This window comes from Halorubrum sp. PV6, from assembly GCF_003990725.2.
GTDB lineage: Archaea > Halobacteriota > Halobacteria > Halobacteriales > Haloferacaceae > Halorubrum.
This window is the reverse complement of sequence record NZ_CP030064.1, coordinates 727522-950804: the sequence shown is the minus strand read 5'-3', so window position 1 is coordinate 950804 and position 223283 is coordinate 727522. Positions and strand designations below refer to the sequence as shown.

Annotated in this window: 221 protein-coding genes, 5 tRNA genes, 1 other RNA gene and 1 pseudogene (2 of these 228 only partly in view); 105 read left to right on the top strand and 123 right to left on the bottom strand. The window is 68.1% G+C overall.

Annotated features, from left to right (window positions below):
- The 3 genes from solA to DOS48_RS18535 all read right to left on the bottom strand — a co-directional run.
- Window positions 1-363, bottom strand: partial view of an N-methyl-L-tryptophan oxidase gene (gene solA, locus DOS48_RS18545; RefSeq protein WP_127117168.1) — the beginning only. 804 nt of this gene lie to the left of the window's left edge; only the first 363 of its 1167 coding nucleotides appear in the window; it begins with the start codon at window positions 361-363; its stop codon lies off the left edge, out of view.
- A gap of 116 nt (window positions 364-479) precedes the next feature.
- On the bottom strand, window positions 480-1640 hold the full coding sequence (locus DOS48_RS18540) for a PQQ-binding-like beta-propeller repeat protein (RefSeq protein WP_244629364.1): 1161 nt from the start codon (window positions 1638-1640) through the stop codon (window positions 480-482).
- Between the two features lie 304 nt (window positions 1641-1944).
- Entirely contained in the window at window positions 1945-2247 is a 303-nt protein-coding gene (locus tag DOS48_RS18535) for a hypothetical protein (protein ID WP_127117167.1), read from the bottom strand.
- A 250-nt stretch (window positions 2248-2497) separates the two neighbouring features.
- Here DOS48_RS18535 and thiE point away from each other — a divergent pair, with 250 nt between their 5' ends.
- From thiE to thiD, 3 genes are read left to right on the top strand one after another with little or no spacing between them, the layout of a single operon-like run.
- Window positions 2498-3136 (top strand): thiamine phosphate synthase, encoded by a 639-nt coding sequence (gene thiE, locus DOS48_RS18530; RefSeq protein ID WP_193310385.1) that lies wholly within the window; start codon window positions 2498-2500, stop codon window positions 3134-3136.
- The gene (thiM, locus tag DOS48_RS18525) at window positions 3133-3996 is read left to right on the top strand and encodes a hydroxyethylthiazole kinase (protein ID WP_127117165.1); all 864 of its coding nucleotides are present in this window, start codon (window positions 3133-3135) and stop codon (window positions 3994-3996) included. Before thiE ends, thiM begins: the two co-directional genes overlap by 4 nt.
- A gap of 52 nt (window positions 3997-4048) precedes the next feature.
- Window positions 4049-4873: a bifunctional hydroxymethylpyrimidine kinase/phosphomethylpyrimidine kinase gene (gene thiD, locus DOS48_RS18520; RefSeq protein WP_127117164.1), complete on the top strand. Its 825-nt coding sequence runs from the start codon at window positions 4049-4051 to the stop codon at window positions 4871-4873.
- A 74-nt stretch (window positions 4874-4947) separates the two neighbouring features.
- On the opposite strand, the gene DOS48_RS18515 is transcribed toward thiD, so the two are convergent.
- The gene (locus DOS48_RS18515; protein WP_127117163.1) at window positions 4948-5547 is read right to left on the bottom strand and encodes a type IV pilin; all 600 of its coding nucleotides are present in this window, start codon (window positions 5545-5547) and stop codon (window positions 4948-4950) included.
- Between the two features lie 296 nt (window positions 5548-5843).
- Here DOS48_RS18515 and DOS48_RS18510 point away from each other — a divergent pair, with 296 nt between their 5' ends.
- Window positions 5844-6857 carry a HAMP domain-containing sensor histidine kinase gene (locus DOS48_RS18510; RefSeq protein WP_127117162.1) on the top strand — a complete coding sequence of 338 codons (1014 nt, stop codon included), beginning with the start codon at window positions 5844-5846 and terminating at the stop codon, window positions 6855-6857.
- Window positions 6858-6907: 50 nt separating this feature from the next.
- Here DOS48_RS18510 and DOS48_RS18505 read toward each other — a convergent pair whose 3' ends face one another.
- The 3 genes from DOS48_RS18505 to DOS48_RS18495 form a co-directional block, all read right to left on the bottom strand.
- On the bottom strand, window positions 6908-7765 hold the full coding sequence (locus tag DOS48_RS18505; RefSeq protein ID WP_127117161.1) for a VOC family protein: 858 nt from the start codon (window positions 7763-7765) through the stop codon (window positions 6908-6910).
- A 77-nt stretch (window positions 7766-7842) separates the two neighbouring features.
- Window positions 7843-8664: a hypothetical protein gene (locus DOS48_RS18500; RefSeq protein WP_127117160.1), complete on the bottom strand. Its 822-nt coding sequence runs from the start codon at window positions 8662-8664 to the stop codon at window positions 7843-7845.
- The gene (locus tag DOS48_RS18495) at window positions 8661-10001 is read right to left on the bottom strand and encodes a hypothetical protein (RefSeq protein WP_127117159.1); all 1341 of its coding nucleotides are present in this window, start codon (window positions 9999-10001) and stop codon (window positions 8661-8663) included. The genes DOS48_RS18500 and DOS48_RS18495 overlap by 4 nt, the downstream gene beginning before the upstream one ends.
- A 333-nt stretch (window positions 10002-10334) precedes the next feature.
- On the opposite strand from DOS48_RS18495, the gene ppk2 reads away from it, so the two are divergent.
- Complete coding sequence (ppk2, locus tag DOS48_RS18490) at window positions 10335-11237, top strand: polyphosphate kinase 2 (RefSeq protein WP_226929173.1); 903 nt, start codon at window positions 10335-10337, stop codon at window positions 11235-11237.
- 116 nt (window positions 11238-11353) lie between these two features.
- Entirely contained in the window at window positions 11354-11593 is a 240-nt protein-coding gene (locus DOS48_RS18485) for a HalOD1 output domain-containing protein (RefSeq protein WP_127117157.1), read from the top strand.
- 172 nt (window positions 11594-11765) lie between these two features.
- Here DOS48_RS18485 and DOS48_RS18480 read toward each other — a convergent pair whose 3' ends face one another.
- From DOS48_RS18480 to DOS48_RS18455, 6 genes are all read right to left on the bottom strand, one after another.
- Window positions 11766-12938, bottom strand: coding sequence for a tubulin/FtsZ family protein (locus tag DOS48_RS18480; RefSeq protein WP_244629363.1), 1173 nt, complete (start codon window positions 12936-12938; stop codon window positions 11766-11768).
- A gap of 144 nt (window positions 12939-13082) precedes the next feature.
- Complete coding sequence (locus tag DOS48_RS18475; RefSeq protein WP_127117156.1) at window positions 13083-13634, bottom strand: PH domain-containing protein; 552 nt, start codon at window positions 13632-13634, stop codon at window positions 13083-13085.
- Complete coding sequence (locus DOS48_RS18470) at window positions 13627-14301, bottom strand: PH domain-containing protein (protein ID WP_127117155.1); 675 nt, start codon at window positions 14299-14301, stop codon at window positions 13627-13629. The genes DOS48_RS18475 and DOS48_RS18470 overlap by 8 nt, the downstream gene beginning before the upstream one ends.
- 104 nt (window positions 14302-14405) lie before the next feature.
- Entirely contained in the window at window positions 14406-15221 is an 816-nt protein-coding gene (locus DOS48_RS18465) for a hypothetical protein (RefSeq protein ID WP_244629362.1), read from the bottom strand.
- 179 nt (window positions 15222-15400) lie between these two features.
- Window positions 15401-19300: a PAS domain-containing protein gene (locus DOS48_RS18460; protein WP_127117154.1), complete on the bottom strand. Its 3900-nt coding sequence runs from the start codon at window positions 19298-19300 to the stop codon at window positions 15401-15403.
- A 166-nt stretch (window positions 19301-19466) separates the two neighbouring features.
- The gene (locus DOS48_RS18455) at window positions 19467-19991 is read right to left on the bottom strand and encodes a hypothetical protein (RefSeq protein WP_127117153.1); all 525 of its coding nucleotides are present in this window, start codon (window positions 19989-19991) and stop codon (window positions 19467-19469) included.
- Window positions 19992-20172: 181 nt separating this feature from the next.
- On the opposite strand from DOS48_RS18455, the gene DOS48_RS18450 reads away from it, so the two are divergent.
- Window positions 20173-20592 carry a low molecular weight phosphatase family protein gene (locus DOS48_RS18450; protein ID WP_127117152.1) on the top strand — a complete coding sequence of 140 codons (420 nt, stop codon included), beginning with the start codon at window positions 20173-20175 and terminating at the stop codon, window positions 20590-20592.
- Window positions 20593-20795: 203 nt separating this feature from the next.
- On the opposite strand, the gene DOS48_RS18445 is transcribed toward DOS48_RS18450, so the two are convergent.
- The 9 genes from DOS48_RS18445 to DOS48_RS18405 form a co-directional block, all read right to left on the bottom strand.
- Complete coding sequence (locus DOS48_RS18445; RefSeq protein WP_244629361.1) at window positions 20796-21641, bottom strand: universal stress protein; 846 nt, start codon at window positions 21639-21641, stop codon at window positions 20796-20798.
- A 7-nt stretch (window positions 21642-21648) separates the two neighbouring features.
- Window positions 21649-22158: a universal stress protein gene (locus tag DOS48_RS18440; RefSeq protein WP_127117151.1), complete on the bottom strand. Its 510-nt coding sequence runs from the start codon at window positions 22156-22158 to the stop codon at window positions 21649-21651.
- A 60-nt stretch (window positions 22159-22218) separates the two neighbouring features.
- Window positions 22219-23757 (bottom strand): TrkH family potassium uptake protein, encoded by a 1539-nt coding sequence (locus DOS48_RS18435; protein WP_127117150.1) that lies wholly within the window; start codon window positions 23755-23757, stop codon window positions 22219-22221.
- A 154-nt stretch (window positions 23758-23911) separates the two neighbouring features.
- Window positions 23912-25414 carry a TrkH family potassium uptake protein gene (locus DOS48_RS18430; protein WP_127117149.1) on the bottom strand — a complete coding sequence of 501 codons (1503 nt, stop codon included), beginning with the start codon at window positions 25412-25414 and terminating at the stop codon, window positions 23912-23914.
- 7 nt (window positions 25415-25421) lie between these two features.
- Window positions 25422-26759 (bottom strand): Trk system potassium transporter TrkA, encoded by a 1338-nt coding sequence (trkA, locus tag DOS48_RS18425; RefSeq protein WP_127117148.1) that lies wholly within the window; start codon window positions 26757-26759, stop codon window positions 25422-25424.
- A gap of 72 nt (window positions 26760-26831) precedes the next feature.
- The gene (locus tag DOS48_RS18420) at window positions 26832-27725 is read right to left on the bottom strand and encodes a mechanosensitive ion channel family protein (RefSeq protein WP_127117147.1); all 894 of its coding nucleotides are present in this window, start codon (window positions 27723-27725) and stop codon (window positions 26832-26834) included.
- Window positions 27725-27970, bottom strand: coding sequence for a YhbY family RNA-binding protein (locus tag DOS48_RS18415; protein ID WP_127117146.1), 246 nt, complete (start codon window positions 27968-27970; stop codon window positions 27725-27727). The genes DOS48_RS18420 and DOS48_RS18415 overlap by 1 nt, the downstream gene beginning before the upstream one ends.
- 95 nt (window positions 27971-28065) lie before the next feature.
- A complete protein-coding gene (locus tag DOS48_RS18410; protein ID WP_127117145.1) occupies window positions 28066-30567 on the bottom strand; it encodes an RND family transporter in 2502 nt (833 codons plus the stop codon).
- Window positions 30568-30615: 48 nt separating this feature from the next.
- Window positions 30616-32292 carry a COG1361 S-layer family protein gene (locus tag DOS48_RS18405; RefSeq protein WP_127117144.1) on the bottom strand — a complete coding sequence of 559 codons (1677 nt, stop codon included), beginning with the start codon at window positions 32290-32292 and terminating at the stop codon, window positions 30616-30618.
- Window positions 32293-32461: 169 nt separating this feature from the next.
- Here DOS48_RS18405 and DOS48_RS18400 point away from each other — a divergent pair, with 169 nt between their 5' ends.
- Window positions 32462-33130, top strand: coding sequence for a TetR/AcrR family transcriptional regulator (locus tag DOS48_RS18400; protein ID WP_127117143.1), 669 nt, complete (start codon window positions 32462-32464; stop codon window positions 33128-33130).
- A gap of 47 nt (window positions 33131-33177) precedes the next feature.
- Here the strand turns inward: DOS48_RS18400 and DOS48_RS18395 are convergent, their stop codons facing one another.
- Together DOS48_RS18395 and DOS48_RS18390 are read right to left on the bottom strand one after the other, a co-directional pair.
- Window positions 33178-33879, bottom strand: a complete 702-nt coding sequence (locus DOS48_RS18395; protein ID WP_127117142.1) for an HD domain-containing protein — start codon at window positions 33877-33879, stop codon at window positions 33178-33180.
- A 182-nt stretch (window positions 33880-34061) separates the two neighbouring features.
- Window positions 34062-35513, bottom strand: a complete 1452-nt coding sequence (locus DOS48_RS18390; protein ID WP_127117141.1) for an archaellin/type IV pilin N-terminal domain-containing protein — start codon at window positions 35511-35513, stop codon at window positions 34062-34064.
- 133 nt (window positions 35514-35646) lie between these two features.
- Between DOS48_RS18390 and DOS48_RS18385 the strand changes: the two genes are divergently transcribed.
- Together DOS48_RS18385 and DOS48_RS18380 are read left to right on the top strand one after the other, a co-directional pair.
- Window positions 35647-36618 (top strand): cation diffusion facilitator family transporter, encoded by a 972-nt coding sequence (locus tag DOS48_RS18385; protein WP_127117140.1) that lies wholly within the window; start codon window positions 35647-35649, stop codon window positions 36616-36618.
- A 48-nt stretch (window positions 36619-36666) separates the two neighbouring features.
- Window positions 36667-37377, top strand: coding sequence for a YqjF family protein (locus DOS48_RS18380; RefSeq protein ID WP_127117139.1), 711 nt, complete (start codon window positions 36667-36669; stop codon window positions 37375-37377).
- Window positions 37378-37489: 112 nt separating this feature from the next.
- On the opposite strand, the gene DOS48_RS18375 is transcribed toward DOS48_RS18380, so the two are convergent.
- Window positions 37490-38797 carry a Glu/Leu/Phe/Val dehydrogenase gene (locus DOS48_RS18375; protein ID WP_127117138.1) on the bottom strand — a complete coding sequence of 436 codons (1308 nt, stop codon included), beginning with the start codon at window positions 38795-38797 and terminating at the stop codon, window positions 37490-37492.
- 237 nt (window positions 38798-39034) lie between these two features.
- Between DOS48_RS18375 and DOS48_RS18370 the strand changes: the two genes are divergently transcribed.
- From DOS48_RS18370 to DOS48_RS18360, 3 genes are all read left to right on the top strand, one after another.
- Window positions 39035-39469, top strand: coding sequence for a hypothetical protein (locus tag DOS48_RS18370; protein WP_127117137.1), 435 nt, complete (start codon window positions 39035-39037; stop codon window positions 39467-39469).
- A 164-nt stretch (window positions 39470-39633) separates the two neighbouring features.
- A complete protein-coding gene (locus DOS48_RS18365; RefSeq protein WP_127117136.1) occupies window positions 39634-40098 on the top strand; it encodes a PH domain-containing protein in 465 nt (154 codons plus the stop codon).
- Complete coding sequence (locus DOS48_RS18360; protein ID WP_127117135.1) at window positions 40095-42068, top strand: PH domain-containing protein; 1974 nt, start codon at window positions 40095-40097, stop codon at window positions 42066-42068. The genes DOS48_RS18365 and DOS48_RS18360 overlap by 4 nt, the downstream gene beginning before the upstream one ends.
- A 23-nt stretch (window positions 42069-42091) precedes the next feature.
- Here the strand turns inward: DOS48_RS18360 and DOS48_RS18355 are convergent, their stop codons facing one another.
- The gene (locus tag DOS48_RS18355; protein ID WP_127117134.1) at window positions 42092-43237 is read right to left on the bottom strand and encodes an acyl-CoA dehydrogenase family protein; all 1146 of its coding nucleotides are present in this window, start codon (window positions 43235-43237) and stop codon (window positions 42092-42094) included.
- 224 nt (window positions 43238-43461) lie between these two features.
- Here DOS48_RS18355 and DOS48_RS18350 point away from each other — a divergent pair, with 224 nt between their 5' ends.
- Complete coding sequence (locus DOS48_RS18350) at window positions 43462-44529, top strand: phytoene/squalene synthase family protein (protein ID WP_127117133.1); 1068 nt, start codon at window positions 43462-43464, stop codon at window positions 44527-44529.
- A gap of 40 nt (window positions 44530-44569) precedes the next feature.
- Here DOS48_RS18350 and DOS48_RS18345 read toward each other — a convergent pair whose 3' ends face one another.
- From DOS48_RS18345 to guaB, 3 genes are all read right to left on the bottom strand, one after another.
- Window positions 44570-46546, bottom strand: coding sequence for a DEAD/DEAH box helicase (locus DOS48_RS18345; protein WP_127117132.1), 1977 nt, complete (start codon window positions 46544-46546; stop codon window positions 44570-44572).
- Between the two features lie 49 nt (window positions 46547-46595).
- The gene (locus DOS48_RS18340) at window positions 46596-47231 is read right to left on the bottom strand and encodes a HalX domain-containing protein (protein ID WP_127117131.1); all 636 of its coding nucleotides are present in this window, start codon (window positions 47229-47231) and stop codon (window positions 46596-46598) included.
- Window positions 47232-47344: 113 nt separating this feature from the next.
- Window positions 47345-48832: an IMP dehydrogenase gene (gene guaB, locus DOS48_RS18335; protein WP_127117130.1), complete on the bottom strand. Its 1488-nt coding sequence runs from the start codon at window positions 48830-48832 to the stop codon at window positions 47345-47347.
- A gap of 649 nt (window positions 48833-49481) precedes the next feature.
- Here guaB and DOS48_RS18325 point away from each other — a divergent pair.
- From DOS48_RS18325 to DOS48_RS18315, 3 genes are all read left to right on the top strand, one after another.
- Window positions 49482-50495 carry a DUF5794 domain-containing protein gene (locus tag DOS48_RS18325; protein ID WP_127117128.1) on the top strand — a complete coding sequence of 338 codons (1014 nt, stop codon included), beginning with the start codon at window positions 49482-49484 and terminating at the stop codon, window positions 50493-50495.
- 78 nt (window positions 50496-50573) lie between these two features.
- Window positions 50574-50801 carry a DUF5795 family protein gene (locus tag DOS48_RS18320; protein ID WP_127117127.1) on the top strand — a complete coding sequence of 76 codons (228 nt, stop codon included), beginning with the start codon at window positions 50574-50576 and terminating at the stop codon, window positions 50799-50801.
- A 100-nt stretch (window positions 50802-50901) separates the two neighbouring features.
- Window positions 50902-51076 (top strand) — tRNA-Trp (locus DOS48_RS18315).
- A gap of 155 nt (window positions 51077-51231) precedes the next feature.
- Here the strand turns inward: DOS48_RS18315 and DOS48_RS18310 are convergent.
- Window positions 51232-51429, bottom strand: coding sequence for a DUF5800 family protein (locus DOS48_RS18310; protein WP_127117126.1), 198 nt, complete (start codon window positions 51427-51429; stop codon window positions 51232-51234).
- 87 nt (window positions 51430-51516) lie between these two features.
- Window positions 51517-51699 carry a DUF5786 family protein gene (locus DOS48_RS18305; RefSeq protein ID WP_127117125.1) on the bottom strand — a complete coding sequence of 61 codons (183 nt, stop codon included), beginning with the start codon at window positions 51697-51699 and terminating at the stop codon, window positions 51517-51519.
- A 176-nt stretch (window positions 51700-51875) separates the two neighbouring features.
- On the opposite strand from DOS48_RS18305, the gene DOS48_RS18300 reads away from it, so the two are divergent.
- The gene (locus tag DOS48_RS18300; RefSeq protein ID WP_127117124.1) at window positions 51876-53000 is read left to right on the top strand and encodes a polymer-forming cytoskeletal protein; all 1125 of its coding nucleotides are present in this window, start codon (window positions 51876-51878) and stop codon (window positions 52998-53000) included.
- 30 nt (window positions 53001-53030) lie between these two features.
- On the opposite strand, the gene DOS48_RS18295 is transcribed toward DOS48_RS18300, so the two are convergent.
- Window positions 53031-53804: a ribonuclease H-like domain-containing protein gene (locus tag DOS48_RS18295; protein ID WP_127117123.1), complete on the bottom strand. Its 774-nt coding sequence runs from the start codon at window positions 53802-53804 to the stop codon at window positions 53031-53033.
- A 96-nt stretch (window positions 53805-53900) separates the two neighbouring features.
- Here DOS48_RS18295 and DOS48_RS18290 point away from each other — a divergent pair, with 96 nt between their 5' ends.
- Window positions 53901-54611, top strand: a complete 711-nt coding sequence (locus DOS48_RS18290) for an SOS response-associated peptidase (protein ID WP_127117122.1) — start codon at window positions 53901-53903, stop codon at window positions 54609-54611.
- A gap of 46 nt (window positions 54612-54657) precedes the next feature.
- On the opposite strand, the gene DOS48_RS18285 is transcribed toward DOS48_RS18290, so the two are convergent.
- From DOS48_RS18285 to DOS48_RS18265, 5 genes are all read right to left on the bottom strand, one after another.
- A complete protein-coding gene (locus DOS48_RS18285; protein WP_127117121.1) occupies window positions 54658-55512 on the bottom strand; it encodes a ZIP family metal transporter in 855 nt (284 codons plus the stop codon).
- 62 nt (window positions 55513-55574) lie between these two features.
- Window positions 55575-57032 carry a small ribosomal subunit Rsm22 family protein gene (locus DOS48_RS18280; protein WP_127117120.1) on the bottom strand — a complete coding sequence of 486 codons (1458 nt, stop codon included), beginning with the start codon at window positions 57030-57032 and terminating at the stop codon, window positions 55575-55577.
- Between the two features lie 34 nt (window positions 57033-57066).
- Window positions 57067-57840 (bottom strand): NAD(P)-binding domain-containing protein, encoded by a 774-nt coding sequence (locus tag DOS48_RS18275; RefSeq protein ID WP_127117119.1) that lies wholly within the window; start codon window positions 57838-57840, stop codon window positions 57067-57069.
- 93 nt (window positions 57841-57933) lie between these two features.
- Complete coding sequence (locus DOS48_RS18270) at window positions 57934-59235, bottom strand: MFS transporter (protein WP_127117118.1); 1302 nt, start codon at window positions 59233-59235, stop codon at window positions 57934-57936.
- Window positions 59236-59310: 75 nt separating this feature from the next.
- On the bottom strand, window positions 59311-59979 hold the full coding sequence (locus DOS48_RS18265; RefSeq protein ID WP_127117117.1) for a thioredoxin domain-containing protein: 669 nt from the start codon (window positions 59977-59979) through the stop codon (window positions 59311-59313).
- Window positions 59980-60073: 94 nt separating this feature from the next.
- On the opposite strand from DOS48_RS18265, the pseudogene DOS48_RS18260 reads away from it, so the two are divergent.
- Window positions 60074-60367, top strand: a pseudogene (locus DOS48_RS18260) (DUF5779 family protein); the annotation flags it as partial.
- Window positions 60368-60475: 108 nt separating this feature from the next.
- Window positions 60476-61450 carry a sugar phosphate nucleotidyltransferase gene (locus DOS48_RS18255; protein ID WP_127117115.1) on the top strand — a complete coding sequence of 325 codons (975 nt, stop codon included), beginning with the start codon at window positions 60476-60478 and terminating at the stop codon, window positions 61448-61450.
- An 87-nt stretch (window positions 61451-61537) separates the two neighbouring features.
- On the opposite strand, the gene DOS48_RS18250 is transcribed toward DOS48_RS18255, so the two are convergent.
- Together DOS48_RS18250 and DOS48_RS18245 are read right to left on the bottom strand one after the other, a co-directional pair.
- Window positions 61538-61750, bottom strand: a complete 213-nt coding sequence (locus DOS48_RS18250) for a hypothetical protein (RefSeq protein ID WP_127117114.1) — start codon at window positions 61748-61750, stop codon at window positions 61538-61540.
- Between the two features lie 86 nt (window positions 61751-61836).
- On the bottom strand, window positions 61837-63297 hold the full coding sequence (locus DOS48_RS18245; protein WP_127117113.1) for a DHH family phosphoesterase: 1461 nt from the start codon (window positions 63295-63297) through the stop codon (window positions 61837-61839).
- Between the two features lie 126 nt (window positions 63298-63423).
- Between DOS48_RS18245 and DOS48_RS18240 the strand changes: the two genes are divergently transcribed.
- Window positions 63424-63497, top strand: a tRNA-Lys gene (locus tag DOS48_RS18240).
- A 1441-nt stretch (window positions 63498-64938) separates the two neighbouring features.
- On the opposite strand, the gene DOS48_RS18235 is transcribed toward DOS48_RS18240, so the two are convergent.
- Window positions 64939-65589, bottom strand: a complete 651-nt coding sequence (locus DOS48_RS18235) for a hypothetical protein (RefSeq protein ID WP_127117112.1) — start codon at window positions 65587-65589, stop codon at window positions 64939-64941.
- 333 nt (window positions 65590-65922) lie between these two features.
- On the opposite strand from DOS48_RS18235, the gene DOS48_RS18230 reads away from it, so the two are divergent.
- Window positions 65923-67221, top strand: a complete 1299-nt coding sequence (locus DOS48_RS18230; RefSeq protein ID WP_127117111.1) for an MFS transporter — start codon at window positions 65923-65925, stop codon at window positions 67219-67221.
- 30 nt (window positions 67222-67251) lie between these two features.
- Here DOS48_RS18230 and DOS48_RS18225 read toward each other — a convergent pair whose 3' ends face one another.
- The 3 genes from DOS48_RS18225 to thrS all read right to left on the bottom strand — a co-directional run bounded on the left by DOS48_RS18225 (window position 67252) and on the right by thrS (window position 71349).
- A complete protein-coding gene (locus tag DOS48_RS18225) occupies window positions 67252-67974 on the bottom strand; it encodes a class I SAM-dependent methyltransferase (protein ID WP_127117110.1) in 723 nt (240 codons plus the stop codon).
- 103 nt (window positions 67975-68077) lie between these two features.
- Window positions 68078-69244: an alanine--glyoxylate aminotransferase family protein gene (locus tag DOS48_RS18220; RefSeq protein ID WP_127117109.1), complete on the bottom strand. Its 1167-nt coding sequence runs from the start codon at window positions 69242-69244 to the stop codon at window positions 68078-68080.
- A gap of 128 nt (window positions 69245-69372) precedes the next feature.
- Entirely contained in the window at window positions 69373-71349 is a 1977-nt protein-coding gene (gene thrS, locus DOS48_RS18215; protein ID WP_210755401.1) for a threonine--tRNA ligase, read from the bottom strand.
- A gap of 83 nt (window positions 71350-71432) precedes the next feature.
- On the opposite strand from thrS, the gene DOS48_RS18210 reads away from it, so the two are divergent.
- Window positions 71433-72413, top strand: coding sequence for a PLP-dependent cysteine synthase family protein (locus DOS48_RS18210; RefSeq protein ID WP_127117107.1), 981 nt, complete (start codon window positions 71433-71435; stop codon window positions 72411-72413).
- Between the two features lie 45 nt (window positions 72414-72458).
- On the opposite strand, the gene DOS48_RS18205 is transcribed toward DOS48_RS18210, so the two are convergent.
- On the bottom strand, window positions 72459-72881 hold the full coding sequence (locus tag DOS48_RS18205; protein ID WP_127117106.1) for a CoA-binding protein: 423 nt from the start codon (window positions 72879-72881) through the stop codon (window positions 72459-72461).
- A gap of 41 nt (window positions 72882-72922) precedes the next feature.
- Window positions 72923-73525: a recombinase RecA gene (locus DOS48_RS18200; RefSeq protein ID WP_127117105.1), complete on the bottom strand. Its 603-nt coding sequence runs from the start codon at window positions 73523-73525 to the stop codon at window positions 72923-72925.
- Window positions 73526-73739: 214 nt separating this feature from the next.
- Here DOS48_RS18200 and DOS48_RS18195 point away from each other — a divergent pair.
- Window positions 73740-73814, top strand: a tRNA-Arg gene (locus DOS48_RS18195).
- 177 nt (window positions 73815-73991) lie between these two features.
- Here the strand turns inward: DOS48_RS18195 and DOS48_RS18190 are convergent.
- The 3 genes from DOS48_RS18190 to DOS48_RS18180 are packed head-to-tail and all read right to left on the bottom strand — an operon-like array spanning window position 73992 to window position 75939.
- The gene (locus tag DOS48_RS18190; protein WP_127117104.1) at window positions 73992-74876 is read right to left on the bottom strand and encodes an SDR family oxidoreductase; all 885 of its coding nucleotides are present in this window, start codon (window positions 74874-74876) and stop codon (window positions 73992-73994) included.
- The gene (locus tag DOS48_RS18185; RefSeq protein WP_127117103.1) at window positions 74873-75286 is read right to left on the bottom strand and encodes a DUF6069 family protein; all 414 of its coding nucleotides are present in this window, start codon (window positions 75284-75286) and stop codon (window positions 74873-74875) included. Before DOS48_RS18185 ends, DOS48_RS18190 begins: the two co-directional genes overlap by 4 nt.
- Window positions 75283-75939 (bottom strand): NAD(P)-dependent oxidoreductase, encoded by a 657-nt coding sequence (locus DOS48_RS18180; protein WP_127117102.1) that lies wholly within the window; start codon window positions 75937-75939, stop codon window positions 75283-75285. Before DOS48_RS18180 ends, DOS48_RS18185 begins: the two co-directional genes overlap by 4 nt.
- Window positions 75940-76055: 116 nt before the next feature.
- Between DOS48_RS18180 and DOS48_RS18175 the strand changes: the two genes are divergently transcribed.
- From DOS48_RS18175 to DOS48_RS18165, 3 genes are all read left to right on the top strand, one after another.
- On the top strand, window positions 76056-76463 hold the full coding sequence (locus DOS48_RS18175; RefSeq protein WP_127117101.1) for a helix-turn-helix domain-containing protein: 408 nt from the start codon (window positions 76056-76058) through the stop codon (window positions 76461-76463).
- Between the two features lie 70 nt (window positions 76464-76533).
- Entirely contained in the window at window positions 76534-77580 is a 1047-nt protein-coding gene (locus tag DOS48_RS18170) for an ATP-binding cassette domain-containing protein (RefSeq protein WP_127117100.1), read from the top strand.
- Between the two features lie 8 nt (window positions 77581-77588).
- Window positions 77589-78479 (top strand): ABC transporter permease, encoded by an 891-nt coding sequence (locus tag DOS48_RS18165; RefSeq protein WP_127117099.1) that lies wholly within the window; start codon window positions 77589-77591, stop codon window positions 78477-78479.
- Window positions 78480-78693: 214 nt separating this feature from the next.
- On the opposite strand, the gene DOS48_RS18160 is transcribed toward DOS48_RS18165, so the two are convergent.
- Both DOS48_RS18160 and DOS48_RS18155 read right to left on the bottom strand, forming a co-directional pair.
- Window positions 78694-81102 (bottom strand): ATP-dependent DNA helicase, encoded by a 2409-nt coding sequence (locus tag DOS48_RS18160; protein WP_127117098.1) that lies wholly within the window; start codon window positions 81100-81102, stop codon window positions 78694-78696.
- Between the two features lie 131 nt (window positions 81103-81233).
- On the bottom strand, window positions 81234-81890 hold the full coding sequence (locus DOS48_RS18155; RefSeq protein WP_127117097.1) for an HAD family hydrolase: 657 nt from the start codon (window positions 81888-81890) through the stop codon (window positions 81234-81236).
- Between the two features lie 94 nt (window positions 81891-81984).
- Here DOS48_RS18155 and DOS48_RS18150 point away from each other — a divergent pair, with 94 nt between their 5' ends.
- Window positions 81985-82434: a TIGR00725 family protein gene (locus DOS48_RS18150; RefSeq protein ID WP_127117096.1), complete on the top strand. Its 450-nt coding sequence runs from the start codon at window positions 81985-81987 to the stop codon at window positions 82432-82434.
- 31 nt (window positions 82435-82465) lie between these two features.
- On the opposite strand, the gene DOS48_RS18145 is transcribed toward DOS48_RS18150, so the two are convergent.
- The 3 genes from DOS48_RS18145 to DOS48_RS18135 form a co-directional block, all read right to left on the bottom strand.
- A complete protein-coding gene (locus DOS48_RS18145) occupies window positions 82466-83545 on the bottom strand; it encodes a HAMP domain-containing sensor histidine kinase (protein WP_127117095.1) in 1080 nt (359 codons plus the stop codon).
- Window positions 83546-83734: 189 nt separating this feature from the next.
- Entirely contained in the window at window positions 83735-84778 is a 1044-nt protein-coding gene (gene dph2 / locus DOS48_RS18140; protein ID WP_127117094.1) for a diphthamide biosynthesis enzyme Dph2, read from the bottom strand.
- 114 nt (window positions 84779-84892) lie between these two features.
- On the bottom strand, window positions 84893-85594 hold the full coding sequence (locus DOS48_RS18135) for a hypothetical protein (protein ID WP_127117093.1): 702 nt from the start codon (window positions 85592-85594) through the stop codon (window positions 84893-84895).
- Between the two features lie 124 nt (window positions 85595-85718).
- On the opposite strand from DOS48_RS18135, the gene DOS48_RS18130 reads away from it, so the two are divergent.
- The 4 genes from DOS48_RS18130 (at window position 85719) to DOS48_RS18115 (ending at window position 88312) form a co-directional block, all read left to right on the top strand.
- Window positions 85719-86381, top strand: a complete 663-nt coding sequence (locus DOS48_RS18130) for an alpha/beta hydrolase (protein WP_127117092.1) — start codon at window positions 85719-85721, stop codon at window positions 86379-86381.
- A gap of 102 nt (window positions 86382-86483) precedes the next feature.
- Window positions 86484-86876, top strand: a complete 393-nt coding sequence (locus tag DOS48_RS18125; RefSeq protein WP_127117091.1) for a YlbF family regulator — start codon at window positions 86484-86486, stop codon at window positions 86874-86876.
- Window positions 86877-86942: 66 nt separating this feature from the next.
- On the top strand, window positions 86943-87617 hold the full coding sequence (locus DOS48_RS18120) for a P-loop NTPase (RefSeq protein ID WP_127117090.1): 675 nt from the start codon (window positions 86943-86945) through the stop codon (window positions 87615-87617).
- A 74-nt stretch (window positions 87618-87691) separates the two neighbouring features.
- On the top strand, window positions 87692-88312 hold the full coding sequence (locus DOS48_RS18115; RefSeq protein ID WP_127117089.1) for a transcriptional regulator: 621 nt from the start codon (window positions 87692-87694) through the stop codon (window positions 88310-88312).
- 57 nt (window positions 88313-88369) lie between these two features.
- Here the strand turns inward: DOS48_RS18115 and DOS48_RS18110 are convergent, their stop codons facing one another.
- On the bottom strand, window positions 88370-88633 hold the full coding sequence (locus DOS48_RS18110) for a hypothetical protein (protein WP_127117088.1): 264 nt from the start codon (window positions 88631-88633) through the stop codon (window positions 88370-88372).
- A gap of 80 nt (window positions 88634-88713) precedes the next feature.
- Complete coding sequence (locus DOS48_RS18105; RefSeq protein ID WP_127117087.1) at window positions 88714-89640, bottom strand: peptidylprolyl isomerase; 927 nt, start codon at window positions 89638-89640, stop codon at window positions 88714-88716.
- A gap of 115 nt (window positions 89641-89755) precedes the next feature.
- Between DOS48_RS18105 and cyaB the strand changes: the two genes are divergently transcribed.
- Window positions 89756-90379: a class IV adenylate cyclase gene (cyaB, locus tag DOS48_RS18100; RefSeq protein ID WP_127117086.1), complete on the top strand. Its 624-nt coding sequence runs from the start codon at window positions 89756-89758 to the stop codon at window positions 90377-90379.
- On the opposite strand, the gene DOS48_RS18095 is transcribed toward cyaB, so the two are convergent.
- Window positions 90376-90858 (bottom strand): MaoC family dehydratase, encoded by a 483-nt coding sequence (locus DOS48_RS18095; protein ID WP_127117085.1) that lies wholly within the window; start codon window positions 90856-90858, stop codon window positions 90376-90378. The genes cyaB and DOS48_RS18095 overlap by 4 nt on opposite strands.
- Window positions 90859-90944: 86 nt before the next feature.
- On the opposite strand from DOS48_RS18095, the gene DOS48_RS18090 reads away from it, so the two are divergent.
- Both DOS48_RS18090 and DOS48_RS18085 read left to right on the top strand, forming a co-directional pair.
- Complete coding sequence (locus DOS48_RS18090) at window positions 90945-91859, top strand: CoA ester lyase (RefSeq protein ID WP_127117084.1); 915 nt, start codon at window positions 90945-90947, stop codon at window positions 91857-91859.
- 56 nt (window positions 91860-91915) lie between these two features.
- Window positions 91916-93169, top strand: coding sequence for a Glu/Leu/Phe/Val dehydrogenase (locus DOS48_RS18085; protein ID WP_127117083.1), 1254 nt, complete (start codon window positions 91916-91918; stop codon window positions 93167-93169).
- Window positions 93170-93242: 73 nt separating this feature from the next.
- Here the strand turns inward: DOS48_RS18085 and DOS48_RS18080 are convergent, their stop codons facing one another.
- Entirely contained in the window at window positions 93243-93959 is a 717-nt protein-coding gene (locus tag DOS48_RS18080) for a diphthine--ammonia ligase (RefSeq protein ID WP_127117082.1), read from the bottom strand.
- Between the two features lie 181 nt (window positions 93960-94140).
- Between DOS48_RS18080 and DOS48_RS18075 the strand changes: the two genes are divergently transcribed.
- Entirely contained in the window at window positions 94141-95379 is a 1239-nt protein-coding gene (locus tag DOS48_RS18075; protein WP_127117081.1) for a PLP-dependent aspartate aminotransferase family protein, read from the top strand.
- A gap of 27 nt (window positions 95380-95406) precedes the next feature.
- Here the strand turns inward: DOS48_RS18075 and DOS48_RS18070 are convergent, their stop codons facing one another.
- From DOS48_RS18070 to DOS48_RS18055, 4 genes are all read right to left on the bottom strand, one after another.
- A complete protein-coding gene (locus tag DOS48_RS18070) occupies window positions 95407-95976 on the bottom strand; it encodes a hypothetical protein (RefSeq protein ID WP_127117080.1) in 570 nt (189 codons plus the stop codon).
- 276 nt (window positions 95977-96252) lie between these two features.
- On the bottom strand, window positions 96253-96597 hold the full coding sequence (locus DOS48_RS18065) for a glutaredoxin (protein WP_127117079.1): 345 nt from the start codon (window positions 96595-96597) through the stop codon (window positions 96253-96255).
- Between the two features lie 57 nt (window positions 96598-96654).
- Entirely contained in the window at window positions 96655-97290 is a 636-nt protein-coding gene (gfcR, locus tag DOS48_RS18060; protein ID WP_127117078.1) for a transcriptional regulator GfcR, read from the bottom strand.
- Complete coding sequence (locus DOS48_RS18055; protein ID WP_127117077.1) at window positions 97277-98347, bottom strand: glucose 1-dehydrogenase; 1071 nt, start codon at window positions 98345-98347, stop codon at window positions 97277-97279. Before DOS48_RS18055 ends, gfcR begins: the two co-directional genes overlap by 14 nt.
- 106 nt (window positions 98348-98453) lie before the next feature.
- On the opposite strand from DOS48_RS18055, the gene DOS48_RS18050 reads away from it, so the two are divergent.
- Together DOS48_RS18050 and DOS48_RS18045 are read left to right on the top strand one after the other, a co-directional pair.
- Window positions 98454-99260, top strand: coding sequence for an NRDE family protein (locus tag DOS48_RS18050; protein ID WP_127117076.1), 807 nt, complete (start codon window positions 98454-98456; stop codon window positions 99258-99260).
- Between the two features lie 56 nt (window positions 99261-99316).
- Window positions 99317-99670, top strand: a complete 354-nt coding sequence (locus tag DOS48_RS18045; protein WP_127117075.1) for a MarR family transcriptional regulator — start codon at window positions 99317-99319, stop codon at window positions 99668-99670.
- Window positions 99671-99716: 46 nt separating this feature from the next.
- Here the strand turns inward: DOS48_RS18045 and DOS48_RS18040 are convergent, their stop codons facing one another.
- The gene (locus DOS48_RS18040) at window positions 99717-100316 is read right to left on the bottom strand and encodes a hypothetical protein (protein ID WP_127117074.1); all 600 of its coding nucleotides are present in this window, start codon (window positions 100314-100316) and stop codon (window positions 99717-99719) included.
- A 133-nt stretch (window positions 100317-100449) separates the two neighbouring features.
- Here DOS48_RS18040 and DOS48_RS18035 point away from each other — a divergent pair, with 133 nt between their 5' ends.
- Entirely contained in the window at window positions 100450-100974 is a 525-nt protein-coding gene (locus tag DOS48_RS18035) for a halocyanin domain-containing protein (RefSeq protein WP_127117073.1), read from the top strand.
- An 81-nt stretch (window positions 100975-101055) separates the two neighbouring features.
- Here the strand turns inward: DOS48_RS18035 and DOS48_RS18030 are convergent, their stop codons facing one another.
- Window positions 101056-101574, bottom strand: coding sequence for a hypothetical protein (locus tag DOS48_RS18030; protein WP_127117072.1), 519 nt, complete (start codon window positions 101572-101574; stop codon window positions 101056-101058).
- Window positions 101575-101765: 191 nt separating this feature from the next.
- On the opposite strand from DOS48_RS18030, the gene DOS48_RS18025 reads away from it, so the two are divergent.
- Window positions 101766-102041: a cytochrome C oxidase subunit IV family protein gene (locus DOS48_RS18025; RefSeq protein ID WP_127117071.1), complete on the top strand. Its 276-nt coding sequence runs from the start codon at window positions 101766-101768 to the stop codon at window positions 102039-102041.
- Window positions 102042-102141: 100 nt separating this feature from the next.
- Window positions 102142-102891 carry a GNAT family N-acetyltransferase gene (locus DOS48_RS18020; RefSeq protein ID WP_127117070.1) on the top strand — a complete coding sequence of 250 codons (750 nt, stop codon included), beginning with the start codon at window positions 102142-102144 and terminating at the stop codon, window positions 102889-102891.
- A gap of 12 nt (window positions 102892-102903) precedes the next feature.
- Here DOS48_RS18020 and DOS48_RS18015 read toward each other — a convergent pair whose 3' ends face one another.
- The 4 genes from DOS48_RS18015 to coxB all read right to left on the bottom strand — a co-directional run bounded on the left by DOS48_RS18015 (window position 102904) and on the right by coxB (window position 107498).
- Window positions 102904-103896, bottom strand: a complete 993-nt coding sequence (locus tag DOS48_RS18015) for an NAD-dependent epimerase/dehydratase family protein (protein WP_127117069.1) — start codon at window positions 103894-103896, stop codon at window positions 102904-102906.
- A gap of 61 nt (window positions 103897-103957) precedes the next feature.
- The gene (locus DOS48_RS18010; RefSeq protein ID WP_168654246.1) at window positions 103958-104104 is read right to left on the bottom strand and encodes a hypothetical protein; all 147 of its coding nucleotides are present in this window, start codon (window positions 104102-104104) and stop codon (window positions 103958-103960) included.
- Window positions 104105-104214: 110 nt separating this feature from the next.
- Window positions 104215-106713, bottom strand: a complete 2499-nt coding sequence (locus tag DOS48_RS18005; RefSeq protein WP_127117068.1) for a cbb3-type cytochrome c oxidase subunit I — start codon at window positions 106711-106713, stop codon at window positions 104215-104217.
- Window positions 106710-107498 (bottom strand): cytochrome c oxidase subunit II, encoded by a 789-nt coding sequence (gene coxB, locus DOS48_RS18000; RefSeq protein WP_127117067.1) that lies wholly within the window; start codon window positions 107496-107498, stop codon window positions 106710-106712. Before coxB ends, DOS48_RS18005 begins: the two co-directional genes overlap by 4 nt.
- 353 nt (window positions 107499-107851) lie before the next feature.
- Between coxB and DOS48_RS17995 the strand changes: the two genes are divergently transcribed.
- Complete coding sequence (locus DOS48_RS17995; RefSeq protein ID WP_127117066.1) at window positions 107852-108304, top strand: hypothetical protein; 453 nt, start codon at window positions 107852-107854, stop codon at window positions 108302-108304.
- 156 nt (window positions 108305-108460) lie between these two features.
- Here the strand turns inward: DOS48_RS17995 and DOS48_RS17990 are convergent, their stop codons facing one another.
- Entirely contained in the window at window positions 108461-108661 is a 201-nt protein-coding gene (locus tag DOS48_RS17990; RefSeq protein ID WP_127117065.1) for a hypothetical protein, read from the bottom strand.
- 159 nt (window positions 108662-108820) lie between these two features.
- Between DOS48_RS17990 and DOS48_RS17985 the strand changes: the two genes are divergently transcribed.
- From DOS48_RS17985 to DOS48_RS17970, 4 genes are all read left to right on the top strand, one after another.
- Window positions 108821-109930: a GTP-binding protein gene (locus DOS48_RS17985; protein WP_127117064.1), complete on the top strand. Its 1110-nt coding sequence runs from the start codon at window positions 108821-108823 to the stop codon at window positions 109928-109930.
- Window positions 109931-110017: 87 nt separating this feature from the next.
- Window positions 110018-111205 (top strand): redox-regulated ATPase YchF, encoded by a 1188-nt coding sequence (locus DOS48_RS17980; protein ID WP_127117063.1) that lies wholly within the window; start codon window positions 110018-110020, stop codon window positions 111203-111205.
- 95 nt (window positions 111206-111300) lie between these two features.
- Window positions 111301-112131 (top strand): amidohydrolase family protein, encoded by an 831-nt coding sequence (locus DOS48_RS17975; protein WP_127117062.1) that lies wholly within the window; start codon window positions 111301-111303, stop codon window positions 112129-112131.
- Window positions 112132-112176: 45 nt separating this feature from the next.
- Window positions 112177-112674 carry a DUF371 domain-containing protein gene (locus DOS48_RS17970; RefSeq protein ID WP_127117061.1) on the top strand — a complete coding sequence of 166 codons (498 nt, stop codon included), beginning with the start codon at window positions 112177-112179 and terminating at the stop codon, window positions 112672-112674.
- A gap of 20 nt (window positions 112675-112694) precedes the next feature.
- Here DOS48_RS17970 and DOS48_RS17965 read toward each other — a convergent pair whose 3' ends face one another.
- On the bottom strand, window positions 112695-113294 hold the full coding sequence (locus DOS48_RS17965; protein ID WP_127117060.1) for a CoA pyrophosphatase: 600 nt from the start codon (window positions 113292-113294) through the stop codon (window positions 112695-112697).
- Window positions 113295-113419: 125 nt separating this feature from the next.
- On the opposite strand from DOS48_RS17965, the gene proS reads away from it, so the two are divergent.
- The 3 genes from proS (at window position 113420) to DOS48_RS17950 (ending at window position 117542) form a co-directional block, all read left to right on the top strand.
- Window positions 113420-114895 carry a proline--tRNA ligase gene (proS, locus tag DOS48_RS17960; RefSeq protein ID WP_127117059.1) on the top strand — a complete coding sequence of 492 codons (1476 nt, stop codon included), beginning with the start codon at window positions 113420-113422 and terminating at the stop codon, window positions 114893-114895.
- 109 nt (window positions 114896-115004) lie between these two features.
- Window positions 115005-116255, top strand: coding sequence for a hypothetical protein (locus DOS48_RS17955; RefSeq protein WP_127117058.1), 1251 nt, complete (start codon window positions 115005-115007; stop codon window positions 116253-116255).
- A gap of 69 nt (window positions 116256-116324) precedes the next feature.
- Complete coding sequence (locus DOS48_RS17950; protein WP_127117057.1) at window positions 116325-117542, top strand: DUF4897 domain-containing protein; 1218 nt, start codon at window positions 116325-116327, stop codon at window positions 117540-117542.
- Window positions 117543-117563: 21 nt separating this feature from the next.
- Here DOS48_RS17950 and DOS48_RS17945 read toward each other — a convergent pair whose 3' ends face one another.
- Window positions 117564-117695 (bottom strand): rubrerythrin-like domain-containing protein, encoded by a 132-nt coding sequence (locus DOS48_RS17945; RefSeq protein ID WP_127117056.1) that lies wholly within the window; start codon window positions 117693-117695, stop codon window positions 117564-117566.
- Window positions 117696-117899: 204 nt separating this feature from the next.
- Between DOS48_RS17945 and DOS48_RS17940 the strand changes: the two genes are divergently transcribed.
- On the top strand, window positions 117900-118103 hold the full coding sequence (locus tag DOS48_RS17940) for a hypothetical protein (protein WP_127117055.1): 204 nt from the start codon (window positions 117900-117902) through the stop codon (window positions 118101-118103).
- A gap of 112 nt (window positions 118104-118215) precedes the next feature.
- Here DOS48_RS17940 and DOS48_RS17935 read toward each other — a convergent pair.
- From DOS48_RS17935 to DOS48_RS17915, 5 genes are all read right to left on the bottom strand, one after another.
- A tRNA-Thr gene (locus DOS48_RS17935) sits at window positions 118216-118288 on the bottom strand.
- Window positions 118289-118932: 644 nt separating this feature from the next.
- The gene (locus DOS48_RS17930) at window positions 118933-119322 is read right to left on the bottom strand and encodes a peptide ABC transporter ATP-binding protein (RefSeq protein WP_127117054.1); all 390 of its coding nucleotides are present in this window, start codon (window positions 119320-119322) and stop codon (window positions 118933-118935) included.
- The gene (locus DOS48_RS17925; protein WP_127117053.1) at window positions 119309-119530 is read right to left on the bottom strand and encodes a hypothetical protein; all 222 of its coding nucleotides are present in this window, start codon (window positions 119528-119530) and stop codon (window positions 119309-119311) included. The genes DOS48_RS17930 and DOS48_RS17925 overlap by 14 nt, the downstream gene beginning before the upstream one ends.
- A 120-nt stretch (window positions 119531-119650) precedes the next feature.
- A complete protein-coding gene (locus tag DOS48_RS17920; protein WP_127117052.1) occupies window positions 119651-120640 on the bottom strand; it encodes a class I SAM-dependent methyltransferase family protein in 990 nt (329 codons plus the stop codon).
- Between the two features lie 100 nt (window positions 120641-120740).
- Window positions 120741-121019, bottom strand: a complete 279-nt coding sequence (locus DOS48_RS17915; protein WP_127117051.1) for a ribonuclease P protein component 4 — start codon at window positions 121017-121019, stop codon at window positions 120741-120743.
- A gap of 110 nt (window positions 121020-121129) precedes the next feature.
- Between DOS48_RS17915 and DOS48_RS17910 the strand changes: the two genes are divergently transcribed.
- The 5 genes from DOS48_RS17910 to DOS48_RS17890 all read left to right on the top strand — a co-directional run bounded on the left by DOS48_RS17910 (window position 121130) and on the right by DOS48_RS17890 (window position 124273).
- Window positions 121130-121324, top strand: coding sequence for a methytransferase partner Trm112 (locus DOS48_RS17910; protein WP_127117050.1), 195 nt, complete (start codon window positions 121130-121132; stop codon window positions 121322-121324).
- A 76-nt stretch (window positions 121325-121400) separates the two neighbouring features.
- Window positions 121401-121982, top strand: coding sequence for a hypothetical protein (locus DOS48_RS17905; RefSeq protein WP_127117049.1), 582 nt, complete (start codon window positions 121401-121403; stop codon window positions 121980-121982).
- A gap of 65 nt (window positions 121983-122047) precedes the next feature.
- Window positions 122048-122236 (top strand): DUF1918 domain-containing protein, encoded by a 189-nt coding sequence (locus tag DOS48_RS17900; protein ID WP_127117048.1) that lies wholly within the window; start codon window positions 122048-122050, stop codon window positions 122234-122236.
- A 16-nt stretch (window positions 122237-122252) separates the two neighbouring features.
- Window positions 122253-122696 carry an RNA-binding protein gene (locus tag DOS48_RS17895; protein ID WP_127117047.1) on the top strand — a complete coding sequence of 148 codons (444 nt, stop codon included), beginning with the start codon at window positions 122253-122255 and terminating at the stop codon, window positions 122694-122696.
- Between the two features lie 146 nt (window positions 122697-122842).
- Window positions 122843-124273 (top strand): FAD-dependent oxidoreductase, encoded by a 1431-nt coding sequence (locus DOS48_RS17890; RefSeq protein WP_127117046.1) that lies wholly within the window; start codon window positions 122843-122845, stop codon window positions 124271-124273.
- 10 nt (window positions 124274-124283) lie between these two features.
- Here the strand turns inward: DOS48_RS17890 and DOS48_RS17885 are convergent, their stop codons facing one another.
- From DOS48_RS17885 to nth, 6 genes are all read right to left on the bottom strand, one after another.
- Entirely contained in the window at window positions 124284-124793 is a 510-nt protein-coding gene (locus DOS48_RS17885; protein ID WP_127117045.1) for a hypothetical protein, read from the bottom strand.
- A complete protein-coding gene (locus DOS48_RS17880) occupies window positions 124790-125284 on the bottom strand; it encodes a phosphopantetheine adenylyltransferase (RefSeq protein ID WP_127117044.1) in 495 nt (164 codons plus the stop codon). The genes DOS48_RS17885 and DOS48_RS17880 overlap by 4 nt, the downstream gene beginning before the upstream one ends.
- A 59-nt stretch (window positions 125285-125343) precedes the next feature.
- Window positions 125344-125994, bottom strand: coding sequence for a winged helix-turn-helix transcriptional regulator (locus DOS48_RS17875; RefSeq protein WP_226929169.1), 651 nt, complete (start codon window positions 125992-125994; stop codon window positions 125344-125346).
- Between the two features lie 78 nt (window positions 125995-126072).
- Window positions 126073-127152, bottom strand: coding sequence for a glutamate--cysteine ligase (locus DOS48_RS17870; RefSeq protein WP_127117043.1), 1080 nt, complete (start codon window positions 127150-127152; stop codon window positions 126073-126075).
- Between the two features lie 220 nt (window positions 127153-127372).
- The gene (locus DOS48_RS17865) at window positions 127373-127930 is read right to left on the bottom strand and encodes a DoxX family protein (protein ID WP_127117042.1); all 558 of its coding nucleotides are present in this window, start codon (window positions 127928-127930) and stop codon (window positions 127373-127375) included.
- Window positions 127931-128067: 137 nt separating this feature from the next.
- Window positions 128068-128751, bottom strand: coding sequence for an endonuclease III (gene nth, locus DOS48_RS17860; RefSeq protein WP_127117041.1), 684 nt, complete (start codon window positions 128749-128751; stop codon window positions 128068-128070).
- 163 nt (window positions 128752-128914) lie between these two features.
- Here nth and DOS48_RS17855 point away from each other — a divergent pair, with 163 nt between their 5' ends.
- The 21 genes from DOS48_RS17855 (at window position 128915) to DOS48_RS17755 (ending at window position 146869) form a co-directional block, all read left to right on the top strand.
- Window positions 128915-129280 carry a hypothetical protein gene (locus DOS48_RS17855; RefSeq protein WP_127117040.1) on the top strand — a complete coding sequence of 122 codons (366 nt, stop codon included), beginning with the start codon at window positions 128915-128917 and terminating at the stop codon, window positions 129278-129280.
- A gap of 93 nt (window positions 129281-129373) precedes the next feature.
- A complete protein-coding gene (locus DOS48_RS17850) occupies window positions 129374-129649 on the top strand; it encodes a transcriptional regulator (RefSeq protein ID WP_127117039.1) in 276 nt (91 codons plus the stop codon).
- Window positions 129650-129932: 283 nt separating this feature from the next.
- The gene (locus DOS48_RS17845) at window positions 129933-131156 is read left to right on the top strand and encodes a monovalent cation/H+ antiporter subunit E (protein WP_127117038.1); all 1224 of its coding nucleotides are present in this window, start codon (window positions 129933-129935) and stop codon (window positions 131154-131156) included.
- A complete protein-coding gene (locus DOS48_RS17840; protein ID WP_127117037.1) occupies window positions 131153-131458 on the top strand; it encodes a cation:proton antiporter in 306 nt (101 codons plus the stop codon). The genes DOS48_RS17845 and DOS48_RS17840 overlap by 4 nt, the downstream gene beginning before the upstream one ends.
- On the top strand, window positions 131458-131784 hold the full coding sequence (gene mnhG, locus DOS48_RS17835; protein WP_127118834.1) for a monovalent cation/H(+) antiporter subunit G: 327 nt from the start codon (window positions 131458-131460) through the stop codon (window positions 131782-131784). Before DOS48_RS17840 ends, mnhG begins: the two co-directional genes overlap by 1 nt.
- Window positions 131781-132350 carry a DUF4040 domain-containing protein gene (locus DOS48_RS17830; protein ID WP_127117036.1) on the top strand — a complete coding sequence of 190 codons (570 nt, stop codon included), beginning with the start codon at window positions 131781-131783 and terminating at the stop codon, window positions 132348-132350. The genes mnhG and DOS48_RS17830 overlap by 4 nt, the downstream gene beginning before the upstream one ends.
- Window positions 132347-133060, top strand: coding sequence for an MnhB domain-containing protein (locus DOS48_RS17825; protein WP_127117035.1), 714 nt, complete (start codon window positions 132347-132349; stop codon window positions 133058-133060). The genes DOS48_RS17830 and DOS48_RS17825 overlap by 4 nt, the downstream gene beginning before the upstream one ends.
- A complete protein-coding gene (locus DOS48_RS17820; protein ID WP_127117034.1) occupies window positions 133057-133644 on the top strand; it encodes a cation:proton antiporter subunit C in 588 nt (195 codons plus the stop codon). The genes DOS48_RS17825 and DOS48_RS17820 overlap by 4 nt, the downstream gene beginning before the upstream one ends.
- Entirely contained in the window at window positions 133637-135232 is a 1596-nt protein-coding gene (locus DOS48_RS17815; protein ID WP_127117033.1) for a proton-conducting transporter membrane subunit, read from the top strand. The genes DOS48_RS17820 and DOS48_RS17815 overlap by 8 nt, the downstream gene beginning before the upstream one ends.
- Entirely contained in the window at window positions 135229-137325 is a 2097-nt protein-coding gene (locus DOS48_RS17810; protein WP_127117032.1) for a cation:proton antiporter, read from the top strand. The genes DOS48_RS17815 and DOS48_RS17810 overlap by 4 nt, the downstream gene beginning before the upstream one ends.
- Window positions 137322-139121, top strand: a complete 1800-nt coding sequence (locus tag DOS48_RS17805; protein ID WP_127117031.1) for a Na(+)/H(+) antiporter subunit D — start codon at window positions 137322-137324, stop codon at window positions 139119-139121. The genes DOS48_RS17810 and DOS48_RS17805 overlap by 4 nt, the downstream gene beginning before the upstream one ends.
- Before the next feature lie 107 nt (window positions 139122-139228).
- The gene (locus tag DOS48_RS17800; protein ID WP_127117030.1) at window positions 139229-140698 is read left to right on the top strand and encodes a CRTAC1 family protein; all 1470 of its coding nucleotides are present in this window, start codon (window positions 139229-139231) and stop codon (window positions 140696-140698) included.
- Between the two features lie 61 nt (window positions 140699-140759).
- Entirely contained in the window at window positions 140760-140960 is a 201-nt protein-coding gene (locus DOS48_RS17795) for a hypothetical protein (protein WP_127117029.1), read from the top strand.
- A 73-nt stretch (window positions 140961-141033) separates the two neighbouring features.
- Entirely contained in the window at window positions 141034-141759 is a 726-nt protein-coding gene (locus tag DOS48_RS17790; RefSeq protein WP_127117028.1) for a ribosome assembly factor SBDS, read from the top strand.
- Window positions 141760-141845: 86 nt separating this feature from the next.
- Complete coding sequence (locus tag DOS48_RS17785) at window positions 141846-142337, top strand: YbaK/EbsC family protein (protein WP_127117027.1); 492 nt, start codon at window positions 141846-141848, stop codon at window positions 142335-142337.
- 137 nt (window positions 142338-142474) lie between these two features.
- Window positions 142475-143545: a metal ABC transporter solute-binding protein, Zn/Mn family gene (locus tag DOS48_RS17780; protein ID WP_127117026.1), complete on the top strand. Its 1071-nt coding sequence runs from the start codon at window positions 142475-142477 to the stop codon at window positions 143543-143545.
- Between the two features lie 92 nt (window positions 143546-143637).
- Window positions 143638-144378 carry a metal ABC transporter ATP-binding protein gene (locus DOS48_RS17775; RefSeq protein WP_127117025.1) on the top strand — a complete coding sequence of 247 codons (741 nt, stop codon included), beginning with the start codon at window positions 143638-143640 and terminating at the stop codon, window positions 144376-144378.
- On the top strand, window positions 144378-145436 hold the full coding sequence (locus tag DOS48_RS17770; protein WP_127117024.1) for a metal ABC transporter permease: 1059 nt from the start codon (window positions 144378-144380) through the stop codon (window positions 145434-145436). Before DOS48_RS17775 ends, DOS48_RS17770 begins: the two co-directional genes overlap by 1 nt.
- Before the next feature lie 77 nt (window positions 145437-145513).
- Window positions 145514-145798: a hypothetical protein gene (locus tag DOS48_RS17765; RefSeq protein WP_127117023.1), complete on the top strand. Its 285-nt coding sequence runs from the start codon at window positions 145514-145516 to the stop codon at window positions 145796-145798.
- 151 nt (window positions 145799-145949) lie between these two features.
- A complete protein-coding gene (locus DOS48_RS17760) occupies window positions 145950-146384 on the top strand; it encodes a DUF393 domain-containing protein (protein WP_127117022.1) in 435 nt (144 codons plus the stop codon).
- Window positions 146381-146869, top strand: coding sequence for a DUF123 domain-containing protein (locus DOS48_RS17755; protein WP_127117021.1), 489 nt, complete (start codon window positions 146381-146383; stop codon window positions 146867-146869). Before DOS48_RS17760 ends, DOS48_RS17755 begins: the two co-directional genes overlap by 4 nt.
- 47 nt (window positions 146870-146916) lie before the next feature.
- On the opposite strand, the gene DOS48_RS17750 is transcribed toward DOS48_RS17755, so the two are convergent.
- The 3 genes from DOS48_RS17750 to DOS48_RS17740 all read right to left on the bottom strand — a co-directional run bounded on the left by DOS48_RS17750 (window position 146917) and on the right by DOS48_RS17740 (window position 148743).
- Window positions 146917-147399, bottom strand: coding sequence for an acyl-CoA thioesterase (locus tag DOS48_RS17750; protein ID WP_127117020.1), 483 nt, complete (start codon window positions 147397-147399; stop codon window positions 146917-146919).
- A 54-nt stretch (window positions 147400-147453) separates the two neighbouring features.
- Complete coding sequence (locus DOS48_RS17745) at window positions 147454-147906, bottom strand: bifunctional nuclease family protein (protein ID WP_127117019.1); 453 nt, start codon at window positions 147904-147906, stop codon at window positions 147454-147456.
- A gap of 144 nt (window positions 147907-148050) precedes the next feature.
- On the bottom strand, window positions 148051-148743 hold the full coding sequence (locus DOS48_RS17740) for a winged helix-turn-helix domain-containing protein (protein WP_127117018.1): 693 nt from the start codon (window positions 148741-148743) through the stop codon (window positions 148051-148053).
- A 107-nt stretch (window positions 148744-148850) separates the two neighbouring features.
- Here DOS48_RS17740 and DOS48_RS17735 point away from each other — a divergent pair, with 107 nt between their 5' ends.
- The 3 genes from DOS48_RS17735 to purM all read left to right on the top strand — a co-directional run bounded on the left by DOS48_RS17735 (window position 148851) and on the right by purM (window position 152423).
- On the top strand, window positions 148851-150632 hold the full coding sequence (locus DOS48_RS17735; RefSeq protein WP_127117017.1) for a TraB/GumN family protein: 1782 nt from the start codon (window positions 148851-148853) through the stop codon (window positions 150630-150632).
- 46 nt (window positions 150633-150678) lie between these two features.
- Window positions 150679-151353 (top strand): metalloprotease, encoded by a 675-nt coding sequence (locus DOS48_RS17730; protein WP_127117016.1) that lies wholly within the window; start codon window positions 150679-150681, stop codon window positions 151351-151353.
- A 71-nt stretch (window positions 151354-151424) separates the two neighbouring features.
- Window positions 151425-152423: a phosphoribosylformylglycinamidine cyclo-ligase gene (gene purM / locus DOS48_RS17725; protein ID WP_127117015.1), complete on the top strand. Its 999-nt coding sequence runs from the start codon at window positions 151425-151427 to the stop codon at window positions 152421-152423.
- Between the two features lie 152 nt (window positions 152424-152575).
- Here purM and DOS48_RS17720 read toward each other — a convergent pair whose 3' ends face one another.
- The 3 genes from DOS48_RS17720 to DOS48_RS17710 form a co-directional block, all read right to left on the bottom strand.
- On the bottom strand, window positions 152576-152869 hold the full coding sequence (locus DOS48_RS17720; protein ID WP_127117014.1) for a DUF6360 family protein: 294 nt from the start codon (window positions 152867-152869) through the stop codon (window positions 152576-152578).
- Window positions 152870-152897: 28 nt separating this feature from the next.
- Window positions 152898-154661, bottom strand: coding sequence for a nitrite/sulfite reductase (locus DOS48_RS17715; RefSeq protein ID WP_127117013.1), 1764 nt, complete (start codon window positions 154659-154661; stop codon window positions 152898-152900).
- A 92-nt stretch (window positions 154662-154753) separates the two neighbouring features.
- A complete protein-coding gene (locus tag DOS48_RS17710; protein ID WP_210755400.1) occupies window positions 154754-155059 on the bottom strand; it encodes a hypothetical protein in 306 nt (101 codons plus the stop codon).
- A gap of 327 nt (window positions 155060-155386) precedes the next feature.
- Here DOS48_RS17710 and DOS48_RS17705 point away from each other — a divergent pair, with 327 nt between their 5' ends.
- Window positions 155387-155566, top strand: a complete 180-nt coding sequence (locus DOS48_RS17705; RefSeq protein WP_127117012.1) for a hypothetical protein — start codon at window positions 155387-155389, stop codon at window positions 155564-155566.
- Here DOS48_RS17705 and DOS48_RS17700 read toward each other — a convergent pair whose 3' ends face one another.
- The 10 genes from DOS48_RS17700 to DOS48_RS17655 form a co-directional block, all read right to left on the bottom strand.
- Entirely contained in the window at window positions 155567-156106 is a 540-nt protein-coding gene (locus tag DOS48_RS17700) for a CBS domain-containing protein (protein ID WP_127117011.1), read from the bottom strand.
- A 73-nt stretch (window positions 156107-156179) separates the two neighbouring features.
- Entirely contained in the window at window positions 156180-156554 is a 375-nt protein-coding gene (locus DOS48_RS17695) for a DUF555 domain-containing protein (protein WP_127117010.1), read from the bottom strand.
- 105 nt (window positions 156555-156659) lie between these two features.
- Window positions 156660-157658, bottom strand: coding sequence for an isocitrate/isopropylmalate dehydrogenase family protein (locus tag DOS48_RS17690; RefSeq protein ID WP_127117009.1), 999 nt, complete (start codon window positions 157656-157658; stop codon window positions 156660-156662).
- Window positions 157659-158288, bottom strand: a complete 630-nt coding sequence (locus DOS48_RS17685; protein ID WP_127117008.1) for a 3-isopropylmalate dehydratase small subunit 2 — start codon at window positions 158286-158288, stop codon at window positions 157659-157661.
- Window positions 158288-159748 (bottom strand): 3-isopropylmalate dehydratase large subunit, encoded by a 1461-nt coding sequence (gene leuC, locus DOS48_RS17680; RefSeq protein ID WP_127117007.1) that lies wholly within the window; start codon window positions 159746-159748, stop codon window positions 158288-158290. Before leuC ends, DOS48_RS17685 begins: the two co-directional genes overlap by 1 nt.
- Window positions 159748-160806, bottom strand: a complete 1059-nt coding sequence (gene ilvC, locus DOS48_RS17675) for a ketol-acid reductoisomerase (RefSeq protein WP_127117006.1) — start codon at window positions 160804-160806, stop codon at window positions 159748-159750. The genes leuC and ilvC overlap by 1 nt, the downstream gene beginning before the upstream one ends.
- A 13-nt stretch (window positions 160807-160819) precedes the next feature.
- Window positions 160820-161536 (bottom strand): acetolactate synthase small subunit, encoded by a 717-nt coding sequence (gene ilvN, locus DOS48_RS17670; RefSeq protein WP_127117005.1) that lies wholly within the window; start codon window positions 161534-161536, stop codon window positions 160820-160822.
- Window positions 161533-163335: a biosynthetic-type acetolactate synthase large subunit gene (gene ilvB, locus DOS48_RS17665; protein WP_127117004.1), complete on the bottom strand. Its 1803-nt coding sequence runs from the start codon at window positions 163333-163335 to the stop codon at window positions 161533-161535. The genes ilvN and ilvB overlap by 4 nt, the downstream gene beginning before the upstream one ends.
- A gap of 364 nt (window positions 163336-163699) precedes the next feature.
- On the bottom strand, window positions 163700-164863 hold the full coding sequence (locus DOS48_RS17660; protein WP_193310381.1) for a LeuA family protein: 1164 nt from the start codon (window positions 164861-164863) through the stop codon (window positions 163700-163702).
- A gap of 383 nt (window positions 164864-165246) precedes the next feature.
- Entirely contained in the window at window positions 165247-166806 is a 1560-nt protein-coding gene (locus tag DOS48_RS17655; RefSeq protein WP_127117002.1) for a hypothetical protein, read from the bottom strand.
- Between the two features lie 192 nt (window positions 166807-166998).
- Between DOS48_RS17655 and ligA the strand changes: the two genes are divergently transcribed.
- The 3 genes from ligA to DOS48_RS17640 are packed head-to-tail and all read left to right on the top strand — an operon-like array spanning window position 166999 to window position 170497.
- Entirely contained in the window at window positions 166999-168816 is a 1818-nt protein-coding gene (gene ligA, locus DOS48_RS17650) for an ATP-dependent DNA ligase LigA (RefSeq protein ID WP_127117001.1), read from the top strand.
- Window positions 168817-168875: 59 nt separating this feature from the next.
- Window positions 168876-169727 (top strand): hypothetical protein, encoded by an 852-nt coding sequence (locus DOS48_RS17645; RefSeq protein WP_244629359.1) that lies wholly within the window; start codon window positions 168876-168878, stop codon window positions 169725-169727.
- Between the two features lie 35 nt (window positions 169728-169762).
- A complete protein-coding gene (locus DOS48_RS17640; RefSeq protein WP_127117000.1) occupies window positions 169763-170497 on the top strand; it encodes an MBL fold metallo-hydrolase in 735 nt (244 codons plus the stop codon).
- A gap of 121 nt (window positions 170498-170618) precedes the next feature.
- Here the strand turns inward: DOS48_RS17640 and DOS48_RS17635 are convergent, their stop codons facing one another.
- Window positions 170619-171698, bottom strand: a complete 1080-nt coding sequence (locus tag DOS48_RS17635) for a PGF-CTERM-anchored ABC transporter substrate-binding protein (RefSeq protein ID WP_127116999.1) — start codon at window positions 171696-171698, stop codon at window positions 170619-170621.
- Between the two features lie 62 nt (window positions 171699-171760).
- Between DOS48_RS17635 and btuC the strand changes: the two genes are divergently transcribed.
- Both btuC and DOS48_RS17625 read left to right on the top strand, forming a co-directional pair.
- Window positions 171761-172903, top strand: coding sequence for a vitamin B12 ABC transporter permease BtuC (btuC, locus tag DOS48_RS17630; protein WP_127116998.1), 1143 nt, complete (start codon window positions 171761-171763; stop codon window positions 172901-172903).
- A complete protein-coding gene (locus tag DOS48_RS17625) occupies window positions 172900-174201 on the top strand; it encodes an ATP-binding cassette domain-containing protein (protein ID WP_127116997.1) in 1302 nt (433 codons plus the stop codon). Before btuC ends, DOS48_RS17625 begins: the two co-directional genes overlap by 4 nt.
- Window positions 174202-174302: 101 nt before the next feature.
- Here DOS48_RS17625 and DOS48_RS17620 read toward each other — a convergent pair whose 3' ends face one another.
- Window positions 174303-174719, bottom strand: coding sequence for a thiol-disulfide oxidoreductase DCC family protein (locus DOS48_RS17620; RefSeq protein WP_127116996.1), 417 nt, complete (start codon window positions 174717-174719; stop codon window positions 174303-174305).
- Between the two features lie 147 nt (window positions 174720-174866).
- Between DOS48_RS17620 and DOS48_RS17615 the strand changes: the two genes are divergently transcribed.
- Complete coding sequence (locus DOS48_RS17615) at window positions 174867-176531, top strand: HTTM domain-containing protein (RefSeq protein WP_127116995.1); 1665 nt, start codon at window positions 174867-174869, stop codon at window positions 176529-176531.
- Window positions 176532-176585: 54 nt separating this feature from the next.
- On the opposite strand, the gene ffs is transcribed toward DOS48_RS17615, so the two are convergent.
- Together ffs and DOS48_RS17605 are read right to left on the bottom strand one after the other, a co-directional pair.
- Window positions 176586-176897: signal recognition particle sRNA (gene ffs / locus DOS48_RS17610), an RNA gene on the bottom strand.
- A 74-nt stretch (window positions 176898-176971) separates the two neighbouring features.
- On the bottom strand, window positions 176972-177385 hold the full coding sequence (locus DOS48_RS17605; RefSeq protein ID WP_127116994.1) for a hypothetical protein: 414 nt from the start codon (window positions 177383-177385) through the stop codon (window positions 176972-176974).
- A gap of 123 nt (window positions 177386-177508) precedes the next feature.
- Here DOS48_RS17605 and DOS48_RS17600 point away from each other — a divergent pair, with 123 nt between their 5' ends.
- Entirely contained in the window at window positions 177509-177967 is a 459-nt protein-coding gene (locus tag DOS48_RS17600; RefSeq protein WP_127116993.1) for a hypothetical protein, read from the top strand.
- A 19-nt stretch (window positions 177968-177986) separates the two neighbouring features.
- On the opposite strand, the gene DOS48_RS17595 is transcribed toward DOS48_RS17600, so the two are convergent.
- The gene (locus DOS48_RS17595) at window positions 177987-179012 is read right to left on the bottom strand and encodes an aldo/keto reductase (protein WP_127116992.1); all 1026 of its coding nucleotides are present in this window, start codon (window positions 179010-179012) and stop codon (window positions 177987-177989) included.
- A 201-nt stretch (window positions 179013-179213) separates the two neighbouring features.
- On the opposite strand from DOS48_RS17595, the gene ileS reads away from it, so the two are divergent.
- Window positions 179214-182366 carry an isoleucine--tRNA ligase gene (gene ileS / locus DOS48_RS17590; RefSeq protein WP_127116991.1) on the top strand — a complete coding sequence of 1051 codons (3153 nt, stop codon included), beginning with the start codon at window positions 179214-179216 and terminating at the stop codon, window positions 182364-182366.
- 170 nt (window positions 182367-182536) lie between these two features.
- Window positions 182537-183043 carry a GNAT family N-acetyltransferase gene (locus tag DOS48_RS17585; protein ID WP_127116990.1) on the top strand — a complete coding sequence of 169 codons (507 nt, stop codon included), beginning with the start codon at window positions 182537-182539 and terminating at the stop codon, window positions 183041-183043.
- 64 nt (window positions 183044-183107) lie between these two features.
- Here the strand turns inward: DOS48_RS17585 and lrpA1 are convergent, their stop codons facing one another.
- The 3 genes from lrpA1 to DOS48_RS17570 all read right to left on the bottom strand — a co-directional run bounded on the left by lrpA1 (window position 183108) and on the right by DOS48_RS17570 (window position 186471).
- Complete coding sequence (gene lrpA1 / locus DOS48_RS17580; RefSeq protein ID WP_127116989.1) at window positions 183108-183536, bottom strand: HTH-type transcriptional regulator LrpA1; 429 nt, start codon at window positions 183534-183536, stop codon at window positions 183108-183110.
- Between the two features lie 97 nt (window positions 183537-183633).
- Window positions 183634-184572: a thiamine pyrophosphate-dependent enzyme gene (locus DOS48_RS17575; RefSeq protein WP_127116988.1), complete on the bottom strand. Its 939-nt coding sequence runs from the start codon at window positions 184570-184572 to the stop codon at window positions 183634-183636.
- 3 nt (window positions 184573-184575) lie between these two features.
- Window positions 184576-186471 (bottom strand): 2-oxoacid:acceptor oxidoreductase subunit alpha, encoded by a 1896-nt coding sequence (locus DOS48_RS17570; protein ID WP_127116987.1) that lies wholly within the window; start codon window positions 186469-186471, stop codon window positions 184576-184578.
- 167 nt (window positions 186472-186638) lie between these two features.
- On the opposite strand from DOS48_RS17570, the gene dph5 reads away from it, so the two are divergent.
- From dph5 to DOS48_RS17555, 3 genes are all read left to right on the top strand, one after another.
- Window positions 186639-187436, top strand: coding sequence for a diphthine synthase (gene dph5, locus DOS48_RS17565; RefSeq protein WP_127116986.1), 798 nt, complete (start codon window positions 186639-186641; stop codon window positions 187434-187436).
- 62 nt (window positions 187437-187498) lie between these two features.
- A complete protein-coding gene (locus tag DOS48_RS17560; RefSeq protein ID WP_127116985.1) occupies window positions 187499-187885 on the top strand; it encodes a CBS domain-containing protein in 387 nt (128 codons plus the stop codon).
- 97 nt (window positions 187886-187982) lie between these two features.
- Window positions 187983-188357, top strand: a complete 375-nt coding sequence (locus DOS48_RS17555; RefSeq protein ID WP_127116984.1) for a cyclic nucleotide-binding/CBS domain-containing protein — start codon at window positions 187983-187985, stop codon at window positions 188355-188357.
- Between the two features lie 44 nt (window positions 188358-188401).
- Here DOS48_RS17555 and artA read toward each other — a convergent pair whose 3' ends face one another.
- The 8 genes from artA to DOS48_RS17515 all read right to left on the bottom strand — a co-directional run bounded on the left by artA (window position 188402) and on the right by DOS48_RS17515 (window position 195302).
- Window positions 188402-189364 carry an archaeosortase A gene (gene artA / locus DOS48_RS17550; protein ID WP_127116983.1) on the bottom strand — a complete coding sequence of 321 codons (963 nt, stop codon included), beginning with the start codon at window positions 189362-189364 and terminating at the stop codon, window positions 188402-188404.
- 98 nt (window positions 189365-189462) lie between these two features.
- Window positions 189463-189915: a transcription elongation factor Spt5 gene (locus tag DOS48_RS17545; protein WP_127116982.1), complete on the bottom strand. Its 453-nt coding sequence runs from the start codon at window positions 189913-189915 to the stop codon at window positions 189463-189465.
- Window positions 189915-190091, bottom strand: a complete 177-nt coding sequence (locus DOS48_RS17540) for a protein translocase SEC61 complex subunit gamma (RefSeq protein ID WP_127116981.1) — start codon at window positions 190089-190091, stop codon at window positions 189915-189917. The genes DOS48_RS17545 and DOS48_RS17540 overlap by 1 nt, the downstream gene beginning before the upstream one ends.
- Before the next feature lie 188 nt (window positions 190092-190279).
- Window positions 190280-191434, bottom strand: a complete 1155-nt coding sequence (ftsZ, locus tag DOS48_RS17535) for a cell division protein FtsZ (protein ID WP_127116980.1) — start codon at window positions 191432-191434, stop codon at window positions 190280-190282.
- Between the two features lie 154 nt (window positions 191435-191588).
- Window positions 191589-192989, bottom strand: coding sequence for a D-aminoacyl-tRNA deacylase (locus DOS48_RS17530; RefSeq protein WP_127116979.1), 1401 nt, complete (start codon window positions 192987-192989; stop codon window positions 191589-191591).
- Window positions 192990-193046: 57 nt separating this feature from the next.
- On the bottom strand, window positions 193047-193997 hold the full coding sequence (locus tag DOS48_RS17525) for a calcium/sodium antiporter (RefSeq protein WP_127116978.1): 951 nt from the start codon (window positions 193995-193997) through the stop codon (window positions 193047-193049).
- Between the two features lie 86 nt (window positions 193998-194083).
- Entirely contained in the window at window positions 194084-194278 is a 195-nt protein-coding gene (locus DOS48_RS17520; RefSeq protein ID WP_127116977.1) for a hypothetical protein, read from the bottom strand.
- A 106-nt stretch (window positions 194279-194384) separates the two neighbouring features.
- Window positions 194385-195302: a PhzF family phenazine biosynthesis protein gene (locus DOS48_RS17515; RefSeq protein ID WP_127116976.1), complete on the bottom strand. Its 918-nt coding sequence runs from the start codon at window positions 195300-195302 to the stop codon at window positions 194385-194387.
- Between the two features lie 120 nt (window positions 195303-195422).
- Here DOS48_RS17515 and DOS48_RS17510 point away from each other — a divergent pair, with 120 nt between their 5' ends.
- Window positions 195423-196769, top strand: coding sequence for an alkaline phosphatase family protein (locus DOS48_RS17510; protein WP_127116975.1), 1347 nt, complete (start codon window positions 195423-195425; stop codon window positions 196767-196769).
- Between the two features lie 21 nt (window positions 196770-196790).
- On the top strand, window positions 196791-197369 hold the full coding sequence (locus DOS48_RS17505; protein WP_127116974.1) for a hypothetical protein: 579 nt from the start codon (window positions 196791-196793) through the stop codon (window positions 197367-197369).
- Window positions 197370-197401: 32 nt separating this feature from the next.
- Here DOS48_RS17505 and DOS48_RS17500 read toward each other — a convergent pair whose 3' ends face one another.
- The gene (locus DOS48_RS17500) at window positions 197402-198142 is read right to left on the bottom strand and encodes a hypothetical protein (RefSeq protein ID WP_127118832.1); all 741 of its coding nucleotides are present in this window, start codon (window positions 198140-198142) and stop codon (window positions 197402-197404) included.
- A 326-nt stretch (window positions 198143-198468) separates the two neighbouring features.
- On the opposite strand from DOS48_RS17500, the gene DOS48_RS17495 reads away from it, so the two are divergent.
- The 7 genes from DOS48_RS17495 to DOS48_RS17465 all read left to right on the top strand — a co-directional run bounded on the left by DOS48_RS17495 (window position 198469) and on the right by DOS48_RS17465 (window position 209386).
- On the top strand, window positions 198469-199137 hold the full coding sequence (locus DOS48_RS17495; RefSeq protein WP_127116973.1) for a DUF6517 family protein: 669 nt from the start codon (window positions 198469-198471) through the stop codon (window positions 199135-199137).
- Window positions 199138-201206: 2069 nt separating this feature from the next.
- A complete protein-coding gene (locus DOS48_RS17490) occupies window positions 201207-202532 on the top strand; it encodes a hypothetical protein (RefSeq protein ID WP_133412107.1) in 1326 nt (441 codons plus the stop codon).
- Window positions 202533-202603: 71 nt separating this feature from the next.
- Complete coding sequence (locus DOS48_RS17485) at window positions 202604-202774, top strand: HEWD family protein (RefSeq protein WP_168654245.1); 171 nt, start codon at window positions 202604-202606, stop codon at window positions 202772-202774.
- A gap of 332 nt (window positions 202775-203106) precedes the next feature.
- Window positions 203107-207840, top strand: coding sequence for a glutamate synthase large subunit (gene gltB / locus DOS48_RS17480; RefSeq protein ID WP_127116972.1), 4734 nt, complete (start codon window positions 203107-203109; stop codon window positions 207838-207840).
- A 51-nt stretch (window positions 207841-207891) separates the two neighbouring features.
- On the top strand, window positions 207892-208443 hold the full coding sequence (locus DOS48_RS17475) for an SRPBCC family protein (RefSeq protein WP_127116971.1): 552 nt from the start codon (window positions 207892-207894) through the stop codon (window positions 208441-208443).
- Window positions 208444-208525: 82 nt separating this feature from the next.
- Window positions 208526-208597 (top strand) — tRNA-Ala (locus DOS48_RS17470).
- 201 nt (window positions 208598-208798) lie between these two features.
- Window positions 208799-209386: a PAS domain-containing protein gene (locus DOS48_RS17465; RefSeq protein ID WP_127116970.1), complete on the top strand. Its 588-nt coding sequence runs from the start codon at window positions 208799-208801 to the stop codon at window positions 209384-209386.
- A 53-nt stretch (window positions 209387-209439) separates the two neighbouring features.
- Here DOS48_RS17465 and DOS48_RS17460 read toward each other — a convergent pair whose 3' ends face one another.
- The 4 genes from DOS48_RS17460 to purB all read right to left on the bottom strand — a co-directional run bounded on the left by DOS48_RS17460 (window position 209440) and on the right by purB (window position 213253).
- Window positions 209440-210135, bottom strand: coding sequence for a metal-dependent hydrolase (locus DOS48_RS17460; RefSeq protein ID WP_127116969.1), 696 nt, complete (start codon window positions 210133-210135; stop codon window positions 209440-209442).
- Window positions 210136-210138: 3 nt separating this feature from the next.
- Window positions 210139-210831 carry a hypothetical protein gene (locus DOS48_RS17455; protein WP_127116968.1) on the bottom strand — a complete coding sequence of 231 codons (693 nt, stop codon included), beginning with the start codon at window positions 210829-210831 and terminating at the stop codon, window positions 210139-210141.
- A 64-nt stretch (window positions 210832-210895) separates the two neighbouring features.
- Window positions 210896-211729: a sensor domain-containing protein gene (locus DOS48_RS17450; RefSeq protein WP_127116967.1), complete on the bottom strand. Its 834-nt coding sequence runs from the start codon at window positions 211727-211729 to the stop codon at window positions 210896-210898.
- 63 nt (window positions 211730-211792) lie between these two features.
- Window positions 211793-213253: an adenylosuccinate lyase gene (purB, locus tag DOS48_RS17445; protein ID WP_127116966.1), complete on the bottom strand. Its 1461-nt coding sequence runs from the start codon at window positions 213251-213253 to the stop codon at window positions 211793-211795.
- 168 nt (window positions 213254-213421) lie between these two features.
- Between purB and purN the strand changes: the two genes are divergently transcribed.
- Window positions 213422-215023, top strand: coding sequence for a phosphoribosylglycinamide formyltransferase (purN, locus tag DOS48_RS17440; RefSeq protein WP_127116965.1), 1602 nt, complete (start codon window positions 213422-213424; stop codon window positions 215021-215023).
- A 47-nt stretch (window positions 215024-215070) separates the two neighbouring features.
- Here purN and DOS48_RS17435 read toward each other — a convergent pair whose 3' ends face one another.
- From DOS48_RS17435 to DOS48_RS17420, 4 genes are all read right to left on the bottom strand, one after another.
- Entirely contained in the window at window positions 215071-216234 is a 1164-nt protein-coding gene (locus tag DOS48_RS17435; RefSeq protein WP_127116964.1) for an acyl-CoA dehydrogenase family protein, read from the bottom strand.
- A 58-nt stretch (window positions 216235-216292) separates the two neighbouring features.
- Window positions 216293-217528 carry a digeranylgeranylglycerophospholipid reductase gene (locus tag DOS48_RS17430; RefSeq protein ID WP_127116963.1) on the bottom strand — a complete coding sequence of 412 codons (1236 nt, stop codon included), beginning with the start codon at window positions 217526-217528 and terminating at the stop codon, window positions 216293-216295.
- Window positions 217529-217720: 192 nt separating this feature from the next.
- Window positions 217721-218584, bottom strand: coding sequence for a 2-oxoacid:ferredoxin oxidoreductase subunit beta (locus DOS48_RS17425; protein ID WP_127116962.1), 864 nt, complete (start codon window positions 218582-218584; stop codon window positions 217721-217723).
- A gap of 3 nt (window positions 218585-218587) precedes the next feature.
- Window positions 218588-220345: a 2-oxoacid:acceptor oxidoreductase subunit alpha gene (locus DOS48_RS17420; protein WP_127116961.1), complete on the bottom strand. Its 1758-nt coding sequence runs from the start codon at window positions 220343-220345 to the stop codon at window positions 218588-218590.
- A gap of 355 nt (window positions 220346-220700) precedes the next feature.
- On the opposite strand from DOS48_RS17420, the gene DOS48_RS17415 reads away from it, so the two are divergent.
- A complete protein-coding gene (locus DOS48_RS17415) occupies window positions 220701-221345 on the top strand; it encodes an FAD-dependent oxidoreductase (RefSeq protein ID WP_127116960.1) in 645 nt (214 codons plus the stop codon).
- 306 nt (window positions 221346-221651) lie between these two features.
- Here DOS48_RS17415 and DOS48_RS17410 read toward each other — a convergent pair whose 3' ends face one another.
- Complete coding sequence (locus tag DOS48_RS17410; RefSeq protein ID WP_127116959.1) at window positions 221652-222755, bottom strand: pyridoxal phosphate-dependent aminotransferase; 1104 nt, start codon at window positions 222753-222755, stop codon at window positions 221652-221654.
- A 129-nt stretch (window positions 222756-222884) separates the two neighbouring features.
- Between DOS48_RS17410 and DOS48_RS17405 the strand changes: the two genes are divergently transcribed.
- On the top strand, window positions 222885-223283 hold the 5' portion of the coding sequence (locus tag DOS48_RS17405) for a metal-dependent hydrolase (RefSeq protein ID WP_127116958.1). Its footprint extends 105 nt past the window's final position; 399 of the gene's 504 nt are visible here — the first part of the coding sequence; the start codon lies at window positions 222885-222887; its stop codon lies beyond the right edge, outside the window.

Sequence of the window (223283 nt, the reverse complement as noted above, 5' to 3'; positions counted from 1 at the left end):
GTCGATGTCGTGGCGCCGGCACGCCGCTTCGGCACCGGTGACGGTCTCCGAGTCGGGCCGACCGAGGGCGAGCGACCCGTGCGTGTGGAGCAACGCTCGGTCGTGTTGGGCGTCGAGGTCGTCCCAGAGTTCGTACGCCCGGTCGAGCAGCGGGACGTAGTCGGGATGCTCGTGGTACGCTTTTCGGATGATTCGGGTGACGCCGTGCGACGACCCCATCGCGTGCGGGATGTCGTATCGTTCGAGTCCGAGGACGTCAACCCCTCGCGCGGCGAGGTGATGGGTTGCGGCGCTTCCCATGCCGCCAACGCCGACGACGACGGCGTCGTAATCGAACTCGTCTCCTGTGTCCCGTTTACTCATGATACTGGATCCGAGGACGGTCGCTTGAAATCTGCGGTACGGGCGATCCATCTCGTAACGGCGATTGGGTGTGAGACACGGACGCTCCGCGGAGCAGCGTTCTCCGAACGGTACGATCACTCGGCGGTTAGCGCGTGGATAGCCCCGTCGGCAGTGCCAGCGTAGACGGTCCCGTCGACGACCACCACGGACGACACCCAGCTACTCGCGTTAAACCGCCAGTGTTCGGTGCCGTCGCTCGTGGCCAGCGCGTATACCGTGCCGCCGTTCCCACCGACGTAGACCGCATCGTCGGTCACCGCGGGCGAGGACCCGACGCTATCAGCTACCTCGACGGACCACCGTTCGGTACCCGCGTCCGCAGTAAGGGCGTACACGGTGTTGTGACCGCCGACGTAGACAGTCTCGTCCAGTACCGCTGGCGGTCCTATCCAGACCGTTTCCATGGGGTCTTCCGGTTCGAACGACCACCGTTCGGTCCCGTCGGCAGCGTTCAGTGCCCAGGTTCTTTTGCCGTGTTTGAGGTAGACGGTGCCGTCGGTCACCGCCGGGGTCGCGCTGTCCAGATAGCTGAACTCGTGGGTCCACTGTTCAGCGCCGTCAGCGGCGTCGAGCGCATAGGCGCTTTTCCCACCAATATAAACGGTGCCGTCGACGACCGCCGGCGACGCGTACGCGTTGAACCCCATCTCGAACGACCACCGCTCGGTGCCGTCGGTGGCGTCCAGCGCGTAGAGCTGCCCCTCGCCGTCCCCGACGCCCCCGACGTAGACGGTGCCGTCGACTACTGCCGGAGCCGGAGCCACCTGTTTGCCGGTCTCGAAGCGCCAGCGTTCGGTCCCGTCGCTGGCAGCCAGCGCACAGATCGTTCCGCCGCCACAGCCGACGTACACGGTGTCGTCGACGACCGCCGGTGGCCACCCGATCTGCCCGTCGGCCTCGACGGACCACCGTTCAGAATCACCACTTGCAGCGAGAGCGGAGACTACCCCGTCGTTGCTCCCGGCGTAAACGGTGTCATCGAAGACCGCAAGCGAATACCCGATTCCACTCTGCGTTTGGACGACCCACTGTTCGGTGACTGAGTCGGTTGGCCCGGTTGTGCCCAGCGGTCCCCCCGTCCGGGCGGGATTGTATCGGAACATCGGGACGCCGGAGGGAGCCGATCTCTCAGTTCCCATCCCTCCGTTGCCGGGGCGTGAACATCCAGCGAGACTGGCTGCTCCGACCCCGCCGGCCATCCGGAGGTATCCGCGTCGTGATACGGGGACGTTCACGGATGTAATTTATAAGTATTATAAATAAAACCGGTGAAAAATGGGCGGTCGGAGACTCGCGGTTGTGTCCCGCGCCGGTATCAGCGAATCTCGTTGCAGTGTCGGAGTCCCAGCAGTCGACACGCACGCGCAGTTCAGCGACCGATTCGAGATGGAGATGGAGAAACGCACGCCTCGCGTTGACCGCAGCCGCTATCGTCAGGACGCCGTTCCTGTCGCTATGTAAGTATTCAACGGCGCACGCGACCCGTATTCCGGGGGCGGCCTCGCTTTCGTCCCCCTCGCGGTCACGCCGGGGAGGCCGTCACCGAGAGGGCATCGCTGTCGTGACGCCCCCGTCCGCGTCCGACCGCGAACGCGACTCGCCTCGGTGAGTCACCTCGTCGAGCCGAACGAGTCGCCAGCCGTCGCCGCGGCACCGGATCGGCTCCAAAACGGCGCAGACGGCGTCGCCGCGTCGTAGCCCCGCCAACCGCTCGCGAACCGCCGCAGTCGTGTCGATGGCGTGGTACGTCCGGCCGTCGACCCCGTACAGCAGCACGGACCTGCCGCGGCGCGGTTCCCCCGAGACTGTACACCGCCGCCGGACGCTGCCAGTGGTCTCCATCGGCTGGGGACACGACGAGAACGGTCATAAAACGAACTATGAGCCCGATATGCGGCCACGGAGCGCTATTGACCGTTACCGAGGGCTCTGTGCGATGTCGGCTTCGGGCAGCGCCCCCTCTGGAACGATCCCTCGAAGCGGTCGGTCCGTGTAACCCGTCCTGACGAGAGCCGCACTCCGCCCTTCACCTGGATATTCGATACTAATATTACTTAGTGGTACACACCACTGAGTACGCGTGAACCGACCACTGTCGACGTATCTGGTGACGCAGGGGGATCGAAGCCGCGGCCGAGAGACCGCCGCCGTCGTCCGCGCGGCCATCGCCGGCGGCGTCGACGCCGTGCAACTGCGCGAGAAACACGCGAGCGCGCACGACCGCTACGAGCTGGGCCGGGAGCTTCGGTCGATGACGAGCGAGGCCGGCGTCCCCCTCCTCGTCAACGACCGGGTCGACCTCGCCGTCGCGCTCGACGCCGACGGCGTCCACCTCGGCGACGACGACCTCCCGGTCGCGACCGCCCGCGAGCAGCTCGGCGCGGACGCGATCATCGGGCGGTCGGTGTCGAGCCCGGCGGCCGCACGGCGAGCCGAGGCCGCCGGCGCCGACTACCTCGGCGTCGGCGCCGTGTTCGACACGCAGACGAAGGACACGCGCGAGAAGGAGTCGGAGATCGGCGTCGAGACCGTCGCGGCCGTCGCAGACGCGGTGTCCGTTCCGATCGTCGGCATCGGGGGGATCACGACCGAAAACGCCGCGCGCGTCGCCGCGGCCGGCGCCGACGGCGTCGCGGTCGTGACGGCGATCACCGAGGCCGACGACCCCGCGGCGGCGACCCGGTCGCTGCGCGACGCCGTCGAGGCGGGACACGAGGTGACCGCGCGATGACCGGCGACGAGCCGCTCGCGGCGGGCGGTTCGGCCCCGGTCGACCCGGCTGGACTCGACCTCGCGGAGGCGCGCGCGACGGTCCGGGAGGCGACGCCGCTGGTGAACGCGCTCACCAACGCGGTGACCGTCAACGACGTGGCGAACGCGACCCTCCACTGGGGAGGGCTGCCGGTGATGTCGGACGACGACCGCGAGGTGGCGAGCATGGTGGCCGGCGCGCAGGGGCTGCTGCTTAACATGGGAACGGTGAGCGAGGCGAGCGAGGCGGCGATGATGACGGCCGGCGACGCGGCGGCCGAGCACGGCGTCCCCGTCGTCGTCGACCCCGTCGGTGCCGGGGCGACGCCGACGCGCGACCGCGTCGCGGAGCGACTCGTGACGGAGCTCTCGCCGGCGGTCGTCAGCGGCAACTACGGTGAGATCGCCGCGATCGCGGGCGAGGACGCCGAAGTCCGCGGTGTCGAGTCGGTCGGCGACCACGCCGACATCGCGGAGACGGCCGTGGCCTGCGCCCGTGAGACCGGCGCGGTCGTCGTCGCCAGCGGCGAGACCGACGTGGTCGCCACCGGCGGTCGCGCGTTCGAGGTCCGGTCGGGCGACCCGATGATGGGGCGCGTCGTCGGCACCGGCTGTCTGCTGGGCGTCACGCTCGCGACGTTCGCGGCCGCGATCGACGACCCGCTGGAGGCGTCGCTCGCGGGCACGCTCGCGTTCGGGCTCGCCGGCGAGGCGGCCGCGGCCGAAGCGTTCGGAGCGTACCACGGCCCCTCGAGCTACCTGACGACGTTCCTCGACGCCATCGCCGGTCACGAGCCGACGACCGACCCCGCCGACCGGACCCGGGAGGTGATCGCGTGACCGGCGTCGTCGGCACCGGCGGCACCGGCGGCGTCGACGGAGGGGCGTTCCGATGACGAGCGCCGACCCCGGCCCGCGGGCGGTCCCGTACGCGCTGACGATCGCCGCGAGCGACTCCGGCGGCGGGGCCGGTATCCAGGCCGACCTCAAGACGATGACCCGGCTCGGCGTGTACGGCGGCTCTGTCGTCGTCGCGACGACCGCACAGAACACGACGGGCGTTCGCTCGACGCACCTCCTGCCGACCGAGGAGGTGCGGGCGCAGTACGAGGCGGTCGTCGACGACGTGGACGTGGGGGCGATAAAGACGGGGATGCTCGCGACGGCGGCGGGCGTCCGGACCGTTCGCGACTGCCTTCGCTCGTTCGACGGCCCGGTCGTCGTCGACCCGGTGATGGTCGCCACGAGCGGCGACCGGCTCCTCGAGGCCGACGCGGTCGACGCCTACCGCGACCTGTTCGCCGAGGCGACGCTCGTGACGCCGAACGCCGACGAGACGGCCGAACTCGTCGGCGAGCGTCCCGACTCGGTCGCCGCGCGCGACCGCGCCGCCGGCCGGTTCTTCGACTGGGGCGCGGACGCGGTGTTATTTAAAGGCGGCCACGTCGACGACGGCTCCGGGACCGTCACCGACGTGCTCGCCGTCGACGGCGGCGAGCCGGAGTCGTTCGCCGCCGAGCGGATCGACACCGAGGCGACGCACGGGTCGGGCTGTACGCTTTCGAGCGCGATCGCCGCGGAACTCGCGCGGGGCGCGTCGCTGTCGGCGGCGGTAGCGCGAGGGATCGAGTTCGTTCGGGCCGGCCTTCGAGCGTCCGCGCTCGTCGGCGAACGCGGGAGCGTCAACCATCTCGCCTGGCATCCCGAAGCCGAGTAGCCGTCGAGTCGCGCGTCGCTACCCGTCACACGGCGGCTGCGCGCGTGAGAAGTCGCCGGAGGGTGGGGCGGGGGTCAGGCGAACGTCAGCGTCTCGTCCGTGATCGCGATACTCCCCTGGTTGCCGTTGTAGATCCCGTAGTTGCCAGAGATCTCGATCTGCTCTCGGTAGAGGAGCGAGCCCGACGGTTCGTGTACCATCCGGAGTTGGATCTGGTCCGTCTCGGGGAAGTTGCCCGGGTCGCCGGCCAGCCGACACGCGACGTTGACGTCCCCACAGGAGAGGTCCTCCGGGATCGTGTCCCCGTCCTGGTTGTTGTGGACGAGGGTCAACTCGACGGTCTCCCCCGGGCTGAGCGATCGGTTGAGCGTGCCGGTGACTCGCTGATCGCCGTGATCTAAGTACACCACGATCTCGTCGGCCCGCGCCGTGTCCCCGGCGATGTTCGTGAGCGTGATGTCCCACCGGAACTCCTTGTACTGCGGCTTCGCGGCGGGCGCTTCTTCGAAGGACAGTTCGAGCCCGGCGAACGCGGGTCGGTCCTTGATGTCTGCGGTGAATCCGAACGCGGCCACGCCGATGATGGAAGCCAGGATGACGGTGATCGCGACGAGCAGGATGACCCCGACGACCGACGTGGCGGCGCGATTGTCGAGTTCTCCCACTTTCTTCATCTATATTACATTAGCCGGCGATGAGATAACGATTGTGTTTAAAATCCGACGTGTGCGCTCGACCGACTTCGCCCGTGGAGTCGAACTCGCCGAATCGTCCGTCGGGGCTCGACCGCTCGTCGAACGTGTACGGTACGGTACGGAATCTGACAACGAGTTCGCCGAGAGCGCCGCGATACGGCGAGGCGCTCACGCTCCGGGGCCGCCGGCGCGCTCACGGAGCCGTCCGATGAGTTATTAAAAATCAGACAATAATATAAAATATTTTACTATTCGGCCCGCGTGGTACGTGTCGTATGTCATCTGATTCTCCAACTACCCTAGAGCCCGAATTCTTCGCGAAGATGGTCGAGTCCGTCGGTGTGGGCGTCGGTATCTACGGCGAAGACGGGCGATACACCTACGTCAACCAGTCGTACGCCGACCTGTTCGGCGTCACGCCGTCGGCGCTGATCGGACGACCGCTGTGGGAGGTCGTTCCGGCGATCGAAGCGGCCGATTTCGACGAGTACTGGGAGTCGTTCGAGGACGGTGACACGCGGGAGGCGGAGACGAGACACACCCACAACGGGCACACCGTTCCCGTCGCGACCGTCACGACGCAGCGCTCGATCGGCGGCACGTCGTACCACTTCGGGACGATCAAAGATATCTCGGTCCGGAAAGCCCGAGAACAGGAGATCGAGCGCCAGAACGAACGGCTCGAGAACTTCGCGAGCATCGTCTCGCACGACCTCCGGAACCCGTTGAACGTCGCGCAAGGGTACATCGAGATGCTCCAAGAGGACGTCAGTCGGGACGAGCTACGGCTCGTCGACAACGCGCTCGACCGGATGGGGGTACTGATAACCGAGCTGCTGGAACTCGCACAGAGCGACCGCGAGATCGGCGAGGTGACCTCGGTCGCGTTGACGGCGATCGCGGAGGACGCTTGGCGCAACGTGAGTACCCCGGAGGCGGAACTCGACATCCCCTTCGGGGATCGGCGCGTGATGGCCGACGAGTCGCGTCTCCAGCAGCTCTTCGAGAACCTGTTCCGGAACGCGGTCGAACACGGGGGCTCGGACGTCCGCGTGACCGTCGCGGCGACCGACGACGGGTTCTCCGTGGCCGACGACGGACCGGGAATCCCGCGCGGCAAGCGCGACCGCGTCTTCGAGACCGGGTACACGACCGAGGGGACGGGCACCGGGTTCGGGCTGAGCATCGTCCAACAGATCGTCGCCGGACACAACTGGGAGGTACGGATTGGGGAGAGCGCCGACGGCGGAGCGCGGTTCGAGATAGCGGGCGTCGAATTCGACGAGTAGCGGCCTCTGATCGCCGTACGTGTCTACTCGGAAACCCGATCGCGAGGCGGCTAAGCGCGTCGCGTCCGCGCGTCGACGAGTCCGAGGTACGGGCGACCGACCGGATGGTGCACGGACAGCCACTCGACCGCTCGCCCGGCGAGCGACCCGGCGGCGTCGGTATCAACCTCGGGGCGTCGAGACGCGTCGTCTCCGTCGACGCCGAGGAGATACGCGACGGGGCGCGGCCCGAAGGCGGCGAGCCTGTCGGCGAGCCAGCCGCCGTCGTCGGGCGCTGCCAGCACGACCGGCGCGTCGGGAAAAGACGCGGTGGTCGCCGCGAGCCGGTCGCTCGAACCGAGCGTCGGACGGCCCGCGTCGAACGCGGTTTCGAACCGCCTCGCCGCAGCGTCGAGGTCGGGAACCCCCAACACGACCGTGTCGACCCCGACGATCGGCGACGACGCCAGGTCGCCGGTCGGTCGAACGCGGCAGTCGCGGGGCGTTCGGTCGCTGATGAGAAACGGGAGGGTCGAGCCCGCGTCCCCCTCCCCGAGGAACGTCAGGTCCCACTCGACGAGCGTGTCGTCGGCGCGGGTGCGCTCGTGCGTCGAGGGCCCGTCGACCGGCACACCGCGGCCGCGCAGGTCGGCGCTGACGGCCTCGATGTCGTCGACCTCGACCGCCCACGCGCACGGACCGCCGTCCTCGCGAATCGGACCGTTCCACCACGGCGACTCGGCCTCCGGCGCTATCGTCGAGATAAGTTCGACGTAACTCCCGTCTCGAAATCCTACGATCGCCATGTGGGTGACGCCGTTCGAGTGGCGACCGCCGTACTCGACCGGGAGGCCGACGTCGCCGAACGCGTCGGCGAGCCGGTCGAGGTCTCGACCCGCGACCGTCACGTGGTCGATGCGGAGATCCATACCCAGAGGCCGGAAGCGACCGTGAAATACGTACCGCCGGTGATGCCGTCCCCTCGATGCCGTCGCACGCCACGGCCCTACCCGGTCGTCCCGCCGGCCGCGTCCGCGCTCCGCTTCAGGCGGATGATCAGGCTGATCAGGAACGAGCCGATCATGACCAAGAGCACGTTGACCGCCCCGTCGACGGCGGCTTGCGGGGCGACGAGGACGACGGCGCTCTCGACGAGCGTCACCGCGCCGACGCAGAGCAGCACGGCGGTCGTGTACGTGACGGTGACGTCGATCACCGTGCCGTGGGTGAGCCGACGAGCGCGGATCGCCTGCCCGAACGAGACGCCGTAGACGGTGAACGCGGCGGCCGCGAGCCCGAGGATCGCTTGCGCGACGCCGGGCGGCCCGACGACGACGACGATCGGAAACTGGACCACCGCGAGCAGCATAAACGCCGTCTCGATCCGACGGGCGGTCGAAAGCGAGATCCGGTCGCCCTCGTCGGAGGTCGACGGCTGCGCGTAGTACAGCTCGCGGAGCGACAGCGCGAAGAACACGACGAAGAACAGCTGTGCGAGCAGCCTGAACGCCCGGAGGAGGGGGGGAGCGCTCGCCGCGACCAACCCGGCGATAAGCAGCGCCGCGTAGACGCCGCCGACCGTCGTCGACAGCGCGAGATACCGCCACACGAGGGTGTCGTGTGCCTCGTGTCGCGCGTTCGCGAGGGCGTACCACGTCGTCCCGAGACAGGCGACGAACACGAGCACGGCCGCGACGAACCGCGTGACTCCGGCCGTGGCGCTACCGGGCGTCGCCGCGGCGAGTCCCGCGAGGGCGACGTTCGCGCTTTTAAACACGGCGACCTCGGCGACGGCGGCTCCCGCGTCCGCGAACGCGGTCCCGGTCATGCGTCACCCGCCGCTTCGAGGTCTCGTTTCAGCGCCGCGGCGGAGACGTACCGCTCCATCTTGGCCGTTCTGAGGCACTTCGCGAGCGTCGTCGACAGCGCGTCGGGCACGTCGGGAGCGACCGCCGACGCGGAGCGGATCTCCCCGTTCTCGCGGGCCGGCGGGCGTCCGGTCAACAGCTCGTAGCCGACGGCGCCGACGCCGTAGATGTCACTCGCGGTGTCGACGCCGCCGAACCGGTCGGGCGAGAGGTGCTCCGGCGCGGCGTACCGGCGCGGCACGGGGGCGTGAGCGTTCGCCGACCCGAACAGGTCGTCGATCTGCCAGTCGTCGACGCGGGGGTACGCCCACGCGTCGGCGTCCTCGACGGTCTCCACGACGGCGACGGCGCCCGGATGGAGCCCGCCGTGTAGCACGCCGGTGGCGTGTGCGTACGTGAGCGCGTCGGCGAGCCGACACAGTATCCACCGGGCTTCCGGCGCCGAGAGCGGCGCCTTCCGGTCTGCGAGCGACCCGGTGACGCTCCGCTCGGTGACGAGCCACGGCGTCGGTCGGGTGCCGTAGTCGACGACGGTGGTGACGGCGTCGTGGTCGTCGATCTGGCGCCAGCGGTTCACGGCGCGGACGAACGCGTCGTGGTCGACGCCGGCGATCGCCTGCGACCGACGCCTGAGCCCGGTGAAATCGCGGCCGTCGACGGAAAACTGGACCACCGCGTCCAGCCGCCCACCGGACTGCGTGTCGGACGTGATCGGCTCGTACGCGGTCAGCGGTCGGTCGAGCCGCGGCAGCTTCGCCGGCGGGTTTTCGGGCGGGCGACCGGTCGGAATCTCGGGCGTCGGGTCGGGCTCCGTGTCGCCTTCGGGCTCCGTGTCGGGCTCCGGTTCGGCGTCGGTCTCGACCGCTTCGGCGCCCGTCCCCGGGTCATCGCCCTCGTCGGTGATGACCGTCCCGTCGGACCCGTACTCCGGCGGCCGGTAGCCGGCGACGATGTTGGTTCCGACGAGCCGGGTGATCGTCCGCTCTTTGACCGCGCCGTTCACCACTTCCGCGACCGCCTCGGGGTTGTATTCGGCGACGACCGAGAGCGTCCGGAGGGCGACCGGCCGCGCCTCGGCGTCGCGGAGCACCCGGCGGAACTGTCCCGTGCAGTGATCGGCGAGCGCCGGCGTCTCGACGATGACGAACCGGACCGCCCACGACGCGGCGCGCCGGATCTCGCGGTCCTCGTGGTCGAGTTGCGCGACGAGCCGAGCCGTCCGCGCGGCGTCGAACGACTCGGGAGTCGTGAGCGCTGGCGTGAGCAGTTCATCGGGCGTCGTGTTGGGCGGAGTCATGTGATCGAGGCGGTCGATGCGTTCCTGTGCGTTCTCTCACCAGAGCAGTGATATCATCCTTGCGCTGAACCGCCGCGACTCCGGCGTCGGGGCGAGGGTCGCGTCGGCGTCGCTCTTCGATCCGGCGGCCGCGCTCATCCCTGCGCTGTTCAGCGTCTGGCACAACGTGAGCGCCCCCGCGCTCGCAACCGACCGCGTAGCCGGCCCATTTATACGTCGCTCGCGCCGTCGGCCCTGAGCGCGTTCGACCGGTCGCGGCGCAGAGAGAGTTAAATACGAGTCACATTAATAAGGCTACATGAATATCGCGGCACCGGCCGGCGGAGACGGAACATGGCGGCTCCGATGACCGACCATCCGGTTCTTCCCGACGACGAGTCCGTGTTGACCACGGTCGACGAGGACAAGCTGTACAAAGGCAGCGGCAAGATCAAGAAGAAACACTACAACCGGGAGATCGAGCGACTCCAAGAGGAGCTCGTCAGACTCCAGATGTGGATCAAAGAGCAGGGGCTCCGGGCCGTCGTGCTCTTCGACGGGCGCGACGCGGCCGGCAAGGGCGGCACCATCCACCGGATCACCCGTCGGACGAGTTCGCGGGTCGTGAAGGTCGTCGCGCTCGGGAAGCCGACCGAACGCGAGCAGAGCCAGTGGTACTTCCAGCGCTACGTCGAGCACCTCCCGGCGGCCGGCGAGATGGTCCTGTTCGACCGGAGCTGGTACAACCGCGCAACCGTCGAGCGCGTGATGGGGTTCTGTACCGACGAGGAGTATCAGGAGTTCCTCCGGTCGGCCCCCGAGTTCGAGCGGATGCTCATGCGCTCTGGGATCATCCTCATCAAATACTGGTTTTCGATCAGCGACGAAGAGCAGGAACGGCGGTTCCAGAAGCGCAGCAACGACCCGAAGCGACGCTGGAAGCTCAGCCCCATGGACCTCGAAGCCAGGGAGCGGTGGGTCGAGTACTCGCGGGCGAAGGACGCGATGTTCACCCACACAGATACGAGCGACTCGCCGTGGTACGTGATCAACGCCGACGTGAAGAAACACGCCCGGCTCAACTGTATCAGCCACCTCCTCTCGCAGATCGAGTACGAGGACACCATGCCCGAGCCGACCGGGCTGCCGGACCGACAGCACGACCCGAACTACGAGCGCCCGGCGATAGACGGGCAAAACTGGGTGCCCGCGCTGTACGGGTCGAACCCCCCGGCGACCGACGTAGAGCGGTCCTGACCGCTTCGCCTCGTGTGCTCGTACTCCGCGTTCGATGTGATCCGGCCTTATAAACCGCCCCACCCGAAATATTAGTTGAAATACATTTATTAGCGCGTCCCACGTGGTAAACGTACATGACCCTTTCACAGAAGGTGCTGGAACGGGTTGCAGAACTTGAGGACGCGGCTCCACACGAACTCGAAGAGCCGCTGTTCGAGGCGGTCGACCCCGACGCGTTGGACCAGGTGTTCCGGACGCAGCCCAACGGCCCGCGAAGAGCCGAAGGCCGGGTCCGGTTCTCGTACCACGGGTACGAGGTCGTCGCCTACGCGGACGGCAGGGTGAGCGTCCAAGACCCGACTCGGATGAACTGAACCGCGACGCCGACTCGGCAAGGGCAGCGACCCGTCGCAGGCCCGTGCCGCGATCGACTCGCCGTGACTCCGCCGCGGGACGGACGCGAAACTCGGAGTGGACACGAAACTCGGAGTGGACACGAAACTCGGAGTGAACGCGAAACTCGCAGCCGGGACCGCACCAGGTTCCTCAAAACAGCGAGTCGAGCTCGCCGCCGGTGTCCATGAGGTCCGTGAAACGGCCCTCGCTTTCGCCCGTGATCTCCCCGCGGTTCTGCTGTGCCTCGATGGCGACCTGCTGGAGCTCTTTGATCCGCGGGACGTTCGTGACGCCCCCGAGCAACACGAGCGCCGCAACGGTCCCGTTCCCGCGGCGCGGGTAGTCGCCGCCGCGGACCTCCATCGAGCCGGTCTGCTCTTCGAGCCACTTTCGACCGTGCTCGATTCCTTTTCGGTTGAGGTACGCCGACGGGCCGGCGACGACGAGCAGCGCCCGCTCCGTTCCCTGTAGCTCCGTGGGCAGCGTGAGTCGGCCGAGCGTCGCCTTCCGGACCAGGCTGGTGATTCGATTCGTGGCATCCGTGCTGTCGATGCCGTCGTCCGCGGGTCCGCGGAGCCGCGACAACAACCCCGTTCGAGTCGGCTCGTCGACCGGCACCTCGGCGTAGCCGAGCGAGGAGATGCCACCGCCTTTGAGCGTGTTGATGATCTCCGAGGAGTCGACGACGCTCTCCGCGACATCGCTCCCCGCGGTCACCTCGCCCGCGCTGAACAGGACGCCGAATCGGGTGACGAGCTCCGCGTTGATCGCGTCGAACCCCTCTCCCACCGACTCCCCCGAACTCCGCCACGCGTCGTTGTCGAACAGCATGAGGTTGTCCACCTGATCGACGAACGTTTTGAGCGAGCGCGCGGCGTTCAGCGTGTAGATGCCCCCCTCGTCGCCTCCGGGGAGGATCCCTAACCCGTACACCGGCTCGGTGTAGATCCGCTTGAGGTGTTTGGCGACGACGGGGGCACCGCCCGAGCCCGTGCCCCCACCGAGCCCGGCGACGACGAGGAACGCGTCGATCTCGTGGACGGCCACCGAGTCGAGCGCGCTTTGGATCTCGTCGATGTCCTCTTCGGTCACCTCGGCCCCGAGCTCGTTGTCGGCGCCGACGCCGTGGCCTTTCACCCGCGACTGGCCGACGAGGATCTGCTGTGCCTGCGGAATGTGCTCGATCCCCCGGAGATCCGCCTTGGCCGTGTTGACGGCGACGGCCGCGCGGACGACGTCAGCGCCGGTCCGGGCGTCGTACGCCAGAAACTCGTCGACGATCTTTCCACCTGCTTGCCCGATCCCGATCATTGCGAGTTTCATGGAAACACACCACATACCCGTACGCGCGTCCGGGGCATAAAGGTTCGAAACCGAACACGAGCCGACCGGAGCCGGTACGCGCTCCCTCGATCGCTCGATAGCGCGGCCGCAACTGGACCCCGTCCGGAGACCGGTCGGAGGGGTTTAGGTTTCGGTCTCGCCGCCGGAGGCTACCGTCGCGCGGATCTCGCGCACTACCTCGAGGACGGACCGCCACTGGTCTCGCGACCCCGGAATCGCGCTCTCGTCGCGGCCCCTGTGTTCCGAGAGCGTCCGCTGGACGGTTTTCGGGTCGTCGACTCGCCGAAAGGTCAGGTCGCGTCCGCCCGCGACCTCCACGGACACGGTCCCGTAGCCGAATATCGAACCCGTGGGGGATTGCGAGAAGGCGGTGTTTTGGATCTTCTCGACGCGCACGCGACGGACGGTCCGCCCGAGGACGCCGCGTTTCGCCCACACCGCGTGCGTGGTCAGGAGATACTGCGTGCGCCGGACGCGGAGCACCCCCCAGCCGCCGATGCCGACTCCGAGGAGCACCCCGGCGAGCAGCCGGGCGTCGACGACGACGGCGCCACCGAGCGCGAGGACGCAGACGACGCTCCCGACCACCACGTCCGGGAGGGCGGCAGAGAGACGGGGACTGCCCTCCCAGACGACGCGCTCGCCGTCGGATTGAAACCACCAGCGGTCACTCATCGGATTCGGTGACATCCGCGTGCGACGTGTCGTCTGCGGGCGAGGCTGTCGACTCGGCTCGTGGGTCGTGGTCGTCTGCAGGCGGGGCGGTCGGCTCGGCCGGTGCGTCGTGGTCGTCGGCGACCGCCTGCCGGATGACGCGCAGCTCCGCGAGGATCGCATCGAGCACGTCCTCTTTCGTCGAGTCGGACTCGGGCTGCTGTCGGCTGTCGATCGCTCTGGAGATCAACTCCTGGATGGCGGCCGGGTCGGGGATGCTCCGGAACTGGAGCTCGATACCCGAGCCGCCGGCCGTGCTGACGTCGACGGAGCCGTATCCGAAGGTCGACCCGAGCGCCGACTGCGAGTACGAGATGTTCTGCACCTTGTCGAACCCGATCTGCTGGACGTCGCGCGAGAGCACGCCTCGCTTGCTGTAGAGGCCGCGGTTGGTGACGACGTAGTTCGTGTTGGTGTACTGGAGGTACGCCGCGACGACGATGGGGATGCCGACGAGGACGAGCGACAGCGGAACTCCGACTATCAGCGCCGGAACGACGCTGTACTTGTGCGGCGTGCTCGCCCACTGGATAGACTCGCCGTCTTCGAGCGTGAGCCACTCGAGATCCAGTTCCGCGGGCTCTGCCGTGTCGGGCGCCGGACTGTCTCGGAGGGCCGTATCGGACATGTGGTGATCCACCGAACCAGTCTACAAAATAATATGGATGCGAGGGGTGTCCAAACCGGAACGACCCCTGTCAGACGAGAAGGTGAGCCACGGCTGAAGCGCCCTCAGAGTTCGACCGTGGCGTCGGAGAGGTACGTCTCCTTCGCCCGTTTGGCTTCCGGGCCTTCCGGAACGAGTCCGGGCGACGGGGCTTCGGCGTCGAAGCGGTCCGGGTCCGGGTCGAGCGGCTCCAGAAGCTCGGCGAACGTCGTTCCCTCCCGGCCGGTGATGTGGACGAACCCGCCGTAGCGGCGCTGCTCGAAGGGGACCGCGTCGGGGTCCGGGAACGCGTCACGGATGCAGCCGACTTGCTCGCGGATGTACGCCGACGCCTCGTGTTGGGAGTACTGGCAGTCCGCGTAGTACTGCCCTTGGAGGTGGTCGTTGAGGCTCTCTTCGAGGTGCGCGGTCGACTCATACCGGACGGCGTCGGCGGATATTTCGCCGCTCAGAAAGCTGAGGTTCACGGTGAAGCAGTCGGGGTATCGCAGGATGACCAGAACGAAGATCTGTTCGTTGACGGTGTAACGCTCTTGAAGTCGATAGAAACACTCCAGATAGTACGCCGCGAGCGCGCCGACCCAGTCGTTGCGCTCGCCGTCGAGGTACGCGGTCGCGACGTCGTGGTAGTCTTCGCCGGCGATCTGTCGCAAGCGGTGGATGAAGCTCTGCTGCATCTCTTCGAGTTCGTCCTCGTACACCTCCGTCAGGGGCACGTCCGGGTCGTCGAGCAGCTCGCTTTTCCGTTGGCCCGCGTCTGCGATACGCGCCATGTTCTCGTGGAGCGACCGCTCTGCGTCCACATCCGGAAGCGGGAGGCGAACCGCCTGCCCCCGTAATATCTCCATCCCGGAGTCCATCCGTTCACTCCATTCAGACATACTACATTACTCGGTGTCATGACTATTGAAATCGCCGGTAAAGCTGACGACGCTGCCAGCGCAGATTTATATGATGTATGTGACCACTACGCGTTCGACGGCTCCGAGCCAGGCCCCGTCTCACCGGGTCGGACGAACACTCGGGGATCGTCGGGGCCGTTGGTTTATTCGACGGGGGGTCACGCGCCCCGAGCGAACTCGAACCGCGCCCCGCCGTCGGCGCCGTCCGTCACCGAGACGGTCCAGCCGTGCGCTCTCGCGATGTCGACGACGATCGAGAGCCCGAAACCGGTCCCCTCCTCGCTGGACGTGACGCCGTGTTCGAGCACCTCGTCGCGGCGCTCGGGCGGGATGCCGGCGCCGTCGTCTTCGACGTAAAAGCCGTCGTCCGCGACGCGCCCCACGGTGACCGCGATGTCCCGCCCGCCGTGTTCGATCGCGTTCCGGAAGAGGTTCTCGAAGAGCTGCGTCAGCCGCCCCGGATCGCCGGTCACCGTCGGGACATGGTCTTCGACGGCGAGCGACGCGTCGTTGGTATCGACGTACCCCCACGCCTCCGTCGCCACGGCCGCGAGGTCCACCGCTTCCGCGTCTTCGACTTCGGTCTCGCCGCGCGCCAGCGCGAGGAGGTCCGCCACGAGCCGTTCGGTCCGGTCGTGCGCCGACCGCACCCGCTCGAAGTGGTCCGGGTCGCCCGTCTCCGCCGCGAGGTCGAGAAAGCCCTGTGCGACGGCGAGCGGGTTCCTGAGGTCGTGAGCGACGACGCTCGCGAACTCGTCGAGCCGCTCGTTCTGGCGGTGGAGCTCCGCCTCCCGGCTCGCCCGCGCGAGGGCCGCCTCGACGGTCGCGCCGAGGAGCCGGAAGAGGTCCACGTCGGACTCGGAGAACTCCCGCGGCGAGGTGGACCCGGTGATCATGAGTCCGTACTCGCCCAGCGGAACGAGGACCTCGCTTTCTATCTCCGTGTCCGGGTTGTATCGGTCGCCCGCGGCTTGCACGTCGTCGTACACCTGCGTGTCGCCGGCCTCGAACGCCGCCCACGCGAGCCCCTCGCCGCGGTCGAACCGAGGCGGCGTTCCGAGCAGGTCCGCCGCCGCGTCCGTCGTCGTGGTCGGGACGAGCGCGTCCGCCCGCTCGTCGAACTCCCACATCGCGGTGATGTCGAGGTCGAGGACCTCGGCCGCGGCGTCGACGGCGAGACGACCGATCGCCTCGGTGGACTCGGCGGCGCTGAGCCGCTGGGCGGTCTCTTGGAGCGCCCGGAGCCGAGCCTCGGACCGCTTTTGCTCGGTGATGTCCTCGACGACGGCGAGCGTGCTCGTGACCTCCCCCTCGGGGCCCGGAATCGGAGCGACGGACAAGAGCAGCTCCAACTCGTCGCCGGCCTTCGTCTCCTGTTGTATCTCCGCCGCGCGGATTCGCTCGCCGCCGAGGGCGCGGCGCCAGCTCCCGAGGAACTCGTCCCGCCGTTCGGTCGTGTCGGGGGAGATCTGCTCGCCGACGACCTCCTCGCGCGACCAGCCGAACATGGCCTCGGCCTCGTCGTTCCACCGGACGATCGTCCCGTCGGCGTCGACTTCCGCCACCGTGAGCGGCGTCGCTTCGATGAGCGACTCCAGCCGTCGGTTCGTCGCCTCGAGGTCCCGCTCCCGTTCGACCTGCTCGGTCACGTTTCGGGCGATACCGACGATCCGAACCGTCTCGCCGTCGACCGTCACCGGCGCGAGACCGGTCTCCCAGAAGCGGGCCGCAGGACCCGTATCGAGCTCCTCGCGGTACGAGATGGGTTCCCCTTCCTCGACACATCGGGTGTAGTTGGCCTCGAGTTCGGCGCCCGTCTCCTCGCCGAACACCGCCCGCGGCGTCTCGCCGCGGACCGCCGCGGTCGTGAGGCCGGTCTGTTCCTCGTAGCCGGAACTGAGCCTCGCGAACTCGAACGACGGGTCGTCGCCGTCGGCGTCAACGTCCAGCATGAAGATCGCGTCGCCGGACGTCTCGAGCAACGCCTCGTACTCCTCCGCCAGCGCCCGATGCTCGCGCCGCTTCGCCTCCCGTTCGGTCACGTCTTGGAACACGCCGCGGAGCGAAGCGTCCCCGCGGGAGGCGTCCTCGACGTACTCGCCCCACGCCCGGACGTCCCGCAACGCACCGTCTGCGCGGACGATCCGGAGGTCCAGGTCGTAGGGGTCGCCCTCGTCGATGGCGGTCTCGACGGCGTCGGCGATCGCCTCCCGGTCGTCCGGGTGGTAGAACTCGATACCGTCGTCGATCGAGGGCTCGTACCCGTCTTCGACGCCGTGGATCCGCCGGACGCCGTCCGACCACGTGAGCTCGTCCCGCGACGGGACGTACTCCCAGACGCCGATGTCCGCGATATCCTGAACGCGGTCGAACAGGTACTCCTGTCGCTCCAGCTCCGCGCGGTCCCGTGCGCGGGAGAGTTCGGCGCTGACGAGCTGCGCCAGCAGTTCGACGAACGTCTGTTCGAGCGCCCCGAAGGGGTCGGACCGCGTCGTGGGGCTCGAGAAGTTGAGCGTCCCGTACCGGCGGTCGTCGACGTCGAGCGGGACGCCGATGTACGACTCCAGCCCGAACTCGCGGTACGCGGGATGCGTCTCCCGCCCGTCGCTGCGCGCGTCGGTGAACGCACAGACCGCGTCCGTCCCCACCACCTCCTCGCAGTACGTCGACGCGAGGTCGAACCGGTCGCCGACGCCGATGTCGTCGTCCGGCGCGTGCACGACTTCGACCGCGTAGTCGTCGTCTCGGATCCGCGAGACGATGCCGATGTCGAGCCCGAGCGTCTGACAGCCGACATCGAGCAGCGACTCGATGCGCGACGCGGCCGAGGAGTCGCTCTCGGCCATGACGGTCTGGATCCGCCGGAGGGCGTCGCGCTCGCGTCGCAGTTGGCGCTGCGCCTCGCTCCGGTCGGTCACGTCGCGGGCGACGACGAGCACCTGGCTGCGGCGGTGGCGGTGGAACGGCGTCAACCGCACGTCGAACGTCCGTTCGCTCCCCCCGACGGCGACGTCGAGCTGGAGATCGGCGTCGTAGAACCCGGTGAAGCCGCCGTCGCTTTCCATCTCGTCGAGCGTCGACGCGACCGCCTGCGAGAACGCCTTGGCGTCCGACTCGCCGATGCGGTCGCCGACGACGTTTCGCAGTCGGTCGCCGGTGAGGTCCGCCGACTGGCGGCCGGCCAACAGCCGGTTCGCGGCCGCGTTCGCGAACCTGATCTCGCCGTCCTCGTCGATGACCGTCACCACGTCGTGAACGTTCTCTAACACCGCCTCGCTGCGTTGCAGGTCCAGTTCTCGCTCGCGCTCGTCGGTCACCTCCCGCGAGAATATCGTCAGTCCGTCCTCGTCGGGGAACGCCCGCACCTCGACCCAGTAGTCGAACGGGTCGCCGAGCCGCTGTTCGAACGAGACGGGCTCGCCGGTGTCCATCGCGGTGCGGTACCGCTCTTCGAGTTCCGTCCCCACGACCGACGGGAACTCCTCCCAGATCGTGTTTCCGACGATGCGCTCCGGGTCGCGGTCGACCCGCGCAGCCATCTTCTCGTTTATATACTCCACCCGCCAGTCGTCGTCGACCGCGTAGATCGCGTCGGTGGCGCGTTCGAGCGTCCGCTGGAAGCGGTCCGAGAGGCGTTCCGCGGCCGCCTCCGTGTGCGCCGCGTCGACCAGCGTTCGGATGCGGCCGGCGAGGAGCTCGAAGCTGTCCTGGTTCGCGTGGATTGGGATGTAGTCCGAGACGCCGGCTTGGGTCGCCTCGCTGGCTATCTGTTCGCTGCCGCGCCCGGTAAAGAGGATCGTCGGCAGGGTGCGCTCGGACTCGACCCGACGTAGCAGGTCGATTCCGGTCCCGTCCGGTAGCGAGTAGGAGGTGACGAGACAGTCGAACGCCGACTCCGCGACGCGTTCCAGCGCGGCTCGCGCGTCGCCGACGGCCGTCACCTCGATCCGCGGCGCGAGGCGCCGGAGCTTCGCCGCGAGGAGGTCGGCGAAGTCGGCGTCGCCGTTCACGTAGAGCACGTGAATCTGCTCGGGGGAGGTATCGCGGGGCGAATCCATTGCGTTCAGTTAGTCGCGAGACGGTATCAATCATTCCCGCCGGTTCTCCGTCCTGATAATCCCTCGGCCGCAAACCGGGCGGAGGGCCCTCCAGGCGGGCGATATCGAACCGGGCCGCCCCCGAGCGAGTCCCGCCGACTGCGGCCGCCGTCTCTGAGGCGAGCCCTCAACGGCCGGATCCACCGCGACGCTGGTCGACCCACCCGGCCAGCGCCCCGAGTGGGACCAGCGACGCACCGACGAACGGACTCCAGGACGTCGCGACGGTTCGAGCGACGTCGACGGCGGCCCAGAGCGGTTCCGGGTACAGCGAGAGCGCGGACCGCACCGGCTGGCCGGTGGCGACACTGAGGAGGACGGGAAACGCGCTCACGTACGCCGCGGCCAGGATCGGGACGAGAACGACGACACAGAGCGCCAACGCGACGCCCGCGAGCGCCCCCCGTCCGGGGGTGGAGGCTCGCGACACGACGCGCCGCCACCCGACGGTCCCGACGAGGAACCCGGCGACGGCGGAGCACTGCGGCGCGTACGCGGCCCAGTACTGCGCGTCCGCGGAGAGTCGAACCGGGGCGACCCCGACGACGAGCGTATAACTCAACGCGCCGAGGAGGGCCGCGGACGCCGCGACGACGCCCGCGCTCACGTCCCGTCGCCGTCCGTTCGTCGCGTTGCGGTGCCGCGCGTCCATAGCAGTACGGTAGGGCCGAGCGGAGATAACCGCGAGCCATCGGTCGCTGCCGACGCTGCCCGCTGGGGTTCCTGCGTCCGCAGCGCGTCGACATTTCGGGGGCGAATCGCTCGAAGCGGTCTATATACGGCACAATAGCACTCTTAGACACCGTTATGTTCGAGTTGCCGACAGGGAGTGTATGAGCGACGAAGCGGTGACGCTCGGGTTCGTCTGTGTACAGAATGCGGGCCGCAGTCAGATGGCGACGGCGTTCGCCGAGCGGGAGCGCTCGCGGCGCGGGCTCGACGACGAAGTTCGCGTTTTGACGGGTGGCACACACCCCGCGGACGAGGTCCACCCCGAGGTCGTCGAGGCGATGGCGGAGCTGGACGTCGACCTCTCCGACCGCGTCCCGCGAGCGGTCTCAACGGCGGAGCTGAACGACGCGACCGTCGTCGCAACGATGGGCTGTTCGACGCTGGAGCTCGACGCGGACGTCGAGGTGCGCGACTGGGCGCTCGACGACCCGCACGGACAGTCGGTAGAGGAGGTCCGACAGATCAGAGACGAGATCCGACAGCGCGTGTCGGCCCTCTTCGACGAGTACGCGTCTGCGTAGGGCGACGGCGCCGTCGGGAGTTCCCAGCGGGACCACAGCGCGCCACCCGCTGACGACGGCCTCCCGTTCGGCCGCCACTCCCCGAGTTCGGCGTGGTCGACGGCGGCAGATACGGATAAATAGACCCCGCCGCGATTTTCTGCGGAACCGAACGCCGCGGCGGGGGCTAGTTCATTTATAAGCAACCGCAAGCGTTTGCCCCTTCAGCGCCCGCCGACCAGCCGCTCCCACAGCGACCGATCGGTGGGTCGCTCCGCGAGCACGACGGGCGTGTCGAGGGCGCTGACCGCCTCGTCCGCCGGCGACCCGCGAACGACCCGCGACAGCAGGCCCCGTTCAGTCGCGCCGACGACCACGAGGTCGTACTCCCCGCCGATCCGCGCGATGGCCGCCTCGACGTCGCCGGTCTCGACTCGGAGCGTCGCGTCCTCCAAGCCGCGTTCGTCGGCCCACGCCGCGAGGAATTCGCGGGCCGCCGGGTCGTCGTCGTCCGCGACGTACAGCAGCGAGACGGTCGCGCCGAACACGTCTCGGAGCGCTCGCGCAACGTCCGCGGACAGGTCTGAGGAGGGGCCGCCCGCGGTCGGCACGAGCACGTTCGAGACGGACAGATCCCGCCCGTCGAAGACGAGAAAGTCGCACGGCAGGTCGTGAGCGACCTCTTCGAGCGACCCCTCGACGCGCCCGCCGGCCAGCCGCGCCCCGCGGTAGCCCATCACGACGGCGTCCGCGCCGTTCGTCCGCGCGGCGTCGAACACCTCGCCGATCCCCCGATGAGAGAGGATCGTTTTGGTCGCGACCGGAGCGTCGAAGGCCGCCGCGTCGTCGACGGCCGCGGCGAGCAGGTCGTCGGAGGTCCGGTCGATCCGCGCTCGGTTCGCCGCGGCCTCTTCGAGCGCGGTCTGGTCGGGGACCGTGACGACGTGGATCACCAAGACGCGTCCCCCCTCGTGTTCGGCGATGGCGCCCGCGAGCGCGACGAGCGCGCTCTCGGTTCGCGGGTTCGACACCGCGACCATGACCGTCGGGCCGGGAGGCTGGTCGGTCACCGGCCGCTCACGCGTCGCCGCCCTCGTCTGCGTCTGCCGCCTCCCCGTCCACTGCTTCGGCCTCCTCCTCGTCCTCGTCTGCTGCACGCGGGAGCGCGACGACCGGAATCGGGGCGTCGGTCACCAGCTGCACCGACAGGTCGCCGGAGAGGAACTGCATGAGTCGGTTGCCGCCGCGGGACCGGTACGCGATGGCGCTCGCGCCCACCTCGTCGGCGGCGGCGACGATGGCGTCGACCACGTCGCGAGAGTAGGCGGTGTGTTCCTCGGCGTCGGGGAACACGGTTCGCACGGCCGCGTACGACTCGGCCGCGAGGTCCTCCGACTGCTCGACCGGCGTCTTGTCCGCGACGCCGTCACCCTTCTCGACGACGTGGAGGGCGGTCACGCGCTCGGGGTCGTACGGTTCGAGCGCCCGCGCCGTGGCGAGCGCGTCGCTCTCGTTTGCGACGGGGAGGAGGGCGTGAGCGAGCAGGTTGCGATCGCCGTTCGGGTCGGTCGCGTCGGGTCCGGCCATGAGGATACGTAGCTCTGCCGGCGCTTAAGAAGGTGGCTCTGTGCCCCCCGTCGAGAGGCCTCACCGGTCGTCGATACCGGCGACGAACAGCGCGAGGACGGGAACGATCTCCAAGCGCCCGATCCACATCAGCCCGACCATCAGCAGCTTCGTCGTGTCGGGGAGGAACTCGTAGCTGCCGAAGGGGCCGAGCGGCCCGAGGCCGGGTCCGATGTTGCCGATGGTCGCGAGCGACGCCGCGAACGCCTCCGTGCCGGTGAGCGGTTCGCCGATCCGGGTGGTGTCGAGTTCGATGAACACCGCCGCGAGCGCGAACACGAGGAAGTACAGCAGCGAGAACACCAAGATACCGCGGATCACGTCCTCGTCGACGACTTCGCCGCCGAGTCGCACCGGCCGGACGACGTCCGGGTTCGCCGTCGTGTACAGCTCGCGCCGGAGCGTCTTCAGCAGGATGAGCCAGCGGATGACTTTTATCCCACCGCCCGTCGAGCCCGCGGAGCCGCCGATGAACATCGCGAAAAGCAGGAGAAACTGGGTCTGCGTGTCCCACTCGGCGAAGTTCGCGGTGGCGAAGCCCGTCGAGTTCATCAGCGAGGCGATCTGGAACGCGCCCTGCCGGACCGCGTTCTCCAGAGAGCCCTCGGTGACCCCACCGATCTCGGTCGCCGGCGCGCCGCCGTAAAACAGCCCGACCGCGAGGATGCCGGCGAAGACGGTCACGAGCCCGAGGTAGATTCGGAACTCGGTGTTCTCGAACATCCGCCGCGGGTCGTCCCTGACGACGTACCAGAACAGCGCGAAGTTCACCCCGGCGATCACCATGAAGGGGACGAACACCCACTGCACGACCGGCGAGAACGCCGCGATGCTCTCGGCCTCCGGCGAGAACCCGCCCGTCGGAAGCGTCGAGAACCCGTGGGCGAACGCGTTGTACACGGTCATGTTCGGCGCGAGATCCGTGAATCCGAGCAGCGCCAGGACGACGATCATCGCCACCGTGAAAGCGAGGTAGATGAGCCACAGCGCGCGGGCCGTCTCGACGATCCGCGGCGTGAGCTTCTGTAACCCCGGTCCGGGGGCCTCAGACTTCATCAGCTCCGCGCCGTTGACCGCGAGTTGGGGGAGGATCGCGATCATCAGCACGATGATCCCCATCCCGCCGAGCCACTGCGTGAGCTGTCGCCACATCAACACCGCGTGGGAGTGGCGTTCGAGGCTGATCTCGGCGGTCGCCGTCGCGCCGGTCGTCGTGAACCCGCTCATCGACTCGAAGAGGGCGTTCACCGGGTCCGCGAGCGCCGACGCGGTCCCGTAGCCGGCGATCACGTAGGGGATCGCGCCCACGACGGCGGCCATGAACCACGCGAGCGAGACGACCGCGAGCGCGTCCCGCGGACCGAGGTCCGGCTCCTCGTCGAGCCGCTCTAACCCGGCCCCGAGCGCGACGCCGGCGACCATCGAGACCGCGAAGGTGAGCGCGTCCTCGCCGTAGATGAGCGCCACGAGAAGCGGGACGCTCATCGAGGCCGAGAGGAGTTTCACGATGCTCCCGGTGTAGCTGAGCGTCGCCCGCGTGTCGATCGTCGTTCGCGTCACGAGTGATCCTCGGAGGGTTCGATGTGCGTCGTAGCCGTCTCGCGCGATAAGAAGTCGTCGATGGAGGGGCCACTCGCGAGCGGCCGACGGGAGGGATCGCCCGTCGCGTCGGTCGTGCGAGCAGAGAGGTTTGCCGGGAGGCCCGTCCGACCGTTCATGAGGTCCAGAACGCCCGCGTGAACAACACGAGCACGGGGATGATCTCGATCCGCCCGATCCACATCAGGACGATCATCACGCCCCGCGTCGTTATCGGGAAGGTGGCGAACGTGCCGTACGGGCCGGCCTCGCCGAACGCCGGCCCGATGTTGAGGAACGTCGTCGCCGCGGCGCCGAGCGCCTCGAACTCGTTTACGCGGAGCCCCGCGCGCTCGGCGTCGACGACGATCACCACGGTCAGAAGGAAGAAGATGACGAGCGAGAGGAGCAGGTACGCGTAGATGTCGCGGATCGCCCCCTCGTCGACCGGGTTTCCAGATATTCGGACCGGCCGAACCGCGTCCGGGTGGATGGCGGTGTAGAGATTGCGACGGAACGACTTCAGCGCGACCAGCCACCGGAGCGACTTGATCGAACAGGTGGTCGAGCCGACCATCCCGCCGATGAACATCCCCATGAAGAGGATGTGTTTCGCGGCGGGCGCCCACTGCACGTAGTCGGTGCTGGCGTACCCCGTCGTGGTCACGATGGACGCGACGTTGAACACCGCGTGACGGACCGTCGCCTCGAAGCCGAAGTTGGTGGACGGATCCAAGAAGAGCCCGAGCCCGACGACGGCCGCGAGCGACCCCATCGCGCCGAGATAGAAGTGGAACTCCTCGTTGCGAAGGAGCCGCATCGGCTCGCCGTTGATCGCGAAGTAGAGCAACACGAAACTCGTGGATCCGACGATCATGAACGGCACGACCGCCCACTGGATCACCGGGTGGAAGGCGCCGATACTCATCGGCTCCGGCGAAAAGCCCGCGGTCGCGACCGAGGTGAACGCGTGCGCGACCGCGTTGTACAGGTCCATCTTCGGGTCGAAGGCGAGCCCGAGGAGGAAGTACACGACGACCGCGAGTCCCGTGAGCCCGAAGTATATCCCCCAGATGAGCTGTGCGGTCCGGGAGATCTTCGGCGTGAGTTTGTTGACGTCTTGGGTCTGTGACTCGGACTCCATGAGCTGTGCCCCACCGACCCCGACCTCGGAGAGGACCGCGGTCGCTAAGATGAGGATACCGAGGCCGCCGAGCCACTGGATCACCTGCCGCCACATCAGCACGGACCGAGAGTGAAGCGAGAAGTCGACGAGGACGGTCGCGCCGGTCGTCGTCAGCCCGCTCATCGACTCGAACAGGGCGTTTACCGGGTTCGCGACCGTGCCGACGCCGGCGACGACGAACGGGACCGCGCCGACCGCGGCGACGAGGAACCAGATCAGCGCCACCGCGAGGAACGCCTCGCGCGGCCCGAGGTTCTGTTCGGGGTCTTGGACCGTCCGGAACGCGCTCCCGAGGCCGAGCGCGACGGCGGCGGCCGCGAGGAACGGCAGCGGCGACTCGCCGTAGTAGAGCGCGACGAGCAGCGGAAACGAGAGGGGGACGGGGAGGGCGGTGAGGACGTCGCCGACCAGTCCGATACTCGCCCGCCAGCCGACGCGAATCGTTCCGGTCACGGGAGTCTCACGCCATTGCGGCGATCTCGCCCACGGAGTCGGACTCGACGAGCAGTATCACGTGGTCGCCGGCCTGTAACACGGTCTCCCCGCGCGGGGTGACGAGCCCGTAGTTCCGCGTTATCGCTCCGATGACGAACCGGATGTCGGTTTCGGCGACGATGTCGGCGATCGGGCGCCCGACGAGGTCGCATCCCTCGGTGAGTTCGAGTTCGAGGACCTCCGCCTGGTCGTTTTCGAGGACGGCGATGTTCTCGGCGACGCTCTCGTAGGTGAACCGCGTGATCTCCTCTGCGGTCACAGTCCGGGGGTTGATCGCGATGTCGATCCCGATCTCCTCGAAGACGGTGACGTAGTCCGGGCTGTCGACGACCGCGATCACGCGGTCGACGCCGAGCCGCTTCGCGAGGACCGAGATGAGGAGGTTCTTCTCGTCGGACCGGAGCGCGGTGACGACGATGTCGGCCTCGTCGACGTGTTCGCGCGTCAGGAACTCGGTGTCGGTGGCGTCGTGTTCCATCACGACCGAGTTCGGGAGGTTCTCGGCGAGCCAGCGCGCGCGCTCGCCGTCGCGATCGATCACCCGCGGACAGAAGTCGCGCTCTTCGAGCAGGCGGGCGGTCTGGTAGCCGATCTCGCTGCCCCCGACGACGACGATCTCGTCGGCGCGACCGGGAGTCGTCTCCGGCGCCACGTCGGTGGCGAACGCCTGCACGCTCTCCGGGCTCCCGATCACGACCGCGCGGTCCCCGACGGCGATGTCGGTGTCGCCGCGGGGGATGGTCATCTCTCCGTTTCGGAACAGCCCCACGAAGGTGAGCGACTCGAAGCGGTCCGCCTCCGAGACCGTCTGGCCGGCGACGGGGCTGTCCGCGGCGATTTCGAACTCGGCCATCTGTACTAAGCCGCTGGCGAACGGATCGACGTCGATCGCGGCCGGCAAGCCGATGACGCGGACGATGTTCTCGGCCGTGAGCAGGTCCGTACACACCATGAAATCGACGCCGAACGCGCCTTCGCTCCCCTCCCACGTGCGGAGGTGGTCGGTGCTTTTGACGCGGGCGATGGTGAACCCGTCTCCGAGCGTCTTCGCCGCGCCGCAGGCGACGAGGTTCGTCTGGTCGTTGTCGGAACACGCGATGACCATGTCCGCGCGGCTGGTGTCGGCCGCGGTCAGTATCTCCGAGGTGGTCCCGTCGCCGGCGATGGTCAACACGTCAAGCTCGTATTTGAGCTGTTCTGCGCGCTCCGGATCGATGTCGATGACGACGACCTCGTGGTCGGACGCCAGGCTCGCGGCGATGCTCGTCCCGACTTCGCCGGCCCCGATGACGACCACGTGCATGGACTGTACCAGAGACCCGACCCTCAAGTTCGTTACTATCGACTGCCCGGTGAACCCTCCCCGACCGCCTGACTACGCCTCTCCGCCGAACGACGAGGGGTCCGTCCACTCGTTCCGGCCCGAGACGGTCCGCTGCGGGAAGGGGATCGAGATGTCCTCGTCGTCGAACCGCGCCTTGACGGCCTTGACGTAGTCCGCGCGCGCCTTCACGAAGTCGGCGCGCGACGGGTCGTCGATCCAGATCCGCGACTGTAAGCCGACGTACGAGTCGGCCAGTTCGGTCAGTCTGACCGACGGCGCGGGGTCGGCTAAGATCGCCTCGCTCTTTTCGGCCTCCTCCACGATGATGTCGGTCGCTTTCTCCACGTCGTCCTCGTAGTCGATCCCGAAGACGAACTTCAGTCGCAGCGTCTTCTTCGCGACCGGGTTCTTCACCACGTCGCTCGTCAGCGCGTGGTTCGGCACCGTGAGCAGTTCGTTGTCGAACGTGCGTACGCGAGTGACCCGGAAAGAGATGTCCTCGACGACGCCCGAGTTCCCCTGCCACTCGATCCAGTCGCCGATGCGAAACGGGCGGTCCGTATAAATGAAGACGCCGGCGACGAAGTTCTTGATCACGTCCTGGAGCGCGAAGCCGATGGCGAGCGTCGCCGCGGCGGCGATCGTCGCCAGCGAGCGCAGGAACCCCTGATACCCGGCCGCGCCGAACGCGACGGTGACGCCCGCGAACAGGACGAGGAACGCGACGATCTTCTGGAGCGGTCGCCGCGCGTGCTCGTCGAGCCCCTGCCTGTCGAACACCCGCTGGACGAGCGGCGTGACGGCTACCTTATAAATGACGTACGTCGCGACGACGACGGCGAGGAAGATAGCGGCGTCGACGACGACCCCGCTCAGCGGGCCCAAGAACGGCTCTAACGTCCCGGTGACGGCGACGACGCTGGCCGCGTCGCCTCCGGCGCTCATCAGTGGAGCACCGCCGTGTTCCCGCGCGTCTCGATCAGGTCCGCGCCGACGGCGTCCGCGAGCTCCGCGGCGAGTTCGTCGGTCGTGGTCCCGCCGCGGGCCGCCCGGAGGAACTTCACCTTCACGAGTTTCGCGTCGTCGAGTTGGTCGTCAAGCTCGTCGACGACCGATTCGATGCCGTGTTTCCCGACCCAGACGGTGACGTCGAGGTCGTGTGCTTCCTTGCGAAGCTGTTGGTCGCTCATACACCGTGAACTCGACCACGGGCATTGAACCTTGAGGTTCGAGGCGCTCGCGCGCGGCGCTAGCGCTCCGTCTGTTCAAGGGCCTGCTCGCGGCGCTAGCGCTCCCTTTGCTCAAGGGTCCGCTCGCGGAGCTCGTCGTCGAGTCCGAGGCCGACCCGGTCGCCGTACCGCTCCCAGACGACGACGAGGGAGGGGACGAGCAGGATCGAACAGAGGTACGCGTACAACACGCCCAGCGCGAGCAACAGCCCGAAGTCCTGGATCAGCGGGATCACCGCGAGCCAGAGGACGCCGAGCCCGCAGACCGTCGTGAGCATGCTGCCGGTGAGCGCGCCCCCGGTGCCGGCGATGGTGATGTCCAGCGCCTCGCCGACGCTGTGGCCCGCCTGGTACTCGTCGACGAATCGGTGGACGAAGTGGACGGTGTAATCCACCCCGAGCCCGATAGACACCGAGAGGATCGGCGCGTTGATGGGCGTCAAGGGAACGTCGAACACCCGCATCGACCCCACTAACAGTCCGACCGTGACCAAGACGGGGACGAGGTTCAAGAGGCCGTAGACGGCCTTCCCCTCCAGATACGCGTACGACAGCGCGAGGAACACCGCCGTGAGCCCGAACGCCGCGAACAGGCTGCGGATGGCGGACTCCGTGAGCCGGTCGATCACGGCCTCGTTCACCACGAGGTCTCCGGTCGGCACCGCGGTGAGGGGCGTGCGCTCGGCCAGTTGGCGCACGTCGGCGACCGCCTGGGAGTCGTCGACGCCCGGCCGGATCGTGTAGTCGATCCGCGCGCTCCCGCGGTCGTCGGCGATGTATCCGCGGGCCTGTCCGCGGGCCGGCGAGTCGAGCAGCGCGTCGTACACCTCGTCGACGTTGCGGTCCGGGACGCCCGTGCCGAGCCGGTCGTTGCGGTCGACGAGCGTCGCGAACTCGGGATCCTGTGCCGCCCGGTCTTCGATGACGGTGACGATGCTCGTGGAGGCCGCCCGGCGCTCGTCGGTCGTCTCGAAGGTGTCCGGCGGGTTCCGCGTCGTCCGGTCGATGAGCTCTAAGGCATCGTCATCTCTGACCGACTGGTCGATATACAGCGTCACGCTCCCGACGAAGTCCTGCTCGAACTCCTCTTCGAACAGCGTGAGCACGCGCAGGAACGTGTAGTCGGTCGGCGCGAACGGCTCCGGGAAGTTCGAGTACGTCTCCAGTCGGTTCTCGTCCGGGAAGAACGCCTCCTCGGAGAACTCGGTGTTCACGCCGGTCCCGTAGACGCCGCCGGCCGCGCCGCCGACGAGCAGGACGACCACGACCGCGACCGGTGCGACCTTCGAGAGGTCGACGCCGACGCGTAACACGCGGTTGAGCCGCGACCCGCCGGCCCCGAGCGCGGTCGTGCCGAACTCGGGGATCGGGAGGCGCTCGCGCCAGCGGTCCGCCAGCACCTTCGCGGCGGGGAGAAAGACCCCGAACACCGTGAGCGTGAAGATGATCCCCGCGGCCGCGACGACCCCGAAGTCCCGGTTCGGCTCGAAGGGGCTCACGACGTTCGAGACGAGCCCGAACACGGTGGTGATCGTCACGAGCAGGAAGGCGATGAGCAGCTGGTCGGTCGTCGTTCGCATCGCGTCGCCGATCGACAGCCCCCCGCCCCGCTCCTCGCGATAGCGGTTGACGATGTGGATCCCGAAGTCGATACCGACCGCGAGCAACAGCGGGAAGACGGTGATAAGCGAGTCCGAGAACGGGATTCCGGCGTATCCCATGAACCCGAAGGTCCAGAGGAGCGCCATCAGAAGCGACACGAGGCCGATCCCCATGTCGATCGGGTCGCGGTACGCGAACACGAGGAACGCCAAGATAAGGAGCAGCGCGGCCGGGAAGACGATGATGGCGGTGTCCGAGAGGAGCGCGGTGATCTCCGACTGGAGCACGCCGTCGCCAAAGAGGATCGCGTTGTCGCCGGCCTCGTTGCCCGGCACCGTGTCGACGACCTCGATGCTGCGCGTCTGGAGCTCCGTCACGCGAGCAGTCGTCGCCGCGTCGGGCAGATCGTAGGTGATCCCCACGATGGACGCGCCGGCGGTTTGGGCGGTCGGATTGTAATCGACCGACACCTGCGCCGCCACGGCGCCCATCGCGTCGGCGTCGGCGATGGCGGCCTGCAGCTCTCTGGGCGTGGCCTCGGCGACCGCGTCGCGTCGCTGCCCGGCCGTCTCCGCTGACGGGTCGAGTTGGCGCGCGACGGCGTCGGCGTGGCTCGTCGTCGACGACACCCTGAGCGTCGACCGCGACTCCAACCGCTCTTGGGTCTCTAAGATCCGCACGAGCGTCGGCCGCGAGAGGACGTTCTCGTCGGTGACGATCAGCTGCGCGGCGGTTGCCGACCCGCCGATCGAGGTCTCGAACTCCTCGTCGATGTCGTCTAAGGCGCGCTGTGCCGGGATGTCCTGCGTGAACTGATCGGCGCCAGCGCTCGTCTCGATGCCGCCGAGCCCGCCGACGGCGACGACGCTCACGAGGAGGAAGACGAGAATGACCGCGACCGGCCGCTCGGTGACGAACTCATCGATGCGCTCGACGAGCCGGTCGGCGGCGGTCACGGTCGCCTCCGGGCGGACGGTCGTTCGGCTGGGTGCTCGCTCATTCGATCACTGCCGCCGGTACCAGACCGCCGCACCCGCGCCGGCGACGACGACGAGCAGGCCGACGACGAGGGGAACGGTCGGAAGCCCGCCGTCGTCGGTGGACTCGGTCACCTCGATGGGGAACTGTCTCACGTCGGAGATCCGGTCGTTACCGCGCTCGTCGTCGTACCGGAAGTCCAACTCGATGGGGTGCGTCTCGACGCTGGCTCCCGAGGCGGCCGACACCTCGAACCAGATCTCGGTCGACTCGCCGGGTTTGAGTTCGTCCACGAACGCCTCGTCGTTGGGAGCCGAAAGCGGGCTGTCGGCGTAGAGCCCGGCGTTGATAGACGAGAGCGTCTCCGGGCGCTGGTTGGTGATCGTGAACGCGACTCGTTGCGTGTCGCCGGCCGCAACCGTCGTGTTCTCGGCCGCGAGGGCGAACTCCGGCTGGCGCGGCGCGACCTCGATCCGCCGCGTCTCCTCGACTGCGATAGTGGAGTCGCCGCTCGTGTACTCGGTCGTGAAACGGAACTGCCGCGGGCCGGGGTCGGCGTTGCCGTTCACGTCGGCGTCGAAGGTGAACTCGACCGACTCGCCGGCGGGGATGTCGGGGAGCGCGTACCGGCTCTCGCCGAGGCTCACCCGCTGGCTCTGCGCGTCCGCGATCAGCACCGCGTCCTCGACGTCGAACGGCCCCTCGTTCGTCAGCGTGCCGGAGACGGTGCCCGAGTAGCCGACTTCGAGCGTTCCCTCGACGTTGTCCACCGAGAACGACTGCTCAGGCGCCGGAACGACCCCCGCACGCGAGGTGGGCGAGGTCGCGTCGATCCCGTTCGGGTCGCGGTAGTCGACCGAGGTGACGAGCGCGTACGCGCCGCCCTCGAACGACGACGCGACGGTCGACTCGAAGGTCACCGTCCGGTTCGTGTCGGGTTCCCAGTCGCCGACGAACACGTCCGAACTCCCGTCGCCGATCACGGCCGCGCTCCCGGTCGTCGTTCCGGTGACGATCGCGTCGCGGGCGACTTCGTTGCCGACGTTGCGCAGCGTCGCCGTGACGTTGCCCTCGCCACCGATGCGGGCGTCGGTGGCGGTGTCAATGATCGCGAACCGCGCACCGTTGTCGACAACGATCGTGACGTCGAAGCGGTCGACTTTGACCCGATCTCTATGGCTATTAAATGCAGGAACGATTTTGTAGGTGTAGCGGTACTCAGCTGTTACCTCCACCTCGTACTCGCCGTCCGGCACGTCGTCGGGGATCGTGACGTCAAGCGAAACAGGAACCGGACTCGAAGAAGTTGTCACGTCTCCGACAACTTTGGTTCCGTCGCCGATCTCGAACGGCACGTCGCTGTCGTCAACCTCTAGAGTGAGCCCTCGTGCAGTAGTCACTCGCGAGTCAAGTTGGTTGCCCTTATCCATATCTCCGGTATTCAGCACATCAAGCGTTACCGTCGACTCGACCCCGCTTCGAACTGTCCGCTGGGAGGCGAATAGTTGAAGATCAGGCGATCCGCGTATTTCTTGGCCGGCAGTCTGTGCAGCGACACCGTCTGATCCGTCACTGAGCGAAGCGGCTCCTCTATCGATAGAATCTGTAGAGGTCGCGGCGCCGGCAAACGCGCCGGCGCCGACAAGGGCCGTCACGGCGACGGCGGCGAGGACAACCGACCAGAGCCGCCCGAACCGGCTCATCGACGCCTCCCGGTGACGGTCCCGTCGGCCGGAGCGGGCCTCCGGGACGACGATTCACTGCCAAACGCGTCGGATCCACTCATACGGTCGTGTGGAGAGCCTTCGGTTTAAGCGTGTTGAATGAACGTTCAATCAAGAGCGCTATGTAGGTGGGAGTGTAACGGAGCCTATGGACGACCCGTTCGCAGAGCCGACCGACACCCGACAGGCGATTCTCGGGGCCGCGTTCCGTGCGCTCTGTGAACACGGGTACGCCGACCTGACGGTCAAGCGGATCGGCGAGGAGTTCGACAAGAGCCCGTCGCTCGTCTATCACCACTACGCGGGAAAAGACGAATTGCTCGTCGACCTCCTTGAGTTTATGATCGACGACTTCGAGGAGTCCGTCTCGGCGAGCGCGTTCGACGTGCCGCCGCGGGAGCGACTCGACGCCTTCGTGGGCGCGATGACCGACCCCGACTCGATTCCCAACGAGTACGGCCCCGACGGCCGGTTCATGACCGCTATCGTCGAACTGCGCGCGCAGGCCGCGACCGATGACGCCTATCGCGACCACTTCGACCGGAGCGACCGGGTGTTCGAGGAGTTCCTCGAACAGACGGTGCGTGCGGCCGCCGCCGACCTGCGCGACGAGCGGACAGCCGCGGGCGACGACGCCGAGGTGTCCGGCGAAGAGCCGGTCACCCCTGCGGAGGTCGCGTCGACGCTCCAGACGCTCTCGACCGGCGGGATGGTCCGCTGGGCGACCACGAGCGACCACGGGTGGACCGCCGACGCGCAGCGGGGCGCCCGCCGGTATCTGGAGACGGTGCTGCCGAACGTCGATCCGGACGGCTGATCGGGGGACGCGTCGCGACGCACGAACTGAAAAGTCGGAGAGCGCGGTCAGCGGTCGGTGACGCCTTCGACGTCCATCCGGCTGACCTCTTCTTCTAGCCACTCGCGGAGCCACTTGACGCGCTTGATGCGCTGGTGGGCGATGCTCTCGGCGCTGTCCGAGACGACGCGCTCCGTGTGGTCCTGTGCGCGTTCGAGCACGCGGTCGACCATCTTCGCCGAATCCATGTGGGTCCGCGATTCGTACCCCATCCGGAGCAGCATCAACGCGGCGCCGTTCGCGCCGACCTTATCGAGGACGTCGGCTTCGATCAGACACCGGCTCTCTAAGGGCACGTCCGACAGGTCGCCCGTGTACGAGTGGTCGACGACCGCCCCGCACACCTCCTCGATGAACGACTCCGGGTAGTTCCCGCGGCTCTGGAGGTACTCGCGGGCGACGCGCGCGCCGGCCTCGGCGTGGACGTCCTGTTCGGCCTCCAGTTTCGCCACGTCGTGAAACAGCGCGGCCACGCGGACCACGTCGGCGTCTGCGCCCTCGCTTTCGGCGATGTCCGTGGCTAGGTCGACGACGTTGAGGATGTGATTGAACCGGTAGTCCGCGGAGTGCCAGGGGTACCAGCGCATCCGCCCGCCGTCTTCCTCGCTCTCGACGCTGGCCGCGAGATAGTCCCGCACGAACTCTTTCATCTCCTCGAAGTCCTCCTCGCTCACCTCCGTTTCCTTAATTTCGACGCCCACGAGAACCACCTCGGGCGAAATACTCGTTGTTCATTACCGTAACCGAGGAGCGTTTCGTTCTTAGTCGTTACGACGGGGGTATTGACCACCGATCGTCTGGATCGACTCCCACTCTCGCACGGGCGTCTGAAGGAGATTGATCGCGTCTGGTGCCGGTCACTGTGGCCCGCCGCCGTCGGCAAGCAAAGGTGTTAGTCGAAATCGATCTCAACCACGTTCTCGCTCACGTGGAGGTACGTGACGGGGTTCTGCCCCGAGCCGCCGGTGATCCGGATCTTGATGTCCTTGAGTTCCTCGTCTTGTTCAATTGTGAATGCGTTGCTGCGCGTATCCAAACTGTTGAACACGAAACCGCCGCGAAGCCTGACGTTTCCGGCGAGATCCGTGTCCGAGTTTGGGGCATAGACGGTGGCATCAATATCGACGCTTCCCTGTCCTGGACCATCTTCAAGGAATCCCTCCCGAATGTAGAACTGATTCCGGCGCGCCTCGATTTCTGCGCTGGTTGTTCCAACCGTTGCATCGCCATTCGCGAACACGGACCCGTTGACATAGTATCGGACAACCCCATCACCCTCGTTCGTGATCTCAAGTTCCTGCCCGCCAAGATCAAGGTCTCCGTCAACTGCGACCGCGATGTCACCGTCACTCGTGTTGAATTCGACTCGTTGGTTGACCGAGACATCTCCGGATGCATGGTACGTACCGCTCGTGCAGGCACTTCCGGTATCGAAACAGTCGGATAGCGGATCGCCAGAGTCTGCACCGTCCTGTAGCGTAGACTCGATCATCGACGCGGGTGAACGATGAGCTGCCTGCTCAATGTACTGCGATTCGCTGAGACCTTTATTTCCGCCGTTATTTTTACCGTTATTATTCCCACCTCCTTTATGATTGTATTCGTCCCTAAGCGTGATCGCCCGCTCGAAGCTCACATCTTCTGGAACCACCAGGCGCGCAGTGACCGTTCGGTTCGCGTCGTCTTTCGTCACGGCGCCGTCGGCGCGCCGGGTGAAGAAGTCGTACCACCCCTCGTAGTACGTGCTCTGTATCTCGACGACGACCGTCCCGTTCCGGAGCGGGTTATCCGTCTCGACGACCGTCTCCGAGACGTTGGGCGGCTGACGGACGACGCCGGTCCCGCCCGCGGTCGACGACGCGTTCTGTGTCAGTCGGACGATCGGGAACGTGAGCGTCTCGCCGCGGTAGTGGTACTCCGGCGGCGAGACCATCCGCCCCCGACCGCCCTCCAGCGACCAGACGCCGCCGCCCTGGATCGCGACGGTTCGCTGGCTGCCGACGTACGAGAGGGTCCCGATGGAGCCGTTGTACGCGGTCGTGGTCCCGCTTGCGGTCTCGATCCGGACCTCGACGCGTCCCGCGCTCTCGTCGAGCCGGAGTTTCCCGCCGTCGACCGACCCCAGATCGAACCGCCTGGCGTCCGTCTCGCCGAGCGCGACGAGGCTCGACTGAGAGCTGAGCTGTGACATCCCGTTCTCCACGCTGGCCGACTGCGCCTCGTCGGTGACCAAGCCGAGCGCCACGCTGCCGGTCGCCACCGTCACCGTCACGGCGGTGATGGTGATCGCGAGCAGGAGCACGACGCCTATCACCTCGCTCTGGCCGCGCTCCCCGTCGTTCATGGCCGTCGGTTGGCTCCCGAGATACTTAAGCCCCGACCGGTGGCAATCAGTTCTGATAGCGGCGCGAGCCGAGGCGTAACGCGACGGGGCCGACGACGTGGTTTTTAACCCGGCGCGGGTATCATCGATTCGTATGCGACACCCCTTCGGCGACGACGAGAAGGCGCGGTTCCAGCGGGCCGCTGGGGTGAACGTCCTCGGGAACGCCGTGAAGATCGCCGTCGAGGGAGCGGTGGGGTTCGCGTTCGGCAGCGTGGCGCTGATCGCGGACGCGGCCCACTCCGTCGCCGACCTGATCGCCAGCGCCGTCGTGTTCCTCTGGGGCGGGGCGCGGTACGACGACGCCGACGAGACGCACCCGCACGGCCATCAGCGGATCGAGCCGCTGACCGCGCTGCTCGTCGGCGCGACCATCGTCATCCTCGGGCTGCTCTTGCTGCGCGAATCGATCCGCGGCGTGATCGGGGCCCACAGTCCGCCGCGGCGGAGCCTCCTGCTCATCGGCGCCCTCCTGTTCGCGATGGCCGACATGTACGTGTTGTACTGGTACACGGAACGGGTGAACGCCGACCTCGGCTCGACCGCGCTCGACGCCCTCGCCTTGGACTGTCTCAACGACATTTATACCACGATCGCCGCGTTGGTCGGGATCTTCGGCGTGTTCCTGAACGTACCGATCCTCGACCCGATCGCCGGGGCGCTCGTCAGCGTCCTCGTCGTGTACCAGGGGATCGAGATCGGTCGTGAGAACGTGACCTACCTCGTCGGGGCGGCGCCGCCCGCGGCCGACCGCGAGCGCGTCACGGCCGCGCTCCGCGAGAACCCCGCCGTCGAGGGGGTCCACGACCTGACGGTGTACTACGACGGCACCGACCTCGAGGTCGAGGTGCACGTGGAGGTCGACGGCGAGATGACGCTCCGAGAGGCCCACACCATCGAGACGGAGTTGGTCACCGGGCTCCGGAGACTGGAAGACGTCGGCGACGTCCACGTCCATCTCGACCCGTCCGGGCTCGGCGAGTGGAAAGACGCCCCGGAGGGCGGCGAAAACGGGCGTCCGAACGCCGGCGAGGGCGACCGCCGACCCGTCGACGACGAGGCGTGACGGCGCGTCGGGCGTGCGGGTTAACCCGCCGGCGCCCCTACCGCTCGTATGCTCGAACGGCGCTGGCTGGAGATGACGTGGCGCGACGGGCTGTTCTGTCACTGGCCGGTCGACCCCGCGGTCGTGGCCGAAACGCTGCCCGACCGCCTCTCGGTCGCGACCCACGACGGCGACGCGTACCTGAGCGTCGTCGCCTTCGTCATGGACGACATCCGCCCGCGAGGGGTCCCCGTCGGACTCTCCTTCCCGGAGCTCAACCTCCGGACGTACGTCGAGGGCCCCGAGGGAGCCGGCGTCTACTTTTATAACCTCGACGCCGACGACCGGCTCGGCGTCTCGGTCGCGCGGCGGCTGTTCGCGCTCCCGTACTACCGGGCCGAGATGGACGCGTCCCCGGTCGGTGACGCGGGTCGCTCGGGAGGCGAGGGGAGCGCCGTTCGGTTCACCAGCCGCCGGACGCATCGCGGTGTCCCGCAGGCTCGGTTCGACGCGACGTACGAGCCGACGGGCGAGGCGTTCGCTGCCGAACCGGGCTCGCTTGACGCGTTCCTCGTGGAGAACTACCGGTTCTACGCCCAGGGGGACCGGCTGTACCGCGGGGAGATAACACACGAGCCGTGGACGCTGCGACCGGCAACCGTCGACTGTCGGACGAACACGCTGTTCGAGGCGAACGGCTTCGACCGGCCCGACGGCGACCCCCTCGTCCACTACGCGGAGCCGATAGACGTGGGCGCAGACCGGATCCGGTCGGTCTGAGAGGCGGCGCGGCCGGGGCGCGCCGAAGCCGGCGGTCACCCGGGAATCGCGGAGGTTATTTAAAAAACCGAACGACGGCGCTCACGGGAAGGGCCCGCGGGACACGCGTCCGTTACGGGAACAGTCCGCGGTACTCGTGGGCGCTCGCGGTGCGTTCGAGCGCCAGCGTGTACGCGGCCGTCCGCAGGTCGGGAAGGTCCTTCTCGTCGTACTGCTCTATCGTCTGGTCGAACGCGGAGCCGATGCGGCGCTCCAACTCGGCGTTGACCGTCTCTAACGGCCACGAGAACTCCTGTGCGTTCTGGACCCATTCGAGGTACGAGACGATGACCCCGCCGGCGTTCGCGAGGATGTCCGGCACGACCTGCACGTCGCGCTCCGTGAGGACCTCGTCCGCGGCGACCGTCGTCGGGCCGTTCGCCGCCTCGACGATGGCCGACGCGCGTAAGTCGTCGACGTTTTCTTCGGTGATCACGCCCTGGACGGCCGCCGGAATCAGCACGTCCACGTCGAGCGTCAGCAGCTCCTCGTTCGAGATCTGGTCGGGGTCGTCCCAGCGAGCGCCGCCGCCGGAGTGGTCGCTCTCGGCCTCCGAGCGCAGTTCTCCGGCGACGTACTCCTCGATCAGACCGCCGGCGCTCACGTGTGCCGCCAGCGAGGCCACGTCCAGCCCCTCGGGATCGTACGCGGCCCCGGTCACGTCGGAGGTGGCGACGACCCGCGCGCCGGCCTCGTCGAGGAGTCGGGCCGCGTTGGACCCGACGTTCCCGAACCCCTGGATCGCGACGGTCGCGTTCGTGAGGTCGCGGTCGAGGTAGTCGAAGAGGCGCTCGGTCACGATGGAGACGCCGCGACCGGTCGCCTCGACCCGACCGGGGGTCCCGCCGATCTCCAGCGGCTTGCCGGTGACGACCTGCGGCACGGAGTGGCCCTCGTACATCGAGTAGGTGTCCATCATCCACGCCATCGTCTGCGGGTTGGTGTTCATGTCCGGGGCGGGCACGTCGACGTCCGGACCGATCATGCGCCGAATTCCCTCGGTGTACCGGCGTGTGAGGCTCTCCAGGTCGTTCTGCGTGAGGTCTTTCGGCTCACAGATGACGCCGCCTTTCGCGCCGCCGTACGGGAGGTCGACGAGCGCCGTCTTCCACGTCATCCACCCGGCGAGCGCCTCGACCTCGCGCTGCGTGACCGACGGGTGGAAGCGGACTCCCCCTTTAAACGGGCCGCGAGCGCTGTCGAACTGACACCGGTACCCCTCGAACACCTCGACCTCGCCGGAGTCCAACTCGACCGGGAGCGTGACCTTGAGCGTTCGTTCCGGGTGTTTGAGCCGCTCGAAGACGCCGTCGTCGACGTCGGCGTACTCTCTCGCACGGTCCATCTGTGCCAGCATGTTCTCGAACGGGTCGTCCGTCATGGTCGGGGCGACTCAGTCACGAGTGATATTGGTTTCGGCAATTATCGCCACCGGTAGTGATTGACACCCACGAAAAGAGACGTTGGCGCAAGCCCGGCGTCGGCCGCCGACGTTCGTCGCGACGCCCGGTCACGGCGCCCCTCCCGAGCGAACAGCGTCGCGGCCTTTCCCGAGCGAACAGCGTCGCGGGCGAGAATCCTCGATAACGTTTTCTTTTCGTTCAAACGATAAGACAGTATGGGCACTCTATTCGGGCTGGAAGCGGAACCAATCACGCCACACGCGTTCTTGTACCCCCTGGCCGTCTGGGTGGTGATGGCGGTCGTTGCGGTCGCTAACGGCGTCTTCCGAGAAACCGTTCTGATCTCTCGCGTCGGCGAGTACGCCGGACACGTCGTCAGCACGGCGCTGTTGGTCGCTGCGATACTCCTCATCTCCTTCGGGTACTTCCTGTGGACGCCCGTCGAGTACGCGACGGTCGAACTCCTCCTCGTGGGGGTTCTCTGGACCGTGCTCACCGTCGGCTTTGAGTTCGTCGTCGGGTACGCCGAGGGGACCCCGGTCTCGGTCACGCTCGGGCAGTACAACGTACTCGCGGGGCAGGTGTGGATCGCCGTCCCGATCACGCTGCTCGCCTCCCCGCTCCTGTTCGGGTGGCTCCTCTCACAGTGAGTGACGACGACGGAGCGCCCGCCGAATCAGGCGATCCGAACGATCGGGAAGAGATCCGCCAGACGAGCGCACCCACCTGAGCGGTCCATCGTTTCGCCCGGACTTATACGTCGGCGCCGACAACGAAGATCCATGACAATCGGACGCTCGACGGGGGGACGCCGATGACGGCACAGGCGCTCCACCCCCGCGTGCAGATCGTGTGGGCCCTCCGCGCGGTTCTCATCGCCGCGGTGGTGACGGTGCCGTTTGCGGGCGGCGCGTACCTCGGTCGGCTCCCGACGTGGGCGCCGGCGGTCGTCGGCGCGGTCGTACTGGTCCTCGGCGTCGCACACGCGGTCGCGCGCTACCGACGCTGGAGCTACGAGATCCGCGAGGACGCGCTGTACCTCGACCGCGGCGTCATCACGCAGGTCCGGACGACGGTGCCGCTGGTCCGCATCCAGCACGTCGACTCCCGGCGCGGTCCCGTCGAGCGCGGCGTGGGGCTCGCCTCCTGTGTGGTGTACACGGCCGGGTCTCGCGGCGCGGACGTCCGGATTCCGGGGCTCACGCCGTCCGGCGCGAGCGACCTCCGCGAGGAGTTGAAACGGCTCGCCATCCGCGCGGACGGGGAGGACGCGGTGTGAAACTCGCGCCCCAGTCGATCCCGTACCGCGCGCTACAGAAGGTGTCCGGGGTCGTCGTCGTCCTCTTTTTCGTCGTGAACAACAACCCGGCGTGGGGCGTCGCGGCCGCGACCGGGGTCGGCGCCGTGGTCCTCCTCGTCGCCGTCGGCTACGAGGTCGCGTACTACCAGCGGTTCGACTACGAACTGACCGACGATACGCTCGACATCTCGTCGGGGGTGATCTCGCGGCGCGAACGGGAGATCCCCTACCGCCGGATCCAGAACGTCGACGTGAGCCGAGGCGTGATCCAGCGAGCCATCGGCGTCGCCGCGGTGGATCTGGAGACCGCCGGCGGCTCCAGCACCGAGGGCTCCATCCGCTTCGTCACGCCCGACGAAGCGACCCGGCTCCAACGCGAGGTGCAGCGCCGCAAGTCGTCGAACCGGGGGCGGTCGGGCGGCGAGCGCGAGTCCGAGCCGGGAGCGGCGGTCGGCGCAGACGGCGAGGCCGGGGGTCAGTCCGGACATCGCGGCGACTTCGGATCGGACGAGGCCGGCCCCGACGAGGAGGAGCTGTTCGCCATCTCGCCGAGCGAGCTCGCGTTGGTCGGGGCGCTCTCGTTCGACGGTCGCCTCATCGGTCTCTTGGCGTTCCTGAGCTCCGGGTCGGTGCCGGTGCTCTCCAGTTTCGTTCCGGACGCCTCGGCCGTCGCGCTCACCGCGACCGCGATCGTCGGCGTCGGCGCGCTCTTCCTCGTCTCGTGGGTGCTCGGCGCCGCGGTCGCGTTCTCGAACTACTACGGGTTCCGACTCTCCCGCGCCGGCGACGAACTCCGGTACGAGCGCGGGCTGTTCCGCCGGTACAGCGGTTCGATCCCGACCGAGAAGGTGCAGGCGCTCCGGATCACCGACAACCCGGCGAAGCGGGCGCTCGGCTACGCCTCACTCTCCATCGAGACCGCGGGCTACGCCCCCGGACAGGGCGGTGAGCAGGGGAGCCAGGCGGCCGTCCCGCTCGCCACGACCGACCGGGTGTTCCGACTGGCGCGGGAGGTCGAGTCGTTCGGCGACCCGCAGTTCGACCGCCCGCCGAAGCGGATCCGGTGGCGGTACGCGTTTCGATACGCGATCCTCATCGGTGTCCTCGTCGGGGTCGCGTTCGGCGTGAACTGGTTTTTCGACGCCGGCGCGCCGTGGTACGCCCCGGTCGCGCTCCTGCTCGCCGTGCCGCCGGCCGCGCATTATAAATGGAAACACCGCGGCTACTGGCTCGGCGAGAACCACCTCCTCACGCGGAACGGGTTCTGGAGCCGTACCGTGACGGTCGTGCCCTACTATCGGATCCAGAACGTCATCGACACTCGGACCGTGTTCCAGCGTCGCTGGGACGTGGCGACCATCGTGGCGGACACCGCGGGCAGCAGTTCGATCGCCGGCAACGACGCCGCCGCGGTCGACTTCGCGACCGACGAGGCGGTCGACCTCCGCGAGACGCTCCGGGAGCGGCTCCGCGTCGCCGTCGCGGACCACCGCGCGGCACGGGACCCGTTCGAGTGGTTCGAGGGGGACGCCGACGCGGCAGACGAGGACGCCGAGGGAGCGAGCGAGTCGGGCGAGAGCGCGACCGCCGACTCTACACCCCCGGAACCGCCGGACGACGGCGTGATCCGTCCCAACTTCTCCGTAAGCGACCGCGACTACTCCGAGCCGGCCGAACTGGTGGATACGGGCGACTACGCGGTGGACCGGTACCCCTCGGACATCCACGATATCGACCAGCGCGAGGGCGATGCGGTCGCGGTCGAAGACGGCGCGACCGAAACCGAGGAAAGCGACGGTGACACGAGCGACGAGGAAGCGATCGACGAGGAAGCGCCTACCGGCGACACAACAGACGGCGACGCGAGCGACGACGAACCGTCTACCGACGATGCGACCGCCGAGAACAACGACGAACCGCGCTCCGGCTCGACCGGCAGCGAGACGTAGCCGCCCGCGCCGCCCGTGCTCCGCTACTCGTCGAGGAGCTGTTGGGCGATGGTGTTCCGCAGGACCTCGCTCGTCCCCTCGTAAATCTCCGAGAGCTTCGCGTCGCGGTAGAACCGCTCTGCGGGGAAGTCCTTCGTGTACCCGTAGCCGCCGTGAATCTGGATGCCCTCGTTGGCGACCTCACGCGATATCTCGGAGGCGTACAGCTTCGCCTGCGCGGCCTCCTTGATGTAGTCCTCGTCGCGCATCTTCAGGTCTGCGGCCTCGTGCATCAGCAGCTCGGCGGCGCGGGCCTTGGTGTCCATGTCCGCGAGCTTGTGCTGGATCGCTTGGAAGTCGGCGATGGCGTGATCGAACTGCTCGCGGTCCTGCGCGTACGACTTCGCCTCGTCGAGCGCGGCTCGCGCGATGCCGACCGAGCGCGCCGCGATGGTGATGCGGCCGCCGTTCAGGGTCTTCAGCGCCTGAACGAACCCCTCGCCCTCATCGCCGAGGCGACGCGCTTCGGGGATCCACATGTCGTCGAAGCGGAGTTCGGCCGTCGGACACCCCTTGTCGCCGAGCTTGTCCTCCGTCCCCTCCACGATGAACCCGTCGTCCTCCTCGGGGCGGACGACGAACGAGGAGATGCCCTTCCGGCCCGCGTCGGGGTCCGTCTTCGCGAACAGCGTAACCGTGTCGGCGACGGAGCCGTTGGAGATCCAGAGTTTGCTGCCGTCGATCAGGTAGCCGTCGCCGTCGCGCTCGGCGGTGGTCGACATGGCGGGCACGTCGGAGCCGGCCTCCGCCTCCGAGAGTGCGAACGCGCCGATGTCCTCGCCGGTGTTGAGCGCGGTGAGGTACGTCTCCTTTTGGGGCTCGTCGCCGAACTCGTACAGCATGTTCCCCGCGAGCGACGTGTGGGCGGCGACCACGGTCCCGAGGCCGCCGGAGCCGCGCGCGATCTCCGCGAGCCCGATGGCGTAGCTGTGGTAGTCGAGGCCGGCGCCCTCGTACTCGACGGGGAACGGCATCCCCATGAGCCCCAACTCCGCCATCTCGTCGATGAGGTCCGCGGGGAACTCGTCGGTTTTGTCGATGTCGGCGGCGCGCGGCACGACCTCCTCGTCGACGAACTCGGCCACCATGTCGCGGATCTGGCGCTGCTCTTCGGAGAGGGTAAAATCCATACCGAAGCGTTCGGGCACGACGACTTATCGGTTTCTACACGAATGTACACGGGGGCGGCGTTTCAGGGGCGCGTCGGTTCGAGGCCGGTCGTCTCCGCGCGGGACGCTGTGACCGCGGTGTGGTAGTGGCGACGATCTGAGGTGCGGGGCCGACTGTGGCTCTCGAACGCGTCACTCGTTCCACGAGGCTTTTTACGTCTTGTGCCGTAAGTGACGGTAACTGAATGAGCGGACGAGCATACGGTCCCGCTGAGCCAGACCTTTCGTGGTGTCACGAGGCGGTTCAGGGCGTTTCTCGGACCTTCGCGCTGACGGTCGACGTGCTAGAGGAGCCGATGGCCTCGCACATCTGTGTGGGATATCTTCTCTGTCGTGTCGCCGACACCGTCGAGGACGCCGGACACATCCCCCCTGAAGCGCAAAGCGACGTGCTGCGGACGTACCGACGCGCGATCGACCCCGACGCGGACCTCGATATCGGCGCGTTTCGCGAGGCGGTCGACGAGTGGCTCCCGGAGCCCGAAGCGCGCAACGACGACTGGGAGGTCGTCGCCGAGGCGCCGACCATCGTGGCCACGTTCGCGGAGTTCGACGACGAGGCGCAGGCGGCTATCGTCCCGCCCGTCTTGGAGATGGTCGACGGGATGGCGATGTTCGTCGACAGACACGCCACCGAGGGCGGGCTCCGGATCGACGACCGCGACGAGTTAGAGCAGTACTGCTACTACGCCGCCGGCACGGTCGGGAACCTCATCACGAACCTGCTCACCCGCGGCGACGTGGGCGAGGACCGGGCGCGACGGCTGCGCGACACCGCCGAGGAGTTCGGGCTCCTCCTCCAGCTCGTGAACGTCTCGAAGGACGTGTACGACGACTACACGGAGGAGAACAACGTCTACCTCCCCGCCGAGTGGCTCGCCGACGAGGGGGTCGAACAGGAGCAGGTCGTCCACCCGGAGAACCGCGAGTCGTCCGCCCGCGTCGTGGGGCGGACCGCCGAGTACGCCCGGTCGTTCCTCGACGACGCGCAGGCGTACTTGGAGACGATGCCGCTCTCGAACGGGAACACGATGGAGGCGTGGACCGTCCCGTACCTGCTCGCGGTCGGCACGCTCCGCGAACTCAGCTCTCGCCCGGAAGACGCCCTCACCGAGACCGGCGTGAAAATCTCGCGACAGGAGGTGTTCGCGGTGATGGCCGTCGCCGGGGACGCCGGTCGCGACTCTCTCGCCGAACTCCGGCAGACCATCTCCCGGACGCCGTTCCACCGAGCGGTCGAACCCGCGGACTGAGCCGAGTCGGTCTTTTAACTGAATTCGCTTCGTCGCGCAGTCACAGCCGTGAGCGCGCTCTCGTGACCGCCGGGACGCTGACGCCTATCGTCTCGGCGAGCGCCGCGGCCGCGCTCAACAGCCACTCGGCGCGTTCGACGCGCGAGTCCAAGTCGCCCGGCCCGATCCGGTACGACTCGACGAGCGTCTCGACGGTGGCGCCCTCGATCCACTCGTTGAGGATGCGCGCCGTCTTCACCGACTCTAACCACTCCTCGAAGTCGTCGGTCTCGTCCATCGCCGTGGTCAGCAGTCCCGCGTTCGCCCGTGCAAACCGGTACATCTCGGCGCGCTCGGCGTTGCCGAGGTAGGTGTCCTGCATGTCCGGCGTGTCACAGACCACCTCGAACGCGGTGAGCGTCGTCGCGTTCGGCATCGCCGCGGCCGTCCGGAGCCCGGAGACGATCCGCGACGCGGTCTCAGGTCTGACGTACTGCTTTGAGGTCGTCTTGCCGATGGGCGTGGCGGCGAGGCGGTACGAGTCGACGCCGCCGGTCTCGCGGCTCACCAAGTCGGCCGCCACGAGGTCGTCGACCGCGACGGCGACGGCGTCGGCCAGTCCGCCGGCGCCGGCCTCGCGGGCGTAGAAGGTCCCTTCGAACACGTCGAGGATCTCGGCCTCCGTCTCCGCGAAGCCGGTCGCGACCGCCGAGAGGACGTGCGTCCGCAGCGACGCCGGGTCGGCGAGCGTCGACTCGACCGCCTCCGGCTCGCCGTCGAGATATCGCTCCACGAGTTCGGCTCGCACGTCTTCGTTCCCGACGAGGGCGGCCTCGCCGTGGGGGTCTAGTCCCGGACGCCCGGCGCGCCCGCACATCTGGTGAACCTCGAGCGTCGGGAGCCACTCCATCGCCGACCCCGCGTACCGCTTCTGGTCGCGGACCACCACGCGTCGGGCCGGGACGTTGACTCCGGCCGCGAGCGTCGGCGTCGCACAGATGCAGGCGAGTTCGCGGTCGCGGAACGCCTCCTCAACGACCGCTCGGTGTCCCGCCCGGAGCCCGGCGTGGTGGAACGCCACCCCCGACCGGAGGCAGTCGGCGAGCTGTTGGCCCGTCGCGGTGCCGTCTACCCCGGCGGCCTCGTCTGCCGCGGCCGCGGCGGCGGACGCCACCCCGAGCCGCTCTGCGAGCCCGTCGGCCGCGAGCCGCTCCGCGAGCGCGACCGCCTCGGTCCGGGACCGGACGAACGCGAGACACTGGCCGCCCCGGTCGACCGCGTCGGCGACGAGGGCGGCCGTGACGTCGGTGTCGTCGGGGGGATCATCGGAAGAGTCGTCGCCGTCCGCTCCCGAGCCGCCAGCGGCCTCGCCGAGGTCGACGGAGAGGGTCGTCCCGTCGTCGAAGGACACGTCGCCGTCGACGGCGACCCCGGTTCGGAGGTCGACGGGGCGCCAGTCGGACTCCACCAGCGTCGCGTCCAGCCACTCGGCTATCGCCTCCGGGTTGTCGACGGTCGCCGACAGCGCGACGACCTGCAGGTCCGGGTTCCGACGACGGAGCGTCGACAGCGTCACTTCGAGAGTCGGGCCGCGCCGTTCCGCACCGAGGAGGTGGACCTCGTCGACGGCGACGCAGGCGAGGTCGTCGACCCACGCGGCGCCGTTGCGGATCGCGGAGTCGACCTTCTCGCTCGTCGCGACGACCACGTCGTTGCCCGCGAGCGACTCACCCGACGCGTCGAAATCGCCCGTCGAGATGGCGGCGTCGACGCCTGGGAGCGCCGCGAACGTCTCGTACTTCTCGCGGGCGAGCGCCCGGAGCGGGCAGACGTACAGTCCGGGCCCGTCGGCGGTCAGCAAGGCGAGTTCGGCGATGAACGTCTTGCCGGAGGCGGTCGGGATCGCCGCGACGACGTTCTCGCCCGCGCAGACGCCGGCGTCGACGGCGGCCGCCTGCGGCGGGTACAGGTCGCGGATCCCCCGCTCGGTGAAGTGGTCGACGAATCGCTCCGAGAGCGGGAGGTCACCTACGCGCATACGGTCGCGAGTTCGGGCGGACCGCACTTAAAAAGTCGCGCGCGGACGGTTACGCGTCGTCGGGGTCCGCGCCGTTGGCGTCGAGGTCCATGTCGATGTCGTGGTCCGTGTCGAAGTCCTGGAACAGCTTCTCGAAGTCGTCGTCTTCCTCGGTTACCGCCTCCAGCGACTCGTCGGCCTGCGACCTGATCTCGGCGATCCGGTCGGTGAGCCGCTGGTACTCCTCGTTGTCGGCGAGTTCGGTCGCGTTCTTTTCCGTCTCCAGCATGGCCTTCTTCGAGGTCAGCGAGAACAGCTCCTGCATCTCGGTGTCGTACTCCCCGCGGCGGAGTAGCCCCTCGACCGTCTCGCGGAGGGTGTCGCTGGTGACCGGCTTCACGAGGTAATCGTCGAAGCCCATGCTCAGAATGTCGAAGTCGGGTTCGACCGCCGTCACCATCGCAACGCGGCAGTCGAGGCCGCGCTCGCGGACGGCGGCGAGGACCTCGTCCCCGGAGAGGCCGGGCATACGCCGGTCTAGCAGGATCGCATCGACTGTATCTTCGGCAGCGTCGACCTCGTCGAGCGCCTCTTGCCCGCCGTACGCGGTCCGGACGCGGTACTCGTCGCCGAGCCACGCGGCGTACAGGTCGGCCAGGTCAGGTTCGTCCTCAACCACGAGGACCAGCGGCGGTAACTCACTCATGGATGACCGGAGCGACGACGTTTTCGCTCACAGGTATCGTCTCTTCGCGGAGTATATTAAAATACCTCTTCCGGGCCGCGCCGCCGGTGTCGAACACCGGCCGGCGCGGGCGATCACTCGCCCGGACTGTAGTTCGGCGCCTCGTCCGTGATCATCACGTCGTGCGGGTGGCTCTCGCTCTGCCCTGCGCTGGAGACGCGAACGAACTCGGCGCGCTCGTGGAGCTCCGGCACCGTCTCGGCGCCGACGTACCCCATCCCGGAGCAGACGCCGCCGGTGAGCTGGTGGAGTTCGGACGCGAGGCTGCCTTTATACGGGGTCGCCGCTTCGACGCCCTCGGGAACGAACTCCTCGTCTTCGTCCTCCTCTTTGAGGTAGCGGTCGCCGCCGCCCGACTTCATCGCGCCGACCGAGCCCATCCCGCGGTACTGTTTGTACTTTTTTCCCTGCATGGTGATGACCCGCCCCGGCGCCTCGTCGGTGCCGGCGAAGTACGAGCCGAGCATGACCGCGTTCGCGCCCGCGGCGAGCGCCTTGATGGCGTCACCGGAGTAGCGAATGCCGCCGTCCGCGATCACCGGAACGCCCGCCTCGGCGGCCACGTCGGCGACCTGCGAGACGGCCGTCATCTGCGGCATCCCCGCGCCGCTCACCACGCGGGTCGTACAGATCGAACCGGGGCCAATGCCCACCTTCAGCCCGTCGGCGAAGTCGACGGCGGCCTCGGCGGCCGCTCGGGTCCCGACGTTGCCGACGACGACGTCGGCGTCGACGGTCTCTTTGATCGCGCGCGCCGAGTCGAGGACGTTCAGGTTGTGGGCGTGTGCACAGTCGATGAAGATCACGTCGACGTTGGCCTCGTCGGCCGCGACGGCGCGCTCCTCCTCGAACGGGCCGACGGCGACGCCGGCGAGCAGGCGCCCGGCCTCGTCGCGGGCGGCGTTCTCGTGTTCGCGCCGCTGGAGGATGCCCTGCATCGTGACGAGCCCGACGAGCCCGTCATCCTCGTCGACGAGGGGGACGCGCTCGATCTTGTGGTCGTACATCAGCTCTAACGCCTCGCGGGCGTCGACGCCCTCCGGGGCCGTGATCACTTCGTCGGTCATGGCCTCGCGGACGGCGTCGTCCTCGCCGACCTCCAGGTACGGACGGATGTCGGTCCCCGAGATGATCCCCAAGACCGCGTCGTCGCCGTCGACGACCGGCGCGCCGGAGACGCCCTGACGCTCCATCCGCTCGTCGGCCTCGCGGACGGTGTCGTCAGGCGAGACGGTCACGACGTCTTCGCGGCGGATGACGAGCTCGTGCGCGCGCTTGACGCGCTCGACCTCGGCGGCGGTCTCCTCGATGGTCATGTTGCGGTGGAGGACGCCGAGACCGCCCTCGCGGGCCATCGCAATCGCGAGTTCGCTCTCCGTGACCGTGTCCATCGCCGCCGAGAGGACGGGGACGGTGAGTTCGACGTTCTTCGAGACGCGCGAGGAGAGGTCCGCGTCGTCGGGCTCGACGCGGCTCTCTTTGGGTTTTAACAGTACGTCGTCGAACGTCAGCGCTTCCGGGACATCGAGTTTGGCCGAGAATCGATCGGAGTCTGTCGCCATATAAATCGTCGTGAGTGGCCGATGAAAAGCGTTGCGAGTCAGCACGGACGTGTACGTCGTTGTCACCCGTACCCACTCGATGTACACTAACGTGGATCGGTAGTTGGAGGTAGACCGAACGGACGCAGAGAGATCGGTAGCACCACGCAACATGTGGCGGTGAGACGGTGGCGTTCGACCGGGAGCCGCGCCAGTCGCCGGCTCCGACGTGAGAGTTGATGACTGGGCGATGCCGTGAGGGTTGGCGACCGGGCGGCGTCGTAAGAGTTGACGACCGGACGGCAATCGGTCGTCCGAACGGGCGTGTTCCTGAAGATCCTCAGTTCTGTCGCGGTTCACTCGGCGTTTCGACGGCGAGACACCGACATTGCCGACAAATCTCTCGTTCCGTGCGGGCACGTCTCACACAACCTTTAACGCGACCGAAACAGATATATCATATATGGACTCCGACAGTCCCGTGAACGCGCGTATCGCCGGCCAGCCGACGCTCCGTCTCGGCGCCCGCTTTACAGCCGGCAATTCGCGCAAACGCTTTACATGGGCTCGTCGGGCCGCTCGCGGATTCGACTCCGTACGCCGGGCCCTCGGCTATCGCGGGTCGCCCGCTTCCTACCGTGTACCCGTCGGTCAGGGGCATCGTCCCTGAATGAGCGTCTCTCGCCATCCGGTCGCCCTGCGGCTGGAACAGCGCGTGGGCAGCGCGACGAAGCTGCTCGCGACGGTGATGGTGTTGCCGCTCGTCGACGGCATCTTCCCCGCGTTAGTGGTCGCCGGCGTCCTGACGACCGCGACGGGCGTCGTCGAGACCGGTATTCTCATCTTCGGCGGCTCGGCGACGGCGGCGGTGATCCTCGCGGAGATGGACGGCAGCCGCCGGGAGATGGTCGGCTCGGTCCTGCTTATCGGCGCGATCATCATCCCGCTCGCCGCGGTCGAGGCCGCCTTCGCGCCCACGTTCAAGGAGTTCCTGAACCTCCCGGTCTTCGAGCGATTCGCCGGGCTGGTGATCCTCACTATCGCCGCCAAGACGGCGAGTTCGGAGATCGGCGAGTTCCTGCCGAGCCCCGGCGTCATCATCTCGCTGGGGCTCGTCGCGAGCTTCCAGCCGGCCGGGTTCCAGATCAGGATGTCGCCGGAGTACGTGGTTAACGGCGCCGCCGCGGCCGGCGTCGGCGTCGCGTTCGCGCTGTCGATCGCGTTGCTCTCGCCGCACCTCCGCGGCCGGGTCGACATCGACCGGTTCCGGTTCGGCTCGGCGGTCGCGCTCGGCGTGCTCGCGCTGCCGATCCTGCTCGGCCCCTTCGATCTCATGCAGACCGAAGCGCCCATCGCGCTCGCGGTCCTCGCCGTGACGACCCTGTTCGCCTACGACCCGAACGCCGGGGCGGAGGAGGACGCCGCCGACGAGGACGGCGACGACCCCGACGACGCCGGCATGACGGCCGACGAAGCGGCCGACGACGGTGACCGCGCCGACGACGGCGACCGGGGTGACGACGACGCGGACGCGATCGAGCCGCCGCTCGACGCCCCGACCGCGCCGGGAGCGATCGTCGACGACGACGTGGCGGTGATCGCCGGCGGCGACCCGTCCGACTCCGACGACATCGACGACACGGACCCGTTCGCGGACGACGACTCCAGAGCGCCGTGGCTGTAAGGGGTGTCGTCCGGTCGCTCGACTGACCCCCGTACCGCGTGTCGCCGGTGTTTTGGTACTCGGTGCAGTACAACGGGTATGTCTAACCGCGTCGTGCAAGGGCGAATGGTGACCCCCGAGAAGCTCGCCGAACTGATCGAGGGCGAGCAGGTCCTCGAAGCCGAATCCATCGCGGACGCCGACCGCGACTGTCCCGAGTGTGGCGGCGACGTCATCTCCGTCGGCTACATGCCGGGCGTGACCGAGTTCGTCACCGGGTACAAGTGCCAAGACTGCGATTGGAGCGCCGACGACCGAGACGACTGAGCCCGTCGCCGCACGAGCGGGCCGCCGTTCCGTCGCCCGATCGCCTGCGATCGAAACCCCTTTATCCGCGTTTCGGCAAGCAGTTGATGCGAGATCACGCGGGGCTGTGGCCAAGCCAGGCATGGCGACTGACTCCAGAGGCTTGCGCCCGGGACGACACTCCAGACTGATATACCGAGCGGCCGACTGATCATCGGTCGCGTTGACGACCCTCTGGAGTTCCGAGGCGCACCGGGGATATCAGTCGATCGGGGGTTCAAATCCCTCCGGCCCCACTATCTTGTTCCGCGACCGCTGAGCGTGCCGAACAGAGGTGTCTCAGCGGACAATATATAAGCCGGTCCGGATCTGTATACTGTGACCACCCGGTCGGAGCGACACACGAAGCGACCAGCGCGGGCGGAGTTGCTCGAAAAAGCGGTCCCGACGACTACAGCACGTCGCCGATCCGCACCGGTTCGCCGTCGAGATCCGGCTCCTCGGCGACGATCTGTAACACCTCGTGGTCGGTCACGTCGCGGTACCGCTTGCCGGTCGCCTCTTCGATCAGGTCCTTTTCGAGTTCGAACTCGGTGCCCTCGTAGACGACGTCGACGCCGTCGTCGGTAAACGTCAGCTCTGTACTCATAGCCGCCGATACGCTGTGGCCGGGTAAAAGGAGCGTGACACGGCTCGGGCCGACTGCGAGCCGGCGTGCGCGGGTTCGGCGGGGCGGTTACTCGTCGTCTTCGTCGTCTTTCATCTCGGAGAGTCGCCCGACGAGATCGTCGGTCGACGCCCCGCCCTCGATGGTGACCTCGCCGTCGTGGTCGTTCTCGTGAACGTTCACGGCCGCGTCATCGTCTGTGTCTACGTCCTGGTCCTGCTGTTCGCTCTCATCGTACGATCCAAATCCCATACGTGACCCTTCGGAGCCGGGTTGATAAGGGTAGTGACCCCGCGGCCGTTCGGCAACGAATTGCACGCATACGGCGGTGCAGGTGGCCGCGCGCCAGCTCGGAGAGCGGTCGACGCCGTCCGACGCCCGTCCGACGACCCCACACGGTTTATACGGGCGGAGGGAGTTCTCTCGGTGTGTCGCTGAGCGGAGGCGGTCCGATAGAGGAGCTCGCCGTCCCGTCCGGGACGACCGTCGAAGAGCACGACCTCGTCACCGACGGCGACGTGCTCGTCGGCAGCCAGTCGACGGTGGAGTTCGGGCTCCGCGGCCGAAACGTCGCGCTCGGCGAGCGCGTGCGCGTCGAAAACGACATCGAGGCCGAGGGCGACTGCCGGCTCGACACGTGGTGTTCTGTCGACGGCAACGTCTTAGTCGGCGAGGACGCGTACCTCGGCGAGCGGGTGACCGTCACGGGACGGCTGATGGTCTCCGGTGACCTCGACATCGGGGACGACGTGACGATCGAAGAGGGGTTTGAGGCGAACGGCTGGATCGTCATCCGGAACCCCGTGCCGACGCTCGTCTTCTACTTCATCGTCCTCTCGCAGCTGTTGCGACTCGGCGAGACCGACGCAGCCGACGAACTCGCGACCGCGCTCGCCGACGGCGACGACGTTCGCGACCCCCTGTTGATCCCCCGAAGCGCCGAGATATCCGACGACGCGTGGCGCGTCTCGACGCCGGCGACGGTCGGCGACGACTGCCGGCTTCACGGGAACCTCCGCGCGGAGTCGATCCGCGTCGGCGAGCGCGACGAGGTGTTCGGGTCGCTGCGCGCCCGCGAGGGCATCGAAGTCGGCGCAGAGACGACGATCCACGGCGACGTGACCACTCGCGGGGGGACCGTCACGATCGGGGCCGGCGCTCGGATCCGCGGCGACGTGTCTGCCGGCGACCTCGTGATTCACGACGGCGCCGAAATCGACGGCACGCTCCGCGCTCGCGGCGAGATGAAACTCGTCCAGCAGACCGGCTCGGACGCGGACGCCGACAGCGCAGATGCGGGTGACGAGGACGCCGACTCCGCGGCCCCCGCCGAGACCGACGCAGAGGAGGCGGCGGAAGCGGACTCCGGCGCCGAGGAGGCGCCTAGCGAGTCGGGTGATGAGGAGCCGGAAGATGAAGAATTAGCGGACGAAGAGTCGGCGAACGAGGAGCCGGCAGACGAGAAGTCGACGGACGAGAAGTCGGCGGACGAGAAATCGGCGGACGAGAAGTCGGCGGTCGAAGAGTCCAACACCGACGCGGAAGCGACGTAGCGGGCGGATTCGACAGGCGGCCTTTTAAACTCAGTTCGACCGCGTCTCGGCGCCGCCGGCGACGAACACGTCGTCGTGAAGCGTCGCGGTGATGGTGTCGGCGAGCGTCCGCAAGTTCTCCGTGTCCTCGCGGTTGTACGACACCAGGGTGTCGAGCGCGTCGTCGTCGCCGCGCTCGTACTCGCGCCAGAGGCGGACCGCGTCTCTCCCGGAGAGGTCCGGACGGTCGCGGTCGATCCCGATCTGGGACTCGATCGGTTTGAGACCGCCGGAGAGGCCGACCCGCTTACACGGGTACATCAGATCGAGGTGCGGCGTGTCGATATCGATTCCGAACGAGGTTTCGAGGAAGGGCACGTCGAACCGCGCGCCGTTGAACGTCGCGAGCAGGCTGGCGTCGGCGAACTGCGCGCGGAGTCGGTCGGCGGTGAGGTCCTCGCCGGCGACGAGCGTCGTCGTCTCGCCGTCCCGGTGGAAGCTCGCGGTCGTCACCCGATCGCGATGCTCGTCGAGGCCGGTCGTCTCGATGTCGAAAAAGCAGGTGTCCGCACGGAAGTTCTCGTAGAGCCGCCAGCGCTCCCCGCTGGGGAACGCGCGGTCGAAGTAGGCGGAATCGCCGTCGTCGAGGTGCGTCAGCGCCTCGGCGATGAACGACTCGATCCGGTCTGCGGTCGTCGACCCGACGCCCGCCACGTCGACCGCGGGGTCGAACGACTCCCACGTGGTGGCCCCCGCACGCCACAGGCGGCGCTCCGTCGTCTCGCCGACCCCTTCGACCGGGATGAAGCTGTTCTCGATGCGCATACCAGACCCCGGCGACGCGCGGGCAAAAACCCGACGGGACGGCGGGACGGGAGGCGACCGCGATTTAAATATCGGCGGCGCCTACGCTCGGTATCAATGTGCGGTCGCTACACGCTCTTCGCTTCCGCCGCGGACCTCGAAGCGCGGTTCGGTGCCGACTTCGGAGGGGTCGATCCGAGTTACAACTGCGCGCCCGGCCAGTCGCTGCCGGTGATCACCGACGAGACGCCCGACCGCGCGACGCGAATGGAGTGGGGACTCACCCCGTCGTGGGCCGACGAGTCGTTCGGCCTGATCAACGCCCGCGCGGAGACGGTCCGGGAGAAGCGCAGCTTCGCCGACGCCTTCGAGCGCCGGCGGTGTCTCGTCCCCGCGGACGGCTTCTACGAGTGGGTCGACGAGGGCGGCGCGGAGAAGACGCCCTACCGGGTCGCGTTCGGTGACGACCGCCCGTTCGCGATGGCGGGACTCTACGAGCGCTGGGAGCCCCCGGAGCCGGAGACGACGCAGACGGGGCTCGGCGCGTTCGGCGGCGGGGGCGACGCGGAACCCGAACCCGACGACGGGCCCGTCGAGACGTTCACCGTCGTTACGACCGAGCCGAACGAGGTGGTCGCCGACCTCCACCACCGGATGGCGGTGATCTTGGAGCCGGACGAAGAGGAGACGTGGCTCCGGGGCGACCCCGACGCCGCCGCCGACCTGCTCGACCCGTATCCGGCGACCGACCTGACGGCGCATCCGGTCTCGACGCGCGTGAACTCCCCCGCCGTCGACGCGCCCGAACTGATCGAGCCGGTCGGCTGACTCGCCGTCCGAGTGCAACCCGCCGTCCGGATGCGACCCGACCCCCTCAGCCGGCCAGCGCGATGTCCATGTACAGCATGATGATCGTCCCGGCCATGAGGCCGAGCGTCGCCGTGCGTTCGTATCCGCTCCGGTGCGTCTCGGGGATGATCTCGTCCGAGATGACGAACAGCATCGCCCCCGCGGCGAACCCCATCGCGTACGGCAACAGCGGTTCGATCGTCGCCACGGCCACGGCCCCGAGCACCGCGAGCGGTATCTCGACGACCCCGGCTCGGAGCCCGGCGAGGACGGCGTAGCGCCGGCGCGCGAGGCCCGCGTTTATCGCCGCCACGGAGACGGCGAGCCCCTCGGGGACGTTCTGGAGGCCGATCGCGAGCATCAACGACAGCGCGCTCCCGAGCCGCGCCGGGTCGCCGGCGGCCGCGCCGAATCCGACGCCGACCGCCAGCCCCTCGGGCATGTTGTGGAGCGTGATGGCGAGGATAAACAGGATGACGCCGGCCAGTCGCTCGTCGGAGACCGGCAGCGTCTCCGATTGGCCCGCCGCGTCGGGTCGGCGCTTCCCCGTCAACAGGTAGTGCGCGTGCGGGACCAGCGCGTCCGCGCGGTCGAGGAAGAGCGCGCCGAGCGCGACGCCGACGAGCGTCGGGATCGGATTGCCCCCGGAGTACTCCTCGATACCGGGGATGATCAGGCTCGTGAACGCGGCGGCGAGCATCACGCCGGCCGCGAAGCCGAGCAGGCCGTTGAGCGCGCGCTTCGACGGGTTCCGCCAGACCAACACGAGCGACGCGCCGACGAGGTTTAATACGGCGATGACGGTGCCCCCGACGAACGCCTGTGCTACCGGAGACGACCCGGCGACGCGAACGAACGCCTCGGAGAGTGCGACCGCCATCGTTTCCGAACAGAACGAAGCGGACTGACAAATACGCACCGGAGGCGGGCGTCCGGGCCGGCTCAGGGAGCGACGAGGTCGACGACCGTCTCGTCGTCGACGACCACGTTGTACGCGCCCTCGTCGTCGTTCCAGAGGACGAGCCCGTTCTCCACGAACACGACCGCGCCGTAGTCCGCCCGCCCGAGGTCGTCGTTGAGGACGGTTTCGCGGGTACAGACGAGGTAGTGGTCGACCGTCTGCGAACCGTCACCGACGAGGTACAGCGCGTTGTCGCCGTCGCTGAGGTCGTGGCTCAACTTCACGGCGAGGTAGTTCACTCGGTCGGTGACGTGTGACTCGGAGTCGGCCATCCGCGCGCAGCGGTCGGCACTCGCCTGCACGTCCACCCGCCGTTTGCCGTCCGTCCGGAGGATGGCGTACGCGAACTGGACGTCGACGTTGCGGAACTCACCCGGTTCGTCGGCCGCGCCGCGCGTCGCGGCCTCGTCGAGTCGGCGCTGGAACGGGGGCGTGTCGAGATCCGACGCCACGTCGAACGACCACCCGCCGTCGGAGGGGGTCGCGTCCGGCCAGAGGCGGAGCGTGGGCGAGTACGTCTCGACGCCGGACGCGGGGGTCGCGACCGCGCGCTCGACCTCCCGGAGCCCCATGGCGGTGTTGCGGTCCGCCGGCGCGAACGCCGCGACGCTCCCGTCGTCCGCGAGCCGGTCCACGGCGGCCTCGACGACCGCGGCGGGGTCGTCCAGCTCGGAGAGGACGTTCCCGAAGACGACCAGATCGAAGGGGCCGTCCGGCGCGTCGGCGCGGTCGGCGTCGGCCTCGGCCGGCTCCCCGACGCCCAAGAACGACTCCGCCGTCGTCTCGTGGATCGTCTGCCGGAAGTTCCGATCCGTCTCGTCGAGCAGGCGGTCGAGGACGTCGGCGGCCGCGCTCGGCTCAACGGCGTGGTAGTCGACCACCGCGTCGTCCGGGAGGTAGTCGGCGAGTCCCAAGGCGGGCCCGCCGACGCCCGCGCCCACGTCGAGGACGCGGAGCGTCCGGTCGAGCAGCCCGTTCTCCGTCAGGTCGTCGAGGACGTAGCCGATCGTCGCGTAGTAGGCCGGGAGGTGGTAGATCGCGTAGCCGAGCGCGGCGACCCGGTCGTACGCCACGTCGTTCCCGTAGAGGTAGTCGTCTTTGAAGCGGCGCACGGCCTCGCGCAGTTCGTCGCCGGACTCCCCGCGGTGCCAGTTGGCGCCGAACTCCCGGACCAACAGATCCTCCAGCGCGAACGTGTAGCGTTCGGGGAGCGCCGTCGGCGCCCAACCGGGCGACTGGACGGGGGCCTCGGAGACCGGCTCGAAGGCGCCGTCCGCGCGCTCGCGGAGCCGGAGGTCGAACGCCTCCTCGCGGAGCGTCTCGCGGACGACCGCGGGATGGGCGCCCCCCTCGATATACTCCGCGATCTCTTCGGGGTCGATCGGTCTGACGTTGCGCAGGTAGTTGGCGTTGTTCCGGACGGCGTCTCTGTCTATCATGGAAGTTCCGGCGTCGGTCGGGTCAGTCGTCGGCTCACTCGTGTCGCTCCCGCCCCTCGCGGTCGCCGCGAGCGCGCTCGTAGAGGGCGGCGAACGCCTCGGGGTCGGCGTCGGCTATCTCGCCGGCCGCGGCGGCCACGTCGTCGGCGCCGTCGAAGGCGCGCTGGATCTCGGCGTACACCGCGGGCGACCCCTCGGTGACGGTGTCCGCGACCTCGTCGAGCGCGGCCGAGACGGGGGTGTGAAATTCGTCGCGCACCGCCTCGCCCGCCAGTCGCCACGCGAGGACGGCCGCGTGCGCGCCGGCTTGGACCGTCTCCATCGCTTCGTCGTGTTCCGCGGGCGTCGTCTCGAACACGTCGTTGCCGCCGGCCTCGATGGCGGCGCCGATTCCATCGATGAGCGGGCCGCCGGCGTCGACCACGGCGGCGACGTTGCCGGGGACGCGCGGCGGCGCGAAGAGGGGATGGTAGCTCGCGCGCTCGCAGTCGGGCGCGTGGTCGCGCATCGCCGCGACCGCGTCGGTCATCTCGCCGGAGACGTCGAATATCGCCCGCTCGGCGCGGGGCGCGTACGCGGCGACCGCGTCGGGGACCGCGGACATCGGCACCGCGAGACACACGGCGTCGTGCGTCGTCTCGGCGTCGACGCCAACGGTCTCGGCGTCGCGCCCGGCGGCCGCGTCCGCGGCGACGGCCGGGTCGCTGTCGGCGAAGGCGACGGTCGCGTCGAGGGGCGAGTCGGCGGCCGACACGGTGTCGGCGATCCAGCGACCGATCTCGCCGGCGCCCACCACGAGGATGTCCATCTGTCGTCCGTACCGAAGAGACGCGCGCCTTAAAAGGGCTCGACTCGGGCGGGTCGCGGAGGGCGTTCGGCTCGCAGGGGCCGCGGCTCGCCGTCACTCCGAGGGCGACTGCCCGCCGGTCCGCGTGTGGCCGCGGAGGCCGTCGCCCGGTGCGATCGCGCGCACGGCCGGGAACAGGGCCACCGCGATGAGGAGTTCGAGCGCGCCGACCGCGAGGAACGCGGCGGTGTAGCCGAACAGTTCGGTGACGCTCCCGCCGATCAGGAAGCCGGTGAGGAAGCCGAGCGAGCCGAACACGTTGAACAGTCCCATCGCCGCGCCGCGGGCCTCCGGCTCGACTAAGTCCGTGACGAGCGCCATCGTCGCGGGCGCCATCAGCGCGCCGCAGACCCCGACGAGCACCATGAGCCCGGCCGCGATCGGGTACGTCGGGGCCACGCCGACGCCAATGGTGACGACCCCGTACGCGACCGAGCCGACGACGACGGGGCGGAGCCGGCCGATCCGGTCCGAAAGCGACCCGAAGGGGGCCTGCAACAGCGCGAAGGGGACGAAAAAGAGCGCGAGCGTCCCTCCCGCGGCCGCCGCCGAGAGCCCGAACGTCTCGGGGTCCTGGAAGTAGTAGACGCCGACCAAGGCGAAGAAACCGGCCGTGAGCCGGTCGACGAAGCCGAACGCGAGGGGTACGAAGAGGCCGGGGGTCGTCCGGGTCCGAGCGATCACGTCGCGCAGTCCGACATCGGTGGCCGGGGTGTCCGGGGTGTTGGCGGGGGCATCGTCGTCGGTGCCGGCGCTCCCCCCGTCCCGCGCGCTCGACCGATCGGCGACAAGTCGGTCGTCGACCGTCCCCGCGAGCCCCGCCGCCCCCGCCAACACCGCGGCGCCGGCGTAGAGCGGGTAGACCGCGTTCGCGTCCGCGAGCGCGCCGCCGACCACGGAGCCGACCGCCGCACCCAGCCCGATAGCGACGCCGGCGGTACCCATGTTGCGCCCGTTACCGCCGCCCAGGTCCATCAGCGAGGTGATCGCGAGCGAGAAGGCGCCGATGGTGAGCGCGCCGCCGACGACCCGGACCGCGAGCGCCGCCCGGAAGCCGACCCCCACCTCGGGGAGCACGGCCAACACGAGGTAGGAGGCGGCCCCGCCGACCGCGCCGGCGACGATGAGGGGCGACCGGCGACCGAGCGCGTCGCTGGCGGCGCCCCAGACGACCGCGAAGGCGACGAACGCGCCGAACTCCGCGACGAGGAACCACATCCCGGCGTCGATCCCGCCGGGGGCGCCGAGCGCGACCACGAGCGCCGGCACGCCCGGGTACAGGAGGACCTGCGAGATCAACACGGCGAGGACGACGGCGCCGAGTCGGCGTCGCTCCCCGTGATCGTCGGCAGTCATCACCGGAGGAGACGCGCCGAGCGGGCAAAAGACCGGCGCTCGGGCGGGGACCGCGAGCGAGCCGCCGTCGGTTATTTATAAGGCGTCGTCGATCGCCGCCGCGACCGTCTCGGCTCTGTAGTCGGCGACCGCCTCGCCGTTCACGAAGATTGTCGGCGTCCCGGAGACGCCCATCGCCTCGCCCTCGCTTCGATCGTCCATCGACGCCTCCTCGTAGGCCGCAAACTGGGCGTCGGCGATGGCGAGACAGGGATCCGCGCCGGCCGCTTCGGCGGCGTCGCCGATCGCCGCCCCGCTGTAGTTCCCCTGCGACTCGTAGGCCGCCGAGGCGAACTCGAAGAACGCCGCGGAGCCCTGACGGGCCCCGACGCCGCGGGCCGCGCTGGCGACGGGGACCGCCCACGCCTCGTTGACGGGAATCGGGAAGTCCCAGTGTTCGTATCGGATCTGGCCGGTGGCGACGTACTCGTCGCGGATCGTCGGAAAGTGGTCCAGTTTATACGTGGCGCAGTGACCGCAGGTGAAGTCCTCGAACGCCTTGACGACGACGTCGGCGTTCGCGTCGCCGAGCGTCGGCCGGAACTCGAGGTCCGGGCTCGACGGCTCGGAGAGGGAACAGTCGTACGACCCCGTGTCGAGTTCGTTTCCGCCGCTTCCGGCGCTCCCGCCGCCGAGACAGCCCGCCGCGCCGACGACGCCGACCGACGCCGCGCCCGCGAGGAGTGACCGTCGCGTGTGGTTCATACACCGATTGGGGCCGGTGCGCACTTAACGACACCGCGACGGGGACGGCAGCCCGCGTCCGAACGCTTTTGCCGCCGCCTCGCGACCCTGAGGTATGAGCGACTGGGACCTCGACTTACGCGACGCCGAAGAGCAGATGGACGAGGCGTTCGCGGCCGCCGGCGACGTCGTGCTCGGCGTCCTCGACGGGACGACCGACCCAGACGAGTGGGTTCGCAGCGTCGACTACGGTAACACCCTCGTGTTGTCCATCGACGGCGACCTCAACGAACTCGCCGCGGGCTTCGCGCGCGACGTGAAAGACATGGGCGGCGAGTTGATGCACTTCCGCGGGTTCCTCGTCGTCACCCCGCCGGGCGTCTCGATAGACACCGACCGGCTGAGCGAGTAGCGCGCCCTCTCTCGCGGTCGGGGTCGGACTTGGGAAACCAACAGACCGTTTATCGGCGTTGACAGGAGCGCAAGAAGTATGACACCGGGGTGAGACGGAGGTGATATGAAAGCCGTTGTACTCGCGGGTGGCTACGCGACCAGGCTCTGGCCGATCACCGAAACCCGGCCGAAGATGTTCCTCCCGGTCGGCGAAAACACCGTCATCGACGAGATATTCGAGGATCTGGAGGCCGACGACCGCGTCGACGAGGTGTTCGTCTCGACGAACGAGCGCTTCGCCGACACGTTCGACGAGTACCTCGCCGACAGTCCGTTCGAAAAGCCCACCCTCTCGGTCGAAGAGACCGTCGAGGAAGACGAGAAGTTCGGCGTCGTCGGGGCGCTGGCACAGCTCGTCGACCGCGAAGGGGTCGACGACGACCTGATCGTCGTGGCCGGCGACAACATGATCAGCTTCGATCTGGGCGAGTTCGCCGACTTCTTCGAATCGAAGGGGACCCCGACGCTGGCCGCCTACGACGTCGAGGACCGCGAGCGCGCCAAGTCGTACGGGCTCGTCGAACTCGACGGCGACGAGGTCGTGAACTTCCAGGAGAAGCCCGACGACCCGAAGAGCACGCTCGTCTCTATCGCGTGTTACGCCTTCCCCGCGGAGACGCTGCCCGACCTCGGGACCTACCTCGAAGACGGCAACAACCCGGACGAGCCGGGCTGGTTCCTGCAGTGGCTCCAACAGCGCGGCGGCGTCCACGCGTACACCTTCGACGGCGCGTGGTTCGACATCGGGACCGCCGACAGCTACCTCGACGCGGTCGAGTACGCGCTTGAGGGCGGCACGCTCGTCGCCGACGACGCCACCGTCGAGAACAGCGACCTCGGCGACGTGGTTCACGTGATGTCGGGCGCGACGATCACCGACTCGGCGCTCGAACGCGCGGTCGTCTTCCCCGACGCGACGATCGCCGACTCGACCGTTCGCAACTCCGTCGTCGACGAGGGAGCCACGCTGGAGGACGTGGACCTGTCCGGCGCGCTGATCGGCTCGTACACCTCGATCACGACCGGCGACGACTTTTAAATCACGAGCGTCGCGGCCGACCGGACGGCGGCGTTCCGCGGGCATCGCTCGCGGCTGTCGCTTCCTTTTCGCCGTGTTCGAAGCGTGCTACTCGTCAACCGAGCCGCCGGCTTGGCGGTGCGTGTGATGAAAACAGTCGAAGGCCGCGCCGGCGCTCGTGCCGACCGGGTGGAAACACACCCGTCGGTACCGCTCGTTGTCGATCAGGTTGACCATGAACCCGCCGGCGTGCCGCGAGACCGACGCGTACGGGGCGCCACAGGCGGGACAGTTCTCCGGGGGGTCGTCGGGGACGTGCATGGTCGGCGTCGGCGGTGACAGCGTTAAGGGCTGAGACGTAAAAACCGCTCCGCCGGTCAGATGAGCGTCTCGCTCTCGCCGCCGAGTTACGACCCGTTGGTGCTCTCGCCGCCGCCCTCGACGCCGAGCGCGTCGAACAGCTTCCGCCGGACGGCCTCCTCCGTGAGGTGGAGGAGGGTGTCGCGGTTGTCGCCGCTCGACTCGATGCCGGTGAAGATGCCGAGCGGTATCGAGAGCGACCCCTGCGTCGAGTGCCCGGCGGCGTCGCCCATCTCGGAGAACGCCTCGTCTAAGACGTTCCCGATGTTGAGCCGGATGTCCTTCGAGCGCGCCGCGAGGTAGATGGTGTCGTCGGCGATGCCGAGCACGGCCGTCGTCGTGATCCCCTCCAAGTTGAGCAGGTGTTGGGCCGCCTGCGCGAGCGCCTCGCGGTCCCGGATGAAGCCGGCCGTCGAAAAGAGGTGGCTCCCCTGCACCTCGCGGTTCTGGATCGCCTCTGCGAGCACGTCGAGCGTCTCCGGGCTCATCGACGGCGACTCCACCTGTTCGAGCGTGTCGTGGTTCGCGAACGGGTGGAGGTAGGCGGCCGCCGTCAGGTCCGCGGGCGTGGTGTCGCGTTTGAAATCGAGCGTCTCGGCGCGGATCCCGTAGAGGAGGGCGGTCGCAACCGCCTCCGTCGGCGACTGGTCGAACTCCTGGAGGTACTTCGTGAGGATCGTCGACGTCGACGAGACGTTCGTCCGGACGTCGACGAACCGGGCGTCGAAGGGGACCTCGGCTTCGAGGTGGTCGAGGTAGATGTCGATGTCCACGTCGAAATCGAAGCCGTCCTCGGCGGACTTCGCGAGGTCGACCGCCGCTATCGTCCCGTACTCCGCGAGGTTGGGGGCGTCCTCGCGCGCGACGAGATCGATCCCGAGGAGGTTGACGAACGCCCGGTTCTCTTGGTGGCCCACGTCGCCGGTGTAGAGGATGTCGGCGTCGACGCCGAACGCGTCGGCGATGGCCTGGAGCGCGGTCGCCGACGCGATGGAGTCCGGCTCCGGGTTGTCGTGGGTCAGGATGGCCATGCGGCCGTCGGCGCCCTCGATGATCTCAGCGAGCTGGCGCGCCATGTACTCCAGCTCGCCGGTCTCTAACGACTGGAGGGCGCTGTCGGCGATCACCGTCGAGGGGTTGATCACCACGTCGGCGCCGCGTTCGCGCAGCTCGTCTTCGCTGACGGGGTCGGAGGCGCGGACGACGACGTAGTGGTCGCCGCCGGTGTCGCGGACCGCCGAGACGGCCGCCTTGTTGGCCTCGACGTCGCTCGCGAGGATCAACACGATGTCGCGGTCGTCGAGTTCCTCGACCACGTCAGGGTCGGAGACGTCCTGGACGCGGGCGTTGAGGTCCTGGTCGCGGAGCGCCTCGACGCGACTCTCGTCGCGGTCGAGGATGAGCACGTCCTTGCCGCGACCGGTCAGGTCCTCCGCGACGGCGTGGCCCACGCTCCCACAGCCGAGGATCGCGTATCGCGTTCGCGCCGATCCGGATGCCCCACTCATTGGCTGTGATTTCCGGGGGACGACACTTAACGAGTGCGCTCTGTACGCGAGACGGCGACTGCGGGCGGCCGCCGCCCGCCGTCGAATGAAAAGGCCTTTTACGTCGACAGGGGTACGTTTCGATGAGGGCCGGTAGCTCAGTTAGGGAGAGCGACGGACTCTTAATCCGTCGGTCGCGTGTTCAAATCGCGCCCGGCCCGTGTTCCGAACCGCAGAGCGACAGCGATGCGGTGACGGAACCGGACGGAAGCGATTTGAAGTGGAATTGATGCCCTGTTCGACGAGAACGGCGAACTCCGTCTCTGGCAAGGCAGCGACCGCGTCTACGACCACATCGACCGAGTCTGACCGGAATCTGTACCGATGTCTCCGGCTCTGTTGACCCCCTCTTTCGCAGATAGTCTAGCAAGGCCTTGCTGAATACACCGTCCGAGTGTCTCACGAGTCAAACGAACAGAGGCCATCAGGAGGGTTGTCGTAATCACACGCTCGGCGGGAACCGAAGTCGAGGCGTTCTTCCTCCCAGAGTGTCCCCTCAGCGATCGCGATCGAACAGTCGCCACCGTCCGTGTCGTACCCTTGGAACGACTCGGTGACCCAGTCGCTATTATTGATCTGAACGGCGACTTCGTATCGCCCATGGGTACTCCCCCAGTCGCACTCCGGAATCGCGCTCTCGACGACGGCCCCGTCCTGTCCGGCGACATCGTGTGTCGAACGGTGAACGTTCGTTCCGTCGCGTCTCACCCGAATCGCAATCTGGTGAGCGTCCTCGGTGGAGTTGTGGACTGCGACGTAGCCCAGTTGGAACGACTCGTGTTAAGCCCCCCGCGAGACTATCTAGACACCCGGACGCCGAGGCGGCCCCACCGGTAGCGAGCGAGGCGAGGAGGGCACGACGATTCATACGGCGATTTCTGTCCTTCGCAAAAAGTATCTTGCCACACCCGTCTCGTCAGATGCCCCCTCTGTATCTCGCACGCCAATTCAATCACTCACCGGAATCGAACTGAACCGCGCCGAGTCAGGGGGTTGCGCGCTCGGGCGTGCGCCAGCCCTCCACGGGGTGGAGGCCGGAACTCTCGCCGGTATTTCGCTCGGAAACAAGTTGTTCAACGTCTTCTTACTCACATCGACGATCACGCTCAACGGCTCTGCTAAACCTCTCAGCGGCAGATACAAACAGCCTGCTGAATGGGGTGTGCGTATTCAGCATCGCGAGCAGGTTCGGTTCGTCGTATAACACGGGAGAAACGGAGACGACAGCGATCGGAGCAGACGCGAACAGATCGGAGGACTCCGTTACGTACCGTCTTGGTCGTTGAAATAATAGGTGAAGATCCCGAACGCCAATCCGCCCGCTGCTCCGGGTATTGCGGCAGAGATCACACTACCGTCCGAGAAAAGCACATCTATCGAAACCCACAGCAGCACCCAAACGGCAACGTTCATCGGAATATAGAGCCACGAGTTCACTAACCAACTCCGTAGGCCTGCTGCCATTCTCTCGCTCTTTTTCGGCTTGTTATGTAGTTCTTCTGAACGTGATAGCGGGCCGAGATGAGTTCCCTCGACACGTGCGCTGTGTTTAGCACGGCTCCGAGAACGGTTCTCTAATTGAGTGTTTCAGCGGAATCGCTCTCAGAGACCGAAGTGTGCGTCGCGTTCGACGACCGTGTATCCCTGAGCGGTGAGCACCTCGTCGCGGTACCGTTTCGCGAGTAGTTCCTGTGGGATGCGTCGCAGACCAAAACGCCGGTTTGAGAGATACGCTACCTCGATGGTCGTCTGTTCGTTCGTGGACCTGATTGTCGAAGTGTACGTTGCCCAAGGCTGACCGTTTACCGTGACTTCGGATTCAACCAGACGCTCCCCGCTCGCTGTAGTATCCGTATGCGTGTCAACGGCGACCTCTACAGATCGGAGTCCGAAAAGATACGAGACGGGGTATATCGCCGTATCGTCTTCTGTGGTAACCTCACTGGCGACGCCCCACTGGAGCGCCAACACGGGGGGTGTCGGGCCGGTGAACTCAGCGACGACTGTCTCCGGATCGGCGTCCGTTCGGAGTCGAATCGTCCCGCTCGATTGAAGGACTGGAGCGCGCGCGGCGACAAGCAAGATAACCGCGACAACAACCGCCGGGAGAAGTGAAGTCGCAAGGTACGTCCCGGAGAACACCGATACGGCGAGTGCGACGACAAGTGCGCTGAGCGGGCGTTCACGTCTGAGATACTGTTTTGCAACGTCGAGCGCCTCCTGTGGGCGCTCGGTGTCGTTTGTGGAGGGCATTATCGAAGAAATCTGTCGTCGGATTATTGGTTTTGTTGAAATCCGATTCGTCAGAGACGCTACCGCGGTCGGGTGGAGAATCGCGGCGAGCACGCCGAGCGGTTAGACGCAGCACGGCCAACGAAACGATGACGACGCAACCCACGTACCTTCGGCGCCACAGCGAACCGGCTAGCGACCCGCTTTGGCGGACTCACGACCGGCTCGCTCCACTTATAAACCCAGTTAGCCACCGGTGACGACTCGTCTTCCCTTCGCCGAGCGGCACCGCCGGGAGCTCCCTCCCGACCACCGAACCGCAACCCCTTTTAAATCCGTACGCGGCGATCCGGTGTGAGCAACGCGGCGGCTCCAACCGGAGTGCGGCGATCGCAGTTCTGGGCGCTCTATCTCACCCGCTTCGCCGAGGGGTTCGGGTTCATCACGCTCATCACGCTTTTGGGCACCTACATCAACACCTTAGACCCGCAGGCGACGACCGTCCTCGGCGTCACCATCTCCGCCGGATTCATCATCGGGATGTACACGACGGGGTTTACGCTCGCACAGACGGTCGCCGTGGTCCCGCTCGCGTGGGCCGGCGACCGCTTCGACAAGCGGACCGTTCTCTTGGTCGTCCTCGGGGTCGGCGCGGGCGTCTACGCGCTGTTCCCGCTCGTCGACTCCTCGGCCTCGTTCGTCCTCGTTCGCGCGCTACAGGGGTTCGTCGTCACCGGGGCGGGCCTGATGACGCTCTCGCTCGTCGGACAGATCGCGACCGGCGGAACGCGCGCAGACAAGATCGGGAAGGCCAACGCCGCGTCCTTCGCCGCCTCGATCCTCGGTTCGCTGTCTGCCGGGGGGATCTACGACGCGGTCGGCTTCGGTCCCATCTTCGCGATCATCTCGGCGCTGATGGTCGCCGCGTGGAGCGTCACGTGGCTCGTCTTAGACGACGACGACACGCGCGTCGAGGGGTTCCCCTTCTCTGATCTCGCCGTGAGCCGACGGATTCTCACGATAACGACCTTCCGCGCGCAGTACGCCTTCGCCGTGACGATGGTACGAACCTGGGTGCCGATATACGTCAGCACGGAACTGGCCGCCGGCGGCCTCGGCGTCACCGGCGTCGCCATCGGCGTCACCGTCACGGCCGAGAAGGCGACCAACATGGTCGGGCAACTGTTCACCGGCCGGCTCTCGGACGCCTACGGGCGCTCGCTCTTCGTCTTCGCCGGCGGCGGCGCCTACGGCCTGATCGCGGTGGCGATCCCGTTCGCGACCGCCATCGGCACCGCGCTCGGCGCGGGCGTGACGATCCCGATCCTCGGTGATTTGCCGCCGGCGTACCTCCCGCTCGTCGCCTTCTCCGGACTGCTCGGCGTCGCCGACTCCTTCCGCGAGCCGGCGAGTATGGCGCTGTTCGCCGACGAGGGCACCGACGACGGCGGCGTCGCGTCCAGTTTCGGCATCCGCGAACTCGTCTGGCGACCCGGCTCGGTGGCCGGCCCGCTGATCGCCGGCTGGCTGATGGTCGAAGTGAGCATGGCCGCGGTGTTTTACGTGGGCGGCGCGTTCGCGATCACCGGCGTCCTCGCGTTCCTCGCGGTGCTCGCGCGCGACCACGGGCGGGGAGCGCTGACGACGTGGTAGCCGAGAGCCGTCTGAGGGCGTCGTCGGGGTCTACCGCTTCCGGAGCGCGGCGCGGTAGTGGTACTCGTTCCCCTCGCTGCCGCGAACGACGTCCGCGACCTCCCAGCCGGTCCCGACGGCGGCCTCGCGGAGCCGGTCCGGACTGAAGAGCCGAAGCTGGAGGATCGGGTTCGTCTCGCCCTCGTACTCGAAGAACATGACCCGGTGTGCGAGCCCCGGCGTCGGGTCCGCCCGGTAGCCCACGAGGTCGGCCGTCGCGGGGTGAGTCGGGTCGTAACAGTCGACGACCGCGGTCGCGTCGGGCGTCGTCACGTACCCGAGATCGCCGAGGAACGCGGAGAGGCCGCGCATCGACCCCGCGAGGCCGAGCTGGGTCCCGTTCGCGAGCGCGGAGCCGAACCGGTCGCGCGAGAACTGCTCGCGGAGCGCGAACATGTCCCCCTCGCGGGCGTCCTCGACGCCGCGGTCGCGCATCGTCTCGACGAGCGCGGGGCTCGGTTCGAGCGCGACCGTCTCGAACCGCTCTTGGAAGTACAGCGCGTGGCGACCCGTCCCGGCGCCGAGGTCGACGAGCGGCCCGTGAAGCCACGAGGCGAGCCACTCGTGGGTCGCGTCCGCGCCCGGGTCGAACTCGGTGAAGTAGAACGCCTCGATGGGATGTTCGACGGTCTCGTCGCCGTCCCGGTGTAAGAGCGGCGCGTCCCGCTCGCCCCGGTGGTGGTCGAAGATCGCGCGCCCGAACGCGTCGGTCATGTCTCGACCAACTCGGGTCTCCGTGAAAAATCGCTCGTGCGTTCGTCACGCGGGCACACGACGGCTGCACTCGGTCCTCTCGGGGCGGAGGGCGCGCTCGCGTTCAGAACCTCTGTTCGGCTAAGGCGTCTTCTACGGCCGCCAGCACGTACTCGACGTTCTTCCGGCGGGCGGAGTGGCCCATACAGCCGATCCGCCAGATGTCGCCCGCCAGATCGCCGAGCCCGGAGGCGATTTCGAGGTCGTACTCGTCGAGCAGGTGCTGGATGACGGCGCCGTCGTCGACGCCGTCGGGCACGCGAACCGCGTTCAGGCTCGGCAGCCAGTACTCGTCCGGCGCGTTCATCTCGAGGCCCATCTCCTGAAGCCCGGACTTCAACTCGCCGGCGACCGCGCGGTGACGCGCCCAGCGCTCCTCGATCCCCTCTTCGGCCACGAGCCGGAGCGCCTCGCGGAGCGCGTACACGTTCGTGATCGGCGCGGTGTGGTGGTACGAGCGGTCGTCGCCCCAGTACCCCTCAAGCAGCGAGAGGTCGAGGTACCACGACCGGGGCTGCTCGTCTCGGTCGAGCACCTTGTCCATCGCGCGGTCGTTGAGCGTGAGGGGGCTCGCGCCGGGCGGACAGGAGAGACACTTCTGTGGCCCGGAGTAGGCCGCGTCGACGCCCCACTCGTCGACCCGCATCTCGACGCCGCCGAGCGAGGTGACACAGTCGGCGATCACGTACGCGTCGTGGTCGTGCGCGATGTCGGTCAGCTCAGAGACGTTCGGCTGGAGGACCCCCGTCGAGGTCTCCGCGTGGACGAAGCCGAACACGTCCGGCTGGTGTTCGTCGAACGCCTGCTGGACGTCGACCGGATCGAGAGGCTCGCCCCACGGCGCGTCGACGGTGACGACCTCGCCGCCGGCGCGTTCCGCCATCGACTGCATGCGCCCGCCGAAGTAGCCGTTCGTGGGGACCAGCATCGTCTCGCCGGGCTCGACGAGGTTGCCGACGGCCGCCTCCATCGACGCGGAGCCGGTTCCGGACACGGGGATGGTCCACTGGTTGTCCGTCCGGAACGTGTACCGCAACAGCTCCTGGACTTCGTTCATGATCTCGACGAACGAGGGGTCGAGGTGGCCGACGAGGGGCGTGCTCATCGCGTTGAGCACGCGCGGGTGAACGTCGCTCGGCCCCGGCCCCATCAGTGTCCGGTCGGGTGGCGTCAACTCGCCTACGTCCGGTGCGTCGCTGTCTCGTTCGGTCACCGCGGCTGTGTCCGGCATGGCGAGAGGTATCCGGAGGAGTGGCAAAAACGCGACGAAACGCGGGGGCGCACGTGCGAAGCGCACGACGCGGACACGATCCGGCACAATGCCGGGGAGCGCCGCGGTGTCGCTCGGGCGGTCGCGACTTACTCGGCGTCGATGAAGTCGGGAGTCGTTCGCTTCTCGTCGCGCTCGTCGACGAGGTGGTCGCGGAAGGCGTCGAGGTCGACGTCCCCACGCTGGTTCTCGAAGCGGTCGCGGACCGACACGGTGCCGGCCTCCTGCTCGTCCTCGCCGACGACGACCATGTAGGGGAGCCGGTCGTCGTGGCCGGCGCGGATCTTGCGGCCGACGGTCCAGTCGCGGTCCTCGACCTCGACGCGGAAGCCGGCGGACTCCAGCTCGTTTTTCACGCGGTGCGCGTAGCCGAGCGTCTCGTCGGAGACGGGGAGGATGCGGACCTGCTCGGGCGCGAGCCAGAGCGGAAAGTCGCCGTCGAAGTGCTCGATGAGGACCATGAAGAAGCGCTCGTAACTGCCGTACAGCGCGCGGTGGATCATCACCGGCTGGTGGTCCTCGTTGTCCTCGCCCGTGTAGGTGAGATCGAACCGCTCGGGCATGTTGAAGTCGAGCTGGACGGTCGGGCCGTCCCAGACGCGGCCCAGCGCGTCCTCGAAGCCGAAGTCGATCTTCGGGCCGTAGAAGGCGCCGTCGCCCGGCTCGACGTCGTAGTCGTAGCCGCCGGATTCGAGCACGTCTCGGAGCTGTTCTTCCGCGGACTCCCAGATCTCGTCGCCGCCGACGGACTTGTCGGGGCGGGTCGCGAGCGCGACCTCGACGTCCAAGTCCAGCGTCTCGACGACCTCGAAGATCATCTCGATGACGGCCTCGATCTCCTGACGGATCTGGTCCGGGCGGACGAACAGGTGGCCGTCGTCGATGGTGAACGACCAGACGCGCGAGAGTCCGGAGAGCTCGCCGCGCTGCTCTTTCCGGTACACCTTCCCGTTCTCGAAGTAGCGCTGCGGCAGGTCGCGGTACGACCACGACTGCTGGTCGAAGATGGTCGCGTGGCCCGGACAGTTCATCGGCTTCAGGCCGTACTCCTCGTCGTTGACGTCGAGGAGGAACATGTCGTCTTTGTAGTTCTCGTAGTGGCCGGACTGCTTCCACAGCTCCGTCCGGAACACGTGGGGCGTCTCGACCTCCTCGTACCCCTGCGCACGGTTGAGCTCGTTCGCGAAGTTCGACAGCTCGCGGAGGACGGTCTTCCCCGGCGGGTGGTACAGCGGGAGCCCCGGCCCGGTCACCGTCGGGATCGAGAAGAGGTTCATCTCCTGGCCGATCTTCCGGTGGTCGCGCTCTAAGGCCTCCTCGCGGAGTTCGAGATGCTCTTCCAGGTCGGACTCGGAGGCGAACGCCGTCCCGTACACTCGCGTGAGCGTGTCGTTCTCCTCGTCGCCGCGCCAGTAGGCCGCGGAGACCTCCAAGAGGGTCGCCGCGCCGATCTCGCCGGTCGATTCGACGTGAGGCCCCTGACAGAGGTCCTGCCAGCCGTCCTGGACGTAGAAGGTGACCTCCTCGTCGTCGGCCTCCTCGCTGAGGATCTGCTGTTTGTACTCGTTGTCGGCGTAGATCGCCTTCGCGTCCTCGCGGGACCGGACCTCGCGCTCGATGTCGTAGTCTGCCTCGATGATCGCGTCCATCTCGTCTTCGATCGCGTCGAGGTCGTCCTCGTCGAGGTCGACGTCGGTCACGTCGTAGTAGAACCCCTCGTCGGTCGGCGGGCCGATGGTCAGCGTCGCGCCGGGGTGGAGCCGCTGGAGAGCCTGCGCGAACACGTGGGCGGCCGAGTGGCGCAACACGGTGAGGTACTCGTCGGACTGGTCGGTGACGATCTCGATCCGCGCGCCGTCGTGGACCGACGCGTGTTTCTCCACGAGTTCGCCGTCTATCTTCCCCGCGACCGTGTCGCGACCGAGTCCGGGGCCGATCTCGAAGGCAACGTCCTCGACCGTCGCGCCCGCCGGAACGGCCAGCTCTGATCCGTCCGGAAGGACGACCGTCACGTCCGCCTGCCCGTCGGTCTCGCTCATACCTCTCCGGAACCGGACGAGGGCCATAAGTTTGTTCGATCCCCGGTACGCTCTCGCGCCCGCGACGGGGCATGGAAACACACAAGAGAGGCGGAACCGTTTCCGGCGGCATGACGAGCCACCAGGAGCCCCTGTCGTCGGTCCTGGAGACGATAGGGGAGACGCCGCTCGTCCGGGTCCACGACTCACCGGACGCGGTGCCGGTGTACGCGAAGCTTGAGTCGTTCAATCCCGGTGCGAGCGTCAAAGACCGCATCGGGAAGTACATGCTCGAACGCATGCTCGAACGCGGCGACGTGGGGGCGGGCGGGACCGTCGTCGAGCCGACCGCCGGCAACACCGGGATCGGGATCGCCGTCGCCGCCGAGCAGTTGGGGCTGAACGCGGTCTTCGTCGTCCCGGAGCGGTTCTCGGTGGAGAAACAGCAACTGATGCGCGCGCTCGGCGCGGAGGTGGTCAACACCCCGAGCGAAGACGGGATGGGATTCGCCATCGACCGGGCCCACGAGATCGCCGACGAACTGGACGACGCCGTCGTTCCACAGCAGTTCTCGAACCCGCTCAACGCCGAGGCCCACTACGAGACGACCGCCCCGGAGATCGACGAGGCGCTGGACGGTGAGGTCGGCGCGGTCGTCGCCGGCTGCGGCACCGGCGGGACGCTGATGGGGATGGCCCGGTACTTCCGCGAGCGCGATCCCGACACCCACGTCGTCGCGGTCGAACCCGCCGGCTCCGCCTACCGGGAGTTCCTCGGCGAGGAGGTCGAACACGCGGAGTACAAGACGGAGGGGATCGGCACCCACGACATCGACCGCAACGACCTCTTCGACCCGGAGCTAGTCGACGACATCCTCGCCGTCCCCGACCGCGAGGTCCACGAGGAGATGGGCCGGCTGGCGGCCGAGGAGGGACAGCTCGTCGCCTCCTCCGCGGCCGCGAACGCGATCGCGGCGAAGCGGGTCGCCCGCGACATTCGCGACGGCGCGATCGACGCGCCCCACGACACGGTGGCCACGATATTCTGCGACTCCTCCGAGCGCTACCTCTCGAAGGGCGTCTACCGCTCGTTCGAGGAGTGGGAGGGGTAAGGCGTTCCCGCGGGGCGGCGTCTCGTCTCTCGGCTCGTCTCTCGGCTACCCGCGAAGCCGCCCGTGTTCGACTTTCATACAGCGATCCTGTACCACCTCGACCCCGTCTGCCTCGGCGTTCTCGGCCGCCTCGTCGTGACTGATCCCGAGTTGGAGCCAAGCCGCCGCCGCGTCGCCACGCGCTCCGTGTCGCTCGCGGACGGCGTCGAGTATCTCCGGCACCTCCTCGCTCGGGCGGAAGACGTTCACCAAGTCGACATCGGCGTCCACGTCGGCGAGCCGATCGACCGCGGGTTCACCGAGGATCTCGTCGGCGAACGGGTTCACCGGGATCACCCGATACCCGTTCCGCTGGAGGTACGCCGGCACGTCGTGGGCGGCCTTGCCGGGCGTCGTCGAGCAGCCGATCACGGCGACGGTGTCGGCGTCTAACAGTCGGTCGAGGTCCTCGTCGTCGGTGAGGGGCATACTCGCGAGTACGCGGTCGCGCCGATTAAAACGCCCGGCGCTCAGGCCAGCCGGATCTCGGGCTCGCCGTCCTCGGGGACGGTGATGACGCCGTCGAAGAGCTGCTTGAGGGTGTTCATCGCCTGTTCGTCGTGCGACGTCGAGTCGATACTGAACAGGCCGAGACCGTTCACGCTCTGGATGCGGCCCGTGAACACGTGCAGGAACCGGAACACCGTCTGCAGGTCGGAGTACATCAACAGCGTCGACAGCGAGTGGACCATCACGCGGTTCTCCTCGATACCGCGGTCCCCGAACGCCTGGAGGAACTCGGAGAGTTTGATCCCGATGCCGGTCATGTCAACTGGCGAGGAGGTGTACTTGATGCGGTCCGACTCGCGGGCGTCGTTGACACCCTGCTGTCGGGTGACGCAGTCGACGACCGCGACCGGCTTCCCCTCGTAGGGCGTCCGCTTTTCGTAGTCTTTCAGCACGCGGTCGGCCCCGTCCTTCGTGGTGACGACGATGGCGCCGTCTCCGCGGTCGGTCCCCTCCGCCAGCAGATCCATCATCAGCGAGCGCTTGCCAGTGAGGGGCGGGCCGGTAAGGAGGAGGTTCGTTCCGGGACTGACCTCCTCCTCGAAGTGTGGCCTCAGGTCATACATGGGCGCACCTCAGCGACGACAAGACCGACTCGGGCCACTCGTTCGGCTGTGACACCGTTCGACCAAGACACATCTACTACGGAAACCATACTCGGTCCTGATAATATTCTTTTTGATCGGTCGGTGTGCCGACGGTACCGAGACCGGGGCGAGGAGAGCAGGCGCGATTTCAAATCGCGGGACTTAACATCCTCTCCAGGAAATCAAATCGTACGGGCGCTTAGCTCAGTCTGGATAGAGTGCTTGGCTTCGGACCAAGCTGTCGCGGGTTCAAATCCTGCAGCGCCCATACTTTTGGATAGGGTCGCCCGACAGCGACGATACAGTACACCACTGGGGTGCTGATTTTGTACGCCGCCTCGGACGTTCACGGGCCACGCGTTTCGACGTATCCGCCGTCGGCACCGCGCTGTTCGCGTCCGGTCGGACGACGAATCGCGGGGGATGTCGCCTCAGTCGTTCAGGATCACGGCTGGTTACGCGTATACGCGTCACCACCGGTTTGAAACTCCGCCGCATAGTCTTCGACGAACGCACGCACCTGTCGCGGGTGTCGCCCGAGTAGCCGCCGGCTATCGCCGGTGACACGCCCGGCTAACCCGACTCGTGCAGTCGTGTAGATACCACACATGAGAGCGATGAATCCGAGTGGTTCACCGCGGCGGCGCATGCGGGTTGCGAACGCCAACAGTGACGGCTGTGGATACGTGATGGATCGATCCAGGACGTCACTGAAGATGGTGGCGACCGCCCCGTAGTCCAGCGCCTCCGGCCCCGTGAGTTCGTAGGCTTTGTTCGCGTGACCGGACTCGGTCAGCACGACTGCCGCTGCCTCGCCGAGGTCCCGCGCGTCCACGAAACTGGTCTTCCCGCTCCCAGCCGGCACGAAAATCTCGTCGTGGTCGACGACGTCCCGACGGTGCACCTCCGAGAGGTTCTGCATGAAGAAGGACGCGCGCAGCAGCGTGTACTCCATATTCGTCGCCGTGATTCGGTTCTCGATCCAGTGGTGAGGGATGAGGACGTTCTTCTCTGCACCGAGCGTCGAAAGGTAGACGACACGGGCGACACCCTGGCGGTCCGCAGCCTCGACGAACTCGCCAATCTTCGATTTGTCCACGACCGGCGGTCGAACGAGGAACATTCTGTCGACGTCTCTTAGCGCACGACCCCACGTTTCCGGCTTCGTGAAATCGAACGCAATCACCTCTCCCGCGTCCGCGATCTCGGTCGAGACGGTCTCGGGGTCACGAACGCCCACCTTGATACTGACGGCGCGGTCTGAAAGAGCGGCGACGACATGCTGACCGACGGTTCCGGTCGCTCCGGTGACGAGTATCGACTCTGTCACTGTTCGACCCTCCAAGAGAGGAGCGCCCAGACCGACACCGCTGCGACGACCACGTGCGTCGCCATGAGAACGACGACGGCGATCGGGGTCGCAGCCGGATCGACTGCGAGCAACGCAAGGTCGGGGACAAACGAGAGGAGTAGTACGCCAGCGGCTACTCGGACGAACGTCCGATCAGCGTCACTGACGTACCGGTCGAGAAGCCAGTAGGCGACCGTCCCCCCGCCTGCGCCGAGCGCCGACAGAAACGCAACGGGTGGGATAGTCAACGGGCGGAACGCCGGAGCGATACCGAGGGCGTCCACGCCAGCCACGAGTACCACGTTGGCGAGTACGGCGAGGACGACGGCAAGCCCGCCTCGAACCGGCACGGAGGGTGACCGGGCCGCAGTGTGTTCGACGGTCGTCATGCGTCTGCCACCTTCGGCATTCCGCGGACGTACAGGTCGTCTTCGAGGCAGTCGAGGATGAACTCGGCGACGTTCGCTCGCCCTGCGGTGTCGCGCATTCCGAGCATCAGGTCCGTCCCGTGACGGAACTCACCGGTGTGGGCGTCTTCGGTGAGCCGGGGTCCCCGAACTGCCGTCCATCGAGTGTCGCTGTCTCGAAGGAGTTCGACCTGGTCTCGGGCGTCTTCGAGGACCGACCGTGCGAGCAGTTTCAACAGCGCGCCCATCATGCGTCCGCCGGGACTTACCGATTCGCTCTCTTCCCGGACGCCCGCACCGACCAGCGTCACGAACCGCTCGACGCCGTGTTGGTCCATCGCTGAAAGGATGTGTCGGCCGGCTTCTGTCAGCAGATCGTCCGGCCCATCGGACGTCTGGGCGAGGACGCTGACGACGACATCGACGGGGGTGCCGTCACCAGCGATGGCGCGTTCGACACCCTCGCCGGTGTAAGCGTCTCCCTCGACGATATCGACTCGGTCGTCGTTCCGAAGTGTGGATGAGAGGCCGGTTGCATCCCGGACGAACGCAACCACTTCGTGTCCGCGTTCGACTGCCTGTTCGACGAGTGGGTGCCCGGTTCGTCCGGTCGCACCGAATACGGCGATTCGCATACACGAAATACCACCTCTGAGAGTATATACTTGTAACTTCGAAGTTTCGAAGTATTAGCGCCTGAGACGACTCAAACCCAAAGATACAAATTCACAAGCGACGATAGTTGAATATCGTGACTAGACCGAACAATCCGCCGGACGTGCCCGATTTGAGTGCGGGACTGTCCCGCGAGGAAGCGATCGCCCTTCGCGAATCGTTCGCCCCCGAAGAGCAGGAGCGCATCAACCACACCGTCGCAGCACTGCTCGATCTCCTCGGGAAGGCGCACACGATGGCGGTTCTGAGCGCGTTCGCGTTCACCGAAGGGTCCCTCCGGTTCAGTGACCTCGAAACCGAACTCGACATCGCGCCGAACACGCTCTCGACGCGGTTACAGGAGTTGACAGAAGCAGGGTTGCTCCATCGTGAGGCCTACGATGAGGTCCCACCTCGCGTAGAGTACACGCCGACCGAGAAGGCGGAATCGCTGTTCCCCGTATTCGCCCACCTTCACCACTGGGCAATCGAGTACGAACTCTAACTTCGATTTCTGTAGTAGGATCCAAACTTCGAAGTCGAACGTACATTACTTCATATCCAATAGTAAGAGTATGTCACCACCCGGATCGGCGGATACCGCCGGCTCGTCCGAAGATGACGGCGTCTCCCAGGCGGAAACGGCCGCGGTCGGAGGCTCCGCGGCTGCGATAGCGGTCGATGGGCTCGAACTCGTCTACTCCGACGGGACTGCTGCCGTCCGAGGAATCGAGATGGGCGTCCCTGAAGGTGAGTTCTTCGGGTTCCTCGGGCCGAACGGAGCAGGAAAGACGACGACCATCAAGGTGTTTGCGACGCTGTTGTCCCCGACCAGCGGAGCAGTCCGAGTCAACGGCTTCGACGTGCGCTCGGCCCCCCGCGAGATCAGAAAGTCGATCGGGTATATGGCCCAAGAGACGAGCATCGATCCGGAGCTCACCGCCGAGGAAAACATCCGGTTCGCCTGCGAGGCCCACGGAGTGCCGCGAGAAGAACGCTCCGAGCGCGTCACCGAACTACTTGACCTCGTCGACCTGGCCGATGTCGCAAGCAAGCGGGCCGAGGAGTTCTCGGGCGGCATGAAAAAGCGACTGGACGCCGCGACTGCACTGGTCCACCGCCCGCCACTGGTCTTCTTAGACGAACCGACGACCGGACTGGACCCGAAGGCCCGCAACCGCCTGTGGGACTACTTCCGGCGCATCAACGACCTCGGAACGACGATCTTCCTGACCACACAGTATCTCGAAGAAGCCGACCAACTCTGTGATCGCCTCGCCGTTATCCTTGACGGAGAGATCGTCGCAGAGGGGAGTCCCGCGGAGCTCAAACGCGAAGTCGGCGGCGAGGTCCTTGAGGTGGAAGTAGAGGGCGGTTCGGGTGCCCGTCAACGGGCCGCGACGATCGCACGAGAGTTCGATGCGTTCGCCGACGCGTCCGTCACCGAGACGGATGACGGTATCAGCGTCACCGCGGAGGCCGCTCGCCAGCATGGAACTGACTTGCTCGTGACGCTCCGGGACGCGGACCTGACGGTGACCGGGTTCAACATCCGTGCACCGACGCTCGACGACGTCTTCCTGGCTATCACCGGCGACGAACTCGACACCGACGAGATGTAGGCTGGACGATGAGTGCGCCGGAGACAGAGGAGAGAGCGGATGCAGACTCGGCACGACCGGTCGCCCGGTCGGGGAACTCCTTCGTCGGGGACGTCTGGGTGAACTTCAAACGCTGGAACCTCAAGGCCGTCCGGAACCCGTTCGTCTTGGTCGTCTCGCTCGTCCAGCCGATCATCTTCCTCGTACTGTTCACGGAGGTGTTCGGGAACGTGGCTGGCGGCGCTGTTAATCAGGGGCTTCCAGGGGTCAGTTACGAGACGTATCTGGTGCCAGCGATTGCGATTCAGGTCGCCCTCGCAGCGGCTATCACCTCGGGTGTGGGCCTGGTCAACGATATCGAGAACGGGATGTTCGAGAAGGTGCTCGTCACGCCGATGAACCGGACGGCCGTCTTCGTCGGGAAGACGGCCGCAGAGGTGTTCCGGATTGCGGTTCAGATTGTGATCATTCTCGGACTGGGCGTCCTCCTCGGTGCCGAGATCGTCACCGGCATCGTCGGCGTCGTCGGCATTGTCGCCGTCGGGATCCTCTTCTCGCTCTGGTTCGTTGCCCTCTCGAACGCGTTAGCGATCATCACGCGCGATCAGGAATCGACGATCATCGGCGCGAACCTGCTGCAGTTTCCGCTGTTGTTCCTGTCGAGTGCGTTTCTCCCACTCGCAGCGCTTCCCGGTTGGGTGCAGACGTTCGCCCGTTTCAATCCCGTCACGTACGGCGTCGACGCTGCGCGCTCGCTCATAATCGATCAGGATGTGATGACGGTCCTCGACGTATCGTGGTTCGGCGGGACACTCGACGGCGTGGTTCCCGGTGTCGCCGTCCTCGTCGCACTCGACCTCGTGTTGGGCGGAATCGCGGTGTATCTGCTGTCCCGCGCTTCAAGTTCAGATGTGAAGTGATCACGGCAACCGCGCGAGTGGGGTACGCCGGTGTGAGATGGACACGGTCTATTTTGCAGCCGATTCGGGCCGAGTCGCTTTGGGCAATGCGCGCACTGTGTCCACGGCGGTAGCGGAGGGGTTCCGATTTTGATCAAATTACAGCGTTGCGACTGTCGAACTCGGCACCCTCACGTCTGAACGGTCGGTTCGTTCGGCGGTCGAGCCGGTCGGGTCACTCGCCCCAGAACGTCCGGAACTGCGCGTCTAAGAAGTCGGGCTTCATCCGCACGAACTCCTCGCGTTCGGTCTGCGGGAAGTAGTCGTACACCGAGTGGAGCGCGCCGGGAACGAACCGCTCGCCGACGACGATTCTGACGCCGCGCTCGTCGGGGCCGCGGATGACGCGCCCGAGCGCCTGCCGAATCTGTCTGACCGCCGGGATGGTGAGAGCGTACGTGAACGACTTGTCGGCGCCGAACCGGTCGCCGTAGGCGTGCTGGACGGCCTGAATTCTGGGAGACCCGATGTTCACGAGCGGGATACCGAACACGGCGCAGGTGTGCAGTTCGTCGCCCTCGTAGTCGACGCCTTCGGTCAGCGTGCCGCGGGTGCTCGTCACGAGGACGCTCGGCTCGCCCCGAGCGAACTCGCGTTTCAGCGCGCGGGTCTCCTCGTGGCTCGAAGACCGGTCGAGGAGCACCGGCTTGTCGATCTCGTCTTCCAGCCGGGCGGCCGCCCACTCGGCCTCGGCGTAGTTGGGCCACGCGAGGAGGACGTTACCGTGGCTCTGGGCGATCTCGCGGGCGACGTAGGCGTAGCGCTCTCGCGTCGGGTTCGTGTTCGCGACATCGGGAGCGCCTCGGTTACGCTTTTTAAATGCCTCGACGTCGACGATCCAACTCGCGCGGTTCGATTCGGGGAACGTCAGGTCGTACGTGCGCGAGGAGACGACGCGGGGCGGCTCCTCGTCGGTCGCCAAGTCCGCGAGCCCGGTGACCTCCTCGAAGATGGAGAGCGGTTCGAGCGTCGCGCTCATCAGGACGCCGCCGCCGAACTCGTCGAGGATGCCCCGAATCTTCTCGGATGGCATACAGTTGTACATCACGAGCGACGCGTTGTAGTGGTTCAGCCACGGCGCCGCGGCGTCCCGCTCGTGCCGGTCGTCGCGCTCCGAGCGCTCCACGGTGACCTCTCGGAAGTACTCGACGTGGTCTCGCTCCCACCACTGCCCGAACAGCGCGCCGACGGCGGTACAGACGCAGTCGCGCTCGGAGCCCGTCTGCTCGATGGCGTCCTCGACGGCGCCGCCGACCTCGGCGAGCATCCGGAAGGTGTCACCGCCGTGGCCCGCCTCCTCGGCCCACCGCGTAAACGCGTCCGGCTCCGGTTCGTCCGGGTCACGAAGCGGCAACTCGACGTCGTCCGGCAGCGACTCCCGCGAGTTCCCGCTCCCGTACTGTTCGACTTCCGCGCTGAGTTCGTCGTCGACGTGGCTCTCGAACCACCCCAACACGTCGTCGTAGAACCGCTCCGCGGTCTCGACCGCCTCGAACGGGACGTCGTTGGCCGCGAGCCGCGTTTCGGCGTCGCGACGGTTCGACGGTCCCTGCCTCGCCGGGCGGAGGACCTGTTCAAGGTCGTGTTTCGCCCGTTTCACCGTGTGATACCCGATGGTGTCCGTGAGCAGGTCCCGGACGCGCTCTTCCATCCGGTGTGCCTCGTCGATGATGACGAGCGTTCGCTCGTCGAGGATGGGAGCGGTGAGTTGACGGCTCGCGGCGTCGAAGAGGTGGTTGTAGTTCCCGATGACGATGTCGGCGTCGCCCATCAGGACGGTCATGGCGCGATGGGGGCAGGTGCCCGCGGAGACGGCGTTCGGGAGGAGCTCCTCGGCCGTCACGACGTGGTTGTCGGCCGCGTCGAACGTCACCGGCGATCCCTTGTCGCGGCCGTACCAGTCGGCTTCGAACGGGCAGTAGAGCTGCTGTGTCCCCGACGCCGTCATCTCGGGGGCCGTCGACGGTTGCGACCGCGGGTACGGCGCGGTCTCGCCGGCGGTCGACAGCGGTTCGAGGTCCTGTTCGAGCGGGTCTCGCTGTGCGTGCTCGACGAGCAGCCGCCCCTTCTCCGGGTCCCACCACTTCTCCTCGTCGGCGCCCGGCTCCGCCGCGGTCGTCGTCTCGGTCTTGAACTGCCGGTCGACCGTGAGGTCGCTGTCCTCGTTCACGAGGTCGGCGGTGTTCTCTCGCAGGTCCTCACACCGTTTCTGAACGCTGCTACCCTCGGGGAAGACGTCCTCGCGCCCGTACGGGCACAGGTCCCGCTTGCCGACGAGCGCGATGCCGGCCAGCGGGGCGTCCAAGCCGTCGTTGATGACGCGGAGGTCCTCGACGAACTGCTGGCGCTGCTGTTTCACCGGCGTGGCGACGATGGCGTTCTCGAACTGGTCGGTTTCGCGGACGAGGTAGCCGGCCGCGGCGAGCGACGCCATCGTCTTGCCGGTCCCGCACGGGCCCTCCATGGCGAGGTAGCCGGCGCTGCGAGCGGTCTCGATGATCTGCTCGACGACGTCGTCTTGGTTCTCGTACGAGTCTTCGAAGCCGAAATAGCGCCGCCACGTCGCCTCAGAGCTCTCGGACACGGGATGGTATCGGTAGTGCCCCGATGGGCTAAAAGCCGTTCCCACTCGTCGGGCGGCGTCAAGACTCGCGTAACCGCTGGTGGCTGGCGTCAAGACTCGCGCAACCGCTGGCGGCCGGGGGTGAGACGCGGTTACCCGACGATGTCGTGGAGGTCCGAGAGCTGCTCTATCTCCCAGGTCGGCCAGACATTCAGGTCCCAGTTGCGGCGGTGAGGTCGGCGGATGAACGCCGAGTCGATACCGGCGTTCGCGGCCGCGCGCACGTCGGATTCGTTGTCGCCGACGAACAGCGCGTTGCCCGCGTCGAGGTCACCGAGCGCCTGCTCGATGTAGTGCGGGTTCGGCTTGCGGAGTTGAAGCGAGTGGATCGTCGGCTCACGGCCGTACGCGGCGCCGAAGCGCTCGAAGCCGTCGAAGTGGTCGACGAGGAAGTCGACGGTGGCCTGCTGGTTCGAGGAGACGATTCCCATCTCCACGTCGAGACTCTCGAGTTCGCCGAGGTCGTCGTACGGGGTCTTGCGCCCCTCGCGCGCCTCCTGCTGTTGGGCCTTCGAGACCACGTCGTCGCGGGTCCGCCAGAACGACCCCGGATCGAGGTCGTACGTCTGACAGACGGTCCCCACGCTGCCGGGGGTCGCACCGATGGTCATGCGCTCTACGTCGTCCGGATCGGGCTCCTCGACGCCGCACTCTTCGAACGCGTCTCGGGTTGCGTCCCGAAGCACGTCGAATCGCGTGCGGCCCACGAGGACACCGTCGTTGTCGAACACGACGGTATCGTACGTCATACACTCTGCACTCGCTCGGTACTTAAAAGGGTTTCACCAACGCCGCGACAAGATCGCCGACTATCTTATAAGCGTCCGGCTCCCGTCCCGCGGTATGCGCGTCAGTGTCATCGGCGGCAGTTCGGTCCCGCCAGAGACGGCCGCGGTCGCGGAACGGCTCGGCGAACGGCTCGCGGAGCGCGGCCACGAGGTCGTCTGCGGCGGACTCGGCGGGGTGATGGAAGCGGTCTGTCGCGGCGCCGCGAGCGCCGGCGGAGAGACGATCGGGATCGTGCCGACGGCGCGCCGGGGGGACGCGAATCCGCACGTCACCGTGCCGATAGCGACTGGGATGGGGCACGCCCGTAACGCGCTCGTGATTTTGAACGGCGACGCCACGATCGCGGTCGACGGCTCACACGGGACGCTCTCGGAGATCGGTCTCGCCCTCGCCCACGGGCGGGCCGTCGCCGGGCTCGACACGCACGCGGTCGACGGCGTGGAGGCGGTCGAATCGCCGCGCGAGGCGGTCGAGTACGTCGAACGCGCGGTAGAGACCGGCTGATCGGGGTCGCGGCGGTCACGGACGGCGGGGGTTAGTCGCCGCTCTCGACGCCCGTGATCTCGAACCGGGCGCCGCCGTCCGCGCTCTCGGACACGGCGACGTTCCAGCCGTGGGCGTCGGCGACCCCGTTGACGATGTTGAGGCCGAATCCCGTCCCGTCGTCGTGAGTGGTGTAGCCCACCTCGAACACGGCCTCGCGGTCGGCCGCGGGGATCCCCGGGCCGTCGTCTTCGACGTAAAATCCCGTCGGCAGGTTGCTCTCGGCGCGCGTCGTCGTGTACATCGGTTCGATGTCGCCGACGACGACGGTGGACTCCGGTCCGGCGTGGTCGATCGCGTTCCGAAACAGGTTCTCTAACAGCTGTTTCAGGCGGCTCGAATGCCCCAAGACCCGTCGGTCGCTGTCGACGACGAGCGTCGCCTCGCCGGTCGCGACGTTCGCCCAACACTGCTCCGCGAGCGCCGAGAGGTCGATCGGTTCGAACACCTCCGGCCGAGACCCCTGTTTGGCGAGCGTCAGCAGGTCCTCTATCAGTTCGAGCGTCCGATCGACCGCGGCCGCCGCGTCGTCGACGTGGCCGATGTCGTCTTCGCTCTGCGCCAGCGCGAGTCGCCCCTGGGCGACGTTGAGCGGACTCCGCAGGTCGTGTGAGACCCCGCTGGTGAACTCGTCGAGCCGATCTTGCTGTCGCTCCGCCTCGGCGGCCGCGCGCGCGGCGCCGACGACGGTGTCGAGTCGGTTGGCCAGTACGGGCGTCAGATCGCGGTCGCCACACGGTCGCGCGACCTCGGTGGCGCCGGCGTCGACCGCCGCGCTGAGGGCGTCGCCGTCGACCGTCTCGTCGGGACACCACACGATCGGGAGGGCAGGATGGGCGTCGCGAACCGCGGCGATACAGGACGCGCCGGTGTCGTCGTCGTCGAGGGCGCCGACGGTGACGAGACAGTCCACCGCCGTCTCGCGCAAGATCCGGGAGGCCGTCTCGCACTCTCCGACCGACTCGACGGCGAAGCGGTCGTCCGCGGCTTCCAGCGACTGCGCTAACGCCGCCGCTCGGTCCGGCGCGTTCGCGACGAGGACGACGGCGATACCGCTGCTGGCTGGGCCCATGTCGGTGTGTGGTGATCCGGTGCGCGCGCGGCACATAACTATTGGCGATCACCGCGGCCCGAACCGAGCGCACGGCTCGAACCGATCGCGGTGAAAAGGGAGTCCGACTCGCCGACTCTGACCGTTAAGTGGTCTCGCGGCGTCCCGCGCTGTGACGATACTTCGGTGTGTCGAGCGCTCCCGACGGAGTTACCAGGTGTCGTGGAACGTGTCGAACTCGATCGAGTCGAGCGGCTTCTCGCCGATGGCGGCCTCGTACTCGCCGGGGGTCAGCATGGGCTTGTGGAACCGCGGGCCGTCGTCGGTCGTGATCCGCGGACAGCCGGTGTTGACGAACGCGTCCATGTCGAAGTTGCGGAGGCGGTCCGGCGTCACCTCGTCCATCGTGATCAGGTAGGCGTTCTCGTTGTTCTCGACGATCTCTTGGGCCTTCTCCCACCGGCCCTGTCCGATCTTCGTACAGAAGATAACGCCCCACTTCTCGGCGCCCATCGCCTTGTGGACCGACGCGTAGCGCTGCTTGAGGAACTGGTCGTGCTCCGCGACCGAGACGGCGTTGTTGACCGGGTCGGCGATGACGACGCGCTTGTCGGGGTGTTCCATCGCGAGCCCGACGGGGTGGAACTTCCCGCCGCCGACGTACAGCACCTGCTCGGCGTCGATGTCCGCGGACGCGTAGTTGCAGCCGAGCACCTGCCCCTCCTTCGTGAGCCGGTCGTCGCCTCGACGGGTGTGGACCTCGTAGCCGCGCTCCTCTAACCAGTCGGTCATCTCCTCGAAGCGGTTCATGTGCTGGGCGGTCGTGACGAGCCCGACGTCCGGGTCTTCTTCGGGCGGAGAGAGCTCCTCGGCCAGCGCGTCTTCCATGATCGGGAAGGGGTCGACGTTCGAGAACAGGGGGACGTAGACGATGCTGTCGGACTCCTTCATCGGCGTGTGGCCGAAGTGGACGAACACGTCCGTCCGGCGCATCAGGTAGGTGTCGAGGTCGCAGGCGCCGTAACAGGGCTGTCCGGACAGCATGAACGTGACGTCGTCCGGCGCGACCTCGCGGAGGTCGTCGGCGACCTTCGGGCCGCGGCGTTTGAGCCCTTCGGGGAACTGGAGGCCGACCTTCGAGGCGTCGCGCTCTTCGATCGCCTCGACGATCCGGTCGAGTTCGTAGTCCCACTCGCGGTCGTGTTTCAGGGCCATCCCCGTCTTGGTGAGGTCGCCCTCCGTGGAGCCGCTCATGTCGAACGAATTGTACGGCGGGACGGTTAAACGGCGCGTTCGACCGTCAGTACTGTTCGAGACGTTCGTGAGGGTCACGGTCGCCGCACACGCGGCTGGGGGTAAAAGTGGATTTTAAAAGTGGTTCCCGGTGAGCAGTCGGCCGATCCGCGCCCGCAGTCCGGGCAGTATCGAACCGTCTTCGGCCGCGACAGGATCGCGGGTAACGTCGATGAACACCCGCCCTTCGGCGTCGGGGTCGCCGGCCGCGCGCGTCCAAACGAGACGGCCATCGGCGTCGCTCGCGCTCGCGTCGCCGTGGATGTTCCACCCTGGCGACCCCCGAACCGTCAGGCGGTCGGCGCCCAGGTATCGCGGACCCTCCCCGCCGATGGCGAACGGGACCGAGGGAGACGCGGGCGTCAGGGGTGTAAACACCACGACACCGAGATGTTGCTCGGTAAGGGTCGGGTCGCGGTACGTAACCAGCAGGTTGCCAGCGTCGATCCGCGAGTCGACGTCGTCCGGATCGGCGATTCCGTCACGAACCGCGTCGGCGACGACCGTCCGCCGAAGCGAGTCGTTCGCCGCGAGCGCGTCGTCACCTGCCGCCAAGCCAACCTTCGCCGTCCACGTCGTCGACCCGTCGTCGTGGACGGTGATCAGCAGCGAACTTTCGCCGGCGGCGACGGTCGTGCCGTTTGGCGTTGTGCTGTCGAGGTCACAGACGCCACAGATCGGCGTCGGCGGTGCGCGCGCATCGGCCGATGGCGCGGCAGCGATCCCGGCCACAAGGAGGAGGGTTGCCGTCAACACGGCGTAGGTTCGGGGACGCATCGCTTCCGATATCTGCGTGACATCTTAAATAACTCACGTGGAAGCGAGGGCGCTGGCAGGCCCACTCGCCCCTGTGCTGCCGCGGTCGACGGATACAACCCGTAAGCCGACGAACGCGCGACAGATGACCGACATACCACTCGAACACGTTCACGTCGCGCCCGACACCGACGCCGAGAACGCCCCCGCAGTCGTCGTGTTGCACGGTCGCGGGGCCGACGAGGAAGACCTGTTGCCGGTGGCTCGGCACCTGCCGGACCACCTCCACGTCGTGAGCCTGCGCGCACCGGACCCGCTTCAGGGCGGGTACACCTGGTACGACCTCGACCTGTCCGCCGGCGGCCTCGAGTCGAGCCAACCGGACGCGGACGGCTTCCGGCGGAGCCTCGATCTGGTCGTCGAGAGCATCGACGCGGCGGTCGACGGGTACGGCCTCGACGCCGATAGGATCGGCCTGCTCGGCTTCAGTCAGGGTGCCATCACGAGCCTCTCGCTCGTGTTGGAGGAGCCGGACCGCTACGCGTGGGTCGCCGCGCTCCACGGGTACCTCGCCGAGTCGCACGCGACCCTCGACCCCGAGGGGATCGACGGCAAGCCGGTGTTCGTCGGCGCGGGAGCCGGGGACCGCGTGATTCCGGAGTCGCGGTCGGCGGCCGCGGCAGACAGGCTCGCCGAGGTCGGCGCCGCCGTCACGAGGGGGAGTTACCCAGGCGGACACGGGATCGGCCAGCAGGAGCTGCGCGACCTCGTCGCGTTCGTGGACGAACAGGTCGGCGAACGGGCGTGACCGGGTGCGGTCGATAGCGACGCGGGCGAACGCGTTGGCGAACGCGAGCCGCTGTACACCCGGCTCCGGCAGGTTAAAACCGATCGGCCCCGTCGTTCGCGTATGAGCGTCGAACAGGCCGCCACCGACGAACAGGCCACACTCGAAGACCTCGGTCGCGAACTCGGCGAGCGCATCGCCCAGACCCAAGAGTACGAGCGGTTCGAGACGGCTCGCGAAGCGGTGCAGCGCGACGAGGCGGTGCAGGCGAAGATCGACGAGTTCGAACAGATCCGCGCGGAGTTCATGCAGGCCCGCGAGACCGGACAAGCGACGAACTCGGGGCTCAAGAAGGTACAGGAAGCCCAAGACGAACTGCACTCGATGCCCGTCATGAGCGAGTTCCTCGAAGCGCAGGCGGAGCTGACCGACTCGCTGGAGGCCGTCAACGAGGCCATCTCGGAGCCGCTCGCGGTCGACTTCGGCGGCGAGGCCGGCGGCTGTTGTCAGGACTGAGCCGTCACGTCGTTCCCGTCCCTCTCGCGTCCGGCCGTTTTTCAATCGTCGCGCCACAGGCCACCCGTGATAGCCGTAGCCGGCGGTAAGGGAGGAAGCGGGAAGACGACAACCACGCTGGGGCTCTCGCGGGCCCTGTCGCGACGGAGGGCGCCGGTCGTCGCCGCTGACGCCGACTGGGACCTCCCGAACTTAGCGCGGTTGGCGAGCGCGACCGACGACGACCGCGGTCCCGCAGCGGACGCGACGACCGTCACCGAGGCGGTCGCGGGCGGGGGGCCGATCCGCCCGAGCCGACACGCTCCGACCGTTCTCTCGGCGCCGGAGACGCCAAGCGAAGCCGACGCGGAGCGAGCCCTCGCCGCGCTCGCGACGGCGGTCCCGGACGACGTGCCGACGCTGCTCGACTGTCCGGCGGGGGCGTCGCCCGACGCGGCCGCACCGCTTCAGGCGGCCGACCGGTGTCTCCTCGTGACGCCGCTCCGGCGGGCGGCGCTCCGCGACACCGCGAAGACCGCGGCGCTCGCGCGGCGGCTCGGCTGCCCGCCGGTGGGCGCCGTCGCCGTCCGGGCGGAGTCGGTTCCGGACGGCGTGGGCGACCTGCTCGGCTGCCCGGTCCTCGGAGGAGTTCCCCCGACCGACGCCGACCCGCTGTCCGTCCCGGCGGTCAGGTCGGCGTACGAGGAGGCGGCCCGGCGGCTCGTCGACGAGTGTGAGTCGGAGCGGTGGCGAGTCGCGTGACCGTCGGCGTCGACTCACACCGAGCGCGCGCGGCCCACCGACAGAGCCAAACCTCCGGAGCAGGCAGCGACTATATGGAGACGCTACCGACCGGGATCTCCGTGCTGGACAGGGAGTTCGGCGGTGGACTCCCGAGCGGCAGCGTCGTCGTGCTGAAGGCGGACCCGGCGAGCCAGTCGGAGCTGATAGTTGAGCGGTTCTCGCGGCCGCGGACGTGTCGGTACCTCACGACGGTCCGGGCGGCCGACGCGGTCGAGCCGACCCTTTCGCTCGGTGACGATGCGGACAGGGAGACGACCGTCGCGGAGACGGACCGTGAGGACCCGATCGAGGACGTGTTGGCGGCCGCGTCGGACCTTCCGGACCGGGGGACGCTCGTGATCGATTCGATCGAGCCGCTGGAAGCCGTCGACGGAGCGCGCTACGGCTCCTTCCTCACCGATCTCCGCCAGCGCGTCGCCGACGCCGACGGCGTCGCCCTGATACACGCATTTAAAACGAACACCGGCGAGAACAGGCGTCTCACGGAGCAGGTCGCGGACGTGATATTCGATCTCCGGACGACCGTCACCAGCGCCGAAATCGTGAACCGCCTGATCGTCCCGAAGTTCCGCGGCGGCGCGGCGCTCGAAGAGCCGCTGAAGCTGAAGTTAACCGACAGCGTGTCGATCGACACGAGCCGAGACATCGCCTGAACCGGCTGCGACGCGCTTTTTCGAGTGGCTTTCACGCCGGTAGCGACGGAGCCGCCCTCACGCCGAGAGCGCCGACGCGGCGACGACGAGTCCGCCGACGAGCACGGCGACTGCCGCCCAGTTCCGCGGCCGGTCGAGCGTGCCGTACGGGCCGCCCTTGCGCGAGAAGAGGTACGCCGCGTAGACGGCGAGCGGCGCCAGCGTCGGGACGGTCGATACGTCGACGAGGCCGACGACGCCAGATAAAAGCGCGAGGGCGATCGTCGTGGCGCCGGCGCTCGCGGCGACGACGAGGTCCTCGCGTGCACGTTCTATCTCCATGTCTCGCAGTGGGACGCCCGCAGTTCAAAAGGGATCGGTACGCGGGTCCGGGAGCCGCGACGGACCGAGTGACAGTCGCGTTACTCCTCGTCGATCTCGTCCATGATCTCGTCGGCGTCGACGTCGACGTCTTCGAGCGCGTCTTCGATGTCGCCGGCACCGCCGCCGCCCATGCCGCCCATCATGCCGCCGAGACCGCCCATGCCGCCGCCCTCGATGACCTCCTCGACGACCACGCGGTCGAGGTCGAGACGGCCCATCAGATCCTGTGCGATCTGCTGTTTCTGGAACATCCACTGCTGGTTCATTTGCATCGCCTGCGTGGCCGTCACGTAGAGGACGTCTTTCTCGACGTCTTCGGTCTCGACGACCTCCTCGCCGTCGTCGTCTTCGGAGATGGTCTCTTCCTCCTCGGTGACGGTCTCGATGCGGACCTCGGGCGCCTCCTGCAGGTAGATGCCGAGCATGCCGGCGGCCTGCTCCTCGCGGTCGTCGATCGCTTCGAGAATCTCGTACTCGTACTCGAGGTCTTCGCCGGCCAGCGGGTGGTTGAAGTCGACGCGAGCGCGCCCGCCGATGATCGTCTCTAAGTACCCCTGCTGGTTGTCGATCTGGACCTGCGCGCCGGGGTAGCGGCTGTCCTCGGGGATCTTGTCGGCTTTGACGGTCTCGACTTCGTCGGGGTCGTACGCGCCGAAGGCGTCCTCGGCGGGCACGTCGACGACGCCCTCGTCGCCGACCTCGGCGCCGATAAAGGCCTCGTCGACCGACGGGAACACGTGTCCGGCGCCGAGCGTGATGACGCGCGGTTCGAACTCGTGGTCCTCGGTGTCGATGTCGGCTTCTTCCGCGACCGACTCGTCGGTGGTGTCGATAACCTGGTCGTCGTCGGTCGTTCGAATGGTGTACGCGATACGCACGAAGTCGCCGTCCGCGAGTCCGGCGGGCTCTTCGGTTTCGGCCTCATCGGCGTCTTCGGCCGCGTCCGCTTGCTCCTGATCGCTCATACCGTGAACGTCACCTGTTACACCCTTAAGGCGCACGGTTCGACGCGGCGACGGGCACCCAGAAGAGAGCCAGCGTCCCGCGGCGCTTAAGAACACGTCCGCCGGAATCCGGTGTATGTTCGAAGTCGAGATCAAAGTCCCGGCCGACGTCGATTCGGTTCGGGACCGTCTCCGCGACGCGGGCGCCGAGCGACTCGACGCCCGACTGCAGCGCGACACGTACTACGACGCCCCGCACCGCGACTTCGCCGAGACCGACGAGGCGCTGCGAGTGCGCCACGAGACGCCGCTCCCCGACGGGGTCGGATCGGGCGAGCGACACGGAGAGGCGAGCGTCGACCGAGGCGGCGCGTTGGACGACGGGCAGACGCCGGCGGCGACGACCAAGCTCACGTATAAGGGCCCGCTCATCGACGCGGACTCGAAGACGCGCGTGGAACACGAGACCGAAGTGAGCGACGCCGACGCCACGGCGGGGCTCTTCTCCGGACTCGGCTTCGAGCCGGCGGCGACCGTCGAGAAGCGCCGCGAGTTCTGGTCGCTGGCGTCGTTCACCGTGACCCTGGACGCGGTCGACGGCCTCGGGGAGTTCGTCGAAATCGAGCGAGAGGTCGCGGCCGAAGACGAGGTGGCGGCCACGCGCGACGAGGCGCTGGCGGTGTTAGAGCGGCTGGGGCTCGACGCCGACGCGCAGGTCAGAACGTCGTACCTCGGACAGCTGCTGGCTCAGGAGTCCTAACTGTTCCCGTCGTCGGTCGGCTCCGGGCGCTTCTTCGAGAGGACCGTACGGTCGAACTCACAGACGAGCACGTCGTCGCCGTCCGCGACCGTCTTGTACGCCTCGACGTGCATCGTGACGACGCCCCGCTCGCCGTCGCTCGTCTCTCGTTTATCCGTCACGGTCGAGCGGGCGCGGATCGTGTCCCCGTGGAACACGGGGTTCGGGTGTTCCACCGCGTCGTACGAGAGGTTCGCGACGATGGTGCCGTCGGTCGTCTCCGGAATCGACACCCCGACCGCGAGCGACAGCGTGTAGAGCCCGTTGACCAGGCGCTCGCCGAACTGCGTCTCCCCGGCGAAGTCGGCGTCGAGGTGGAGCGGCTGCTGGTTCATCGTCATGTCACAGAAGCGCTGGTTGTCGGCCTCGCTCACCGTTCGCCGGCGCTCGTGGTCGAACGTTTCGCCGACCGCGAACTCCTCGAAGTAACGGCCCGTCATGCCGACCCCGTCTCCCGCGAGCGACAAATCGGTACCGCTGTGCCGGCGTCGGGACGATTTATGTCGCTGCGCGCGGAGCGCCCGACATGGCACGACGAAGCCTCCTGTTCTCGCCCGGCGACCGGCCGGACCTCATGCGCAAGGCCCCCGAAACCGACGCCGACGTGATCTGCTTCGACTTAGAAGACGCCGTGGCGCTCGACCGGAAGACCGAAGCCCGCGAGGCGGTCAAAGCGGTGCTCGCGTCGCCCGATTTCGACCCCGACGCGGAGGTGTGCGTCCGCCTCACCGCCACCGATCCGGCGGCGGACCTCGACGCGGTGGTGGGCGCGCCGGAGGACGGGAACGGAGAGGCGGACTCGGCTTCGACGTCGAGCCCGAAACGCCGCGCCGCCCGGCGCCTCGACGCGGTGATGCTCCCGAAGGTGGCGTCGCCAGCCCGCATCGACCGGGTCGCGGATCTGTGTGCCGAGCGCGGGTGTGCCCCGGCCGTGTTCGCGCTCGTGGAGACGGCGGCCGGCGTCCTCTCGGCACAGGCCATCGCGGCTGCCGACGCGACCGACGCCCTCGTCTTCGGCGCCGAAGACCTCGCGGCCGACGTGGGCGCGACGCGGACCGACGAGGGGACGGAGGTGCTGTACGCCCGCGAGCACGTCGTCCTCGCGGCCGCCGCGGCGGGCGTCGACGCGATAGACACCGTTTATCCCGACTTTTCGGACGTCGAAGGGGTTCGTGAGGAGGCGACGTTCGCGCTCACGCTCGGCTACGACGGGAAGATGGCGATCCACCCGGCACAGGTCGAGCCGATCAACGCCGCCTTCGCCCCGGACCCGGACGAAATCGAGTGGGCGAACGCGGTGCTGGAGGCCCGAGACGACGCCGAGCGCGAGGGGAGAGCCGTCTTCGAGGTCGACGGCGAGATGATAGACGCACCCCTGATCGCGCAGGCGGAGCGCATCGCCGAGCGCGCCGCGGAGCGCGACGGCGACGACACCGATTGAGACAAAAAAGCGAACCCTCCGCCACAGTTAACCGCGGTCCCTCGGGAACTCTCTGTATGACCAAGCAAGCCAATCCCTTTGAGAGCCTCAAAGAGCAGGTCGCCGACGCTGCGACCTTCCTCGACCCGGCTCCGGGCGTCGTCACGCGGCTGCAAAACCCCGAGCGAGTGTTGGAGACGAACCTCACGTTCGAGCGCGACGACGGGTCGCTGGAGACCGTCCGGGCGTACCGGTCGCAGTTCAACGGCGACCGCGGCCCGTATAAAGGCGGCATTCGCTATCACCCCGGCGTCACCCGCGACGAGGTGAAGGCGCTGTCCGGGTGGATGGCGTACAAGTGCGCCGTCGTCGACATCCCGTACGGCGGCGGGAAGGGCGGTATCGCGATCGACCCCGAGGAGTACTCCGAAGCCGAGATGGAGCGTCTCACCCGCGCGTTCGCGACCGAACTCCGCCCGCTCATCGGCGAGGACCGCGACATCCCCGCGCCCGACGTCAACACCGGCCAGCGGGAGATGAACTGGATCAAAGACACCTACGAGACCTTAGAGAACACGACCGCGCCCGGCGTCATCACCGGCAAGGCGATCGACTCGGGCGGCAGCGAGGGGCGCGTCGAGGCGACCGGGCGCTCCGTCGCGCTCGCGGCGCGGGAGGCGTTCGACTGGCTCGACCGCGATATCGACGGCGCGACGGTCGCCGTGCAGGGGTACGGCAACGCGGGTTCGGTCGCGGCCAAACTGCTCGACGACCTCGGCGCCGACGTGGTCGCCGTCTCCGACTCCTCGGGCGGCATTCACGACCCCGACGGGTTCGATCCGCGCGCGGTAAAAGCCCACAAGGTCGAGACGGGGACCGTCGACGGCTACGCTGACACCGACTCGATCACGAACGAGGCGCTGTTGACGCTGGACGTCGACGTGCTCGTGCCCGCCGCGCTCGAAAACGCGATCGACAGCGACCTCGCCGCCGACGTCGACGCGGACCTGATCGTCGAGGCCGCGAACGGCCCGCTCACCCCCGGCGCTGACGACGTGCTCGTCGACAGGTCGGTGTACGTCGTCCCGGACATCCTGGCGAACGCGGGCGGCGTCACCGTCTCGTACTTCGAGTGGGTTCAGAACCGACAGCGGTTCCACTGGACGGAAGAGCGGGTGAACGACGAGTTAGAACGGACCATCACGGAGGCGTTCGCGGGCATCGTCGACGCCTTCGAGGCGCGGGACACGCCGAACCTTCGGACCGCGGCGTACGTCGTCGCTATCGACCGGATCGTCGACGCCTACGACCAGGCCGGAAACTGGCCGTAACGCGGCAGTCGGTTTTTAAGCAGAGAACCTATTTTAAAGGCGTCAGCCGAGCCGCAACGGCGGCAGCCGGGACTCACTCCAGTCGCGCGTCCCGAACGTCGATGTGCCCGCGGTCGCCCTCCCACACCGTGTCGTACTCCATGGCGATCCGCCGGTCCATGTGCGGGCCGTCGACGACGTACGTCTCGAACTCCCCGCCCTCACCGAGCGGGTGGACGCCGTACTCCTCGCGGAGTTCGAGGAGGTCCGCGAGCGCGTCGGCGTCGTACCGACGACCGAGCCACGACTCGTCGAGGCCGTAGGCGGCGACTTGGACGATCCGGATCTCGAAGCCGGCGTCGAACATGGCCTCGGCGAGCGCGACCGGGTCCTCCTGCCACAGCGGCGCGAACAGGTCGATCCCGAGTCGGTCGCACATCGCCTGAATGCGGCTGGTCTGGTACTCGCTTTCGACCGCACCGGCGGTGACGCCCGCGAGATCGATCTCGTCGTCCGCCGCTATCTCCCGGAGCGCGGCCTCCATCGGCTCCAGTTCGGCGTCGCCCTGCTCGCCGGCGTCGTCGACGTCGTCGGCGCCGAAGTCGTCGGGCGACACCTCGACGAGGTCGATCCCGACGCTTTCGGCCGCGAGCGTCGCGAGTTCGGTCGCCGGCGTGTGGTACATGTACGAGTCGCCCGCGGGGTGGACGGTCAGGAGTCGCGAGACGTCGAGCCCCTCCGCCAGCGCGCGGTACAGCGCCCACGAGGAGTCCTTGCCGCCCGAAAAGAGACTCACCCAGTCGTCGGTCATGGGCGGGAGGAGGCCGGGCGCGCGTAAAGCGTCGACGGTCCGGATCGACGCGCGTCGACCGAGCCGGGCGAGCAGCGAGGGTTCGTCGGCCGAACCCTCGTATCCCCGTGAGTTATCCGACGAACGCGCGTTATTAATGAAAAATAACAACATATTACCGCCCCTGCGTCGGAGTCCGCGTATGGAGGACCAATCGAAGCCGACGCTGGAGACGCTCACCGTCACCGAAGGCGAGGCGCCGTTCGAGAACGGCAGCGAGGCGGGCGACGTCGTCTCGCCGATTCACCTCGCGTCGACGTTCGCGCTTCCCGGTCTCGACACCGAGATGCGGCTCGAAGACGTAGACCCGAGCGCCGGCGAGTTCGTCTACGGGCGCCTGTCGAATCCGACGCGACACGCGCTAGAGACGCGGATCGCCGCGCTCGAAGGCGGCGCTCACGGCGCCGCGTTCGCCTCCGGCACGGCGGCGATATTCACGACGCTGCTCGCGAGCGTGACGCCGGGCGACCACGTCGTCGCCTTCGAGGACCTGTACGCCGGCACCCGTCGAATGCTCGACGACGTGTTCCGGTCGCGTCTCGGGGTCGACGTCACGTACGTCGACGCGACGGACACGGCGAACGTGGCGGCCGCGCTCCGGGAGGAGACCGCCGCCGTCTGGATGGAGTCGCCGACGAACCCGAAACTCGCGCTGTGTGACATCGCCGCCATCGCCGACCTGCTCGCGGACCGCGACGTGATGTTCGGCGTCGACAACACGTTCGCGAGCCCGTACTTCCAGCGGCCGCTCGAACTGGGCGCCGACGCCGTCGTCCACAGCACGACGAAGTACCTCAACGGTCACTCCGACGCCATCGCCGGCGCGGTCGTCACCGACGACGACGCGCTGGCCGAAGAGATCCGATTCCTCCAACAGGTCGGCGTCGGCGCCGTCAGCGGACCGTTCGACAGCTACCTCGTGTTACGGGGGATGAAGACGCTCGCCGCCCGGATGGAGCGACACGAGGCGAACGCGATGGCCGTCGCCGAGTTCCTCGCGGACCGCCCGGAGGTGACCGACGTGTACTATCCCGGCCTGCCGAGCCACCCGGACCACGAACTCGCCAGCGAGCAGATGTCCGGCTACGGCGGCATCCTCTCGTTCGAACTCGCCGGCGGCATCGAGGGGGCAAAGCGGTTCGTCGAGGCGCTGTCCGAGTTCACGCTCGCGGTCTCCGTCGGCGGCGTCGAGAGCCTGATCGAACTGCCGGCCGCGATGACACACGAACCGCTCTCGCCGGCGGAACGCGAGGCGCTCGGTATCTCGGACACGCTCATCCGCGTCTCGGTGGGTATCGAAGGAACGGACGACTTGCTCGCGGATTTAAAAGGCGGCTTCGAGGCGATGGGGCGAGCGCAGACGCCGACGGCCGAGGACTGACGCGGGTCGACGCCCGAAGCGCCGGGCTCAGTCCGAGATGAACTCGTTGTCGCGCCAGTTGACGCCGCCGTCGCCGTCGCCGCCGCCCTGCGGGCTCTCGACGACTTCGATGCTCGCGGGGCGCGGTTCGCCCTCGACGATGCGGGTCGCTTCGAGCGTCCCGTCCTCTTCGGTGATCGCCGTCAGCGTCCCCTTCTCGGAGAGCGTCGCGATCTTCCGGAGGACGAGAAACATCGGGTACTGAAGCGCGGAGTTCTGGAGGACGGTCTCGCGGTCGCCTTTAAAGCAGGCGAACTCGACGAGTTCGGATGGGATCTCCTCTTCTTCGTCGTCCATCCACTGGGGGCCGCCGGCGCGCGGCGGCTCTTCCTCCCAGACGCGCGTCTCCGTGACGGACGCCTTCAGCTGGGCGGTCGGGGTGTACTTGCTGATCGATTCGTCGTCGGACAGGGCCTTGATGATGAGGGTGTTGTTTCGACGCGTGATGTCGATGTCCTCGATCTCCGGGGGTAGGTCGGGATCTTCTTCGAAGTACGTCTCCACGTCTTCGAGTGGCAGTTCGAGCGTCGAATGAAGTCTGAACACGCGGCCTGTCATTGTTGGGTTGGTGAAGTGGGTCGAACCGATCGGCACGGCGGCAGCGGCGACTGCTGCTTCTACCCTAACTACGGCCCGAGGGTTTATATCGCCTGCCCTTCGAATTCCGAACTTCAAGATCGAACGACGCTCCCGCGCGTGGCGGCGTACGCGACGTGAACGCCGGTTCGAGGGTCGTGACGGGACGATTCGCTGGTGTGGCAGGGAGATTCGCTGGTGTGACGGGGCGATTCGCTGGTGTGGCGGGGCGACGCTGCCCGCGACCGGACGGTCGGACTACTCCGCGCCCAGTTCGGCGGCCAGTTCGCCGCGCTCGTCGAGCTCCGCGAGGACGTCGCTCCCGCCGATGAACTCGCCGTCGACGAACGTCTGCGGAATCGTCTCCCAGCCGCTCTCCGCTTCGAGCGCCTCGCGGTAGTGCGGCAGCGCCGGCAGGACGTCGACCGTCTCGAACTCCTCGACGTGCTGGCCGATTAGTTCGACGGCGCGCTGTGAGTAGCCGCACTGGGGCATCAGCCGGTTCCCCTTCATGAACAAGACCACGTCGTTTTCGGCGAGCGTCTCCTCGACGCGGGCGCTGATCTCTTCGGGCTCGGCGTCGCTTTCGGGTTGGAACGTCATGGACAGCGGTACGCACCCGCGAGGCAAATGGGTTCCGCACGGGTGACGGCCCCGCGATTACTCCTCGCGGTCGACGCGAACCACGTCGACGAGCGAGTACACCGGGACGCCGTCTATCTCGTCGTAGCCGCGCTTGTCCACGAGCACGACGCAGGCGACGGGGTCGCCGCCCTGCTCGCGGATCGCGTCGATGGACTCTCGCATCGTCGTCCCCGAGGTGATGATGTCGTCGACGACGTAGCAGTCGCGGCCGCGGATCGCGGCGAAGTTCCGCGAGAACCCCCCGCCCTGCTCGTCGATGTCGCCTTCGTCCCACTGGTGTTTCGCGGGCGCGTACGTTCCCAGGTCTGTGTCGAGCCGGTCTGCGACCGCGGTCGCGAGGGGCGCGCCGGCCTTCTCGATGCCGACGGTCAGGTCGACCTCCTCGCCCTGCTTGGCAAGCAGATCCGCCATCGCGCTCGCCGCGTACCCGAGCCGCGTCGAGTCGCGCCCGAGCGCCGACCAGTCGATGTGGATGTCGGCCGTCGTGGTCGTCGCCGCCGTCTCGGTGTCCGCGTGGTTGCCGCCGCCGCGCTCGACGAGCCAGCTTGCGGTCTCACGCGAGACGTTCAGTTCGTCGGCGATTTCGCCCTTCGAAAGCCCGTGTTCCGCGAGTTCGGCCGCGCTGTCGATGAGGTCGTCAACGTTTTTCATATGTGTCGAATTCAACCGCCGTTTTAATAGTCGTGTCGTCATCCGCGAACGCGGCCTCGAACTCGTCGAGCCCGTACACTCCGGTGACGAGATCGTCGAGGAAGCCGGGCGAAAGGCGGGACAGCGAGTCGACGGCGGCCTCGAAGTGTTCGTACCCGGAGTTGACGCTGCCGACGAGCGCCTTGTTGTGGAGGACGAACTCGCGGTGAAGCCGGCCGCCGTCGATCTCGAACTCCCAGTCACCCGGCACGCCGAGCAGCGCGCCGACGCCGTTCGGCGCGAGCGCCTCGATGGTGTCGAACGCGTGGGGCGCGTACCCCGTCGCCTCGAAGACGAAGTCCATCGGCTCGTAGGCGTCCGGTACGGACGAGACCGGCGTCTCGTTCGAGTTGACGTACGTCGCGCCGAGCGACTCGATGATGTCGATCGTCGGGTCGGGACGCTCGCGCCGCCCGAGACAGTAGACCCGCTCGAACGACTCGTCCAGCGTCGCCACGGTCAACAGGCCGAGCGAGCCGTTCCCCAACACGAGCGCGGACTCCGGCGCCCACTGGAACGCCGACCGGCTGGCGTACGCGTGTTCGATCGCCTTCTCCGCTATCGAGACGGGTTCGACGAGGAACCCCCACTCGGCGAGGGCGGGGGGAATCTCAATCAAGAACTCCTCTGGCGTGGTGAAGTACTCCGCCATGAACCCGTGAGCGCCGACGATCCCGCGCTCGTGGTACTGGCCGTCCGGCGCCATGTCCGGCTCGCCGCGGGCGAAGTACTCGTTTTCGCCGTTCGGCGGGCGCCTGACGGTCGGCACCACGACGTCGCCGACCTCGAACGCCGTCCCGTTCGGGTCTTCGACCACGCCGACGGCCTCGTGCCCCAAGACGAGGTGGTCTTCGCCCTCGGGCGATCCCCCGTGCCCCCCGGCGATGACCTCGTGATCGGTCCCGTCGACGCCGACTCGCAGGGTTCGCACGAGTGCCTCTCCGGCGGCCGGCGTCGGTCGCGGCTTCTCTGTGACGACCGGTTCGCCCTCCCCGTCGTACACGGCGATCGCATTCATATCACTACCTTCGCGGCCAGCCACCAAAAGATTTCTTTTATACCGAGTAAAGAGTTTCACCCAGCCGATCGCGGGCTTTTCCTCGCGGGGCGCCGTATCTCCGGTCGTGTGCACGCTCACGCTCGCGTGGCGGGCGTTCGACGACGCCCCCGTCGCGCTCGCCGCGAACCGCGACGAAGCGATGGACCGGCCCGCCGAACCGCCGGCGCTGCGCGGCGACGACGACGACCGGTTCGTCGCGCCCCGCGACGCCGAAGCCGGCGGGACGTGGATCGGCGTCTCCGCGTCGGGAGTCGTCGTCGCGATTACGAACCGCTGGCTCGACGCCGACCGACAAGCCGACCGCTCGCGCGGGTTGCTCGTCCGCGACTGCCTGCAGACCGATTCGGCGACCGAGACCGTCGAGGCGGTCGAGCGCGCCGTCGCGAGTCGGTCGTACGACGGGTTCAACCTCGCCATCGCCGACGGCGACGACGCTTTCCTGCTCTCGTACGACGGGGAGTTGACGGTCACGCCGCTCGACCCCGGCGTCCACGTCGTCGGCAACGTCGGCGGCGTGGTCAACGGTGTCGAGCGCTTTTCGGTCCCGGACCGGCGGCGCGAGGTCGGCGAGGAGCGCGTCGAGAGCGCGCGCTCGGTCGCGAGCGCGCTGCCGCCCGAACCCGGTGAGTCGAGCGAGGAGTGGCTCGACCGGGCGAGCGCGACCCTCGCGGACCACGCCTACGGCGCGTGCCTCCACGGCGACGGGTTCGGTACCCGGTCGTTCACCCGGATCCGGACGACCGCCGACGCGGACGGGTCGGTCGCGTTCGCGTACGCCGACGGCCCGCCGTGCGAGACGCCCGCGGAGCCCGTGTCGCTGCCGGCCGGCTTCGGAGCCGTCGGCTCGCGTGGCGCGGACAGGTCGGCGTAGCGACGGCGACGGCGCGGAAAGCCAGTTTTAAGCGAGTCGCGGGCGGGTGTTAGCGTATGAGTGTGTCCGAACTCGAGGCCGACCTCTCGGAGGACGAACGCGCCGGCCTCGACCTCATCCGCGAGACCGGTGGCATCCACCAGAGCGACTTCTGGAAGGAACTCGACGTCTCTTCGCGGAAGGGAAGTCGGATCGCGGAGGCGCTAGAGGAGTCCGGGCTCATTCAGCGCTCGGACACCGTCTACGACGGTCACAACACGTACTACCTCGAACCCGCGCCTCGCGACCTCGACTTCTCGCTGCTCATGGCCGGCGACATGCTCTCGCCGTTCATCGGCGAGGAAGAGGTCGACGCGCAGGCCGACGCGTTCTCCCAGTGGATGATGAATCTCGCGTACGAAGAGTACTGAGCCGGCCGCGACACGGCTGCACCGGCCGCACTGACCCGTGTACCTCTTATCCGTCGACGGCGGGGTCGATCACGTCGTCGTCGACCCGGCGAATGCTCTCCGCTAACCGCGAGCCGTCGGGCACGGCACGGAGGAACGCTTCGGAGCCGAACGGGGCGTCCCCGTTGACCGACACCACGCCGAGGTCCGCGGGGGAACCGTCGAGCCCGGTGAGAAACCCGACCGTCCTGACCGCGGGCACGTCGTCGACTCGCGCCGCCGTGTCGACCGAGCCGTACAGCGACCGGTGAGTCGCGACGTGATAGACGCAGGTCGGGGTCGGGGCGAAACAGAGCAGGTACCGCGCGCCGGGTTGGGTGCGCCCGAGTTTCGGTCGGATCGCGTGGCGCTCGTCCGCGTGGAAGTACCGCTCCATGCGCCGGTACTGCCTGAGGATCTCGTTGGCGCCCGTCGCGGCCCGCACCGCCGCGTCGCTTTTTAACTCGATGACGTGGTCGACGCGCTCCGGCGTGTGACGGCGGACGTACACGTCGACGACCCCGCGCCGCCCCTCGGCGTCGTACGGCTCCTCCACGTTGATCTCGGGGTCGTCGTTGGTGGCCGCGTAGTGGTCGACCACGCGGGTCGCCAGGTCGTCTTCCCGCATAGGTAGGCAACGTCGACGGCCGCGAATAAACCCGCCGGCAGCGGGGCGATAGCGAATATATAACCTGCGGGGTATTCTCACCGAACGGCCGCCATCAAGGGGTTTGTAAGGCTAGAAACCGTACTAAATAGCGATGTCTGATAGACTGTCTAGACGGCGGTACGTCGCCGGAACCGGAGCCGCGTTGACCCTCGGAACGCTCGCCGGCTGTTCGGGCGGCGGGGACGGTGGCGACGGCGGCGACGGCTCCGACGGCGGCGACAGCGGCCCGGAGGCGCTCGACGACGTGCCGAGCGAAATCGACACCTACCTCAGCGAGGGCGAGGCCCGGATGTACGACGGGACGATCCTCGACTACACCGGGCAAGACGAGGTCAGCGTCGCGGTCGGCGCGGGCGACGTCGGCTTCGCGTTCGACCCGGCCGCGATCCGGGTCGACGCCGGCACGACCGTCGTCTGGGAGTGGACCGGGGAGGGCGGCGGACACAACGTGGCCTCCGCCGAGGGCTCCGAGACCGAGTTCGACAACGGCGAGACCGTGATGGAGGAGGGGTACACCTTCGAGCAGACGTTCGACGCCGCAGGGGTCAAGCTCTACGAGTGTACGCCCCACCGAGCGAACGGCATGCTCGGCGCCATCGAAGTCGTCGAAGCGTAACGCGACCTCGCACCGCAGTTCGGTTTTATCGAACGTGATCCCGGATAGCGACTGGACCGATCGTCTCGCCGGTGGCGTGCGTTACGGGAGGAACGACCATCGCACGTCGACGATCCGGTCGTCCGCGCTGGTGACCGTCGGCCGCGCGAGGTGGTCGTTGGCGTTGACGCCGGCGTCGGCCAGCCGCGAGAGCGACTCCGCCAGCGTTCGGTCCGAGCGCTCGACCGACGAATCGCGGGCGTACGGGGCGTCGATGGGGGCGGACCGATCGTTCGCGATCTCGATCGCCTCGGTGAGTTCGCCGCCGATCGCGTACGCCGGCTGGTGGAAGTGCCAGCCGTCGATGGATAAAAAGAGCCACACGTCGCCGTTGATCGTGTGATACTCCCCCGAGACGCGGGACGGGTCGTGGGCGACGACGCGGGAGAGGACGGCGGTTTTCGTCCGGTATAGCGCGTCCTTGCGGGCGGACTGGACGTTGCTTTCGGTGAGATCGCCGCGCTCGTAGGCGGCGGTCGCCTCGTCGGCGAACTGCTTTGCGACCTTGTTGACGACGTACAGCGATTCGAGCAGATCGGCTGTCGGTTCGAGCGGGTCCACGGTGATTCCGGCCGGGCTGCGACCGATGAGAGGTGCGCGCGTGGCGCGGATAGGCGTTTCGGGATCCGGAGTCGGCGGGTCCGGATCTGTCAGGCCACACCGATCGACGCGTGTCGCTGTCGGCCGCTCGGGGCCGCCGGTTCCCCGGATGGTTAATTCTTTAAGCACACGGCCGAAGGGGAATACAAGCAATGTCGCACGATTCGATCAAGTTGTACTCGGCCATCTACGTCGCGCTGCTGGTCGCGGCGACGCTGAATTTTATTCTCTTTGAGGCCGACTTCGTCAGTTTCACCTACGCCCAGGCGATTGCCGGAACGATGGTTATCGCGACCGTCAAGACGCTCCTCATCGTCGCGTACTTCCAGCACCTCCGGTGGGAGAACCGCTCGCTCACCTACGTGATGGCGCTCGCGCTCGCGCTCACCATGCTCCTGATGGCCGCCGCGACGTACTCCATCTCGTAAACCGAGCCCCGCTTTTCTCACGCCGTCCCCCAATTTACCGCGTTGCCGCAGCGTCTGTGGCTGCCTGTGCGTTTTTATATATACGCGTAAATGGATACGTATGGATCTGCGACCCGCAACGCTCGACGACATCGACAGCATCCGGACGATCGCACGCGAATCCCTGCTCGCGTCATACGGGCACGCGGTCGACGAGGCGCTGCTCGCAGAGGCCGTCGACGAGTGGTACGACCCCGAGGAGCTGAGCGCGGACATCGGCGACGAGGACACGGTGTTCCCGGTAGCCCTCGTCGACGGGACGGTCGTCGGGTTCGCCGAGAGTTACGTCGTCGGCCGACGCGAGCGCGTCGGCGAGATCGACTGGCTCCACGTCCATCCCGACCACCGGGGGTCCGGCGTGGGCTCGGAACTCCTCGAACGCGTGGAGTCGGACCTTCGCGCGGCCGATGTCGACCGGATCGAGGCGCGCGTCCTCGCGGACAACGAGGCCGGGACGGCCTTCTACGATCGAGAGGGGTACGACCTCGACGGCGAGCGCTCGGTGGAGATCGGCGACGAGGCGTTCGAAGAGCGAGAGTACCGAAAGCAGATCGGTCGGCTGGCCGGCATCTCCGAGGGCATCTACGAGACCGAGGACGGCGAGACGGTCCACGTCGCCTTCGACGAGAGCGACCGCGGCTCGCACGCCCCCTTCTACGTCGCGTACGCGGACGCCGAGATGAGCCAGCGGTACGGGTACCTCTGCGGGAACTGCGAGGGGACGAACATCGCCATCGACACGATGGACCGGATGGAGTGCCGCAAGTGCGGGAACCGGCGCAAGCCGGCTCGGTGGGACGCGGCGTACTGAGTCGCTCGCGACCTACAGCGTCTCTTTGACGCCCAACACGCGTTCCTCGTTTTCCCGTCCCGGATCCCACTCGCTGCCGTCGCGGTCGGCCTCGCGGTGTTCCGCGACGGTCCGCGCCATGGCCTCGTCGACCGGCGTCGACTCCCAGCCGAGGTCGGCGAGCGCACACGTGTCGAGCAGGTGGGGATGGTCCCGGTACAACACGAAGTCGTCCGGTTCGAGCCCGCCGGCCGCCAGCGCGTCGGCGCTCGCCGTGACGACCCGGCAGTCGGTCCCGGCGGCCTCGGCGATGGTTTCGAGCGTCGCTTCGAGCGTGAGTGCCCGCCGGTCGCCGACGTTGTACGCCCGCCCCGCCTCCCCGCGCTCGGCGACGATCCGGAGCGCGCTGGCCACGTCCTCGACGTACGCCCGGTGCCAGAGGTTCTGGCCGTCGCCGGGGACGACGACGCGCTCGTGCGCGAGCACTCGGTCGATCCAGTAGTCGAGCCGTTCCGTGTAGTCGTAGGGCCCGTAGACGATACACGGGCGCACGGCCATCGCCTGGACGCCCTCCTCGGCGGCCGCGAAGACCGCACGGTCGCCCTCCGCCTTTCGGTTCCCGTAGGTGTCGGACGTGTCGTCGGTCGCCTGCTCCGGCGAACACGACCGGAGCGGCGTCTCTCCCTCGCGTTTGGGTATCGATTCGGCCGCGTAACTGTCGCCCGACGAGATGTACACGTAGCCGTCGACGTCGGCGAACACGTCGGTCGCCGTCTCGACGTCGGCCGGCTGGTACGCGACGCAGTCGATCACGATGTCGGGCTCGGCCGAGAGTTTCGCCGTCCGCAGGTCGCGTTCGGTCTTTCGGTCGCCTTCGACGTGGGTCACCCGGCCGTCGTCGGCGAAGGGGTTCTCGTGGTTGCCGCGATTCAGCATGGTGACTTCGTACCCGTTCGCGAGCAGGTCGGAGACCGTATGCCGACCGATAAACCGCGTGCCGCCGATGACGAGTGCCGTCGCTGTCATACCGGGTCTCGGAGTAGCGCCCTCAAAAACGTGACCGAACCGGAACGGGTTACTTGTCGTGTTACTCGTCGTACTTTTCGCGGGGGCCGTCACCGCGCCAGCGACGGTACAGGAGGTACGCGACGCCGAGCCCAATAAACCAGGTCCCCACGCCGGCGAGCGCGAACCCGATACCGATCAGGAATTCGCCGGTCGGCACACCGAACATACCCGTGTTCGGCGACTCGGCCACATAAACGCTCCGAGGAGACGCGCCGCTGTGAGGGAGGCGTCTCAAAACGCGAACGAAATGAAAAACGAGCCGGGTCGGCGGCTACCTCAGAAGAGGTAGAACAGCGGGAAGATGAACACCCAGACGATGTCGACGAAGTGCCAGTAGAGGCCGAAGTACTCGATCGGCCGCTCGTCGTCTAGGTAGTGTCCCTGGTAGGCCCTGACGAACAGGAAGATGGCGACTACCAGTCCGATCACCACGTGGATCCCGTGGAGCCCGGTCGTCACGTAGTAGATCGACGCCTGAACCGGGTCGCCGTACGGGTTCTGTGCGAGGCGGACTCCCACGTCGTAGATCTCGTGGTGCCACTCCCACATCTTGATCCCGAGGAACACGAATCCGAGCAGGATCGTGCTCCCGAGCGACGCGAGGAGCCCCTGACGGCTGTTCCGGTGGGCCGCGACCAGCGCGAGGATCACCGTGAACGAGGAGGTGATCAGCACGAACGTGTTGATGAGGCCGGGCAGCGACTCCGTCAGCGGCTGCCACGTCATCCAGCCGGCGTTGTACCGGACGAAGATGGCCGCGGAGAGGAACGCGCCGAAGACGATCACGTCTGACGCGATGAAGAACCACATGCCCAGTTTCACCTTCTCGACGCCCTCGAAGGGCCACCGCTCGGCGAACTCGCTGGGCGGGGCGTAGAAGTCTTCGAGCCCCCACTTCACGCCGGTCCAGATCAGCCCGGCCATCCCGACGAGGACGAGGATGGGGTACACCGGGTTCGAGACGGTGAGCGTGGTGTCTGCGAGCGACTCACCGACGGCGAACGACAGCGCCTCGCTGAACCCGGAGAGCCCGAGCAGCATCACGCCGAGCGCGAACGAGAGCGCGAACGGCCAGATGCTCGCGTGGCTCGGGTGTTCGTCCCAGTGCGGGTACTTCGTGATGTGTTCTTCGTGGCTGCTGCCGCCGTCCGTCGCCGCGTTGCCGTCGGCGTCGGCCTTCAGGGCCGGGCCGCCGTCAGGCACGTAGTCTTTGACGAACTCGAGTTTACCGGACGCGTACGAGGGGCGGTTCGGCCAGTTCTCAAGCGGCGGGGGCGAGGAGACCGCCCACTCCGCCGTCCGCGAGTAGTCCCACGGGTTGTCGCCGGCGGGTTCGCCGGAGACGTAGGACTTCGCGAAGTTGTAGAACATGATGAAAAACGAGAACCCGAGGATGAAGGCTCCGATCGTCCCGAACTGGTGGAAGATCTGGAACTCGGGGTTGTACTCGAAGACGCGGCGGGGGGTCTCCCAGCCGAGGAACATCGAGAAGTACACCATGTTGAAACTGATGAAGAAGATGACGAAGTGGATCTTCCCCAGCAGTTCGTCGTACATCTTTCCGGTCACCTTCGGGAACCAGTAGTAGGCCCCGCCGAACAGCGCGGTCGCACCGCCGAACATCACGTAGTGGAAGTGGGCGACCACCCAGTAGGTGCCGCGGAACTCGTAGTCGAGGACGATCGCGCCGAGGAACACCCCGGTGATGCCGCCGAGGATGAACAGCAGCAGCGCCCCGAACGCGAAGAGGAACGGCGTCGTGAACTGCACGCGCCCCTTGATCAGGGTGTAAATCAGCGAGAACACCAGCAGGTCGAAGGGGAGTGAGATCCCGATGGTGGTCGCCATCATCAGGGTCTTGATCTCCAGGTTGATCGTCGTCAGGAACATGTGGTGCATCCACACGAGGAACGACTGGACGGAGATGAGACAGATGGAGATAATCACCCACTTCCGACCGACGAGCCGGCGTCCGGAGAACGTCTGGAACAGCTCCAACATCACGCCCAACGCCGGGAAGAAGACGATGTACACCTCGGGGTGACCGAAGAACCAGAAGAGGTGGCCCCAGAGGAGAGAGCCGCCCTCAGTAGCCGAGAAGTACACGCTGCCGAGGACCCGGTCAGACGCCAAGATGAGTCCGAGAGCGAGCAGCGCCGCGAACGCGAACAGCATCATCCACGCGGTCGTGAGGATAGACCAGGTGAACATCGGCATGTCCATGATGCCCATCCCCTCCGCGCGGGAGTGGTGTATCGACGTGAGGAAGTTCACCGTCGACGCGGTGACGCCGACGACGAACATGAACAGCGCGAGTACCGCCCCGGTGGACCCGATACTCGGCGTGTACATCGGAATGTTCAGCGGGGCGTACATCGTCCAGCCAGCGCTGAGCGTGCCGCCCTGGAAGAAGCTGATTCCGAGGAGAACGCCCGAAAGCAGGTACATCCAGTACGAGAGCGCGTTCAGCCGGGGGAACGCGAGGTCGTCGGCACCGATCTGCAAGGGCACGAAGTAGTTCGCGAACCCGAATCCGAAGGGTGAGAGGAACCAGAACACCATGATCATCCCGTGGGCGGTGACGGCCTCGTTGTACGCCAGCCCGGAGAGGATCTGGCTCGTCGGGTCCCACAGCTGCATCCGGATGAGCAGCGCGAGCACCCCGCCGAAAAGCAGGAAGAACAGCGCGGTGATAGTGTAGAGGATGCCGATGTCTTTGTGGTTCGTCGTGACGAACCAGCGCTTGACGGACGTGGTCGGTGGGAGTTCGCTCATGCGCTCACACCTCCGAGCGCCGCCCCGCTAACGCGTGCGGGACTGTCGGTACCGACGCCGCCTTCGACGTTGGCGTCGCTGCTACCGGTTCCCTCGTACCACTCTTCCCACTCGTCTTGCGGGATGACGGTGATCTGTCCTTTCATCGCGGAGTGGCCGGGTCCGCAGAGCTCGAAGCACTCGATCATGTACGTGGCTTCGCCGCCCTGCGCCTGGACCTCTTCGGAACTTACGGAGAACCAGTTGGTGTTGGTGTCTCCGGGGATGGCGTCGGACTTGATCCGTAAGTCCGACGAGCCAAAGTTGTGCCACACGTCCCGTGAGGTCACTGTGATGTCGATCCGCGTGTCGGCGGGCACGGTCAGTTCACCGGTCGTGCTGTGGCCGTTGGGGTACTCGAAGTCCCAGCCGTACTGGTAGCCTTCGACCATGATCTCGATGTTGTCACCCTCCGCATCCGGGCCGTCTTCGACGTACAGGAGGATCCCGTACGCGTACACGACGAGGCTGATGACGACGATGGCGCTCAACCCGAAGGAGAGGAAGAGCTTCTTTGCTTTCGGACCGCCCTGTCCCGTCGGGAGCTCGCCGACCTGTGGCGCGTCGAACCCCTCTCTGGGTTCGCCGCCGTCGTCGCGGTACTTGTACACGTTCCACAGCGTGTACGCGACGACGACCGTTCCGACCAGCGTTCCCAGCGCGAGGAAGACGAAGAAAATCTCGTCGAAGACCTCCGCCTGCGCGCGCCAGTCGCTCCCCTGTTGCAGGATAAGTGTGTCTATCATGTTCGTCTCTTTGCTCTTGTCTACTCCTTGGCGAAGGCGCAGTTAACTCTTGTGTGAATGGCCGCGGCGTGACCCCCTGAAACAGCCACAGTAGCGCCCGGCCAACGTATCACTGCGAAAGCGTAACTCGCCCGTGAGTCGCCCAGCGTCGCCGCCGGGGGTGCTGACAGCCCGTGTGGTGAGCGGGGCGGTCGAATCGGCCGGTAGCACAGTCGAGGGGCTGTCGGCAGCGCGGACGAGCCGACGGGCACAGCGTATGGGAAGTCGACCGGCACAGCGTACGGGAAGTCGACCGGCACAACATACGAAGGCTATTTGTACGCGGGAACGGACCTGCTTACAACGAACTCACCATGGTCTCACTCACGCTCTTGAGTACGGCACTGATGGGGCTGCTCGTCGTGGGCACCTTCGTCGCCGTCGCGCAGATCGGCGCGAAACGCACCGCCCCAGGCGCCGGATCGATCAGCAGGTACGATGCGATCACCGGCACCCTCAGCGAGGTCGCCCAGAAACCGATAACCTGGGCGATCTCGTTTATCCTGATCACGGTCGGTATCGGCGCGGTCGCGCTCCTCGCGGTCGGGAGCTTCGGCGTGCCGGAAGGGCTCTCCGGGAGTCTGCTCACCCTCGTGTACGCCGCGGTCGCGCTGTTGATCGCCGGCTTCGTCTTCTTCGGCGCCTACTTCGGCGCCCGCGGGCGTGGCCTCGGGAACGCGCACGGCGTCGCGGCCGGGTCGTTCGCGGCCGGACTGCTGTTCCTCGTGCTCATCGTGGCACAGCTGCTCGTCGGCGTCATCGGGTAAGTCGTCGGCGCGTTCGGCGGGACGCCGACTTTGGACGGTTCGACGGGCAGGCGGCCGGCTGATTCGACGAGTTCTCCTGCTGCTGGTGAGATTTTTAGGAGCGACGAAGAGCGACGAGGAGTACGATCGAGCGGCAGAGTCGGTCGGTAGGGGCAGTCAGGCGACCGCGACGCCGTTCCGCGCGAGGAAGTTGCTCGCGGCCTTGATTTCGACCGGACTCCCGATGATCCGGTAGTGGTCATCGGTTTCGACAATCGTCACCGTGAATCGCTCGCAGACCCCGTCTCGTAACCCGTCGAGCGCGCAACGAGGGAGGACGATCTGCGTGCTGTCACGGAGGATCGTCGGATCGGGCATTCGACGTGTCAACTCTCACGATCCCTCGGGATAATCGTGTCGAAATATCACCGTTTCCAGCCCGTTCGACTCGGGTCTCCCGCAAGCCGGCGAACCCGACGACTCGGCTGCGAGGCGGAAGGAACACCTTTAACGAGCCGAACGGCCGACAGTAGCATAATGGGACTGGAAGAGGAGATAGAGGACCTCCGCGAGGAGATCGCCAACACGCCCTACAACAAGGCCACGGAGGCTCACGTCGGGCGACTGAAGGCGAAGCTCGCGGAAAAAAAGGAGAAACTGGAAAACCAGTCCTCCGCCGGCGGCGGCCACGGGTACGCCGTCGAGAAACACGGGGACGCCACGGTCGCGCTCGTCGGGTTCCCGAGCGTGGGGAAGTCCACCCTCATCAACGCCTTGACCAACGCCGACAGCGAGGTCGGCTCCTACGAGTTCACGACCCTCGACGTCAACCCCGGTATGCTGCAGTACCGCGGCGCGAACATCCAGATATTGGACGTGCCCGGACTGATCGAGGGCGCCGCCGGCGGACGCGGCGGCGGGAAGGAGGTGTTGTCCGTGGTTCGAACCGCCGATCTGGTCGTGTTTATGCTCTCGGTGTTCGAAATCGAGCAGTACGACCGACTCCGCGAGGAGCTGTACAACACGAACATCCGCCTCGACACGGAGCCGCCGAACATCAACATCCGAAAGACGCACAAAGACGGCATCGGGGTGACGATGAGCGACGACGTGAGCCTCGACGAGGGGACGGTCAAGCAGGTCCTCCGCGAGTACGGCTACGTCAACGCCAAGGTGACCATCCCCCACGATCTGACTATCGACGAGCTGGTCGACGCCGTGATGGACAACCGCGAGTACCTCCCTTCGATGGTCTCCGTCAACAAGGCGGACCTCATCGACAAGAGCTACTTGCCGACGGTCAAGGAGGAACTCCGCGAGCGCGACCTCGACCCCGACGACGTGCTCTTCATCTCGGCCGAGAAGGAGCTCGGGCTCGACGGGCTCAGAGAGCGCCTCTGGGAGGAGCTCGGTCTCATCCGAATTTACATGGACAAGCCCGGTCGCGGCGTCGACTACGAGGAGCCGCTGATCTTGTTCGAGGGCGACACCGTCGGCGATGCCTGTACGAAGATCGGCGGCGAGTTCGACGAGCGATTCAAGTTCGCGCGCGTCTCGGGGACGAGCGCGAAACACGACGACCAGCAGGTCGGGAAGGGCCACGAGCTGGCCGACGAGGACGTGCTGCGGATCATCGCGCGGAAGTGAGATACCGTCCGGTCGGTCGCCGATAGCGACGACGCGGTCGTCGCGTCCGACCGAAAGGCGCTTTTTACGGGGCCGCGACGCACGACCATGATAACGGTCGCGCTCGCGGGCAAGCCGAACGCCGGCAAGTCCACCTTTTATACCGCCGCCACGATGGCCGACGTCGACGTGGCGAACTACCCGTTCACGACCATCGACGCCAACCGCGGGGTGACACACGTCCGCACGGAGTGTCCCTGTCTCGACCGCGAGGAGCGGTGCGGCGCCGAGAACTGCCGCGACGGGAAGCGGTACGTCCCCGTCGAACTCCTCGACGTGGCGGGGCTCGTTCCGGGCGCCCACGAGGGGAAGGGCCTCGGCAACCAGTTCCTCGACGAGTTGACGAACGCGGACGTCGTCCTCAACGTCGTCGACGCCTCCGGCGCGACGAACGCGGAGGGCGAGCCGGTCGAGGTCGGCGCGCACGACCCCCTCGACGACGTCGACTTCATCGAGGAGGAGATGGACCTGTGGCTCGCGGGGATCGTCGAGCGCAACTGGGAGGGCGTCGAGCGACAGTCGCGCTCGCCCGACTTCGACTTGGAGGCGGCGGTCACCGACCTGCTGACCGGGTTCGGCGCGACGGAGCACGACGTGACGGCCGTCCTGCGCGGGCTGGAGTACCCGGAAGACCCGCAGGCCTGGACCGAGGCCGACCGCGAGGCGCTCGCGCGGGCGATCCGGCGGCGGACGAAACCGATCGTCGTCGTGGCGAACAAAGTCGACGCGGCGCCGGAGGGCGCGGTCGACCGGCTCAGAGACGGGACCGACAAGCCGGTTATTCCAGCGACGGCCGACGGCGAACTCGGGCTCCGCCGCGCCGCCGAGGCGGGCGTCGTCGACTACGACCCGGGCGACGAGGCGTTCGACGTTGTCGGCGACGTCTCGGACGGCCAGCGTACCGGCCTTGCGGCGATCCGATCGGCGATGGACCAATACGGGGGGACGGGCGTGCAAACCGCACTGAACGCCGCAGTGTACGATCTGCTCGACCGAATCACCGTCTACCCCGTCCAAGACGCCTCGAAGTGGACAGACGGAACCGGAAACGTCCTCCCAGACGCGTTTCTCCTGCAGTCGGGAGCGACCCCGCCGGATCTGGCCTACGCGGTCCACACCGACATTGGCGAGGGGTATCTCCACGCGGTCGACGCGCGCTCTGCTCGCCGGATCGGCGAGGACCGCGAACTCTCGGAGGGGGACGTAATAAAAATCGTCTCGACTGCTGGGCCGTGAGGGCCTAAGAAGCGCCTCGGGAGACGACCGCAACCCCTACAATGAGACGACCGCGACCGACAGGCACATGCGGGTCGCCCGAGACGGGTCGGTAGATGCTCGGGCTGGAACACGACTTCCGGATCGTCGACACCCGCGCGACGCTTGACCCCGACGAGTCGTCGGTCGCGACCCACGGGCGGGACATCTCCCCCGAACTGCTGGAGCGCGAGATGTTGCAGGCCGGCGTCGTCCGCGCGGTCGCGAGCCCCGGTCAGCGCGCGCCCGGACGGAGTTACCTCCGCGCGAACAACGCGGTCGCGCGGCTCTCGATCGACCGCCCATTCGTCGCGTTCGCCCGACTCAACGGCCCCCGCGATCCGGGGACCGGCCCGCTCTCTGCGATCCGGAACCTCCGTGCCGAGCGCGACGACCACCACGCCCGGCCCGACGACGTCGAGCAGTACTCCTACGACGACCGCTTCCACGGGTTCACGCTCGTCCCCCACGCCGACGGGCTCCCGAACGAGGACGTGCTCACCCGCTTGGAGGCCGCCGACCTGCCCGTCATCGTCCACGCCGGCACGCGGTTTCCGCCGGAGGCCGTCGAGCGCGAACTGCTCGACTACGATATGCCCGTCGTCCTCGCCAGTTTCGGCGGGTACCCGCTCGACGCCGACCTGATGCACGAGACCCTCGGACTGTTGGGCGAGTACGACCGACTCTACGTCGAGACGAGCGCCGTGCGCTACCGGGAGGTCCTCGAACGCGGCGTCTTGGAACACCCGGACCGCGTGCTCTTCGGGTCGGGCGCGCCGGACGTCCACCCGAACATCGGCGTGATGGAGATCCTCACGCTCGACGTCTCCGAGGACCTCATGCGTCGCGTGTTCGCGAAGAATCCCGCGCGGCTGATCCCCGCGCTGGCCGAGGGCGCGGACGTCTGAGCGCGATTGCGGTAGCCACTTATCGCGCCGCCGAAAGCGAGAGGTATGAGCGACGCAGACGCCACGAGCGAACCGACCGCCGACGGGGACGCCGCGGGCGACACCCTCGTCGAGGTCGTTCGCGCCGTCGGTCACGAACACGTCAGCGCCGACCACGCCAGCACGTTCGAACTCACGACCGACGACTGGCTCACCCCCGCGGGCGACTGCATCGTCGGCGTCGAGGCCGACCGAACCCCCCGCGATTTCGCCCCCGCGTTCCGTGAGGCCTGCCGGGACCCGAACGCGACCATCGAGGCGACGCTCGTGGTCGAGGCGGGGGAAAGCGAGTTCAGCGAGACGATCACGGGCCGCGGCGATCCGGAACTGACGCTCCTCGACGACCGCTCGATGGTCGGTCGGACGAGCGACTACACCGACGACGAACGAACGATTCTCGTCGACGGCGACGGCGCCGCGGCCGACCTCGACCGCGACCTCGTTGCCGCGCTCGCGAACGGCGCAGATCTAACGCTGCGACTGCGCGTGACGCCCGACGCGTGAGACGGTTTTTTAAGTAGTACTTAAATCGGAAGCTCCGCGTCCGCGCCGACGACCCGGTCGACCTCCTCTGGCGCGCGCCAGTCCGAGGTCCGCTCCAACAGTTGGACGACCATCCGGCCGGTGACGCCCCAGACGGTGTAGCCGCCGACGTGGAAGTAGTGGACGCGGTGGTCGCCGTAGTCCGGGTGGCCGACGCGGCGCTCCGACTCGTAGTTCGCGGGGTCCATCAGCCCCTCGACGGGGAGGACGACCACCTCCGCGACCTCCGACTCGTCGGGAATGTACTCCCGGTCGGGCGCGACGCCGACGAAGGGGCGGACCGCGTAGTCGCTGCTGGTTCGCGTGTCGTCGATGCGGCCGACCACGTCGACCTCCTCCGGCCGCAGCCCCACCTCCTCGTCGGCCTCCCGGAGCGCGGTGTCGGTCAGCGTTCGGTCGACCGGTTCGCGACCGCCGCCGGGAAAACTCATCTGTCCGGGGTGTTCGCCGAGGTGCGCGGCTCGCTTCGTGAAGAGGAGGTGCGCCGCGCCGTCGCGCTCGATGACGGGGGCTAACACCGCCGCCTCTCGGCGACCGGCAAGCGACCGCGACGCGTACCGGCGGAGCCCCGACAGGTTCATACCCGACGTAGACCGCCTGACGCCGTTAACCTTTCTCCGGCCGGCGGGCGAGACGGAGGCCGCTGCGGGCGGCGACGACGGCTCCTTCGGACCTTTTAAGCCCGCGACCCGCCCTGTGAGGAACAATGAGCGACGACGACCAGGAGCTCGGTATCACCGAGTCCAAGTCACACAACACCGGCGAGTGGTACGCCGAAGTCGTACAGAAGGCCGGGCTCGCGGACTACGGGCCCGAGGGGATGAGCGGGTTCATCGTCACCCGACCGCGCGCCTACGGCGTCTGGGAGCGCCTCCAGGGGTTCCTCGACGCGAAGTTCAAAGACACCGGCGTCCAGAACGCCTACTTCCCCCTCTTCATCCCGGAGTCGTACCTCGAACGCGAGAAGGACATCGTCGAGGGGTTCGACCCCGAGGTGGCGTGGGTGACGGAAGCGGGGAACAAAGAACTCGAGGAGCGCCTCGCGGTCCGACCGACCTCCGAGTCGATCATCACGCCCTACCTCAGCCAGTGGGTCCGGAGCCACCGTGACCTCCCGCTGCGCGTGAACCAGTGGTGTTCGGTCGTGCGCTGGGAGGCGACGGAGACGAAGCCGTTCTTCCGCACGAAGGAGTTCCTCTGGCAGGAGGGCCACACCGCCCACGCGACGAGCGAGGACGCCTGGGATGAGACGATGACGCGGCTCGACCAGTACGCCTCCGTCTACGAGGATCTGCTGGCGATGCCCGTTCTGAAAGGCCAAAAGCCCGACCACGACACCTTCCCCGGCGCGAAGACGACCACGACGGTCGAAGCGTTGATGCCCGACGGGAAGTCGGTCCAGGCCGGGACGTCTCACCACCTCGGGCAGTCGTTCGCCGAGGCGTTCGGCATCACGTACTCCGACGAAGACGAGGAGGAGCGGCTCGCACACACCACCTCGTGGGGACTCTCGTGGCGCGCGCTCGGCGCGCTTATCATGACCCACTCCGACGAGCAGGGGCTCGTGCTCCCGCCCGGCGTCGCCCCCGAACAGGTCGTCGTCGTCCCGATCTGGCAGGAGGACACGAAAGACGACGTGCTGGCGTACGCCGAGGGCGTCGCCGACGAACTCGACGACGCGGGGATCCGGGTCGAACTCGACGACCGCGACGAGCGCAATCCCGGCTTCAAGTTCAACGAACACGAGCTCAACGGCGTCCCGCTCCGGATCGAGATCGGCCCCCACGAGGTCGAGGACGAGGAACTCACCTTCGTCCACCGGCCCGACGGCGAGAGCGTTGTCGAAGCCCGCGACGGGGTCGTCGAGACGGTCTGCGACCACTTCGATACGGTGTACGCGAAGCTGTACACCGCCGCGGAAGAGACCCTCGACGGCGAGGTTCGCGAGGCCGACGACCGCGCCGACATCCTCGGGACGCTCGGCCAGCACGGCGGCTACGTGAAAGCGCCGTGGTGCGGCGAGGAGGCCTGCGAGGAGCCGATCAAAGAGCCGATGGCCGCCGAGATCGTGATGGTCCCGTTCGAGGACGACGACCCGCTCCGCGAGACGGACCACGACGAGACCTGCGCGATCTGCGACGACGACGCCGAGCGAACCGCGTACTTCGCGAAGTCGTACTGAGCCGAAGAGCACGGTTCTACCCACCCCGCTGCCGTCGCCCGTTTAATCCGCGTTGATCCGGCTTAACGGAGATCGGTTTATATACCGATACGGTCCGTACCGACAGGTAATGAACCGAGGCACCGCACTCGTCGTCGCCGTGGTCGTCGTGGTCGGCGTCGCCGGAATCGCCGCGGCCGGCCCTATTGGGATAGCAGCCGCGCAAGACGATCCGGTGGAGACGAACGAGACCGAAGCGTCGAGCGACGGCACCGGGACCGCAAACGAGACGGACGAGATCAGCCCCGGCGAGCGTCTCTCCGGCGTGATCGGCGTTCAGCGCGCCGAGATATCCGGAGAGGTCGAGGCGCGGGCGTTCGAGGTCGGCCTCAACCGGACGGAGACGCCCGAAGAGCGGGCCGCGTTGGTCGCAGATCGACTGAACCGGACCGAAGAGCGACTGGAAGCGATCGAACGTGAACAGCGGTCGCTCCGCGAGCGCCGCGAGGCCGGCGAGTTGAGCCACGGGCAGTTCGCCGCCCGCATGGCGGAGACGAGCGCTCGGGCCGAGGCGGTCAAACGCGAGGCGAACCGGAGCGCCGCCGTCGCCCGCGACCTCCCGGAAGCGGCGCGGGAAGCCCGCGGGATCAACGTGAGCCGACTCGACACCCTTCGCGAGCGGGCGGGCGAAGCGAGCGGGCCGGAGGTCGCGGCCATCGCTCGCGGGGTCGCCGGCAACGGCGTCGGCGGGCCGCTGGCCGCAGACCGGCGTGGCCCCCCAGAGGATCGGGGCGTCGGACAGGGAGCCCGAAACGGCTCCGACGCGGACCGACCGGGACGGGGCGACGGACCGGGCGCGAACCGCTCGGACACGGGCGGCGGGCCGCCCGGCGAAGGCGACGCTCGCGGCGGGCCGCCGGACGGAGCGAACCGGATGGGCGGCGGGGGAGACGCCGCGAACGGCAGCAACACCCCGGCGAACGGCAGCGACGACGCGCCGTCCGGACCGGCGACGAACGGAAGCGACTCGACGGGGAGCGGAAGCGGCCCGACGGGGAGCGGAAGCGGCTCTGCCGGCGAGGGCGGCGCCGGCTCGCCGACCGAACGGAGCGACGGCGACCGCGGTAACGGGACGGGAGCCGACGCGAACCGGAACGGGTCGGGAGGGAGCGACGAAGCGAGAGGCGGTGACGGCGGAGCAGGGAGCGGTAACGGCGGGGCAGGGACCGGCGGAGCGGGGACCGGAAACGGAGGGACGACCGGCGCGGCGTCGGCCGTCACGAGCGTCGGCAGCGACCTCGCAGAGCGCCTCGATCGAAGGATGACGGACGGCGCGCGGCTGCTTCAGCGAGTCGTCGGCGTGGGCGGTATCGATGGATAGGGCGCACTCGGCTCGGCCCGGACTCGCGAGATGGGAAGCGATTTATCCCGGCCTCGTAACTGTTTGCCCGTGCAGCGAAGGGTAGTCCTTCTGGTCGTCGCGCTCGTCGCGGCCGTCGCGCTCGCGACGGGTGGCGCCGCACAGGGCGGTGGCGGCCTCCCGGCCGGCGGGTTCGACCAGTTGGACGTCTCGCCGGACGACATCCTGATCGAAGTCGGCGTCCAGCCCGACGGGGACGCGGTCTGGGAGACGCAGTACCGAGTCCGGCTCGCGAGCGACGACGAAGAGCAGGCGTTCGAGGAGCTCCGGGCGGACGTGGAGTCCGACCCGAGCGCGTACAGCGCGCGCTTCGGGGAGCGGATGCGCGCGACGGCGGCCGCCGCGGAGAACGCGACGGGCCGCGAGATGAACGTCACGAACGTCACGGTGGCCGCGGAGCGACGCGAACTCCCGCAGTCGTACGGCGTGGTTACCTATCGGTTCGAGTGGGAGGGGTTCGCGGCCGTCGAAGACGACCGAATCCTCGTCGGCGACGCGGTCGACGCGCTGTTCCTCGACGAGGCCTCGTCGCTCATCGTGACGTGGCCGGAGGAGTACCGACTCGGCGATGCGTCGCCGTCGCCGACGGAAACCCGCGAGAACGCCGTCGTCTGGCGAGGGCCGGTCGACTTCACCGAGGGGCAGCCCCGCGTGACGGTCGAGCCGGCGAGTCGCTCCGTGGGCCCGCTCCTGTTGGCCGCGATAGGGCTTGTCGTCGCGGTCGTCGCGGCGGTCGGCTACCGACGCCGCCCGTGGGACAGGGGCGATGCGGAACGGGGTGCGGGCGCGACGGCGGCCGCCGGCGAGCCGGCGGCGACATCGGCGGGCGTGGCCGAGGGGGAGACCGCGTCGGACCCCACAGGCGCGTCCGACGAGCCGGGTGCGGGGGCGTCCGAGGGCGGGACGGTCGAGACGGACACCGAAACGGGGGAGACCGAGTCCGACGCGAGCGACGAGGCGGCGCCGGTCGACGAGGACCTGTTGAGCAACGAAGAGCAGGTCCTTCGGCTCGTGGAGTCCGAGGGCGGCCGAATGAAACAGAAGCGGGTCGCCGAGGAGCTCGACTGGACCGCCGCCAAGACGAGCCAAGTCGTCACCGGGCTGCGGGACGACGGCGACCTCGAAGGGTTCCGGCTCGGGCGCGAGAACGTCCTCTCGCTGCCCGGCTACGACGCGGCCGCGGAGGGAGGCGACGGGAGCGACGACGCGGACGGCGACGACACCGCCGAGAGCGACGAGGGCGAGTAACGCCCTGCAGTCGTTACCGTATCACAGATCCCGTGAGCGGCCGATATGTCGGAGCTCGCCGCCGCACTCACAGCTGCCGGCGGCCTTCGTCCGCGCCCCGCAATTGAAACATTCGTACAGTTCTTGTTCGGTTGTTTGCGTTTGTGGTCGCATACGCCCGTGTTTGGTACAGACACACATAGGCAGCGCCCTATGATTATTTATATTATACATACGCGCTACGGAGGTCGCCAGGACAACCGATCGAAAATGGTCGACGACGGTCGCCGTCGGGTCGGCGCGATGTGTGCGACCGGCGAGCGCGTAACGGCGGTACTGACCCGGTCCCTTTTTGCCCGGCCTGGGCGTACGTTTGCTATGGAAATCGGCTTCGACTTCGGGGCGAACGTACCGACTGGCGTCTTCGCGCTCCACGCCGCAGCCGCCGTCGTGTTCATCTACCTCGCGTCGGTGAACGCGGCCGCCGGCGAGTCGATCGGGATCCTGTTGAACGCGTTCATCGGTATCATGCTCGTCACGGCGGGCGTCGTGACGGCGCGGATCACCGACCGGCGGGACTGAGACGCGACCGCTCGCGTCGGGGAGACCAGCGCAGGCAGTACGGGTAGACGCTGTAGCAACGGCGGCGCGGAGTCGACCGACTGGCCGACGAAGGGGACGTAAGCGAGAACGAAGCCGGAGGAGGGATTTGAACCCTCGACCTATTCCTTACGAAGGAATCGCTCTGCCAGCTGAGCTACTCCGGCACGTATACAACAATTCCCGAATACAAAATAAGGGTTCCGAAACCGCGACGCGAGCGACGCGAAGATCGCGCGACGCTGACCGGGCCGACCGCGCGTTCAGGCCGGACTCGTCGTTCGCGTTCGTTTTGAAATAAAAGTGATAGTGAATCGATCAATGAGTATTCAAGCAGATTACTACAAGAATATAAGGAAAAAGCATATATACGCGTTCGGTCTTCGAGTAACGTATGGTAACACCGATCGCGTGCCGTGATGGCGGGGATCAACTCCCCCGTCGGTGTCTGCCCGGTCGGAGCCCGTACCGGGCGTCGTTCGTCCCGTCGGTCGCGATCCCCACCGCGACCCGACGCGACGCTCACCCTGTTCGCAAACAGCCACGGTCGGCGTGTGACTCACGTCTCTGACGTGCCAAGCGCGAAATCGCCTCTGGTCTCGACCGACCCGCGGCCGTGGACTCTTGTCATGTGACGGGCCCCTCGCCGTCCCCACCCGACGACAAACACCGGGTGGGACGGCAGCCACGCTGTCGGTTCGATCCGTCGAGCCTGTGCCGACTGCCACGAGTAGCGAGCGACGCCGGCAGTCGACCACAGTATTAACCCACAGAGTCGCCGGAACGACGCGTCAGCAAAAGCGTTGGCCGCTCACGAGAGCCGTCGCCGCACCGCGCTCGCGACGGCCGAGAGGCCGCCGGCCGCGGCCCCGACGACGCCCGCCACCCGCGCTTCCGCCGGTGCCACGCCGAACTCTCGGGAGAGCAGTCCCGGACGCGCGTCGGCGCCGAGGACGGCGACCGTCCGACCGCGAACCCGGAGTTCGGTCGTGAGGTCCGTGGTCGTCAACAGCGCGGTGGGCCCGCGCGCGTCGGTGTCGTTCGGGAGGTGCCGAGCGACGCGGATCGCGTCGCGGACCGTCGCCACCTCGACGAACAGGCGGTCCCCGGTCGATCGGACGTCGAGGTCGACGCCCGCGACCGAGAGTGTCAGGTCCTCCGTGACGACCGAGAGCGGTGCCCTCGCGTCAGTCTCGTTCACGGGTCGTCACCCGGACGGTGCCGTCGACCCGCCAGTTGGCGTGTTCGGCGTCGTCGCCGGTGCCGCTCGGGACGTCGACGCTCATCTCCTCGAACTCGTAGATGATCTCCGCGTTCCGGCCGGTGAGCCGGTCGTAGAGACCGACCGCGAGGTCCGGCCAGGTCGTCGTGTCGTCGATGCGCTCTTCGGGGTCAACCGTGTCGCTCATAGGCGGTATCACGTGCCACAGTAACATAAACGTGTCACCTGACAGAAATTCGGCGTCGCGGAGCGCAGGGTATCGGTCACCGGTCTCGGAGGAGGTTCACGCGGGGCTCGTCGCAGCCCGTCAGCGCCGCGTCAGCCTGACGTCCAGACAGACGTTGTGCTCGTAGGGGGCGTACGACCGGACGACGCGTTCGGTCTCGACGGTCACGTCGTAGGCGTCGCCGGCGGCCGCGCGGATCGCTTCCAGGCCGGGGCCGAAGGGGTCGTCCTCGTGTTGGATGTCGTAGTAGTGAACGACGCAGTCGTCGCCGGCCAGCCGGACGGCCGTGTCGAGGAACTCGTCGGCGGAGTGCGGGAGGTTCATCACGAGCCGGTCGGCGGTGTCCGCGTGGTCGTCGCCGAGCGCTCGCACGTCGCCCGCGATCGCCGTGACGCGCGCCTCGACGCCGTTGCGCTCGGCGTTCGCTCGGAGGTACTCGATCGCGCGCTCGTTGAGGTCGCACGCGACCACCTCGGCGCCGCGGGCGGCCATCGGGACCGCGTAGGGGCCGACGCCGGCGAACATGTCGACGACGCGCTCGTCGGGGTCGACCTGTTCTATCATCCGGTGGCGCTCGGTGGCGAGGCGCGGGGAGAAGTACACCGCCGCGACGTCGACGAGGAACTCGTGGCCGTACTCGCGGTGGACCGTCTCGGTCCCGTCCCCGGCCAACACGTCCCACCGCCGGACGCGCAGTTCGCCCTCGATCGGCGACGCGCGGTTGAGGACCGTCTCGCAGGGCACGTCGGAGGCCACCACCGCGTCGGCTATCTCGCGGGCGCGGTCGGCGTCGTCCTCGTCGATGATGACGATGTCGCCCAGCCGTTCGAGCGAGGGCTCGTAGCCGAGGATCGCCGCCGGGGGCTGCGGGCGGTCGCGCTCGGCCGCGTCGCGCTCGACGACCGTCGTTCCGAGGTCGTCCGGGACCGCGTCGGGGTCGGTGACGGGAATGTAGATCGTGTCGCCCTCGACCGCTATCTCGTGGTCGCCGTCGAGGAGGTCGGCGTCGGCGAGGCGCTCGCGGACCGCCTCGCCGTGCTCGCGGTCGGCCGCGACACAGGGGACGCTCATTGTCGCGAGAACGCGGGGCGCGTCATAAACGCTGACGCTTTCGCGATCCGAGCGTGCGCCGACGCGGGGCGACACGAGACGACTGCGTGGCCGGCGGCGATTACTTAAATGGATACCGCGCGGTCGACCCGCACTCGCGGCAGCGAACGACGACCCGGCCGGGCTGGAGTCGGACGCGGCTCGTCTTTCCCGGTCGGAGGTAGACGCCGCAGTCGTCGCAGGTGTGGCGGGAGAACTCGGCGGGGACGCCACAGCGGTTCCGCTCGGCGATACGGCGCGCGAGCGCCACGTACTCCCGCGCTCGGTCGTACTCGTCGTCGACGACCGCCTCGCGGGCGAGCGCGAACAGCCGGTCGATCCGTTCCGACGGAATCCCCATACCTCGCCGGGCGTGACGGACCGGCAAAGTCGTTGTCATCGAGGGGCCGGCCGCCCCGCCACATCCGCCAACCCGCACGCTTTTTTAACGGCCCGCGCGAATGGTGGTTTATGAAAGAATCCCTGATGGACGTCGTCTGCTGCCCGCTCGATAAGGCCGACCTGGAACTCGCCGTCGACGAGCGCGACGACGACGAGATTCTGGCGGGGACGCTCACGTGTACGGAGTGCGGCGAGACCTACCCGATCGAAGACGGCATCCCCAACCTCCTCCCGCCGGACATGCGAGACGAAGCGGCGGCGTAAGGGATCCGCAAGTTCGGCCGCGGTGTCGCTCGACCCGTACTGCATCTTTTTTTAGTGCGAGTGCGTCGGCCAGTACGTGTCGACACTCTCCGTCGAACTGAACGGGGACGCGGTCCACTCGATCCGGGCGCCCGACCGGTTCGAGGCGACGGGCTCGTTCGCCGTCGCGCTGGAAAACAAAGGCCGTTCGACCCACGTCCACCTGCACTTCGACGACGACCTCGACCGGTTCGCGTCGGTGGCCGAGACGAACCACTACGTCGAAGACGAGGCGACCAACACCGTCTACGTCTCGGTCGACGGGCTGACGGAGCCGGTCCGCGGCAAGCTGAAAGTCGTCACGGGGTACGGCTCGAACGTCCGGTACGTGGACCTGCGTCTCGACCCGCCCGAGAAGGCCGACGCCGAGCGGGTGGTCGTCGACGAGTCGTTCTCGAAGCCCCCGGAGTCCACGCCGGCGGTCCCGCCGACGCGCCGCGCGGCCAACGCCGTCGAGCGACTGGTCGAGCGGGGCGGCGTCCCCGGTGCGGTGGCCGGCTTCCTCGCGCTCGCGGTCGGCGTCACCATCGCCGTCGCGCTCGACAGCGCGGTCGTCTCGGCGGCCGTCGCCGTCGTCTTGGTTGTGTCGCTCGCTGTGGCCGTGCTGGCCGTCTGGTAGCGCGCCGGGTTCGCGGATCGGTGCGAATCCGGGCGCTTTTAAGCGTGCCAGCGGAACTTTCTCACATGAGCTTCGAGAAGGAAGACGAGGTCGTGTTCCACGACAAACACAGCGACTACGACGGCGAGACGGGCACGATCACGCAGGTCATGGAGACGATGTTCGGCGACGCGACGTACACCGTCAGCTTCGAGGACGGGCAGGAGACCGGCGTCCCCGAAGACGCCCTCGACGCCGTCGAGAGCGAGGAGTAACACCCCTTCGACCCGCATGGCCGCAGTCCCCTTCCACTACGTCGACCTCAGAGCGTTCGCGTACGCCACCGAGGACGAAAAGCGGGTCGCCGACGCCCTCCGCACGTTCCTCCCCGAAGACGCCGAACTCGACCGCGTCGAGAACGTCGGCCACCACGGCGACCGGATCGTCGTCCTCTCGGCGCGGATCGAGAACGCCGACGGGATGCGACACGTCCTCGACCGGCTCTCCGGGCTGGACGAAATCGACCAGGTGATCGGCGAACTCGACCAGCGGGTCGACGACAACTGCGCGCTGTTCCTCCGCGTCGACAAGCAGGCCGCGTTCCGGGGTGAGGTACGCCTCGGTCCGGGGATCACCGTTCGCGCGAAGGTCGAGGCGTACCCGGCGAAGAAGGCGGCCGCCGTCGAGAACGCGCGCGAGACGCTGGAGCGGCTGGCCGACGGCGGCGAGACGTAACCGGTTCGGACGGCGACCTCGGTTTCGGCGCCGACCGACGGCGACAGCGCCCGACCCGAAAACGGCGGCCCCCGAGGCCCCGAGGAAAGGCGTGCCGCCTGCACCGCCGGCGTGGCTTTTTATCACCGTCAGCCGTCGGTGGGGCCATGACCGATCCGTTCGTCGTCGTCGGTGCCGACGCCGCGGGGTTGAGCGCGGCCAGCAAGTTCCGCCGCGAGGCGCCGGACCGCGAGGTCGTCGTCTTCGAGAAGGGGCGGTGGATCTCTTTCGCCTTCTGTGGGATGCCGTACTTCATCGAGGGGCGCGTCGAGCGCATGTCCGACCTCCTCTCGCTGTCGCCGAGCGAGGTCGACGAGCGGGGGATCGACCTCCGGCGCGGCCACGAGGTCGTCGGCGTCGACCCGGACGCGAAGACCGTTGCCGTCGAGACGGCCGCCGGCGACCGCGTCGAACAGTCCTACGGCGACCTCCTCGTCGCGACCGGCGGGCGCGCGGTTTCTGGCCCCTTCGACGTGCGCGGGCTCGACGGCGCGTTCACCCTCCACGACATGGACGCCGCGGCCGCAATCGACGCGTACGTCGCCGATCCGGACGCCTACGACCCGGGCCGCGCCGACGTGAGCGCGGTGGACCGCGAGCGCGTCGACCGCAACGCCGCGATGCCCGCCCCCGAGACCGCGGCGATCGTCGGGGGCGGCTACGTCGGCGTGGAGATGGCCGAGGCGCTGTCGGGCCGGGGACTCGACGTGCACCTGTTCCACCGCTCCGGCCACGTCCTCTCGGATTTCGGGGAGGCAGTCGGCGAGCGCGTCGAAACCGCGCTGGCAGCGGAGGGCGTGACGGTCCACACGGACGCCCCGGTCGAGGAACTCGTCGGCGACGGCCGGATCGAGGCCATCCGCTCCGGCGGCGAGGCGTTCCCCGTCGATCTCGCGATCGTCGGCGTGGGGATCCGCCCGAACACCGACCTCCTCGGCGGGACCGGCGTCGAACTCGGCGACGGCGGAGCGATCCGCACGGACGAGTACGGCCGGACGAACCTCACAGACGTGTACGCCGCGGGCGACTGCGCGACCGCGATCCACGCCGTCACCGGCGGTGAAGCCTGGATGCCCCTCGGCTTGACTGCCAACCGAGCCGGGCGGGCCGTCGGCGCCACCGTCGCCGGAAACCCGTCGCGCGTCGGCGAAATCGCCGGGACGGCCGTCGTGAAGGCGTTCGACATGGAGGCCGGCCGCGTCGGCCTCGTCGGCGACGCGGCGGCCCGCGAGGCCGGCTTCGACCCGGTCAGCGAGACGGTAACGGCCGGCTCTCGGTCGGGCTACTATCCGGGCGCGGCCCCGACCGACGTGACGCTCGTCGCCGACCGCGAGACCGGACGGCTCATCGGCGGGAGCATCGCCGGCCCCGACCGCGCGGCGATCCGGATCGACACGCTCGCGACGGCGCTCGAAGCGGGCATGACCGTCCCGGAGGTCGAGCGACTAGACTTGGCGTACGCGCCGCCGTTCTCGCCGGTGTGGGACCCGATACTGATCGCCGCGAAGGTGCTGAACGGGACGCTCGAAGAAGCCTGAGAGGCCTTACTCAGCCGCTCGCGTCTGCGCGCTCGTCGGAGCCAGCGGAGTCGCGCTCCGCGTCGCCGGGCTCACCGGCGTCGACGCGAGCGATGCCGCGAGCGACCGCGTAGCCGACGGCGCCGACCGCGAGCGCGGCGGCGACGGCGAGTCCGAACGGGCCGACCAAGGCGCGGAGGAACGGGAGCGGGTCCGCGAGCGGGACGGTGTACGGCTGCGGGCCGACCGTTCGCAGGAGGATTGCGATAAAGGGACCGAAGGCGAGGAGCATCGCGGGGAGGACGCCGCCACCGGCGAACACGGCGAAGGCGGTGACGCCGCCCGCGGATAGGGCCGCGAGGACCGCGGCGACGCCGGGGGCAGCGGGTGTCACTCCGGCGAGTCCGCCAGCCAGCGCGACCGCGTCGAAGGCGACGTACGAGACCGCGAAGCCGACCGCACACCAGACGGCGGCGCGCTCGAAGCCCGTCTCGCCGAGCGCGATGCTCCGGAGGTGGCCGGGGTCGTCGTCGGTCGTCATTCCGGGCGGGTCGCCCCTCGCCCCTCTCGGTCGGGGGTGAGGTTGCCGTGTTCGTCTATCTCGCCGGCGACGATGCGGGTCGAGGAGATGCGCTCGCCGTCCTCGGCCGACACGTGGTCGACGACGACGAGTTCGAGGGGCGAGTGGCCGCGCTCGCGGCGGATGTCGTTTATCCGTTCGCCGCCCGCCTCGGTCTCCGGCGAGACGATCAGCGCGTCGAACTCGGGTTCGACGGCGATGCCGGTCGGATCGGTGAGCGTGCGGATCTCGAACTCGCGGCCGTGCTCTTCGGCGAAGTCGCTCAGTTCGGCTTCGAGGTCACGCTGTCGGCGGTCGTACGGGCGGACGTACCGCTCGACGTGTCGGGTCTTCGGCGCGAGTTCGTCCGACGTGAGCCCGACGGTCACGTCGCCCAACTCGAACGCCCGTGAGAACAGCTTCCGGTGGCCGTCGTGGACGGGGTCGAACGTACCACCCAGCGCGACGTTCATGTACGTCGCTTGCGCGGGCGGAACTTAAATGGTCTTGAACCGGGGGCGGAGGGGCGCGGCTACTGTTCGATTTCGTCGTGGTCGTCCGCGTCGTGGTCGTGATCGTCCGCGTCGTGATCGTCCGCGTGACCGCCGTCACCCTCGTCGTGAGCGGTCTCCCCGTCGCCGTCGACCGATATCCGTACCGGCTCCGTGTCGCCGTCCGGCGATTCGCCGCCGAGCCGGCGGTCGAGGTTGAAGACGGCGTTGAGCTCTCGCTGCACGTCGCCGACGACGCCCTGGACCAGCTCGCTCGGGGCGATCGCCTCGTACTCGTAGGGGTTGTTCCCGGCGCCGCTCGCCTCCCGCTTGTCGCGGCTGACGGTCTCCTCGTCGTGGAGTTCCGCGAGCGCCTCGCGGACCGTACTCGGGTAGAGCCCGGTGCCGTCGGCGACCTCGTCGCTGGTGCTGTGCGGGTTCGCCCGGAGGAAGACGTAGATCCGCGCGCGCGTCTCCGTGTCGAGCAGCCACGCCAGGAGGTCGACGACGTTGTCGTCGAACCCCTTGACCGCCTTGTCGGCGCTCTCGCCGAGCCGTTCTTTGGTCTTCCGGAGTTCCTCGCGGGTTCGCTCCGTCGGGGACTCCTCGCCGGCGTCGATGAGGGCGTCGTCGTCGACGGCGTCACCAGTGGAGTCGTCGTCGGCCTCGTCGACGGTGTCGTCGGATGGCATACCGGAAGGTGGAACCGGGCGGTCAAAAGCGTTTCTCGTCGTTTCGGTTCCAACGGAACGAGCCCCGCGATCGCCCGGTTACGGCGACAACACGAGGTCCGCACAGAGCGCGTCGAGCCCCTCGTCCGCGCGGAGGCGTCGCTGGCGCTGTGCTCCGCTCTCGCGGTCGTAGACCGTCTGAATCCCGTCGATGCCGAGCCGGTCACACTCGTCGGCGACGACTTCGCCGAGCGAGACCGTCTCCGTCGCGTCGCGGGTGATGAACGAGGCGTCGTGGCCGTGGCGTATCGCTCGCCACTTGTTCTCGTCTAACAGCTCTCGGCGGAGCGACGGGAGGGACTCGCCGTCGGCGTAGCGCTCGGCGTAGTCGACGACGAGCGCGTGGACGTACTCGGTCAGCGCGAGGGTGATGGCCGGGTCGCGCTGGGCGTCCGGCGCGCGCACCTCGACCGTGCCGTGGCCGGTGTGCGGGCGCACGTCGAACCAGAGTTCGCCGCGGTCCTCGATGGAGCCGAGTTCGACCATCCGGCGCTCGTAGCGCTGGAATGCGTCGAAGTCGTCGAACGCGGAGGGAATCCCGGTGTTCGGGAGGTTCTCGAACACCTTCGCGCGGGCCGACGCGAGCCCCGTGTCGAAGCCGTCCCAGAACGGGGAGTTCGCCGAGAGCGCGAGCAGCACGGGGGCGTGCCACCGGAGTCGGTTCGCGATCCACACCGCCTTGTCCGCGTCGTCGACGCCGACGTGGACGTGGAGCCCCGCCGTGATGTTGCGGTGTTGCGGGTACTGGATCCGGTCGAGTTGCGCCTGATACCGCGGCTTCTCGGCGTGTTCTAACTCTCGCCACTTCGCAGCCGGGTGGAGCCCCGCGGCGGCGATCCGGTAGTCGTCCGCGGCGGCGTGGTCGACGAGCGCGCTTCGGACCGTCGAGAGGGCGTCGGCGGCGTTCGACGGGTCCTCGATCAGCTCCGTCTGGGCCTCGATGGTACATTTAAATAGCTCGTGGTCGAAGCCCTCCGGCACTTCCGGCGGCGGGTCGCGCCCGTAGACGAGGTCGTCGATGCCGGAGGTCGGGCGGCCGTCGGCATCGACGATGTAGAACTCCTCTTCGATGCCGAGGGTGCCCATCCGGGTGAACGCGTCCCGCGAGCCGAGTTGCATTAGCGCCTCGTTCCCGCCGCGCGGTCTTATATGAATTGGAACCCGAAAGGGGGCGCCGGCGTCCCCGCCGGCGGTCGCGCCGCTCACGGTTCGCGTGTGTGAGCGTCCTGAAAAATCTCAGCCCGCGCCGCCGGCGACGACCGAAACGAGTCGGGGGTCGCGCGATCACGCGTCCGAGCCTGTCCGCCGCACCGCTCTGCTCAGCGCCACGCCGGGCCGGTCACCCGAGGACGTAGCGGAGCGCCGGGAATCGTTCGACGAGCGCCTGTCCGCCCACTTCTATCCGTTCGAGGTAGGCGTCGACGCCGAGGACGCGCCCCGCGCCGAACGCGGCGACGGTGAGGAACACCAGCGCGTACACCAGCGTCGAGTCGAACAGCGCGAGGAACTCGCCCTCCCACCCGCCGAGGTAGAAGAGGAGCATCTGCATCGCGCCGCCGAGCGCGGCCAGTCGGACGAACGCGCCGGCGATGAGCGCCAGGCCGATGAGCACCTGCGTCACCGGGACGAAGACGTTCGCGAACTCGACGAACCACGGCGTCGACCCCATGGCGGCGTACAGCCCGCTTACCGGACTCGCCGCGTTGACGCCGTGAACGAGGTAGCCGCTCGCGTCGAACGGCCACGCCAATACCTTCCCGACCCCGGCAAACAGGATCATCCCGCCGATCACCGCCCGAAGGGCGACGATAAACAGCGCCGACAGCGAGTGCGCCTTTCCTAAGAGTGTGACGCCGCCAATCTCCCCGCCGAACTCGTTGGTGATTTCTGTAGACATTGTGTCTCTCCTCAACTACACGTTCATCGGGTGTCGATATAAACGCGGAAGCGCGTTCTCCCGCGAAGAGAAGGATTTTGCCGACTCCCCCCGTCGGGTGGGTATTTAAATACCGGCGGCCGCAGCATCGCCCGCGCTCACCAGGGCTCACCGCTCGCTAAGTCCACGTCGCCGTCGCCCTTTTCGGAGGGACAGCGGTCCGCCAGCACGCAGTCGTCGCAGTCCGGGTTGATGGCGGTGCAGGTCGCGCGACCGTGGTCTATCATGAGGTGTGTGAACTGCTGCCAGTCGTCTTCGGGGACGACGTGGAGGAGGTCCTGTTCGATCGCTTCCGGGCGCTCCTCCTCGGTAATGCCGAGCCGGCGCGTGAGCCGCTGGACGTGCGTGTCGACGACGATTCCCTCGACGATATCGTGGCCGTGTTGGAGGACGACGTTCGCGGTCTTGCGGCCGACGCCGGCCAGGTCGGTCAGCTCCGACATCGTATCGGGGACCTCGCCGTCGTGTTCCGCGGCGATGTCGGCACAGGCGGAGCGGATGTACGACGCCTTGTTGTTGTAGTAGGTGATCGAGTTTATCGCCTCCGCGAGCTCCTCTTGGGGCGCGTTCGCGTACGCTTCGGGGCCGTCGTACGTCTCGAACAGATCGGCACAGACCGCGTTCACGCGCTCGTCCGTACACTGCGCGGAGAGGATCACGGCGATGAGAAGTTCCAGTCGGTTCGAGTAGTTGAGCGAGATGGTCGAGTCGGGATACTCCTCGTAGAGGCGGTCGAGGACGACCTCGACCTGCGCGTTCCGCGGCTCCAGTGGCGTGCCCATGCCGATCACACCGCGCGGGCGCCATTGAACGATTCGGAACCGACCAGCGATTCGGAACCGACCCACGATTCGGAACCGACCGATGCCGCTGCCGACCCGCCAACGCCTGCCCTGTCTCGGCGTGAACCGGCAGATTCACGTCGTCGCCGCGACAGGTCGAGGCGTGTCTCGGGCCCCCGACCGACGGCGACAGCGCCCAGCGTACAGCCGCCGGCCACAGGAGTTCTACTGGCTGTGGATCGCCGCGACGGCGACGTACGGCGTCGGCGACATCGTCTCGACTATCGCGTTCTTGGAGTACGTCCCGACGATAGACGAGGCGAATCCGGTCATCGTCCTCGTGCTCGGCGAGTTCGGCCTCGCCGGGCTCGTCGGCTTGAAGATAGCGGTGTACCTCGTCATGCTCTGGATCAGCGTCCAGGGCACCCGCGAGGGCGACACGCTCCTCTACTATTTTCCGCCGGTCCTCCTGACCGTGGTCGGCACCTACCTCACCGCGAGCAACCTGCGGCTCCTGTGGCTGGCCTGAGCCGGCCGTCGAGGGGGCGTCTGCGACGGAATCGCCCGTATTCCGACTGCGCATCGCCGCCGACGTTTTATATACTGCCGCCGAACGCGACGCATGGAGACGACACGCCAGCGCATCGCCGACACGCTCCGTGAGGGCCCGGCGACCGCGAGCGACCTCGGGGCGGCGCTGTCGCTGCCGACGCCCGTGGTGTACGACCACGTGGAGCACGTTTCGCGGTCGGTCGACGGCGACGCCGAACTGCTGGTCGCGCCGCCCGAGTGCCGCGACTGCGGCTTCGACGGGTTCGACGACCCGATAAACGAGCCCTCGCGGTGCCCGGAGTGCAAGAGCGAGCGGATCGAAGAGCCGGCCTTCGTGATCCGATAGGCGGGGAGAGCCCGATAGGCGGGGAGAGCCCGATAGGCGGAGAGAGCCCGATAGACGGGGAGAACCGGCGCGGGTGGCGGGCGGATCGCGGACCCGGATCGTTCGCCGCGTCCCCGGTCGCCCCCGCCGCGTCAGCCCTCGTGTCGGCCACCCCATCGCCCGACCCGCCCGCCGCGTACTCCCCGCGGATACAAACTGTTTTGAGGCGGTGGAGAAAGTGTGTAAGCAGAGCTACTCATGTGCATAGAGACGGCAAACATCGGTCCCGCTGGAGGTGTGGTCGGTGGCTGACGCCGACGCCGATACCCCGAGCGACGCCGGCGGCGACGCGACGGACGGCTCGCCGACCGCGCCGACCGGGGGACTCGTCGTGCCCGTCGAGCCGACCCCGACCCTCCGAGCGACGACCGCACACGTCGTCGAGACGGCCGTCGAAGGCGGCTTCGCGACCATTCACCTCGTGGAAATCGCGTCGTGGCGGAACGGCGACCCGGACGCGGAAGACCGCGCGAACGAGGCCGTGCGCGTCCTCGAACGCGCCGAGGCGTGGGCGAACTCCGACCTCGACGACACCGACGGAGAGCGCCCCCAAGTGACGGTCGTGACGGAGGTCATCGGCGCCGACGAGTACCTGTTCGGACCGGACGACTACGTTGACGCCCTCGCCGCCTACGCCGAGACGCACGACGCCGACACGGTGATACTCGACCCGGAGTACACCCCCGTCGGCAACACCACCCTCTTGCAGCCGCTCGAGTTCGCGCTGTCGAACACCGACCTGCGCGTCGAGACGGCGCCCGTGACGCGCCCGACGCGCCGGGAGCGGCTCCGGAGCGAGGCCACCGGAAAGCGGTTCGTCGCGATGTTCGGCGTCTCGCTCGCCTTCTACTTCGTGCTCGGCGACCCGCTCTACTGGTTCGACTGGGTCACCGGCGTCGCGACCGCGGCCATCGTTTCGATAACGCTCTCGCGGGTGAGTTTCGACGCGGAACCCGCGTTCCCGCGGACGCCGCTGCGCGTCCTTCGCGGCCTCCTGTACGTCCCGGTCCTCCTGTTCGAGATCATCAAGGCGAACCTCGAAGTGGCCAGGGTGATACTCGACCCGCGGCTGCCGATCGAGCCGAGCATGAACCGGATGCGCGTGATCGTCGGCAGCGGGCTCCCGCTGATGACGCTGGCGAACTCCATCACGCTGACGCCGGGGACGCTCACGGTTCGCGCCCGAGACAGCGACCTGTACGTCCATTCGCTCATCCCGGCGGCCCGCGACGGGCTCTTCGACGGGTCGCTGGAACGCTGGACGCGCTTCATCTACTACGGCCGGTCGGCAGCGCGGCTGCCGTCGCCCCGCGAGCGCGACGACTGCGCGATCCTCCAAGGGCCGGACGCGACGGAAGAGCTGCCGATAGCCGCGACCGACGGCGGCGCGACCGACGCGACCGACGCAGCCGAGCCACGTGATGGCCGCGACGACCGGCGAGAGCCGGCGGAGGGAGGCGACGAATGAGCGTCGTCGACGCCGCGCTCGTCGCCGGCTACACCGTCGGCGAGTTCCTCCTCTTCGCGGCCGCCGGCTTCACCGTCTTGGCGATCGGAATGCTCTACCGGGCCGTGAAGGGCCCGACGATGCAAGACCGGGTCCTCGCGGTGAACGTCCTCGGGACGAACACCGTCGTCATCCTCGCCATCCTGAGCGCCGCGCTCTCCGAGCCGACCTTCCTGGATATCGCCCTGGTGTACGCGCTGTTGAACTTCCTGATGGCCATCGCCATCTCGAAGTTCACCGTTGAGCGAGGTGGTGTGCTGTGATAGACGCGCTCGGAACGGTTCGGCTGGGGCTGGTCGTCGTCTTCACCCTGCTCGGCCTGTTCTTCTCGTTCGTCGCGATGACGGGCGTGCTCCGGCTCCCGGACGTGTACTCGCGGGCGCACACCGCCTCCCAGGCGGACACGCTCGGCGCCGGGTTCGGCCTGGCCGCCGTCGCGCTCGCCGTCGGCTGGGAGTCCGCCGGGGTCAAGAGCGTCCTCCTGCTGTTTTTCATCTTCGTGACGAACCCCACGGCGGCTCACGGGATCGCCCGCGCCGCCTTCGAGGACGGAATCGTGCCGTGGACCGAGGGGGACGAGCGCCGATGACCGCGCTCTCCCCCGCCGTCGTCGCGCAGGTCACCGCCATCGAGGCGAGCCTGCTCGCGTTCGTCGTCCTCACCGCGCTCGCGACCGCGCTCGCTCGGGACGTGCTCGCCGCGGTCATCGTGTTCGGGGCGTACAGCCTCGGGATGGCCGCGCTGTACACGTTCTACCGCGCCCCCGACGTGGCGATGACCGAGGCCGCGATATCGGCCGGCGTGACGACCGTGCTGCTCTTGGTGACGCTCGCGAAGACGACGCGGATCGACCACGACGCGGTGTTCGAGTCGGTGAACCTCCCCGCGGCGGGCGCGGCCGGACTGCTGTTCGCCGGCCTGCTGCTCACGATGGGCGACATCCCGGCGATCGGCTCGCCGGACGCGCCGGTCTGGTCGAACCCGGAGGTGAGCCAGTGGTACCTCGCCGAATCGTACTCGCAGACCGGCGTCGAAAACACCGTGATGGCCGTGCTGGCGGCGTTCCGCGGCTTCGACACGTTCGGCGAGGCGGTCGTCGTCTTCGCCGGCGGCATCGCGGCGCTGATCGTGTTACACCGGGAGGCGTTCGCATGAGCGACGACGACATCGACATGACCGACACACCCTCCGAGAATGCGACCGACGACTCGCCGACGGACCGGGCCGACGACGACCTCCCGCCGCACCGCGCCGTCCCCCGCTCCGGGCGGCTCGACTCCGAGCGGCGGCAGGGAACCCCGTACACGGAGAGTCAGGTGATCATGCCGACGGTGAAGGTGGTCGCGCCGTTCGCGTTCACCTTCGGGCTCTTCGTCACCTTCCACGGGAGCGGGTCGCCCGGCGGCGGGTTCCAGGGCGGCGCGATCATGGCCGCGGTCGTGTTCATGATCGCGTTCGCGTTCGGCATCGAGGCCACCCGCAGCTGGCTCGCGAACACCGTCGTCGTCGCGCTCGCGGTCGGCGGCGCGCTCGCGTTCGCCGGGATCGGCCTCGTCCCGGTCGCGCTCGGTGGGGCGTTCCTCCAGTACGACCTCCTGCCGATACCGATCCTCGACCCCGTCAAGTACGGGATGGAAGGGGTAGAGATCGTCGGGATCGCCCCCATCGTGAGCGGCGTCCTCATGGGGCTGTTCTTCCTGCTCGCGAACGGCTTCGCGGGCGATGGCGGATTCGGCACCGGCGAGTCGGGCGAGTCCCGCGACGACGAGGGCGACGGGGACGAGAACGCCGCGGTGGCCGACGGCGGTCGCGACGCCCGCGGTGCGGCCGGGAGCGACTCGGTCCGCGGGGGAGGTGACCGATGACGGCCGTCGTCGCCGACGCGGCCGCCGGCGTCGCCAGACGCCTCGCGTCCGGCACCGCGACCGCCGCCGCAGTCGAGGTGCTGACGACGAGACACGCGTACGTCGCGTTCGCGCTGCTCCTGTGTATCGGACTCTACATGATGATCGCCAACCCCAACCTCGTGAAGAAGATCATCGGGCTCAATCTGTTTCAGACCGCCATCTTCCTCCTGTTCATCGCGTCGGCGTACGTCGACGGCGGCGCGATTCCGATCGTTCCGGAGGGCGGCGCCGAGACGGGGCTCTACGTCAGCCCGCTCCCGCACGTGATCGTGCTCACCGCCATCGTGGTCGGCGTGAGCCTCACCGCGGTGGGGCTCGCGCTGTGTATCCGCATCTACGACGAGTACGGGACGCTCCGCACCGACGTGCTCCGTGAGCTGTTGCGCGACGAGGGGACGCTGCCGGCGCGGTCGGCGGCGGCCGACGGCGGCGACGCCGGGCTCCCGGAGGGGGCGGCGACCGAAGCCGACGACGCGGGGCTGGCTCCCGGCGTCGCGACCGACGAGTCGGCCGCCACCGACGGAGGTGCCGTCGATGAGTGACGTCCTGTTGCCGGTCGCCATCGCCGTTCCGCTCGTCGCGGCGACCTTCCCGCTCGCGCTCGGCGTGAAGTACGAGCGCGTCGGCTGGCCGACGGCGGCGGTCGCGACGACCGTCTTCGCCGGGCTCGCGGGAGCCATCGGCCTCGAAGTCGCCCGCGGCGGCCCGCTCTCGCACGCGCTGGGGACGTACCAGCCGCCGATCGGGATCGAACTGGTCGCCGACGAACTGTCCGTCGCGGTGCTCGCGTTGGTCGCCGCTGTCGCGCTGGCGACGCTCGTCTTTGCCCGTGTCGCCGGCCCGCGCGGGAACTCGTTTTACAGCGCCTACCTGCTCTTGGTCGGCGGACTGGCCGGGCTCACGCTCACGGGCGACCTGTTCAACATGTTCGTGTTCTTAGAGATCGTCGGGATCTCGACGTACGCGCTCATCGCGGCCGACCGGTCGGGCGCGAGCGCCTACGCCTCGCTGAAGTACCTCGTGGTGGGGACGGTCGGGGCCTCGCTGTACCTCCTCGGCGTCGGCTACGCGTTCCTCGCGACGGGGACGCTGAACATGCTGGACATGCAGACGCAGATCGTCGCGCAGGCGAGTTACGCCGATCCGCTGATCCGAGCGAGCTACGCGCTGATAGTCGCCGGACTCGGCCTGAAGATCGCCGTGTTCCCGGTCCACGCGTGGCAGCCGGACGCCTACCAGCGCGCGCCGGACTCGGTGACGACCGTCGTCGCGGCGCTCGTGTCGACCGTGAGCGCGTACGCGCTGATCCGCGTCTCCTACACCGTCTTCACGGTCGACTTCCTCGCGGCCAACGACGCGATCACGACGGGGATGCTCGTCGTCGCGGGCACCTCGATCCTCGCGGGGTCCGTCCTCGCGGCGATGCAGTCGGACCTGAAACGCATGTTCGCGTACTCCTCGGTCGCCCAGTTCGGGATGATCGTCGCCGCGGTCGCGCTCGCGAACGAGACCGCGCTGCTCGGCGGGATCGTCCACCTCGTCGGTCACGGGCTGTTGAAGTTCGGCCTCTTCTTGGGGATCGGCCTGCTGGCGCTCGGCTACGGCGCCAGAGAACTCGACGACCTCGCGAGCGCGGCGCGATCCGCGCCGTACACGAGCGGCGCCGTCGCGCTGCTCGGTCTCGGTCTCGTCGGGATCCCGCCGTCGATCGGCTTCCTCGGGAAGTGGTACATCGGCGTCGGCGCGGTGGAGTCGAGCATGGCCGGCGGCGACCCCGCGGGCGTCGGGTTCGCGGTCGTGATATTCATCAGCACGCTGTTCACCCTGTCGTACGTCGCGCGCGTGATAGAGCGGTTCTACTTCGCCGGCGCCGGCCTGTCGGGCGGTCACGGTGACGACGGCGACGATCACGCCGGCGTCGCGGTCGACGGCGGGCACGAGTCGGCGACCGACGACGCGCTGCTCGCGCCCGTCGAGGGAGCGCCCCGGCCGCGGTTCGTTCCGGACCGTGTGCCCGCGGGGTCGCTCGTCGTTCTCATCCTCACCGCGCTTTCGACCGTCGCGCTCGGCTTCGGCGGCTTCGCACTGTTCGAGTGGTTCGCGCCGTTCCTCACGGAGGTGTTCGCATGATAGACGCACCCATCACCGATCTCCGACCCCTACTGGCGGTTCTCGTCTCGTTCGTCGCGGCGTTTTTCATCGTCGCGTCGTACCGTTCCCCGAACGTCCGCGAAGGGTGGACGATCGCCGCAGCGGTCGCGAAGTTCGCGATCGTCGCCTCGATGCTGCCGGCCGTCTTGGAGGGCGCGGTGTTCGAGACCAGCCTCGGGACGTTCCTGCCCGGCATCGACTTCGTGTTGCGCGCGGACGCGCTCGGCATGCTGTTCGCGTTCCTCGCGAGCGGGCTGTGGATCGTCACCTCGTTTTACAGCATCGGTTACATGCGCGGCAACGACGAGACGAATCAGACCCGCTATTTCGCCGCGTTCGCGGTGTCGCTGTCGGCGACGATGGGGATCGCGTTCGCGGGCAATCTCGTGACCATCTTCGTGTTCTACGAGATTCTCTCTATCGCGACGTACCCCCTCGTCGCCCACGACGAGACCGACGAGGCGCGCTCTGCGGGCCGGAAATACCTCGCGTACACGATGTTCGGCGGCGGCGTCCTCGTCCTCGCCGGGACGGCCCTCGTCTACCTGATCGCCGGCAACGTCTCCTTTACCGCCGGCGGCATTCAAGAACTCGCGAACGCCGACCCCGGCCTCGCGATGCTCGCCTTCTTCCTGCTCGCGATCGGGTTCGGCGTGAAAGCCGGGATCATGCCGCTCCACCAGTGGCTCCCCGAGGCGATGGTCGCGCCGACGCCCGTCTCCGGGCTGCTCCACGCGGTCGCGGTCGTCAAGTCCGGCGCGTTCGGCGTCTCGCGGGTCGTCCTCGACGTGTTCGGCCCCGAGCTGGTCTTCGACCTCTCGCTGCCCTTCGGCTTCACGGCCGGGCTCGTCTTATCGACTATCGGCGCCGTCACCCTGACGGCCGCGTCGATCATCGCCATGCGGAAGGACCACCTGAAACAGCGGCTCGCCTACTCGACGGTGAGCCAGTTGAGCTACATCATCCTCGGGCTCGGGCTGTTCGGCTGGTACGGGCTCGTCGGCGCGCTGCTCCACATCCCGGCGCACGCCTTCATGAAGCTCACCCTGTTCTTCTGTGCGGGGAACATCCACGTCTCGACGCACACCGACTACATCTCGGAGATGGCGGGGATCGGCAAGCGGATGCCGCTCACGATGGGCGCGTTTACCGTCGCCTCGCTCGGAATGGCGGGGATTCCGCTTCTGGCCGGGTTCGTCAGCAAGTACTACATGCTGATCGGCGGGATCCGGATGGGCGCGCAGTTGACGCCGGTCGCCTACTACCTCGTCGGGGCGCTGCTGCTCTCCGGGGTGCTCAACATCGCGTACTTCTGGCCCGTCATCTACACCGCCTTCTTCGAGGCGGAGGACGCCCACGACGCGAAGCCGCTCGTCGAGTTCCGGCTGGGCGGTGAGTCGCGGTCGACGCTGGCGGCGACCGACGGCGGCCGCGCAGACGACGACGCGGCCGCCGACGGCGGCCGCGCAGGCGACGATGAGGTCGACGACACAGACGACGGATCCGAAGACGACGACGCCTCCCTCGTCGAGAGCGCGGAGGGCGACTCGGCGGTCGACGGCGAGGATGCGGCGACCACCGACCCGGACCTCCCGGACGACTCCGACATTCCCGACGCGGAGATGGACGACCTCCCGACCGACGAGGACGGCGTGGTCCGCCCGGACTTCGACACGAGCGACCGGGACTTCTCCGAGCCGGCGGAGCGCGTCGACACCGGCGACTACGCGGTCGACCGGCGGCCCTCGGACGTCGACGTGCCGTTCGGGCGAGGGCGCGGTGAGGCGGCGACCGGCGGCGACGAGCCCCCAGAAGCCGATGGCCACGACGGCCACGACGGCCACGACGGCCACGACGGCCACGGCGGCGGCCCGCCGGCCGGCGGCTGGCGACACATCGACGGCCTCGACGCCCTCCGCGGGCGCGAGTCGACATGGTTCACCCTCGGCCCCATCCTCACCGCGATGAGCCTCGCGGTGCTGCTCGGCGTCATCCCCTACGAGATGGGCTTCCTGGAGCTGATCGAACTCATCGTCGACACGCGGCTCCCTGAGGAGGTGATGCGGCCATGAACGCCGTGCTCACCTCGTTGCCGCCCTACGTCGTGCTCGCGGCGGCGGCGTTCCTCGTCCTCGCGCTCCCGCGTCGCGCCGGGCACGCGGCGGCCGCGCTGGCGACGCTGTTCACGTTCGTGCAGGCGGTGCTGCTCGGCGACGGCGGGACCGGGGCCCACGTCGCGACGCAGCTGTTCGGCTTCGACGTAGTGCTGTTCAACGTCGACCAGTTCTCGCTTTTGATGGGCGTCGTGGTCGGGTTCCTCGCGACGGCGGCGGTGCTGTACGCGTACGGCACCGACGCGCCGACGTGGGTCACGGCGTTTGCGATGGTGTACGTCTCCTCGACGCTCGGGACCATCTACGCCGGCGACTGGCTCACCCTGATCTTCTTCTGGGAGCTGATGGCCGTCACCTCGACGCTGCTCGTGTGGCAGTACGGCGGGGCGGCGGTGCGGGCCGGCTACCGCTACGCGCTGTTCCACGGCATCGGCGGGACGTTCCTCCTCGGCGCGGTCGCCGTTCACGGCGCGTCGATGCTCGGGAGCGTGCCGGCCGCCGAGATATTCCTCTTCTCGGCGACGACCGGGATCCACGCCAGCGCGACCCTGCTCGCGGCGATCGGTATCGGCGTCAACTGCGGGTTCATTTTCCTGCACACGTGGCTCCCGGACACGTACCCGCGGCCGCACGTCGCGGCGTCGGTGTTCCTCTCGGTGTTCACGACGAAGACGGCGGCGTACGTGATGTACCGGGCGTTCCCCGAGGGCGGCATGTGGCTGGCGTACCTCGGCGGGTTCATGGCCGTCTACGGCGCCTTCTTCGCGCTGTTGCAGTACGACCCTCGGCGGCTGCTGTCGTACCACATTCAGGCCCAGCTCGGGTACATGCTGGCCGGCTTCGGGCTCGCGACGCTCGCCGGTAATTCCGGCGATTTCGCCGTCGTCGGGGGGTTCGCACACCTGTTCAACAACGTTCTTTATAAGAGCCTCCTGTTCATGACGGTCGGCGTGGTGATCTACCGGACCGGCGTCGAGGACATCCGGGAGATGGGCGGGCTCTGGCGGGAGATGCCGGTCACGTTCCTCGTCTACGTCGTCGGCGCGGCGTCGATTACCGCGGTGCCGGGGTTCAACGGGTTCATTTCGAAGGGGATGGTGATCGACTCCGCCCACGAGCTCCACAACTTCGAGCTGCTCCTCGGCGAGGGGCTCCTCTGGTGGCTGCTGATCCTCGGCGGCGTGGGGACGTTCATGTCGTTCATCAAGCTCGGCTACTACATGTTCTTCCACGGGTCGGCGTCGCTGTCGCCGAAAGACGCCACGCCGTTCCAGACCGCCGGGATGGTGCTGGCCGGCGGGGCCTGCGTCTTCTTCGGCGTGTTCTACTACCAGCTCATCGAGCTGATGCCGTTTACGGACATCATCCTCAGCGAGGACGTGTACTTCAAACCCTACAGCACGAAACACCTGACCGAGAGCGGGGCGCTGCTCGTGAGCGGGTTCGTCGGCTTCTTCGCCCTGAAGCGCCCGCTCGGCTGGCTCGCCCATCGGATGCCCGACGCCGACTCGGCGACGTACCCGGCCGTGTTCTACCTCGCCCGCGGGACCGTCTGGGGCGTCACCGAGCTGTGGGGCGCCGTCGACCGCGCCGTGATGCGCACGGTCGCGGCGGTCGAGTGGACCGCGATGAACCCGCGAGAGGCGCTCGGACGCGCGGGCGTCGACGTCGAGATTCGGGCGGGAATCGGCCGCAGCGTCCTCCTGTTGACGCTCGCGGCCGGCGTCGCGCTGTTCGTCTTCGTCCTCGCGTAGCGCTTCCGGCGGGCATTTATAAACGGGTGACCGCGCCCGCGCTTCCGTATACATCTGTGTTCGAGCGGACCCATGAGTTCTTATCCCCCGAGCGGTGACGAACGGCCATGTTCACCGAGCGGTCCGACCTCGTCGCCGACGACGACCCGGTCCGAGGCTACGGCGTCGCGGTGACGCCCGGCCGGGACGGCCCGCTCGTGTTCGTCGCCGGCTACGGCGAGCCGAACCGCCTGTACGCCCGCGACGGCGACCGCTTCGTCGACACGGCCTGCGGCATCGTCGCCGACGGAACCAGACACGGGATGGGCGTGTGCGCAGCCGACCTCGACGCCGACGGCTGCGAGGAGGTGTACGTCCACAACTGCACCAAGGGCGTCGACGGGGGCGGCGATCCGGACCTGCTCTTAAACCGGCTCGAATCGGAGCGCTACCGCTGGATCGATCTGTTCGCACTCGACGTGAACGCCGACCGACTCGCGGTCCGGGCCGGACGCTCCGTCGCCGCGCTCGACCGCCTCGGGACCGGCCGGTACGGCGTCGCCGTCTCCGGGTACACCGCGCCCCTGGCGTTCTACGAAGTCGGGGACGACGGCGAGATAACCGACATGGCCGACGCGGTAGGGCTGACAGTCGACGAGGGCTGTCGGTCGCTGCTCGCGGTCCCCGACTGCTCGGGGGAAGGCGACCTGTTCGCCGGCGTCGAGCGCGGCCCGAACCACCTGTTCCGGAACGAGGGGGGTCACTACGACCGGACCGCCGGCGACGCCGCGCTCTCCGATCCCGCGGGCGACACGCGAGGGGCGGCCCTCGTCGACGAGGGCGGGCGGTTCGCCGTCGCCATCGGGAACGAGGGCGGGGCGAACCGGCTCCTCCGTCAGTCGCCCGGAGACGGCTTCGTCGACGCGGCGCCGCCGGCGTTCCGCGAGACGGGGCGTATCCGAACCGTCGTCGCCGCCGACTTCGACAACGACGGCCGCGAGGAGCTGTTCTTCAACGCCTCCGGCGAACCCAACCGGCTGTTCGCACGGGAGGGTGAGCGGGGGGGCGACCCCGACGCGTCCGGCGGCGACACCCCCTGGCGTCGCGTCGACCCCGGCCCGGCCGCCGAGCCGGACGGCTTCGGAACCGGCGCGGTGGCGGCGGACATCGACGCCGACGGCGTCTTGGAACTGCTCGTCGTCCACGGCGAGGTCGCCGCCCAGCCGATCTCGATTTATAAGGACCCGAGCGCGACGGCCGCCGGGTGGCTCCGGGTCCGCCCGACGACCCGCCACGGGGCTCCCGCGCGAGGCGCCGTGGTCCGGCTCAGGACCGACGACGGTGAGCAGCGACGCACGGTCGACGCCGGCGGCGGCTGCCTCTGCCAGACGGAGCCGGTCGCCCACTTCGGGCTCGGCGGCGCGACCCCGCTCCGCGTCCACGTCCGGTGGCCGGACGGCCGGGAGCGAACGATTCTCGATCCGACGCCCGATTCGGAACTCACGGTCGAACACCCCTCGCTGACGCCGGCCTCGACCGACCGACGGCGACGCGGGAACCGATCGGGGATGGGCGACGGGCGGCCCGTTCGGGAGTGAGTCGCACGGCTAGAACTGCCGCCCCTCGCAGGTTCAAGTAGCCGGGGGTGTACGAACGGGTATGGTAGACCCGACTTCCGACCTCGAGGAGGACGTCGACGAGGAGTCCGCGCCGCGCTGCGCGAGTTGTGGGGACCCGGCGCTCGGCGTCGGCCGCCGAACCGTCACGTGGGTCGACGGCGACGACGCGGTGCATCGACACTTCTGTTCGCAGGCCTGTCGCGAGGCGTGGACGGACGAGCGCCCGTCGGCGGGCGGGTGACCTGAACGCGCGGCGAGGCGACTCCATCGGCGGCGCGGGAGGCTTTTTCACCGTAGGGGTGGTAGCGGGAGATATGATATCGCTCGACGAGGCCGTGACGGCCCGCTTGGAGTCGCACGGCGAACGGTTCGAGGTGCTGATCGATCCGGAGGCCGCGCTCTCGATGAAGCGGGGCGAGTTCGACGGAGAACTGCAGGACGTCATCGCCGCCGAGGACGTGTTCGAGAACGCGTCTCGTGGCGACAGGCCGGCTGAGGCGGACTTAGAGACGGTCTTCGAGACGACGGACCCGCTGGAGATAATCCCCGAGATCGTCAGGCGCGGCGAGATACAGATCACCGCCGAACAGCGCGAGGAGATGCAAGAGCGGAAGCACAACCAACTCGTGACCACCATCACGCGCAACGCGGTGAACCCGCAGATGGACGACTCCCCGCACCCGCCCGAGCGAATCGAGCGCGCGCTGACCGAGGCCGGCTTCCAGGTCGACCCGATGGAGCCGGTCGAAAACCAGGTCGACGACGCCCTCGAAGCGCTCCGGCCCGTCATCCCGATCCGGTTCGAAGAGGTGACGATGGCGGTCCAACTGCCGGCCGACTACGCCGGCTCCGGACAGGCACAGGTCCGCGAGTTCGGCGACTTAGAGCGCGAAGAGTGGCAAAACGACGGGTCGTGGGTCGGCGTGTTGACCTTCCCCGCGGGGCTGCAAAACGACCTCTATGACCTCGTCAACGAGGTCACGTCCGGCGAGGGCGACGCCCGCGTCATAAAGGACAAAGACGAGTTGCGGACGCGGTAGCGGTCGGTTCGCGCTCGTCGGTCGGTGAGTCGAGACGGCGCGTCGCGGCCGGGAGTTTCTTAGCGGTCCGCGGGCCTCGATCGTCCATGCACGAGCGCACGGCGGAGTTCGCGGCGCGGGCGGCGGATCGGTACGGCGTCGACATCGACGCGCTGGAGTTCGACGCGGGAACGAAGACGGCCGCCGCCGCGGCCGACGCTGTCGGGTGCGACACCGCGGCGATCGCGTCCACCATCGTCGTCTCGCTCTCCGAGGGCGACGGTGCCGACACGGACCGACTCGTCGCCGCGATCACGAGCGGCGCGAACCGACTCGACCTGGCCGCGGTCGCGGCCCACTTCGACGCGGCCGACGCGGCGATGGCCGACCCCGAGCGAATCCGCGAGCGCGTCGGGTGGAGCATCGGCGGCGTCCCCCCGATCTGTCACGACGCCGACTTCCCGACCGTCTTCGACCCGACGCTGACCGGGTACGAGACCGTCTACGGCGCGGCGGGGACGCCGGAGGCCGTGTTTCCCATTGCGCCGCGACGGCTCGCGGACCTCGCCGGCGCGACGGTCGTCGACCTGACCGAGTGAGCCGCGTCGCCGACCGTCTCCGGCCGGTCGGGCGCCGCCCGCCGAGTTGTTAATCGGCGCCGCTCTCGACGCCCGAGTTATTAATCCAGAGTTGTGAAATAACAACCTTTTTCTATTAACCGGCGGTATCGATCGGTATGACACACTCACGGCGGTCGGTGCTGCGGCGCGGTGCGGGGATCGCGCTCGCCGGGACGGCGGCGTCGTTGGCGGGCTGTTCCGACACCGCGAGCGGCGGGTCCGAGGAGTTCGACTCCGGCTACGCCGCCTTCTTCACGCTGCACGACTGGGCGAACCAGGTCGCGGGGGACCACGCGACCTTCGAGGACCCCGTCGACGTGGGGCAGCTCGGCCACGGGTGGACGCCGGACGGGACGCTCGCCGCAGACGTCGCGTCGACGGACGCGTTCGTCTACCTCGACAACCCGGAGTTCTCGTGGGCGCAGGACCTCGCCGCGACGCTCGAAGCCGACTACGACACGGTGGCCGTGATCGACGGCCTCGCGGGCCTCGAGGGCGACCTCCTCGAGTGGGACCACTCTCACGCGGAAGCCGGCCACGAGTCGGAGGAGACCCAGAGCCACGACGACGAACACGAGGACACGAGCCACGAACACGGCGGCGACGAACACAGCCACGACGAACACGGCGGCGACGAGCACGAGGGCAGCCGGCACGATCCGCACGTCTGGGTCGACCCGGTGTTCGCGGCCGACATCGTCGAGACGATCGCGGCGGGCCTCTCGGAGGCGGACCCGGACAACGCCGAGGCGTACGCCGACAACGCGGCCGCGTACGGCGAGGAACTCGCCGCCGTCGACGACGCGTTCCAGTCCATCGCCGACACCGCCGCGCGCGACGTGGCCGTGATGGCGGGCCACAACTCCTTCCAGTACTTGGAGGCTCGCTACGGGTTCCGCTTTCACTCGCCGGTCGGCGTCTCGCCGCAGAACGAGCCGACGCAGACGGAGATCGCCGACACGATCGACCTCGTCGACAGCGAGGGGATCGACACGGTGTTGTACGACCGTTTCCAGTCGTCGCGGCTCGCGGAGTCGATAGTCGAGAACAGCGACGCGACCGCGGCGGTTCCGGTCACGCCCGCCGGCGGGACGACCCGCGAGTGGAACGACGCCGGGTACGGTTACCTCGAGCAGATGACCGAGGTCAACATCCCCGCGTTTAAACGGGCGTTCGACGCGCAGTGAGCGGGACACACCGGCGCGATACGCGGGATGGCGGCCCCGAAGCGCGGAGTAAAAGAGATAAACGTGCGGGCGACCCATCTGGCACACACCACGTGAGCGCGATTGTCGACCTCGACGGCGTGACGTTCTCCTACGGCGACACGGTCGCCGTGAGCGACGTCTCTCTGCGAGTCGAGGCGGGGGAGTTCCTCGGCCTCGTCGGTCCGAACGGGTCCGGGAAGACCACCCTGCTCCACCTCATGCTCGGGCTGCACCGGCCCGACGAGGGGTCGGTCGAGCTGTTCGGCCGTCCCGTCGACGAGTTCGACGACGGCGGTCGGATCGGATACGTCTCACAGAAGGCGACGAGCCGCGGCGGCGCCATGCCGGTCACGGTTCGGGAGTGCGTCACCATGGGCCGGTTCGCGCACGCCGGCCGCGGGCGGCTCTCGGCCGACGACCGCGCCGCCGTTGACGACGCCATCGAGACGGTCGGCATCGGCGAACTGGCCGACCGGCTCGTCTCGGAGCTGTCGGGCGGCCAGAAACAGCGGGCGTACATCGCGCGGGCGCTGGCGAGCGACGCCGACCTGCTCGCGCTCGACGAGCCGACCGTCGGCGTCGACGCCGAGTCGCGCGACGCCTTCTACGCCCTCCTCGACGAGCTCAACGACGACGGGATCACCATCATCCTCATCGAACACGACATCGGCGTCGTCACCGACCGAGCGAGCCGAATCGCCTGTATCAACACCGAGCTGTACCATCACGGGGACACCGAGTCGTTCGTCGAGAGCGACGCCCTCGCGGAGGCGTACGGCAGCACCGGACAGGTCGTCCACCACCACCACTAATGAGCGACACGCCGCCGACAAACGGCGAGACTCACGGACCGCCCAGTCGGGGGCTTCGCCGGACCGCGGAACTCGCCGGCATCGCGGTCACGGGCGTCGTCGCCGTCTGCATGCTCGGATTTCTCCTGCTCTACTGGGCGCAGGACCTCCCGGTGGCGAGTGACCTGTACGCCGGGTTCCGGTCGGTCGGTCGCGGGATGGACGCCGCGTTCGGCACGAACGTGTTCCGCCACCCGATCATGTGGCAGTCGATGGCGACCGGCGTGCTCGTCGGCATCGTCGCCCCCCTCGTGGGGTCGTTCCTCGTCCACCGCGAGATGGCGCTGATCGGCGAGACGCTCGCGCACACCGCGTTCGCCGGAGTGGCGATCGGTATCCTCGTCACGTCGTCGACCGGCTGGAACGGGTCGCTGCTGCTCGTCGCGCTCGTCGTCGGCATCCTCGGGGCGCTCGTGGTCCAGTGGCTCACGGAGCGCACCGACGCCTACGGCGACGTGCCGATAGCGATCATGCTCAGCGGGAGCTTCGCGGTCGGGACCCTCATCATCAGCTACGGCGACGGGCTCACCGGCGTCAACATCCGGGGGTACCTGTTCGGGAACCTCGCGGTCGTGACCCCGCAGGGGGCGCGGCTGATGGGCGTGCTGTCGCTGCTCGTCGTCGCGGGCGTGGCGCTGACGTACAAACAGCTCCTCTTTATCACCTTCGACGAGCAGGCCGCGCGGGTCGCTCAGTTGAACGTGACCGGGTACAACACGCTGCTCGTGGTGTTGACCGCGGTCGTCGTCGTCGGCGCGATGCAGGTCCTCGGCGTCATCCTCGTCGCGGCGATGCTCGTCGTGCCCGTCGCCGCGGCCTCGCAGGTCGCCCGGAGCTTCCGAGAGACGATGTACCTCGCCGTGATATTCGGGCAGATATCCGTGATCGGCGGCTTCGCGGTCTCTATCGGGCTCGGCCTCCCCTCGGGGGGATCGATCGTCGTCACGGCCATCGCGGTGTACCTCGCGAGCATCGTCGGCGCCGGCTTCTCGGTGAACGCCATCTCCTCGCATGGGTGATCGCGACACGTCGGAGCGTGTGAGTCGCCCGCGACCGCTTTCCACAGACCCTTATGTTCCGGTCCCGTCCTCCGGGTATGGGAGACACAGAGACCTACACGGTCACGGACCCCGACGGAAACGAGGAGTCGTTCGAACTGCCCGCCGGCCTCGTCGACGTGCTCAGCCAGCAGGGCGAGGAGGCGACCCGCGTCGTCAGCGACGTGGTGGTACAGGCGATGGCACAGCAGGCGCACGTGATCGCTCACCACAGCGAGGGCGAGGTGCCCGACGACATCGAAGAGATGAACGACACCGCCGCAGAGCTGTTCGAAGAGCGATTCGGGCAGTCGCTCGAAGACGCGCTCGGCCACTCGCACTAATCTGTCGGCGGCGGTCGCCGCACCCCTTTATATATTAGAGCAGTTCACCAGTCTACATAGAGCAGTTCACCAGTCTACACGGAGCCGCCGCAATGTATCACGAAGACCCTCCGGCAGGCAGTTTAACCCGTCGGAGCGCGTACCGATCTGTATGGACACAGACCCGGACGCGCCGGTGCTGATCTTCGACGGCGACTGCCCGTACTGCTCGGTCGCCGCCGTCGCGCTCAGACGGCTGGAGGGCGTCGTCGCGGTGCCGTGGGAGGCCGACCCGGTCGGGCCGTTCCTCGACGCGCAGTTCGGCTCGCGCCCGTTCGCGATGGTGCTCGTCGATCCGGGCGAGAACCGAGTGTACGCCGGGCGCTCGGCGGCACAGGAGCTCGCGGACCGCGCTGGCACGCCGGGAATCGTCGGCGGGTTGGTACGGGACAACTACGACCGGATCGCGAGCGTCGTCGGAACCTTATCGGGCCGCGGGCGCGACCCCGCCGACATCCACGAGACGTATCGGCTGCGCGACGAGGCGCGTGACCTCGTCGCCGACCTCCGCCCGGCGGCGAGCGAACGGCCGGACGCACTGTCGTGAGCGGGAACGGCGACGGCGAGGGTGAAAGCGACGCGGGCGGCACCTACACGCTCCTCGTCGACCTCACGGCCCCGGCGACGATCGAAGTCGGCGCGCTCGGCGCCCACCGATTCGACGCCGGCACCTACGCGTACACCGGCAGCGCGCTCGGTCCCGGCGGGTTCTCGCGCGTCGACCGACACCGGCGGACCGCCCGCGGCGACAACGACGTGCGGCACTGGCACGTCGACTACCTGCTCGGCCATCCCGATGCGTGGCTCGACCGCGTGGTGCGGAGCGTCGGCGTCGACGTGGAGTGTGCGGTCGCGAGCCGGCTTCCGGCGGGGCCGCTCGACGGGTTCGGCGCGTCGGACTGCGACTGCGCGAGCCACCTCGCTGCGGGGAGCGCGGAGGCTGGCGGGTTTATAAAGCGCGTCCGCAGCGCACACGAGGCCGCGGTCTCGGGGACCGACGGCCGGGTCGACGTGGTTCCCGGCACGAGTTAAAAGGAAATCCCGACGACACCCTCACTGCCCACGCGCGCTAGCCGGGGCTACAGGTCGTACCGCTCGGTCACGCTTTTGAGCTGCTCGCGCCGACCCTCGATGGCGTCGTCGCGCAGCTCTGCCTCCGCCTCGGTCGGCGCGATCAGCTCGGGGACGCTCGCCGGGCGCCCGTCGTCGTCGAGCGCGACGAAGGTGAAGTAGGAGGTGGTCGTCCGCCGGTGTTCGTCGGTCCGGGGGTTCTCCGCGCTGACGTCGACTTTCACGTCGAGGCTCGTGGTCCCCACGTTGAACACGTACCCCTCGATGACGGCGACCTCGCCCATCTCGATTGGGGAGATGAAATCGACGTGGTCCATCGACGCGGTGACGACCTGTCGGTTCGAAAAGCGCATCCCGGCGATAGCGCCGCAGATGTCCATCCAGTGGAGGACCGCGCCCCCGAGCGCGCGCTCGAGGTTGTTCGTGTCGTTCGGCAACAGCAGTTCGGTCATCTCGGTGTACGACTCCGCGACCGTCGCCGTCTCGTCCATGCAGTGGGTGGGACGGCGGGCGACTTCAACCTCCTGACCGACGCGCGCCGGCGGTTACGAGTCGCCGCGAGGGCCGTCGTCGAACCGGACCGAGTCCTGTGAGCGTCCCGCCTCGTCTATCACTTCGTCGGAGACGACTATCGGACAGTCGATCCGGACGGCGAGCGCGAGCGCGTCGGAGGGGCGCGCGTCGAAGACGAACCGCTCCGGCTCGCCGTCCTCGTACCGCTCGGCGTCGACTTTGGCGTAGAAGGTGCCGTCTCTGAGGTCGTCGACCCTGACGCGGTCTATCGCGCCGCCGAACTCGGTGAGGATGTCGACGAGGAGGTCGTGTGTCAGCGGTCTGTCGAACGGTTCGCCCTCCAGTGCCATCCCGATCGACTGCGCCTGATCGCCGCTGACGAAGATCGGGACGTACTCGTCGCGCGCCGCAAGAATGACCGCCGGCACGTCGCCGCCGGGTGCGGAGCCCGCCCCGACCCCGACGACCTCGGCTTCGTGTTCCATGGTGGGTACAGTCGACGACGGCATGAATAGCTGTCCCACGCGAGTCGAGTGCGGGACGGTCGCCCGTGCGACCCAGAGTCGAGTGCAGGACGGTCACCCGTGCGACCCGGAACGGCCGCCCGCACGCTCGCGACGCGTCCCGCCTCAGCGACCGCTCCGGTACCAGTACGCCCACGCGAGCGTGAACACGACGGCGGCCCCGATGAAGAAGACGAGTCCGGGCTCGACGAGCGAGACGGCGTAGTCGGCGAGGGGGTCGACGACGTACTCGACGGTCCCGTCGATGTCGCCCCCTCCGGCGTCCGATGCGGACTCGATCGAGGCGCCGTCCGAGCCGTCCGCGCCCACGGCGTCGCCGCCGGCCCCGTCGGTGGTCGTCGTCACGCGGGCGGTCGGGTCGGCGACGGAGAGGAGACGCTGGGCCGCGACCGCCGCCAGTCCGATGACGCCGTACCCGCCGAGCAGGCGCATGAGCGCGGACTTGATCCCGCGCGACTCGGCCGAGCCGCCGGCAAAGAGCACGAGGGGCTCGTCGGCGGCCGCGTACACGTCCATCTCGCGACCCTTCTCGGAGTAGGTCGTGTCGACCACCTCGACGAGGTTCGCGCCGTCGAGCTTCGAGAGGTGGTACTGGACGTTCTGGAGCGAGGTGTCGACGGCGTCGGCGAGCTCCGACTTGGTCGCCGGCTGATCGTGGAGGTGCGTGAGAATCTCACGCGCCGTCTCGGAGCCGAGGGCCGCGATGAGGGCGTCTGCGTCGTCGTCGTCGACGCCGACGACCCGAGGCTCGCGGTTCTCGGGGGTCGCGTCGGAGATGGAGGGCAACAGCCGCGACATACCCCACAGTCTACCCCGTGAGGATACAAATTTGTTGGATCGACAACGCGCGAACGGGGCTCACCGACTCACAAACCCTAAACGCGGCGACGGAGTAGGTCGTGGCAATGACAGAGACGCCAGGGGGATCCGAGTCCCCGCCCCCGACGGCGAACGGCCCGGCAGTCGCCTCCGGCGGCGAGGGCGCCCCGCCGAGCGACGCGGCCGGCGCGACCGCCGAGGGCGACGGCTCGGTGACGGTCGTCGGGACCGCACACGTCTCCGAGCGGTCGGTCGACGAGGTCGAGGAGACGATCGAACGCGAGCGACCCGACGTGGTCGCCGTCGAACTCGACGAGGGGCGGTACCGGCAGATGAACGGCGAGAGCCCCGACGATCTGGACGCGAGCGACCTGCTCCGGGGCAACACCGTCTTCCAGTTCCTCGCGTACTGGATGCTGTCGTACGTCCAGACCCAGCTGGGCGACCGCTTCGACATCGAGCCCGGCGCGGACATGCGAGCCGCCATCGACGTCGCCGAGGGGCTCGGCATCGACGTGGCCTTGGTCGACAGGGACATCCAGACGACGATCCAGCGCTTCTGGGCCCGGATGACGATCACGGAGAAGCTGCGCATGGTCGGCGGGCTCGCGTTCGGCGTCACCGACTCTCGGGTCGTCGGCGTGTTGGTCGGGCTGTTCGTCGGAATCTTGGCCGGACCGGTGATCGGTCTCTTCGGCGGGAGCTTCGGCGTCACCGACGCGCTGCTGACGAGCGTCACGGGCGGCGTCGTCGCCGCGGTCGGGGTCGCCATCGCCGTCGATCAGGGGGGGAAGATCGCGCTCTCGCCCGACGGACGTCTCTACGCCGCGGCCGTCTCGGGCGTCGTCGCGGGGGTGTTCGCCGCCGCCCTCGGGGTGCTTGACGGAGTCGTCGCGACGTACCTCGGCGGGTTCACCGTGCGCGCGGTCGGGAGCCTCGGTCTCGGCGTCTCGTTCGGCCTGATCCTCGGTGGCTTCGCGTCGCTCGCGATGGGCGCCCTCGGACGGGGCGGCGGCGAGCCAGAACACGGCGGCATCGAAGAGTTGGGGATGGAGGACCTGACCGACACCGACGTGGTGACGATGATGATGGAGGAGTTCCGCCAGTTCTCGCCCGGCGGGGCCGAGGCGCTCATCGACGAGCGCGACGCCTTCATCGGCCACCGCCTCGTCGCCCTCCGCGAGGCCGGCTACGACGTGGTCGCCGTCGTCGGGGCGGGCCACCGGGCCGGGATCGAGGGGTACCTCGCCGACCCCGCCTCGCTGCCCCCGATGGAGGACCTCGTGGGGAAAGAGCGCGGGCGCGGACTCCCCTGGAAGAAGGCGATCGGCTACGCGATCACCGTCGGGTTCGTGGGCTTTTTCGTCCTGCTCGCGCTCGCCGGCGTGGCGAACGCGTTCCTGCTCCGGCTGTTCGCCGCGTGGTTCCTGATAAACGGCGTCTTCGCGTTCGCGTTCGCGAAGGCTGCCGGGGCTCGCTGGACATCTGCCGGGGTCGGCGGCGCGGTCGCGTGGATGACCTCGATCAACCCGATGCTGGCTCCCGGCTGGTTCACCGGCTACGTCGAACTGCGCAGTCTGACGGTGAACGTCGGCGACATCGGGCGGCTCAACGAGCTGCTCTCCGACGAGACGCAGTCGCCCTCGGAGCTTATTGCCGCGATGCTCGACGTGCCCCTGTTCAAGCTCATCGTCGTCGTCGCGATGACGAACATCGGCAGCATCGTCGCGAGCTTCCTGTTCGCGGTGTACGTCATCCCCGCGATGTTCGGGGACGTCGGCGGCGTCGACGAGGTGGGGCGGCTGCTGGTCCAGGGCGCAACCACTGGGGCCGAGTTGGTCCGGAACGCGGTCACGGGTGGCGCATGAGCGATCCGCGCTCGGTGGCTCCCGTAACCCGACTCGCGGGAGGGGGATGCCCGTGAGTGGCACCTTCCAGGGCCGCCGGATCGCCGGGCTCTACTTCAGCGGCACGGAGCTCCGCGACCTACTCGTCGCGTGGCTCGCGCTCGGCGTCGCGTTCACGCTCTTCTTCGTGAACGGCACCGCGGGCTTCGGGCGACTGCTCGCGGCGGGCGTGCTCCCGCCGCTGCTCGTCGGGCTGCTCACTGCGGGCGTCGCGTTCCTGCTCCACGAGATCGCCCACAAGGTCGTCGCGGTCCACTACGACCAGGTGGCCGAGTTCCGGGCCGACAACAGCATGCTGTTTCTGGCGGTGATGAGCTCGCTCCTGGGGTTCATCTTCGCCGCGCCCGGCGCGGTCCACCACCGCGGTCGGCTCACGCCGCGCGAACACGGTCACATCGCGCTCGCCGGCCCGGTCGTCAACCTGCTTCTCACGGCCGTCTTCCTGCCGGCGCTTGTCGTCGGGCCCGTGATCGGAAGCCCGGTCGTCACCCTGATCGGCTCGCGGGGCATCGCGATCAACGTCTTCCTCGCCGCGTTTAACCTGATCCCGTACGGCCCCCTCGACGGGAAGACCGTCATGAAGTGGAGCAAGCCGGTGTGGGCCGGCTTCTTCGCCCTCTCCGTGCTTTTGACCGTCGGGTTGGTGTTCGTGGGCGGGCTCGGATTCGGCGGGCCGTTCTGAGGCGGCTCGACGCTCGACGCGCTCCCGGCCGTAACGGTGCGTTTTTGCTCCGCCGGCGTCCCTCGACACACATGACCGAGGGCGAGGACGACGACGCACGCGACGGCGACGAACTCACTTACGCGGACGCCGGCGTCGACATCGACGCCAGTGAGGCGGCAACCGCCGCGCTGATCGGCGCGGTCGGCGAGGCCGAGGGCGACTACGCCGGCTTGCTCGACATCGGCGACCGCTACCTCGCGCTCGCGACTGACGGCGTGGGGACGAAGCTGCTCGTCGCCGAGGCTCTCGGTGACTACTCGACCGTCGGGATCGACTGTATCGCGATGAACGTCAACGATCTGGTCGCCGCCGGGGTGCGCCCCGTCGCCTTCGTCGACTACCTCGCGGTCGACGAGCCGGACGAGCAGTTCGCCGAACAGGTCGGCGACGGGCTGGCGCGCGGCGCCGAACTCGCGGACATGGAACTCGTCGGCGGCGAGACCGCGGTGATGCCAGACGTGATCTCGGGACTCGATCTGGCGGGGACCTGCGCGGGACTCGCCGCGAAGGGCGCCGTCTTCGACGGCGCGGCGAAGCCGGGCGACGCGCTCGTCGGGTGGCGCTCGTCGGGGATCCACTCGAACGGGCTCACGCTCGCGCGCGAAGCCGCGACCCGCGACCACGCGTACACCGACCCGTGCCTGTTCGACGGGTACGAGACGGTCGGCGAGGCGCTCTTGGAGCCGACGCGGATCTACACCGACCTGCTCGACCCGATGCGCGACCACGGCGTCAACGGCGCGGCCCACGTCACCGGCGGCGGCTGGACGAACCTGACGCGGCTCGGCGCGAACCGGTACGTCGTCGACGACGCCTTCGACCCCCAGCCCGTCTTCGAGTTCGTCCAGGCCGAAGGGAGCGTCTCCGACGAGGAGATGCACCGCACGTTCAACATGGGAACCGGCTTCGTCGCGGCGCTCGACCCCGAAGCCGCCGAGTCGCTGGCTGCGGAGACGGACGGGCGCGTGATCGGGCACGTGGAGGAGGGCGACGAGGGGAGCGTCGCGATCCGTGGACTGGATTTATAAGGGGTTGCCCTCGACACCGCTCTCGATCGCTTATAAATGGACGGCGGCGTGACGCCCGTCTCTCGGGGGTCTGCGCGCTCGCCGGCACGCAGAGAGGCGCGATGCACCTCTTGCAGCCGGCGGTCTGACGCCGGCGCCACCGCACAGTTCGCTTATAAGGAGTCGCCGCGTTGTGCGGCCTCGACGCGGTCCGCCGTCGACTGTAGCGCCTCGGCGAGCGTCCGCGCCTGCGCGGGCGAGAGGTCGATCTCGTCGGCGTGGGCGGGGAGGCCGTCGACCGCCGTGTCGTCGAGTTCGACCTGGAGTGTCACCTGTTCGGGCGCCTCGCGCGGCGCGGTGACGTTCACGACGCCCGGCGCGTCGGACTCGAACTCGTGGGCGCGGACCCGGCCGTCGACGAGGTCGAGGGTCGTGTACGCGTTCACGCGGAGCAGTCGGTTGCTCATCGCAGCCCCCGGCTCGGACCCCGCATCGTCAGTCGTCCGCCGGCGTCGCCGGCGCGTCCTCGATGGCGTCGTCCTCGGCGTACGGGTACCAGGTGCGTTTGGTGTTGTGCATCATCGGGTCCTCGTAGTCGGTCTCTTCGGGGTCGACGAGCGCGTCTAACGCGTCGTCGTCGTGGCGAGCGACGAACGCTCGGAACGACTCGCCCGCCTCTCGCTCGGCGGCGAAGCTCTCGATCAGGTTCGCGATCGCACCGGGCACCTCGTCGACGGGGACGCGCTGCGTGACCCACCGCGCGAACTGCGGGTTCTCGCCGAGCCCCCCGCCGAGGCCCACGTCGAGCGCCTCGACCGGGTCGCCGTCCTTGCGGGTCTTCATCCCGCGCAGGCTCACGTCGGCGATCTGCGGCTGCGCGCACGAGGCCGTACACCCGGAGAGGTGGATGTGGAACTCCTCGACGTCGGCGGGGAGGTCGACGTTGGCCTTCAGCCAGCGGGCGAATCGCACCTGCCGGTTCTTCGTCTCGACGATGGACAGCGAGCAGAACTCGGTCCCGGTACACGCGACGGAGCCGCGCATGAACGGGGACGGGTCCGGCGAGTAGTGGTCGAGAAGCGGCTCCGCGAGGAACTCGTCGAGCGCGTCGTCCGGCACGTCGGTGACGATGACGTTCTGGCGCTGCGAGAGCCGGACCTCGCCGGAGCCGTACTCCTCGGCGAGGTCGGCGAGCGCGAGCACGTCGGCCGCGCCCATCCGGCCGACGAGCACGTTCAGCCCGACGAAGTTCGCTCCGTCTTTCTGGTCGTGGACGCCGACCAGGTCGTTGCGCGCGCCTTCGCCCGCGTTGTAGGTGTACTCCTCGCGAACGTCGCGGCCGGCGGGCTCCAGGTCGAACTCGACGTACTCGTCTTGGAGCGTCTCGCGGACCTCCTCTGCGCCCCACTCGTCGACGAGGAACTTCACGCGAGCGTTGTACCGGTCCTCGCGGTCGCCGTAGTCGCGGAACAGCGCGGAGAGCCCGCCGGCGACGTCGGCGACCCGCTCCGGCGGCACCCAGACGTCGATGTCGCGGGCGAGCCGCGGTTCGTTGCGCGCGAGCCCCCCGCCGACGCGGACGTTGAAGCCGACGGCGTCCTCGCCGTCGTCGCCCGCGCCTCCAACCGCCTTGTACGCGGGCTCGAACGCGAGGTCGTTGATGTCGCCCTGCCCGGAGCCGTCGGCCGACCCGGTCACGGACACCTTCCACTTCCGCGGGAGGTTCGCGTGGTCGTCGTTTCCTTTAAACGTCTCGTTGAGGTCGCGGATCACCGGCCACGCGTCGATCACCTCTTGGGCGTCTTTGCCGGCGACCGGGTTTCCGACGATGTTCCGCCAGGAGTCCCCGCAGGCCTGCTGGGTCGAGAGCCCGTTCGCTTCGAGTGTCTCGAAGACCGCCGGCACGTCGGACAGCTCGATCCAGTGGAGCTGGATCGACTGCCGGGTGGTGAAATCGGCGTACGCGTCGCCGAAGATCGGGTTCGTCCCCGGCCCGCGGGCGTACTCGTCGGCTATCTCGCCGACGGTCCGGAGTTGCCCCGGTTCGAGGACGCCGTTCGGGGTGCCGATCCGCAGCATGAAGTACCCCTCCTGTCCGTTTCGCTGGTGGTACAGCCCCCACCATTTGAAGCGCTCGAACCACGCGTCCCGCTCGTCGTCCGGAATCGAGTCGAACCCCGCCTCCGCGAACTCGAACAAGCGGTCGCGGACCTCGTTCCCGTACGCCTCCGACTTCCAGTTCTCTACGTCCGTTGGCATCGACCTTCGCTACTCCCGGTACCCACATAGGCGACCGCGTAGAGTCAACCTTCCCCGATGCTTCAGCGATCCGGCACGTGTTGCCGGGACGATCACCCCTGGGGGGATCGAACCGCGGCGCGGGCGAGTTCGGCGAACTCACCCTCGTGTACCCGCCCGACCGGGACCCAGCCGGTGACGCCCGTCTCGCCGCACGCGATACACTGGCCGTACACCCGCGCCTCCACGGTCGACCCGTCGACGCCGACCGACTGGAAGTTCTCGACGACCAGATCCGCGAGCGCACACCGGCAGAAATCCGGCGCGTCGAGGCGCCACAGTTCGCTGACGCGGACTTCGCGGCTGTCGTCGACGGAGATCCACGCCCCGTCGTCGAGGACGCGCAGACGAGTGGTCATACCGCCAGTTCACCCGCGGCGACCCAATGCGTGGCGGTGGTCACAATCGGCGACAGTTTCGGTGACGCCGCCCGATCAGAAAACCGCATGACTGCGACGGGATCGCGCGCAGGACGCCCTCTGAGATACCGGAGGAGAAATCCGGTATCGGGGAGTAGTGGTTCGATTTACAGCTGTACAGGGCCTTATCCGTCCCGTGTGCTTGCGTTTGGGTATGACGACGACCGCCGATCCGACCGACGATCGACCCGCACCAGACGACGAGCACCGCCAGCACACGTCCGCGGACGTGGCTCCGGAACTCTTCGACGACCGCTCCGCGGACCGATGACCGAGCGGGACGACTCGCAGGCGACCGACGACAGGGAGGCCGCCGACCGCGAACCGGACGCGGAAACGGAGCGAGACGGGGCGGGCGACGCCGGCGCCGACCACCTCGACGAAATCGAGGACGGCGTCGGCTGTACGGAGATCTGGGAGCGGCTCTCGGAACAGCGAGAGAGCTGACTACGACAGGTGCGCGGCGATGTCGGCCTCGGTGATGATCCCGACGGTCTCACCGCCGTCGGTCACCATCACCGCCTTGTAGTGGTCCAGCAGGTTTCGAACCTCGTCGACGGTCGCGGTCTGTGCGACCGTGGGGAACGACTCGCTCATCACCTCGCTGACGGGATGGTCGCCGACGTTCTCGCCGGCGTGGACCACGTCGCCCTGACTGATCGAGCCGACGGGGACGCCGCTCTGGAGGACGGGTAACTGCGAGTACGCCTCGTCTTCCATGAGCTCGACCGCGCCGCGCACGGCGTCGTCGGGCGCGACGCTGATGACCGTCTCGTTCATCAGGTCGCTCGCGCGGACGACCTCGCCTTCCGCCTCCTGGAGCGCGTTCACGATGCGCCGCAGCGTCGACAGCCGCGGGTCGACGTCGCCGCCCTCGATGCGCGCGATCAGCGGCTGTGAGACGTCTGCGGCGTCGGCCAGATCGCTCTGTGTCAACTCCAGCGTGGTCCGCCGCTCGCGGAGGTCTTGTGGCGTCGGGAGTTCCATACGCCAGATTACCCACAGTTATTATAAAAGGTTTCGACGATGACCGATATCGCGCCGCCGAGCGAACGGACGCTTACTCGTCGTCGCGGTCGTCGTCCTCGTCGCCCTCGGTCTCGATGACCTCGATGATCTCGAGGGGCACGTCTCGCAGCGCGCCGCCGACTTCGCTTTTCGCGATCCGCTCTGCGTGCTCTTCGCTGTCGGCGTTGAAGATGTCGATCTCTAAGAGAAGTCCGACTAAGGCCGTGTTGGCCGCGAGGAACGCGGCGTCGAAGGGCTCGCCGCAGGCCGGACAGCCGGTGACGCCGGGTTCGACCTCGACGTACTGCTTGTCCGTCTCGTTGAGTCGCTTGCCGGCTTCGCTGACCGCGACGCCGATGGCGTCGTCGGTCTCCTCGACGTCACGGACCAACCAGGCGGCTTCCATCGCGACTTCGTAGTTGCTCATACGCGGTTCGACGGGCCGCAGGGTTTCCTTTCTTGTGGTTCGCCCGCGGAGGTCGTAGGCTTACGAGAAGTCGGTGACCGACCCGAACGCGCCCTCGGAGCCGGCTTACAGCCGGTCTAAGACCGCGTCCGTGACCTCGCCGGTCGTCGCGTCGCCGCCGAGGTCGCCGGTGCGCGGGCCGTCGGACAGCACGCCTTCGACCGCGTCGCGCACGCGCTCGGCCTCGGCCTCGTGACCGAGGTGTGCGAGGAGCATCGCGGCCGACAGGATCGCCGCCGTGGGGTTGGCGACCCCCTCGCCCGCGATGTCGGGCGCGGTCCCGTGGACCGGCTCGAACAGCGCGTTGTCGTGGCCGATGTTCGCCGAGGGTAACAGTCCGAGCCCGCCGACGAGTCCAGCCGCCAGATCCGAGAGGACGTCGCCCGCGAGGTTCGGACAGACGATCACGCCGTACTGGTTCGGATTCAGCGGGAGCTTCGTCGCGAACGCGTCCATCAGCTCCTCGTCGGCGTCGACGCCCTGCTCCTCGGCGACCGCGAGCACCTCGTCGCGGAACCGCCCGTCGGTCTCGCGCATCACGTTCGCCTTGTGCGCGACCGTGAACCCGTCTTCGGGGCCGCCGGCCGGACCGCGCCCGTCCTCGACGAACTCGCAGGCGTACTCGGCCAGTTCGCGCGAGGCCGGCGAGGTGACGACGCGCGTCAGCGTCGAGAGGTCCTCGGAGAGCCGGGATTCGTGGCCCGAGTAGACGCCCTCGGTGTTCTCGCGGAGGAAGACCACGTCCGTCTCCGGGCGGAGCGCGTCGACGCCGGGGTACGCTTTGGCGGGCCGGACGTTGACGAACGACCCGACCGCGTCGCGCAGCGGGAGGATGACGTCCGCGGCCGTCTCGCCGGCCGCGCCGAACAGCGTCGCGTCCGCGTCGGCGGCGAGGTCGTACGTCTCCGCCGGGAGCGCCTCGCCGGTCGCCTCCTTCGTCGCGTCGCCCGCGTCGGCGGCGACGAACTCGAGGTCGAGGTCGAACGCCTCCAACACGTCGACGGCGGCGGGGATGACCTCGCGGCCGATCCCGTCGCCCTCGATGACGACGATCTCGTCGCCCATTCAGTCGTCACCCTCGACGTACGGAAGCCCGTCGACGGTCGAGTCGACCTTGCTTCGGTTCGAGTACATCAGCGCGGTCGTGTCCCAGATACCCTCGACGAGGGCCTCTCGCATCGCGTCGTCCACGTCGACATCGATGACGGTGTCGCCGTAGGTGACGGTCTCGCCCTCGACGTCGATCTCGATGTCGCCGTCGGGATTCGCTTCGATCCACTCCTGGAGCGCCACCACGGTCTCGTGGTCCGCGGTGACCGCGGGGATGCCCAGCGACTTGCAGTTGTCCCGGAAGATCTCGGCGTACGACTCGCCGACGACCCCGTCGACGCCCCATCGCATCATCGCCTGCGGCGCGTGCTCCCGAGAGGAGCCGCAGCCGAAGTTGGAGTTGACCACCGCGATCGACGCGCCCTCGAAGCGGTTGAGCGGGTGGTCGTTGAGCTCCTCGTTCTCGTCGCGCCGGGCGTCGTAAAAGAGGTAGTCCGCCATGTTGTCGAACGTGACCTCCTTCATGAACTGCGCCGGCAGGATCTGGTCGGTGTCGACGTCGTCGCCTGGGATCGGCACGCCCGTCCCGGACACCTCGGTGATGTGTTGCTCCCCGTCGTCGCCCGCGCTCGCCTCGGGAGCCATCAGTCGGCCACCTCCTCGACGCCGCCGGCGCCGCCGGTCGGCCCGTCGCGCAGGTAGTCGCGCGCGTCGACGACCTCTCCCTCGACGGCCGCGGCCGCGACCATCGCGGGACTCATCAGCACCGTTCGCCCCTCCTTCGACCCCTGCCGGCCGATGAAGTTGCGGTTCGACGAGGACGCACAGACCTCGCCGGCGCCGAGCTGGTCGTCGTTCATCGCGAGACACATCGAGCAGCCGGCGCGGCGCCACTGGAAGCCGGCCTCGATGAACGTCTGATCGATGCCGCGCTCCTCGCACTGCGCGCGGACCGTCTCCGAGCCGGGCACCGCGAGCGCGCGCACGTCCTCGTCGACGCTGTGGTTCTCTAAGATCCGCGCCGCCTCCTCGAAGTCCGAGAGCCGGCCGTTCGTGCAGGTGCCGAGGAAGGCCACGTCGACATCGTAGCCGAGCATCGACTGGCCGGGCTCGACGTCCATGTGATCGATCGCCTTCTCGGCGGCCTCGCGGTCCGTGCGGGCCTCGAAGTCGTCCGGGTGCGGCACCGGCTCGTCGATCCCGACCACCTGTCCGGGGTTTATCCCCCACGTGACGAGGGGGTCGAGACCGTCCGCGTCGACGGTGACGACGTCGTCGTACTCCGCGTCGTCGTCGGAGGCGACCGACTCCCAGTACTGCTTCCGCTCCTCGAACGCCTCGCCTTCGGGGACGTACTCGCGACCCCGCAGGTACTCGTAGGTGGTCTCGTCGGGGTTGACGTACCCGGCGCGAGCGCCGCCCTCGATGGACATGTTACAGACGGCGAGCCGCCCCTCCATGTCGAGCGCCTCGATGGCGGGACCGCCGTACTCGTACACGTGGCCCACGCCGCCGTCGACGCCGAGGTCTTTGATCACTTTCATGATCACGTCCTTCGCGTAGACGCCCTCGCCGAGCTCGCCCTCGACCTCGATCCGGCGCACCTTCTGTTTGTCGGCCGCGATACAGCCCGTCGCGAGCACGTCGCGGATCTGGCTCGTTCCGATGCCGACGCCGATGGAGCCGAACGCGCCGTGAGTCGCCGTGTGGCTGTCGCCGCACGCGACCGTCATCCCCGGCTGGGAGAGGCCCAGCTCCGGCGCGACGACGTGGGTGATCCCCTGCTTGCCGGACTCGAAGCCGAAGAAGGTGATGCCGCTCTCGCTCGTGTTGCGTTCGAGCGCCGAGAGCATCTCCTCGGCCTGGTCGTCGGCCAGCGGTCGTTCGCGCTTGTCGGCTTCGGTGGGCGCGATATGGTCGGTCGTGGCGAACGTCTGGTCCGGGTACGCGACGTCGAGGTCGCGCTCGCGAAGCATCCCGAACGCCTGCGGACTCGTCACCTCGTGAACGAGGTGGAGGCCGATGAAGAGCTGGTCTTGCCCGTTCGGGAGCTCCGTTACCTTGTGGCGCTCCCATACCTTGTCGTACAGCGTTCCCTCGCTCATCAGGCGGTCACCTCGGCCGACTCCTCTTCGTCCTCTTCGGCCTCCTCCTGCCACGAGAACAGGCCGCGAAGCTCCTCGCCGACGGCCTCGATTTCGTGGTTCTTCTCGGCCGTCCGGAGCTGCGTGTAGGAGGGCCGGCCCGCCTGGTTCTCGGCGATCCACTCGCGGGCGAACTCGCCGTTCTGGACCTTCTCCAGCACTTCCTCCATGTTCTCGCGGGCGTGCTCGTCGACGACGACGTCACCCTGCGTGAGCCCGCCGTACTCGGCGGTGTCGGAGACGGAGTCCCACATGCCGCCGAGTCCGTCTTCGTACATCAGGTCGACGATGAGTTTCAGCTCGTTGAGACACTCGAAGTAGGCCATCTCCGGCGAGTAGCCCGCGTCGACGAGCGTCTCGTAGCCCTGTTTCACCAGCGAGGTAACGCCGCCACAGAGGACGGCCTGCTCGCCGAACAGGTCGGTCTCCGTCTCCTCGCGGAACGACGTCTCAACGACGCCGGCGCGGGTACAGCCGATGGCGGCCGCGTACGCGAGCCCCTCGTCGTGGGCGTCGCCGGTCGCGTCCTGGTAGACCGCCAGCAGGCCGGGCGTCCCCTCGTCGTTCTCGTAGTTACGGCGCACGAGGTGGCCCGGCGACTTCGGCGCGACCATCGTCACGTCGACGTCTTCGGGCGGCTGGATCTGGTTGTAGTGGATGTTGAACCCGTGGGCGAACTGGAGCGTGTCGCCCGCGTCGAGGTTCGGCTCGACCGCGTTCTCGTACACGTCCGGCTGAACCGTGTCCGGGACGAGGACGCTCACGATGTCGGCTTCCGCGGCCGCCTCGGCAGGGGTCGCGACGCGGAGCCCGTCGCTCTCCGCGGCGTCCCACGAGGAACTGCTCTCGCGGAGGCCGACGACCACGTCGACCCCGCTGTCGGCGAGGTTCTGTGCGTGCGCGTGGCCCTGCGACCCGTAGCCGAGGACGGCGACGGTCTTGTGTGCGATCGCCTCCTCGTCTGCGTCGTCGTCGTAGTATACTGTCGAATCGAACGTCTGCGTGTCTGCGTCGGTCATGTGTTGTGGGAAATTAATCGCCGTGGGTTGTCGGTTCGCCGGCCGTTCCGGGTTTCTCTCCAGGTGCGGTGGGGGTGTCGCCGCGCGCGAGCGCCGTCTGGCCCGTCCGGGCGATTTCGAGGATGCCGAACTGGCGGAACGCGTCGAGCGCGTCGTCGATCCGGTCTTCGTCGCCGGTGAGTTGCACGGTGATCGTTCGCGGCCCGGCGTCGAGCGTCCGACCGTCGTACATCTCGGTGACAGCGTGGACCGCCGCGGGGTCGTCGGCCTCGACCTTTAACAGGACGAGTTCGGCCGTGACCGCGTCGCCGGACACCTCGCCGACCGAGATGACCGGCTTCAGCTTCGCCATCTGCTTTTCAATCTGGTCGATGCCGGGGTCCGTCTCCTCGACGACCATCGTGATCCGCGAGTGGCCCTCGACGGTCGTGGGGCCGACGGTGAGGCTCTCGATGTTGAACTGCCGGCGGGAGACGAGCCCGGAGACGCGCGCGAGCACGCCCGGCTCGTCTTCCACGAGCGCCGAGATGACGGCGCGACGGGAGTCGTGTTCCGCCTCGACGACGGGGTCGATGCGGATCCCTTCGAGGTTGCGACGGCCCTCCGGCTGCTCGCGCTCTTCCGGCGCGGGCTGGTCGGCCGCGGCCGGCCGGGCCTCGGCGCCGCTCCCGGCGTCGGACGCGGAGCCGCCGTCGGTCGCGGGTCGGGCGTCGGGGGCGTCGTCGCTCATAGCTGGTCCTCCACGGCCGCGAACTGGCCGTTTGCACCGCCGCTCGGCACCATCGGGAGAACGTTCTCCTCGGGGTCGACGTGGAAGTCGATCACGACGGGCCCGTCGTAGTCGAGGGCCTCCTCGACTGCGGGCGCGACCTCGTCGTAGTCGTCGACGCGGAGGCCGAGCGCGCCGAACGCCTCGGCGAGCTTGTCGAACTCGGGCATCCACGTGTAATCCGAGGCCATGTGACGGCCCTCGTAGAAGGCGTCCTGCCACTGACGCACCATGCCGATGTACTCGTTGTTGAGCACGGCGATGGTGATGTTCAGGTCCTCGCGGACGGCCACCGAGAGCTCCTGCATCGTCATCAGGAAGGAGCCGTCGCCGTCGAAACACACCACGTCGCGGTCCTCCTCGCCCATCGTGTCGGCCGCGACGCGCGCGCCGACCGCGGCGGGCACGCCGTATCCCATCGTGCCCAGCCCGTGCGAGGAGACCCACGTCCGGGGCTCCGTGTACGTCCAGAACTGGGAGGCCCACATCTGGTGTTGGCCGACGCCGGTCGTCACGATGGTGTCGTCGTCGGTCGCCTCGTCGAACGCCTCGACGACGAACTGCGGCTTCAGCGGCTCGTCGTCCGGGGTCGCGTACGTGAGCGGATACGTCTCTTTCCACTCCGCACACCGGTCACGCCACGCCTCGGCGTCCGGCGCCTCGCGGACCGCCGCGGTCAACTGGTCGAGGACGCGGTCGGCGTCGCCGATGAGCGGGTAGTCGGCGTGGACGTTCTTCGAGATTTCGGCCGGGTCGATGTCGACGTGGACGACTTCCGCCTCCGGGGCGAACGTGTCGATGCCGCCGGTCAGCCGGTCGTCGAAGCGAGTGCCGACCGCGATAAGGCAGTCGGTGTGGGTGATCGCCATGTTCGCGTAGCCGGTCCCGTGCATCCCCGCCCACGAGAGGCAGAGGTCGTCGTCTTCGGGGAACGAGCCGATTCCCGGCATCGTCGTCGTCACGGGAATCCCGTACGTGCGAGCGAAGCTTCGCGCGGCGTCGCTCGCCTCGGCTTTGATCACGCCGCCGCCGAACAGGCACAGGGGCCGTTCGGCCGCCTCGATGGCGCGGGCGGCCTCCTCGACGGCGTCGGCGTCGGCGTTCGGGTCGGGATCGGTTCCGGGCGGCGCCGTCGCCGGGCCGGGCGTCTCGTTCGTCTCGTCTTGGGTCACGTCCTTCGGGAGGTCGACGAGCGTCGGACCGGGGCGCCCCGCGCGCGCCAGTTCGAACGCCTCGCCGACGGTGTCGCCGACGCTGTCCGCGCCGTGAGCGAAGTAGTTGTGTTTCGTGATCGGGCGCGTGACGCCGACCGTGTCGGTCTCCTGGAACGCGTCGTTGCCGACGAACTCGGTCGGCACCTGCCCGGTCAACGCGAGCATGGCGTCGGAGTCCATGTCGGCGTCGGCGATGCCGGTGACGAGGTTGGTCGCGCCGGGGCCCGACGTCGCGAGACAGAGGCCCGGTTCGCCGGCGACGACGCCGTACGCGTCGGCGGCGTGGGCCGCGCCCTGCTCGTGGGCCATCGTCACGTGCCGGATCGACGAGCTGTACAGGGCGTCGTAGACGGGCATGATCGCGCCGCCCTGCACGCCGAAGGCGGTCTCGGCGCCGGCCGTTTCCAGCGCGGCGACGACCGACTCGGCGCCCGTCGACACCGGCCCCGAGCCGTGGTCGTCCGATGGGTCGCCCGTTCCGCCCTCGGTGGGGTCGTCCGTGTCCTCCGCGTCGTCCTCTCGTGGCTGTGCTGCTGTGTCGCTCATTGTCGTGGTGGTGTTCGGTGGTGCATCTCGCGGCTGTGAGAGTCGGTCGGTCCGAACGCCGAATCGGTGGGCGAAAACTGGCTCGCTCGCTGGCGTTCGTCGATACGTGGCGTCGATGAGGAAAGGGTAGTGTAGGGGCTTATACCCCTACAATAATCGGCGCGACGGCTCCGGCGGCAGCGGTCGTCTGGCGCGCGGTGTGCCGTCGCATCTCGGATCGAGCAATGCGGCCGAGGTATAAATCCCTGTCGGGGGGGCGAACCGGACGGTCGGTTCCGCCCGGCGGCGCGGAACGGGCGCCCGCGGTCGGCCGTCGCGGCAGACGGCGGTCGCTCGGCGGACTCCCCGTTCAGGGAGGCGGCCATCAGATCCGGACCTCCTCCTCATCGCGGTCGATGCTCGCCTCCTCGGCGAACCGCTCGACGTCGCCGGCGGTCACCTGCCGCTTGCCGGAGCCGTACTCCTTGACGCGTTTGGTGATACGCCGGACCTCGCTGTCCGTCGGGTCGAACCCGGCCTCGACGAGGTGCTTGCGCACGCTGTGAGTGCCGGTGTGTTTCCCGAGGACGAACTCGCGCTCGGCGCCGACCATCTCGGGGGTCATCACGCCGGTCTCGAACGTGTCGGCGTTCTCGATGACGCCCGCGGCGTGGATGCCCGACTCGTGAGCGAAGGCGTTCCGCCCGGTGACGGGTTTGTTCGCCGGCACCGGGATGTCCGACGCCTCCTCCACGATGCGGGCCAGCTTGGTGATCTGCGTGGTGTCGATGCCGGTGTCGACGCCGTACACCGATTCGACCGCCATGACGACCTCCTCGTAGGCGGCGTTGCCGGCGCGCTCGCCGATCCCGTTGACCGACACCTGCGCCTGCTCCGCGCCGTTCTCGAAGCCGGTGACGGCGTTGGCCGCGGCCATCCCGAAGTCGTCGTGGGTGTGGACGTCGACGCGGGCGTCGGTCGCCTCGACGACGGCCTTCACCGTCTTCCCGAAGCTGGTCGGCATCGCGACGCCGCACGTGTCGGGGATGTTGATCCAGTCGGTGCCCGCGTCCGAGACCGCCTCGACGATGTCCCGCAGGTAGTCGGGGTCGGTCCGCGTCGCGTCCATCGGCGAGAACATGCACTCGACGCCGGCGTCTTTCACCTGCTCGACGGCGTCGATGGCGCGCTGTTTCGCCTCCTGCCGGGTCGCGTGCATCGAATCCTCCAGCTGTACGTCGCTGGTGGAGACGAACACGTGGACCATCTCGACGCCGGAGTCGATGGCGGCGTCGATGTCGCCCTCGACGACCCGCGCGAGCCCGCAGACGGTGGTGTCCGTCGCGGCGGCGATGTCGCTTACCGCCTCGAACTCCGCGTCCGAGTTCACCGGGAACCCCGCCTCGATGACGTGGGTGTTCATGTCGTCCAGCGTCGCCGCTATGCGGCGTTTCTCGTCGTAGCTGAACGACGTTCGTGGTGACTGTTCACCGTCTCGTAACGTCGTGTCGAAGATCCGTACAGGACCGATATCGATGTTAGAAGCTATCGTGCCCTGGAAGAACTCGATCCGCCGGGGTGTCCGACGAAGCCTCCGTGATGTCTGTCATCGACTGTCGAAAGCACGGTAAGGAACTTAACACTTGTGCCGTTCACAAAAACGACTCGCCCCGACGAGACCGACCCCGCCCGAGCGCGACGGAAACCGCACGACAGCGTCGGGCTGGGTAGTGTTTATATGGGTTATATATTCGGTCGAGTGTATATATGCGGTCGTTTCGGAACCGAGTATATAAATCGGCTCGACGTTCGTTTCGTTCGCCGCGGGGTCGGCGCGCGGTCGACGCGGCGGCGAAGGTGTCTGCGAGGCGTGCCAGCGGCGACGCGTCACCGGGGACACGACCCGCGGATCAGGCGTTCCCTCCGCTCCCGTCAGTCGCCGTTCGCCCACGCGGAGAAGCCGCCGTCGATGAGCGTCTCGGCCTGCCTGTCGATGTACTCCCGTTGGGTGTCGTGGACGGCGGTCTCGAAGTCGTCGCCCGCGTCGAGGCGGTCGCGGACGCGGTCGCGCTTCCAGCTCGCGGGGGTCGTCCGGTTCGCCACGCGCCAGCGGAGCGGGGCGAGCCACGCGGCGGCCTCGGCTTCGGGACAGCCGGCGGTCCGGAGCCCCGCCTCGGCGTGGTCGAAGAGATCGGTGTACAGCGCGTCGGTGTCGGTGGTCTCCCTGCCGTCGTGGCCGACCCACTCGATCGTGGCGTCGAGCCCGTCGGCGACGGCGGCGTAGAAGTTCGAACGGGCCGTCTCCCAGTCGAGGTCGATCACCGGGTGATCGCGTTGCGGAAGCGACTGCATCAGCCCGGCGAACGCCGCCTGAAAGGCGATTGAGTCGCGGACGGTCGGCTGGGCCGCGATGGGCCGGAACTCGATCCGCGCGTTGGCGCTCGACCGGCTCGCGCCCTCGAAGACGGGGCGGACCCAGCGCCAGTAGCTCCCGTGTTTCGTCCGGAACGTCGCGAACGCGTCGTCGAACCGATCGGTGCCCTCGGGCTCCGGCATCGGGATCAGCGTCTCGTCGGTGGCGATCCGGTCGACCGCGGTTTCGAGGTCCCTGAGGTCCTTCGGGAACCGCACCTTGTCGGCGTCGGTGCGGGCGTTGAGAACGGACTCGAACACGTGAATCCGGTTTTCGGTCGCCCCCTCCGAGAGGACGCGCTCGGCGTCCCAGTCGTCGTCGTACAGCTCCGGCGGGAAGAACGGCGAGTTAACGCCGAGCGCTAACAGTGGGGCGGCGATACGGAGGGCGTACCGGAAGTGCTCCGGTAAGGTCTCGGCCTGTGCCACCTGGTAGTGCGGCTGGATCGACGTGATGAGGCTCTCGGGCATCACCGTGTCCGCCGGCAGCGACACCCCCGGCGCCTCGACGACCGTCCCGCGCCCCTCGTCGCTGCCGGCGTTCGCCATCGCGTGGTACCGGACGGCGTCGCTCATGTTGACCGCGACGGTGATCCCGTCGACCTCGACGCTGTCGGTGAGGTAGTCGCAGGCGGTCTCGCCGGTCGGCGGGATCGTCCAGATGCCGTCGGAGACGAGCCGCATCCCCTCGACGGCGGCGGTGTTCTCCGCGGCCTCCAGTCGCGCTCGGACCTCTTCGAGCTGCGCCCGGAGCCCGTGGTCCGAGAGCGGCTGCGGGCTCGTCGACATCTCGGCGTTGTGGAGTCCCAGCTCCTTCTCGAAGCCCATCAGTTCCAGCAGGCGACGCGGGACCCGCATCAGGGCGTACTCGCCCGCCCGCGACTCCTCGCTCCACCGCCCGTCGGCGACGGCGTAGAACTCGTACTCGAAGCCGACGATCGACTGGTGGTTGTCGAAGGCGCCGTCGTGGAGCCCCTGTTTGACCAGCTCCGCCTCCTCCTCGGCGCGGGCTGCGAACTCTTCGTGCGGGACCGCGAGCGCCTCGCGGACCCCGTCGGCGAGGGCGGAATCAGTACTCATGGGACGGTCGACGACCCCGGCCAGTAAAAAGGTCTGCGCCGATCGGTCGCTTTGGGTATCGTCAACACGGGCGGTGACGAGCCCTATCGGCGCCGTCCGGAGGCGACCGACGCGCCGTCTCGACGGTCGCGGGGCGACGGCGAGACCGACCCGTATCGGGGCGCTTTTGCCGAGCGATCGCCGATTCTGGGCATGGAGTTCGCAGCGTTCGCCGAACGCGCGGGCGAGTTGGCGGCCGAGCCCGCGGACATCGAGACGACTCGGCTCGTCGCCGACCTGCTCTCCGCCGCCGGAGCCGCGGACGGGGGCGACGACCTCGCGACGGTCACCCGGTTTCTGCTCGGGCGCGTCTTCCCGGCCCACGACACCCGGACGCTGGACGTCGGCCCGGCGCTGTGCCGAGAGGCCATCGCCCGCGCGGCCGGCCCGAACGTGACCGACGACGACGTAGAGGCGCGGCTGGCCGAGCGCGGCGAGATCGGCGCGGTCGCCGCCAGTTTCGAGTTCGGCGGCCAGCGCGGGCTCGCCGCGTTCGGTGCGGGACGAGACGGGCTCACGGTGGCCGCGGTCGACGACGAACTGCGCGAGCTGGCCGCCGCCGCCGGCGACGGGAGCGAGTCCCGCAAGCGCGACACGCTGTTCGGGCTGTTCAACCGATGCGACCCGGCCGAGGCGACGGTCCTCGCCCGGCTGGTGCTCGGCGAGATGCGCCTCGGCGTCGGCGAGGGCGCCGTCCGCGATGCGATAGCCGAGGCCTTCCTGACGGACGAGCGCGGCGACGCGGACGCCGATTCCGAGGCGGGGGACGCGAGGCTTCGCGCCGACCCCGAGGCCGTCTCGGCGGTCGAACGCGCGCTGCAGGTGACCAACGATTACGGGCACGTCGCCGTCGTGGCCCGCGAGGACGGGGTGCCCGGCCTGCGCTCGGAGAGGCTCGAAGTCGGGAGGCCGGTCCAGGCGATGCTCGCACAGGCCGGAACCGCCACGGACGCGGTCGAGTCGTTCGGGGAGGTCGCCGTCGAGACCAAGTTCGACGGGGCGCGCGTGCAGGTCCACTACGTGCCCGGTCGCGACGGCGACGACCTCGGTCCGCGGATCTACTCGCGAAACATGGAGGACGTGACCGACGCGCTCCCGGAGATAGTCGAGTACGTCGCCGAGCGCGTCTCCGTCCCCGTGATCCTCGACGGCGAGGTCGTCGCGGTCGACGAGGACGGGAACCCGCGCCCGTTCCAGGAGGTGTTGCGCCGGTTCCGGCGGAAACACGACGTGGACCGCATGCGCGATGAGGTTCGACTCAGGCTCCACGCGTTCGACTGCCTCCACGCCGACGGCGACGACCTCCTCGACGAGCCGTTCCGCGCCCGCCACGACCGGATCGACGCGGTGCTTCCCGACGCGGCCGCGACCGTCGAGACCGCGAGCGACGCCGCGGCGGTCGAGAGGGCGGAGGCGGCCGCGCTGGAGGCGGGCCACGAGGGCGTGATGTTGAAAAACCCCGAGTCGACGTACACGCCGGGCGATCGGGGGCGAGACTGGCTCAAGCGCAAGCCGGACGTGGAGACGCTCGACGCCGTCGTGGTCGGCGCGGAGTGGGGCGAGGGCCGGCGCGCGGAGCTGTTCGGGACGTTTCTGTTGGCCGTCCGCGCCGACGAGCGCGCCAACGGGAACGACGGAACCGACGGTCGAACCGCCGAGGAGGCTCCCGAGGGGTTCGCGACCATCGGGAAGGTCGCGACGGGACTCACCGACGAGGCGCTCGCGGCCCTCACGGAGCGGCTCGAACCGCACGTCGTGAGCGAAGACGGGACCGAGATCGCGATCCGTCCGGAAGTCGTCCTCGAAGTCGGCTACGAGGAGATCCAGCGCTCCCCCACCTACTCGTCCGGGTACGCGCTCCGATTCCCGCGGTTCGTCGGGGTGCGCGAGGACAAGTCGACCGCCGACGCCGACTCGGTCGCGCGCGTCTCGCGGCTCGCCGGCGACGGCGACGGCGACAGCGAGGCGTAGTCCCGCCGCGGACGCGCGGACGCGAAACGCGCTTTACGATCCGGCCCCTCCTCAAGGCTATGTTAGGCCCGATCGGGGACGCGGCGCGAGGGCGGCTGGCAGACGCGGCTGCGGCCCGACTGGCCGGGGACGGGTACGCGGTGAGCCGCCCGGAGACGAGCGTCGAACCGCCGGCGGTGGCGACCCATCCGGACGGCGAGCGGACGCTCGCGGTCGAGCCGCTCACCGCGGACGACGCGACGGCGACGGTGATCGCCTCGCGGCTCGCCCACGCGCTCGACCGCGACCGGAGCGTCTGCTTCGCCGTCGACGACGGCGCGACCGCCGAGACGGTGCGAACGCTGCTGTCCGAACCCGCGCTGCTCGCCGCCGAACGGGAGGGTCGCCGGACGTTTCACGCCGGACCGGACCGGATCCCCGTCGCCGGCGGCGGGTACGCCTGCATCCGGTTCGAGGGAGCGGGGACGCCGACGTTCGTGTGGCGGGAGACCGACACCCCGGTCGGACCGGTCCCCTCGGGACCCGGCGTCGACGCGGCGAGCGTCGCGGAAGACGGCCGACCGACCGTGCCGCGGTTGGTCTGTGAGGTCGACGGGCGGGTGGTTGCGGTCCTCGCCGGCGTCGAGAGCCTCAGGGACCCCCCGGCCGAGGCCTTCCCGTACGCCTACAGCCGGCACGCCGACGACAAGCGGTTCCGGGTCCGCCGCGGCGCCGACGGGGAGGTCGTCGAGAGCGCGAGCGGGTTCGCGCCGATGCGCGCGGCGGGCTACGTCCCGGTGCCGATGCCGCTCGTTCCGGAACACGTCCTCGGGCCGTCGTACGCCCCCGACCGGCGAGCCGGCGTGGGTTCCGGCGTCGCCCTCGCCGACGCGTGGTGCGTGCGCCGGTTCGCGGCGGCCGACGACGCATAGCCACCCTCAAGGCGCCCGCTGTCGGATCGGGACCCATGACGGTTCGCTACGACGACTTCGCGGTGGAGTGGCTCGGCTACGCGACGGCGCGGCTGGCGCCCGAAGACGGTCCCGTCGCCTACACGGACCCCGGCCGATACGGGGTCCTCGACGACTACTGGGCGCGGGACGGGGACCTCGTCGTCGTCACCCACGACCACCACTACGACCCCGAGGGGATACGGTCGGTCGCGCGCGACGACGCGACGCTGGTGATCTACGACGCGGTCGACGCCGCGGGCATCGACCGGGACGTGGAGTCGGTCGCGTCGCTCGCGGACGACTACGACGTGATCCGCGTCGACGCGGAGGCGCGCGTCGACGTGGAGACCCCGGCCGGAGAGATCACCGTCTGGTCCGTCCCCGCGCACAACGACCCGGACGGCCCCAACGCCGGCCCCGACGGATCGGTGCCGCATCCGCCGGGACTCGGCTGCGGCTTCCTGCTCGGGATCGGTGACCGCACCGTCTTCTGGCCGGGCGACGCCGACGCGCTCGACGGGTTCGCGGAGCTCGACGTCTCGATTTTCCTCGCCAACATCGGGGGCGGCGGGATCGTCTCCGACCGCCGCGCGAGCGCGGAACTGGCCGAAGCGATGGACCCGGACCTGGTCGTCCCGATCCACTACGACACCTTCGAACAGCTGGAGGCGGACGGCGAGGCGTTCGCGGGCGACGTGGCCGCGCGCTCGATCCCGGTCGCGCTCGACGCGCGCTCGGCGAACCAGTAGCCGATTTAATCGGCAGTAGTCGGTTTAAAATGCAGTACTCGATTTAAAAAGAAGCGGCCAGTTTAAAAGCGATAGCCCGACTCAGAGAGCGGTCCGAAATCGCGAACCGAGAACCGACCGGTTACTGGCGCCGAGCCACGAGCGCAGCCGCGAGCGCCGCGATCAGGGCCGCCACGACACCGAATCCGGGCGCCTGACTCTGCGAGTCGCCCTCGCTTTCGGTCGCCCCGGCGTCCGTCGTCTGTAGCTCCTCGACCGCGACCGAGAGCGTCTCCGCCGACTCGATCACGCTCCGCGGGGCGGGCTGGTTGAGGTAGTTGACGTTCAAGACGACGTAGTTGCCCTCCCGTCCGGCGGTCGTGCTGGCGTACGGCTCCTCGTCGAGGATCGGCGCCTCGGGGTCGGTGACGATCAGCAGTTCGGGGTCGGTCTGGAGGATCACCTCGTTCGAAAGCTGCGGGTAGCCGTCGCCCTCCGCGGCCGCGACGTTCTCCGTCCCGCCGACTCGCATGATCTCGTCGATGAAGGTGTTGCCCGCCGCGACGTAGCCGTCGCCGAGCGGGTACAGCGCGGCCGGCCGGTCGAGGTCGGCCGTCCGGTTCTCCGCCTCGGCGACCGCGTCGTACATCTCCTCGTTGGTGGCGGCGGCGCGCTCGCACGCACCGACGAGGCGCCCGATCGTCTCCGTCTTCTCGGCGATGTCGTCGATGGACGTCGCCGACTCGAAGTGGTAGACGGTGAGCCCCTGTTCGCGGAGCGGCGCGACGTCGCCCGCGGAGGCGTTCGGCGCGAGGACCAGGTCGGGGTCCGTGGCCACGACCCGCTCGACGCTGGCGCCGAACCCGGCGGAGACGTTCTGTCTCGCCTCGGCTCCGTCGAGGTAGAACGCGTACTGGGTGACGCCGACGACCCGGTCTTCGGCGCCCAACTCCCACATGGTCTGGGCGGCGGAGGGGTTGATCGTCGTCACCCGCTCGGGGCGCTCGTCGAGGGTGATCGTCGTCCCCGTGGCGTCGGTCAGTTCGACGGGGGACTCGCAGGTGTCGGCGCCGTCCGCCTGGGCGACGGCGGGGCCGTCTGCCGCACTCGCGGTCGGCGGCGTCTCTATCGTCGGCTGTGCGCCGGCGGCCGGGCCCGCGACGCCGCCCACGAGGGCGGCCGTCACGAGCAGGGCCATCGCGACAACGTACGTGTCTCGCATCGAGTTGACGACGCGGCTCGTCCAATAAGTATTTACCTACTACAAGTTTTGTTGGAGAACGAATGAGTGCTTGGGGGCGATCGGCGGCCTGGTCCGCGGCGCTGACGGCGGCGTTAGTCGCCGTCGTCGTCGTGAGCGCCGCGATCGGCCCCGTCAGAATTCCGCCGGTAGAGGTGGTGAAATCGGTGCTGAACGCGCTCGTGGTTCCGGCGGGGATCGAGACGACCTCGCAGGGGACCGGGGCGCTCATGCTGCCGGGCGTCACCCTCGCGTACCAGTCGCCGTTCGCCTTCCCCGTCGACGACGTTCACCAGCAGATCGTCGTCGGCGTCCGGCTGCCGCGGATCCTCATGGCTGCCCTCGTCGGGTTCGCGCTCGCGGCCGCCGGGACGGTGATGCAGGGGTTCTTCCGGAACCCGATGGCCGACCCGTCGATCATCGGGGTGTCGTCGGGCGCGGCGGCGGGCGCGGTCGCGTTCATCGTCTTCCCGGTCGCGCTGTCGGCGACGCTGACGCTCCCGGTCGTCGGCGCCGTCGACGTGGGGCTCTCGTACGGCGCGGGCGTGAGCCTCTTCGCGTTCGTCGGCGCCGTGATCGCCGCCTTCGGCGTGTACGCCATCGCGACGCGACACGGGCGGACCCCCGTGGCGACGCTGCTGCTCGCCGGCGTCGCGGTACAGACCTTCCTCGGTGCGGTCATCTCCTACCTCCAACTGCAGGCCGGCGAGTCGCTCCGTCGGATCGTCGCGTGGCTGATGGGCCACCTCTCCGGGGCCGGATGGAGCGACGTCGGAGTCACCGCAGTCGTCGTGCCGCCGCTTTTCGTCGTTCTCCTGGTGTACGCGCGGGATCTCAACGTCCTCCTGCTCGGCGAAGAGGAGGCCCGCGGGCTCGGGATCGCGGTCGAGCGAACCAAGCGGATCCTCCTCGGCGCCGCCGCGCTGATCACGGCCGCGGGCGTCGCGTTCGCGGGCGTCATCGGTTTCGTGGGGCTGATCGTCCCGCACATGGTCCGGCTCGTCGTCGGCCCCGACCACCGCGTCCTGCTGCCGAACGCCGCGCTCGCGGGCGGGTCGTTCCTGGTGGCCGCGGACACCGTCGCGCGGGCGGGGAGCACGGAACTCCCCGTCGGAATCGTCACCGCGGCGGTGGGCGCGCCCTTCTTCGTCTACCTGCTCGTCACCAGAGAGGTGCACGAACTGTGACCGCCGACTCACCTGCCCGCAGCGAGTCGGCGTCCGCCGCGGGCGACTCACCGACGCCTCCGCCGATCGAAGTCGACGACCTGTCCGTCTCGTTCGGCGACGTGCCGGTGGTCTCCGGCGTCGACCTCGGCGTCGAGCGCGGGTCGCTCGTGGGGCTCGTCGGACCGAACGGCGCGGGGAAGACGACGGTCCTCCGCGCTATCAAGGGGACGCTCTCGCCCGACACCGGGACGGTCAGGCTCGACGGCGACCCGACGACCGCGCTGTCCGCCCGCGAGACCGGTCGGCGAGTCGCGAGCGTCCCGCAGGAGACGACCCTCGGGTTCGACTTTCGGGTCAGGCAGATAGTCGAGATGGGACGGACGCCGCACCTCGGGCGGTTCGACGGCCACGGCCCGGACGACGAGCGGGCGGTCCGCGAGGCGATGGCCGACGCGGGGGTCGCCCGGTTCGCCGACCGGTCCATCACCGAGGTCTCCGGCGGTGAGCGCCAGCGGGTCCTGCTCGCCCGAGCGCTGGCCCAGGAGACCCCGTCGCTTCTGCTCGACGAGCCGACCGCGAGCCTCGACGTGACCCACGCGGTCCGGACGCTCGAACTCGTCAGGGACCTCGTCGACGACGGGCGCGCCGCGCTCGCGGCGATCCACGACCTCGACATGGCGGCGCGGTACTGCGATCGGATCGTCGTCCTCGCGAACGGCGGCGTCCACGCCGCCGGCCCGCCAGAGACGGTGTTGACGGCGACGGCGCTCCGGGCCGCGTTCGACGCCGAGGCGTTCGTCGGCGAGAATCCGGCCACCGGGTCGCCGACCGTCACCGCGTTCGACGCGGCCGGCCCCGACGCGCCGACCGGCTCGGACGCCTCGGAGAGAGATGCCCCCCGGCGCGTTCACGTCGCGGGCGGCGGGCGACCGGCGGCGCGAGCGGTCGCCCGGCTGAGCGCGGCGGGTCACGTCGTGTCCGTCGGCGTCGTGCCCGAGGGCGACACGGCGGCCGGCGTCGCTGTCGACGCAGCGCGGGGCGCCGAAGCCGACGGCGGCGACGCCGAGGCGAGCGCGCGGGTCGTGACGGCGCCGCCGTTCGCCCCGGTGCCCCCGGAGCGAGAGGCCGAGGCCGTCGCGCTCGCTCGGGAGGCCGACGTGACCGTCGCGGTCGGAGGCGACAAGCGCGATGCGCGCGGCGATTCCGGAGTGAACGCCGCGGTCCTCGCCGCCAGCGACCGGGTCGTGCACGTCGGTACGGACGGGGACGCGCGCGCGGCCGTTCGAGGCATCGAGCCCGACACCGACGGTCAGTAGGTCGTCAGTGGGTGGTCAGTGGGTGGCCAGTAGACGGGAACGAGAGGACGGCCAGGTCGGCAAGGCGCAGAAACAGGGTCGCGGTGTGCCGAAACGCGCGTTCAGTCTAAGAACCGCGACTGGACGTCCCCGGACGGCATCAGACACTGGTCTTTCTTGCCGAACCACCCGTATCGGTGGTCGGCGACGAAGTCGTACACGCGGTCGCGGAGGGCGCGGGGGAGGTACCGAAACGGCGACAACAGCCGGTACGGGCCGCCCAGATCGGCCGCGATCCGGATGACGGCCGTCGATTTGACGTAGCTGTTCCCGTCTTCGATCAAGACGACCGACTCCAGTTCGTCCGTCGGCAGACCGTGTTCACTTAAAAGCGCTTGGCCCACGTCGGACTGCAGCGAGGCGAAGCGGTACTTTTCCTCGGTGTCGCGGGGGAGAACGAACTGCACGAACCCGCTACAGAGGTTGCAGACGCCGTCGAAGAGGATGACCGCCTTGTCGTCCGGTATCTCTGTTGCCATCGCCTGTCGGCGATACGTCGTTGTCGCAGTTCACGTTTCCGGTCACCGAATCGCGTCGTGCGTCGGTCGGGACGCGCCGCGGTCGGGGACACACCAAACTTATGCCGGTCGGAAGCCGGTGTTTCGACCACGACGGAGTTCGAACAGATGGATCGACAACCCTCCACGACGGCTCGCTCACGACTCACAGCCGCGGCCAGTCGGCTCGGAACGGCGCTGGCCGCGCGGGTCGAGATCGACCGGCGCGCGCTCGCCGCCTTCCGGATCGGGCTGGGGGTGCTGTTGATCGTCGACCTCCTGGCACGGTCGCGCTCGCTGACCGCCTTTTATACTGACGGCGGCGTGCTCCCGAGTCGCGCGTTCTTCGCCGACTACTCGACGATCCGGTCGGTACACGCCTTCGTCGGCGAGCCGTGGGCCGTGGGGGTGCTGTTCGCGGCCGCGGCCGTCTTCGCGCTCGCGTTGACAGTCGGATATCGCACGCGACTGGCGACGGTGGTGTCGTGGCTGCTGTTGCTCTCGCTCCACACTCGGAACCCGATGGTGTTGAACGCGGGCGACAGCCTGCTCTTGATGCTGCTGTTCTGGAGCGTGTTCCTCCCGCTCGGCGCGCGCTGGTCGGTCGACGCCGTCAAGCGGGCGGACGCGAGCGCGGGAGCAGGTTCCGACGCCGACGCCGATTCGACGACGACGGGTGACACCGATTCGGCGTCGCGGAGCCCGAGCGGTCCCGCGGTGGCGACGGTCGCCACGATGGCGGTGCTGGTGCAGGTGCTCGTGATGTACGCGACCAATGCCGTCCACAAGTACGAGAGCGAGCTCTGGATGAACGGCGACGCGATCGCGTACATCATGCAGGCCGACCAGTTCACCTACCTCCTCGGGAACCACCTCGCCGAGTTCCATGGGCTCTTGCGGGCGTTCAGCCTGTTGTGGATCGGACTGTTGTTCGCGTCGCCGCTGCTGCTCCTGCTTCGCGGCCTCCCCCGCGCGGCGGTCGCCTCGCTTTTCGTCGGCATGCACCTCGGCATGGCGGCCACGATTCGGATCGGGCTCTTTCCGCTCGTCGTCGTCGTCGCCTTCATTCCGTTCTACCAGACGCCCGTCTGGGACCTCGCCGAGCGCGGTGTCGCCCTCCTGGACCGTTCGGGGAGTCGGACGCGGTGGCGCGCCCGTTTCGTGTCGACGGCGCGTCGGTTCCTCGCGGTCACCGGAGCGTTCCCGCGACCCGCCGTCGACGGCCGAGGGCTTCGATCCCGCGTCGAGAGGCTTTCCGCCGGGGTCGCCCGCGGGCGCGTCCTCGTCACGACGGTCGTCCCGTACGTGTTCCTCGTGTTGATCGTCCTGTCGAGCGCGCAGGCGGTGGGCTACGCGGACACGCCCGAACCGGGCGAGGAGGTCTTAGAGGCGGTCGAGATGGACCAGTCGTGGCGGATGTTCGCACCCGACCCCCTCCACACGACCCGCTGGTACGTCGTGCCCGGCACCCTCGAAGACGGGAGCGAGTGGGACGTGTTCCGCGACGCGGCCGTCGACTACGATCGGCCGGCACGGGTAGAGACCACGTATCCGAGCGCGCGGTGGCGCAAGTACCTCTCGAACGTCTACTCCGCCGACAACGAGAAGCACCGCTCGTACTTCGCGAACTACCTCTGTGACGACTGGAATCGCACCCACGACACGAGCGTCGAGCAGCTGACGGTGACGCAGTCGTACGAGCGAACCATCCCCAGCAACGACACCGTCGAGGCCGCAAACGAGTTCGACCTGATCACGTACGACTGCTCGGGGGCGTTGGTGCAGAACGACTGATCCGGCGACGCTGCGGACATCTGCCGCTCTCCGAGGATAGCGACCGCGTATGAATGGTGGACAGACGGGGTGGCCCGGCGTTCCGGCGCGGGGTATCCCGGTTGCCTTCTCCACCCCGCGACCCGACGAGCGACGGGCGTCCGGCGGTGGGCTGCTCGCTTCCGCGCCTGACCCGGTGTCGCCGACGAACCGTGACGGACCGCTCCTGCGAGCGGGCGCCACGGACCGCTGTCCCCGGCGGACGAGGCTTCCACGTTGGCTCTCGGGGCCCGTGCCGGTCAGACCGGACGCGCCCGCTGTTCGGTCCCCGCTAAAGACTACCTCACGGGTGACGAGCGGGGCCTAACCGCCCGACCTAGTCCACTTCCCGATATACGTGTCCACCTTAAGGGCCTTTCGTTCGTCGTATCGCGCCCCCTGTTCGCCGCCGACGAAATCCGTTACGCGAGCAGCCCGCGGGCGTACGCCGCGGCGGCCAGGGGTATCGGGACGGAGAGCGCGACGACGGCGCGGGGGTGCCACAACAGCCAGAGGTTGTCGCGGGACATCGCGCTCGGCTCGATGGCGAGCGCCCACGTCACCGCGCTCAGGGTCGTCGCGACGCCGAGGACGACCGCGGCGCCGGCGAGCGTGCCGGGCTCGAGGTTCCCCTTCTCGACCGAGGCGATGACGACCACGCTGAGCAGCGCGAACAGCGCGATGCCGCCGCCGCCGACGACGCCCGACGCGTAGTAGCTCGCGAGCTGTGACGCGTACGCCTCGCCCGAGATGATCGCGTACGGGGCGCCAAGTACGAGGACGGTGGCGACGGCGGCACCGATCCCCACCCCCCGCGAGACCTCACGGAAATCCATACGCGAACTCGGCGGCCGACGGCGGTAAAAGGACCGGATCGCGGCCGCGCTCGACCGGGACCGTCCGAGCGATGACGACCGATCTCCCGTAGCGTTTTGCCGCGGCGGCGCCGAGGGGGCGGTATGACTCTCGATGTGGACCCGCCGGAGCCGCCCGAACTCGCCGCCGTTGACCCGAACGAGTACGAAGACGCGGACGTCGCGGGCGGCGAGTACCGCCGCGACGAGCTCGAGGCCTTCCTGCGCGAGGGCGCGTGGGAGGAGGCGTTCGCCGAGTGGGCCGCCGGAAGCGACATGGACGAAGCCGACTGGGAGATCGCCGTCGATCTCGGCTTGGTCTCCCGGTTCGACTTCTTCTGGGACGACTTCGCCGACCGCGTCGGCTATCACGCGCCGGGCCTCCCCGAAGACTGGAAGGAGCGCGACCTCCACCCGGATCTGGAGTCGTGGGGAACGGTCTCCGCGATCAACGCGGGGCTCACGGAGCTCGGCCAGATCGTCTGTGAGACGCTCAAAGCCGAGTACATCGACTGGGAGGCCGAGTTCGAGGCGCCGGACGACCTGCCTGATTTCGGCGAGTAACGCGGGGCGGGCGATTCGCTCAGTGTCCCCAGAGCGTCCCGTCGGGAGCGTACCGCGCGTCCATGATCCGATCCCACTGCGCGTCGGACAGCGCAAGATCGGTCGCGGCGACGTTCTCCGCGAGTTGGTCGGCCGTACGCGCGCCGACGATCGGGACGCACGTGAACTCGTCCCACTCGGTGAGCCACGCGAGCGCGACCTGCGCCGGCGTCGCGTCGAGTTCGGCGGCGACCTCGCGGACCGCGTCGAGGACCTCCCACCCGCGCTCGGAGAGGTAGAACCGCTCGAAGCGGTCGTCGAAGCTGGCGCGCGAGCCGTCCGGCGCGATCACCTGTTCGGGGTCGTCCGGGTCGGCGCGCTCGTACTTCCCGGTGAGGAAGCCGCCGGCGAGCGGCGAGTACGGGCAGACGGCGATATCCTGGTCGATACACACGCCGAGATACTCCTTCACATCCTCGTAGTAGCCGGCGTGGTGGAGCGGCTGGACCACGTCGAAGCGCGCGTAGTCGTTGGTGTCGGCGGTCCACAGCGCCTTGGTCAACTGCCACGCGGCCATCGTCGACGCGCCGAGGTAGCGGACTTTCCCCTCCGTGACGAGTTCGTCGAGGACGCGCATCGTCTCCTCGATGGGCGTCTCGTCGTCCCAGCGGTGGATGTAATAAATGTCGAGGTAGTCGGTGTCGAGGCGGTCGAGCGTCCCCTCGATCTGCGCGCGAATGTGTTTGCGCCCCAGTCCAGAGTCGTTCGGGCCGGGTTCGCCGCGCCCGTCGAACGGGAAGTACACCTTCGAAGCGATCACGTAGTCTTCGCGGTCGCGGTCGGCCAGCCACTCGCCGACGTACTCCTCGCTCGTCCCGTTCGGCGTCCCGTACACGTTCGCGGTGTCGATGAAGTTGATCCCGTGGTCGGCCGCGGCGTCGAGGAGGGCGTGTGCCTCCTCGCGACCCGTCTCGACGACGCCGTTCGTTTCCCGCCCGAAGCGCCACGTCCCGAAGCAGAGTTCGGAGACGGACAGTCCCGTGTTGCCGAGTCGTCGGTAGTTCACACCCGCACGACTCGGTGGCGAAATATAAATCGTAGCAGTAGCGGTGAGCGCGTACGGCCGGCAGAGATCATTTATAAATTAGCGAGCCGCGCGCGAGCGGCGTCTCGCACCCGTCAATCGGCTGCCGACGCCCCCGCCAGTCCGTGCCACGCACCTGCGTAACTCCGTCGTATTCAAATATCCGCGTCAAGACCAACCTGTATGGACGATATCGACGACCAGTACACGCCCGCGGACGTCGAGTCCGGGGTCGACGCGTACTGGGACGAGACGGACGCCTACGAGGCGGCGAAGGAGGCACACGCCGACGACCCGCCCTTCTTCTTCGTTGACGGACCGCCGTACACGTCCGGGCAGATGCACCTCGGGACGGCGTGGAACAAGACGCTGAAAGACGCCATCATCCGCCACAAGCGGATGAGCGGCCACCGCGTCACCGACCGCCCAGGGTACGACATGCACGGGCTCCCCATCGAGGTGAAAGTCGAGGAGGAACTCGGCTTCGAGAACAAAGGGGACATCGAGGAGTACGGGATGGAGTCGTTCATCCAGAAGTGCAAGGAGTTCGCCGTCACCAACCGCGCGGCGATGGACGACGACTTCGAGTCCATCGGCGTGTGGATGGACTTCGACGATCCGTACGAGACCATCTCGCCGGAGTACATGGAGGCCGCGTGGTGGGCCTTCTCGAACGTCGCCGACAACGGGCTCGTCGAGCAGGGGAAGCGGTCCATCTCGCAGTGCCCGCGCTGTGAGACCGGCCTCGCCAACAACGAGGTCGAGTACGAGGACGTCGAGGACCCCTCCATCTACGTGAAGTTCCCGCTCGCCGACCGCGAGGGGAGCCTCGTCATCTGGACGACGACGCCGTGGACCATCCCCGCGAACACCTTCGTCGCCGTCGACGAGGACCTCACCTACAACGCGGTCCGCGCCGAGAAGGGGGGCGACGAGGAGGTCCTCTACGTCGCCGCCGAGTGCGTCGAGGACGTGCTGGGCGAGGGCCGGTACGACTCCTACGAGATTGAGTCGGAACTCACCGGCGAGGAGCTCGTCGGCTGGGCGTACGACCACCCGCTCGCCGACCGCGTCGCCGAGCACCCCGACTTCGAGGGCGCCGGGCAGGTGTACGCCGCAGACTACGTGGAGGCCGACCGCACCGGACTGGTCCACTCCGCGCCGGGCCACGGGGAGGAGGACTTCCACCGCGGCAGCGAGCTCGGACTCGACATCCACTGTCCCGTCGGGCCGAACGGCGAGTTCGCCGAGGCCGCCGGCGAATACGCCGGGCAGTTCGTGCGCGACGCCAACGACGACATCATCGACGACCTCGTCGCCGACGGCCACATGCTCGCGCACGGCACGGTCGACCACAGCTACGGCCACTGCTGGCGCTGTGACACCGGGATCATCCAACTCGTCACCGACCAGTGGTTCATCTCGATCACGGACGTCAAAGACGACCTCCTCGACAACATGGAGGAGTCCGAGTGGCACCCCCAGTGGGCGCGGGACAACCGCTTCCGCGACTTCATCGAGGACGCCCCCGACTGGAACGTCTCCCGGCAGCGCTACTGGGGGATCCCGATCCCGATCTGGGTGCCCGAAGACGCCGAGGCGGGCAGCCTCGACGAGGACATGATCGTGGTCGGCACCCGCGAGGAGCTGGCCGAGCGCGTCGAGGAGGAGATCGACCCCGAGTCGATCGACCTCCACCGACCCGCCGTCGACGACCTGACCATCGTCGAGGACGGCACCACGTACCGCCGCGTCGAGGACGTCTTCGACGTGTGGCTCGACTCGTCGGTGGCCACGTGGGGCACGCTCGGCTACCCCTCGGAGGCGGACGCACACGACGAGCTGTGGCCCGCCGACCTCATCGTCGAGGCCCACGACCAGACCCGCGGCTGGTTCTGGTCGCAGCTCGGGATGGGGACCGCCGCGGTCGGCGAGGTCCCCTACGAAGAGGTGTTGATGCACGGGTTCGCCAACGACAAAGACGGTCGGAAGATGTCGAAGTCGGTCGGCAACATCGTCACCCCGGAGGAGGCCATCGAACGCGCCGGCCGCGACCCGCTCCGGACCTACCTGCTCAGCCACGACCAGCAGGGCGTCGACCTCGCCTTCGAGTGGGACGGGCTCGGCGAGATTCAGGGGAAGCTCAACATCCTCTGGAACGTCTTCCGCTTCCCGCTGGAGTACATGGACCTGGACGGCTACGACCCCGCCGAGGCCGACCTCGCGGACGGCGACCTCGAACTCGTCGACGAGTGGGTCCTCTCTCGGCTCCAGTCCGTGGAGACCGAGGTGACCGAGGCGTGGGACGACTACCGCGTCAGCGACGCCGTCAACGCGGTGATCGAGTTCGTCACCCAAGACGTCTCGCGGTTCTACGTGAAGGCCGTCAGGAACCGCATGTGGGAGGAGGCCGACTCGGCCTCCAAGCGCGGCGCGTACGCGACGCTCGCCACCGTCTTAGACGAGACGACCCGGCTGCTCGCGCCGATCGCGCCGTACATGACCGAGCGGATGTACCAGACGCTCGACGGCGAGGCGACCACCGTCCACCAGCTCGACTACCCGACGCCGGACGACGACCTCCGCGACCCGGAACTCGAACGCGACGTGGCCGTCCTCCGCAACGTCGAGGAGGCCGCCGCGAACGCCCGCCAGCAGGCCGGTCGGAAGCTCCGCTGGCCCGTCCCGCGCGTGGTCGTCGAGAGCGACGACGAGGCGGTGACGGCCGCGGCAGACCGGCTCGCCGACCTGATCGGCGACCGCGTCAACGCCCGCGAGGTGGTCGTCACGGACGCGTTCGAGGAGTTAGTCGAGACCGCGGAGCCGCAGATGGGCGCTATCGGTCCCGCCTTTGGCGCCGACGCACAGAAGGTGATGGAGGCGGTCCAGGGCGCGACCCGCGCCGAAGTCGAGGGCGGGGAACTGACCGTCGACGGCGACCCGATCGAACTCGACGACGAGATGGTCGAGTACGTCGCCGAACCGCCCGAGCACGTCTCCGGCGCCGAGTTCGACGGCGGCGCCGTCTACGTCGACACCTCGTTGACCCCCGAAATCGAGTCCGAAGGGTACGCTCGCGACGTGATCCGCCGGATCCAGGAGATGCGGAAGGAGCTCGATTTGGACGTCGAGGCGCCCATCCGCGTCGGCGTCGCCGTCGACGACGACAGGGTCGCCGGGTTCGTCGAGGAGCACGCCGACCTCATCGCGGGCGAAGTGCGCGCCGACGCGTGGCTCGACGAGCCGAGCGACGCCGCGGAGGCGGCCGGCGGCCTCACCGAGGAGTGGGACGTCGAGCGCGTCACGGTGACCATCGGGATCGAACCGGTCGCGTGACGATCTGACACGCGTTTCTCCGGGCGTTCGCCCATCCGAAGTGACAATCGGGTGGCGGTCTGACGTGCTCCCCGACTCGAACCGATCGTTCGCCCGGTTCGGGTCGATCGTACTGTGTGAAACGTTGTCACCCCGAAACCTATAGGTGACTTCTTTACTCATGGGTACACATGCATGTCCGGGCGGCCCGGCCCGACGACGCAGAGGCGCTGCGGACAGCCGTGTCGCGAGCCCGCGAGGCCACCGTCTTCGACGACATCGGAGCCCCCCTTCTCGACGTGTCTGCCGCCGGCGTCCGCGAGGCCGCCGCCGAGGCCGAGTGGTCGTTCCTCATGGAGGACGAGGAGGGACCCGTGGGCGTCGCCATCGCGCACCCCGACGTAGAAGAGGCGACCGTCGACCGCCCCGACGCGAGCGAGGGGGATCGCGAGGCCGAACTGCTCGCGTTGTGGGTCCACCCGACGCACGCGGGCGAGGGCGTGGCGAACGAACTGCTCGCTCGCGTCGCGTCGTCGGTCGCCGACCGAGGCGTCGACACCCTCCGTGCGACCGTCGCGACCGACAATCCCGGCAGTACGGAGTTTTTCAGCGCGCACGGCTTCACCCACCGCCGCACTCGGCGCGGCCCGGCCGGTGACGAGTCGATCCTCGCCGCGGACGTGGAGTCGCTTCAGTAACAGCAGTCCGTGTGTCGATTCACGCGCGACCTCGCGAGCGCCGTTCGCTTTTAACTGCCGGTCGTCACTTCAGTCGCTCTTGGAGGAACGAGGGGTGTGCCGCGGTGACGCCGTCGACGCCGAGCAGCTGTTCCGAGATGACATCCCCGAGTTCGTCGCCGTCGCCGGCGCGGACCTCGGCCATCAGCATGTGGTCGCCGGAGGACGTGTACAGCGCCTGTACCTCGTCGAGCGCCTTGAGCTGGCGGGTCGCACCCACGTACTGTCCCGAGTCGACGTCCATCCCCACCATCGCGATCGACTGCGAGGAGAGCTTCTTCGGGTCGATCTCGGCGGAGTAGCCGACGATAACGCCCTTCTCTTCGAGGCGATCGATGTACTTCCGCACTGTCGGTTTCGAGACGTCGGCCCGGTCGGCGATTTCCGCACAGGACGCCTGCGCGTCCTCCTCTAACACCGACAGGATCCGTTCTTCCGTCGATACCGTACTCATACCAACCACTTTGTCACCACAGAAAAAATACCTTGCGAACCGAAAAACGAGTTGGCTGATGGACGGCCCGGTCGGGGAGAGACCGTAGACGGCCGTCTCAGGCGTGCTTGTCGAGGAACTGGTCGTGAGAGCGCTCCCACTCGTAGTCGTCGTCCCAGTAGCGCTCCGCCAGCGGCTCTTCGGGCATCTCGCCGATCGTCCGCTTCTCTTCGCCGTAAGACGGGCGATCCTCGTCGACGTAGAAGCGGCCGGTGAGGACCTCACCCTCGTGCAGCGACTCTTCGGTCTCGCGCATCATCTCCGCGGCTTCGACGCGGTCCGTCTTGTCGAAGTCGTAGTCGTCCGACTCGTTGACGTCGATGTAGGGGACGTACTGGCGCGCGTCCTTGTTCCAGGTCGGACACTGGGTGAGGAAGTCGACGTGCGCGAAGCCGTCGTGTTCGATCGCTTCGATGATGATCTCTTTGGCCTGGTTCGGGTTGACCGCGGCCGTGCGGGCAACGTAGGAGGAACCAGCGTTGAGCGACATCGAGAGCGGCTTGAGCGGCTCCTTGGCGCTCCCGTGGGGTTGCGTCTTCGACTTGTGTCCCTTCGGGCTCGTCGGGGAGGTCTGTCCCTTGGTGAGTCCGAAGATCTCGTTGTTGAAGACGATGTACGTCATGTCGTGGTTCTCCCGCGCCGTGTGGATGAAGTGGTTCCCACCGATCCCGTAGCCGTCGCCGTCGCCGCCGGCGGCGATCACTTCGAGGCCGGGGTTCGCGAGCTTCGCGGCGCGAGCCACCGGCAGCGACCGCCCGTGGATCGTGTGGAACCCGTACGTGTCGAGGTAGCTGTTCAGCTTCCCGGAACAGCCGATCCCCGTACACAGCAGGGTCTCCTCGGGCGAGCGGCCGACTTCAGGGAGCGCCTGCTTGAGCGCCTTCAGGACGCTGAAGTCACCGCAGCCGGGACACCAGGTCGGCTGGGGCTCGACGCCGGGCGTGTACTCGTCGCGGTCGATCTCTCGCTCCTCTCCGATTGCTGAAAACGTGCTCATGTGTTAGTCACCTGCGGCTGGGACGAAGGTGGTCTGATGGCCGGACGCGTCACCGTCGTCGTCGATGATCGCGGCCTCGAACCCGTCGACGACCTCTGCGGGCTCGAACGGGTTACCGTTGTACTTCAACAGGCTCGACAGCTTCTCGCCGTAACGGCCGAGGTTCTTCTGGATGAGCCCGCGGAACTGCCCCGAGGCGGTCATCTCGACGACTAAGACTTCGTCGACGCTCTCGACGAACGCCTCGACCTGATCGGTCGGGAAGGGGAGCATGTCCGAGACGCCGTACGACTTCACCGAGATGCCGGCGTCGTTGAGTCGGCCGACGGCCTCCTCGACGGTGCCCTGCTGGCTGCCGAACGTGAGGATGCCGTACTGGGCGTCGTCAGGGCCGGCGTACGAGCCGGTGTCGACGGTGTCGAGGTCGGCGCGGATCGCCTCCAGTTTCTCCGTCCGCCGGTCGATCTGCGCGACGCGGTTGTCCGCGTCCTCACAGATGTGTCCCGTCGGGTCGTGCTCGTTACCGGTCGCGAGGTAGCGCCCGCCCTTCTGGCCGGGGATCGACCGCGGGGAGACGCCGTCGTCGACGTCGTGCTGGAACCGGTGGAACTTCCCGTCTGGGGAGTGCGGCTCGTCGGCCAGCGCGTCCTCGGTGAGCGTCTTCCCGAGCGTCGGGTTCGGCTCACGGTCGAAGTGGCTCTTGGGGACGTTGGTCATCTCGCCGCCGAGCTTCTGGTCGTACAGGAGGATCGACGGGATCTGGTACTCGTAGGCCAGCCGGAAGGCGATCCGCGACTGCTCGTACGCCTCCTCGACCGTTCCCGGCGCCAAGACGACGCGCTGGGAGTCGCCCTGTGAGGTGTACAGGACGTGTTCGAGATCGGACTGCTCGGGCTTCGTCGGCATCCCGGTCGAGGGACCGGCGCGCATGGCCTCGACTAAGACGACGGGCGTCTCCGTCATCTCCGCGAGGCCGAGTGGCTCCGACATCAGCGCGAAGCCGCCGCCGGAAGAGCCCGACATGGCCTTCACGCCGGCGTGTGACGCACCGACGGCGAGCGCGGCCGCGGCGATCTCGTCTTCGACCTGCTCCGAGATCCCGCCGAGCTTCGGCAGGTTGTTCGTCATGATGGTGAACACCTCGGTCCACGGCGTCATGGGGTAGCCGGCGATGAACCGGCAGCCCTCGTCGATGGCGCCGTAGGAGATGGCGTCCGACCCGGACATGAGCAGCTGCGTTTCGTCGTGCTCGCCGGTCGGAACCGACACGTCCGGGGCGTCCACGTCGTACTCCTCGCGCACCTGGTTGTACGCCGTCTCCAGAATCTCCAGGTTCGGGTCGAGGATCTTCTCCGGCATCGCGTCGCGCATGAGGTCCTCGACGTGTTCGAGGGCCATGCCGGTCAGCGCGCAGGTGGCGCCGACGCCGGCGGTGTTGCGCATGACCTCGCGGCCCATGTCGCGGGCGAGCCCGCGGAGGTCGAGGGGGTAGACGTGCCAGTTGTTCTCTTCGACGCGCTCGTCGAAGTTGGGGATCTCGGAGGTGTCTAAGAGCCCCTCGTCGTACACGATGACCCCGCCCTCGCGGAGTTCGTCGAGATTCTCGGAGAGCGGCTTGATCTCCTCATTCCCGTAGAGCGCGTCCTCCTGCGGGTTGCGGGCGAACGAGTCGCCGAGCGCGAGCAGGAAGTTGTATCCGTCACCTCGGGACCGTACCGGGTCCGACGACGCTCGGACCTCGGTGTACGTGTGGCCCCCGCGGATCCGCGACGGGTAGTGGCGATGCGTGAAGACGTTGAGCCCCGACCGCATCAAGGCCTTGGCGAAGTTCTGGCTGGTCGAAGCGATCCCGTCACCGGATCCCCCCGATATCCGCCAGATGAGTTCATCATCAGTCATAGTGGTATGTGAGCCCGTGAGGGCCTCGTGAATCCACGTTGTGTTGGTTACCTCTTATGGCTTGCTATGGAATCACAAGAGACGATCATGAAGGACACGGCAGCGACGGAGTCGCCGGTTTCGGGACGTTCCGCGTCCTTTTACTCACCGCCCGTCTGAGTCCCCGTATGCTTACCTTCATCGGCCTCGGTCTCTACGACGAGCGATCCATCACCGTCAAGGGTCGCGAGGCGCTCGGAGACGCGGATCGGGTCTTCGCGGAGTTTTACACCAGCAAACTCGTCGGCGCGGACGTCGAAACGCTGGAGGCCTACCACGACGTGGAGATCGAGGTTCGCCCGCGCGAGGGCGTCGAACAGGACCCGGAGGCGATCCTCGCGGCGGCCGAAGATGGCGACGTCGCCTTCCTCACCGCCGGCGACACGATGATCTCGACGACACACACCGATCTCAGACTGCGCGCCGAGTCGCGCGGCATCGACACCCGCGTGATCCACGGGGTCACGGCCCAGTCGGCCGCCTCCAGCCTCACCGGGCTCCAGAACTATCGGTTCGGGAAGGCGACGACGCTCCCGTTCCCGTACGCGCACGGCGGCGACGACGTGCCGGCGAGCGTGATCGAGACGATAGCGGCGAACCGCGACCGCGGACTCCACACCGTCGTGTACCTCGACATCAAGGTCGGTACGGGTCCGACCGGCCCCGATCCGGACCACGAGGAGTACATGACCGCCGACGTCGCCGCCGGCCTGCTCGCCGACGAGTGGGCGGACCCGCTCGGGGTCGTCGTCGCTCGCGCCGGCTCACCGGACGCGGTCGTGGCCGCCGACCGACTGAGCGCGCTCGCCGACCGGGAGTTCGGCGACCCGCTCCACCTCCTCGTCATTCCCGGAGCCCTCCACCACGTCGAGGCCGACGCGCTCGCTGGACTCGCCGGCGCACCGGCGGAACTCCTCGAGGAGTAGGGCCGAGCCTGTCGGGTCGCCGACCGGTTGGTTGATATTCTTGTCGTGCGTTATCAAGCAACATGGCAGAGATCACTGTCGAGCGACTGATGTCGACCGACCTCGTCACCATCGAAACGGGTGCGGCCGCCGCGGAAGCGGCGAGCCGCATGCTGGAAACGGGCGTGAACTCGATCCTCGTCGTCGACGACGACAGACGCCTCGCGGGGCTGATAACCGGGAGGGACTTCGTCTCGCTCGTCCGGCAGAACGAGCCACAGGACACGAGCGTCGTGGACGCGTTTATGACGACGGACGTCCTCACCGTGTCGCTCGACGACTCCGTCGCGGAGCTCGCCGAGCCGACGGAGCAGGGGTACACCCACCTCCCGGTCGTCGACGGGGACGGCACTCTGGTCGGCATGGTCTCGACGACCGATTTCACGGCGTACGTCTCGGGGAAGCGATAGCCCTCGCTGCCGGGCCCCGTAGCGCTTTTAAATACTCCTCCGGGCGAGGATGTGAGACACCGGAAGAATAATCAGACGCGCTGTCGCAGGACGTGCTATGGATTTGAACGACCGGACCCGCGTCAAAGACGTCATGTCGACGCCGCTTGAGACGATCGGCGCTGACGAACCGCTCCGCGAGGCGGCGCGACGGATGAGCGACAGCGACATCAGCGCGCTCGTCGTGACCACTGGCGGCGGCTGTATCGTGACCCAAGGCGACATCGTCGGCGCCGTCGCCGTCGGCGAGGACACCGACGAGACGACCGTCCGAGACGTGATGACGCAGAACGTCGAGACCGTGACCCCGGACCTCATGATGGAGGAAGTCGCGGCGATGATGACGATGTACGGCGTCAAACACCTCCCGGTCGTCGACGACGACTACGTCGGGATGGTCTCTTCGACCGACGTCGCCGAACACCTCTCGTAACTGTCGGCGCCGCCGTGGTGTCCGACCCCGTCGGTGGAGCCCGATCAGCGGTTCGTCGGCGACCGCGGGAGATCTAACGTCTCCGTGAGGTCGTGTTCCTCACCGGTGAGCAGGTAGAGGACGTCTTCGAGGATGACCACGAGCTCCGGGAGTTCTCGGACCACGAGGAACGTAATAGCGATCAGCGCCACGACCGCGAGCAGTTGGCTCATGATGCGGTCGGAGATCAGAAACGACACCCGGTACGGGTCGCTCGCGCCGAACATCGTCAACACGATATCGGGGTACCACTGCATGTACTGGTTGCCCGCGACGACCGAGATGAACGTCGTCCGGAGGATGTTGAGGACGTAGATGAGCGAGACGGAGACGGCGAGTCCGCGAACCTTGCGCCGCAGGGGGGCCTCGACGGCCGCGACGAGCCCGCCGAATATCGCCATGCTCCCGAGCCCCGTACAGGCCAAGACGATGTCGATCCGGTAGGTGTGGCCGTCGTCGAGCGTCCAGAGGTAGGCCGCGTCGTACCCCTCGCTGCTCGCGACTCGCTCCGGCGCGTAGCCGAGCAGGTCGATGAGCATCCCGGTCTGCGTCGCGACGACCTCGATCAGGATTCGCCGCGGTTCGGGAAAGGCCACGCCGCCGAGCGTGAACGCTGGAATGGTCTCGAACGGGAGGTAGATAAAGAGCATAATGGCGATCGCTCGCGTGAGCGTGAACAGCGACGCCCGCCCGTTGTACAGGAGATAGCCGGCGTACAGACAGGCCGGCACCCCGACGAGCGCGAGGATCGACTCGACGTAGCTCTGGTGTTCGAACGCGAAGTACGGCACCGTCGACAGCCAGAAGAGCCCGAACAACCCCCACGTGCCGGCCGCTATCGACCGACCGGCCGCGAGGCCGCGGCTGTCCAAGAGCCACGCGAGTCCGAACAGGAGGGCGACGATCCAGGCGAACGTGAACGTGTCCGGCACGAGGGACAGCACCGCCGGGACGCCGGAACCGAGCATATCGAGACCGTCAGTCATCGCCGGATAAAGCCCTTGTCGTTGCAGCCGATCCGTCACCGCAGGACAGAAGAGGGGATATCAGCGCCGGAGCGGGCCGGTCAGCGTTCGTCCGAGTCGAGCACGCGGATCTGGTCGCCGCGGACCGTCACCGGAATCGGAACGGTGGCCTCGTACAGTTCGACGGTCACCTGGTCTTTGCCCTCGTCGATCCGCTGGACGCGAGCCTTCTCGCCTTTAAACGGCCCGGCGATGAGTTCCACGATGTCGCCCTCGGCGATCCCTTCCACGTCGGGGGTCGGCGAGAGGAAGTGCTCGACCTCGGAGAAGGGGCTCCTGGCCGGCCCCTCGGAGCCCTGAATCACGCCGCGAGCGTGGGGGATCTCGTCGAGGATCCGGGCGAACACGCTGCCGTCGCTGGCTTCGACCATCACGTAGCTCGTCAGCTGGTCGGGAGCGATGACGGCTTGGATCTCCGGCATCTCCTTTTCGGCGAGCATGTCGGCGACGGTCCGCTCCTGGCTCGCGGTGGTCTTGACCGAGAAGATCGGCATTACGCGCCGACCCCCGGCAGGAGGCTCATGACCGCGAACATCAGGAAGCCGATGAAGCCGATGAGCAGGATGCCGGCGCCGGCGATCTTCGACACTTGGAGGAACTCGTCGGAGCTCGGCGTGCTCGCCAGTTTCAGCACCCGAATGTAGCTGTTGAGGTCGTACGGGACGTCCATGTTACGAGGCAGTTCGAGTCGATCCGGTTTTTACCTTTTGATGCGCGCCTCCGGCTCGCCGACGCCCGCGACGTGGCCGACACGGGCGCGACGCTCGCGAGCGGTGGGCGGCGGGCGACGCCCGGAAAAAAGCGGCCACAGACACGGTCGTCCACGCCATCGAATCGACCGGCACGCGAGCGGCGCGATTACTCGACGTAGTCGATGTCTTCCATCTCGGGCGAGGCCTCTTCTGCGCCCTCGCCGTTGCGTCCGTAAATCTGCGGGGACTCGACGCCGGTCACGACGATCATGGTCCGCATCTCGCCTTCCAACTCCTCGTCGACGGAAGTCCCCCAGATGATCCGCGCGTCGGGGTCGATCCGGTCGTAGATCTCCTCGACGACGCCCTCGGCTTCCTCGATGGACATGTCGGTGCCGCCGGTGACGTTGACCAGCGCGGAGTTCGCGCCGGAGATGTCGACGTCGAGCAGCGGCGAGCGGAGCGCGGACTTCACCGAGTCCTGCGCCTTCGAGTCGGAGTCGGACTCGCCGAGGCCGATCATCGCGACGCCGCCCTTCTCCATGACCGTGCGAACGTCGGCGAAGTCGAGGTTGACCAGGCCGGGCATCGTGATGAGCTCCGTGATCCCCTTCACCGAGCGCATCAGCACCTCGTCGGACACCTTAAACGCCTGCCGGACGGGGAGTTTGCCGACCGCGTCGAGCAGCCGGTCGTTGGGGACGACGATGACCGTGTCGCTCACGTCGCGAAGGCGTTCGAGACCGGCCTCCGCGTTCGTGCGTCGGACCTCGCCCTCGGCCGTGAACGGCGTGGTGACGATGGCGATGGTGAGCGCGCCGGACTCGCGGGCCGCCTTGGCGACGACCGGGGCCGAGCCGGTGCCGGTTCCGCCGCCGAGCCCGGCGGTGACGAACACCATGTCGGAGCCGTCGATGGCGTCGTGGATCTCCTCTTGGGACTCGATCGCCGCCTCCTCGCCGACCTGCGGGAGGGAGCCGGCCCCGCGGCCCTGCGTCTTCTGCTGGCCCATGAGGATCTTCGTGTCGGCCTCGATGTTGACCAGGTGTTGTACGTCGGTGTTCGCGGCGACGAGTTTCGCCCCGTGAATCCCCTCTTCTGTCATCCGGTTTACGGTGTTGCCGCCGGCGCCGCCACAGCCCACGACGGTGATGTTCGTCTGGAGGTCTTGGAGAACATCCTGCAGCTCGTCGTCCGTCATCGTTCCCGTCTGTGGCGGCGTGCCGGCGGTTGGGTCGGTGTCGCCGGCGCCGGCGCCTCCGGCGTCGTCCGCCGGAGGTTCCTCGGCTTCGTCGATGGCGTCCTCAACGATAGAGTCCATTATATCGTGTGGTTGCGACCCGGACGTATTTATTTTTGCCCGATCGTCTGACGTGGGTCAGACGGCCCGAGACGTCTCGATACCCGCCGAAACCGGCCCTTCGGCGATCGCTCGCGCGGCGACGGTCGCCGACGCCGTCGCTCGCCTCGGAGAGTCAGTCCGGGGTCGGCGCCGGACCGATCGGAAACCGGTCCGTCCGCTCTCGCGACACCGCCTCCGGCGCGATCGTTTCGCCGTCGACCTCGACCGACTCCCCGTCAGCGAGTCGCCCGAACGCCGGGCCCTCCGGAACGCCCAGTGTGGCCGCGAGTTCGGGGTCGAAGGCGGTCTCGTGGGCGGTCACTGCCTCGTCGGTGACTTCGACCGCGTCGTAGCCCTCCTCCAACACCGCCGCGAGCCCCGCGACGAGGTCGGCGTAGCCGGGCGACGAGTCGGCGGCGTCGAAGGCGGCCCGCCCCGTCGCTCGCGTCCCCGCCTGCGCGGTCTCGAAGGCGACGGTCGCCGACTCCACGGCCGCGCGGGCCGCGTCGGCGTCGATGCCCTGCGCCCGCGAGCACAGCGCCGCCGGGAGGTCCCCGAGACGGATCGCGTCGGGGGCCGCCGGGACGACGTCGCCGAACCGGAGCCCCTCCTCGACGGTCGCGAGGTCGGCCGCCAGCCGGTCGACCAGCGGGAGGGGCCGGTCGCCGACCTCGCGCACCCACGTCTCGCTCACGACGCGGTGGCCGAGATCCCGGATCGTCGCCGCGAGGGCGGGCTTTTCGCCCTCGATGACGGCCAGATCCGCCCGGCTCCGGGAGAACGCCTGTTCGATCACGTCGCGGTTCGCGTCGGGCGCGCCGAGGTCCCCGAGCGACCAGTCGGCGGCGACGTGGCCCACTGCCCAGTCCGTCTCCCGGACGATTCGGGTGAACCGCGGGGCGTAGTGGCCGCCGCCGAACCCGACGACGTGGCGCGGCCGGCGGTCGCCGTCGCCGCGCAGTTCCGCGCCGGTGCCCCGCAGGTCGAGGACCGCCCGTGCGACGGCGCGAGCCGCGTCCGGATCGCGCCACTGCGGTTCGCCTGAGCCGAGTTCGACGAACAGCGACGGCACGGCGGTGTCGGTCGGGCCGTGGTGCGTACACTCGATCCCCACGTCGTACCCCGCCGGGGCGTGAGCCGCCAGCGCCTCGACGACGCGCTTTTCGGCGCCCGGCGCGGCTCGCGCCAGGGTCTCCGGGGCGCCGCCGTACGGCGCGGGACCGAAGTTGCCCGTGACGTGCGCCGTCAGGAGCGCTCCCGTCTCGCCGGAGTGGCGGGAGACGAACACGAGGAACGCGGGCTCGTCGTCGCCCGCGTCCTCGCTCGCTCCGAACGCGGCCGCCGGATCGGAGAGTTCGATGTGGAGGTCGTCGAACTCTCGCAGTTCGAACCCGTCGGTCCGGTAGTAGGTTCCACCGCCGGCGGCGTCCGGTCGGGTCGGGTCGGTCCGACGCTCCCAGTCGCCGACGGCGAGCAGCTGCTCGCCGATGTGTTCCGAGGCGCTGTCGGCCCGGCTGACGACGATCGCTATCACGGACGGCGGTCCGGGTCGGGCGGCCGAATAGCCGTCGGTTCGCGACAGCGAGAGCGCCTACGGCAACAACAGGTAGATGAACCCGCCGTAGGTGGCGACGAGGACGGCGCCGTCGGCCCGCGAGATGCGCTTGCCGCGGGACATCAGCCCGACCACGAGGGCGGTGACGACGAGCAGCGCGGGGAACTCGAACCCGCGGACGTCGGCGCTGACGCTGATGGGCGTGATGACCGCGACGATGCCGAGGACCGCGAGCACGTTGTAGATGTTCGATCCGACGACGTTGCCGACGCTGAAGTCGGCCTCGCCCCGGATCGCGGCCACGACGCTCGCCGCCAGCTCCGGCAGCGAGGTGCCGAGCGCCAGCACCGTGAGCCCGATGAAGATGTCCGAGAACCCGGCCGCGGAGAGCAGCGACTGCCCGCCCTCGACGAGCCACTGGGAGCCGAGGACGAGGGCGACGATGCCGACGACGACGAAGGCGGCGTCCCGGAGGCGTGCGTCGGGCATCCCCTCGCGTTCGGCCGCCGAGATGCTCGACTGCGTCTGCTGGACGCGTCGCAAGACGACCGCGGTGAAGGCGACGAGAACGGCGAGCATGAAGACGCCGTCGAGCGCGCCGATCTGGCCGTCCCACCCGAGTCCGACGAGCAGCAGCGCGGCGAGGACCATGAACGGGACGTGCCGCTCGAAGACGGTCTGTGAGATATCGAGCGGGCGGATCAGCGCCGAGACGCCCAACACGAGCCCGATGTTCGCGATGTTCGATCCTACGATGGCGCCGAGCCCGGTGTCGGTCGAGACGGTGACCGCGCCGAGCAGGGAGACGAAGAGTTCGGGGGCCGTGGTCGCGAACGCGACGACGGTGACGCCGACCGTCGACGCCTTCAGCCCGACCGCGAGCGCGAGGTCGCTTGCGCCCTTGACGAGTAGCTCGGCGCCGGCGTACAGGAGGGCGGCGCCGCCGGCGAGCAACAGCAGTTCCGTGAGCGGCGACCCGAGTAGCACGGCTCCGGATTGTCGTCACCGTTTTAAAAAGCGTCGTGATTCCGCGTCGCGACGGACGCGGGGCGTTCGCCGACCCCGGAGCCGCCTCAGGCGCGCGTCGCCCGGAACTCGCCGTGTTTCATTCCGACGACGAACGCGATGGCACCGAAGACCAACATCGAGGGCAGCACCATCATCAGCGTCGTCGAGAGCGCCATCGGCGTGCCGAACGCGACCCCGAGGGTCCCGGCGACGACGATGAGCGCAACGATACCGGCCGCACGCGGCAAGTCGAACTCCATGAACACGATACGGTTCGCGGACTCGTAAGCGTTCGCCCTTCGGGTCGGATTCGCGCCCCGGTTCGGCCGGCACGCCCCGAGCGAGCCGCCCGGTGTGACGAGGGCGCTACGCCTCGATGATGTCGTCGTCGCGGTCCGCGGCCGGCACCCGAAGGTCGCCGTCCAGCGAGGTGACCGCGTCGCCGCCGACGCGAACCTCGTCGCCTGCGACGCGGACGCGGACGTGACCGGGACGATTGATGAAGTGACCCTGTTCGAATCGGAGTTCGTCCGGGAAGTCGCCGTCGAAGGCGCCGACCTCTTGCAGGTAAGCGCCCACGGCGCCGCTCGCGGTTCCCGTCACGGGGTCTTCCTGCACGCCGACCGCGGGCGCGAACGCCCGGCCGTGAAGCGTCGACTCCGGGTCGAGCGCGTCGAACGTGTACGCGTATATCCCGACCGCGTCGTGTGCCGCGCAGACCGCTTCGATGGCGGCCGAGTCGGGGTCCGCCTCGCCGAGCCGTTCGAGGAAGTTGACGGGGACGACGAGCCACGGGAGGCCGGTGGTGGCGACCGCCACCGGGAGGTCCGCGCCCACGTCGCGCAGGGCCGCGGGGTCGATGCCGAGCGCGTCGCCGAGGCGGTCGGCGTCGAGCTCGTCCGCCTCGATACGCTCGACCGACGGCGGGTTCTGTCCCATCCAGACGGTCCCGTCGTCGTCGACGGTGACGTCGAGGTCGCCGACGTTGGTCCGGAGGGTCCGGTCGCCGGCGTCGATCGCCCCCTCCTCGAAGAGGGCGCCGTAGGCCGCGATCGTGGCGTGACCGCACAGGTCGACCTCGGTCGCGGGCGTGAAGTATCGGAGTCGCTCGTCGGCCTCGTCGCTCCCGAGCAGGAACGCGGTCTCCGAGGCGCCGAGCTCCGCGGCGATCCGCTGCATCTGGTCATCGCTCAGCCCTGCGGCGTTCGGGACGACTCCGGCGACGTTCCCGGCCAGCGGCTCGTCCGCGAACGCGTCGACGAGAAGGGTGCGGCGCGTCTCCATGCGCCACGGTGACGGCCCGGCTTTAAAATGCTCCCGAGAGCGACGGGCGATCTGTCGGGCGGGCGCGAACCGACCGAAAGCGATGTCAACCCTTTTGCCCTCCACGGCGGATATACTGCTATGGGTCTCTTCGACCGGCTACGAGGGAACGATACGCCCCGCGTGGCGTTCATCGGGATCGACGGGCTCCCCCACAGCCTGGTTGCCGACAACCCGGACACGTTTCCGACGCTGTCGGCGATTGCCGAGGAGGGCGACGGGGGACCGATCGACAGCGCCGTGCCGCCCGAGTCGAGCGCGTGCTGGCCGGTGCTCACGAGCGGCGTGAATCCCGGCGAGACCGGCGTGTACGGCTTCCAAGACCGGGAGGTCGGCTCGTACGACACGTACGTTCCCATGGGCCGCGACGTGCAGGCGACGCGAGTCTGGGACCGCGCGACCGAGGCCGGGCTCAACGCGACGGTGCTGAACGTCCCCGTCACGTTCCCGCCCCAGCGAACCGTCCAGCGCATGGTCTCCGGGTACCTCTCGCCGGACGTGGACAAGGCCGCGCATCCCGAGGAGTTCCGGAAGTACCTCACGGAGAGCGACTACCGCCTGTCCGTCAACGCGAAACTCGGCCACCGAGACGACAAGACGAAGTTCATCGAACAGGCCCGCCAGACGCTCGACGCGCGCGCGGCGGCGTTCTCCCGCTGCGTCGAGATGGACGACTGGGACCTGTTCGTCGGCGTGTTCTCCGCGCCCGATCGGATCAACCACTTCCTCTGGGGAGATTACGAGACCGAGGGGCCGTACCGCGAGGCCATGCTCGACTTCTACGCGGCGCTCGACGAACACATCGGAGAGATTCGGCGAGCGCTCCCGAACGACGTGCGGCTCGTCGTCGGCTCCACCCACGGGTTCACCCGGTTGCAGTACGATGTCTACTGCAACGAGTGGCTCGAAGAGTCGGGGTGGCTCTCGTATGAAGACGACGACCACGGCTCACTCGCAGACATCGCCGACGACGCCCGCGCGTACTCGCTGGTCCCCGGTCGATTCTACCTCAACGTGGAGGGCCGCGAGCCAAACGGCGTCGTCGCCGAGTCGGAGTACGAGTCCACCCGGCAGTCCCTGCGGGCTGATCTTGAAGCCTGGGAGGGACCGGACGGGAACCCTGTTGCGAAGCGAGTCGTCGAACGCGAGACGGTGTTCCGCGGCGATCACGAGGCCATCGCGCCGGATCTGGTCGTCATCCCGAACGAAGGGTTCGACCTCAAGGCCGGCTTCCGCCCCCACGACTCGGTGTTCGACACGACCGGCCCGCGAACCGGGATGCACACCTTCGAGGACGCCGCGCTGTTCGTCGACCACCCGGACGCGAAGGTCGAGGACGCGGACTTACTCGACATCGCGCCGACGCTCCTGCGACTCCTCGACATCGACTACGGCCGGACCGACCTCGACGGCGCGAGTCTGATCTGAGTCGACTGAGGAGACGGCGACATGGAACGAACACCCGACGGGACCCCGGTCGGCGTCGACGACCCCTATTCTGTCGCCGGCGTCTGCGATCACCTCACCGACGACGGTCGCTGTCGGTTCGCGCTGACGCGGGCCGGCGACGACCCGGAGTTCGCCGCCGCGCGCCGCGACGACGACTACGCCTGCCACGTCGGCCCCGACGGCGCGTGGCGCGCGTGTCCCCACTACCGGTCGACGACCGACGGCCGCGAGTGCCACCGCTGTGGCCTCCCGGAAGTCCGGATCGCACACGACGACTCGCGGCCGCTCGTCGAAGAACACCACCTGTCGTACGGCGGCGCCGACGCCGCTGGCCCCGACGACGCCGCTGGCCCCGACGACGGCGAGGAGTCCGGCGGCGACGACGCCGGCCCCCACGAGATCACCGTGGCGCTGTGCCGCTGGTGTCACACGAAGGTCCACCGGTCGTTCGCCCGCATCAACGACGACGCCAGCCCCGGCCCCGAAGCGATCGCGGCCCGTGAGAGCCGGCGGAGCAGAGAGCAGTCGGAGTCGGCGTTCGAGACGGCGAGCGAGCGGTTCGACCGGGACGACGAGTAGACGCGAGAGAAAAGGGCGCCGAGGGTCGGCCGTCAGTCGTCGGCTTTCGGTCGGATCAGGTCGGCGAGCGCCACGAGCAGTCCGAGGAACCAGCCGAGCGGGACGGAGATGCCGATCCACATCAACACGTAGCCGAGACCGGGGAGCCCCCACTGCTGCCCGAACGTCTCCAGATCGAAGGCGCCGCGGAGCGTCTCGTTGATTCCGCCGACCGCGAGGAACGTGTCGAGGATCCACCGCGCGAGCTCGTAGCTCGGGTCGAGGACGGCGCTCGAAAGCGCCGGGGTGAGGACCGCGGCGACGACCGGCGGCAGGAAAAACGCCGTCATCGCGAAGGGGTACGCGAGCAGGACGCTGACGAATCGCCCCCCGACCTTCGAGAACCCGGCGGCCAAGCCCGCAGAGACGACCGCCACGATACTCGCGAGGCCGATGCCGAGCATCACGTCCGTGGGGAGTTGGAAGTGTGCGAGAACCGTGAGCGACCCCCAGACGACGGTCGCGACGATCACCGCGCCCACCACGCCGAACCGCGCGACGGCGGAATCGAGCTTCGCCGCGTAAAACCGGGTCGCGAACCCGACCAGAAGAAGCGGGTACGTCACCGCCACGAGCGGCGCGCCGAGCAGCGCCCAGAGGTAGTACCCGACGCTCTGGACGGCGGTTTCCGGCTTCCACTTTCCTAACACCGCACTCGGGTCGAGCTGTCTCGGGAAGACGACCTCCATCCAGGTCTCGTGGAGACGGACGACGTCAAGGAGGAGCGCTTCCACCAGCCCGATTTGTCCTCGGCGTTCCATTTGGCTTGACTCGCGCGCGCCACACCGTGAACTTTGTGCCTTTGATCGGGCCGCGGTGTTTGTACGGTTGGTTTGTACGGTTGGTCGGAGCGAGTGTCTGTACGACGGTCCGGAGAGCGTGGTGTCTCGCCACCGACGGCCCGACGAACTACCTCCCTCGACAGCCGCTCAATCCACTCAGGCGGATCGCTGATTCCGCCCGTTCACTCGGTCTCCGCGTGAGTTGGCTCCCGTGCGAGTATCAGATCGCCACAATCGCGGCGACACGCTTAACACCGCGACCTGTCGTACCTGCTCGCATGGAAAGACGTGAACTGCTCGCGGCGGTCGCCGCCTCGACGTCCCTCGCAGTCGCCGGCTGTAGCGGCGTCGAGGACGGGTCCTTCGAGTTCGACGCGAAACCGGCCAGCATCCCGGCGGCGGCGGTCACGGAGGCCGGGTACGAGGGCGAATCGCCGCAGTCGTTCACCATCGACGAGCGGCTCGAAGCCTCGGGAGTCAACGTCGAGGTGTCGGCGACGACGTGGCTCGCCGGGTACGAGAACCCCGACAACGGGTCGGCGGTGTTCGTGGCGAGCACGCCGGACGGGAAGGTGGCCGGGCAGTCCGTCAACCCGCTCGTTCGGGCGGATGAAGGCGATCTGATACGGCGGCTCGTAGAGCAGGTCAACCAGCGAGACGTCGGCGGTGGCGGGACCGAAATCAAGGCGGACGACATCAAAGACGTCGGGTCGGAGACGCGTACGATTCTCGGGGAAGAGGTCGAGATCTCTATTCTGGAGACGACGATCGACGCCGAAGTCGAAACCGGCGACGGACAGAGCAGCGAGGTTGAGGGCGTGCCGGTGTACCTGTACGTCGGCACCGTCCAACACGAGGAGGACGTGATCGCGATCGTCGGGGTCCACCCGACCGAGGTCGACGCCTCCGAGTCCGTGTTGTCTCTGATGGAGCAGGTCGAGCACTAACACAGCGGTCACTTCTTCAGCCCGCGCGATTCTGCCGTGCGTTTACACCCGTAAGCGACGGCGAAAAACGACTGACCGCGTCGCCGTCAGCCGCCGACGTTTCCGCGAGCGGAAGCTTCGCGGTCCGTAACCGATTTATAAGCAATCAGACCGAATCTCAGCCAGTTGCGGTGTGAGACTGCGGTCCGGGCCCATACCGCTACAGTCGAGCGGTTTCGAGCCCTGTCGCCGCCGTTCTGACCACCGCGGACCGAACAATGATCCAAGACATGTCGGGTCGGCGTGTCGCCATTTGTGCGCTTGTTCTCGTTGTCAGTGTCTTTGCGGTCGTTGGGGTAGGAACTACTAGTGCAGAATCAACTAATAATGAAACACAGACACCAATTATAACGGACACAGGAGAGGGTAGAGATGTATTTATCCATGAAAATAGAACCACGTTGCAAAATGTATCCGTCAAAACGAACGGATCAGGTGCACGTGTGTTTATTAGTACTGAAATTATAGAAAATAAAGCGATAGACGCAGCATCTAGCAATGTGACTGATTATAAGATCACAGGCGGTGAAGTAACCGGAATAAATCGGTTTGAGCACAAGAACCACACTGTCTTTGAGGTTATCTCTAATAAGAGCAACAACAAAGATACTCTAAAAATCGACCATCTTACAATATCTGGATTAGACAGTTCGAAAGTTAATTCGACAGTTAACGCAAGCTTCAAAATGTCAGCATCTGAGGTCAAGTCAGATGTGGATTACTCTCATCTGCTAGCTGATGATAAAGTAAGATTATCAAGGCCATTTGAGCTGATAGCTAATTCAGTTAGTGTTTCAGATCAAGCAACGGTCTCAACTGAGGCATTCTCTGAGTTCCCTACTTCTTCTTCACTGACAATCGATAATCTTGTTGCAGATGTTGATTCGACCATAGTCATCACACAAGGATATGATGGGAACGAGTTAGCTGGTTTTGCTGACCAACCTGCAACGCCAACACGGGGTAAACAAAATATTTCTGTTAGATTAAATACAATCGGCGGCGAAAAGCGAGTCCACATAATTCCAGATAGTGAAATAAAGTTGGACAGGGAAGACCCTAGAGATACCATTTCAGATTCAGTACTTAATTCCGCTATTGCAACAGATACAGCATACGTATATTCAGGGATAATAAATATAGAGACTCAGACATATAACAGTAAACTTAGATCCAACCTAACGATACAAAATGTGAGTTTACTTGATATGAGAGGGGGATCTACGCCCTATATCGTTTCAGTTCATCCGATAACCAGCAACCAACGGGTTGCTTATGATACAGTTTATGGATACTCTGGCAAGTTGGTTGATAGTGAAGGGGGTGTAAGTGTGGATTTGGAAAATCACAGTAGTAACTCCGAATTATATGGCAGAAACAAATTAGCAGCAGTACTACAACTGTACAATAATACTACTACAGATAGTGCTCTAGTTGAGTCAATAGTACGTCTCCCTAACTCAGACCTAGAGAATGGATTTGTAGGTGCAGGTGTTTCAGATACAGCAACAGTGGCGGCTGATCAAGAACCAAATACTAGCGACAAACAGATTCACATTACTGAATTAAATCATGGAGGCACGGCGAAGCCAACTATATATTCAGGAACAACAATAGTTGATAATAGTAGCAGTGCAGTAGAATCTAGAAATTTATATTCTATCAGCCAGAGTGCACGTGTCCTATCTTCAGTTGGATATTCAAGATATAACGATAGTAAAATAAGATACAGAACGAAAGGGTTGAAATCTGGGGAGTATGTACTTACTGAAAACCAGTCATCAGATGGATATTCTTTTAGAATAATTGGCTCAGAGGACCAATATGTGCGAATTGACCAAGTAAGAAATTTAGTAGCAAATGGTAGTATCGTTAAGTTTCGAATTCAGCATCACACCCCAGAGTCAAGAATTAGTCTCAAAAGATCGAATTCTACTGCCGCCACTATCAAACTCGCAACCCCAAAGCAAGAAGCGACAACGCTCGAACTCAACACCTACCTAGCGGCGACCAAGTCGCTCAACGAGAGCGTGTCCGTACGGGGTTCGAACGCGTCGATCACGTCGGTTTCGACGCCGGACAACGACGAAACCCTCCCTACAGGCACCTACGAGCTCGCGGTTCGCTCGACGCAGGGACTCGCAGAGACGAGCGACAACGCGACGCTGACGCTCGCCCGCCGGTCGACGAGCCGACTCACCGCCTACACGGGACCGGAAGCGGTTCGGTCGGAGCTCAAGACCCCCACGGCAGTACGAGACGCGATCGCGGAGGGCACCCTCTCGCAGACCGACCGTATCGACGCAACCGACACCGTGGTGTACGCCGTGAACGCCTCCGGGCTCACCGGACTGGTGGGCGCGCGAAACGCCACCCTGGAGACGGGTCACGGCCTCGCTCGCCTCGACGGCGTGGAGTTCGGGGTGCGCTCGGCCGAGCCCAACGGCACCCGGTCGGGCGGTGACACGCTCGGCGAGGTCCCATCCAATGCGACCGTTCACGTCGACCGGACCGGGCTCTACGTCGTCGCGGACGGCGACGACGCGTTCCCGACCGACGGGGTACCGACGCCGGGGACGGAGTTCACGGCCGCGTTTCGCGTCGTCGACGACCACCTGCAGACCGCCGCCTCCGACCGGTCGAGTGATCACCGGGTGAACGAGACGGTGACGTTCGTCACCAGCGACGAGAGCGCGTCGGCGGGAAGGGAAACCAGGCGCGTCGCCGGCGGCGGCGCGGTGGGTGGTGCTGGAGGCGGCGGCGCGGTGGGTGGTGGTGCTGGTGGTGCTGGCGGTGGCGCCGGTAGTAGTGGCGGCGGCGATGTTGGTAACGCCGCCGGTGCCGGCGGAGCGGGGAGCGCCGGCCCCGCGGGTGCGACGCAGGGCGCGAATCCAACCGACCCGTCTGGCCGCGGCCGCTCGGACGGGGCGAGCGATACGAGCGCGCCCAGCGCCGGTGAGAGCGACGGGCAGAACGCGTCCGAGCGCGCGATTCGGTTTGCGCCGTTCCCGACCGCCGCGGGGTGGCTTCCGTTCGAGCACGGGTCGAACGGGCTCGTGGTATCGACGGGAGCGGTCCAAGCCGGAGCGCCCGAGACATCGGCCGACCGCGCGCCGCCCGTCGATAGCGCACAGTCCACAGGCGGGAACGACGCCGGCGAACTCGGGGAGGCGACGGCCGAACAGGGCGGCCGGAGCGATCCGGAGGGAGACGCTTCGGCGCGGCCGACGCCGACCTACGAGAACGCGCCGATTCGGGCGACCGCCGAAGACGTTCCGGGGTTCGGTCCGCTTCACTCGGTGGCGGCGCTCGCGGTAACTGCGTTGACGGCGGTTCGACGGACACGACCCCGATGAGCGGCGATCATTCGTGGTGAGACGGCGGTGTCAGCGGTATCCTTTTGCTGGACGACACGCTGTATACCGGTATGAGCGTCACCATCACCCCCCCACGGGAGCGCGAGTGTGAGCTGTGCGGCCGGGACGAGCGGTGGGACGACGAGGCCACCGGGTGGCGGATCGACGGGGACGCCGGCAACGTCTACTGTATCCACGAGTGGGACATCAACGGGACGTTCACGCCGGTGACCGTGGAGTAGGTAGCAGGCGCGCGACCGACGCCGCTCGGGTCGGCGCTCGTGTTGGCCGGTCGATCATATCTACTCGGCGAACGGTTCACCCTCGTGAATTCGCGGTCCGTGAGTGGTTGACAATCAGACAGTAGCGACCGGGATTCGTTCCCGTACATCGGGCTCGACGCCGCCAGCGAAGGGGAGTTTACTCAAATTCGGGTATCTTCTGATCGAACAGGGAGCCGGCGTATTGGTACACACCCCTGATCAATAATTACCTTATATTCCCTAATGTGTGTACGATGGATCCTACCCCTATCAGGGTCATACCTTTAAGTGGCGGATCACGAGTGTGTATCATGACCGAGCCACGTAGTAACACCCGAGAGGAATCGGCACAGGGATCCTCGGGCCACAGTGGGGGGCTTGCGGCAGTAACGGACGAGCGGTCGAACTGCGGGATCGGCGGAATCGTCGACTTGGACGGCGACCCGAGCCACGGAACGGTGACGGACGCCGTCGAACTGCTCGAAAACCTCGAACACCGCGGGACGACGGGTGCCGAGGAGAACACCGGGGACGGCGCCGGGATCATGGTCGCGCGCCCGGACGACTTTTTCCGTGAGGTCGTCGACGCCGACCTCCCCGAGGAGTACGCCGTCGGCTCCGTGTTCATGCCGACCGAACCGAGCGTCCAGGCCGAGATCCACGACGTCATCGCGGAGGTGTTCTCCGTGTACGGGCTGGAGGTGTTGGCGTGGCGGTCGGTTCCGACCGACAACGCCGACCTAGGCGCGACCGCGCTCGACTCCGAGCCGGAGGTCGCCCAGCTGTTCGCCGCGCCGGTCGAGGGCGCGGGCCTCGCCGAGCGGTTCACCAACGAGGAGAGCCGCCCCGACGACGTCGACCCGAGCGTCCTCGGCTTCGACCGAGCGCTGTACGCCGCGCGCCGCGAGATCGAGAACGCGGTGTCCGAGGTCGACGGCGCCGGGCAGTTCTACGTCTGCTCGCTCGACCGCCAGCGCGTCGTGTATAAGGGACTGCTGAAGGGTTCGCAGTTGGCCGGCTACTTCCCGGACCTGACCGACGAGCGGTTCGCGAGCCACGTTGCCTTGGTCCACGCCCGGTTCTCGACGAACACGCTCGGGGCGTGGCATCTCGCTCACCCGTACCGAAACATCGTCCACAACGGCGAGTTCAACACGATTCGCGGGAACGTCAACTGGATGCGCGCTCGCGAGAACGACCTCGAACACCCGGCGTTCGGGGCGGAGCTCGACACCATCAAGCCGGTGATCGACGACCCGAACCAGTCCGACACGGCGAGCGTCGACAACGCGGTCGAACTCCTCTTGCAGTCCGGCCGCGACCTCCCGCACACGCTCCGGATGCTGATCCCGGAGGCGTTCCGGAACGACGACCTCATGGAGACGGCCCGGAAGCAGTTCTACGACTACCACGCGTCGCTCGTCGAGCCGTGGGACGGCCCCGCCCTCGTCATCGGCTTCGACGGCGACCGCGTCGCCGGCGTGTTAGACCGCAACGGACTCCGACCGTGCCGGTACGAGGTGACCGAGGACAACCGGCTGATCGTCGGGAGCGAGGTCGGCGCGCTGCCGACCGAACCGGCGGACGTGCGCCGTCGCGGGCGGCTCCAGCCCGGCGAGATCTTCGTCGCCGACCCGGAGCAGGGCCGCATCGTCCCGGACGACGAGGTGTTCGCCGATCTGACCGACGAGAAGTACGGCGAGTGGGTCGACGACGGGCAGGTCGACCTCGACGACCTCGTCGAGGAAGACGGGATCGCCGCCGGCATCGACCAGGTCGGTGCAGACGGCGACGAGAGCGACGACGTGGAGGGCGAGGCGGCCGACGGCGACGCGGACGCGGACCCCGACGAGCCAGAACCGACGGTGCGCGCCCACCAGGCGGCGTTCGGCTACACCACCGACTCGCTGAACCACCTCGTCGAGCCGATGGCGAAAGACGGGAAGGACCCGGTGGGGTCGATGGGCGACGACACGCCGCTCTCGGTGCTCGCGGACGTCGACCGTCCCCTGTTCACGTACTTCAAACAGCTGTTCGCACAGGTCTCGAACCCCCCGATCGACTACATCCGCGAGGAGCTGGTGACGTCGCTCGAAACCCGGATGGGGAACCAGCGCAACCTCTTAAACGAGACGCCGGCACACGCCGAACAGATCGTCTCCGGGACGCCGATACTCACCGACAGCGAGACGGCCGCGCTGAAGCGGTTGGACGGCGAGCCCGCGGGCGACGGGGCGTCCGAGGCCGGCGACGGCCCCGCGTTCTCGGCGTCGACCGTCGACGTGACCTACGACCGAGACGACTCGCTCGTCGACGCGGTGAACCGCGTTCGCGAGGCGTCCGCGACCGCGATCCGCGAGGGCGCCGACGTGGTGGTGCTCTCCGACCGGAACGTCGGCCCGGACCGGCTCGCCGTCCCGAGCCTGCTGGCGACCGGCGCGGTCCACCACCACCTCGTGCGGAACGGCCTCCGGAATCGCGCGGGCGTCGTGGTCGAGTCCGGCGAACCGCACGAGGTCCACCACGTCGCGACGCTCGTCGGGTACGGCGCCGACGCGGTCGACCCCTACCTCGCGTACGCCTCCATCGCCGACGTGGTCGCCGGCCCCGACGGTGCCGACGAGGAGGAGGCGCTGGCCGCGTACCGCCACGCGCTGGAAGACGGCCTCCTCAAGACGATGGCGAAGATGGGCATCTCGACGATGGAGTCGTACCAGGGCGCCCAGATCTTCGAGGCGGTCGGGCTCGCCTCCGAGTTCGTCGCCGAGTACTTCGAGGGGACCGAGATCCGCACCGAGGGGATCGGGATCGCGGAGATCGAAGACGACCTCCGGACCCGGCACGCGATGGCGTTCGGCGCGGACCCCGACTTAGAGACCATCGGCGAGTACGAACACCGCTCGTCGGGCGTGAAACACGGCTGGAACCCCCAGACGGTCGGCACGCTCCAGCAGGCGGTCCGCGGGGGCGACTACGAGCAGTACCGGGAGTTCGCGGAGCTCGTCAACGACCAGTCCGAGGAGTTACAGACGCTTCGCGGGCTGCTGGAGTTCGACTCCGACCGCGACGCGGTCCCGGTAGAAGCGGTCGAGCCGGTCGAGTCGATCGTGGAGCGCTTCTCCACGGCGGCGATGAGCCTCGGGAGCATTTCGCCGGAGGCCCACGAGAACAACGCCATCGCCATGAACCGCATCGGCGCGAAGTCGAACACGGGCGAGGGCGGCGAGCCGCCGGAGCGGTTCGACACCGAGAAGGAGTGTTCGGTGAAGCAGGTCGCCTCCGGGCGGTTCGGGGTCACCTCCGAGTACCTCGCGAGCGCCGACGAGCTCCAGATCAAGATGGCACAGGGGTCGAAGCCCGGCGAGGGCGGCCACCTCCCCGGCAAGAAGGTCAACGAGATGATCGCGCACGTCCGGTGTTCGACCCCCGGCGTCGGGCTCATCTCGCCGCCCCCGCAACACGACATCTACTCGATCGAGGACCTCAAACAGCTGATATTCGATCTGAAGGCCGCCAGCCCGGACGCCGATGTCAACGTGAAGCTGGTCTCCGAGGCCGGCATCGGCACCATCGCGGCGGGCGTCGCGAAGGCCAACGCCGACGTGGTCCACGTCTCCGGGCACGACGGCGGGACGGGCGCCTCCCCGAAGACGTCGATCAAGAACGCGGGGCTCCCGTGGGAGCTCGGCCTCGCCGAGGCCAACCAGATGCTCCGCGCAACCGGCCTGCGCGACCGCATCCGCGTGACGGCCGACGGCGGGATGAAGACCGGCCGAGACGTGGCCATCGCCGCCGCGCTCGGCGCCGAGGAGTACGTGTTCGGGACCGCCTCGCTCGTCACCGCCGGCTGCGTGATGGCGCGGCAGTGTCACGAGAACACCTGCCCGGTCGGGGTCGCGACCCAGCGCGAGGACCTCCGCCAGCGCTTCCCCGGTCAGCCGGACCACGTCATCAACTACATGACGTTCATCGCCCAGGAGCTCAGAGAGATCATGGCCGAACTGGGCTACACCGAGGTCGAGGAGTTCATCGGTCGCCCCGAGCTGCTCTCTCAGCGCGAGACCGACCACGAGAAGGCCAAACACCTCGACCTGTCCGCGGTCATCGCCGAGCCCGCTGGCGACGCCCGCACCAAGACCCGCGAGCAGGAGCACGCCGGCATCGACGACCTGCTCGACTGGGACCTCATCGAGGAGGCGTCCCCGGCAATCGAAGACGGCGCGCCGGTCGCGCTCACCCGCGACGTGGAGAACGTCGACCGGGCGGTCGGCGCGACGCTCTCGAACCGCATCGTCAGCGAGCACGGCGGCGACGGCCTCCCGGACGACACCGTCACCTGCCGGTTCGACGGCTACGCGGGCCAGAGTTTCGGCGCGTTCCTCGCGTCCGGGGTCACGATGGAGCTGTCCGGCGCCGCCAACGACTACGTCGGCAAGGGACTCTCCGGCGGTCGAATCATTATCAACACGCCCGAAGAGGCCGGCTACGACCCCGCCGAGAACGTCGTCGCCGGCAACGTCGGGCTGTACGGCGCCACCGAGGGCGAGGTGTACGTCAACGGCGTCGCCGGCGAGCGCTTCGGCGTCCGCAACTCCGGCGTGAAGGCCGTCGTCGAGGGCGTCGGCGACCACGGCTGTGAGTACATGACCGGCGGCGTCGTCGCCGTCCTCGGCGACACGGGCCGCAACTTCGCGGCCGGGATGTCCGGGGGCGTCGCCTACGTGTACGACCCAGACGACCGCTTCGCCGACCGCGTGAACCGCGGGATGGTATCGGTATCGGAGAGCTTAGCGGAGTCCGACGAGCGCATGCTCCGCCGGCTCGTGGAGAACCACCGGGCGTACACCGACAGCGAACGCGCGAGCGAACTCCTCGACGACTGGACGGCCGCCCTAGACGACTTCGTCCGCGTCTTCCCCGACGCGTACGCCGAGGTCATCGCGGAGGGCACGGGCGCCGACGTGCGCGAGGAGCCGCCGGAGCCCGCCGCCGCCGTCCCCGGCTCCGCCGCCGACGCGACCGGGCAGGCGTCGAGCGACGACTGATCGGCCCGCCCGCGCCGGACTGCTTATTACGCGTGGGCCGAACCTCAGAGCGTGGACGAACTCGTCGTGAGTACGGAGGTGTACGCCGACCCCGAGGACGTGTACGCGTTCCTGCTCGATTTCCCGCAGTACGCCAACTACTCCGAGTACCTCCGCGAGGTGCGAACGATGCGAGGCGACGGCGGTCCGGGGACTCGCTACGCGCTGACGTTCGCGTGGTGGAAGATAACGTACACGGCCCACTCGCACGTGACGGGCGTCGAACCGCCGGAACGGATCGACTGGGAGATCACGAAGGACATCGACGCCGGCGGGTGTTGGCGCGTGACGCCGCCCGAGTCGGCGGACGACGCCGACGGTACCGACGACAGTCCGACCGATCAGCCCTGCGAGGTCGCGCTCGAAGTGGCGTTCGACCCCGGCTCCGCCAGTTCGGACGCGCTCGATTTGCCGCGGCTCGTCTCGTTCGACTGGGTACTTAAAAAGGCGATCCCCCTGATCAGAGGCGAGGCCGAGCGCGTCGTCGAGCGCGCGGTCCGTGACCTCGAAGGGTCGACGCGAGACGTGGACCTGGACGTGTACGTCGACTCGGCGCGGATCTGACCGGGTGTGTCAGGTCGTGTCGCCGAGGTCGGCGAGTCGAAGGCCTTAATATATCCAGCGGGGAACGATTGGATGCGTTCGAGGGCTCGTAGATCAGTGGTAGATCATCCCCCTGGCACGGGGAAGGCCCGGGGTTCAAATCCCCGCGAGTCCACTCGACTCACTCCGTTCGTCTCGTTTCCTCGCTTGGTCCCGTTCGCTGCTCTCGGCTTCGCCGCTCGCAATCGAGTATTCGCTTTGCTCATACCTCGCACCGCTCACGGGACCCCCGCGAGTCCATGCTTTTCCGCCGCGAGCAACGGCGCCCCGCGGACGACAGTCACTTGCCCGACCGAGGCGTAAACCGAGCCAGCAGATGGGCCTCAGAGGCGACATTCTCGATTATCTCGCGTGCCGCGACGACGAGGCGGCTCGCGACCGACTCGACGGTCTGGTGGCTCGGTACGAACTCGAACCCGAGTTGCGCGACGATGACGCGGACACCGCCGGAAGCGACGCGAGCCGCGACCCCGCGAGTGGAGCCGACGATCCGCCCCTCGGCGACGCCGACAGACGCCGCATCGACCGCGTTCGCGCCCTCGACACCGCTCCGGTCGGTGTCACCCTGTGTGGCCCGGCGTACCGCGACACGCCCATCCTCTACGCGAACCGGACGTTCCGCGCGCTGACGGGCTACTCACTGGAAGCGCTCCGGGGCGAAAACCCGCGACTGCTCCAGGGGCCGCGCACGGAGCCGGAGTCGGTCGCAGCGCTGCGCGAGGCCGTGTCCATCTGGGAGCCGGTCACCGTCGAGGTGTGGAACCACCGCCGCGACGGGACGCCGTTTTTAAACCGCGTCTCGCTGCGACCGCTTCCCGGCGCCGACGGGACCATCACTCACTGGGCCGCGGTGCAGGAGGCGGTCGCGGAACCGACCGACCGAGACCCCCGCGACGAGCGCTGAACGCGGGCGGCGTCGCACGCGAGTCGAACACCTCGGCAGGTGGGAAACGCCGCCTACTGACGCGGGTCCGCGCTCTGTAGCCGCCGCGCGACGAGCGTGAACAGGCCGACGCCGATCAGGTAGAGCCGCCACCCGGCGCTCGCGACCGGAAACCGCCTGTCGACCGGCTCGTCGGCGACCTCGCTGGGCGCGCGCGGCTCGACGGGATTGCTCACGTGGACCGTGGCGGTGGTGCCGCCTGCGCCCGCGTCGATCTGGCGGCTCCCCGTCGCCGGGTCGACCCGCACGTCGACGAACGTCTGCGTGAACCCGTCCGTCGACGAGAGCAGAATCTCGCCGGACAAGGCGTAAAACCGGTCTCGGAGCGGCCAGAGCGCGTTCACGCCGTCGAGGTGGACCCAATCGAGCGCGACGTGGGCGAACACGTGAACGAAGATGGCGACCCACGCGACCGCGATCCACCGCTCGGCGCGTCGCTCCGAGGTCCACCGAGCGAGTCGCCGGCGGAGCACCGACACAGACCGGAGCCGCGTGTCGTAGTAGAGCAGCAGCGCGACCGCCGCCGGGAACACGAGGTTGTGCCCGACCGTTCGGTGTGCGCCCGGCATCACCGGCCCCAGGAAGCTGTCGAGTTCCGGCAACAGGACGACCGCGAGGACGACCGCGAGCGCGCGACGGTCGTAGTGCTCGCCGAGCAGCCCGGCTGCGAGCGCGAGCGCGAACGCCGCGTGGACGACCGTCGAGACCATCGGTCAGGCCACCTCCCTCCGATCGCGGTCGGTGTCCGACTCGCCCGAGCGACGCGCCTGCACGAACCGGACCGCGAGCAGGGCCGTCCCGGCGGCGACGACGACGAGCTGCCAGCCGCTTCGGACGAGAACCAGCTCGCGATCCGTTCCGAGCGAGAGCCCCGGACGGCCGTCCGGATTCACCCACGTCGGTATCGGATACGAGGCGGTCGTGCCGGGGCTCGGAAACGGGAGGGGTCCGGGCCCCTCGGCCCCGAGAGCGACGAACGTCTGTACGACCCCTTCCTGTGTCGAGAACAGGAGGCGCCCGTCGATGCGGTAGTAGGCGTCGTGAAACGGGTACAGCAGGTTCGCGCCGGCCCCGCCGAAGAGGTCCGGCCCGATTCCCGCGACGAGAGCGGCCGCGAGCGCGACCCACGCGACCCGGACGCCTCGCCACCCGAACCGGGCGCGAAGGCGGGAGTCGCTCGCCGCCGCGGTGTCCCAGTAGAGCGCGACGCCCGCGACGAGCGGGAGCCAGACCGCGTGAAAGAGGGCGTTGGTCGCGCCCGGAACGACGAGGCTGGCGACCGCGTCGAGGTCGGGGAAGACGGCGGCCGCGACGACCACCGCGACGGCGCGCCGGTCGAACGCGGCGCCAAGCAGGGCCACCGCGAGGATCGCCCCGATGGCGGCGGCGACCAGCGTCGGTGCCATACCGACCCTGACGGCCCCACGAGAATAAGCCCACCGGGGCGTAGAGCCGCCGCGAGCCGGCAGGTTAGGAGCCGATTTCGTCGCGGTCCGAGTCGCCGTCCGACTCCGGCTCGACCGCGTCCGCCGGGACGAACTCCGATTCCGACTCGTCGGCGTCCGCCGGGGCGAACCCCGAGGATGGAGACGACGCGGTGGGTTCGTCTCCGGTCGCGCCCTCCTCGGTCGTCTCTGGGTCGTCTCCGGTCGCGCCCCCCTCGGCCGCCGCCGGCTCCCCGAGGAGCGCGATCGCCATCTGCCGGCTGGCGTACGCGACGAGGTTCGTCACGTGAAGCGCCACGAGTACCCCGACGAAACCGACCGAAACCGCGAGCAGCGACTCGGGGAGCGTGCCGATCGCCCACGTGATCGGTTCCCCGTTGGACTCGCCGAAAGTGGCCACGTACGGGTACCGTATCGGGGCGGAAAGCAGCGAGAGCCCGTTCGCGAGCGCGAACAGGGGGATGATCGCGAAGACGGTGACGAAGAACTTCAGCGAGATGAACCCGACCGCTCGCCACGTCGACGCGGCCTCGACGTACTTCCTGACGCCCGCGAGCGCGCCGGGCGGGTCGTCGGCCAGGTCGTCGTATCGCGTCAGGTCCGTGCCCAGAAGCCGGTTCGCGAGCCAGCGCTCGACGCCGGCCGCGAGTCTGGCGGCCACGAGCGTCGCCAACAGGATCACGAGGCCGACGAGCACCACGGAGAAGGCGATCCCGAACGCGAATCCGAACGAGAAAAGCGAGGAGTAGACGGCCCCGAGCGGAATCGCGATCAGGAGGTACAACAGGTGGACGTACGTGCGACCGTCGACTAACACGCCGACGACTGGGATGGCGGAGGGTGAACGGAGGGAGACCATGCGCGGTCGAAAAATTCCTCGCGGGCGACATAAATCGGTCGCCGTCCGGGACGAGCCGCGCGCTTACTCGTCGGTCTCGTCGACCAGCTCGTCGGCGACGCCGACGTACGTCGCCGGCGTCAGCGCCTGTAGCTCCTCGCGGACGGACTCGTCGACGTCGAGGTCGGCGAAGAGGTCGCGGAAGTCGTCGAGCGTCACCGACTGTCCGCGCGTCAGGTCTTTCACGCGCTCGTAGGCGGCGGTGTCGCCCTCGCGCCGGAGGATCGTCTGGACCGCCTCGCCGATCACTTCGGGGGTCGAAGCCAGCTCCTCGCGCATGACCGTCTCGTTCGGGACGATCGTTTCCAGCCCGTCGCCGGCCTTCGAGTAGCCGATGAGGCAGTGCGCCAGGGCGGCGCCCACGTTGCGCTTGACGGTGGAGTCGGACAGGTCGCGCTGGAGCCGCGAACTCGTCACGTAGTCGGCGAGGAAGGTGAGGTCGCTGTTCGCCTTCGAGAGGTTCCCCTCGCTGTTCTCGAAGTCGATCGGGTTCACCTTGTGGGGCATCGTCGAGGAGCCGGTCTCGCCCTCGACGGTTCGCTGTCCGAGGTAGCGGTCGGAGACGTACAGCCACGCGTCCACGTCCAGATCGAGGAGGACGTTGTTGACCCCCCGGAGCGCGTCGAACAGGGCTGCGAGGTCGTCACAGGGGTTCACCTGCGTCGCGAGCGGCGTGTGTTCCAGATCGAGGCCGCGAACGAACGACTCGGCGAACGCCGGCCAGTCGACCGCGGGGTAGGCGGCGTCGTGGGCGGCGTACGTCCCCGAGGCGCCGGCGAGTTTCCCGGAGAGGTCGCCGTTGGCGACGACGACTCGGCCGAGCGCGCGACCGAGCCGAGACGCGTACACGGCCATCTCCTTGCCGAACGTCGTCGGCGTGGCGGGTTGCCCGTGCGTCCGCGCCAGCATGGGCGTGTCGCGATGCTCGCGGGCGAGGGTCGCGAGCGCGTCTCTGACCTCGCGGATCGCGGGGACGATCGTCTCGCTTACGGCCCGTTTTACGAGCAGACGGTGCGCGAGGTTGTTCACGTCCTCGCTCGTGAGCCCGAAGTGAATCCACGGGTACAGCGTCTCGCCGTCGGTTATCACCCCGTCGTCCGCCAGCGCGTCGAGTCGGACCCGCAGGAAGTACTCGACCGCCTTCACGTCGTGGTTGGTCGCGCTGTACCCCTCGGTGCCCTCGACTTCGAGCGCTTTTATAAGGCGGGCGTCCTCGGCGGTGAACTCTTCGTGGACCGCGCGCAGCGCCGCCTCGGCGTCGTCGTCGAGCGCGATGGGCGTCGCGTCGAGGTCGGCGAGCGCGACGAGGTACTCGACCTCGACCCGGGTCCGCGCGCGCATGAGCGCCGCCTCGCTCGCGTACGGCGAGAGCGGCGCGGTCCGTGAGGCGTATCGCCCGTCGAGCGGCGACACCGCGGCGAGCGGGTCGGACCGAGAGAGCCCTGCGATCGCGTCGTCGCCAGTCGGTTCGGAGTCGTCGGTCATATCCGCGACTGCCGCCGGAGCCAGCAAAAGCGTGTCGATGGTGAGTCGCACAGACGTGGATACGTCGTCGGATTCTGTCGCGCTCTCGGGGAGTATCTATCCGCGAACGTGGATCCTCGTCCGGTGCGGACCGCAATCGATATACGCGATCGGTCGGACCACTCGCGTATGAAGATCGCCGGACTCGCGAGCAACCGGGGACGGAACCTCAGACACATCGCCGACACCGCGCCCGGCGGCGCGGAGCTCTCTGTCGTCGTGACCAACCGCGAACAGGCGCCCGTCTTGGAGGCCGCGACGGAGCGTCGAGTCCCGACCGAGGTCGTCCAACGCGAGGACGGCGAGTCGCGTACATCCCACGAACAGCGACTCCTCGACCGACTCGCAGGGTACGACTTCGACATCGTCTGTCTCGACGGGTATATGCGCGTGCTCACCGACGAGTTCCTCGAAGCGACACCCACGACGCTGAACGTCCACCCCTCGCTTTTGCCCTCCTTCCCCGGCGCGGACGCCCACGAGCAGGTGCTCGACGCCGGCGTCCGCACCACCGGCTGCACGGTCCACGTCGTCACCGAGGAGGTCGACGCCGGGCCGATCGTCACCCAGGAACCGGTCCCCGTCTACGAGGACGACGACGTCGACTCGCTGAAGGACCGCGTCCTCCGTGACGCCGAGTTCACCGCGTACCCGCGTGCGGTGCGGTGGTTCGCCGAAGACCGGGTGACGATCGACCGCGACGGCGACGAGCCGGTCGACGTGACCGTCGACGGCGACGACGGCGGGGACTTCCCCGAGCGCCGACTCGTCTCCGAGGAGCGCGCGGCCACGCTGCGGTACGGCGAGAACCCGCACCAAGACGCCGCGCTCTACGTCGACGACGGCTGTGAGGAGGCGAGCGTCGTCGACGCCCCGCAGCTGAACCCCGGCGCGAAGGGGATGGGGTACAACAACTACAACGACGCCGACGCCGCCTTGAACCTCGTCAAGGAGTTCGACGAGCCGGCCGCCGCCGTGATCAAGCACACGAATCCCGCGGGCTGTGCGACGGGAGACACGATTGCGGAGGCGTACGACCGCGCGCTCCGTACCGACGCGAAGTCGGCGTTCGGCGGCATCGTCGCCGTCAACCGCAAGTGCGACGCCGACACCGCGGACGCAGTCGTCGACTCGTTTAAAGAGGTCGTCGTCGCGCCCGGCTACACCGACAGCGCGCTCGACGTGCTCCGAGAGAAGAAGAACCTCCGCGTGCTCGACGTCGGCCCGCTCGGCGACGGCGACGAGCGGTTCTCCGAGCGCTTCACCGAGAAGCCGATCGTCGGGGGGCGGCTCATCCAAGAGCGGGACCGGCAGTCCCCGGTCGCCGCCGACCTCGACGTGGTCACCGAGCGTGAGCCCACCGACGAGCAGATCGAGACGATGGTGTTCGCGTGGAAGACGCTCAAACACGTGAAATCGAACGGGATACTGTTCGCGACGGGCACCGAGACGGTCGGCGTCGGGATGGGGCAGGTGTCCCGCGTCGACGCCGTCACGCTCGCGGCCATGAAAGCCGAGAAGGACGCGGAGGGGAAATCCGCCGAGGGCGCCGTGATGGCCTCGGACGCCTTCTTCCCGTTCCCGGACGCGATCGAAGAGGCCGCCGAGGCCGGCGTCGAAGCCGTGATCCAGCCCGGCGGCTCCGTCAACGACGAGGACGTGATCGCCGCGGCCGACGAACACGACATGGCGATGGCGTTCACCGGCTCGCGCTGCTTCCGGCACGACTGAGCCGGGAGCGGTCCGTCGGTCGTCGGTCGTCAGCCGAATTCGGCCCGTTACTCGTACGCCGGGATGCCGGTCAGGTCCTCGCCGAGGACGAGCGTGTGGATGTCGTGGGTCCCCTCGTAGGTGTAGACGGTCTCCATGTTCGCCATGTGGCGCATCGGCGAGTAGTCGGTCGTGATCCCGTTGCCGCCGAGCATCTCGCGGGCGACCCGCGACTGGTCGCGTGCCGTGCGCACGTTGTTGCGCTTGGCCATCGAGACGTGTTGGGGGGTGAGATCCCCGCGCTCTTTCAGCTCGCCGAGCCGGTACGCGAGCAGTTGCGCCGTGGTGATCTGGGTGGCCATCTCCGCGAGCTTCTCCTGTTGGAGTTGGAACCGCGCGATCGGTCCGCCGAACTGCTCGCGGTCGGTGGCGTACGCCCGCGCCTGCTCGAAGCAGTCCCTGGCGGCACCGACCGCTCCCCACGCGATCCCGTAGCGGGCCTGCGTGAGACACGACAGCGGACCCTTCATTCCCGACACGCCGGGGAGGACGTTCGACTCGGGAACGCGCACGTTCTGGAGGCTGACCTCGCCGGTGATCGACGCGCGCAGCGAGATTTTGTCGTCGATCTTGTTCGTGGTCACGCCGTCGCGGTCCGTCTCGACGAGGAAGCCGCGGACGGGGGCGTCGTCCGCCGACTCGTCGCGGGCCCAGACCACGGCCACGTCCGCGATCGGCGCGTTCGTGATCCACGTCTTCGCGCCGTCGAGGACGTACTCGTCGCCGTCTCGCCGCGCGCTGGTCTCCATCGCAGACGGGTTCGAGCCGTGTTCCGGCTCCGTCAGCCCGAAGCAGCCGACCGCCTCGCCTTCGCCGAGCGCCGGCAGCCATCGCTCCTTCTGTTCGTCGCTGCCGTACGCGTGGATGGGGTACATGACCAGCGCGCCCTGCACGCTCGCCATCGACCGGAGCCCGGAGTCACACGCCTCTAACTCCTGCATCAACAGGCCGTACGCCGTCTCCGAGACGTTCGGGAGGCCGTACCCGTCGAGGTTGGGGGCGTAAAACCCCATCTCGCCCATCTCTTCGATCAGTTCCGTCGGGAACGTCCCCGCCTGAAAGTGGTCGCCGATGTCGGGACGCACCCGCTCGTCGACGAACTCCCGAGCGGTGTCGCGTATCAGCCGCTCCTCCTGATCGAGGTCAGCCTCGAGCCCCACGTAGTCGAGCATGATCGATTGTCGGGAACCGGCGGACAAAACAGTTCTGGAGACCGGGACGGGCGCGGCGTTACGAACCCAACTGCTCGCGGGCGAACTTCGCTAAGAGCGGGAGGTCGCTGAGGTGGAGCAGCTTCGCCATCGACGACTTCTCGCCTTGATTCGCCTTCTCGAGGGTGTTCTCTTCGGTTCGCTGGAGGTCCCGCATGAACTGGTCGTACCGCTCGTTCGGAGCGAGATACAGGAGTCGCGTGAGCATCAGCCGCGATTTCATGCGCGGGGCCACGTCGCGGTGCCAGAGCCGCTCGTACACGGCGAGACTCTCCGCGTCGAGGCGGCGCTTCGAGTCGGTGAGACACCGGTCGATGGTCGCCGCCGCGGCGCGGGCCGACTTCATTCCCTTATGAATGCCCTCGCCCCACAGCGGGTCGATTGCCGGGACCGTATCGCCGATGGCGAGGAATCGGTCCGTGTGCATGTCGTCCGGCATCTGGATGTGGGCGGAGCCGCGATGGACCGTCTCGCCGATCTGCTCTGCGTCGGCAAAGCGCGGGTCGCGGTCGATCCACGAGTCGAGGTAGCCGTCGACGGTTTGCCCCTCCTGTGCGAACTCGCGGTGGCGGTCGTTCTGGATGTAACAGATGCCGACCTTGGCGGTGTCCTCGCCGGTGGCGAAGATCCACGAGTAGCCGCCGGGCGCGATGTCGTGGTCGAGTCGGAGCATCATCGCTCGTCGCAGGTCGGCGTACTCCGGGTGGTTCATCTCGACGCCCTCCATCTCGTACTCGATGCCGATCGCCTGATTTTCGCGTTCGAGGTCGACGACGTCGAGCGCGCTCGCGATCGGTGCGGCGGGGCCGGTGGCGTCGACGACCACCTCGCCGTACACCTCCTCGTCGCCGTTGTACCGGACCCCCTCGATGACGCCGTCGTCGTCGAGGATGGGCCGAGAGACCCGCGAGTCGAACCGGTACTCGGCGCCGTTGTCGCGGCCATCCGCGACGAGGAACTGTTTGAAGTCGGCGAACTCTAAGACGGCGCCGGGCTGGTAGCTCTTGTAGTGGTTGTTGGGCGACTCTAAGACAACGTCGTCGGTGTACGACATCACCACGTCGTCCGGGATGCCGAAGGAGGACATCATCGACGGGAACGTTCCGGCAGTCGACTTGTTGCTCTGGCGGGGGAACTCGGCTTCCGGCTCCGTTTCGAGAACGACGACGTCGTAGTCTCGCGTCGCCAGATCGCGAGCGCACTGAGCGCCCGCGGGACCGGCGCCCGCGATCACGACGTCGTAGCGATCAACCATATACTCGTACATACGGACCCACGTAATTAGGCTTGCTGAAACCGGTCGGAAACCCGCCGCGAGACGGCTCGGTCGCCGGAATTTGGCGTGTTACTGAGGTCGGAATGGAGCCGCCGCTGTCCGCGGGGATATATAAAAACGGAGCGGCGAAAACGGAACGACAACCGCGACGCGGAGTCCGTCCGTGACGCGTCAGTAGAACTCGCGGACGAGGTCGGTCGCGCCCTCGGGCGCGCCGTCCGGGATGATCGACATGTCCTCGTCGACCCCGTGACGCTCGTGGTACGGCACCGAGTCCTCCTCCTGGTAGATGACGCCCTGGTGTTCCGTGTCGGAGTCGAAGATGATGTCCTTCGCGGCCTCGCGGTCGGTGGGGTCGTGGTCCGCCTCTTTTAAGTCGACCAGCGAGTCGCGGAAGTAGTCGTAGGTGTCCACGTCGTTGAACGTCACGCACGGCGAGTAGACGTTCACGAAGCCGAACCCGTCGTGTTCGACCGCCTTCTGGATGATCTCCTGATGGCGGAGCGCGTCAGAGGAGAACGACTGCGCGATGAACGTCGCGCCGGACGCGAGCGCCAGCGCGTGCGGGTTGACCGGCGGCTGTTTCGGGCCGTCCGGGCTCGTCGAGGTCTCGAAGTCCTCGCGGGAGGTGGGCGAGGCCTGCCCCTTCGTGAGCCCGTAAATGCGGTTGTCCATCACGACGTACGTCATGTCGACGTTGCGCCGGACGGCGTGGACGAAGTGGCCCGCGCCGATGGAGTAGCCGTCGCCGTCGCCGCCGGCGACCATCACTTCGATGTCGGGCCGGGCCATCTTGACGCCGGTGCCGACGGGGAGCGCGCGTCCGTGAACGCCGTGGAGCGCGTAGCTGTGCATGTACGTGCCGATCTTGCCGGAACAGCCGATGCCGGCGACGACGAAGGTGTTGTCGGGGTCGTTTCCCGTCTCTGCGAGGGCCTTCATCATCCCGTTCATGGTGCCGAAGTCGCCGCATCCCGGACACCACGTCGGCTGCTTGTCTGACTTGAAGTCGGTGAATCGAATGTCTGAGCTCATTGGTTACGCCTCCACCCCTGCAGTGAGGGTCTCTTTGATGTCGTCTGCGAGTTCGTCGGCCTTGAACCGCACGCCGTTGTACTTGTTTATCCGGTCGACGCGCGCCAACACGTCGTGTTCGACCAGGTTCGCGAACTGTCCCTGTTCGTTACACTCCACGACGATGACGTTCTCCGCCGCCTCGATATCCTCGGTGAGGTCCGGGCGCGGGAAGATGTACGGGACCGAGAGGACCCGCACGTCGATGCCGTCGTCGGCGAGGAACTCGACCGCCTCCGCGAGCGCGCCTTCGTTCGAGCCCCACGTGACCACGAGCGTGTCGGCGTCGGCGTCGCCGAACTCGCGCGGGCTCCAGTCTTCGCGTTCGCGGGCCGTCTCGACTTTCCGGTTGCGCTTGTCGACCTGCTCGACGCGCATCTCGGTGTCTTCCGTCCGGCGGCCCTGCTCGTCGTGTTCGAGGCCGGTGGACATGTGTGCGCCGTCCGCCGTGCCGGGGAACGCCCGCGGCGAGATCCCGTCGTCGGTGATCTCGTGGGGCTGGAAGCCGCCCGACTCGCTCATGTGGTCGTCGATCGTCGTCTCGTCGACGACCTTGCCGCGGTCGATCTCGACTTCGTCCATGTCGAACGTTTCCGGCGTGAACGTCTGCTCGGTGACCGCCATCGAGAGGTCGGCGGTGAGGTAGACGGGGATCTGGTACTTCTCGGCGAGGTTGAACGCCTCCACCGTCTTCCAGAAGCACTCCGCGATGGTCGTCGGCGCGAGGACGAAGCGGGGGACCTCGCCGTGGCCGCCGTACAGCATCTGGTTTAAATCGCCCTGCTCCTGTTTCGTCGGCATCCCGGTCGAGGGACCGGAGCGCATCACGTTACAGATGACGAGCGGCGTCTCCGAGGTGGCGATGAGTCCGAACGTCTCGGTCATCAGGTCGATCCCCGGGCCGGAGGTGGCGGTCATCGAGCGCGCGCCGCCGCGGGCGGCGCCGAGCGCCATGTTGATCGCGGACAGCTCGTCTTCCGCCTGCACGACGTGGCCGCCGTACCGCTCGATTCGGCCCGTGAGATACGTCATCACGTCGGTCGCGGGCGTGATCGGGTAGCCGGCGTAGAAGCGACAGCCGGCGGCGATAGCGCCCATGCCGATGGCCTCGTCGCCGTTGAGGAGGACGTAGTCCTCGTCGGTGGTCGCTAAGTCGTAGTCGAACGCGTGGTCGTACTCCTCGGCGACGTAGGACTGCCCGGCGCGGGCGGCCTCCTTGTTGTTGTCGACGAGTTTCTGCCCCTTATCGGAGAACCGCTTTTCCAGCGCGGAGTCGAGGTTCTCGATGGGGAACGCCGCGACCTCGCAGGCGGCGCCGAGCGCGACGACGTTCCGCATGATCGCCCCGCCGGCCTCTTCTGCGAGACTTTTAAGCGGGACGTCGATCCCGATCATCTCTTCGGGGATCTCCACGTCCTGCATCGTGGTCCGTTCGCCGTCGTAGATGATCACCGAGCCCTCGTGGAGTTCGTCGAGGTTCTCCTCGATGGTTCGAGGCGTTAACGCGATGAGCACGTCAAGACGGTCGACGACGCTCTGTACCTTGTCGACGGATGTTCGCACCTTGTAGGCGGTGTAACCGCCTCGGATCCGCGACGCGAAGTCCTTCGACGTGAACACGTGTCGGCCCGCCCGAGAGAGCGCTTGCGCGAAGATTTTCCCGGTCGAGTCGATGCCGTCACCGGCTTCTCCGCCGACGGCCCAGTTGAAGTCCGCAGCCATGCTATACCGGGGCTTTCGCCGGACTCATCAAAAGACTTCTGGAAGGAGCCATCGGGTCATTTTCCAACGTTCGTTTCGTTTTTCGCGAATATTGTCGCGGGCCACCGCCGTATATCGCATATAGCCACGTTCGAATGGACGAATGTTTATCTGATCTCTCACGATCGACCCGCATCGTCGTGGGGGGTTTCGACGCCCGTCGAACGAGCCGCGGCCGGACTCGCGCGCGACGCTTCCGGCCCAGCCACGGTCGGACCCGACCGAGAGCGACCGGCCCGGTCGCCCCCACCGGAGCGGCGCGACCGGCATCGACGCCGACGGGAACACGTTTGTGTCTCCCGGCCCGATCCGAGGCATGGACACGACAGCGACGGTCAGCGCGGTCGAGACGGTCGGCCCCGACACCTACGCACTCTCCTTCGACGCGCCGGACGGGTTCGACGCCGAGCCCGGACAGTTCGTGAAGCTCGGAACCGAGATCGACGGCGAGTCGGTCGCGCGCTTCTACACCCTCTCGTCGCCGACCGTGGAGGACAGCTTCGAGGTGACGGTCGGTATCGACCCCGACGAGGGCGGCGAGTTCTCCGCGTTCCTCGCGGGCGCCGAGGCCGGCACGGAGATGACGCTCTCCGGGCCGTTCGGCGACCAGCACTACGACGGCGAGGCGCGCGCGGTGATCGTCGCGGGCGGCCCCGGCGTCGGTCCGGCGGTCGCCATCGCGGAGCGCGCGCTCGACGAGGGCGGGGAGGCCGCGATCGTCTACCGCGACGACGACGTGTCGCACGCGGATCGGTTGGACCGGTTGGCCGAGCGCGGCGTCGCGGTCCACCGCCTCGACGCCGCCGACGAACTCGACGCCGCGGTCGCCGAGTCGACGACCGGCGGCGACGGCGAGACCGTCTTCGTGTACGGCTTCGCCGACCTGGTGGCCGACGCGGAGGCCGCGATCGAGGCCGCCGGCGGCGACGCCGACGCCGCGAAAGTCGAGAACTTCGGGTAGACGCGATCGACGACGGTTCGGGATATCGCTTATAAACGGTTGCTGGCTGCGGTGCGGCGATACACACCACCAAAGCCCCAGCCGTGAGGCTGCTGCCCGTTCGAGTCCCGCCCCGCACAGCACCGCACCTCACGCCTCCCCAGCCTCGTCGGCGCGGCGATTAAAAGCGCCGCGCCGACTCCCTCGCGGTCGGCTCGCGCCGCTACCGAGGCGCTCGCCGGCACGCCGCCGCGATCTGTCGCCTTCGAACGTGACCGCGTGGGCGACCGTTCTATCGGTTGATCAGTTATAAATCGGCGGCGGGGCTCACGCTCCGAAGTAGTCGGCGAGGCGCTCCGCGGCCGCCTCGACTCGCGGCGTCACGAGCGCGAACCGGATCCACTCGTCGCGGGCGCTGCCGAACGCCTCGCCCGGCATCCCGGCGACGCCGGCCTCGTCGATCAGCCGCTTGACGTTCGCCATCGTGCCGGGGAAGTCGTCGAAGCGCGCGAGGACGTAGAACGCACCGTCTGGCCGGCTGTACTCGGCGCCCGCCGCGTCGAGCGCGTCGGTGAACGCGTCGACTCGGCCTGCGAGCCGTTCCCGGACCGTCGCGTAGTACTCGGGTGGCGTCTCGGCGAGCGCGTGGCAGACGGCGTACTGCGACGGGCGCGCGCCGGTGACGTTCACGAGCATGTGCCGCGTCTTGGCGGAGCCGACGTGTGACTCGGGGAAGACGCCGTAGCCGACACGAAACCCGGTGATAGCCATCGACTTCGAGAAGCCGCTGGTGACGATGACGCGGTCCGAAGACAGCGTGAGCGCCGACTCGAACTCCCCCGTGAGATCGAAGTGGTCGTACACCTCGTCGACCACGACGAGGGCGTCGACCGCCTCGGCGACCGCGAGGACCTCTCGGATCGCGTCGATGTCGTAGACGGCCCCGGTCGGGTTGTTCGGCGTGTTGAGGACGATGAGGGCGGTGTCCTCGCTCGCCGCCTCGCGGATCGCCGGGACGTCGAGCCCTCCGTCGCGCTCGACCGGGACGAGTGTGCTCTCGCCGCCGAGCATGTCCACCTTGCCGGGGTAGTACGGATAGACGGGGTCCATGAGCAGCGCCTCGTCGCCCGCGTCGCGCTCGAACGCGCGCGCCAGCGCGAGGTAGTTGGCCTCGCCGGTCCCGTTCGTGACGACCACGCGGTCGGGGTCGACGTTCCGGCGCTCGGCGATGGCCTCGCGGAGTTCGACGAGTCCCTCGCTCGGCGGGTACTGGAACGATTCGGAGGGCAGGTCGGCGTACTCGCTGAGCGCCGACCGGAGCGCGCCGGGCGGCTCCCAGTCGGGGTTGCCGCTCACCATGTCGATGACGTCCCCGTCGGCCGCGGCCGCGTACTGCATCACGTGGAAGAACTTTGGCTCCTCGTACTCCATACGGGTCGCTCGGCGGCGACCGCCGTGGCTCTTTCGACCGGGGCGGCGTCGGCTCGGGGGCCGGCTCGACCGCCGGTCCGGGGACCCGCGATCCGGTGGTTTCACCTGTGCCCGCGCCGATCCAGCCGTATGAACAAACGCGGCCACGTCCTCAACGGCCTCCTGTTGGCGCTCGGGCTCGGCTTCGTCATCGAGCCCGGCCTCGACGCGGCCACCGCGCGGACCATCGCCGAGATCACCGTCCCGATCGTGTTGGGCGCGCTGTTCCCCGACGTCGACACCGCCTTCGGCCGCCACCGGAAGACGCTCCACAGCCTCCCGGTGCTCGGCATCTTCCTCGCGTACCCCATCGTCTTCGGTAACCTCCAGTACGTCTGGATCGGCGTGTTGACCCACTACATCCTCGACGTGGTCGGGAGCCGCCGCGGCATCGCGCTGTTCCACCCCCTCTCGGACACCGAGTACGGGATGCCGACCGGCGTGACGACGAGCAGCAAGTACGCGGACCTGGTCACCGTGATCATCACC

Bases quoted from the DNA above. Each gene is read 5' to 3' on its own strand.
- DOS48_RS18535 (WP_127117167.1), bottom strand. From the start codon at position 2,247: ATGGAGACCACTGGCAGCGTCCGGCGGCGGTGTACAGTCTCGGGGGAA.
- thiM (WP_127117165.1), top strand. From the start codon at position 3,133: ATGACCGGCGACGAGCCGCTCGCGGCGGGCGGTTCGGCCCCGGTCGAC.
- thiD (WP_127117164.1), top strand. From the start codon at position 4,049: ATGACGAGCGCCGACCCCGGCCCGCGGGCGGTCCCGTACGCGCTGACG.
- DOS48_RS18515 (WP_127117163.1), bottom strand. From the start codon at position 5,547: ATGAAGAAAGTGGGAGAACTCGACAATCGCGCCGCCACGTCGGTCGTC.
- DOS48_RS18510 (WP_127117162.1), top strand. From the start codon at position 5,844: ATGTCATCTGATTCTCCAACTACCCTAGAGCCCGAATTCTTCGCGAAG.
- DOS48_RS18505 (WP_127117161.1), bottom strand. From the start codon at position 7,765: ATGGATCTCCGCATCGACCACGTGACGGTCGCGGGTCGAGACCTCGAC.
- DOS48_RS18500 (WP_127117160.1), bottom strand. From the start codon at position 8,664: ATGACCGGGACCGCGTTCGCGGACGCGGGAGCCGCCGTCGCCGAGGTC.
- DOS48_RS18495 (WP_127117159.1), bottom strand. From the start codon at position 10,001: ATGACTCCGCCCAACACGACGCCCGATGAACTGCTCACGCCAGCGCTC.
- ppk2 (WP_226929173.1), top strand. From the start codon at position 10,335: ATGGCGGCTCCGATGACCGACCATCCGGTTCTTCCCGACGACGAGTCC.
- DOS48_RS18485 (WP_127117157.1), top strand. From the start codon at position 11,354: ATGACCCTTTCACAGAAGGTGCTGGAACGGGTTGCAGAACTTGAGGAC.
- DOS48_RS18480 (WP_244629363.1), bottom strand. From the start codon at position 12,938: ATGAAACTCGCAATGATCGGGATCGGGCAAGCAGGTGGAAAGATCGTC.
- DOS48_RS18475 (WP_127117156.1), bottom strand. From the start codon at position 13,634: ATGAGTGACCGCTGGTGGTTTCAATCCGACGGCGAGCGCGTCGTCTGG.
- DOS48_RS18470 (WP_127117155.1), bottom strand. From the start codon at position 14,301: ATGTCCGATACGGCCCTCCGAGACAGTCCGGCGCCCGACACGGCAGAG.
- DOS48_RS18465 (WP_244629362.1), bottom strand. From the start codon at position 15,221: ATGTCTGAATGGAGTGAACGGATGGACTCCGGGATGGAGATATTACGG.
- DOS48_RS18460 (WP_127117154.1), bottom strand. From the start codon at position 19,300: ATGGATTCGCCCCGCGATACCTCCCCCGAGCAGATTCACGTGCTCTAC.
- DOS48_RS18455 (WP_127117153.1), bottom strand. From the start codon at position 19,991: ATGGACGCGCGGCACCGCAACGCGACGAACGGACGGCGACGGGACGTG.
- DOS48_RS18450 (WP_127117152.1), top strand. From the start codon at position 20,173: ATGAGCGACGAAGCGGTGACGCTCGGGTTCGTCTGTGTACAGAATGCG.
- DOS48_RS18440 (WP_127117151.1), bottom strand. From the start codon at position 22,158: ATGGCCGGACCCGACGCGACCGACCCGAACGGCGATCGCAACCTGCTC.
- trkA (WP_127117148.1), bottom strand. From the start codon at position 26,759: ATGCACGTGGTCGTCATCGGGGCCGGCGAAGTCGGGACGAGCATCGCC.
- DOS48_RS18420 (WP_127117147.1), bottom strand. From the start codon at position 27,725: ATGAGCGCCGGAGGCGACGCGGCCAGCGTCGTCGCCGTCACCGGGACG.
- DOS48_RS18415 (WP_127117146.1), bottom strand. From the start codon at position 27,970: ATGAGCGACCAACAGCTTCGCAAGGAAGCACACGACCTCGACGTCACC.
- DOS48_RS18405 (WP_127117144.1), bottom strand. From the start codon at position 32,292: ATGAGCCGGTTCGGGCGGCTCTGGTCGGTTGTCCTCGCCGCCGTCGCC.
- DOS48_RS18400 (WP_127117143.1), top strand. From the start codon at position 32,462: ATGGACGACCCGTTCGCAGAGCCGACCGACACCCGACAGGCGATTCTC.
- DOS48_RS18390 (WP_127117141.1), bottom strand. From the start codon at position 35,513: ATGAACGACGGGGAGCGCGGCCAGAGCGAGGTGATAGGCGTCGTGCTC.
- DOS48_RS18385 (WP_127117140.1), top strand. From the start codon at position 35,647: ATGCGACACCCCTTCGGCGACGACGAGAAGGCGCGGTTCCAGCGGGCC.
- DOS48_RS18380 (WP_127117139.1), top strand. From the start codon at position 36,667: ATGCTCGAACGGCGCTGGCTGGAGATGACGTGGCGCGACGGGCTGTTC.
- DOS48_RS18375 (WP_127117138.1), bottom strand. From the start codon at position 38,797: ATGACGGACGACCCGTTCGAGAACATGCTGGCACAGATGGACCGTGCG.
- DOS48_RS18370 (WP_127117137.1), top strand. From the start codon at position 39,035: ATGGGCACTCTATTCGGGCTGGAAGCGGAACCAATCACGCCACACGCG.
- DOS48_RS18365 (WP_127117136.1), top strand. From the start codon at position 39,634: ATGACGGCACAGGCGCTCCACCCCCGCGTGCAGATCGTGTGGGCCCTC.
- DOS48_RS18355 (WP_127117134.1), bottom strand. From the start codon at position 43,237: ATGGATTTTACCCTCTCCGAAGAGCAGCGCCAGATCCGCGACATGGTG.
- DOS48_RS18350 (WP_127117133.1), top strand. From the start codon at position 43,462: ATGAGCGGACGAGCATACGGTCCCGCTGAGCCAGACCTTTCGTGGTGT.
- DOS48_RS18345 (WP_127117132.1), bottom strand. From the start codon at position 46,546: ATGCGCGTAGGTGACCTCCCGCTCTCGGAGCGATTCGTCGACCACTTC.
- DOS48_RS18340 (WP_127117131.1), bottom strand. From the start codon at position 47,231: ATGAGTGAGTTACCGCCGCTGGTCCTCGTGGTTGAGGACGAACCTGAC.
- guaB (WP_127117130.1), bottom strand. From the start codon at position 48,832: ATGGCGACAGACTCCGATCGATTCTCGGCCAAACTCGATGTCCCGGAA.
- DOS48_RS18325 (WP_127117128.1), top strand. From the start codon at position 49,482: ATGAGCGTCTCTCGCCATCCGGTCGCCCTGCGGCTGGAACAGCGCGTG.
- DOS48_RS18320 (WP_127117127.1), top strand. From the start codon at position 50,574: ATGTCTAACCGCGTCGTGCAAGGGCGAATGGTGACCCCCGAGAAGCTC.
- DOS48_RS18310 (WP_127117126.1), bottom strand. From the start codon at position 51,429: ATGAGTACAGAGCTGACGTTTACCGACGACGGCGTCGACGTCGTCTAC.
- DOS48_RS18305 (WP_127117125.1), bottom strand. From the start codon at position 51,699: ATGGGATTTGGATCGTACGATGAGAGCGAACAGCAGGACCAGGACGTA.
- DOS48_RS18295 (WP_127117123.1), bottom strand. From the start codon at position 53,804: ATGCGCATCGAGAACAGCTTCATCCCGGTCGAAGGGGTCGGCGAGACG.
- DOS48_RS18290 (WP_127117122.1), top strand. From the start codon at position 53,901: ATGTGCGGTCGCTACACGCTCTTCGCTTCCGCCGCGGACCTCGAAGCG.
- DOS48_RS18285 (WP_127117121.1), bottom strand. From the start codon at position 55,512: ATGGCGGTCGCACTCTCCGAGGCGTTCGTTCGCGTCGCCGGGTCGTCT.
- DOS48_RS18280 (WP_127117120.1), bottom strand. From the start codon at position 57,032: ATGATAGACAGAGACGCCGTCCGGAACAACGCCAACTACCTGCGCAAC.
- DOS48_RS18275 (WP_127117119.1), bottom strand. From the start codon at position 57,840: ATGGACATCCTCGTGGTGGGCGCCGGCGAGATCGGTCGCTGGATCGCC.
- DOS48_RS18270 (WP_127117118.1), bottom strand. From the start codon at position 59,235: ATGACTGCCGACGATCACGGGGAGCGACGCCGACTCGGCGCCGTCGTC.
- DOS48_RS18265 (WP_127117117.1), bottom strand. From the start codon at position 59,979: ATGAACCACACGCGACGGTCACTCCTCGCGGGCGCGGCGTCGGTCGGC.
- DOS48_RS18255 (WP_127117115.1), top strand. From the start codon at position 60,476: ATGAAAGCCGTTGTACTCGCGGGTGGCTACGCGACCAGGCTCTGGCCG.
- DOS48_RS18250 (WP_127117114.1), bottom strand. From the start codon at position 61,750: ATGCACGTCCCCGACGACCCCCCGGAGAACTGTCCCGCCTGTGGCGCC.
- DOS48_RS18245 (WP_127117113.1), bottom strand. From the start codon at position 63,297: ATGAGTGGGGCATCCGGATCGGCGCGAACGCGATACGCGATCCTCGGC.
- DOS48_RS18235 (WP_127117112.1), bottom strand. From the start codon at position 65,589: ATGCCCTCCACAAACGACACCGAGCGCCCACAGGAGGCGCTCGACGTT.
- DOS48_RS18225 (WP_127117110.1), bottom strand. From the start codon at position 67,974: ATGACCGACGCGTTCGGGCGCGCGATCTTCGACCACCACCGGGGCGAG.
- DOS48_RS18220 (WP_127117109.1), bottom strand. From the start codon at position 69,244: ATGCCGGACACAGCCGCGGTGACCGAACGAGACAGCGACGCACCGGAC.
- thrS (WP_210755401.1), bottom strand. From the start codon at position 71,349: ATGGCCCTCGTCCGGTTCCGGAGAGGTATGAGCGAGACCGACGGGCAG.
- DOS48_RS18210 (WP_127117107.1), top strand. From the start codon at position 71,433: ATGACGAGCCACCAGGAGCCCCTGTCGTCGGTCCTGGAGACGATAGGG.
- DOS48_RS18205 (WP_127117106.1), bottom strand. From the start codon at position 72,881: ATGCCCCTCACCGACGACGAGGACCTCGACCGACTGTTAGACGCCGAC.
- DOS48_RS18200 (WP_127117105.1), bottom strand. From the start codon at position 73,525: ATGTATGACCTGAGGCCACACTTCGAGGAGGAGGTCAGTCCCGGAACG.
- DOS48_RS18185 (WP_127117103.1), bottom strand. From the start codon at position 75,286: ATGACGACCGTCGAACACACTGCGGCCCGGTCACCCTCCGTGCCGGTT.
- DOS48_RS18180 (WP_127117102.1), bottom strand. From the start codon at position 75,939: ATGCGAATCGCCGTATTCGGTGCGACCGGACGAACCGGGCACCCACTC.
- DOS48_RS18170 (WP_127117100.1), top strand. From the start codon at position 76,534: ATGTCACCACCCGGATCGGCGGATACCGCCGGCTCGTCCGAAGATGAC.
- DOS48_RS18165 (WP_127117099.1), top strand. From the start codon at position 77,589: ATGAGTGCGCCGGAGACAGAGGAGAGAGCGGATGCAGACTCGGCACGA.
- DOS48_RS18155 (WP_127117097.1), bottom strand. From the start codon at position 81,890: ATGACGTACGATACCGTCGTGTTCGACAACGACGGTGTCCTCGTGGGC.
- DOS48_RS18150 (WP_127117096.1), top strand. From the start codon at position 81,985: ATGCGCGTCAGTGTCATCGGCGGCAGTTCGGTCCCGCCAGAGACGGCC.
- DOS48_RS18145 (WP_127117095.1), bottom strand. From the start codon at position 83,545: ATGGGCCCAGCCAGCAGCGGTATCGCCGTCGTCCTCGTCGCGAACGCG.
- dph2 (WP_127117094.1), bottom strand. From the start codon at position 84,778: ATGAGCGGCTCCACGGAGGGCGACCTCACCAAGACGGGGATGGCCCTG.
- DOS48_RS18135 (WP_127117093.1), bottom strand. From the start codon at position 85,594: ATGCGTCCCCGAACCTACGCCGTGTTGACGGCAACCCTCCTCCTTGTG.
- DOS48_RS18130 (WP_127117092.1), top strand. From the start codon at position 85,719: ATGACCGACATACCACTCGAACACGTTCACGTCGCGCCCGACACCGAC.
- DOS48_RS18125 (WP_127117091.1), top strand. From the start codon at position 86,484: ATGAGCGTCGAACAGGCCGCCACCGACGAACAGGCCACACTCGAAGAC.
- DOS48_RS18115 (WP_127117089.1), top strand. From the start codon at position 87,692: ATGGAGACGCTACCGACCGGGATCTCCGTGCTGGACAGGGAGTTCGGC.
- DOS48_RS18110 (WP_127117088.1), bottom strand. From the start codon at position 88,633: ATGGAGATAGAACGTGCACGCGAGGACCTCGTCGTCGCCGCGAGCGCC.
- DOS48_RS18105 (WP_127117087.1), bottom strand. From the start codon at position 89,640: ATGAGCGATCAGGAGCAAGCGGACGCGGCCGAAGACGCCGATGAGGCC.
- cyaB (WP_127117086.1), top strand. From the start codon at position 89,756: ATGTTCGAAGTCGAGATCAAAGTCCCGGCCGACGTCGATTCGGTTCGG.
- DOS48_RS18095 (WP_127117085.1), bottom strand. From the start codon at position 90,858: ATGACGGGCCGTTACTTCGAGGAGTTCGCGGTCGGCGAAACGTTCGAC.
- DOS48_RS18090 (WP_127117084.1), top strand. From the start codon at position 90,945: ATGGCACGACGAAGCCTCCTGTTCTCGCCCGGCGACCGGCCGGACCTC.
- DOS48_RS18085 (WP_127117083.1), top strand. From the start codon at position 91,916: ATGACCAAGCAAGCCAATCCCTTTGAGAGCCTCAAAGAGCAGGTCGCC.
- DOS48_RS18080 (WP_127117082.1), bottom strand. From the start codon at position 93,959: ATGACCGACGACTGGGTGAGTCTCTTTTCGGGCGGCAAGGACTCCTCG.
- DOS48_RS18075 (WP_127117081.1), top strand. From the start codon at position 94,141: ATGGAGGACCAATCGAAGCCGACGCTGGAGACGCTCACCGTCACCGAA.
- DOS48_RS18070 (WP_127117080.1), bottom strand. From the start codon at position 95,976: ATGACAGGCCGCGTGTTCAGACTTCATTCGACGCTCGAACTGCCACTC.
- DOS48_RS18065 (WP_127117079.1), bottom strand. From the start codon at position 96,597: ATGACGTTCCAACCCGAAAGCGACGCCGAGCCCGAAGAGATCAGCGCC.
- gfcR (WP_127117078.1), bottom strand. From the start codon at position 97,290: ATGAAAAACGTTGACGACCTCATCGACAGCGCGGCCGAACTCGCGGAA.
- DOS48_RS18055 (WP_127117077.1), bottom strand. From the start codon at position 98,347: ATGAATGCGATCGCCGTGTACGACGGGGAGGGCGAACCGGTCGTCACA.
- DOS48_RS18045 (WP_127117075.1), top strand. From the start codon at position 99,317: ATGAGTGTGTCCGAACTCGAGGCCGACCTCTCGGAGGACGAACGCGCC.
- DOS48_RS18040 (WP_127117074.1), bottom strand. From the start codon at position 100,316: ATGCGGGAAGACGACCTGGCGACCCGCGTGGTCGACCACTACGCGGCC.
- DOS48_RS18035 (WP_127117073.1), top strand. From the start codon at position 100,450: ATGTCTGATAGACTGTCTAGACGGCGGTACGTCGCCGGAACCGGAGCC.
- DOS48_RS18025 (WP_127117071.1), top strand. From the start codon at position 101,766: ATGTCGCACGATTCGATCAAGTTGTACTCGGCCATCTACGTCGCGCTG.
- DOS48_RS18020 (WP_127117070.1), top strand. From the start codon at position 102,142: ATGGATCTGCGACCCGCAACGCTCGACGACATCGACAGCATCCGGACG.
- DOS48_RS18015 (WP_127117069.1), bottom strand. From the start codon at position 103,896: ATGACAGCGACGGCACTCGTCATCGGCGGCACGCGGTTTATCGGTCGG.
- DOS48_RS18010 (WP_168654246.1), bottom strand. From the start codon at position 104,104: ATGTTCGGTGTGCCGACCGGCGAATTCCTGATCGGTATCGGGTTCGCG.
- DOS48_RS18005 (WP_127117068.1), bottom strand. From the start codon at position 106,713: ATGAGCGAACTCCCACCGACCACGTCCGTCAAGCGCTGGTTCGTCACG.
- coxB (WP_127117067.1), bottom strand. From the start codon at position 107,498: ATGATAGACACACTTATCCTGCAACAGGGGAGCGACTGGCGCGCGCAG.
- DOS48_RS17995 (WP_127117066.1), top strand. From the start codon at position 107,852: ATGGTCTCACTCACGCTCTTGAGTACGGCACTGATGGGGCTGCTCGTC.
- DOS48_RS17990 (WP_127117065.1), bottom strand. From the start codon at position 108,661: ATGCCCGATCCGACGATCCTCCGTGACAGCACGCAGATCGTCCTCCCT.
- DOS48_RS17985 (WP_127117064.1), top strand. From the start codon at position 108,821: ATGGGACTGGAAGAGGAGATAGAGGACCTCCGCGAGGAGATCGCCAAC.
- DOS48_RS17980 (WP_127117063.1), top strand. From the start codon at position 110,018: ATGATAACGGTCGCGCTCGCGGGCAAGCCGAACGCCGGCAAGTCCACC.
- DOS48_RS17975 (WP_127117062.1), top strand. From the start codon at position 111,301: ATGCTCGGGCTGGAACACGACTTCCGGATCGTCGACACCCGCGCGACG.
- DOS48_RS17970 (WP_127117061.1), top strand. From the start codon at position 112,177: ATGAGCGACGCAGACGCCACGAGCGAACCGACCGCCGACGGGGACGCC.
- DOS48_RS17965 (WP_127117060.1), bottom strand. From the start codon at position 113,294: ATGAACCTGTCGGGGCTCCGCCGGTACGCGTCGCGGTCGCTTGCCGGT.
- proS (WP_127117059.1), top strand. From the start codon at position 113,420: ATGAGCGACGACGACCAGGAGCTCGGTATCACCGAGTCCAAGTCACAC.
- DOS48_RS17955 (WP_127117058.1), top strand. From the start codon at position 115,005: ATGAACCGAGGCACCGCACTCGTCGTCGCCGTGGTCGTCGTGGTCGGC.
- DOS48_RS17945 (WP_127117056.1), bottom strand. From the start codon at position 117,695: ATGCGACCACAAACGCAAACAACCGAACAAGAACTGTACGAATGTTTC.
- DOS48_RS17940 (WP_127117055.1), top strand. From the start codon at position 117,900: ATGGAAATCGGCTTCGACTTCGGGGCGAACGTACCGACTGGCGTCTTC.
- DOS48_RS17925 (WP_127117053.1), bottom strand. From the start codon at position 119,530: ATGAGCGACACGGTTGACCCCGAAGAGCGCATCGACGACACGACGACC.
- DOS48_RS17920 (WP_127117052.1), bottom strand. From the start codon at position 120,640: ATGAGCGTCCCCTGTGTCGCGGCCGACCGCGAGCACGGCGAGGCGGTC.
- DOS48_RS17915 (WP_127117051.1), bottom strand. From the start codon at position 121,019: ATGGGGATTCCGTCGGAACGGATCGACCGGCTGTTCGCGCTCGCCCGC.
- DOS48_RS17910 (WP_127117050.1), top strand. From the start codon at position 121,130: ATGAAAGAATCCCTGATGGACGTCGTCTGCTGCCCGCTCGATAAGGCC.
- DOS48_RS17900 (WP_127117048.1), top strand. From the start codon at position 122,048: ATGAGCTTCGAGAAGGAAGACGAGGTCGTGTTCCACGACAAACACAGC.
- DOS48_RS17895 (WP_127117047.1), top strand. From the start codon at position 122,253: ATGGCCGCAGTCCCCTTCCACTACGTCGACCTCAGAGCGTTCGCGTAC.
- DOS48_RS17890 (WP_127117046.1), top strand. From the start codon at position 122,843: ATGACCGATCCGTTCGTCGTCGTCGGTGCCGACGCCGCGGGGTTGAGC.
- DOS48_RS17885 (WP_127117045.1), bottom strand. From the start codon at position 124,793: ATGACGACCGACGACGACCCCGGCCACCTCCGGAGCATCGCGCTCGGC.
- DOS48_RS17880 (WP_127117044.1), bottom strand. From the start codon at position 125,284: ATGAACGTCGCGCTGGGTGGTACGTTCGACCCCGTCCACGACGGCCAC.
- DOS48_RS17875 (WP_226929169.1), bottom strand. From the start codon at position 125,994: ATGCCATCCGACGACACCGTCGACGAGGCCGACGACGACTCCACTGGT.
- DOS48_RS17870 (WP_127117043.1), bottom strand. From the start codon at position 127,152: ATGCAACTCGGCTCGCGGGACGCGTTCACCCGGATGGGCACCCTCGGC.
- DOS48_RS17865 (WP_127117042.1), bottom strand. From the start codon at position 127,930: ATGTCTACAGAAATCACCAACGAGTTCGGCGGGGAGATTGGCGGCGTC.
- nth (WP_127117041.1), bottom strand. From the start codon at position 128,751: ATGGGCACGCCACTGGAGCCGCGGAACGCGCAGGTCGAGGTCGTCCTC.
- DOS48_RS17850 (WP_127117039.1), top strand. From the start codon at position 129,374: ATGGAGACGACACGCCAGCGCATCGCCGACACGCTCCGTGAGGGCCCG.
- DOS48_RS17840 (WP_127117037.1), top strand. From the start codon at position 131,153: ATGAGCGTCGTCGACGCCGCGCTCGTCGCCGGCTACACCGTCGGCGAG.
- DOS48_RS17830 (WP_127117036.1), top strand. From the start codon at position 131,781: ATGACCGCGCTCTCCCCCGCCGTCGTCGCGCAGGTCACCGCCATCGAG.
- DOS48_RS17825 (WP_127117035.1), top strand. From the start codon at position 132,347: ATGAGCGACGACGACATCGACATGACCGACACACCCTCCGAGAATGCG.
- DOS48_RS17820 (WP_127117034.1), top strand. From the start codon at position 133,057: ATGACGGCCGTCGTCGCCGACGCGGCCGCCGGCGTCGCCAGACGCCTC.
- DOS48_RS17815 (WP_127117033.1), top strand. From the start codon at position 133,637: ATGAGTGACGTCCTGTTGCCGGTCGCCATCGCCGTTCCGCTCGTCGCG.
- DOS48_RS17810 (WP_127117032.1), top strand. From the start codon at position 135,229: ATGATAGACGCACCCATCACCGATCTCCGACCCCTACTGGCGGTTCTC.
- DOS48_RS17805 (WP_127117031.1), top strand. From the start codon at position 137,322: ATGAACGCCGTGCTCACCTCGTTGCCGCCCTACGTCGTGCTCGCGGCG.
- DOS48_RS17800 (WP_127117030.1), top strand. From the start codon at position 139,229: ATGTTCACCGAGCGGTCCGACCTCGTCGCCGACGACGACCCGGTCCGA.
- DOS48_RS17795 (WP_127117029.1), top strand. From the start codon at position 140,760: ATGGTAGACCCGACTTCCGACCTCGAGGAGGACGTCGACGAGGAGTCC.
- DOS48_RS17790 (WP_127117028.1), top strand. From the start codon at position 141,034: ATGATATCGCTCGACGAGGCCGTGACGGCCCGCTTGGAGTCGCACGGC.
- DOS48_RS17785 (WP_127117027.1), top strand. From the start codon at position 141,846: ATGCACGAGCGCACGGCGGAGTTCGCGGCGCGGGCGGCGGATCGGTAC.
- DOS48_RS17780 (WP_127117026.1), top strand. From the start codon at position 142,475: ATGACACACTCACGGCGGTCGGTGCTGCGGCGCGGTGCGGGGATCGCG.
- DOS48_RS17770 (WP_127117024.1), top strand. From the start codon at position 144,378: ATGAGCGACACGCCGCCGACAAACGGCGAGACTCACGGACCGCCCAGT.
- DOS48_RS17765 (WP_127117023.1), top strand. From the start codon at position 145,514: ATGGGAGACACAGAGACCTACACGGTCACGGACCCCGACGGAAACGAG.
- DOS48_RS17760 (WP_127117022.1), top strand. From the start codon at position 145,950: ATGGACACAGACCCGGACGCGCCGGTGCTGATCTTCGACGGCGACTGC.
- DOS48_RS17750 (WP_127117020.1), bottom strand. From the start codon at position 147,399: ATGGACGAGACGGCGACGGTCGCGGAGTCGTACACCGAGATGACCGAA.
- DOS48_RS17745 (WP_127117019.1), bottom strand. From the start codon at position 147,906: ATGGAACACGAAGCCGAGGTCGTCGGGGTCGGGGCGGGCTCCGCACCC.
- DOS48_RS17740 (WP_127117018.1), bottom strand. From the start codon at position 148,743: ATGTCGCGGCTGTTGCCCTCCATCTCCGACGCGACCCCCGAGAACCGC.
- DOS48_RS17735 (WP_127117017.1), top strand. From the start codon at position 148,851: ATGACAGAGACGCCAGGGGGATCCGAGTCCCCGCCCCCGACGGCGAAC.
- DOS48_RS17730 (WP_127117016.1), top strand. From the start codon at position 150,679: ATGCCCGTGAGTGGCACCTTCCAGGGCCGCCGGATCGCCGGGCTCTAC.
- purM (WP_127117015.1), top strand. From the start codon at position 151,425: ATGACCGAGGGCGAGGACGACGACGCACGCGACGGCGACGAACTCACT.
- DOS48_RS17720 (WP_127117014.1), bottom strand. From the start codon at position 152,869: ATGAGCAACCGACTGCTCCGCGTGAACGCGTACACGACCCTCGACCTC.
- DOS48_RS17715 (WP_127117013.1), bottom strand. From the start codon at position 154,661: ATGCCAACGGACGTAGAGAACTGGAAGTCGGAGGCGTACGGGAACGAG.
- DOS48_RS17710 (WP_210755400.1), bottom strand. From the start codon at position 155,059: ATGACCACTCGTCTGCGCGTCCTCGACGACGGGGCGTGGATCTCCGTC.
- DOS48_RS17705 (WP_127117012.1), top strand. From the start codon at position 155,387: ATGACCGAGCGGGACGACTCGCAGGCGACCGACGACAGGGAGGCCGCC.
- DOS48_RS17700 (WP_127117011.1), bottom strand. From the start codon at position 156,106: ATGGAACTCCCGACGCCACAAGACCTCCGCGAGCGGCGGACCACGCTG.
- DOS48_RS17695 (WP_127117010.1), bottom strand. From the start codon at position 156,554: ATGAGCAACTACGAAGTCGCGATGGAAGCCGCCTGGTTGGTCCGTGAC.
- DOS48_RS17690 (WP_127117009.1), bottom strand. From the start codon at position 157,658: ATGGGCGACGAGATCGTCGTCATCGAGGGCGACGGGATCGGCCGCGAG.
- DOS48_RS17685 (WP_127117008.1), bottom strand. From the start codon at position 158,288: ATGGCTCCCGAGGCGAGCGCGGGCGACGACGGGGAGCAACACATCACC.
- leuC (WP_127117007.1), bottom strand. From the start codon at position 159,748: ATGAGCGAGGGAACGCTGTACGACAAGGTATGGGAGCGCCACAAGGTA.
- ilvC (WP_127117006.1), bottom strand. From the start codon at position 160,806: ATGACCGACGCAGACACGCAGACGTTCGATTCGACAGTATACTACGAC.
- ilvN (WP_127117005.1), bottom strand. From the start codon at position 161,536: ATGAGCGACGACGCCCCCGACGCCCGACCCGCGACCGACGGCGGCTCC.
- ilvB (WP_127117004.1), bottom strand. From the start codon at position 163,335: ATGAGCGACACAGCAGCACAGCCACGAGAGGACGACGCGGAGGACACG.
- DOS48_RS17655 (WP_127117002.1), bottom strand. From the start codon at position 166,806: ATGAGTACTGATTCCGCCCTCGCCGACGGGGTCCGCGAGGCGCTCGCG.
- ligA (WP_127117001.1), top strand. From the start codon at position 166,999: ATGGAGTTCGCAGCGTTCGCCGAACGCGCGGGCGAGTTGGCGGCCGAG.
- DOS48_RS17645 (WP_244629359.1), top strand. From the start codon at position 168,876: ATGTTAGGCCCGATCGGGGACGCGGCGCGAGGGCGGCTGGCAGACGCG.
- DOS48_RS17640 (WP_127117000.1), top strand. From the start codon at position 169,763: ATGACGGTTCGCTACGACGACTTCGCGGTGGAGTGGCTCGGCTACGCG.
- DOS48_RS17635 (WP_127116999.1), bottom strand. From the start codon at position 171,698: ATGCGAGACACGTACGTTGTCGCGATGGCCCTGCTCGTGACGGCCGCC.
- btuC (WP_127116998.1), top strand. From the start codon at position 171,761: ATGAGTGCTTGGGGGCGATCGGCGGCCTGGTCCGCGGCGCTGACGGCG.
- DOS48_RS17620 (WP_127116996.1), bottom strand. From the start codon at position 174,719: ATGGCAACAGAGATACCGGACGACAAGGCGGTCATCCTCTTCGACGGC.
- DOS48_RS17615 (WP_127116995.1), top strand. From the start codon at position 174,867: ATGGATCGACAACCCTCCACGACGGCTCGCTCACGACTCACAGCCGCG.
- DOS48_RS17605 (WP_127116994.1), bottom strand. From the start codon at position 177,385: ATGGATTTCCGTGAGGTCTCGCGGGGGGTGGGGATCGGTGCCGCCGTC.
- DOS48_RS17600 (WP_127116993.1), top strand. From the start codon at position 177,509: ATGACTCTCGATGTGGACCCGCCGGAGCCGCCCGAACTCGCCGCCGTT.
- ileS (WP_127116991.1), top strand. From the start codon at position 179,214: ATGGACGATATCGACGACCAGTACACGCCCGCGGACGTCGAGTCCGGG.
- DOS48_RS17585 (WP_127116990.1), top strand. From the start codon at position 182,537: ATGCATGTCCGGGCGGCCCGGCCCGACGACGCAGAGGCGCTGCGGACA.
- lrpA1 (WP_127116989.1), bottom strand. From the start codon at position 183,536: ATGAGTACGGTATCGACGGAAGAACGGATCCTGTCGGTGTTAGAGGAG.
- DOS48_RS17575 (WP_127116988.1), bottom strand. From the start codon at position 184,572: ATGAGCACGTTTTCAGCAATCGGAGAGGAGCGAGAGATCGACCGCGAC.
- DOS48_RS17570 (WP_127116987.1), bottom strand. From the start codon at position 186,471: ATGACTGATGATGAACTCATCTGGCGGATATCGGGGGGATCCGGTGAC.
- dph5 (WP_127116986.1), top strand. From the start codon at position 186,639: ATGCTTACCTTCATCGGCCTCGGTCTCTACGACGAGCGATCCATCACC.
- DOS48_RS17560 (WP_127116985.1), top strand. From the start codon at position 187,499: ATGGCAGAGATCACTGTCGAGCGACTGATGTCGACCGACCTCGTCACC.
- DOS48_RS17555 (WP_127116984.1), top strand. From the start codon at position 187,983: ATGGATTTGAACGACCGGACCCGCGTCAAAGACGTCATGTCGACGCCG.
- artA (WP_127116983.1), bottom strand. From the start codon at position 189,364: ATGCTCGGTTCCGGCGTCCCGGCGGTGCTGTCCCTCGTGCCGGACACG.
- DOS48_RS17545 (WP_127116982.1), bottom strand. From the start codon at position 189,915: ATGCCGATCTTCTCGGTCAAGACCACCGCGAGCCAGGAGCGGACCGTC.
- DOS48_RS17540 (WP_127116981.1), bottom strand. From the start codon at position 190,091: ATGGACGTCCCGTACGACCTCAACAGCTACATTCGGGTGCTGAAACTG.
- ftsZ (WP_127116980.1), bottom strand. From the start codon at position 191,434: ATGGACTCTATCGTTGAGGACGCCATCGACGAAGCCGAGGAACCTCCG.
- DOS48_RS17520 (WP_127116977.1), bottom strand. From the start codon at position 194,278: ATGGAGTTCGACTTGCCGCGTGCGGCCGGTATCGTTGCGCTCATCGTC.
- DOS48_RS17515 (WP_127116976.1), bottom strand. From the start codon at position 195,302: ATGGAGACGCGCCGCACCCTTCTCGTCGACGCGTTCGCGGACGAGCCG.
- DOS48_RS17510 (WP_127116975.1), top strand. From the start codon at position 195,423: ATGGGTCTCTTCGACCGGCTACGAGGGAACGATACGCCCCGCGTGGCG.
- DOS48_RS17505 (WP_127116974.1), top strand. From the start codon at position 196,791: ATGGAACGAACACCCGACGGGACCCCGGTCGGCGTCGACGACCCCTAT.
- DOS48_RS17495 (WP_127116973.1), top strand. From the start codon at position 198,469: ATGGAAAGACGTGAACTGCTCGCGGCGGTCGCCGCCTCGACGTCCCTC.
- DOS48_RS17485 (WP_168654245.1), top strand. From the start codon at position 202,604: ATGAGCGTCACCATCACCCCCCCACGGGAGCGCGAGTGTGAGCTGTGC.
- gltB (WP_127116972.1), top strand. From the start codon at position 203,107: ATGACCGAGCCACGTAGTAACACCCGAGAGGAATCGGCACAGGGATCC.
- DOS48_RS17465 (WP_127116970.1), top strand. From the start codon at position 208,799: ATGGGCCTCAGAGGCGACATTCTCGATTATCTCGCGTGCCGCGACGAC.
- DOS48_RS17460 (WP_127116969.1), bottom strand. From the start codon at position 210,135: ATGGTCTCGACGGTCGTCCACGCGGCGTTCGCGCTCGCGCTCGCAGCC.
- DOS48_RS17455 (WP_127116968.1), bottom strand. From the start codon at position 210,831: ATGGCACCGACGCTGGTCGCCGCCGCCATCGGGGCGATCCTCGCGGTG.
- DOS48_RS17450 (WP_127116967.1), bottom strand. From the start codon at position 211,729: ATGGTCTCCCTCCGTTCACCCTCCGCCATCCCAGTCGTCGGCGTGTTA.
- purB (WP_127116966.1), bottom strand. From the start codon at position 213,253: ATGACCGACGACTCCGAACCGACTGGCGACGACGCGATCGCAGGGCTC.
- purN (WP_127116965.1), top strand. From the start codon at position 213,422: ATGAAGATCGCCGGACTCGCGAGCAACCGGGGACGGAACCTCAGACAC.
- DOS48_RS17435 (WP_127116964.1), bottom strand. From the start codon at position 216,234: ATGCTCGACTACGTGGGGCTCGAGGCTGACCTCGATCAGGAGGAGCGG.
- DOS48_RS17430 (WP_127116963.1), bottom strand. From the start codon at position 217,528: ATGGTTGATCGCTACGACGTCGTGATCGCGGGCGCCGGTCCCGCGGGC.
- DOS48_RS17425 (WP_127116962.1), bottom strand. From the start codon at position 218,584: ATGAGCTCAGACATTCGATTCACCGACTTCAAGTCAGACAAGCAGCCG.
- DOS48_RS17420 (WP_127116961.1), bottom strand. From the start codon at position 220,345: ATGGCTGCGGACTTCAACTGGGCCGTCGGCGGAGAAGCCGGTGACGGC.
- DOS48_RS17415 (WP_127116960.1), top strand. From the start codon at position 220,701: ATGGACACGACAGCGACGGTCAGCGCGGTCGAGACGGTCGGCCCCGAC.
- DOS48_RS17410 (WP_127116959.1), bottom strand. From the start codon at position 222,755: ATGGAGTACGAGGAGCCAAAGTTCTTCCACGTGATGCAGTACGCGGCC.